Source organism: Bacillus sp. SG20033 (genome assembly GCF_044570195.1).
Taxonomy (GTDB): domain Bacteria; phylum Bacillota; class Bacilli; order Bacillales; family Bacillaceae; genus Bacillus; species Bacillus subtilis.
The window spans coordinates 3,972,042-4,201,862 of record NZ_CP172606.1 but is presented as its reverse complement, the minus strand read 5'-3'; the positions used below and the strand labels follow the sequence as shown (position 1 = coordinate 4,201,862).

Below are 229,821 nucleotides of genomic sequence, written 5' to 3'. Positions count from 1 at the left end.
AAACGAATCTAAAGGAGTAATGACATGCGCACCAAACGGGTTATTCTTCTGGCAGTTATGATCTGCCTGGTTTCGGCCATTACTGTGTTCTTGTTAAATGGATGTAAAGTCGACTTCTTAGACATCGGCGGAACCATTATTGGATGCTTTCTTGGCATATTTGTTGTTGTAAGAATACAGAAAAAACAGTCGTGAAAAAGGGAAAGAGTCATGCCGAACCGAAGTCATGTTCAAGGACGGAGAGTCCAAACACATGAATGGGAGGAATGGCGTTGACAGGAAACAAAGCGGTTGTGTACAAAGGCAAAGGGACTGTAGCGGTGGAGGATATCGGTTATCCGGAGTTAATCTTGAGGGACGGGCCCGGCGTCCCGAAGGCGAATGTGAATCGAAAATGTGAGCATGGGGTTATTCTCAAAGTCATTACAACCAACATTTGCGGGAGCGACCAGCATATGGTCAGAGGCCGCACAACGGCGCCTGAAGGCTTGGTGCTCGGACATGAAATCACCGGAGAAGTTATTGAAACGGGGCGTGATGTTGAATTTATCAAAAAAGGCGATATCGTATCCGTTCCTTTCAATATTGCCTGCGGACGCTGTGTGATGTGCAAAACGCAGAAAACGCATGTGTGCCTGAATGTCAATCCGGACCGGCCCGGATCGGCTTACGGCTACGTCGATATGGGCGGCTGGGTCGGCGGCCAGTCTGAATATGTCATGGTGCCATACGCTGATTTTCAGCTTTTGGTATTCCCTGATAAAGAACAGGCGTTAGAAAAGATTCTCGATTTGACCATGCTGTCGGACATATTCCCGACCGGCTTCCACGGAGCTTACACAGCGGGCGTGCAAACAGGTTCAACCGTTTATATCGCGGGAGCGGGGCCTGTTGGCTTGGCAGCTGCACACTCCGCTCAGCTCCTAGGTGCCTCAACCGTGATTGTCGGCGATCTGAACGAAGACAGGCTGGCACAGGCGAGAAGCTTCGGCTGTGAAACGGTCAACGTGTAAAAACACGACCGCCTCGGCGAGCAAATTGAACAAATACTAGGTGAACCAACCGTTGATGCCGCAGTGGACTGTGTCGGCTTTGAAGCATCCGGACACGGCAATCAAGGAGAAGCGCCTGCCGCTGTGCTGAACTCAATCATGGACGTCACCCAGGTCGGAGGCAGCCTTGGCATTCCAGGCTTATACGTGACCGAAGATCCCGGCGCAAAGGATGCAGACGCCAAAACAGGCTCACTAAAAATCCGCTTCGGACTCGGCTGGGCCAAAGCCCACACCTTCGTCACCGGACAAACGCCCGCCATGACATACAACCGCAATTTGATGAAAGCGATCCTGAGCGGCAGAGCGCAGATCGCAAAAGCAGTCAACGCCACCGTCATTTCTCTGGACGACGCGCCAAAAGGCTACAGCGACTTCGACAAAGGCGCAGCCAAAAAATTCGTCATCGACCCTCATGGAACATTGAAGTAAAAGAAAAAGCCGGACGTTCTTAGAACGCCGGCTTTATTGCTGGTAATCCGTTTCTTCAAATCGACTTCCCGTTTCATCCTGTACGATAAAATCCTCTTCGATTTTGTCCAGTCCAATCAAAATATAAGGGTTTTTCTCAGTTGCCTTAGGAGCTGGTTTTCGTTTCACAGTTACAATCGTTTCTTTAGGTGAGAATTTGACGTCTGACACCTCAAGCTGTTTTTCGTTCTCGCTGCTTCCGAGAGACACGACGACCATTTTTTTGCCTTCTGATATGGTGAAGACTTGATATCCTTTTACATCATCATGTATTTGAAGGTAATTAGCGTATATTTCTAAGTCTGGACTGCCTTCACCGATTCGATCCTTCTCCAACATCCAATAAGACGGCTGACACCCAACAAGCAGCAACATGATCACAAAAAGCCAAACCCATCTAAAGCGCAAATGCAAACCTCCCCACACATCGGTTACATCCAAACTAACATACGAGTGAAATAGAGTCATCAACAGCTTGTTTGTCGAATTGTGGATAAAACTCAGCCCGAAGCACTACTAACATGTGAATAAATAGGTTATATTGGGAAGAGAATATTTGCAAAAACGCAAGAAACCATCGGAGGATTAGAACATGAAACAAACCTATTATTCCTGTGAAGAACACATCGAAACCGTGCTGGATATGTACATAGACGACCACGAGCTGCCGCCCGAAATCAGAAAAATCGAACATACTAACAGTTTATCCACAGCCTGTGAATTATGCGGAGACCCCGCAGTATATATAGTGGGGAACGAATGATCTTACACAAAATACAGAAAAGATATCCACAATTGTGGACAATATATATGAATAACTTGTTTTTAAAGTGGGGATGACCTGTGAATATCAATATTGTGACAATCGGAAAACTAAAAGAAAAATACCTCAAGCAAGGCATTGAAGAATACACGAAACGACTTTCAGCCTACGCAAAAATCGACATCATCGAACTCCCGGACGAAAAAGCGCCGGAAAACCTAAGCGACCAGGACATGAAAATCATAAAAGACAAAGAAGGCGACCGCATCTTATCGAAAATCAGCCCCGACGCCCACGTCATCGCCCTCGCCATCGAAGGAAAAATGAAAACATCCGAAGAACTAGCCGATACAATAGATAAGCTGGCTACATATGGAAAAAGCAAAATCACCTTCGTCATCGGCGGATCACTCGGATTGAGTGACGCAGTGATGAAGCGAGCGGATGAAAAGCTGTCGTTCTCGAAAATGACGTTTCCTCATCAGTTGATGCGGTTGATTCTGGTGGAGCAGATTTATCGGGCTTTTCGGATTAATCGGGGGGAACCGTACCACAAATAGTGGCAAAAATTGTTGTAGGTAAGGTGGTAATTCTTTATCGGAAGCGGGTATTGAAAATGTGTGTTCATTATCCGTTTCACGATATAGCAAGTGGATTAGTATAAACGTTTTGGATATATTCATTTCAGTAAAATCAAATTCAAGTTCTATATTCTGATCTATCTATTTGCTCTATTGTAGTTTTATCAATTAGCAGCTGAAGTAATTGTTTTTGATTTTCCCTAGATATCTTCCTATAAACTGATAGGAATTTTTTCAGTAATTTTCGATCAACTCTGGTTGGATTAATTTTGAATCAATAGAACCTAATTGAATTATAATCTCATTTTTTCTTTGTTCTAACTCTCTTTTTTTATTGGAGACCTTTTGTAATCTTTCTTGCAGAATATCAATAGGCAGAGTATTTTTCTCAAATGCTTCCATATGTAATTTCCAATTTCCTTTAATTTTTTTCAATCCCTTCTAACTCTTTATTCAGTAGGTTTATCGAATGAGCGGAATTAGAACTAATGTCTGTGAGCGTCTTATATAAATTCTTCTTATTAGAGCTGAATTGTTCAATTTTCTTAATAACCGTATCTTCTGCTTCATTTGCCCTTATGGAATTAGCTTTACAAGCAGCAGATCCTTTATTATGGAAATCGCTACAGACGTAATAACGATGTTGTCGTTTCGACCCATCTTTTCGTGTATATGTTGTAATCGATGGTACCATTCCTTGACCACAATCAGGACAACGTAAAAGACCACTAAGTAAAAATGGTTCATTTGATTGTCGCTGCTTAAATGATTTACTTTTTCTTCTTGCTTGTACTACGTTCCATAATTCGTCCGAAATTATAGCTTCGTGTTTTCCTTTAACTAGGATGGGATTTTGATTTTTACCTTTTCTCCGTTTGGTGTCCCAATTCTCAACTTTTAGCCAACTGATTTTACCGTTATATACAACATTGTCTAGCTAGGGTTTGTGCTACACCGTTAATAGAAAAATATCGGCTTCGCTTCGTCCTATATCCTTCTTTAATTAAGTTGTTAGAAATTGCTCTTAGGCCTTTACCATTTGCATACATATGATAGATTAGCTGTACTACTTCTGCTTCCTTTTCATTGATAACAAGTTCTTTCTTAACAATGTCATATCCAAATACAACTCCACCGTTCCAACGCCCTTCTAATGCTCGCTGTTTCATTCCAAGCTTTACATTTTCGGATATTGTATTACGCTCCATTTCAGCAATAGAAGCCATAATTTTAAGTACTAATCGTCCTATAGGGCTACTAGTATCAAAGTTTTCCGAGTAGGATATAAATTTCACATTATATTTTTGAAACTTATCTAGAATCATGAATGTGTCTAACATATTTCTTGAAAGTCGAGATATTTTCCATACTAAAACGGCATTGAATCTCTCATTTTCAACATCATTAATTAGCCTCTGCATTTCAGGACGTCCATTTACTGATTTACCGCTAATTCCTTCATCGACATACTCATCGACTACTTCCCATTTATAAACTTAAGCATATTGCCGAAGTGTTTGAAGTTGGGCAGCTATACTAAATCCCTCTTTTGCCTGTTCTTCTGTGCTTACGCGGGCGTAATTTGCCACTCTTTTTATTTCTGTTGTCATATTTGTCCTCCTTTCGCTTTTATAATACTATGAAAATAGTAAAAAGAGAAAATGGGATTAGTAGTATTTGTCTATCATAGCTAGCCTAATGCTATTAATAGGGGGATTTTTAATGAGAGCATGGATGAGTAAAGGGAGCTTATTAAACACTATCCAAGATATGATAGGAATTAAAACAGGATTACTTATTACAGATGATGATATTTTCAGACTCATGGGAGATACATCATATAGTGATCTGTTTGAATCAATTAGAAATCAAGATAACCAACATTTAATAACAATACGGGGAGAGGAATTTGAAGAGATTATATCTATAATTAGAGTGGGGTTAGGGAATAGAGATAGCGTTCCAGCCCCGTTTCTCCTAAAATTGGCTTTGGACTTTCCTGAATATCAGGATGACTTGGCAAAACTAGTCAAAGCCTTATCTGAATATACAAGTCAGAATAAGGGGCCGCTCTTAATTAATCAAAAATTCCATAATAAGTTGAAGGAAATGTCGGGTGCAGGTGAATTTATAACGTTATTATTTATTAAAGACTTGATACAAACAATTGATCATAGTGTCACAAATAAATTTTCGATTGAAGAATGGGACGGGGAAATACCTTTGAGTGATTTATTTCAAAGTGAAAATCTCCCTGACAACAAAGAGGAATTTATTGACCAAAGATTTATTGATTATCTCCATGCCCAAAATAAGGATGTTGACGGAATTCATTGGAGACAATTTGAAGCACTCACAGCTGAGTTTTTTCGCAGAAATGGCTATATAGTAACATTGGGTAAGGGGAGGAAAGATGGAGGCATAGATGTATATGCAGTAAAGGAAAATAAAGACAGTAAAAAGCCAGAAGCCATTATTATTCAATGTAAGCGACATAAAAAATCAAATAAAGTAGGTGTGAATATTGTTAAGGCACTATACTTTGACGTTGTAGACAAAGAAGTAGATAAAGGAATTGTTGCAACGACTTCATATATAGAGCCACAGGGAAAGAGAATATGTGACAGTAAAAAGTATCCAATTGACTATGCCGAATTAGATACGGTAACAAGTTGGATTGATGAGATGAAGAGCAAAAGCCTACTGAGGTACTAAACTTATTATAGAGATTTCACTGTTCCCAATCTGCCTATTATACTATTTGTAATTAAGTACAGGATTGTTAAACAAAATTATCTTATTGTGTAAAATTTAGCAGTCTATTCATTTGAAATAGACTGCTAATTCAGCTTCAGAATAAGAATAAATACACATCCATAATATAAAGCTAACAAGTAGTTAAACAAGTCCATGACTTATCACTTTAAATAGCTCTTGATCAAATTTATAGACGATTTTCTTAATTGTTCAATCTTTGGGCTTTTCTCCAGTATTTACTTGAATTTCTTTAATAAGAAAACGAAGTAATTCTTTTTTATCATAGTCGTCTAATAAGTAATAAAAGAATTAAAATCATTAGCGATACGGTTAATTACTGTTAATAAGTCATTGTTATTCTTTAATTCAATCTGCTTTGTTAACAGTATTTTAAATTCCTTCTGTTCACTTTCTTCATTCTGGGCTCTTTCCATTTGTTCACTAAGCGTAGCTATGGCGATTATTTTCTTTGTATAAAGTTGCAAGAGTTCGTGTTTCTCTCTTTTTAGTTCTCTTAAATTTTTTTCTATTGATTTAAGTTCTTCTTCAATTGGTTCCAATTCACTCTTTAAGTTATCGATAACTACTAATTGTAATGGCATAGAAAGGTTTAGATTGTTAAGGTACTTCATAACCTGTGACAATACCTCTCGTTCCGCATACTCCTTATTTACAAGATTCGATTTACATGCTTTAGAACCACTATTTTTAAAACGGCCTTAAACGTAATATTTGTTCTTTTTGTTAGCATTCCCTTGTACCATTGCACCGCCACAAGTAGGACACTTTAATATACCTGTTAATGGGAAGGAGCCGTTGTGAACTCTACCTTTTGTTTATGGAGAGATGAAAGAGACGCAAAAAATGACAGAAAGTGATCATCAATTTGCAGTGTAAAAAAAGATGTTGAATAACCATAAAAAAGTCCAGAGAATATCTTCTCTGAACCCCCTATCCCTCACTTCATATACCGATACTCCCGCAAACTCTCCAAAATCGCAACTTCCTGCAACAATTCCTCACCAACATTCGTTTCCTTCACTTTCTTCCGCTCAAGCTCTTTGTCCACTAACCGCTTCACTGTTAAGACATCGGTTCCGGTGCTTAGGACTTCTGCCTTTGAGTTGAAGTGTTTATGGGCGACGAGCTGCATGCCGTAGGAGTTGTAGAGCAGCGTGTAGCCGGCGATGCCTGTTGTGGATTGGTAGGCTTTGGAGAAGCCGCCGTCGATGACGATCATTTTTCCGTTTGCTTTGATTGGGTCTTCTCCTTCGATTTCTTTTACCGGTGTATGGCCGTTGATGATATGGCCATGATCTGGATTGAGGCCGAATTCTGCCAGGATGTTTCGGCAGGTTTCCTCGTCTTCTCGTAAATAATAATACGGGTTTTTCTTTTCTTTATGCGTTTCCTTCTCTTTAATGAAATAGCGCTCAAATGTTGTCATGGCGCGTTTTCCGAATAGGGAGGAGTACTCGCCTGTCCATAAATACCAGGCCATATCTGTCGCCAGGTCATCGGTTTCTTCCGGGTGGGCAAACGCTTCTCGTAAGAACCGTTCAAATACATCGAGCAGCTCACGGCCCGCATAGGCTTTATCCTCAATCATCATCGTTTCCATATTGCCGTTTTCATCAACTGGAATACAGCCATGAATTAACAGGTTGCCGTTATATTTTAAATAAAGGCTACCTTTTTTCATCATAAAATTCATATGTCGGCCCAGCTTTTCGGAATGCTGGACAGAGAATAGCAGCTTGTCTATGACTTCTGCTTCTTCTTCTAGTAGCTGATCTGGCTGCTCTGGATTGATTGTCGCAAAGCAGGTGTTTTCCAGCTGATATGTTTTTCCGTTCAGCGTGATTTCGTTTTTGTCATAATCTATTTTCTCTAATAACAGCCGCTCTTCCATATTAAAGTTCGGCCGTCTCTTGATAATCGGGCTCTCAAGCTTGAATTGGATCATGGCAATCGCTTGATGGATTTTTGTGATTTGCTTAATCTCATCCTCTGGCCTGTTTTCGTCTGCTTTTGGACGGAACGCTGGATTATCATCATAATATTTTTCGGCCAGGTTCAGCAGCGGTCTCAGGTTGATGCCGTACACGTCCTCAATAATATCCAAGTTGTCGTAGCGGGCACAGATGCGGATAATATTGGCCAGGCACACTTTGGAACCGGAATAGGCGCCGATCCAAAGGACATCGTGATTTCCCCACTGAATATCGACAGAATGATAGTTGATCAGTTCTTCCATAATTCTATCCGGCTGCGGACCGCGGTCATAAATATCGCCGACCACATGCAGATGGTCGACCACCAATCGCTGAACGCTGTAAGCAAGGCCGGTGATCAGCTTATCGGCTTGGCCAAGCTCAATGATCTGATCAATGATTTCGGAGTAATATTGCTCCTTGTTGCCAGCTTGTTCTGTTTTGTATAACAGCTCCTCCGTAATATAAGCAAATTGGGCAGGCAGTGCTTTGCGCAATTTGGATCGGGTATACTTGGAGGAGCAATATGAAACGAGCTTAATCATTCGATGAATCGTTTCTTTATACCACTCGTTTAACGCTTCTTTCGCAACAAAGTCATGTTTGATTAACTTCAGTTTGTCTTCCGGATAATAGACCAATGCTGCTAATTCATCAATTTCTCTATCGTAAATGACACCGCTGAAGATGTCGCGTATCTTCTCTTTGACTCGTCCTGAACCATTGCGCAGCACGTGCTGGAATGCCTGATACTCCCCGTGCAAATCACTGACAAAATGCTCAGTGCCCTTTGGCAGGTTCAATATCGCTTTCAAATTAATGATTTCTGTTACCACTTTTTCTTCACAATCGTATTTTTGCGCGAGTAGATCTAGGTACTTGCTTTCCAAAATCGTCCATCCCCTTTTTAGAATAAACCCCTATATATGATCATGTGCATGATAAGGTGAATTTAAAAGTATGACATTGTTTTTCATCATTGGACCTTTATATGATAGTACCGCATAACTGCTTTTATAGACAATTGAAACGAGTGAATAAAGTGAAACACAAAAAAACCAGATGTTAAATCTGGTTTCCTTTTCAAAGCAAACTATTATTGTTTTTCTTTCACCATCTTTACAAAGAGGAAAAAGATAATGAATACGATAAAGTAGTTCATTGGATTCTTAACGATGCTCATCTCTAGTGAAATTTGTAAGAGTATCCAGAGCGCAAAGATGGCTAGTATGGCAGGAATGATGATTTTGTACATGTCGACCACCTTCCGTAGTTAATGAAAGAAGAGTTCTATATTAGAAGCAAGATGCAGCAGCGCCTGTCATCGCACCGCCAACCGCTCCGGTAATCGCACCAACAGCGCCAGCCCCTACAGTTCCAATGCCGGGGATTGTGACTGTTCCTACGGCAGCTCCTGCAAGACCTAGTGTACCGCCGCCAGTTATCGCACCGCCGCCAGTCCCCAGAATACATTTTCCAACTGATTGGGTACTGATTGTACCGCTAGTTTGTCCAGACTCTTGGTTTACTACTTTGATTAAAACGCCATGATCGATTTTTTCGTATTGTAGTGTAACAGGATCACCATTTTTGTCAGTTGAGCTTTTAGGGAGAACTTGTTCTTCGCCCGTTACATGATCTTTTAATATTGCATTTCCATCAGCAATCTGAACATCTGCATGATCGAACGTCATCTTCAGCTCACTATCGTTGAGGTTTTCAACTATGTATGTAGCTTGGGATTCTGTAGCATCCGCTGCAATGGGTAAAACCGGGAGGGATAAGGCACCTACTAGGAATACCAAGGCCGCCAGTTTTACTGTGGTTAGCTTCATTATTCTTTGCATCATTGATCCTCCTCCTTTGGTTGCCATACTAACAGAGATATTTTGCCTGTTAAACATTTATATATAAAAATTACTGAATTTCATTACATTGAATCACCAAGTTATTCATTTTCCCTCCAAAAGTCTCAGACGTTGGTAGGTCTTTTTGTTTTCAATATTTAAGGGTTAAGCAAATAATTTCTTGAATTATAAGGTAAGAAGTCGTTTTACATAAATGGGTAATGCATTGACGATAAAATCTCTTCAATGATATAATTTGGAAATAAAATATAGGAGGATGGCGTGGATGTTTAGAAAACCAAGAGTCTTAATAACGGCGGTTGTCTTAGCTATAAGCAGTTTAGCGGCAACAACTGTATACGCTCAATCCGGTTACTTTAACACGTATACAACTTATACACCTTTATCAAAATCAGGGTATTTTACTGCGATGCAGGGAATGTGTGTGGATCGCAACAATAATGCTATTTATGCAGCAAAACTGAACAGCGCAACTCAAAAAACTCAATTATTCTCTATAAAAATGAGCAGTACATCGAGTAATAGAACTGTTACACTACTTAAAAATTCAGACACAAATAGTACTAGTTATGATTTAGGTCACGCTAATGATTTAGCTGTAAAAGCATCTGCAGGTGATAAAAATGTAAGCATTTATGTTGCTCCAATGTCAGATGGAACTAAATATGTCAATAAAATAATAAAACTGAGTGTAGATACAACAAAGAAAACATACAAAGTTGCCAAAACTTATGTTTTGAATTATAAGGGTTCTAATTTATCTGTAAGTGGCATTACATATTCAGTCGGAACAGATAAATTTATCGTTAGATCAGGAAAAAGGTTTTTCGTTGGTACATTTAATGATAAAACTGGACGATTTGACTATGAGGCTACTTTTAAACTCAATTATACGAAAGCTATAGTTAATAATAAGATAGAAGATGTTTCTAAATACATCCAGCAAGGGATTTCCTTCTATCAAGGAACCTTATATGTGCCGCTTTCAAAACCAGATGCAAATGGAAATGCCTCTAATGTTAGCATTATATTAACGTATCCTTTGGATATAAATAGTTTGATTAAAGAACAAAAAGCAACTCAAACAGCTGACTTTTCGAAAGAATTGTTCACCCGTAACAACTTATCTTTCCGGATTACCAGCGGTGCCTATACACTTTTTGAAATAGAATCTGTTGATTTTGATGATGGCACGTTATACTTTAATACGAACCGCGGAAACAAAGGAACACAAGAAGATATGATCGCAACATTTAATAATTATAATTATTATAAGTAAAATCACGTTTGAAATTCTAATATTTAGGTGCAAGAGAATCTCTTGCACCTTTTTAGGTAGGGCGGGTGTCTAGGAGGCTAAGCTCTTTACATTCAAAAATTGGGCTATACGCCTTGGGGCATTATTGATATCGTCTCTTCACAACAGGCGAGATGAAGCGATATAAAAAAGATTCATTTGAGTGGTACAAAAATGTCATTCAAACGAACGGCGAGGAACTATAAGAAGCTGGCCCGAATCGAGCACTTTTACCGTAGTGCCTGGTTCGGGTTTTTTCTGTAGAAAAAGAAAAAGCCGCTATCCTGCCAATCTGGCAATATAGCGGCTTTCTTATATCAGTTACGGATTAGGTAATCAAACGCGCCGAGAGCGGCAGTTGCACCTGATCCCATAGAAATAATAATTTGGTTGTACGCACTGTCTGTGCAGTCGCCGGCAGCAAATAAGCCTGGTACGCTTGTTGCGCCGTGTTTGTCGACGATGATTTCGCCCATGCGGTTGCGTTCAACCGTTCCTTCTAACCATTCTGTGTTTGGCACGAGACCGATTTGGACGAATACACCTTGAAGTTCAACGTGTTTTTCTTCGCCTGTTTCGCGGTCTACGTATGTGATGCCGTTAACACTCTGATCACCTGTGATTTCTTTTGTTTGTGCGTTTTTCACGACAGTAACGTTAGGCAGGCTGTAGAGACGTTTTTGCAGGACTTCGTCTGCTTTCAGTTCCGGCGCGAATTCTAGTACAGTAACGTGATTCACAATACCTGCAAGATCAATTGCTGCTTCGATACCAGAGTTTCCGCCGCCGATTACCGCAACGTCTTTGCCTTCAAACAATGGCCCATCACAGTGCGGGCAGTATGCGACACCTTTGTTTTTGAACTCTTGTTCACCGGGTACGTTGACATTGCGCCAGCGTGCACCTGTTGAAAGGATCACTGTTTTACTTTTCAGGACAGCGCCGTTTTCGAGTTCAAGTTCGAACAGATCTTTCTTCTCAAGGCGTTTCGCACGCTGAAGGTTCATGACATCAATATCATATTCCTTCACATGCTCTTCAAGACTTGCCGCTAGCTTCGGTCCTTCCGTCGCTTTGACGCTGATGAAGTTTTCGATGCTCATGGTGTCGAGAACCTGTCCGCCGAAGCGTTCAGCGACAACCCCAGTGCGGATGCCTTTACGTGCAGTATAAATCGCTGCACTAGCACCAGCAGGTCCGCCTCCGACCACAAGAACGTCAAACGGCTCTTTGTCAGCAAACTCAGATGCATCTGTGCCGCTGCCCATTTTCGCAAGAATTTCTTCAAGCGTCATACGGCCGCTTCCGAAGGATTCGCCATTCAGGTAAACGGTCGGCACTGCCATAATGTTTTTGCTTTCAACTTCTGCTTTGTATGCTGCACCGTCAATCATCGTGTGCGTAATGTTCGGGTTCAGCACGCTCATCATGTTTAAAGCTTGTACAACATCAGGACAGTTGTGGCATGTCAGGCTGATATAAGATTCGAAGTGGTATTCACCGCTGATCTTCTTCACCTGATCAATGACTTTTTGGTCCACCTTAGGCGGTCTGCCGCTCACTTGGAGCAGCGCCAACACTAATGATGTGAATTCGTGGCCCAGAGGGATACCGGCGAAAGTCACGCCAGTGTCTTCTCCGACACGATTGACACTGAAGCTTGGCGTTCTGTTTAATTCAGCTTTTTCAACTGAAATTTTCGATGACATGGAAGCCAGCTCATCAACGAGAGCCAGCATGTCCTTAGAAGTGTCATCTTCGCCTGCGCTAACTTTGAGAACAATGTCATTCTCAATTAGCTGCATATATTGATTTAATTGTGCTTTGATGTTTGCATCAAGTACCAATTGAATGCACTCCTTAGATTTTACCTACTAGATCAAGGCTAGGTGTAAGAGTTTCGCCGCCTTCTTCCCATTTAGCCGGGCAAACTTCACCTGGGTTTTGACGAACGTATTGAGCTGCTTTTACTTTGTTTACAAGGTTGCTTGCGTCACGGCCGATACCGCCTGCATTGATTTCAACAGTTTGGATAACGCCATCTGGATCGATGATGAATGTTCCGCGGTCAGCAAGGCCAGTTTCTTCGTCAAGAACATCGAAGTTGCGAGAGATCGTTTGAGATGGGTCACCGATCATTGCGTAAGTGATTTTGCTGATTTTTTCAGAGCTGTCATGCCAGCCTTTGTGTACGAAGTGAGTATCTGTAGAAACAGAGTATACTTCAACACCTAATTCTTTAAGAGCAGCATATTGTTCTTGAAGATCTTCAAGCTCAGTTGGGCACACGAAAGAGAAATCTGCTGGGTAGAAGCAGAATACGCTCCATTGGCCTTTCAAATCTTCGTTTGTTACATCGATGAATTCACCGTTTTTGAATGCTTTTGCTTCGAATGGAAGTACTTCTTTACCGATTAAAGACATAATGTATATTCCTCCTAAAAATGTATTAGAAAGCATATTCGCTTTCAATAATAATTCTAATTATATATGAATTATTAATTAATATATATTTTTTGTCAAGCGATAACCTACTTTTTTTCATCTTACTAAAGGTGTGACAGGTAGGATTTATGCATTTCTTTTATAACAGATGAGAGGCTGATTCTCAATTAGACAAGGTTTTCAGAGACTTTTGTAAATCAGAATGCCAGGCCGTTTTGGCATTTGAACATTTTATGACACCATGGGCAAGGGGCAAAGGACAATTGCCAAAAGCAGAATAGAACGGAACAGCAGGCATGCTGTCACATGATGATCTTGGGGATTGTTTCTAGCTATTATTGTATCACTGTTTATGATATTTAAAACATAACTTATGTCTTCTGTTGTTTGGGATAGAAGAAAAAAACACGGTTCAGTTGAAAACTGACCGTGTTTTTGATGACAGGTTATTCAGACCAATTCGTATGGAAAACGCCGTCCATATCAGTCCGTTCGTACGTGTGAGCGCCAAAGTAATCGCGCTGCGCCTGCAAGAGGTTCGCATTGGAACGCCCTGTGCGGTAGCCGTCGTAATAAGAGAGCGCGGTAGTTAAGCATGGGAAAGAGATTCCGGTGCTGATACCCTCGCAGACGACTTTTCGCAGGCCTGTTTGATAGTCATGGAGCTTATCTGTGAAATAAGGCGCGATCAGCAGGTTTGCCAGATTTGGCTGCTCACTGAATGCTTCGCTGATCACGTTTAGGAAATCAGCGCGGATGATGCAGCCGCCTCGGAAAATCAAGGCAATGTCTTTGAGCGGCAGATTCCAGCCGTAAAGCTCAGATGACATCTTATATTGGGCAAAGCCTTGTGCATAGGCGCATACTTTCCCCATGTAAAGAGCCTGTCTGACGTATTCAATCCAGGTGTCTTTATCCAAGTGTTTTTCTTCGGCTTCCGGGCCTGCTAATACGTCTTGAGCTGCCATCCGTTCTTCTTTTAAGGATGACAAGTAGCGGGCGAACAAGGACTCTGTGATGATCGTGGACGGGATGCCGTTATCAATCGCCTGCATGCTCGTCCATTTTCCGGTGCCTTTTTGTCCGGTTTTATCAAGGATGACATCGATCAGAGGCTGTCCTGTTTTTTCGTCTTTTTTGCGTAAAATCTCAGCTGTAATCTCTATTAAATAGCTTTTCAGCTCACCTTGATTCCATGTTTCAAAAATAGATGCAATTTCATCGAGCGGCAGACGAAGCGTTTCTCTTAGAAACGTATACGCTTCTGCAATCAGCTGCATGTCTGCATATTCAATGCCGTTGTGCACCATCTTTGTAAAGTGCCCTGCCCCTTTTGGTCCGATATAGACACAGCAAGGGTCATCTCCGACTTGAGCTGCGATTTTCGTCAGGATAGGAGCGGCTTTCTCATAGACGTCGCGATCTCCGCCCGGCATGATGGAAGGCCCTGTTAATGCACCGACTTCACCGCCGGAAATGCCGACTCCCAGGTAGCCGATCCCTTTTTCCTTCAGCTCGTCATATCTTCTTTCTGTGTCTTCATAGTGGGAGTTTCCTCCGTCCATGATGACGTCGCCTTCTTCAAGCAAAGGCATTAATGATTGGATGACGGAATCTACGGGTTTTCCCGCTGTGACCATCAAAAAGATTTTTCTTGGTTTTTCTAACGATTGAACAAAGTCCTCAAGCTCGTAATACGGGCTGAGAGATTGTCCATCCAGCTTTTGGACAAGCTGGTCCGTTAAATCTCTGGTGTAATTATAGACAGCGACGTTTTCGCCTTTATTTGCCATGTTTAAGGCGATGTTGCTTCCCATTACGCCTAAGCCTATGACACCAATCGTATTGAACATGTGTTACAGCTCCTTCTTAATTTCATACAACTAAACTTAACAATAAAATGAATCCCAGTCCAGCAACGGAAATAATGGTTTCCAGCAATGTCCATGTGGCAAATGTTTCTTTCATGCTTAATCCGAAGTATTCCTTGAACATCCAGAAGCCGGCGTCATTGACGTGTGAAGCGATGACACTTCCGGCGCCTGTTGCGAGTACGACTAACGCCAGGTTAACATCAGAATGGCCCAATAACGGAATGACCAGACCTGTTGTGCTTAGTGCGGCAACAGTCGCTGATCCTAGAGAAATGCGCAGGATCGCCGCGATGAGCCATGCCAGAATGATTGGCGATAATGCCGTTCCTTTGAATAAGTCTGCTACGTAATCGCCGACACCGCCGTTGATCAGCACTTGTTTGAAGGCGCCGCCTCCTCCGATGATCAAAAGCATCATGCCGATTTGTGAAATGGCAGTTGAACAAGAATCCATCACGGTTTTGACTGGAATGTTGCGCTTGATGCCCATTGTATAGACTGCGACCAATAACGAAATAATCATAGCAGTCGATGCGTTTCCAATCAATCTGATAAAAGCTAAAACTCCGTTATCTGCAAACCCGATTGTTTCTTGAAGCAGGTCGATAATGGTCGCGACCGACATGATGATAATCGGGAGCATTGCAGTAAAGACACTGATTCCAAAGCCGGGTGTTTCTTCAAGGTTAAACGTTTTTTGTGTGCCGAGTGATGCAATATTGCCGTTTTTCGCAAATGATGCAGGAACGATTTTTTTCGCAAACTTTGTAAATAACGGCCCTGCGATGAGCACTGTTGGAACAGCAACGATAAAGCCGTACAGCAGCACTTCTCCAATGTTTGCGCCATACTCACCGGCGATCGCCGTAGGTCCCGGGTGCGGCGGCAGGAAACCGTGTGTGACGGATAGTGCCGCGACCATCGGGATTCCGAGAAATAAAATAGAAATCTTCAATTCTCTTGAAATCGCAAAGACAATCGGTATTAATAGAACCAGTCCTACTTCAAAAAATAACGCAATCCCAATAATGAATGAGGCAATGACAACGGCCCATTGAATATTTTTCTCACCGAATTTGTTGACGAGCGTCATCGCAATGCGCTGTGCGCCTCCTGAATCCGCGATCAGCTTGCCCAGCATCGCACCGAGTCCGAAGATGAGTGCGATGTGGCCAAGAGTCCCCCCTATTCCTGCTTCGATGGAGCTGACAACTTTATCGAACGGCATCCCGAGTGCCAGTGCCACGCCGAACGATACGACCAGCAGGGAAATAAATGTGTTTAATTTTAAGCCCATAATCAGAAATAGTAATGCTAAGATCCCAAGTGCAACGATGATTAACGGCATGGTAATGCCCTCCCCTTCATGTCATGTACTATTTGTGTGTGATTAAGCCCCTCTGATAATCTGCAATTTGTGTATATTGATTTTCTAATAATCTTGATAGATTGATGAAAATCGGCATTAATGTTCTGTATTCCTTGGCTGAGTCTTCGATCGGCGTATGTCTGTATGTGCTGCCGATCATGTCGGACGCGGCGTCGAAAGAGTCAATTTTTCCTGTTGCATACAGGCCTAAAATGCAGGCGCCGAGACATGAGCTTTCGTAGCTTTCCGGAACGACAACCTCTGATTCGAAGATATCCGACATCATTTGGCGCCAAACCTCCGACCTTGCAAAACCCCCTGTCGCTTGGATGCGGGTTACCGGGCCATCCATGCATTCAGTTAACGCCAAGAACACCGTGTACAGGTTGTAAATGACGCCTTCCAATGCCGCGCGTATCATATGCTCTTTCTTATGCGACATGGTCAGGCCGAAAAATGAGCCGCGTACATCCGGATTCCACAACGGAGCGCGTTCTCCGGCGAGATATGGGTGGAACAGCAGACCGTCAGAACCGGGTCTGACGCGTTGGGCAATTTTCGTCAGCACGTCATATGGATCAATGCCCAGCCGTGTCGCTGTTTCGATTTCGGAGGAGGCAAACTCGTCTCTGATCCAGCGAAGGACGATGCCCCCATTGTTCACAGGTCCCCCAATAACCCAATGCTTGTCCGTCAAGGCATAGCAAAAAATTCTCCCTTTTTCATCGGTTTGCGGCTTGTCAATAATCGTCCGGATGGCACCGCTTGTACCGATGGTAACGGCGATTTCGCCCTTTTTAATGGCGTTAACGCCGAGGTTGGACAGCACGCCGTCGCTGGCGCCGATGACAAAAGGCGTTTCCGGATCGATTCCCATTTGGATCGCTATTTCCGGGCTGCAGTGCTGAAAGATCTCGGTTGTCGGCACGAGTTTGGATAAGTGATCCGGCGTGATGCCTGCGATGCGCAGTGCCTCTTCGTCCCAATCCAAGCCTTTCAGGTTCATCATGCCTGTCGCTGATGCCAATGAGTAATCGATGACATACTCATTGAACAGCTGTTTAAAAATGTATTCTTTGATGCCGATATATTTTTTTGCCTTGGAAGCGATTTCTTTCCTTTCATTCGTGATCCAGGCAATTTTACTTAACGGTGCCATCGGATGAATCGGTGTTCCCGTACGTTTGTACACCTCATGTCCGTTCAATTCCTCTTTGATCTTATGCGCCCAGCCTTCACTTCGGTTGTCGGCCCATGTGATGCATGGCGTCAGCGGCTTGTCATTTTCGTCGATTGCAATGACGCTGTGCATGGCGCTGCTGAACGAAATGAAAGAGATCTGTTTTTCGGGATGCTGTTTTGTAATTCTCGCTGTTGTATGGATGACTGCCTGAAATATCTCTTCCGGGTTTTGTTCAGCTGTTGAGATGTCCGGTGTATAGAGCGGGTAGCCGATGCTTTCTTTCTGTACCACATCTCCGTTTTCACTGAACAGCACAGCTTTTGTGCTTGTCGTGCCGATATCGATTCCTAACATATAACTAGTCATTGTTGTATTCAGCTCCTTTTGCCAGCATTTGTTGTGAGAGCCATAGGTCTTCTACCTTATCCTGCACATCATCAAAGTTTTGGTGAAGAGACTGAATCATCAGCGCCCTATCTTTTGTTTTGATGGCTTGAATATAAAGCTCGTGGTTATCTAAAATCCTTGTGAAGTCTTCATACTTTTCCTTTAACCGTACCCGCATCGATAAAAGAATAAAGCTTTCCATGACGGGTTTTAGATTGTTCCAGATCATCTGAATGTATGAATGATCAATCGCTCGGATAATGGTTTCATGGAACAGCACATCTTGAAATGAAAATTCGTCAGCGTCCTCATATTTGATTGAGACTTTCATCATTTCAAGAATTTTGCTGAGATCCTTAACTAAAGGCTCAATGTCTATTTTGACAAGCCGTTCAAAGACAAATGTTTCTAATAGTAAACGCACATCATAAATTTCCGCGATTTTCTTCTCAGTTAAACCAATTACGACCGCTCCCATTCGTTCTAAGCGGATGATTTTTTCGGATGCGAGTATTTTTAGCGCTTCGCGAACCGGCGAACGGCTTACTGAAAACTCGGCGGCGATTGTATTTTCTGATAAAATGGTACCGCTTTCAATCAGACCTGAAACGATCCGCATTCTCAGCTCGTATGCGACACGAACCCCGGTTGACGCTTTTGAGAGCCATTTTGCGGGATACAACAGGTCTTTGGAGTCTAGCATACACTCACCTTCCTCACTCAAGAAGTATACTTGTATACAAGTATGATAACGTGAATATTTCTTTTATGCAAACACTTTCATTTCTAATTTTTAATAAAATTTTTCCCAATCATTATGGTATTTATTTCTAAATGGAATATGGTACATTGGAGATAACTAGCATAAGTGAATCATGTTTTGAAAGAGGCGATTTGGATGAAAATCATCATTGCACCTGATTCTTTTAAGGAAAGCTTATCAGCTCTGGAGGCCGCAGACGCGATAGAAAGAGGTTTCAAGTCGGTCTTTCCGGGTGCTGATTACAGAAAATTGCCGATGGCGGATGGCGGCGAGGGAACTGTTCAATCTCTGGTCGATGCGACCAACGGAAGGATCATAGAGCAAGTTGTCACAGGGCCGCTGGGGGAACCGGTGAGAGCTTTCTTTGGCATGATGGGAGATGGGAGAACAGCTGTGATTGAAATGGCTGCTGCTTCAGGGCTGCATCTGGTGCCTGTAGATAAGCGAAATCCGCTCATCACTACAACAAGGGGAACGGGAGAATTAATCGGAGCAGCTCTTGATGCGGGAGCGGAGCGATTGATCATCGGAATCGGCGGAAGCGCCACGAACGACGGGGGAGCCGGGATGATTCAGGCATTGGGCGGAAGGCTTCTTGATAACTCAGGCAGCGAGATTGGTCCAGGGGGCGGCGCGTTATCTCAGCTTGCATCAATAGATGTGAGCGGGCTTGATTCCAGATTGCGGAATGTCAAACTGGAAGTTGCCTGTGACGTGGACAATCCGTTAACAGGACCAAAGGGTGCTACGGCTGTTTTCGGGCCGCAAAAAGGCGCGACGGCCGACATGCTGGATGTACTAGAACAGAACGTAAGCCATTTCGCTGATATGGCAGAAAAAGCGCTCGGATCAACCTTCCGAGATACAGAGGGCGCCGGTGCAGCGGGCGGTCTTGGATGGAGCCTGCTGACTTATCTTCAGGCTGACCTGAAAAGAGGCATTGATATTGTCCTTAATGCGGTTGATTTTGAAAGTATCGTTCAGGATGCAGATCTTGTGATTACCGGCGAGGGACGGATCGACAGCCAAACGGTTCATGGAAAAACGCCGATCGGCGTAGCCAAGGCGGCTAAATCATACGATGTGCCTGTCATCGGCATTGCGGGATCAATATCACGAGACAGTGATGCCGTCTACCAGCACGGAATCGATGCGCTTTTCAGCATCGTCCCCGGAGCCGTGCCGCTAGAAGACGCGTTTGAACATGCCGCGGAATATATGGAAAGAACGGCGCGGGACATTGCAGCGTCTATCAAATTGGCGAAAACGATGTTTCTGATATAGCCGATGCACATGCCAATGCATAGCCATCCTTCTTTTTGGGTAGAGACAGTTAACACACAATGAGGAATTCATCCCAGAAGGAGGACGCAGATATGACTGTACAAGAAATCAAAGGCAAAAAACTAGTAAAAGGCATTGCGCCAAATGTGGAGCCTGAAGCTCTGTTAAATGATAAACGAAAAGTATTTTTGTTTGGTTCCCCTAGTTACACAAACATTGGAGACCAAGCGATTGCGTATGCGGAAGAGAAATTTATCAAAAATCATTTTCCGTATTATGAATACATTGAGATTATGGATTATTCGACGGATGAGGGCATTGAACTGGTGAAGGAGATCATTCGTGAAGACGATATTGTCTGCTTTACAGGCGGAGGGAATTTAGGAAACCTTTATCTTGATATTGAGGAAGACAGAAGAAAGGTCTTTTCGGCGTTTAAAGACTACAAATCAATTTCTCTGCCACAATCCGTTTATTTTGAGGATACTGAGGAAGGACAGAAGGAAAAGAAAAAAACACAGGATGCGTACCATCAAAATACAAACTTAACGATTGCTGCGCGTGAGACGCAAACACTGGATGTTGTGAAGGAGACCTTCAACTCCAATGTGATCTTTACACCGGACATGGTGCTTTCCTTGGATATTGTGCCGCGAGAGCTCGAGCGGGACGGCGTTCTCTTTATTTTAAGAGCGGATAAGGAGAAAGTGACTGACGAAGATTTTATTTCACAGATGAAGAAATGGGCAGAAAAAACAACTTACACAGAGCGTACCGATACGGTGCTGGATACGGTAGACACCATCGATTACGCTGATCGTGAAAAGCATTTTATGGAGATGCTGGACCGCATCGGCTCCAGTAAATTGGTGATTACCGACCGCCTTCACGCGATGATTTTCTCGATTATCACCAAAACACCTTGCCTTGTCTTTGGGAACAGCTATGGCAAAGCCAAACATTCATATCGGGATTGGCTTGAAAGCTTAAACTTCATTGAATATACAGATCAACATCATATTGAGGAACTGGAGCACATGATTGACCGCCTGCTTCAAGCAGAACCGAATGACGTTGATTTATCTAAGGACTTTCAGCCGCTGATTGATTTTTTTGCTTCTTAAACGAAAAAGACTGCCCTCCTCCGGGGCAGTCTTTCTTTGTTAAATATGAAACAGCCAGACGACGAGCGGACCGAAGAATGAGCCGAGCACCGCACAAAGCGTCATGGAGACGGAACTCATGGAGACGGCCAGTTCCCCATATTCCAATGCTTTGGAGGTACCCAGTGCATGGGAGGCGCTGCCTAATGCAATGCCTTGTCCAAGGGAACTGCGTATGCGAAGCCATTTTAGGAAAAGCGGCCCGAGGATGACGCCTGAAAAGCCCGCAATCATGACAAATACGACTGTCATGGAAGGGACGCCGCCAAGACCGGCGGCGATCTGAATAGCGACAGGGGTTGTGATCGACTTTGGCAGAATGGATAATAAGAGATCATGATCAATCCCGAATGCTTCTGCGAAGATCAGCCCGCTGATCATTCCCATGCATAATCCGACCAGGACGCCGCCTAAAATGGGAACACAATGTTTGACAATGATATGCCATTGTTTATAAAGCGGATAGGCCAGTGCCACAACAGCCGGCCCAAGCAAAGAATTGATCCATTTCCCCCCGATCATATAGCCTTCATAGGAAACATGGAAGATCATCAAAACCGCTACAATCAAAATGGTCGTTGTCAGAACGGGGATCAGAAATGGAAGCGGGAATCGCTTATAGAGTTTGACCATCGCTAAATAAGCGGCAACTGTTAAAAGAATTATAATGATCGCGATACATGCTTGCTGCATTTCTCTTTCTCCTCCCGTTTTTTAGCTTTTTTCTCTAATAGCTGGCTGGCGAATCCAGCCGCAATGATCGTGACGATGGTGCTCAGAACGACTGTAATCAGCAGCATCAGACCATTGAATGAAATGAGAGACGGATAGTTTATCACTCCTGTCATTGCCGGGATGAACAACAATGGAAGGAAGGATAATAAAAACCCTGCTCCGTCTTCAATGATGGAGACGGGAACAATACGGAGGCCCAAGCAGATCAGAAGCAATACCAATCCAACGATGCTTCCTGACACGGGTAAATGAAACAGATGCTGAATGGCTTCCCCGATCATAAAAAATACATATAATATCAACACTTGCAAAATAATTCGTATGACTTTCACATCAAGTGCTGCTCTCCAATCAGAACAGCTTCCTCCTTTCTGGTGCTTGCTTCTAGGATGGTTCTGAGGAATCGCTTTACTTTCTTTTTATATGATTGTACTATACAAGTATAATAATTGATTTAGTCATATAACGACTTGTATTTATTCAGTTAATGTACATTTGTATTATACAAGTATATATGATGTTGTCAATGCCGGAGATTGGAATAGGGAGCGAGAGCGATTGCAAAATCAAAATCCAGTTGAATTAATTGAATATGAGCTGACGACTTTTATCAGGAGAGCTGTTTATCTGGATCAATCAGAGAAAAGAACAGGGAATTTGGAGAGATCTTCGTACTTATTACTGAGACAATTGGATGAGTTTGGGCCTGCTCGTGTTAAGGAATTGGCAGAATCGTTTAAGCTTGATATTTCTACTCTTTCAAGACAAGCAGCTGCATTAGAGGCAAAGGAGCTCATCTATCGTTTCTCAGACCCATCTGATGGGAGAGTCAGCCTGTTTACTATTACAAAACTCGGCAAACAACTATTAAAAGCCGATCAGCAAAAGCGCCTTGAACGTTATGAACAGATGCTGAAAGAATGGTCAACACAGGAAAAAGAGATGTTTGGCGAGCTGCTGCAGCGTATGAACAAGGCTTTTATCGATTAACAGCTGAAAAACCCATGGTTCGCTGGAACAGCATGGGTTTTTCTTATGGTCAGAGATTATCTGCATCTTTTGGCGGCAGCCCAAGCCACTAGTCCGGCAACAACAGCCGCCGATACAATTGGGCGCTTCGTCGCTTTTGTGTAGTAGCTTCTTGACCTCATCCATCCTTTATTTGTGCCTCTGTCATGCATACCGCAGCCCGCATCATAAAGAGCGCTTTCTTCTCTCGGACTGGACGGTCTTTCGGCATGCTGGCTGTGATACATGATTTTTTCCATCAGTCTGTCGGTCAGACGAGGAAAAAGCGCGCCCAGCATGGCGATGGCTTTGGCCTGTGAGCCGATGTACATGTCGCGCTTAGGGTGTTCGGCGGCAAACAGGATCGCTTCGGCGACCGCTTCCGGCGGATAGATTATGGAGCGGTAATGAGCCGGCTGTTTGTCGAGGTAGCTGTGCGCATGCTCGTTATATGGTGTGTCAATTCTGCCCGGGTGGATGAGCGTTACCGAGACGGGCGCCTGTTCCTTTTTAAGCTCCATTCGGATGCTTTCCGTCCAGCCGTGAAGCGCAAATTTGGCAGACGCATATGTGGATTGAATGACTGTTCCCCTGTCTCCGAACAGGCTTCCTACATTAATGAGTGCGCCCGGCACACCTCTGCCGGTGTAGTGTTTGACAGCCGCTCTTGTTCCGTAAACAGGTCCCCAGAAATTTGTGTCGAACATGCGCTTCATGTCTTCGACGGTGACGTCCATGGCATGTCCGAAAGTCGAGACGGCCGCATTGTTGACCCATGTGTCAAAGCGGCCGAATGTGCTGATCGCGGTTTCTGCGATGCGGTTGACGTCCTCTTCTTTTCCGACATCCGCCTTTACCCATATGGCGTCGTGCCCTTTTTCCTTAAGTTCATCAGTGAGCTCCTTCAGCGCGTCTTCATTTCGCGCTGCTGCCACGACCTTTGCGCCTTTTTCTGCTGCCATTCGTGCCGTGACAAGTCCGATACCGCTTGAAGCGCCGGTAATGACGATTACCTGATCCTTGAGTTTTTTCAGTTTGATCTTCGTTTTCATGCCGGGGTTCTGTTGTTCAAGCTGCTCTGTATTCGTGACTGAATGATCGATTGTCATTGAGAGATCCCTCCTAGACGCTGTTTTTGTACATTACCCCATCCGGAAGGGTCTTACCCCTTTTGACAATCACAGGGTTCTTTTTTATATTATATAAGTCGCTCTACCATACCTAGGAGGGAATGTTTTAATGACTAGCAGAGGAGATTCACGTGAAAAAATCCTTCACACGGCGTCACGTCTGTTCCAGCTGCAAGGATATCACGCGACAGGTTTGAACCAGATTGTAAAAGAAAGCGGTGCTCCTAAGGGATCGCTTTATCACTTTTTTCCGAAGGGCAAAGAAGAACTAGCAATTGAAGCGGTTACATATACGGGTAAGATCGTTGAACATCTGATACAGAAAAGCATGGATGAATCCTCTGATCCTGTTGAAGCGATTCAGCTTTTTATCAAAAAAACAGCCAGCCAATTTGATAACACAGAAAGCATTAAAGGTATTCCAGTCGGTTTGCTGGCGAGTGAGACAGCGTTAATCAGTGAACCGCTGCGGACGGTTTGCATGAAGGTGTTTAAAAGCTGGGAAGCGGTTTTTGCCAGAAAATTAATGGAGAACGGATTTGCAGAAGAAGAAGCAAATCAGCTTGGAACGCTGATTAATTCGATGATTGAGGGCGGCATCATGCTTTCGTTAACGAATAAAGACAAAACGCCTCTTCTTCTCATTGCCGAACAAATACCAGTGCTGGTGAGAAAAAAAGGGTAGCATTTTGTTATCCTTTCTCCTACAATTATATAGAACGGTCTAGACAAATAAATGATAATATATAGACTGGTCTAAATTGGAGGAAACGATAATATGAAAACATTATGTACACATTCATTGCCTAAAGAAAAAATGCCTTATTTGCTCCGGAGCGGAGAAGGCGAGCGCTATCTGTTCGGCAGACAGGTTGCCACGGTAATGGCGAATGGGAAGAGCACAGGTGATCTGTTTGAGATCGTGCTTCTTTCCGGGGGAAAAGGAGATGCCTTTCCGCTTCACATCCACAAGGACACACATGAAGGAATTCTCGTTTTGGACGGGAAACTGGAACTGACACTTGATGGTGAACGCTATTTATTAATATCAGGTGATTATGCGAACATTCCGGCGGGAACACCGCACAGCTACCGGATGCAGAGCCACAGAACAAGACTGGTATCTTACACGATGAAAGGAAACGTAGCGCACTTGTATTCCGTTATTGGGAATCCGTATGATCACGCTGAACATCCGCCGTACGCAAGCGAAGAAGTCTCAAACGAGCGATTTGCAGAAGCAGCCGCTGTAGCGGACATTGTATTTCTAGATGAAGGAAAGCCTGCATGTTCGGCCAAATTAGCGGAACTTACAGAGCTGCCAGATGGAGCGGTTCCATACGTTCTTGAATCTGGAGAAGGAGATCGCCTGTTGACTGGAGATCAGCTTCACCGCATTGTGGCTGCACAAAAAAATACAGATGGCCAGTTTATCGTCGTATCCTCTGAAGGCCCTAAAGGTGACCGAATCGTTGATCACTACCATGAACATCATACAGAAACATTTTATTGCCTTGAAGGTCAGATGACGATGTGGGCAGATGGCCAGGAAATTCAGCTGAATCCGGGAGATTTCCTGCATGTCCCTGCAAATACCGTTCACTCCTATCGCCTTGATTCTTACTATACAAAGATGGTGGGCGTATTGGTTCCTGGTTTATTTGAACCGTTTTTCCGGACGTTAGGCGACCCGTATGAAGGCCACATCTTCCCATGTGAGCCTCAGGCTTTGCGCTTTGATCGCGTTTTGCAGAATATCGAAGCATTAGATTTAAAGGTGATGAAACCATAAAGATGACAAGATTGTAAGGTTTTCATGCCGGCCTGACACCTAAATCGATGTTTCCGCGCTTCATTTTTTCATACCCTTAAGGTACAGAAAAAAGGAGCGTGATGGCTATGTCTTCATTACAGCCGACTTTAACAAATGAGCGGATCGGTGTGCTTGATGTGCTGAGAGGAATGGCGATTTTCGGCATCTTATTTGTCAATCTGGCACATTTTGGTTATCCGGATATGTATTTGTCTATGCTTGGAAAAGAGAATTTTTTCATGGATAAGTGGTCTGAAGCTGATTTTGCCGCCGCAGACATACTGAAATTCTTCATTCAAACAAAATGTATTTTATTGTTTTCCTTTTTATTTGGATTTGGCATGGTTGTCATGATGGAGAGAGCAGAAAACAAAGGGAAACGGTTTGTTCCGTTATATGTGAGAAGGTTAATGGCGCTTCTCTTGTTTGGAACGATTCATGCCTTTTTGATATGGGACGGGGATATTTTAACAGAATATGCCCTGCTCGGTTTTGTCCTGCTCTTGTTTCGAAAAGCAAAGCCGAAAACACTGCTGATATGGGCGGTCTCTTTGTATCTTCTGTTTTCCATTCCGTTCATGTTGACAAGTTTTGATCAATCAAACGGACAGGAATGGGTACAAGCGGTAACACAGCAGGCAAAACAAGCGATTCATGTTTATGGAAGCGGCAGCCTGAGGGACATTGCAGAACAACGGATCCATGATCGTCTTGTTTACATGTCTTCGAATGGCATGCTTACGTATAATCCGCTCAACTTTTTCTTTGCATCCATTCCATATTTCAGCATGTTTTTGCTGGGAGCTGCGGCAGCAAAATCACGGTATTTGCATGAACCGGAAAAGCATCGCAAAGGATTAAAACGATTATGGATGGCTGGGCTTGTCATCGGCATCGGCGCCCAGGTGCTGTACAGTGTAACGGATAAAGAAATATGTTTGCTGATTGGCGCGCCTTTCCTCATGTTTTTCTATGTTACAACGGTTGTCTATCTTTATCATAAAACAAAAGTGAGAACAGTGTTGCAATCATTCTCCGCTTTTGGAAGGATGGCATTTACCAATTATTTGATGCAGTCTATTGTGTGTACTTGGATTTTTTATCATTACGGCTTGGGCCTGTATGGAAAAGTGTACCCTGCTGCGGGCGTGCTCATTACAATTGCTGTTTGTGCCGTTCAAATGGTCTTCAGCCACCTTTGGCTTCGTGTCTTTCGGATGGGGCCGTTTGAGTGGCTGTGGAGAAGCGCTACGTATCTGTCGTGGCAGCCTATTGTAAAGAAAACAAAAGTCTAGATGCCTATTGGCGTCTAGACTTTTTTCTATTATTTATACACGACACGTGTTTTGCAAATGATGTCATGCAGGCCTTTTTTCTCTCCAAAGGCGATCATGATAAACCCGATATAAAAGATGATTCCAGATAAGATATAGGCAAAGTAACGGCCAATTCCCTGTCCGACAGAAACCCGTTCGCCTTGTTCATTGACCACTTTCAAGCCAAGAATTTTTTTGCCCAGTGTGCCTTGCATTTTAGAAGCTGTGAGCAGCCCGTAATATAATACGCTGATGACGATCATGATCAGCATAGTAGGCAAAAATGCAAGCGTCATGTATTTCACTAAATACTCTTCTTCCGTCATGTAAGGGTTTGTTGCCACAGCCCCAGCTACAAAAACAGAATTGATCACAAATAGAATAATATAACTAGGAACAGATACAATAATGCCATCAATAAAATAAGCTAAAAAACGAATCCAAAATCCTGCTGGTTTTTCCATGTATTTTTCTCTCTCCTCTGAATTAATCTGGAATAGTATACTTTGAAAAACAAGTACATGCAATATGATATGGTGATAAAATCCTGATATTACAGAAAAATGAGTCTTTTATCCTTTGTTTTTTACTATATAAATATACTAGAAAGAAGCATAGCATTTGTGTATGCATTCTGGAATTTTTTAATAAATAATGAATTTTCTACACAGCTCTCTTATAATGAAAAGGTTAATATTTCTATCTAAGGAGGAGTTTGATGTCTAGAAAAAACAGCGTGGCGATCATGACAGCCATTTCTGCGTTTCTTTTTTGCGCTGTGATCGTGGCGGCTTCACTTTCGCCGCTGGCCGGAACGGGAGCGGCGGCCAATCAGTTTAATTCAGTTGGCATGTGGTCAGCTGTCGGTATGATCCTTGTATTGTATTTCATTCCATTTCTCGTTTATATGCTCGGAGTCGATGCAATGAGGTATGTCATGGCGGTGCTTTGCGGCTTCGGGCTTTTGATTCATTTGTCTTCGGCCGGTTTTATCTTGATGTTTAGTTTCTTTAGTGACCATCTGCTTTCTGAGGTGATCTTTGTTTTCGGAATTAGTCTCGCTGCGGCTGCTGTCAACGTCATTTGGTTTGTGTCTGCATTTCGGCCGGGTGCTGAAAAAACGTCTGCGCATACACTTACATAGTTTTCTAGTTTGTGATGGTTTTGTGAAATAGATTTATAAAATGGATGAATATGTTATGATGGTCACAAATTAGAAGTTACATATAATGGGGGTCTCAATGATGGTCAAGTCATTTCGTATGAAAGCTTTGATTGCGGGAGCTGCGGTGGCGGCGGCTGTTTCGGCCGGCGCTGTTTCTGATGTGCCCACTGCCAAAGTGCTTCAGCCGACAGCTGCTTATGCGGCGGAAACGGTGTTTTCTCAAAATAATGGAGCATCTGGCTTTTTGCCAGGAAGATATGATGTACAAGCGATGGCGCCTGCCATGTTTAACTGGTCACGCGAAAGCCGGTTCGCCGGAAATACAGACGGGACGCTGAAATGGCAAAACGACATCAGAACGACTCCGCAAAATGGAGCGGGGGCTGTGATTGACGGAGACGGCACAGTATATCTTCATTCCAGAGACGGGGAAATGAAAGCCTTTAATCCAGACGGCTCAGTCAAATGGGTGACTGGCAATCTTGGAAAAACATATACGCAATCTCCTGTACTTGGGACCAACGGCGTTATCTATTTGGCATCCTATGACAAAAAGATTTATTTTATTGACAAAGAAACGGGAGAAATTTTAACAACGGTTCCGTTAAGCGGCGGGCCAAGCTCTGAAACGGTGATCGGTTCAGACGGGACGTTGTATTTCTCAACACTTGATAATTATGTTCACGCGATCAAACCGACGTCAAAATCAACCTGGACAGAGCGCTGGAAGTTGAAAACAAATGGTGTCGTCAGCTCTGTGCCGGTGCTTGCCAAAAACGGCACCGTGTATGTCGGCACATATAATTACGTGTTTTATGCGATCAACTCCGGAACCGGACAGGTGAAATGGTCCAGAACGACGTCAAATGCGTTTAAAGGATATCCGGTGATTGATAAGGACGGAAACATTTATGCCGGCAACCAAGATGGACAGTTGTATGCCTATACATCAACAGGCAGTTTGAAATGGACATTCCCGTTAAACGGGTTCTCCAGCTCATCTCCTGCGATTGATCATAATGGCAATATCTACATCGGCTCAGGAAGCGGCGAGCTGTTTTCCATCAGCAAAAACGGGGATATGAACTGGTCATTCTATACAGACGGTCCTGTCAGAACGGCGCCGCTGATTGACGCGAAGGGAACGGTGTATTTCGGGTCAGATGATATGAAGGTTTATGCGGCAGACGCAAACGGCAATGAATTATGGAGCTATCAAACCGACAGCAACGTCGTGTCTTCTCCTCAGCTCGCTGAGGACGGAACGCTTTATATTGGAAGTTATACGAAGCTAATGGCTTTTGGGAAATACATGCATTAAGTTCAAAAAAGACATTTCTCTCTTGAAGTGAAATGTCTTTTAATTTTCGAGAAGTTATATTATTTTCCCAAAAACCAATCGGTTATATTTAGTTTTGAATTTTTATCTAATATACGAATATATTGCTGGCTTAAAATATAGTAATAAATGGATTCCTCAAAGATTGTAGTTAGCCTATTTTTAAATTCAATTACCGCTTTTTCTAAATTTTTTTCTTTAATTGAAATAATATCTTGTATGGAGTTGCTGGCATAATAATTATACTCCTCAATAAATTGTTCATCAGATAAATCTCCAGTCTTTAGCATATTTACTTTATCAAAAAAGTCTAACAAGTGACTATAATGATCTATAGTATTTTCAGCGACTGTTAATATGAAATTACGGTCAATAAGGAATTGATCTAACATTAGCTTCCCAAAGGGAGTAAGATGTAAATTCGACATTTCATAAAATGAGGATTTATTAACTTTAAAGTATATTTGAGTAAGAACGTTATTATTAATTGTTTCTAAACAATTTTCAATTTTTTCAAGTTCCTCATTAAATGATTCAAAATCTGTGAATTGTTCGATATCACTGACAGGTTGAAGGGCCCAACGAGAGTTTTCACTTGCTTTTATTTCATCATTTTTAAAATAATAATTTGAAGATGATAATTTTTCGCAGAAACAACTTGTTAAAAAATCTATTCTTGATTCTAAATAATTAATATTTCTTTCAGCTAAGTGTAAACAATTGCTTAAAGCAGTAGATATAATAATTTGATACTTTATAACCTGTTCATATTTTTCATCTTGTATTTTTCTCTTTGCTTTTGATCTTAATAGATTTGTCCGAAACATAATTAGAGTAAAAATTGAAATTAAAAGTGCTAAAAAACCAGTAACTGCATTAATTGTTTTGTAGTCTATTTTTTTTATGAATGCCCAAAATTTTTGCCAGGATAAAAAGTCCGAAATTTGGTCAAGTATATTAGGGTTATGAATTGATATTATAATAATCCAAATAAGTATATTAACAAGTGAAAGTCCAAATAGTGTTTTAAAGAAAGATATTGTTTTATTAAAAAATCGAATGGGACTGAGGGCTTCAGATCTTTTTAAAGAGTTATTATACCCAGAATCACCATATGTCAATACATTTGGAGATATAAGGAATAAAAATCTATCTATTAAATAATAGAACTCAGAAACAACTCTTATTATTTTAATTTTCTTATTCTTAATCATTCTTTTATAAATTCTATTAAGAAAATTAATTCTCAGTTCTATAAAAATTTGTTGAATGATTGCAAGAATACAAGTAAATCCTATCATTAAAAAAATATACTCTAAGAGTAACGAAAATATAAAGGAATCTGTTTGAGATTCAATAAAAAAGAAAAATTCCTTAATAAAATCATAAATAAACTTAACTGAAAAATTGTCTTTCAAGTACAATGCTTTTTCCATTTTTAAGATAAGTTCCTCCCACGATGCTTTTAATTACTAGATAATATAACTAACCCTTATAGATTTTTGACTACTGGATTTTTCCTGAAATATTCAATTATCATAAAATATACATAATTAAAATTGCGAATTCAATGATAACAATTTTTTATTTTCGAGCTTGCAAATAATCAAACAGTAAGTGCCTTTTATATACTGTAAAATTATAAAAAGTCTTATTATCCCCTATCTTCTACTTTCAAGTTTACTTCATTTTGCTTTTTACAAATCAAATAAAAAAATATGGGTGTTAATTTAATAACGTTCCTTAAAAAGCTGATTTTATATAAACACAATAAGATAAGGCGCTTCCTTAAAGGAGCGCCTTTTGCTCATTCCTATTTAGAGGCCTGAATAAATACACCCTTCTCATGAGAAAACTCTTTGAATCCGTATACCCCATGATAGGAGCCGATTCCGCTTGTGTTGACGCCGCCGAATGGCAGGTTGACGTCACTAAAATGGACGACGACATCATTGATGGCGGCATTTCCTGATGTCGTGTGCTGAAGGACGTTGTCAATCAGGTCTTGGTTTTTGCTGAACACATAAAGTGCAAGCGGTTTATCGCGGTCATTTACGTAATCGATGACCTCGTCGATGTCTTCATAGTTCATCATTGGCAGGATCGGTGCGAAGATTTCCTCCTGCATGATTTTCATGTCAGGCGTGACGTTTTTCAAAACGGTTGGCGAGATCGTGCGGTCGCTGGCATCAAATACGCCGCCGAACACCACTTCCGCCCCTTTTTTGATGGCATCGTCGAACAGATCTTTGACGCGGTTGAAGTTGCGGTCATTGACGATCTGCGTAAATTTGCTGCGGTCTGGGTTGTGATCATCCTCCATAAATCCAGCGTTGACGACTGTTTGTAAAATCCCCGCGAACCTGTCCTGAACGTCTTTTTTAATGAACAGGTAATCAGGTGCGATGCAGGTTTGGCCGGCGTTTACGAATTTCCCGACGGCGATCTTTTTCGCTGCGTCCATCAGATCGTATTCACTGTCGATAATCGTCGGGCTCTTGCCGCCAAGCTCAAGTGTGACAGATGCCAAGTGTTTGGCAGCCGCTGTCATGACGATTTTCCCGACATTTGTGCTTCCAGTGAAGAAAATATGGTCGAACGGCTGATCAAGTAGTTCGGTTGCCACCTCAACCTCTCCTTCAAAAATCGCGACTTCTTTTTCATCAAAAGCGTCTCTTATCACTTTAGCGGCAATGTTGCTCGTGTTCATCGTGAAATCGGACAGCTTCACAATCGCGCTGTTTCCGGCTGCGAGAGAAGCGGCAAGCGGCGCCATCGTCAGCATAAACGGATAGTTCCACGGGCCGAGGATGAGTGTGACGCCTTTAGGCTCGTACATAAGAATTCCGTTTGCGTCAGGGCTTAACGATGAACCGACTTCTTTAGGCGCCATCCATTGTTCCAGGTTATTCATATTATCTCTAATCGCTTTTTTTGTTCCTTCAATTTCCGCTTTTTTGACTTCATGATATGGTTTGCGGACGTCTTTACGGATCGCTTCGATGATTTCTTCTTCATGGGCGATGACGGAATCTAAAAAGCGCTGAAGCTTTTCTCTGCGCTGTTCCGCTGTTGAAGCACGCAAGGCTTTTTGCTGTTTTTTCTGAAGCTGAAAGACACGCTGGATGTCGTCCTTTACTTGCTGTTCCATTGTAAAATCCCCCTCATTTGCTTTCTTCTTTTCTCGGACCTATTATAAGGTGGTACCTTTTCTGTAAGAAAGACAACGGTGAACCATCTATACGTTACCGTACATATATCTAAGATCTGTCTAATGATTGGGGGTGTCTTTTGTGCCGGAATCTGCCGAAGCTCAAGTGAAAGAGGCGTTGCTGGCCTTATTGAAAGATAGAGATATTCAACACATCACAATGAAAGAAATCGCTGAGAAGGCCAAAGTGAGCCGCGGATCGCTCTACCTTTATTATGAGGATAAGTTTTCAATCATTGAGGATGTGATCGAAGACATGAAGGAAGGACTGGGCAAAGCGCTTTTTGACGCCTTCAGTCATATGGATACCCTTCATTTGAACAAAAAACGGCAAACGGTGCATCCGACGCTGTCCTTTGTTCATGAGCATCGATCCTTTTTTTCTGTGATGATGAACAGAGGGCATTTCCATCGTTTTTTTAGGGATGTGTTTCAGCAGGATGTTCTGCTGACTCCGGTCCATGTGAATTTGACGCCGATCGAACGGGAAATTTACGGACATTACCGGGCCTTGTACACGTACGCGATTATCCTGTATTGGCTGAATGAGGATGCGGCCGCGACTCCGGAAGCTATCAGCCAAAAGGTATGGGAGCTTGTTTCTCAAAAGAGATTTTATTGGCTGTTTGGACAAGCTGTGCCAGGAGAGCGAGAGAAGAACAAGCAAATCGACAGGCGTGTGGTTCGAACGAGAGAGGCGCTCCAGAAGGCATTTCTGGACGTGCTGGCGGAGAAAAAAGACTACGCAGCCATCACGATTTCGGATATTACCCGGAAAAGCAATATCCGCCGTGCAACCTTTTATGATCACTATGCCAATAAGGAGGAATTGCTCCAAACCCTGATACAGCGATCATGTGCGGAGATCATTGATCACCTGACGATTGCCTCCAACCCGAATGAATTTTCCTTAAAGGAAGCGGAGGAGGCGCTCGCCAGTCTGCTTTCTGCTTTGTCAAACATGCCCATTGTCCATTTTCTCAATCGGGAATGGGGTGTTCCTCATGTGATACCTGATATGTTCAAAGCGCTGGAATCGTTTTATCTGCATCAGCAAACTGATATTCACGCAGAGAAAAAGCTTTATGCCCATTATGTATCCGCAATGATTATTGGGTTGCTTTTGTATCGGCTGGATGAAGGAAAGGCGCATCCGCCTGAAGTGCTGGCGAGGGAATTTTTGCAGTTTTTGGATGTGAAAAAGTATAAGGTTGTATTGCTTTGAAAGACAAAAAGAGAGGGACATCCCCTCTCTTATTTCGTTTCTTTCTTCCATTTCTCATCAATCAGCATTTTCCCTGGCCATGTGTATGCCATGATGCCGCCGTCTGCGGTGATGTCCTCTCCTGTGACGTATGAGCTGTCGTCTGACGCGAGGAACAGGGCCACTGTCGCCATTTCCTTCGGCTGGCCGAGGCGGCCGAGCGGCGTGACCCATTTGTTGGCTTCGCGGAATTTCTCGCCCATTTCCTGTTCTTTGGTGCCTGCTAATTTGTCAATCAGCGGGGTTTCGATCGTACCCGGTGAAATGGAATTGACGCGGATGCCGTTCCGTGCGTAGTCGATTGCCATCGCTTTTGTCAGGTTGGTGATGCCGCCTTTTGCTGCGTTGTAGCCGGAGCGGTCAAGATCCGCGGCACGGCCTGACATGGAGGAGGTGTTGATGATGGAGCCTCCATTTTCGAGCATGAGCGGAATCAAATATTTGCTGCAAAGGAATGTGCCGCGCAGGTCGACAGCGATAATGCGGTCAAACAGGTCAACCGGATATTCGTGCACCTTTCCGCCTTCCTGATCAACGCCGGCATTATTAAACAGAATATCAATCGTTCCGCATGCATCCTTGATTTGATCAGCAAATGCTTTCACACTGTTTTCATCTGACACATCGAGGTGAAAGGATTCGGCCTGTCCTCCGTTTTTTCTGATTGCGTCAACTGTTTCTTCCATTTGATCTTTATTGATATCTCCGATGATCACACGCGCGCCTTCATTGGCAAAAACCTCTGCCGTCGCTTGCCCAATGCCTGTCGCGGCGCCTGTGATCACTGCTGTTTTGTTTTCAAGTCTTCCCATGATACGAGACCTCCTTTTTCTATTTGTCTTCCCGCTATGTGCAGTGATAAACATGCGAGAAAAGAAAGGCCAGCATATGTTAAGATGAATTAGAAATTGTTGGGAGGTTTGTATGTTTGAAGGTACAGCATAAGAAGGAGCTCAAGTTTTATTGCATCGTGACCATTCCATCTGCATTTGTTGTGCTGACTGTCATCTCTTTTTTATTGCAAGAGATTACGTTTCCGGTGACTGCAAGCGCATTTCTGAGTGCTTCATGGCATAATCTATTGTTTTTGATACCGTTCGGTTTGTTTTTCTACCCGGTGCATATATGGATGAAGCGGGAGTTTGGCCGCTGGAATGACACAGAAAAAAAGAGAGGATGATGAAGCCTCTCTTTTTTATGAGAATGAGTGAGAAAAAGAGTGAAAACAAATCCAACTAATGTTAAATTTACATATATATGCATCTATCAATCTAATTGACAATTGTCATCTTATGTGATAAATAGATGCTGAAAAGGGTTTACATAATGGTAAAGGAGCGATCAAGAGTGGCGAAAAAAGAGTTTAAAGCAGAGTCTAAACGCTTGCTGGATATGATGATTAACTCCATTTATACCCAAAAAGAAATTTTCCTGCGCGAGTTAATCTCCAATTCGAGTGATGCGATTGACAAAATCTATTACAAAGCGCTTACGGACGATGCGCTTACGTTTGATAAAGACAGTTACTACATAAAGGTCGCAGCTGACAAAGATGCGAGAACATTAACCATCTCTGATACGGGGATCGGAATGACAAAGGATGAGCTTGAACAGCATCTTGGAACAATTGCAAAAAGCGGTTCCCTCGCGTTTAAAAAGGAAAACGAGCTGAAAGACGGACATGACATTATCGGGCAGTTCGGTGTCGGTTTTTACGCGGCATTTATGGTTGCCGATGTCGTGACAGTCATCAGTAAAGCGCTTGGCAGCGAAGAGGCTTATAAATGGGAGTCTGCGGGTGCAGACGGCTATACGATTGAGCCGTGTGAAAAGGATTCTGTCGGTACAGACATTATCCTGAAAATCAAAGAGAACACAGAAGATGACAGCTATGACGAGTTTTTAGAGGAATATCGTTTAAAAGCGATCATCAAGAAGTACTCCGACTTCATTCGCTACCCGATCAAAATGGATACAACCATTAATAAGCCGAAGGAAGGCAGCGAAAATGAATTTGAAGAGGTGCAGGAAGAGCAGACGGTCAACAGCATGGTGCCGATCTGGAGAAAAAACAAAAGCGAGCTGACAGATGAGGATTATGAAAAATTCTATGCTGAAAAGCATTATGGGTTTGATAAACCGCTCACACACGTTCATATCAGTGTGGATGGAGCCGTTCGCTACAACGCAATTCTATTCGTCCCTGAAAACATGCCGTTCGACTACTATTCCAAGGAATATGAGAAAGGCTTGGAGCTGTATTCCAATGGCGTGCTGATCATGAATAAGTGCGCAGACCTGCTACCGGACCACTTCAGCTTTGTGAAGGGCATGGTCGATTCTGAGGATCTGTCGCTGAATATTTCCAGAGAAATGCTGCAGCATGACCGCCAGCTGAAGCTGATCGCGAAAAACATCAGCAAGAAAATCAAAAGCGAGCTGCAAAGCCTGTTGAAAAAAGACCGCGAGAAATACGAGACGTTCTACAAGTCGTTCGGCAGACAGCTGAAATTCGGCGTGTACAATGATTTTGGCGCGAATAAGGATCAATTGAAGGATCTCCTCTTATTCTACTCTTCAAAAGAGAAAAAACTGGTCAGCTTAGACGAGTATGTTTCCAGAATGCCAGAGGAGCAGAAATTCATTTATTACGCGACCGGGGATTCTTACGACCGCATTGAGAAACTGCCGCAAACGGAAATGGTGGCGGACAAAGGCTATGAAATCCTCTACTTTACTGAGGACATCGATGAGTTTGCAATTAAAATGCTGGCTTCTTATCAGGAAAAAGAATTCAAGTCCGTATCAAGCGGAGACCTTGGCATAGACACGGATGAGGATCAAAAGCAGTCCGAGGAAGAGGAAAGCAAGTATAAGGATCTGTTTGAGGAAATGAAAAACATTCTGTCAGACAAAGTGAAAAACGTCAGAATCTCAAAACGGCTTAAATCACATCCAGTCTGCCTTGCTGCTGACGGCGAAGTGACAATTGAGATGGAAAAAATCTTAAACGCGATGCCTGACAGCCAAAATGTGAAGGCGGAAAAAGTGCTGGAAATCAACCCAAATCACGAGGTATTCCAAACGCTGCAGGACGCGTTTGAACAAGATAAAGAGAAGCTGAGCCTGTACACAAACCTTCTGTACAATCAGGCGCTTCTCATCGAAGGCCTGCCGATTCAGGACCCTGTGGAATTTACGAACAATATTTGCAAGGTCATGGTGTAAACAGAAAAAGGAATCGTCCCATAAGGAGACGATTCCTTTTTTTTATAATGTACGCTCATTCAGCATTTGGTTTTGGGTGCTTTTCTTCTTTTTAAACCGGTTTTTCAGGCTTGCTTCAATTTCCTCCAAGCTTCGCCCTTTGGTTTCCGGCACCATGTAGAAAGCGAAGAAAAATGAGAGAAGACAAATGACTGAGAAAACCATAAAGACCCATGCGATGCCCATTGCGCTTAGCATCAGCGGGAAGACGAGCGACACGATCAGGTTGGCTGCCGATAACACCAAAGTCGTGAACCCTGTCGCGGCTCCGCGCGCTTTGGACGGGAAGAGCTCAGGCATGAGCACCCACACTACAGGACCCCATGTCGCCTGGTAAAAGACGATATAGACGCCGAGAAAGACTACTGTCATCCACGCTGTTGATGCGGAAAGCCCCAGTGTCAGGAGCACGCCTGATAAAGCAGCAAGGCTCAGTGTGATGCCGACACTTCCCCAGATCAGAAGTTTTTTGCGTCCGACACGGTCAATTAAGATCATGGCAGTGATACACATGATGACGTTAAGGACGCCGATTCCCATTGTGCCGAGTGCGGAAGCTGACGTGCCAAGACCGGCCTTCGTAAAAATGGTCGGCGCGTAGTAGATGACCGTGTTAATGCCGACCGCCTGCTGGAAAATAGCTAGGCCGACGCCAATCAGAAGCATGGGGCGAATCCATTTGGCTTTTAGGACGCTGAGTGTCGTTTCTTTTTTCTCTGCTTCCCCTTGCTTCATCTCTGCCAATTCCATTTCGATGTCTTGGGGATCATGAGTGATGTTCATGATTCGTCTCGCTTCTTCTTCACGGCCGCGCTTCACGAGCCATCTTGGCGATTCCGGCATGAACGCGATGCCGATTAATAGAAGCACGGCAGGCACTGCGGCCAGACCGACCATCCAGCGCCACGCTTCAAACGGTGTGAACAGGTAGTTCACAATATAGGCGAGCAAAATTCCTGTGACAATCATTAAGTTGTTCATTGTGCCGAGTGTCCCGCGAATTTTTGTCGGTGCCATTTCGGAAAGATACACGGGCACAAGCGCCGTTGAACCGCCGACGGCCAAACCGAGAATCACCCTAGATGCAATCAGCATGCCGATTGTTTGAGAAAACGCGCAAGCGAGCGCACCGATAATAAAAATGATGGAAAGGACAAATACAACCTTTCTCCTGCCCCAGCGGTCTGAGCATGTGCCGCTCAAGGCAGAACCGAAAATCGCGCCAAGGAGCAGCATGCTGACAACCAATCCTTCTGTCAATGTCGTTAAAGGAATATCGTTATTGATAAACAGGAGTGCTCCGGAGATAACACCTGTATCGTAACCATATAGCAGTCCCCCTAAAGCGCCGAAAAAGTAGATCATATATTTCCTTGTGTCTTTCTTCACAAATGTCTCCTCCTCAGTTGTTGAGCCAATGAGTATCTAAAAATATGTAACAAAGTTAATAGATTAGTACCCATTTCCTATCTCATTTGAAACATTTGTTTTGAAAAAACGGAAACTTTATAGCCAAAAGAGATGATCACAGATCCGCTGAGTTTAGGAAAAACGAAATAACTTTATGCTCAGAGAAACCATTAAAAAAACCTTACCCGCGCGGAGTAAGGTTTGATTAAGACATTTTTATTCTTCTGCTTCGTTGACAAAAACCAAGGCGGAGAAGCCTTTTTTCTTATCAAATTGCAATTCAACGACGGTAACGTCCGGATTGAAGTTGTGGTATTCCTCTAAGAACTGAATAATGCCTTCTGAAATGTCATCTGACATAAGCTGCTTGTGGTGCAGGCCAAATGTAGCTTCAGCGAAGAACCCTGTACGCTTGTTGTACGATAGTTCTTTTACTTCAACGTCTTCAGGGTAGATATCTTCTTCATTGGAAATATACACGCAAATTCCGTCTACAATTTCTTGCTCATTTAATATTAATCTCATTGCCTAAAATCTCCTTCTGTACGTCTTCGGTGCTTTAAATGCGCGAATCAATGCGATGACAATGATTAAAATAATAATCAAAGCGATGATATCCACGATCCAGGCAATGGGTGAAGCGCCATAAGAAACATAACCGGGGCCTCCGACTGGATGATAGGTGTAACCCCATGGGTGCATCATGCTGATCATGAACATACCCATTGTAAATCCGCTATAATATCCAAACCATCCTGATGGCGCGAAACCTGCGTGATAGTAATGATTGACTGAAACATAACGTCCGCCAACATAGGCTTTAGACGTTTTTCCGCTGTATGTCTTTCCGGTTACTTTTGATGTAGCGCCGGAAAAGGTGCCTGACGATTTTTTAGAGCTTGATGAACTTGCCTTTTCCGAAGGCTTCTTTTTAAGCGAAATCGATGATGATGAATCGTCAGACGTCTTGGATTTTTTGCTAGAAGAGCTTGATCCTGAGCTGTAGCTTGATTTCGGGCTTGATTTATAGCTTCCGCTGTATGATGAGCTTGAACTTCGGCTGCTGTAACTAGATGATGAGCGGCCGCTAAAGCTCTTTGCATGAGAAATCGTTGATGGCAGCAGTACACCTAAAGCAACGGTTACTGCAACTAAGGCTTTTACATATTTAAGTTTCATTCTGTTTCCTCCATAGACCATCGAAACGGTCCGCTATTCTGACCAGCAAATAAAAGAAGCTGGGTCAGCTTTATTTCATATGAGCTGGATGATATGAACGTTTCATACTTTTGCTTTCTCAATCACTTTCTTTCTGAGATAAACTACCTTTATTTTATCGGATTTATGGCTCATTTTGTAAGGTTTTGCTTCAAAATCAGTTATTTAGGAATTTATCGCACAAAAAAACAGCCTTCTCCATTGGAGAAGGCTGCTTTCTTCTTATGCGAACAGCTTATCAATAAATGAAATATCCTCTTGAGAAAGCGTCACGTCGGCTGTTTTGATGTTATCAATCAGCTGATCGGCACGTTTTGCTCCCGGGATTAAAATATCAATTTCCGGTCTTGCTAAATACCAGGCCAATACGATGTGAGGGATATCCACGTTGTGTTTTTCGGCAATCGGCGCAAGCTTGTTGACCTTTCTGATATTTTCTTTGAAACGCTCACCCTTGAAGTGTTCCTGTTCGTTTCGCAGGTCGCCTTCTGGGAACGTTGTATCTTCTGTATACTTTCCTGCCAATAAACCTGATACGAGCGGGAAGTAAGGGATAAATGAAATATTATGCTCCTTCGTATACGGGAAGAATGTTTTTTCCGCTTCACGGTTTAACAGGTTGTATTCGCCTTGCAATACATCTACCAAACCGTCTTTGTTTGCTTCTTTTAATTGCTCTAAAGAGAAGTTGGATACACCGATGGAGCGGATTTTTCCGGCTTTCTTCATCTCATTCAGCGCGTTAACGGCTTCATCCTTAGGCGTATGTTCGTCAGGGAAGTGAATGTAGAACAAATCGATATAATCGGTATTCAAGCGCTTCAGGCTTTCATCAACTGATTTTTTAAGAAAATCTGGTGAATTATCAAAGACAAAGTCATTGCCTTGTTTTCTGTGAGCGGCTTTTGTCGCGATGACAACATCTTCACGGTTGAATTCACGCAGCACTTCACCAATTAATTCTTCGGAACGGCCGATCCCGTAAATGTAAGCGGTGTCTAACATTGTCACGCCATTACGGATCGCCTCGCGCACCAATTCTTTTCCGGTTTCTTCATTTAGGTTCGGGTAGAGGTTATGTCCTCCGACAGCATTTGTTCCTAATCCGATAGGGAATACCTGCAAGTCTGATTTTCCGAGCTTCGCTTTTTTCATGATCTGCCTCCTAGAATAAAATGGATGATAGACTCTCAACACTATTGTAAACGTTAGGCCAGGTGAATGCCGATTTGATGCTCATTGCAGTACTGCGTGTACTCGTCGTCTAATGGCTGAGAGGTCACAATGCAATGCAGCCTGTCAAACGGCGCATATGTCAGAAGCGTTGATTTTCCGAATTTAGAATGGTCAGCCAATAGATACACTTCTTTTGCTTTTTCCGAAATCCTCTTTTTAATTTCATACTCCAGCAGATCCGAGTTGGTCAATCCGTGTGTCAGTGTCGTTCCGGTAGCGGACATAAAGGCTTTGTTGATATTGTACTTATCAAGCATAGCCGGGTCGTCCATGCCGACAAAGGAGCGGGTTTTTCTCTTATAGTTGTTTCCGATAATGATTAAGTTGATATTCTTCAAAGCTGACGCCGCATTGATAATGTCTAAACTGTTGGTTAAGATGGTGACATTTTTGGCTGGATCAAGCGTATCAAGAATAGACTTTGTCGTCGTTCCTGAATCAATGAAGACCAAATCGTGATCTTCAATAAATCGGGAAGCATAATGGGCGATTTTTGTTTTTTCATCCTGGTGCTGAATGGTGCGATTTTCAAAAGGAACTAATGCGGTTTTTTCAATAGATGTTACGCCGCCGTATACTTTTTCAATCGCACCCTTTTCTGTAAGCTTGTTGATATCACGTCTGACTGTGTTTTTGGAGACATTGAACACCTGGCACAGCTCATCTAAGGAAACAGTGCCATGCGATAAAATGTACTCCTCCATTTCCTGAATCCGCATCAGTTTCATATTAAAAACTCCTTCTTGAATCTTTACGTAACATAAATATATAATAAAAACCAAAAGTTAATCAATAGTTGCTTAAAAAATGATAACATCGGTGTATATCTTTTGCAAGATTCGGCGGGCTTCTCTTACCTCTCTTACTTGATTAAAAGATTAATATAATAAAAATAATGAAAAAATTTAGTGTTTATGATTGACTTATGGGTATTATGCGATTAGAATATAACCAAGAAATGACCAAAAAGTAACCTGTTGTGCATGAAATGGTTGCTTGTATGTAAATATGCATCCGCCATTTATTTTTTTGGTTTTTTTGAAAGCGTTTAATTCTTGGCTTGCTGAAAAGTGGATATTGATATGAATCTATCCGGAACCATCCATACAAGTGTATGTGTTTACTAATGAAGGAGGCAATAAGAATGGCAGAAATCAGAAAATTAAAAAACTACATCAACGGTGAATGGGTTGAAAGCAAAACAGATCGATATGAAGATGTCGTCAATCCGGCGACGAAAGAAGTACTATGCCAAGTGCCGATTTCTACACAAGAGGATATTGATTACGCAGCGCAAACGGCTGCTGAAGCATTTAAAACATGGTCAAAGGTGGCGGTTCCGCGCCGTGCCAGAATTCTATTTAACTTCCAGCAGCTGCTGTCTCAGCATAAAGAAGAACTTGCTCATCTAATTACCATTGAAAACGGAAAAAACACGAAAGAAGCTTTAGGTGAAGTGGGACGCGGGATTGAAAACGTAGAGTTCGCCGCTGGAGCACCTTCCCTGATGATGGGTGACTCACTTGCTTCCATCGCAACGGACGTTGAAGCGGCGAACTACCGTTACCCAATCGGAGTTGTCGGCGGAATCGCGCCATTCAACTTCCCGATGATGGTTCCTTGCTGGATGTTCCCGATGGCGATCGCGCTCGGCAACACATTTATTTTAAAGCCATCTGAGCGGACTCCGCTGTTAACAGAGAAATTGGTTGAGCTTTTTGAAAAAGCGGGCCTTCCGAAAGGGGTGTTCAACGTCGTATACGGTGCGCATGACGTTGTGAACGGCATCCTTGAGCATCCCGAAATTAAAGCAATTTCATTTGTAGGCTCCAAGCCAGTAGGCGAATACGTCTACAAAAAAGGAAGCGAAAACTTAAAACGCGTTCAATCTCTGACTGGCGCGAAAAACCATACGATTGTCTTGAACGATGCGAATCTTGAAGACACGGTCACAAACATCGTCGGAGCTGCCTTCGGTTCTGCCGGTGAACGCTGCATGGCTTGTGCCGTTGTGACGGTTGAAGAAGGAATCGCCGATGAATTTATGGCGAAGCTGCAGGAAAAAGTGGCGGACATTAAAATCGGTAACGGCCTTGATGACGGCGTGTTCTTAGGACCAGTGATTCGCGAAGACAACAAGAAGCGCACGCTCAGCTATATCGAAAAAGGTCTTGAAGAAGGTGCCAGACTCGTATGTGACGGACGTGAAAATGTGTCAGACGACGGCTACTTTGTCGGCCCGACGATCTTTGACAATGTCACAACAGAGATGACGATCTGGAAAGATGAAATTTTCGCTCCGGTCTTATCTGTCATTCGTGTGAAAAACCTGAAAGAGGCGATTGAAATCGCCAATAAGTCTGAGTTTGCGAACGGCGCCTGCTTGTTCACATCCAACTCAAACGCAATCCGCTACTTCCGTGAAAACATTGATGCGGGAATGCTAGGCATCAACCTTGGTGTGCCGGCTCCAATGGCGTTCTTCCCATTCTCAGGCTGGAAATCTTCATTCTTTGGAACGCTGCATGCGAACGGAAAAGACAGCGTCGACTTCTATACACGTAAAAAAGTGGTAACGGCAAGATATCCGGCACCTGATTTCAACTAAACGACGAACAGCCGAACGGCGTCCATGTGCGCTGTTCGGACTCATTCTGCCAATAGAAAGAGGAGGGCTTCACTATGAGTTATTTGTTGCGTAAGCCGCAGTCGCATGAAGTGTCTAATGGGGTCAAACTCGTGCACGAAGTAACGACATCCAACTCTGATCTTACTTATGTAGAGTTTAAAGTGTTAGATCTTGCATCAGGTTCAAGCTATACAGAAGAATTGAAAAAACAAGAAATTTGTATTGTGGCTGTAACGGGAAAAATTACAGTGACAGATCATGAGTCGACTTTTGAGAATATCGGCACGCGTGAAAGCGTATTTGAACGAAAACCGACAGACAGCGTCTATATATCAAATGATCGTGCATTTGAGATCACAGCGGTCAGCGACGCAAGAGTGGCGCTTTGCTATTCTCCATCGGAAAAGCAGCTTCCGACAAAGCTGATCAAAGCGGAAGACAACGGAATTGAGCATCGCGGGCAATTTTCAAACAAACGTACTGTTCATAACATTCTTCCGGATTCAGACCCTTCAGCTAACAGTCTATTAGTAGTTGAAGTCTATACAGACAGCGGCAACTGGTCCAGCTACCCGCCTCACAAACATGATCAAGACAACTTGCCGGAAGAATCTTTCTTAGAAGAAACGTACTACCATGAGTTAGACCCGGGACAGGGCTTTGTGTTTCAGCGCGTATACACAGATGACCGTTCTATTGACGAGACAATGACTGTGGAAAATGAAAACGTTGTCATCGTTCCTGCGGGGTACCACCCGGTAGGCGTTCCGGACGGATACACATCCTACTATTTAAATGTCATGGCAGGGCCGACGCGAAAATGGAAGTTTCATAACGACCCGGCGCATGAGTGGATTTTAGAACGCTAACAAGTGAGGAGTGGCTGTTTACGATGAAGTATACATTCAATGAAGAGAAGGCTTTTGATATTGTTGCCATCGGCCGGGCATGTATTGACCTGAACGCAGTCGAATACAACCGCCCAATGGAAGAGACGATGACATTTTCCAAATACGTTGGCGGTTCACCTGCGAATATCGCGATCGGCAGCGCGAAGCTTGGCTTAAAAGCGGGCTTCATCGGCAAAATTCCGGATGACCAGCATGGAAGATTCATAGAGTCCTATATGAGAAAGACCGGCGTTGATACAACACAGATGGTTGTTGATCAAGATGGACACAAAGCAGGCCTTGCATTTACAGAAATCCTCAGCCCTGAAGAATGCAGCATTTTAATGTATCGCGATGATGTGGCGGATCTTTATCTTGAGCCTTCAGAGGTAAGCGAGGATTATATCGCAAATGCGAAAATGCTGCTTGTTTCCGGGACAGCGCTCGCCAAAAGCCCGTCACGGGAAGCGGTGCTAAAAGCTGTTCAATACGCGAAGAAGCATCAGGTTAAAGTGGTGTTCGAACTGGATTACCGCCCGTATACGTGGCAGTCATCAGACGAAACAGCCGTTTATTATTCTTTGGTTGCCGAGCAGTCCGATATCGTCATCGGCACACGTGATGAATTTGATGTGATGGAAAACCGCACAGGCGGAAGCAATGAAGAATCCGTCAATCATTTATTTGGCCATTCAGCCGACCTCGTTGTCATCAAACACGGCGTCGAAGGCTCTTACGCATACAGCAAATCCGGCGAGGTATTCCGCGCCCAAGCGTACAAGACAAAAGTGCTGAAAACCTTTGGAGCTGGTGACTCCTATGCGTCAGCCTTTATCTATGGCCTTGTCAGCGGAAAAGACATTGAAACGGCATTGAAATACGGCAGTGCTTCAGCTTCCATTGTGGTGAGCAAGCACAGTTCGTCAGAAGCGATGCCGACTGCGGAAGAAATCGTACAGCTTATTGAAGCACAGTCATAATTGAAAAAGATCGAGTAAAGGTGGGATCGTTTGTGGGTAAGAAAATTCGCTTAACAACAGCACAGGCGCTGATTAAATTCTTAAACCAGCAGTACATCCATGTTGATGGAAAGGAAGAGCCTTTTGTCGAAGGGATTTTCACAATTTTCGGTCATGGAAACGTATTAGGGATCGGGCAAGCGCTTGAGCAGGATGCAGGCCATTTGAAAGTCTATCAAGGGAAAAATGAACAAGGAATGGCGCATGCGGCCATGGCGTACAGCAAGCAAATGCTGAGAAGAAAAATATATGCGGTGTCTACATCCGTCGGACCAGGAGCGGCTAACTTGGTGGCGGCAGCCGGCACTGCATTGGCAAACAATATCCCAGTTCTCTTGATTCCGGCAGACACATTTGCGACAAGACAGCCAGACCCTGTACTGCAGCAAATGGAGCAAGAATACAGCGCGGCGATTACGACAAACGATGCATTGAAACCTGTATCGAGATACTGGGACCGCATTACGCGCCCTGAGCAGCTGATGAGCAGTTTGCTGCGCGCGTTTGAAGTCATGACTGATCCGGCAAAAGCAGGTCCTGCAACGATTTGTATTTCTCAGGATGTTGAAGGGGAAGCATACGATTTTGATGAAAGTTTCTTCGTCAAACGGGTTCACTATATTGATCGCATGCAGCCGAGCGAGCGCGAGCTTCAAGGTGCGGCGGAGCTGATTAAATCCAGCAAAAAACCTGTGATCCTCGTCGGCGGAGGCGCAAAATATTCCGGTGCGCGCGATGAATTGGTTGCCATTTCTGAAGCCTATAACATTCCGTTAGTTGAAACGCAGGCAGGAAAGTCTACAGTTGAAGCTGATTTTGCGAACAACCTTGGCGGGATGGGCATCACAGGTACACTTGCGGCAAACAAAGCGGCCCGCCAGGCTGATTTGATTATCGGCATCGGCACAAGGTATACAGATTTTGCGACATCCTCTAAGACCGCTTTTGATTTTGATAAAGCGAAGTTTTTGAACATTAACGTCAGCCGAATGCAGGCGTATAAACTTGATGCATTCCAAGTGGTAGCAGATGCGAAAGTGACGCTTGGCAAACTGCACGGCTTGCTTGAAGGCTATGAGAGCGAGTTCGGCACAACGATCCGGGAGCTGAAGGACGAATGGCTAGCTGAACGCGAGCGTCTCAGCAAAGTGACGTTTAAGCGGGAAGCGTTTGATCCGGAAATCAAACATCACTTTTCTCAAGAGGTCCTGAATGAATATGCTGACGCGTTGAATACGGAGCTTCCGCAAACAACGGCATTGCTGACAATCAACGAGACGATTCCTGAAGACAGCGTCATCATCTGTTCAGCAGGCTCACTCCCAGGAGATTTGCAGCGTCTGTGGCATTCTAATGTTCCGAATACGTATCACCTGGAGTATGGATATTCTTGCATGGGCTATGAAGTGTCCGGGACACTCGGTCTTAAACTGGCCCACCCTGACAGAGAAGTGTATTCAATCGTCGGAGACGGCAGCTTCCTGATGCTTCATTCTGAACTGATCACGGCGATTCAGTACAACAAGAAAATCAATGTGCTGCTCTTTGACAACTCAGGATTCGGATGCATCAACAACCTGCAAATGGATCATGGCAGCGGCAGCTACTATTGCGAGTTCCGCACTGACGACAACCAAATCCTGAATGTCGATTACGCGAAAGTCGCTGAGGGATACGGCGCGAAAACCTACCGCGCAAACACAGTAGAAGAATTAAAAGCGGCGTTAGAGGATGCGAAGAAACAGAATGTATCAACATTAATTGAAATGAAGGTGCTGCCTAAAACAATGACGGACGGCTATGACAGCTGGTGGCATGTCGGGGTGGCAGAGGTATCTGAACAAGAAAGCGTTCAGAAAGCATACGAAGCAAAAGAGAAAAAGCTGGAATCTGCGAAGCAGTATTAGAGGGGAGGCACCATAGATGGGCAAAAATGAAATCCTGTGGGGAATCGCTCCCATTGGGTGGCGGAATGATGACATGCCTGAAATTGGAGCGGGAAATACACTTCAGCATTTGTTAAGTGATATCGTTGTCGCACGTTTTCAAGGCACGGAGGTCGGGGGCTTTTTCCCCGAACCTGCCATCCTGAACAAAGAGCTGAAGCTTCGGAACTTACGCATTGCAGGAAAATGGTTCAGCAGTTTTATTTTGCGTGACGGACTTGGTGAAGCGGCAAAGACATTTACCCTGCATTGTGAGTATTTGCAGCAAGTAAACGCGGATGTCGCAGTTGTCTCTGAACAAACGTACAGCGTGCAAGGCTTGGAGAAAAATGTGTTCACAGAGAAGCCGCACTTTACGGATGATGAATGGGAGCGGCTTTGCGAAGGGCTGAATCACCTTGGCGAAATTGCCGCTCAGCATGGCTTGAAGCTTGTCTATCATCATCATCTCGGCACTGGTGTCCAAACAGCGGAAGAAGTGGACCGCCTGATGGCAGGAACAGACCCTGCGCATGTACACCTCCTCTATGATACAGGCCATGCGTATATTTCTGACGGCGATTACATGGGGATGCTTGAGAAGCATATCGGCCGCATTAAGCATGTGCACTTTAAGGATGCCCGCCTGAATGTCATGGAACAATGCAGGCTCGAAGGACAATCGTTCCGGCAATCATTTTTAAAAGGCATGTTTACGGTTCCCGGTGACGGCTGCATTGACTTTAGAGAAGTATATCAGCTGCTGTTGAAGCACAGTTATTCCGGATGGATTGTCATTGAAGCTGAACAGGACCCCGATGTTGCAAACCCGCTGGAGTATGCATTGATTGCGAGAAACTATATTGATCAGCAGTTGTTGGATCTGGCTTAATGGGGAATGAACATATGGGCAATACCAATGGAGATTCAGCCTTCAATAAACGGACAATCGCGGCAGCATTGGCCAACTATATTGATGCCGGTTCAATTGTGGCAGGCTCCGCCGGTTTATCATTATGGGTCAGTTACCTTAAGCTATCCGATACGCAAATCGGGCTGCTCGGCGCGCTGAGCGCAAATGCGATTTCTGCCGCTGTCGGCGCGCTGCTTGGCGGGTTTCTGGCTGATAAAGTCGGACGGAAGGCTGTTTATACCAATAGTATGCTGGTTTATGCACTAGGGATTTGTTTGGTTTTGTTCGGAGTTAATTTCCCCATGTTGTTAAGCGGTTACATCATTATCGGTTTATCAGTAGGAGCTGACATAACCGCGTCATGGACCATTATTGCGGAAAATGCGCCAAAGAAGAATCGGGCCAGGCATTGCGGCGTAGCACAAGTCGCTTGGGCCGCGGGCGCTGTCGTTGTACTGCTCCTCTCCGTACTGGCCGGTGACTTGGGACTCTTGGGGAATAAAATCGTATTTGCCCATCTGCTTGTGATTGCGCTGATTACGTACATCCTGAGAATCAGGCTTCCGGAATCAGACGCCTGGCAGACAAAAAATCAGCCGGAGGATGCTCAGGCAGAGAAGCCGGCTGTACTGAATAAGACATCGTATTTTGATTTGCTCAAGCCTATGTATCTAAAAAGCATATTGTTTTTGATGGGTGTGTACTTGGTTTGGAACTTAGCTGCCGGGGTCATGGGCTTCTTTATGCCATACATTTATCAGCAGGTCGGCGGTGTATCTGCCAACATGGCCAACCTTTTGCAAATGGGGCTGTTTATCTTCACAGGATTGGGGGTCGCTTTGATCTTCATGCCCTTTGCCGACAAATATAGAAAAACCGTATTTGGAACCGCCGCTTTCATGGCGGTGATCGGGTGGACACTGTTTCTGCTGCCAGTTGAAGGCCTGCCGATTCTGCTCCTGTTTATTGTCGTGATCGGCATCAATAACGGAGCCGGGCAGCAAGCGAACTATCAGTTATGGGCCAGCGAAATCTTTCCTACGCAATATCGTGCTTCCGCACAAGGACTGATGTTTTTCCTTGTCCGTATTTCAATAGGGATTTGGAGTCTGTTTGTCCCAATGATTATCACCAATTTCGGCATTGGAACGATGGCTGCAATTCTTCTCGGATGTGTGACGGCCAGTATGATCATCGGGCTGCTCTTTGCGCCGAATACGTCTGGCAAGTCGCTTGAGCAAATTCAAGAGGAACTCTACGGATCTCCTCAGAGCCAAGTAAAGCAAGAAACAGAAAGCAAAATTATGTAATCAACAGAAGGAGTGGCTGTCAATGAGTTTACGTATTGGCGTAATTGGAACTGGAGCAATCGGAAAAGAACATATTAACCGCATTACGAACAAGCTGTCCGGCGCAGAAATCGTAGCTGTAACGGATGTTAATCAAGAAGCTGCACAAAAGGTCGTTGAGCAATACCAATTAAACGCGACGGTTTATCCGAATGATGACAGCTTGCTTGCAGACGAAAATGTAGACGCTGTTTTAGTGACAAGCTGGGGGCCTGCGCATGAGTCAAGCGTGCTGAAAGCGATTAAAGCCCAGAAATATGTATTCTGTGAAAAACCGCTCGCGACAACGGCTGAAGGATGCATGCGCATCGTCGAAGAAGAAATCAAAGTGGGCAAACGCCTAGTTCAAGTCGGCTTCATGCGCCGTTATGACAGCGGTTACGTACAGCTGAAGGAGGCGCTCGATAATCACGTCATCGGCGAGCCGCTTATGATCCACTGCGCGCACCGCAACCCGACTGTAGGAGATAACTACACAACCGATATGGCCGTAGTCGACACGCTTGTTCATGAAATTGATGTACTGCACTGGCTCGTCAACGATGACTACGAGTCCGTTCAAGTCATCTACCCGAAAAAATCGAAAAACGCGCTGCCGCATTTAAAAGATCCGCAAATCGTCGTGATTGAAACAAAAGGCGGTATCGTCATCAATGCTGAAATCTATGTGAACTGTAAATACGGCTATGACATTCAATGTGAAATCGTCGGAGAAGACGGCATCATCAAGCTTCCCGAGCCATCAAGCATCAGCTTGAGAAAAGAAGGCAGATTCAGCACTGATATTTTGATGGATTGGCAGAGACGCTTTGTCGCTGCGTATGATGTGGAAATCCAAGACTTTATTGATTCGATTCAAAAGAAAGGCGAGGTCAGCGGACCGACGGCATGGGATGGCTACATTGCTGCTGTTACGACTGACGCGTGTGTAAAAGCCCAGGAATCCGGACAAAAAGAAAAGGTTGAATTGAAGGAAAAACCGGAATTCTATCAATCTTTTACAACAGTTCAAAACTAAAAAACAGAGGAGTGAAAATATGAAGTTAGCATTGGATCCATCTATGTATCGTGATGATTTAACTTTAGAGGAAACGGTCTATAAAACGGCAGAGCTCGGCTATGAATATATCGAATTGTCTCCGCGCGAGGATTTTTGCCCGTTTTATAAATATCCGAAAGTCGATTCAGCAAAGATCAAACAATTAAAGCGCCTTTTAAGAGATACAGGTGTTAAGCTTTCATCGCTTCTTCCGCTTTACCACTGGGCGGGTCCTGATGAAGACCGCCGGCAGGCAGCGGTGCGCAATTGGAAACGGGCAATCGAAATTGCGGTTGAACTTGAAGTGGATTTGATGAACAGCGAATTCAGCGGTTCAAAATATGATCCTTTAACAAGTGAAGAAAAATTTATCAAATCCATGGATGAGCTTCTGCCAGTCTTTGAAAAAGAAGGTATTAAACTCAATCTTCAAGCCCACCCATACGATTTTATCGAAACGCACAAAGGTGCGATGGATATGATCCGCGCGCTTGACAAGGATTGGATCAATCTTGTCTACTCGACTGCGCATACGTTCTTCTATGATGACGGCAAAGGCGACATCGAGACCATGTTTGACGAAGCCGGCGACCGCCTCACACATGTTTTATTTGCAGATACCTATAATCATAAAGCGGCTCATGGCCTTCGCTACATCGTCAATCCGCCTGACGCGAAAGTAACGGTTCACCAGCATTTGGACATTGGCCAAGGCGAGGTTGATTTTGATACGATTTTCAGAAAACTGAGAGAGATGAAGTTCGACGGAATTGCGACGAATGCCGTATTTGCTTGGGTCGATGAAAGAGCGGATGAATCAAGCCGATTTATGCTTAAGAAAATGAAAGAAGAATTAGGTCTGGCATAAGCTGAGCATGGAGTTCGGCGGGATATGGCGACAGCCTTCCTGCCGAACTCCCTTCATATCTAAAACGCAGATGGGGGAGTCTGGCATGAAACTTTGTTTTAATGAAGCGACAACATTGGAAAACTCAAACCTTAAACAGGATTTAGAACTATGCGAAAAGCACGGCTATGATTATATTGAAATTCGCACAATGGATAAGCTGCCGGAGTACTTAAAAGACCATTCATTGGATGACCTTGCGGAATACTTTCAAACCCATCACATCAAACCGCTTGCCTTAAACGCGCTTGTTTTCTTCAACAACCGTGATGAAAAGGGCCACAACGAGATCATCACTGAATTTAAAGGCATGATGGAAACATGCAAAACCCTCGGTGTGAAATATGTGGTGGCCGTTCCGCTTGTGACAGAGCAGAAGATTGTAAAAGAAGAGATCAAAAAGAGCAGTGTAGACGTGTTGACTGAGCTGTCAGATATCGCGGAGCCGTACGGCGTAAAAATCGCGCTTGAATTTGTCGGCCATCCGCAATGTACGGTCAATACGTTTGAACAGGCGTATGAGATCGTAAACACAGTTAACCGTGACAATGTCGGGCTTGTCCTTGACAGTTTTCACTTCCATGCAATGGGTTCAAATATTGAGAGCTTAAAGCAGGCGGACGGAAAGAAAATCTTCATCTATCATATTGATGATACAGAAGATTTCCCAATCGGCTTTTTAACAGATGAGGATCGTGTATGGCCGGGACAAGGGGCAATTGACTTAGATGCCCACTTATCAGCACTGAAGGAAATCGGCTTCTCTGATGTTGTATCGGTTGAGCTCTTCCGGCCTGAATACTATAAGCTGACTGCTGAGGAAGCCATTCAAACAGCGAAAAAAACAACAGTGGACGTCGTATCAAAATACTTCAACATGTAACGGATAAAGGAGGGGTGAATATGGCTTTTGTATCGATGAAAGAGCTTCTTGAAGATGCAAAGCGGGAGCAGTATGCGATCGGCCAGTTTAATATCAATGGTTTGCAGTGGACGAAGGCGATTTTGCAGGCGGCGCAAAAGGAGCAATCACCGGTCATCGCCGCGGCTTCCGATCGCCTGGTCGATTATTTAGGCGGATTTAAAACGATTGCCGCCATGGTAGGCGCGTTAATGGAGGACATGGCGATTACCGTTCCGGTCGTGCTTCATCTCGATCACGGCAGCAGTGCGGAACGCTGCAGACAGGCCATTGATGCCGGATTCAGCTCAGTGATGATTGACGGTTCCCATCAGCCGATTGACGAGAATATCGCGATGACAAAAGAAGTCACCGATTATGCCGCAAAACACGGCGTGTCAGTAGAAGCCGAAGTCGGCACGGTAGGCGGAATGGAAGACGGACTGGTCGGCGGGGTCCGCTATGCCGATATCACGGAATGTGAGCGGATCGTCAAAGAAACCAATATCGACGCGCTGGCCGCCGCCCTCGGCTCTGTTCACGGTAAATATCAGGGTGAGCCGAATCTCGGATTTAAGGAAATGGAGGCTATCTCCCGCATGACTGATATTCCCCTCGTTCTTCACGGGGCATCCGGGATTCCGCAGGATCAGATCAAAAAAGCCATCACGCTCGGCCACGCGAAGATCAATATCAATACGGAATGTATGGTAGCGTGGACAGACGAAACACGCCGCATGTTTCAGGAAAACAGCGATCTGTACGAACCGCGCGGCTATTTGACACCCGGCATTGAAGCCGTGGAAGAGACAGTGCGAAGCAAAATGAGAGAGTTCGGATCAGCCGGTAAAGCAGCTAAGCAGCAGGTCGGCTAAAGAGACCAGAAACCGTCGAGATGGCGGTTTTTTTGTGCGGTGTTGCGTCCATACGCCCAAAACGATTATGATGATGGCAGCAGTGTAAGAAACGGGAGTGGTTCAGTTTGAATAAAATCATGATTGTGGAAGACAGTGAAGACATTCGCGGACTATTGCAGAATTACCTTGAAAAATACGGATATCAAACAGTTGTCGCCGCGGATTTTACAGCTGTTCTTGATGTCTTTTTGCGGGAAAAGCCCGATGTGGTGCTGCTTGATATCAATTTGCCGGCATATGACGGATATTATTGGTGCCGGCAGATCCGCCAGCACTCCACAAGCCCGATCATCTTTATTTCTGCCAGAAGCGGGGAAATGGATCAGGTGATGGCGATTGAAAACGGGGGAGACGATTATATCGAAAAACCGTTTTCTTATGATATTGTGCTGGCGAAAATCAAAAGCCAGATCCGGAGGGCGTACGGGGAGTACGCCGCAAAGCAGGGAGAGAAAGTGGTTGAATATGCCGGCGTCCAGCTCTTTGTGGAACGGTTTGAACTGCGTTTTCAGGATGAAAAAAGCGAGCTTTCTAAAAAAGAAAGCAAGCTTTTGGAAGTGCTGCTTGTGCGGGGAGAAAAGGTGACGAGTCGGGACCGTCTCATGGAAAAGACGTGGGACACCGACATATTCATCGATGATAATACACTTAACGTGTATATCACGCGGCTCAGAAAAAAACTGCGGGAGCTGAATGCGCCTGTTTCTATTGAAGCGGTGCGGGGCGAAGGCTACCAGCTGAGGGCGCAGTCATGAAGCTGTTTCTCCGGTCTCATGCAGTGCTGATTCTGCTTTTTCTCCTTCAAGGGCTGTTTGTCTTCTTTTATTACTGGTTTGCGGGTCTTCATTCTTTTTCTCACTTGTTTTACATATTGGGCGTGCAGCTTCTTATTTTGGCGGGCTATCTTGCCTATCGCTGGTACAAAGACCGCGGCGTGTATCATTGGCTCAGCTCGGGGCAGGAAGGGACGGATATCCCGTATCTCGGTTCTTCAGTGTTCTGTTCAGAGCTGTATGAAAAGCAGATGGAGCTGAGCCGGCTGCAGCACCAGAAGCTCCATGAGACCGAAGCCAAGCTTGAAGCGCGGGTGACGTATATGAATCAATGGGTGCACCAAGTAAAGACGCCGCTGTCGGTCATTAATTTAATCATTCAAGAAGAGGATGAGCCCGTTTTTGAACAAATCAAAAAAGAAGTCCGGCAGATTGAATTCGGGCTGGAGACGCTTCTTTATTCTTCAAGGCTCGACCTGTTTGAACGGGATTTTAAAATTGAAGCGGTTTCCCTGCCCGAGCTTCTCCAATCAGTCATTCAAAGCTATAAACGATTTTTTATTCAATATCGCGTTTATCCGAAAATGAACGTTTGCGATGATCATCAGATTTACACCGATGCCAAATGGCTCAAATTTGCGATCGGCCAAGTGGTCACAAATGCGGTCAAGTATTCAGCGGGCAAGAGTGATAGACTTGAGCTGAATGTCTTCCGCGATGAAGACAGGACGGTGCTTGAAGTCAAAGATTACGGTGTCGGGATTCCTTCGCAAGACATCAAGCGGGTGTTTGACCCTTATTACACCGGTGAAAACGGGCGGCGTTTCCAAGAATCTACGGGAATCGGCCTCCATCTCGTCAAAGAAATTACAGATAAGCTCAATCATACGGTAGACATCAGCTCGTCTCCCGGTGAAGGGACATCAGTTCGATTTTCATTTCTTACAAAAATGTAAGGCTGCGTTAAGAAAACAACATAGCCCGCTTTGTTTCCCCTTGATAACATGGATTTATGTCAAGGGGATTTTTATGTTGAACGTCCCGGCACTACATGAAAGCAGCCCAGATCAACAAGAATAAAACCATAAGGAGGATTTTCATGGCGAATATGCTTGAAGTCAAACATATAAATAAAACCTATAAAGGACAAGTGTCCTATCAAGCCTTAAAGCAAATTTCATTTTCAATAGAAGAAGGCGAGTTCACGGCGGTGATGGGGCCGTCTGGGTCCGGAAAAACAACGCTTTTGAATATCATTTCAACGATCGACCGTCCGGATTCAGGCGATATCCTGATTCACGGAGAAAACCCGCATCGCCTGAAGCGGACAAAGCTCGCTCATTTCCGCCGCAAGCAGCTCGGATTTGTGTTTCAGGATTTCAATCTTCTGGACACGCTGACAATCGGTGAAAATATCATGCTGCCGTTAACGCTTGAAAAAGAAGCGCCGTCTGTAATGGAAGAAAAACTGCAAGGCATCGCGGCAAAGCTCGGAATCGAAAACCTGCTCAACAAACGGACGTTTGAAGTATCCGGAGGACAGCGCCAGCGTGCCGCCATCGCAAGAGCGGTTATTCATAAGCCGTCACTCATCCTGGCCGATGAACCGACGGGCAACCTTGATTCCAAAGCGTCAAAAGACGTCATGGAAACGATGCAGAGCCTGAATCAGGATGATCAAGTCACGGCTTTGATGGTGACCCACGATCCTGTTGCGGCAAGCTACTGCCGCCGCGTCATCTTTATAAAAGACGGTGAACTGTTTAATGAGATTTACCGCGGGGAAAACCGCCAAGTATTTTATGAACAAATTCTCGATGTGCTGTCTATGCTGGGGGGAAACGCAAATGACCTTTCTTCAGTTCGCTTATAAAAACGTCACGAGAAACAAAAGGGCCTATCTTGCATTCTTTTTAAGCAGCGCCTTTTCCGTTTTGATTTTCTTTACCTTTGCGATGTTCCTGTTTCATCCGGCATTAAAGGAAGGCTACCTGAATAATATCGCCAAAAAAGGCTTAACCGCTGCGGAATGGATGATCTTTGTTTTTTCTTTCTTATTTGTTCTGTATTCGGTTAACGCATTTTTGAAATCGAGAAATAAAGAATTCGGCATTCTGCTCATGCAGGGCATCACGCCGGGGCAGCTGAGAAAGCTCATTACTGCGGAAAATATGATCATCGGCGTCATGTCAATTGCAGCCGGCATTATCGGAGGATTCATTTTTTCAAAGACATTCTTTACGGTCGGCGCTTATATTTTAGAAATGGACGCGCTGCCTTTGTATATGCCTTGGAAAGCGCTCGGTATTACGGCCGGCGGATTTCTGCTCTTATTTTTCTTTTTATCGCAGTTTACGATTCTTTTTGTCAGATCAAATACGGTTATCAAATTAATAAAGGGCACTGACAAGGTTAAGCCGGAGCCTAAGCCGTCCGTGCTTCTGTCCTTATTCGGCATCGCCTGTCTTTGCGGCGGGTACGGCATGGTTCTTAAAGGCAATGTCCACGGGGCCGAACCGTTTATCATTTTACTGCTCACCGTCATCGGAACATATTTCTTTTTCAGCCAAAGCAGCATATGGATTCTGCGCGCGCTGAAGAAGTGGAAAACCTTTTATCTGCGCGGGAAAAACGTCATCTGGGTTTCTGACCTTGTCTATCGTTTAAAAGACAACGCCCGCCTGTTCTTTATTGTCAGCATTATTTCCGCGGTTGCGTTTACTGCGACAGGCGTGCTCGCGATGTACAAATCGACCGTCGGGGCGGAAGAGTCCGCTTATGAAATGGAGTATTTATCTTACAGCAACAATCCAAAAGAACAGACTCATTTGAAAGATATTGACCATGAACTGAAAACACACGGCTTTACGTATACGAAAGACAAAATAGATGTTTCCTATGTTCGCTATCAGGAAGGAGAAACTGTTCCCCCTGTTTACATGATCAGTGAATCGGATGCGGCAAAATACTTCCATGTCAAAGTGAACGGCCTGAAAGAAGACGAGGCTGTCTATTTCCCGGGAACGTATGACCGCAATTTCAAAAACAAAGCTCCGGATCAGCTGAAGCTGCTGAACCAAAAAGGGGAGATGTCTGATCAAAAACTGTCGGTAAAAGAAGTCAAAAAACCGCTGATCTCATTGAATGCTATCATCGCGGTGAATGATCAAACCTTTGATCAGCTGAAATCACTCGGTGATAAAGCGTCATTATACGGCTACAGCTATGATCATTGGAAAGACAGTCTTGAGATCAGCCAATCCTTGCAAAATGAGATTTACGGCAATTATATCGACGTGCATTCTGATTTTGCTTCAAAAGCGGGGACTTACTATGATACGGTGCAGCTGCCGAGCCTGAGTCTATTTATCGGCCTGTTTATCGCAATTGTATTCTTTGTCGCGGCAGCAAGTTTCTTATATTTCAGGCTGTTCACTGATTTAGATGAAGACCGGGAGCGCTACCGTTCACTGGCCAAAATCGGCCTGAGTGAGCGAGAAATGGCGCAAAGCGTGACAATACAATTGGCGATTCTTTTCTTCTTTCCATTTGTCATTGCCGTCATGCATACACTGTTTGCCTTGAGAACATTGGCTGTGGAAGGCTATTCTGATGTCGCGGGGCCGCTCAGTCTCACCATCGGAGGGTTTTTCATTTTTCAGCTTCTATTCTTCCTCGCGGTGCGGTCAAGCTATTTGAAAAAAATGAACAAGTAAGGGGAGTGCAAAGATGAAAAAAGCAATGGCAATCCTGGCCGTCTTGGCGGCTGCTGCCGTAATATGCGGGCTTCTCTTTTTTCATAACGATGTTACAGACAGATTTAATCCGTTTATTCACCAGCAAGATGTCTATGTTCAGATTGATCGAGATGGCAGACATCTTAGTCCGGGCGGTACTGAATATACATTAGACGGATATAATGCATCCGGGAAAAAAGAAGAAGTGACCTTTTTCGCCGGCAAAGAGCTTCGGAAGAACGCGTATTTGAAGGTGAAGGCGAAAGGAAAGTATGTCGAGACTTGGGAAGAAGTCAAGTTTGAAGATATGCCGGACTCCGTACAGTCAAAATTAAAGTGAATCATAAAAAACGGCACAGCGTCATGACTGTGCCGTTTTTTTATTTTTTATTTTCTTCGGCCCGTTTGATCAGCATGTCGGTGATGATATCCACCTGTTTGCTGACAGAAATCGGGTCGTACGGGTAGAACGAGTCAAAGTCATTGATAAACACGCGATTATGTTTAACAGCGTCAAGATTTTTCCAAATAGAGGAATTCTCCAGCTTGTCGAGTGTTTTGCTTTCGCCTTTCGGGTTGTAATCCGTAATGAACATATAATCTGCGGCATACTCAGGAATAACCTCTTGAGAGAGCTGTTTCATCTCTCCTTTTTTGATGACATCTTGCTCAATTTTTTCAGGCGCTTTTAACCCAAGTGCATTGTATACAGCTTGGCCGCCGCGTCCGCCATTGTCATTGAACACCCAGAATGCGCCCTTGTCTGTGTTTTCATAAATGCCGAAGGTCGCATCTTTGTCGATGACGCCGGCAATTTTCTTTTTAGCTGCTTCCGCTTTTTTGTTAAAGTCAGCCATAAAGGATTTTGCTTTGTCTTTCGCTCCGGCGATATCTCCGAACATGCTGACTGTGTCTTCTACGTTTTTCGCTGTGTTATAAGGTATGACAACAGTCGGAGCGATTTTCTTTAATTTATCAACATTCTCTTCATTCATGACAACAATTAAGTCAGGCTGAAGCTCCATCACTTTTTCAACGCTGATTGGATCACCAACATCCTTCACATTTTTCAGCTTTGATTTTAAAAACGGATTATCAAATGACCATGAGCCTGAGCCGACCACATTGGCCCCGACAGACAGCAATTCACCGGCATAAAAATCAGTGACGATGCGTTTCGGACGTGCAGGAATGTTGACGTTCCCTTTTGGTGATTTGTATGTTCTCATTTCTGTTTTTTCGGAAGCAGAATCGCTTGAGCTCCCTTTAGAAGCCGTGCCGCTGCAAGCGCTGACAAACATGAGAAGCAGCACAAGCATGCCCACGAGCAATATGTTCTTTTTCATCAAGAACCCTCCCACTATGTATCTCAATAGATTAGTAATGATTATCATTATCAATTAATAATATAGCAAGAAACCTGTTCTCCGTCTATCACTATTTTTAAGGGAGAAAGTTTTTCCCGTTTATGGGTGACGCGGTATGCCTAATCGATTATTATAGGTAAATAGGAGGAGAAAAATATGGGAATTACAAAAAGAGGTGCCGCTTGGGAATGGCTGCATAGCTGGTGGATGCTGTTTATTTTCATGCCTTTTGCCATTACCAGTTTTTTTGCCTTTTTATTTATTGGCATCAAGGTTAGAAATAGAAAGTGGATCATGTACGGCATCATTTATTTTTTCATTTTTGCGTTTGGTTTTGTTTTGCCCGATCTGCCCGGTGTTTTTATTGTGGTCCCGTTATGGGCGGTGACCATTATTCATGGATTTAAAGTGCGCCCGCTGTATTTGATTCAGCTGGATGTCTACAAAGATCATGTGGAGGCGCGGGCTTTTGCCGAGGCAAGAAGTGAAGCCGAGAGCAGATTTCATGCACCGAAACAGTCTATTCAGGATATACATATTCGCAAAGAACAGTAAGAAAAAAAGCTCAACACTCGCATTGTGTTGAGCTTTTTATATGTTACTGCTGGTAGGATTGCTGCTGAAATGGCGTGTTTTGGCCGAATGGAAGTGTAGATACATTCGTATTCATGACGCTGGATTGTCCAGTAAGTTCCTGTTGCATTTGGTTGCACATGTTGACAACCTGCTGGCACTTTTGAATCGCCATGTCATGCCCGTGCAGTGCTTGCTGAATGGTATGTGCAGCTTGTTGTTCGTGGTTTAGAATCTGCTGCAGCATTTGGATGTTTTGCTGTTCCTGATGAAGCATTTGGCGATATTGCTGGCTGCTTTGCTGTGTCTGCTGAATGAGCTGCTGAGCAGTTTGGCGGCATTGGTTCAGCTGCTGCAAGCCGTGTTGTGTATTATGCATGAATGATCCCTCCATGTATCGATTGACGTGAGTCGGTATTATCATGCAACCTGAATGAAAAGAAATTCTGCAAATGAGGAACTACAATTATTTTCCTCAGCCCCTCTACCTTTGAATGAAAACGGTAAAGATTGTATACTGGGTACAAACCCTTTTTATGTAAATGTTCCGTTTTAACATATAAGAATGGCGGAAAACGAAACCCTGAGATGGGAGAATCGTATTCCGCTTTTTTTCTTTGTTTCGCTCAGAAACCGCCTTCCCCTGCAGTAAATGGGATATTCAGCCTGTTTTCTACTGTGCGGAGGCGCTGATTGAGCCGATTTAGGCGGCGTGTATGGCGTTCAACAGCCTGGCTTAGCTGATTGACCTGTTCGGCAATCCGTGCAATTTCCCGATTTTGACGGCGGTCTTCGTTTGTCAGACGGGTTAATTCTCTTGACTGCTGTTCATTTTGCCGTTCAAGTGCTGCGATTCTTCTTTCCAATGCCGGCTGTCTATCCATTTGGTATGGATCGTATACATCCTGCTGCGGATAAGGATTGTACTCATAGTGGCTATAGTAAGGTTCCTGCTGAGGCAGCTGAGAGCTGTAATATTGATAAGGGTTCATTATGATCAATCTCCTTGTGGGTGAATTCCTTATAACTTATGTAGTCCTTGGCACAGTGGCACGGCATTCGCCCAAAAAAAGGAGGAAAGGATGGTGATCCCCTTGAGAAACAAATATGGCATTTTGTTTTTAATTGCTGTATGCATCATGGTATCGGGCTGCCAGCAGCAAAAAGAAGAGACGCCGTTTTATTACGGAACGTGGGATGAGGGGCTTGCCCCCGGGCCAACGGACGGCGTGAAATCAGCAACAGTCACATTTACCGAAGACGAGGTTGTGGAAACGGAAGTGATGGAAGGAAGAGGAGAGGTACAGCTGCCTTTTATGGCATACAAGGTGATTTCCCAAAGCACTGACGGGTCTATCGAGATTCAGTACCTCGGCCCCTATTATCCGCTCAAAAGCACGCTGAAAAGAGGAGAAAACGGGACATTGATATGGGAGCAAAATGGCAAGACAAAAACGATGACAAGAATCGAATCAAAGACCGGCAGGGAGGAGAAAGATGAGAAATCAAAAAGCTGAAAGACTGGTGGCAGTGGGGCTTGTTTTACATATTATTCAGTGGATATTTATATTATGGGCTTTTCTCAAAGTCAAACATTTATTTAGTGACTATACGATCTATAACCCTAATGTCATCAGCGGCTCCATGCAGTCCTTATCGTTTATACAAATGATGCGCGCTATGATGTACTCAGGGGCAATCGTGAATTATGTATTGTTTTTTGCCCTTGTATTGCTGATTTATGGCATAGTGCTTCATGCCATCCTGATTGTTCTGGAAATGGCGGCTTACGTCATGATCAGACGGAATCCATCATCTTCATGGGGGTTCTTTTTCATCGCGGCGGGTGTGAAGCTTGCCATCTTGAATATCACCGGCATTCCTTTTTTAGCTGCCGGCTTTCTGCTGATGAAACAGAAAAAAGCAGAAAACGGCGTCAAGGCAGAAAGAAAGCGGAAACCGCGCTTGCGTATCCGAAGACAAGGGCGGCGTCTAAACAGAATCCGGAGAAAACCATCTCTTCCGGTTGAATATCAAAAAGAAAAAACGATATGATGGGACTATAGCCTGAAAACGACATGAAGGAGATGCAGGATGTACAAACTAATTGCAATTGATATGGATGGAACACTTTTAAATGATCATCATGAAGTAACAGAGGAGGTCCGCGACGCCCTTCACGCTGCAAAAGCGGAAGGTGTCAAAATTGTGCTTTGCACCGGCCGGCCTATCGGGGGTGTGCAGAGATATTTAGATGAACTGAATTTAATTGAAGAAGGCGACTATGTTATTGCGTATAATGGAGCGCTTGTTCAAAATACGCATACAAATGAAGTGGTCTCGGAGCTGTCTCTCGGTTATGATGATTTGGCTTCATTATATGACCTGAGCTTAGAGCTGAAGACGCCGATGCATTTCTTTGACTCATCTAATTTGTATACGCCTAACCGGGATATTAGCGAATTTACCGTATACGAATCCTATGTGACACAGGTGCCGCTTCATTTCCGCAAGATTGACGAGGTGCCAAAAGATATCCTCATCCCGAAAGTGATGTTTATTGATAAACCGGAGAACTTAAACCGCGTCATTACATCGATTCCAAAAGACGTGAGAGAAAAATATTCAATGGTCAAAAGCGCGCCTTTCTTTTATGAGATTCTGCACCCGGAAGCCAGCAAAGGAAATGCTGTACGCCAGCTGGCTCAGCAGCTTGGAATTGAACAGGCGGAAGTCATGTGCATAGGCGACAATGGGAACGACCTGACAATGATCGAATGGGCGGGCTGCGGGGTTGCCATGGCAAACGCCATCCCAGAAGTATTGGAAGCCGCAAACTTTCAAACACGCTCCAATAATGAACATGGTGTTGCGCATGCGATTCACGAGCTTGTTTTGGCTAAATAATAAAAAATCCAGCCTTCTAAAGGCTGGATTTTTTCGTTTTATTTGATGTAATGTCAATTCTTTGACGAACCGATTTGACTTTCGTTATGCTGATAAAACCAATTCGTTCACAATATGTATGATATTAATCTGAATTGAAAAGGGGACTGATCAAATGTGCACAAGTCTTACATTGGAAACTGCTGACCGTAAACATGTATTAGCGAGAACAATGGATTTTGCATTTCAGCTGGGGACAGAGGTGATTCTCTATCCGCGCCGTTACAGTTGGAATAGTGAAGCTGACGGAAAGGCCCATCAGACACAGTACGCATTTATCGGTATGGGAAGAAAACTTGGTAATATTTTATTTGCAGACGGCGTTAATGAAAACGGTTTATCGTGTGCTGCACTTTATTTTCCGGGCTATGCGGAGTACGAAAAAACGATACGGGAAGATACCGTTCACATTGCCCCGCATGAGTTTGTGACATGGGTGCTGTCAGTCTGTAAGTCTTTGGAAGACGTAAAAGAAAAGATTCGATCTTTAACGATTGTAGAGAAAAAATTAGATCTATTGGATACAGTTTTACCGCTTCACTGGATATTGTCAGACCGGACGGGCCGAAGCCTGACGATAGAACCGAGAGCAGACGGCCTCAAAGTCTATGATAATCAACCTGGTGTCATGACGAACAGCCCCGACTTTATATGGCATGTAACCAATCTGCAGCAATATACAGGAATCAGACCGAAGCAATTAGAGAGCAAAGAGATGGGCGGATTAGCCCTTTCTGCTTTTGGCCAAGGCTTAGGAACTGTTGGTCTGCCGGGGGATTATACACCGCCTTCCCGGTTTGTCAGAGCTGTTTATTTGAAAGAACATCTAGAGCCGGCGGCCGATGAAACGAAAGGTGTAACAGCCGCTTTTCACATTTTGGCAAATATGACGATACCAAAGGGCGCAGTGATAACGGAAGAAGACGAAATTCATTATACGCAATATACTTCCGTGATGTGCAACGAAACTGGAAACTACTATTTCCACCACTATGACAATCGGCAAATCCAAAAAGTAAATTTATTTCATGAAGACCTTGACTGTTTGGAGCCTAAAGTGTTTTCCGCTAAAGCAGAAGAGAGTATTCATGAGCTTAATTAATTCACATCAATCAGCTGATTCCGGTTTGAATATCTGGAGTCAGCTGTTTTTTTATACAATCGTTACGGCGTCTGAATGGATAGGCGGTTTGCAAAAGCGAAGAAAAGGCAAAGGAAATGGCGAAATCTTATATAAAATTCTTGGATGAAAACTGAGTCTTTGCTTCATTAGACTCAGTTTTCTTGCCGATATAGAGGTTGCACTAGTTGAATGAATCAATGCCGTTCCATCATGGTCACGCAAGGGTCTTTTCGCTTGAATAGAAAAAATTAATCTTAACTCATTGACAAACGTCCAAGACAAAGGTACATTTTGATTTATTCATATTAAACGACTAGGAATATAGGAGTTTATTTTTCGGATTATTCAGCCTAAAAACATGATAAAAGGAGTATCGTCATGACAAGCAAAAAGAAACAAATCAAATTAGGGGTATTTTTAGCAGGTACAGGCCATCATGTTGCGTCTTGGCGGCACCCGGACGCGCCGTCAGATGCGAGCATGAATTTGGATTATTTTAAAGAGCTTGCGAAAACAGCGGAGCGAGGCAAGCTTGATATGCTGTTTTTAGCGGACAGCCTCTCAATTGACAGCAAATCACACCCAAATGTATTAACAAGGTTTGAGCCATTCACCCTGCTCTCTGCTTTGGCGCAGGTCACATCAAAAATCGGACTGACAGCAACAGCCTCCACTACATACAGCGAGCCATTCCATATTGCCAGACAGTTTGCGTCATTGGATCATTTGTCCAACGGCCGTGCCGGATGGAACGTCGTCACTTCATCTATTGAATCAACAGCGCTGAATTTCAGCGGTGAAAAGCACCTTGAACACCATTTGCGCTATCAGCGGGCAGAGGAATTTGTCGAAGTTGTAAAGGGGCTTTGGGATTCATGGGAAGAGGACGCCTTTATCCGTAATAAAGAAACGGGTGAATTCTTTGACAAAGAAAAAATGCACGAGCTGAACCACAAAGGAGAATATTTCTCGGTTCGCGGACCTCTGAACGTTTCAAGAACGCCGCAGGGCCAGCCGGTCATTATCCAGGCAGGATCATCAGGAGACGGAAAAGCGTTGGCTGCCAGAACAGCAGAAGTGATCTTCACAGCACAAAACCACCTGGAATCAGCTCAGGAATTTTATCAATCCATTAAAGAACAGGCAGCGGAATTCGGACGTGATCCAGAAAAAATTGCCATCATGCCGGGTATTTTCCCAATCATTGCCGATACAGAAGAAGCAGCGCGAGCCAAATACAAGGAGCTTCAAGATCTGATTATCCCATCTGTCGGTCTGCAAATTCTCCAAAATTACTTAGGCGGAATTGATTTGTCGGCATATCCGCTTGATGGGCCGCTGCCGAAGCTTGACGCAGAAGCTTCTAATGCGGTGAAGAGCCGCTTCAAGCTTGTTCAGGAAATGGCTGAAAGGGACAATATGACGATACGAGAGCTTTACAAATACGTTGCAGGCTCCAGAGGCCACCATATCTTCGTCGGCACGCCGGAGCAGCTCGCCGACAAGATGCAGGAATGGGTGGATAAGAAAGCGTGTGACGGGTTTAACATCATGCCTCCGCTTCTTCCAGAAGGAATTGAAGTGTTTGTTGATCAAGTAGTTCCGATTTTACAGGAGCGCGGCGTGTTCAGAAAAGAATATGAAGGCACAACATTACGAGAGCACTTCGGTTTGGAAAAGCCGGTAAACCGCTATGCAAAGTAAGGAGGAACGCTAGATGAAGCCACAATATCGCCTTGCAGTTGAACGTGATGCTGAACAGCTCCTCGCGCTGACATTGCGGGCTTATGAACCGATTCGAAAGCTTGGCATTCGTTTTGCTGCTGCTCATGCGGATTTAGATTTGGTGCTGCAAAATATTCGGAAAAACGCTTGCTACGTCATGGAAGAAGACGGGCGGATCATCGCGACCATCACCTTGAGAATGCCTTGGGGAAAACAGCCGGGACCGTATGGCGTTCCGCATATCTGGTGGTTCGCTGTGGACCCCGACACCGGTAAAAAAGGAATCGGAACAAAGCTGCTTCAATGGCTGGAGGAAACAATCCTTCGCGATACGTTAAAGGTTCCGTTTGTCTCACTCGGAACAGCGGATAAGCATCCGTGGCTGATAGAGATGTACGAACGAAAAGGGTATGTCCGCTCAGGTGAACAAGACCTTGGAAAAGGGCATATCACAGTCTATATGAAAAAACAATTGCGACATGATCTATAAAAAAAGAAAAGGCGGGAAAATCAAATGAAAATGAAAAAATGGACTGTGCTGGTCGTTGCTGCATTATTAGCGGTGCTTTCAGCTTGCGGCAATGGAAACAGCAGCAGTAAAGAGGATGACAATGTGCTTCATGTCGGTGCGACAGGACAAAGTTACCCATTTGCTTATAAAGAAAACGGAAAGCTGACAGGTTTTGACGTTGAAGTGATGGAAGCAGTCGCTAAGAAAATTGACATGAAACTGGACTGGAAGCTGCTTGAATTCAGCGGGCTGATGGGAGAGCTTCAAACAGGCAAGCTTGATACCATTTCCAACCAGGTAGCTGTGACAGACGAACGTAAGGAAACGTATAACTTTACGAAACCATATGCTTATGCCGGAACACAGATTGTCGTCAAAAAAGACAATACTGATATCAAATCAGTAGACGATTTAAAAGGCAAGACAGTCGCAGCCGTTCTCGGTTCAAACCACGCGAAAAACCTTGAAAGCAAAGATCCTGATAAAAAAATCAATATCAAAACGTACGAAACACAAGAGGGTACGCTGAAGGATGTTGCGTACGGCCGTGTAGACGCTTATGTCAACAGCCGAACTGTATTGATCGCGCAAATCAAGAAGACCGGTTTGCCATTAAAGCTTGCGGGAGATCCGATTGTTTACGAACAGGTTGCATTCCCATTTGCCAAGGACGATGCGCACGACAAGCTCCGCAAAAAAGTCAATAAGGCGCTAGATGAATTGCGTAAAGACGGAACACTGAAAAAACTCTCTGAAAAATACTTTAATGAAGATATCACAGTAGAACAGAAGCATTAAGAAACGGCGGTGACTCACCAGAATGAACACGATTGATTGGGAATTCATGATATCAGCGTTCCCGACTTTAATTCAGGCCCTTCCGATCACGTTGTTTATGGCCATAGCGGCTATGATTTTTGCCATTATCGGAGGACTTATTCTAGCACTCATTACAAAGAACAAAATTCCAGTGCTTCATCAGCTGTCAAAGCTGTATATATCCTTTTTCCGAGGCGTGCCGACACTGGTGCAGCTGTTCTTAATCTATTACGGGCTGCCGCAGCTGTTTCCAGAGATGAGCAAAATGACAGCTCTCACAGCTGCCATCATTGGGTTAAGCTTGAAAAATGCAGCATATTTGGCAGAAATCTTCCGGGCCGCCCTCAATTCTGTTGATGACGGGCAGCTGGAGGCGTGCCTGTCTGTCGGTATGACAAAATTTCAGGCATACAGACGGATTATTTTGCCGCAAGCGATCCGAAATGCGATTCCGGCAACGGGCAATACATTTATCGGGCTCCTGAAAGAAACGTCACTGGCCTTTACATTAGGGGTCATGGAGATGTTCGCCCAAGGGAAGATGTACGCTTCAGGAAACCTCAAATATTTTGAGACTTACTTGGCGGTTGCGATCGTCTATTGGGTTCTTACCATGATCTACAGCATTTTGCAGGACTTGTTTGAACGTGCCATGAGCAAGCCATACCGGACTTAGAGGTGAAATCAGTTGATAACAGTAAAAAATATTCGCAAAGCGTTTAAAGATCTCGTCGTGCTCGACGGAATCGATCTAGAAGTGAAACGCGGAGAAGTGGTGGCAATCATCGGTCCGTCCGGTTCCGGAAAGTCAACGCTTCTCCGGTGCTTAAATTTATTAGAGCGTCCGGATCAAGGACTTATTGAAATCGGAGAAGCCAAACTGAACGCGGAAAAGTTTACACGCAAGGAAGCATATCGGCTTCGCCAGCAAACGGCCATGGTCTTTCAAAACTACAATCTGTTTAAAAATAAAACGGCTCTGCAAAACATTACAGAAGCTTTAATTGTGGCTCAACATAAACCACGCGACGAAGCGAAACGTATTGGAATGGAGATTCTGAAACAAGTCGGTCTGGAGCATAAGGCTGACAGCTATCCGATCACAATGTCCGGCGGCCAGCAGCAGCGAATCGGCATCGCCCGGGCGCTTGCGGTCAATCCGCATGCGATTTTGCTGGATGAACCAACTTCAGCGCTTGACCCTGAGCTCGTCACAGGGGTGCTTCAGGTCATCAAATCCATTGCGGAAAAGCAAACAACGATGATCATTGTTACACACGAAATGGCGTTTGCAAAAGAGGTCGCTGATAAAGTGATTTTTATGGCAGACGGCCATATTATCGAGCAGGGAACGCCAAAAGAACTGTTTGACCATCCGAAAAACGAACGGACGAAACGATTTATCAAGCAGGTGGGAGAGCCTGCAGAGCTTATATAAGAAGGGGAGAAGAACAATGGCCGACAAAGCGTTTCATACCCGTTTAATCAATATGCGGCGTGATCTTCATGAACATCCTGAGCTGTCATTTCAAGAGGTTGAAACGACGAAAAAAATCCGCCGCTGGCTTGAGGAGGAGCAAATCGAAATACTTGATGTTCCTCAATTGGAGACTGGCGTGATTGCAGAAATCAAAGGACGGGAAGACGGCCCCGTGATAGCAATACGAGCGGATATTGACGCGCTCCCGATCCAAGAACAGACGAATCTCCCATTTGCATCTAAGGTTGATGGCACAATGCATGCATGTGGACACGATTTTCATACTGCTTCTATTATTGGCACAGCGATGTTGCTGAATCAAAGAAAGGCCGAGCTAAAAGGTACAGTCCGCTTTATCTTTCAGCCGGCAGAAGAAATCGCCGCAGGAGCAAGAAAGGTCATAGAAGCTGGCGTACTTGATGGCGTTTCCGCGATTTTCGGCATGCACAATAAGCCGGATCTGCCTGTCGGGACCATTGGTGTAAAGGAAGGTCCGCTTATGGCAAGTGTTGACCGGTTTGAGATCGTCATCAAAGGGAAAGGCGGACACGCCGGCATCCCGAATAACAGTATTGATCCAATCGCTGCAGCCGGACAAATCATCAGCGGGCTGCAATCTGTGGTCAGCCGCAATATCAGCTCACTGCAAAACGCAGTCGTCAGTATCACAAGAGTACAGGCGGGCACGTCGTGGAACGTGATTCCAGACCAAGCTGAAATGGAGGGGACGGTTCGAACCTTTCAAAAAGAAGCGAGGCAGGCTGTTCCGGAGCATATGAGACGAGTGGCTGAAGGAATTGCAGCGGGCTATGGGGCACAAGCAGAATTCAAGTGGTTTCCTTATTTGCCTTCCGTTCAGAATGACGGCACATTTTTGAATGCGGCATCCGAAGCTGCGGCACGGCTTGGCTATCAAACCGTTCACGCTGAGCAGTCTCCGGGCGGAGAAGACTTCGCTCTGTATCAAGAGAAGATTCCGGGATTTTTTGTCTGGATGGGAACGAACGGGACGGAGGAGTGGCATCATCCGGCCTTTACACTGGATGAAGAAGCCCTTACGGTTGCCTCTCAATACTTTGCGGAGCTGGCGGTTATTGTATTGGAGACCATCAAATGAGCAAACAAGGGCTGACAGCAGGTCTTGCAGAGGCTGTGAGTACGTCACAACCTGAGCATTCAGTTGACGCGATTCACGAAGCAAAAAAGGGATTACTTGATTTTACTGCCGCTTCATTCGCAGGAAGAGAAGATAAAGGAATTCAAAAGCTCCTCCGTCTGATAGAGGATGAAGGAGGCCGGCCCCTTGTTCCTATTATCGGACAGGGCAAAAAGGCCGCACCATTACAATCCGCGATGCTCAATGGATTTATCGCCCATGCATTGGATTTTGATGATGTCCACTCCGATGTAAGAGGACACCCCAGTGCAGTCATCGTACCGGCCCTTATTGCTTCTGCCGCTCGCGGACATGACGAGCGGCTTCTTGGTGCTTATATTGTTGGTATTGAAGTGATGGCACGGCTGGGAGAATCAATTGGCAGCCGCCACTATGAAAAGGGCTGGCATAATACAGGAACGCTTGGTGCCATCGCTGCTGCCTGCGCCGTAGGTTATGCTGAGGAGCTGACTCAGGAAGAGTTGGAAAAAGCAATTGGTTTTGCGGCTACGCAATCTGCTGGGATGAGGGTGCAATTTGGAACAGAAATGAAACCGCTGCACGCCGGTTTGGCGGCTCAGGCTGGCTTGCTGGCCGTTAAGCTGGCCCAATCAGAATTTGGCGGGTCCCGCACGGCACTTGATGGAGAAACTGGTTTCTTCAGTCTGTACGGTGACGTTGAAAAAGCACAACATACTTTGCTAAACGATTGGGGGGCACCGTGGAGAATTGTGCAGCCGGGTCTATGGTTTAAAATCTATCCATTTTGTTCCGCGGCACACCATGCTGCAGATGCGGTACGACAGCTTATCTCCGAAGAAACCATTTCTGCGGCCAATACCGAACGTATTGAAGTGATATTTCCGCCAGGCGGAGATGCTGCATTGACGGAACGATCTCCAAAAACTGGAGAGGAAGGCCGTTTCAGCGTTGAATATGTGATTGCTCTTGCTTTGCACGGACACGACCTGACCGTTGAACATTTCAACAGCCAGCCGATCCCAAACGGCATTCAAACGACAATAGGGCATATTCAGCGCGTATATGACAATGCTACTCAGCCGGCTCCCCGTGCCGTTCCAAAAGGCCGTTTTACGATTGTCCGGGCCTATTTATCAGACGGCCGGATTTGCGAAGCGCGTGTGGACTGCCCAAAAGGGGCGCCAGGAAATGAGCTGTCTGAAGAAGACATAAAAGAAAAATTGACATTAACGGCCCCGCAAGAAAAAGCGCGGAGCATCATAACAGCCGTTGAAAAAGCCGATATAAAAGAATTTTTAGCTCATATTGAATAAGATCAACTCTATTCGGTGATTTCAGATGATATGATAAAACCAATCATACGTTTGAAAAAGGAGAAACTATGACGGTGAATGACGCGGTTGTATTCATTTTGGCTGGCTTTTTACTATGGGGAGCGGCGGATTATTGTTTGGGAAACAGATGGGGGCTAGGCGAGCGGTTTGCGGACGGCTTTAAGGCTATGGGGCCGCTGGCGCTGTCCATGATCGGAATTGTGTCGCTGGCGCCCGTGCTGGCAGCAATCCTGATTCCCATTGTTGCTCCGTTTTACACAGCGATTGGCGCGGACCCTTCTTCCTTTGCGAACACCATTTTGGCAATTGATATGGGAGGATATGCGCTGGCTGGAGAAATGGCGAAAGATCCGCAGGCCGGACTGTTTTCATGGGTGTTTTTAGGAACAATGATGGGACCGGCAATCGTCTTCACGATTCCCGTCGCTCTTGGCATCATCGAAATAGAGGATCATCCGTATTTTGCGAAAGGCATATTAATCGGGCTGTGCACAGTGCCGATCGGTTGTTTCATCGGCGGATTATGCGCGGGCTTTGACATCGGCATGATAGGTAAAAACCTTCTGATCCCGAGTCTGTTATCTGCTGTGATCGCTTTTGGATTATGGCGTTATACCGACAGTATGATTCGGTTGTTTCATCTCTTCGGGAAAGCGGTCAGTGTTGTTGCGATTATCGGGCTTGCAGCTGTCTCCGTTGAAACGATGACCGGTATTGTGCTGATTCCGGGAATGGAGAATGTCGAGACAGGGATACAAACGACAGGGACCATCGCCATTGCCTTGGCAGGGGCGTTTCCAATGACGGCTTTTATTACAAAAACCTTTAAAAAACCGCTCCAGGCCCTGGGGAAACACCTTCATTTAGATGAGACAGCAACAGCAGGCTTGGTGACCTCTTTGGCGCATCATATCCCGATGCTGGCTTCATTAAAGGATATGACGCCGAGAGGAAAGGTCGTCAATGTCGCGTTTGCGGTCAGCGGCGCCTTTGTACTCGGTAGCCATCTCGGTTTTGTGGCTGGAATGAAAAAAGAAATGGCGGCGGCCATGATCATTGGGAAATTAGCAGGCGGAGTCACAGCTGCCGCAGCGGCTGCTTGGATGACACCTGCACAATCAGCTAATCAGCAAAAACGTATCTCAGCCGGCCATAGCTGAGGCAGAAGCTGTTTCAACTTTGTCCAATCGGGAATGTTACAGTAAAGATTTCTGTGAAAGAGGGTTGGACACATGGCGGTGAAAGACCGGTACATGTCAAAAATAAAACAGGAAACCAAGCCTTGGATCAAACGATTCGGGAGGCTTGGTTATTTTGCATTCGGCGGCGTTTTTATTCTGCTTGGGGTTTTGGCCTTTATGACGGCTGCCGGGGCAGGCCGCGCGAAAGATTCGAGCGGAGCGCTCCAAACGCTATCACGCATGCCGTATGGGTCACTATTGCTTTTTTTAATAGGCATCGGCCTTATCGGCTATGTGATCTGGATGGTGTTAAGCGCGATCAAGGACACGGAGGGGCACGGAAACAGCAGGCGAGGCCTGTCACGGAGAATAGGAAACTTTTTCAGTGCCGCCGTTTACACATCCATCGCTTGGAATGCCTTGCGATTTGTGTTTGGCCAAGGGGACGGCGGCACTTCAGAACAGACGTGGTCCGCTTATGTATTGGCGCAGCCGTTCGGCCAATGGCTCACAGGGCTTACGGGTGCGGGTTTTATCGTATTTGCGATTGTTCAATTTATGAAAGGCGTTCGGGCTGCTTTTATGAAAGAATTTGATACGTCAAAAATGAACAAACAAATGATATGCATCACGAAAAACACCGGACGCGCAGGCAATATCGCCCGGGCCATTATTTTCTCTGCTATCGGCTATTTTCTGATCAAGACAGCCATGACCGCTGACCCCGACGACACAAGAGGCTTTGACGGCGCGCTCGCCGAACTCGCGCAGCAGCCGCATGGCAAATTGATTCTGTCTATATTGGCATTAGGCCTGATCCTATATGGAATGTACGCCATTATGAAAGGCATTTATCAGCATATGACCTGGGAGAAATAAGCTCTGGGCAGGTCCGCGCCCAGAGCGTTTTTCAGTTTCTTAGAAATCAGGTGGATGAAAGCCGGCGCCAGCCTGTATAATAAAAGCAAATCAAAAGCAGTTTTATCAGGACTGATCCACAGGGAGGTGCAGAATGGATCGGGAAAAACAGCAATTAAGCATAGAAGCGGCAAGGCTTTACTATCAGTCTGACTACAGTCAGCAGCAAATTGCTGAGCAGCTCAACATTTCAAGGCCAACCGTTTCCCGGCTGCTGCAATATGCAAAGGAAAAAGGGTATGTCCAGATTCGCGTCATGGACCCTTTTGAGGATTTGGATGCGCTCGGTTCCATACTTGAAGAGAAATACGGGCTCCTTGAGGCGCATGTTGTGTTTTCCCCGACACCCGATTATGCAGGAATTACACATGACCTAAGCCGCTATGGTGCAGAATATATGCATGAAACGGTAAAAGACGGCGACATTGTCGGCGTCAGCTGGGGAACCACCATGTATCAAATCGCGCAAAACATGCAGCCGAAGCAGGTAAAAGGCGTCGAGGTCGTCCAGCTGAAAGGCGGTATCAGCCATTCCCGGGTAAACACGTATTCGGCTGAAACGATTCAGCTGTTTGCGGAGGCTTTTCAAACGATGCCGCGCTATCTCCCGCTTCCCGTCGTGTTTGATAATGCGGATGTGAAGCGAATGGTGGAGAAAGACCGTCATATTGAGCGGATTATTGAGATGGGCAAGCAGGCGAATATCGCTCTCTTTACGGTCGGGACTGTCCGTGATGAAGCGCTGTTGTTTCGGCTCGGATATTTTAACGAAGAAGAGAAAGCCCTGCTGAAAAAACAGGCCGTCGGGGATATTTGTTCACGCTTTTTTGATGCGAAAGGGAATATTTGCAGCAGTGCCATCAATGACCGGACCATCGGTGTTGAGCTTGAAGACCTCAGGCTGAAGGAACGCTCCATTTTAGTTGCCGGCGGAAGCAGAAAAGTATCTTCCATTCACGGAGCATTAACCGGAAAATATGCCAACGTTTTAATCATTGACCAGCATACCGCGAGGGCGCTTGTTAATGATTTGTGACACGTTCAAACCTTTCGTTGAACAAAATTTCAATTACCAATTTACATATGTTCAAAAGTCGGTTATGCTAAAAAATATCTTAACAAAAAAGGAAGTGTGCGAAGGATGTCATTAGCCAACATAATTGATCATACAGCTTTGAAACCGCATACACAAAAAGCGGAAATTCTAAAACTAATTGAAGAAGCGAAAACATACAAATTTGCTTCAGTATGTGTCAATCCGACATGGGTGGAGCTTGCTGCAAAAGAGCTTAAGGGAACTGGAGTCGACGTTTGTACAGTCATCGGCTTCCCGCTCGGTGCCAATACATCTGAAACAAAAGCGTTCGAAACAAAAGACGCCATTTCAAAAGGCGCCACTGAAGTGGATATGGTCATTAATATTGCCGCTTTAAAAGACAAGGAAGACGATGTGGTGGAAGCTGATATCCGCGGTGTAGTGGAAGCTGCAGCCGGAAAAGCGCTTGTCAAAGTCATTATCGAAACGTGCCTTCTGACTGATGAAGAAAAAGAACGTGCATGCCGTTTAGCGGTGTCTGCGGGAGCCGATTTCGTAAAAACATCAACAGGCTTTTCTACAGGCGGCGCAACGAAGGAAGATATCGCCTTAATGCGCAAAACAGTAGGACCTGATATCGGCGTGAAAGCATCTGGCGGCGTCAGAACGAAAGAAGATGTAGACACAATGGTAGAGGCCGGAGCAAGCCGAATTGGCGCCAGCGCAGGCGTTTCTATCGTAAAAGGAGAAAATGCATCAGGCGGAGACAACTATTAAGAGCTGACGGAAGGCAGACTGCTTTCCGTTTTCTGAGGAAACAGTGATTGTAAGCGAATACAAATAAAGGAGAAACACATATGAAGTATTTGATTGGGATTATCGGTTTAATCGTGTTTTTAGGCCTCGCGTGGATCGCGAGCAGCGGCAAAAAAAGAATTAAGATCCGCCCAATTGTTGTTATGCTCATTTTGCAATTTATTCTTGGCTACATTCTCCTCAATACCGGGATAGGGAATTTCCTCGTGGGAGGATTTGCAAAAGGATTCGGTTATCTGCTTGAATACGCGGCTGAGGGAATTAACTTTGTGTTTGGCGGCTTGGTGAATGCGGACCAAACGACATTCTTTATGAATGTTCTCTTGCCGATCGTGTTTATTTCTGCTCTGATTGGGATTCTGCAAAAGTGGAAAGTTCTCCCATTTATTATTAGATATATCGGCCTTGCCCTCAGCAAGGTAAACGGTATGGGAAGATTGGAATCGTATAACGCAGTGGCTTCTGCGATTTTAGGGCAGTCAGAAGTATTTATCTCCTTGAAGAAAGAACTCGGTCTTTTAAATCAGCAGCGCTTGTACACGCTTTGTGCATCTGCGATGTCAACTGTATCAATGTCGATTGTCGGCGCGTATATGACAATGCTGAAACCGGAATATGTTGTAACAGCGCTTGTTTTGAACTTATTTGGCGGTTTCATAATTGCTTCTATTATTAATCCGTACGAGGTTGCAAAAGAAGAGGATATGCTTCGTGTTGAGGAAGAGGAAAAACAATCCTTCTTCGAAGTGCTCGGAGAATACATTCTTGACGGTTTCAAAGTAGCGGTTGTCGTCGCTGCGATGCTGATTGGATTTGTCGCGATTATTGCCTTGATTAATGGCATTTTTAATGCAGTATTCGGTATTTCGTTCCAAGGCATTCTTGGATATGTGTTTGCTCCATTCGCTTTTCTTGTGGGTATCCCATGGAATGAAGCTGTTAATGCGGGAAGCATTATGGCAACAAAAATGGTATCGAATGAATTTGTCGCCATGACGTCGCTTACGCAAAACGGTTTCCATTTCAGCGGCCGTACAACAGCGATCGTATCGGTATTCCTTGTGTCATTTGCGAACTTCTCCTCAATCGGAATCATTGCCGGTGCCGTAAAAGGACTGAATGAAAAGCAAGGAAATGTCGTCGCTCGTTTCGGCTTGAAATTATTATACGGTGCTACGCTTGTCAGCTTTTTATCAGCAGCAATTGTGGGCTTGATTTACTGAACTTAATCGAAAAGGATCGGTGACCAAACATGAGAATGGTAGATATCATCATCAAAAAACAAAACGGAAAAGAACTCACCACTGAAGAAATTCAATTTTTCGTGAACGGCTACACAGACGGAAGCATTCCTGATTATCAGGCAAGCGCGCTTGCTATGGCGATTTTTTTCCGGGATATGAGTGACCGTGAACGCGCGGACTTGACGATGGCTATGGTGAACTCCGGTGAAACGATTGATCTTTCTGCCATTGAAGGAATTAAAGTGGATAAACACTCCACCGGCGGCGTCGGCGACACGACAACACTCGTTCTCGCTCCGCTTGTTGCGGCTCTTGACGTACCGGTTGCCAAAATGTCCGGCCGCGGCCTCGGCCATACGGGCGGCACGATTGATAAGTTAGAGGCAATCGACGGCTTCCACGTGGAACTGACGAAGGATGAATTTATTAAACTTGTGAACCGCGACAAGGTTGCGGTCATCGGCCAAAGCGGCAATTTAACGCCGGCTGATAAAAAACTGTACGCGCTTCGTGATGTAACGGGAACGGTCAATTCCATTCCGCTCATTGCAAGCTCGATTATGAGCAAAAAAATCGCTGCCGGGGCGGACGCCATCGTGCTTGACGTAAAAACGGGAGCGGGCGCCTTCATGAAAACAGAAGAAGACGCAGCTGAACTTGCCAAAGCGATGGTACGCATCGGAAATAACGTCGGCCGTCAAACAATGGCTGTCATTTCAGACATGTCCCAGCCGCTCGGCTTTGCGATCGGAAATGCGCTTGAAGTCAAAGAAGCGATCGACACGCTCAAAGGCGAGGGGCCTGAGGATCTTCATGAGCTTGTCTTAACGCTCGGCAGCCAGATGGTTGTGCTTGCGAAAAAAGCCGATACATTGGACGAAGCGAGAGCGAAGCTGGAAGAAGTCATGAAAAACGGCAAAGCACTTGAGAAATTCAAGGATTTCCTGAAAAACCAAGGCGGCGACAGCTCAATTGTTGACGATCCGTCTAAGCTTCCGCAAGCCGCATATCAAATTGATGTGCCTGCCAAAGAAGCGGGTGTCGTCTCTGAAATCGTTGCGGACGAAATCGGCGTCGCGGCGATGCTGTTAGGTGCCGGTCGCGCCACAAAAGAAGATGAGATCGATTTAGCCGTCGGCATCATGCTCCGCAAGAAGGTCGGCGACAAAGTAGAAAAAGGCGAACCGCTCGTGACGCTTTACGCCAACCGCGAAAACGTTGATGAAGTCATCGCAAAAGTCTATGACAACATCCGCATCGCCGCGGAAGCGAAGGCGCCGAAGCTGATTCATACGTTGATTACTGAATAAAAATAAAGCACATCCCATCCTGAGTGGGGTGTGCTTTTTTGATTACAGGATGTGATCAGCCTGATATTCCTCTTGGCTGATTTTTTTCGCTTTTGTAACATTTCTTTTGAAATGGTAGATCAGATAGCAAAGGAGGATACAAGGAACTCCGCAGAAAAGTGCGATTCTTTGATTGGGATCAAAAGCAAGACCGATACAAGAAGCAGAACATAATAAGAGAGCGGCTATAGGCATAAGAGGATAAAGCGGCGTGCGAAATGTCAGATCTTTTATATTCCCCCCTTTTTTCAAAAATCTCTTTCGAAACAAGAGTTGGGACAAGGCAATGCTCATCCAGACCACGACTCCTGCAAATCCAGCAATTGCTACCATCACCACATAGACAGTTCCAGGGGCCACGATACTGGAAACGAGAGATAAACAAGATACAGCCATACTGATCATTAAGGCATTTAAAGGAATGCCTTTAGATGTCACTTTCTTAAAACGGGAGCTGATCATGTTTTCATTTGCTAAAGACCACATCATACGGGTCGAAGCATATAAGCCTGAGTTGGCGACAGACAGCAAGGCTGTTAATATCACGAAATTCATAATATCAGCAGCGTAAGGGATTCCGATCTCCGCAAATACGGCTACAAACGGGCTTTCAATCACGCCTGCGTCCTTCCATGAAATCAACCCGGATAATATGAAGACAGCGCCAATGAAAAAAATCACGGTTCTCCATGCGACATTACGGATGGATCGCGGTATATCCTTTTGAGGATTTGCTGATTCTCCTGCTGTAACGCCGATTAACTCTGTACCAGAAAAGGCGAAGCTCACAGATATCATCGCGATAAAAACGGCGAGAAAGCCATTCGGAAACAGCCCGCCATGGTCTGTGAAGTTTGACAACATAGGAGCATCCGCCGTTCCGTTTAAAGAGATCAGGCCAAACATGGCGGCTCCTCCTAAAATGATAAATAAAATAATGGTGACAATCTTTACGCTGGAAAACCAAAATTCAGTTTCCGCAAATAACTTAACTGAAAATGCGTTGCATATAAAAAGAAGGGCTGCAAAAATCGCACTCCACATCCATACACTGCTGTCAGGGAACCAGCGCTGCATGAGAATACCGGATGCGGTAAACTCAGAGCCTACCGTCACCACCCAATTGATCCAGTACATGATGCCGACCATAAAACCGGTAGATGGACCGATAAATGTTGTAGCATATTTTTGAAAAGAGCCGGTCACCGGCATGGCAACCGACAATTCACCGAGACATTGCATGACGAGGTACATCATCAACCCGCCGATTACATAAGCGAGTATCGTACCGCCGGGTCCGGCTTGATGTAGCGTATAGCCCGTACTGAGGAAAAGTCCTGTGCCTATGACGCCTCCCAATGAGATCATAAATAGGTGCCTGCTTTTCATTGTGCGTTTTAGCTGTTGGCTGCTGTTCTCCTGAAGATTCACTGTCTCGCCCTCCTTTTAGCTGCCATTCATTAGGCAGATGAGTTTCCTATACCCAAAATACAACCTGCCAGAAGATCACTTGAATGGGGAGAGTTTCATTCCTTTTAATGCGTGTAACAGAACATGAGCTGCAGCTCTGCTTGTCATATCTCGAAAATCGAGGGTAGGATCGACTTCAACAATTTCAATCCCGGCAATATTGGGCTGTTGTGCGATGTACTTGACTGCTTCAAGCAATTCGTCTGTATAGAGGCCGCCCGGGCCAATCGCTGGACAGCCGGGTGCATGGGACTGGTCTAAGACATCCATGTCAACAGATATAAAAATGAAATCTGTTCTATCTTGAACAACAGGCAAAATCTCTTTTATCGTTGGGATTAGTCCTTTTTCCCGGATCATGTCCATCGTGTGAATGTTCACGCTATGTTTTTTTGCATATGCTTCATAGGCCTGGCTGTTGCTGAATTCTCTGATACCCAGTTGGATCAAATGTTGACCTTCAATAATCTCTTCATCCAAAAGGCGGCGGAAGGGGGTGCCGTTTGTCGGCCCCCCGTCCTCCGTATTGCGAACATCGTGATGGGCATCAAATTGAATCACCGCTGTCGTTCCTTTTGTTTGTGCTATCGCTTTTATTGTGGAGTAGCTGATAGAGTTATCTCCCCCAAGTATGAGCGGCACCCAATCCGGATGGTCCGAAAGCAGAGCGTGCATGGTTTGGAAAATGTGATGATGTGACTTTACGATATCAGTGACATGAATATCGATATCCCCCAGATCATATAGAAGCTCTGATACGACGTGCTCTCCAAGCTCAGCAGAATAGGCTGATGAATGTTTCAGAGCCTGGCGTATTGTTCCGGGTGCAAAGGAAGCGCCTGAATGACTGATGGAGGATTTTGATAGGGGGACACCTATCAACGCCGGTCCCTTAATGTCCTGGCCGTCCCATGTTGCGATCAGGTCGCTCATTTTTGTGACATCCCGGTCTTTAAACGAAGATCCGGCCTCTCTGAGAAAAGGGTACTTATCCAAGAATGGCTCCCTCCCTGTTGACAACAATTGTTCCGTTTTTCATGACTTGATGTACATGATTGACCCCGTAGTGATACGGAATATACATATAGTTCGAGGCTTGCCAAATGACTAGATCAGCTGAGCGGCCGACTTTGAGCTGACCGGCTTCCTCTCCTTTCCCTATGGCGTATGCGGCATTGACTGTGACCGCATGCCAAATTTCTTCTGCAGTCATTTTCAGATGAAGCGCGGCAATGGACATAATCAGCTGGATATTTTCAGTCGGCGAGCTGCCAGGATTAAAATCCGTTGCCAAGCTGACACATACACCTTCATCAATCATAGCTCTAGCCCTGGCGTATGTGCTTTTGCCAAGATAAAATGTCGTGCCCGGCAAGAGGACGGCGATCGTTCCTGCCTCAGCCAATTTCTTTATGCCTTCGTCCGATGCACCTACCAAATGGTCGGCTGAGACGGCCTTTAGCTCACCTGCTAATTCAGCACCTCCAAGCGGATCGATTTCATCTGCGTGTATTTTTAATCCGAAGCCTGCCTCAGCTGCTTTTTGTAAATAACGGCGGGATTGGCTGACTGTAAAAACGCCTGTTTCTGTAAAAATATCAGCAAAGCTGGCGAGCTCCTGCTCTTTGATTTCCGGCAAAAGGGAAAGCATTTGATCCAGAAATTCATCTGGATCGTTTTGATATTCGGGAGGAATCGCATGGGCTCCCATAAATGTGGAAACAAGGTCAACAGGCTGGCTTTCATGCAGTTTCTTTGCGACACGCAACTGTTTGAGCTCTGTCTCTTTTTCCAAGCCGTAGCCGCTTTTCACTTCTGCTGTGGTTGTGCCGTAGGACAGCATTCTTTGCAGATGAAAATGGGCTTTTTGCAGCAGCTCTTCTTCTGAAGCCGCCCTGGTATCCTTGACTGTAGACAGAATCCCGCCGCCCTGCGCCAGAATATCCAAATATGAAATGCCCTGAAGCTTAAGGTTCATCTCCTTTTCACGAGATCCGCCAAATACAAGATGGGTGTGCGGATCAACGAGGCCAGGCGTTACAAGGCGTCCCGAACAGTCAATGATTTCGTCTGCCTCGTAACCGGCTTCAGCCCCTTTTTGTCCGGCGAACACAATTTTCTGTTCATGAATGCCGACAACAGCGTCTTCGATCACATGAAGATCCTGCATGCTTTTGCCTGCCCGCGGACCGCTGCTTTCCATCGTCAAAAGCTGACCGATGTTGATGAGAATCGTATCAATTTGCTTTGGCATGTCATCACTCCTTTATTTTTGCATCGGCACGATAATGTCCTGTTCCTTCGCTACTTCAACGGCACGTTCATAACCCGCATCCGCATGACGGATAATGCCCATTCCTGGGTCGCTCGTTAAGACCCGCGCGAGCCGCTCGTCAGCCAGCTCACTTCCATCGGCCACTGCAACCATGCCGGCATGCAGGGAATAGCCCATTCCGACGCCGCCGCCATGGTGGAAGGAAACCCAGCTTGCACCCGCCGCCGTGTTGACAAGCGCATTTAGCACAGCCCAGTCACCAACAGCGTCACTTCCGTCCTTCATCGCTTCTGTCTCCCGGTTTGGAGAGGCGACAGACCCGCAGTCCAAATGATCTCTCCCAATAACGACAGGCGCTTTTAGCTCCCCGGTTCTAACCAGCTCGTTAATGGCGAGGCCCATCTTTTTTCGTTCTCCATATCCAAGCCAGCAAATACGGGACGGCAAGCCTTGGAAGGTGACTTTTTCCTGTGCCATATCAATCCAGCGGTGAAGGGCTTTATTTGTCGGGAACAGCTCTTTTAATAACGCATCCGTACGGTAAATATCTGCCGGATCTCCGGAAAGCGCCGCCCAACGGAACGGCCCTTTTCCTTCACAGAATAAGGGGCGGATGTAGGCAGGGACAAACCCCGGAAAATCGAAGGCATTCTCCAGCCCTTCATCCTTTGCGACTTGCCGGATATTGTTGCCGTAGTCAAATACAATAGAGCCCTTTTGCTGAAAGGCCAGCATGGCTTCGACATGTTTTTTCATGCTTTGCTTCGCAAGGCGCACGTAAAGCTCTGGAGTGTCTTGACGCAAACGGTCAGCTTCATCAAGGGAATAGCCCTCGGGAACATAACCGATTAAAGGGTCATGGGCAGATGTCTGATCTGTCACAATATCAATTTTGACGCCTCGGTTCAAAAGTGTGTGATGCACCTCAGCTGCGTTTCCGAGAAGTGCAATGGACAAAGGTTTTCCTGCCAGCTTTGCCTCTTCAGCCCAAGCTAAGGCTTCCTCAATCGATGCTGTTTTTCGATCGCAGTATTTTGTTTCGATCCGCTTGTCGATGCGTTTCTCGTCAACCTCGACGGCAATCACGACGCCTTCATTCATCGTGACAGATAGCGGCTGGGCGCCTCCCATTCCGCCGAGACCCGCTGTCAGCGTCAATGTTCCTTTTAAGCTGCCTCCAAAGTGCTGTCGCGCCAGTTCAGCGAAGGTTTCATAGGTTCCTTGCAATATGCCTTGTGAGCCAATGTAAATCCAGCTGCCAGCCGTCATCTGTCCGTACATCATTAACCCTTTTTTCTCAAGTTCGTGGAAATGCTCCCAGTCTGCCCACTTCGGAACAAGAACAGAATTTGCCAGGAGCACGCGCGGGGCCTGCGGGTGTGTACGGAACATGCCAACTGGCTTTCCGGATTGCACGAGCAATGTTTCATCATTTTTTAATGTTTTCAAGGAATGCTCAATGGCGTGAAAAGCGTCCCAATCCCGTGCGGCTTTGCCGATCCCGCCATATACGATGAGGTCCTCCGGCTTCTCGGCGACTTCTGGATCAAGGTTGTTTCGAAGCATCCGAAGCACTGCCTCTTGCTCCCATCCTAAGCATTCAAGCTCTGTTCCTCTGTTGGCACGGATTGATTTTTTTACATCAGTCATATGTTCATCCCCCTTAGTTCTTTATTCTGATGATCAGGTATTAAAGATTCCTTCTTCAGCCAGTCAGTCAAGCGTTCAATGTCATAGGAAAAAACACGGTCCTGCTGAATGGACGGCACGACTTTTCTCATTTCCTGAAAAAGCTGTTTCGTATAGGACGCTGCATGTTCTATGCCTCTGTATTCAACCGCCTGTAATGCGCAAATCGCTTCGATCGCAATGACTCTCCTTGTATTTGCGATCACCTGATAAGCATGCCGAGCGGCGATGGTTCCCATGCTGACATGGTCCTCTTGGTTGGCGGATGACGGAATGGAATCCACACTTGCCGGATGGGCCAGTGTTTTATTTTCAGAAACGAGTGAGGCCGCGGCGTACTGCATGATCATTGCACCGGATTGCAGACCGGGATGAGGGCTCAGGAACGGCGGCAGGTCATTCAGCTGCGGATTCACAAGTCGTTCGATCCGGCGCTCTGCGATATTTGCAAGCTCTGATATTGCGATTTTCAGAAAATCCATGGCAAAGGCGATCGGCTGTCCGTGAAAGTTTCCGCCGGAAATCACTTTGTCACCGTCATTGAAAATGAGAGGATTGTCTGTAGCTGCATTCATTTCAATCTCTAATTTTTCTTTGACATAGCCTAGAGTCTGCCAAGTCGCACCGTGTACTTGCGGAATACAGCGCAATGAATAGGCATCCTGTACCCGCAGTTCTCCCTGGGAGGTTGTCAGGCCGCTGTCAGATAGATAAAAGCGAATTCGTTCTGCGACATCGATTTGCTCCTGATAGCCACGGGCTGAGTGAATATCCTCGTCAAATGCATCGATAATTCCCCGCAAACCTTCAATCGTTAAGCTGGCAATGCGTTCTGTTTGATAGGCTAGTTTCTCAGCTTCAATGTAGGCGACCACTCCCATTGCAGTCATGGCCTGAGTCCCGTTAATCAAGGCAAGCCCTTCCTTGGATGTCAGCGTTACCGGTTGAATACCGGCTTTTTTCAAGCCTGTCATTGCCGGCATTCTTTCCCCCTCAAAAAAGACCTCTCCTTGCCCGATCAGCGCAAGCGCCAGGTGGGAAAGCGGCGCCAGATCTCCGCTTGCGCCAAGTGATCCCTGCTGAGGGATGACAGGATGGACGCGTTTATTTAAAAAAGCAAGCAACTGTTCGATCAGCTCAGCGCGTACACCGGAAAAGCCTTTTAACAGCGCATTGGCGCGCAAAAGCAGCATGGCCCTGGAAACACACTCAGGAAAAGGGTCGCCGACTCCGCAGGCATGAGAAAGGATTAAATTCAGCTGCAGCGCCGCCGAGTCTTCTTTCTGAATCAGGACATCGCTGAATTTGCCAAATCCGGTGTTGATGCCGTAGATTGTCTTTTCGTCGCGTACAATCCGTTCCACTGCTGCTCTGCTTTTTTTCACGCGCTCCATACTTTCCTCGGAAGCCGCTGCCTCCTCAAAATCAAACAGCACACGAGCGACGTCGGCTGTTGTCAATGAAGAACCGTCTAAAGTCACCATAAGCCCAACTCCTTTTTCTTTACTTTGGTAAAGCGCCCATACAAAAAGGAGCTATGCTGTGAACATCTGTTTTCACGCATAGCCCCCTATCGTCTAAGATCTATGGGCTGTTTCATATGTGATTAATTCCAACACCGAATGTCTCGTGCTCAAGACCTTTGATTGGCGCCCCGATTGTTCCGTAAAGCGAGACAGCAATCCAATCGCCTTCTGCTTCACTTTCATAAGGATTTCCCCTCAAAACGGCAAACCTCAAGCCCACCGTCCGAAGCAGCGATCCTAGCAGCATTTCACCTCTGGTCACGCCATGCAAAGCCTCCATCGTCGCATGATAAAGCGCATGTGACTCCCGATAACCCTCAGATTGAATGACACCGCTCTTTTTGGAAGCGGTTTCAATTGCGGCTACTACTTTATGCGCGTCCATTGATCCTACCTTGCCAAGACAGACCTTCCATCCGTCTCGCTCCAGCTCCTCAACCTGCGTACTCTCTTCCGCCTCATTCAGCAGCAGGAGAACAGACAGCCGGCCGATCCGACGCTCTTTATGCAGTGTCATATGAATCACTCAATTCCTAAAAATTCTGATAACTATTAACTGAGTATTATATTAATTGGTTCAGCAGCAGAAGTCAAAAGGTTTTTTACAGTCTTTAACAAGTTAGATTGCTATTGTAATAGCGTGACGCAGAAAGCAGAACAGGTTTTTTCAGCGATTGCACACGATATCCAGACAAGGAGGCAAGCGCCGCTGTCTAACTCTCAATATGCGTTTACAAAGTCGCATTTTTCGTAAGGCGTTTTATAAAGAGCCAGCCGAATGACTCCGGTGTTGACGGGCAATCAGGCATCATCTTAAAAACCGCCGACAACGAAATGGCTGTATCACAGTCGATGCAAAACCTGACAAAGCAGTTATTACATGTACGCGAATGAAAAACAGAGTGATGAAAGAAGGAGAAACAGCAAAAGAGTTGAACTATGAAAGAGAGGATATGCAAGCAGCAGTCCTGCGCAAGACTGACGGACATCAGTCTGACAATGTAAGAGAACAGTGAGAAATCACCTATCTGTTTGAATATGAAAACATTCGGCTGTTTTAATAGGCCGGGGTATCTTCATAGAGAAATGTAAGCGTTTAAAATTTAATAAAAAAGAGAGGCGAATTGTTTAGATGTTCAACCGATTGTTCCGTGTATGTTTTCTTGCAGCTCTTATCATGGCCTTCACCCTCCCAAACTCCGTCTATGCACAAAAACCTATATTTAAAGAAGTCAGCGTCCATGACCCTTCCATCATTGAAACAAACGGCACCTTTTATGTTTTTGGATCTCATCTCGCTTCAGCAAAAACAAATGACCTCATGCAATGGCAGCAGCTGACCACCAGCGTAAGCAATGACAACCCACTTATCCCGAATGTCTATGAAGAATTAAAAGAAACCTTCGAATGGGCGCAATCCGATACTCTTTGGGCGGCTGACGTCACGCAGCTGGCGGACGGCAAATACTACATGTACTACAACGCCTGCCGCGGCGACTCGCCTAGGTCCGCCATGGGTGTTGCTGTCGCTGACAACATCGAAGGGCCATACAAAAACAAAGGCATCTTTTTGAAATCAGGAATGGAAGGCACAAGCAGCGATGGAACACCGTATGACGCAACCAAACACCCGAATGTTGTCGACCCGCATACCTTCTTTGATAAAGACGGCAAACTGTGGATGGTGTACGGATCATACTCAGGCGGCATTTTCATTCTTGAAATGAATCCAAAAACGGGCTTCCCGCTTCCTGGGCAGGGATACGGAAAAAAACTGCTCGGCGGCAACCACAGCAGAATCGAAGGCCCGTATGTTCTCTATAATCCAGACACCCAATACTACTACTTATACCTATCATATGGCGGTCTCGATGCAACAGGCGGCTATAACATCCGTGTGGCCCGCTCCAAGAAACCAGACGGCCCTTACTATGATGCAGAAGGCAATCGAATGCTCGACGTCCGCGGCAAAGAAGGCACATTCTTCGACGACCGTTCCATCGAACCATACGGCGTCAAACTCATGGGCAGCTACACTTTTGAAACAGAAAATGAAAAAGGCACCGGGTACGTCTCACCAGGCCACAACTCCGCATACTATGACCAGAAAACCGGGCGTTCCTATTTAATCTTCCACACCCGCTTCCCGGGCAGGGGTGAAGAACACGAAGTCAGAGTCCACCAATTGTTCATGAACAAAGACGGCTGGCCGGTAGCAGCGCCATATCGTTATGCGGGCGAAACATTGAAAGAAGTAAAACAAAAAGACATCACAGGAACATACAAACTTATCCAGCACGGAAAAGACATCTCAGCCGACATCAAACAAACCATCAACATCCTGCTCAACAAAAACCACACCATTTCCGGGGAAATGACCGGAACATGGAAGAAAACCGGAAAAAATAAAGCTGACATCACGTTAGCGGGCAAGACGTATAACGGGGTATTTTTACGCCAGTGGGATCCGGTGAGAGAGAAGAACGTCATGACGTTTAGTGTGTTAAATGGCAGCGGTGAGGCTGTTTGGGGATCTAAATAAGATGGAGAAGCGCCTTCGTAGGAAGGCGTTTTTTTATGAGCTTTATTGACTATAAGAAACAGTTAAGTGGGAGAAAAAATAAAAATGAAAGAGAGATTAAAGACTTAAATAAAAAGTCCTTCCTATGATTATTTTCTCCCTCTCATAAGGTGATTAGATCTATTTTTAGCATTTTAGAACCAGTTAAACGTCTCTCAAGACAAACCTTTTTACCTATTTATCCAATATGATCCATCATGTAATATGAAAATAGTCTGTATTGTAAAGAATTTACACAGTTTGATAGAAACACGAGGTGTTGCGGCATGCATAGTGAAATGTTGTTACATTCGGTAAAAGCCGACTTACATGAAAAGCAGGAACAGATCCATCAATTAAAACGAGTGCTGCACGAAATTAGGCAAATCAAACACGATTTCTCTGAGGCCCAGCATCTCATTCACCGGCCTCATCTTAACCGGGAGGCATGGAGAGGAACACATGCTGAGCGGTTTGAAGATATTCGTGAAGGAATGAACAAAGCATATCAGCAAATCAAAAGCGATCAAGTCAGCGGAATCATCGAAAGCATAGAAGGAAAAATCCACTCATTAGAGGGCGATGTGTATTCTATAAGACGCCAAATCACGAGGATAGAGCATGAAATAGAGAAGGAAAAACATAAAAAGTGAGGTGAGCACAAATGGCACAGGAAATTAAAATGGTGTATGGCACAGTGAAGCAAGGGCTTTCTCAGCTCAAGAATTCAGCTGAACTCAAGTCCTCCTTGCCCGGCCATCTCTCAGGCAGAAACCATTTGAATGTGGTAAAGTCCATCGAGCAATTAAATAAGGACATCAAAGAGCTCACTGAAGCATATGCGTCTGTTCTGGCCAAGCATATCGCACAAACGGAAAGCGCGGTAAACGCCATGAAGGAAACGGACGAAAACATATCATCTTCCATGAAATAAAGCGCGGGAGGACAAGGGATTGAAAACATTAGATGTCCACGCTCTTCACGAGGGCATTCAGCATACGATTGAGAAACTGGACAAGCAAAAACAACAGCTGGAGAAGCTGGAAAAAAGCGTTGAGCATCTGGCAGGCATGAAGGATGCGCTGAAAGGAAAAGGCGGAGATGCCATCCGGACCTTTTACGAGGAGTGCCACAAGCCTTTTCTCCTTTTCTTTGGCATGTTTATCGACGAATACAAAAAAGTGCTGAAACAAACACAGCATGCGATTGCCTCTGTAGAATCTGACTCCCACGGCATGATCGCAGAGGCTTTTCTCTCACACGATGCGAGACATGGGGTCAAGCATGCACGAGAAGTGACAGAGCAGCTCACTGATGCAGTCAATCGCCAGACATCGACCATAGATCACATCGTCAGCCTGCCGACAGTCAATGATACCTTTTTCCGAATGGAAACAGAACAGGCTGAGCGGCTGATTTCGGACACCCTGAATAAGCTCTTTCAATTTGACGGCCAGCAAACCCAAGCACTAGAAACCGCAAAATCAGATTTTCAAACGATGAAAAAATATATAGACCAGCTCGAAACCATGTATACCGGTCCGAAAATTGAAATCACAGGCTACAAAAGCGGCTCTATCCTGAAATCACAGGAAGAAGAAAACATCAACCAAACCTTCGGCGCGATTAACCCGCAAATGAAGCAGGCGGATGATTCACCGATGGAGATGATACTGAAGAAACTGGAGAAACATAAGCAATCAAACGTTGATTCTGTGATGATGGATGACAAACAACAGAAGATCGAGCGCGAGATTCATGCTGATGACAGTAATTTAACTGTATTACAGAAAGAAGCAGCAGCCCACCCGAAAGTCTATGGAGACATACGGGTGATAAATGATAAAATATATAATCATAAAGGATTAAAAAAGATAGATACGATAGAAGTGATTGACGAACTAACTCGTGATACTGCAAGCATCGACTACGTCGGCGGCAAATATTATGTATATGAAAACGGCCAAATTGTGAGAGAACTCTACGCTGGAGGGAAAAAGAGGCTAGAAGAAGTGTCTTACATTCCAGAGGATAAAGTAGGCGGAGCTAAGCCAATTGATTCGTTTCTTGCCGGAACTCAATATGAATTTATTGAGTGGGTAAGCCCTCAGGGTGCTGTTAAAAAATTGGCGGTCCGAGGCGGGAAGCGTGTTGTCACAGATGTGGCTAAACATGTTGCGGGGAAGGAAAGTAAGGGTGAGGTTAATAAGGTTGCTTCAAAGGGTGCGAGTGAAGGTAAGAAATTGGTATCTTCAAAGACGGTTATTAGCTCAGATATGGAAGCGAAAATATTGGAAGGACAACGTAAAGTTCCAAAAAATATTTTAATAGGTGGACATTCCTCAAGTATAAACAACGCTAATGATAATTTCGCAGTGGAAGTACTATCTACTAATGCAGATGGGACGAAAAGTGTTATGTTTACTAAGCAATTTGTAGATGGTAATATTTCTAAAATTAAAAAGAGTACATTATTTCCGGAATCGTGGAATGATGATCAGATTCTTAAGAGTATTATAGAGGTTGGAAATACACCACCTATATCTACAAGGTTGAGGGATAGATCAACTTGGCATAGAGCATCAAAAAATGGAGTGGAAATAGATGTTATCAAAAATGGTGACGAGGTAACTAGTGGTTACCCAACAGGAAAGGTAAATGCGCCTCGTCCATCAGGTTTTTGAGATGTAAATTGAAAGGTGATAAAAAATGTATAGAGAATTAGATAATCTTTTATCTGCTGAAACAACTGAGGACTCATGGTACGATGATGGTTGTATAATTGCAAGTGATATATTGTCAGACTTTAGAGCAGATGATTGGGGAAAATTAAAAAATGAAGCACTTACTAAACCTTTGGAATGGCAAAAAAAACTGGCATACTGTATGGATAATAACGGAAGTTCACATGAATTTTCAATATTACTATCACTACTTAGTATTGATAATGAAGAGCTATTTGAGGTATGCATAGATTCTCTAAGAAGCTTTGTGACTCCCGAGAGTAAACAAATGATATTGAACGATCCATCCATACTTCAGAGAATAAATGATAAGTTGCCAAAAGCAAGTGCCCCAGTAAAGAAAATACTTGAAGACTTCCTTGAGAAGGTTCATTCTTAATAATTTGTTATAGAATTGTTTATACAACAATGCTTAAAAGTCAATGATAACTTTTTAAAGCTTATTCTCACACAGTGATGTGAAGTGGAATAAGCTTTTCCTATTGCAGGATCAGCTTATAATTTTAAAGACTCAGGTAAAATAACCACAAGGAAGAGATAGATGGTGTATACAGTTGAGATAATCAAGAAAAACGAATTTGAATGTAACTGGATTACATTGTTTATTAGTAGGCAGTTTAAGTTAATTTCTTCACAAGAAGTAACAAATTATGCGGTTAATTATCTAGTGAATAATCCTAATATTAAAGATGAGAATATCTTTGAATTGGCGTGGGAACAAACTGAAGAAAGAGCAGATGCATTATTAGACCACATAGTCTCTAATAGCCGTTCTGAAGTCTTGAATAGAGAGTATCATAAGTGGTTATACACTGTTTTGAAGAATATATAATAATTCTTCTGATGATAGTATGTTTAGCGACATTGAAAACATTGTTTATATGTTTAACACAACTGAACATATGAACAATTTTTTTAGAACTGTATCGCCTGTTTTCTATTATCCTTCTGATTTGAAATATACAGTAAAAGAACTACTGAAAGAATTTTTGGAAACTGAGAGGAAAATAATTTCTAATTAATTATGATTGGGAAATACTCATTATATTGCTTGCGTTACCTCACACCATCTACCGGTGAATAAGAAATAACGGAGATAGTATATTGCTCAGATATAAATATGCAATTGAATATATAGATGATTATGATGAAGTCATTTTGGATTTGGAAAAAGAGAAAATACTTAAAAATGGTTACCTTATTAGTAATTCGTTAGGATCTGATATATTTAGTGATTTCGATAGCATAAAGGAAGAAATTGAACAATTATTAAAAGTATTGTCTGGGGAATTATCAATATTCGAAAGTGGCGGGAATTTAAATTTAATTAGTTCTGATAAACATAAAACAGTGATTGAAGATATTTTCGCAGATGAAGATGAAGGAGATTGTATATGCACAATAGAGACGGTGGAATATACCAAGATCATTTTAATCTGGGCAAAAGAAAGTATTAAGTACAAAAACAAAAGAGGCGTTCTATCAGCAGAAGAAGCTGATGAAAGAATAGGTTGGATAAAAGAAAAGTGGAGTGAATTGAATTTTACTAATTGAGGAATAAACAGTGGCGGTATACATTTTATTACTAAAAGAATATGAAGATAATGAAACTGTGGTTTACAAATTGGGTCCTCATGAAAATACTATGGGCAAAATGAAATTAAATAAAATAATTAGGGAATTTTCAGAGTTAGAAGAAATTAAAGACTTCCCGTCAACATTTTATTTTGATCGAGCTGCACATAGATTAGCAGTTTGTTTAGTAAAAGAAGAGGGTGTATTTCCAGAAAAAACGGCTTTTGAGTCTTAGCAAATAATGAAGCTTTTATTGACAACAATGCCCTTCAAGGTTTTAACGCATTCAATATAATAAAAATCAAATAGGTTCTCCTATGATATATAAAGCACTTATTAAAGGACTTGATCCACATATAGAAGAGGAAGTGATACTCGAAATTGAAGGGGTTGAATTCACAGGTTTTTCATCTGTCTGTCCTTATGAAATTGAAGTGGGGAAAAAATCTCCTGTGTTAGTTGGTTTTACGATTTTGGATGAGTTAGTTATTCGTGAAAGTATAGAAAAAACAAAAGAATTAGAACGGATTGGTTTAGGATATCAATATTATATTAGGGGGGTTTTACAAGAGGATTCAATTGATGCAGGAATCGTTCTTACTGATGAAGATGGTATTTTTCTGAATATCCTTATTTAATTGGGAAAAATGTTGAGATGAAGGTTGACAGGATAAGTATAGAATTTTTAAGGGAGGCTGTTTAAATATAAAAAGTAAAATGATTATAAAAATGGAAACTTAAATTTTTTTATGAGAAGGCTTTGTTCTTGGACATAATCAGAAAAAATTATGAAGGAAACCTTGATTGACACTGCCATAAATAATAGCTGAAGAAATACATAAGGTGATTGTAGAGAGTGAAGAAGATAGATGAGAAATTTTTATTGAGAAAAATAAATGAATCATTATTAATCATTCAGATTGTTTTGCCCCTAGCAGGAATAGTTCTAACTATCACGACAATATGGTTAGCAAATACCAATCAAGTTAACGATATAGAGTTATATGTAATTGCTGGTTTTTCATATGGTGTATTTTTCTTTTTGTTCCCTTTAGGTATTTATATATTTAGGAAAAGAATACTTATAAAAAAATTAAATGATTTAGACGGATATCAATAAGTTTCTAATACGTGAACGTACAGTCTAAGAGCTATTGGGTTGAAAAAATCCATTCAAGAAAGTCATCCGGGAATAGGGTTTGAAACTATTATTAGAAGGTCATTTGAAATTATGTTAAAAACATTAGAATGTAGAGATAAAAAGCCTATGAAAGTAGAATTTGATGTCTATACACCAATTAATATAGAATTTGGAAATTGGGATATATCAGAAGATAAAACGGTATACTGGAGAACCGGAGATTTTAAAAAATCATTAATCGAAATAGGATTTGCACAAAAAACAGGAGAAATTCGTTCTATTACATTAACTCTGTGTGAAAGTGTTTATAAATCTAAAGAATGGAATATTGAAAACATTGAACCAATAAAAGGGGTTCCTGTTCTTAGCGTAGACCGACAACGGAATGAAACGTATATCGATGAAAAAGGAATATTAAACGTATATATAACAGATAAGACAGTTTATATTCAATTTTCAGCTCATGAGATAGAATCTCTTATAGAAAATAATCACGTATTATTTTGTTTGGATTGTGATGACAATATTTGTGGTGTCATTATAAACGATGTAGGAGATAATGAAATCAACATATTAGAACAGGCATTAAAATAATAATAAAGAAAAACCTTGAAGAGTAAACCTTTCAAGGTTTTTGACAATTATCATCTTTTTCTAGCAACAACAAATAAAAAGTTAAGGGGCAGTTTAAAAATGTTCACTACTTACAATGAATATGATTTATTAGAACTATTTGAAAGTGAGCCAATAAGCGTGGTGAGTGATCCCCTTGCAGAAATATTCATGTACTCTATCCAAGATATGAAAGGCTTTAAACTGATTCTGACAATGGATGTATACGCTTTGGAGTGCAATCTAAGTCTCACCTTCAATGAGTTGCTTGTTTTTGAATCTAAGTTTATAAATGTTACTCAATTAAAGAGATGTAATTCTGATCTATTTATATATATTCATAACGAACCAAAGGTAAAGGTTATATTTAAAAAGCAACTTGGAATTATTTTTGTTTAATGACATATATGAAAGCAAGGATGTTAGAAATTGAAAATCGCTTTAAATACTTTCAAAGTACATCATGTAAATGACGATTGGAAAACTCTTTACGTTGGGTTGAAGCAAGGGTGGATAAACAAAAATTGAAGTAATGAATTATGCTGTTGAATATTTGATGAACCATCCCGGTGTACACCAAGAAGAAGTTCTAGAACTGGCTTGGGGAGACAAGGATGATATTGAAGAAGCCATTTTAAATATATTACGAGTTGAAGAAAATAGTTTCTATGCTATTGAAAAAAGAAAATGGAGATATGTTATTCTTCTTGAAGTAAAATCAAACTATAGTGATCATGCAATGGAACTTTTGAGTAAGCTTGCGGAAGTTTATGCAGATATGAATTACCCTGAAGATATGGCGGGTTTTATTCATTATCATCCTTTTAATAACGGATGTAACTCGCATTTACATTCCTATGAAAAAAATATAAATAGATTATGCAATTTGTTTCAAGATTTTTTAGTAAGGAAAAAACAAAATATACAAAATGGCTTACCGTTATAAAAAATAGTCCTTATTGAGCAATCACCTTAGTCAACACCAAAAAATGAAAGCGTTGACATCCCGCGAATCTAGTGCTAAAGTATACCTACAAACAAATAAAACGACCCGTCAGGATTGTTACTGCGATAGCAGGCAAAACCTAAATGGTGCAGGTGCAGGAGGAGACTCTCGCAATCTGTGTCATTTAGGTTTTTTTTATTCTCTTTTAGGAGGTGATGCAGCATTTGATACAAAAAAAGCTGGTGAAAGGCGGCCACCTTTCTTCCAGCAGTCCCCCCATAAAAAGGAGGTATACACATGGATTATGATAAATTATCGAAAGACATATTACAACTTGTAGGCGGTGAAGACAACGTTCAGCGCGTGATCCACTGCATGACGAGGCTGCGTTTTAATCTTCATGACAACGCGAAGGCGGATCGCAGTCAGCTGGAGCAGCTGCCTGGAGTGATGGGCACCAATATCAGCGGCGAGCAGTTTCAAATCATTATCGGAAACGATGTGCCGAAGGTGTATCAGGCGATTGTGCGGCACAGCAATCTCAGTGATGAAAAGAGCGCTGGTTCATCCTCTCAGAAAAAGAATGTGCTGAGTGCGGTCTTTGATGTGATTTCTGGTGTGTTTACCCCGATTCTGCCTGCGATTGCGGGAGCGGGGATGATCAAAGGGCTTGTTGCGCTGGCAGTTACGTTTGGCTGGATGGCGGAGAAGAGCCAGGTTCATGTCATTTTAACGGCTGTCGGTGACGGCGCGTTCTACTTCCTGCCGCTCCTGCTAGCGATGAGTGCGGCGAGAAAATTCGGAAGCAATCCGTACGTAGCGGCTGCCATTGCGGCGGCGATCCTGCATCCGGATTTGACAGCCCTGCTCGGTGCGGGGAAACCGATTTCCTTTATTGGGCTTCCTGTAACCGCTGCCACTTATTCGTCAACGGTCATCCCGATTTTGCTGGCGATTTGGATTGCTTCGTACGTAGAAAAATGGATTGACCGTTTTACACACGCATCTCTCAAATTGATTGTGGTTCCGACATTCACGCTATTGATTGTCGTGCCGCTGACATTGATTACAGTCGGACCGCTTGGCGCTATTTTAGGAGAATACTTGTCTTCTGGGGTCAATTATTTGTTTGATCATGCAGGGCTTGTGGCGATGATTTTGCTGGCTGGTACATTCTCTTTAATCATTATGACGGGCATGCACTATGCCTTTGTGCCGATCATGATCAACAATATCGCTCAAAACGGCCACGATTATTTACTGCCGGCTATGTTTTTGGCGAATATGGGGCAGGCGGGAGCATCATTTGCCGTCTTCCTTCGCTCCAGAAACAAAAAATTTAAATCACTTGCGCTTACCACAAGCATCACGGCGCTGATGGGGATTACAGAACCTGCGATGTACGGCGTGAATATGCGATTGAAAAAGCCGTTTGCGGCCGCTTTGATTGGCGGTGCAGCCGGTGGCGCGTTTTACGGCATGACGGGTGTTGCTTCCTATATCGTCGGGGGGAATGCAGGTCTCCCGAGCATCCCTGTCTTTATCGGCCCAACGTTTATTTACGCGATGATCGGCCTTATGATTGCGTTTGCGGCGGGAACAGCAGCTGCGTATTTGCTTGGATTCGAGGATGTGCCTTCTGACGGCAGCCAGCAGCCGGCAGTGCATGAGGGCAGCAGAGAGATCATTCACAGCCCGATTAAGGGAGAAGTGAAAGCCTTAAGTGAAGTCAAAGATGGAGTGTTTTCTGCCGGGATCATGGGAAAAGGATTTGCCATTGAGCCTGAAGAAGGAGAAGTTGTGTCGCCTGTTCGTGGAAGCGTTACCACCGTTTTTAAAACAAAACACGCAATTGGCATTACGAGTGATCAGGGAGCTGAAATACTCATACACATTGGATTGGACACGGTAAAGCTGGAGGGACAATGGTTCACGGCTCACGTCAAAGAAGGCGACAAGGTCGCACCGGGAGATCCGCTCGTGTCCTTTGATCTGGAGCAAATCAAAGCCGCGGGATATGACGTCATTACCCCGGTGATTGTGACCAACACAGACCAATATTCGTTTTCGCCGGTGAAAGAGATCGGTAAAGTGCAGCCAAAAGAAGCGCTGCTTGCTTTATCTTAAAAAACTGATGGGGTGATCAATATGAGTTCAAATGCAAAACGATTTCCAGAAGGATTTTTATGGGGCGGCGCAGTTGCTGCCAACCAAGTGGAGGGTGCTTATAACGAGGGTGGTAAGGGGCTTTCGACAGCTGACGTATCGCCGAACGGGATCATGTCTCCATTTGATGAATCAATGACTTCCTTGAATCTGTATCACAACGGGATTGACTTTTATCATCGTTATAAAGAGGATATCGCCTTATTTGCAGAAATGGGATTTAAGGCGTTCCGCACATCGATTGCGTGGACGAGAATTTTTCCGAATGGCGATGAAGAGGAGCCCAATGAAGACGGTCTCAGATTTTATGATGATCTGTTTGATGAGCTGTTAAAGCATCATATTGAGCCTGTCGTAACCATCTCTCATTATGAAATGCCGCTCGGTTTAGTGAAAAATTATGGCGGCTGGAAGAATCGCAAAGTCATAGAGTTTTATGAACGCTATGCCAAAACGGTTTTTAAACGCTATCAACACAAAGTGAAGTATTGGATGACGTTCAATGAAATTAACGTGGTGCTCCATGCGCCATTTACCGGGGGCGGTCTTGTTTTTGAAGAAGGAGAAAACAAATTAAACGCGATGTACCAGGCGGCACACCACCAATTTGTGGCCAGTGCTCTTGCTGTCAAAGCGGGTCACGACATCATTCCTGATTCGAAAATCGGCTGTATGATAGCGGCAACGACAACCTATCCGATGACTTCTAAGCCGGAGGATGTTTTCGCGGCAATGGAGAATGAGCGCAAAACACTTTTCTTCTCAGATGTTCAGGCAAGAGGCGCATACCCGGGATATATGAAACGCTATCTGGCAGAAAACAATATTGAAATTGAAATGGCTGAAGGCGATGAAGAGCTCATGAAAGAACATACTGTGGATTATATTGGATTCAGCTACTACATGTCGATGGCGGCGAGCACAGATCCGGAAGAGCTTGCAAAATCAGGGGGCAACCTGCTGGGCGGAGTCAAAAACCCTTACCTCAAATCATCAGAATGGGGCTGGCAAATTGATCCAAAAGGCTTGCGCATCACGCTCAACACCTTATACGACCGTTATCAGAAGCCGCTGTTCATCGTTGAAAACGGCCTTGGCGCTGTAGACAAGGTTGAAGAGGACGGCACGATTCAGGACGATTACAGAATCAACTATCTGCGTGATCATTTAATTGAAGCGCGCGAAGCCATTGCGGACGGCGTTGAATTAATCGGATACACATCATGGGGGCCAATTGACCTTGTCAGCGCATCTACTGCGGAAATGAAAAAACGCTACGGTTTCATTTATGTGGACAGGGACAATGAAGGAAATGGAACATTTAACCGCATCAAGAAAAAAAGCTTCAACTGGTATCAGCAGGTTATCGCCACAAACGGAGAGAGTCTCTGACATATTTTTGAAAACTCATGCGCTTCAATTGACAATAATGAAATGCAGGCGGACAATAAAAGAGAAAGATGAACCACCCACAGTCCGAAAGGCGGGAAGAGCATGTTTAACAAAATGTTAGTAGCGATTGACGGATCAGACATGAGTGCAAAAGCGCTTGATGCCGCAGTGCATTTGGCAAAAGAGCAGCAAGCGGAACTAAGCATTCTTCATGTGGGGAGAGAAGCCGTCGTCACGACTTCTTCTCTGACGGGAATTGTCTATGTGCCTGAACACTTTATTGATGAAATCAGGAACGAGGTTAAAAAAGAGGGCCTGAAAATCCTTGAAAATGCAAAAGAAAAAGCAGCCGAAAAAGGCGTTCAAGCTGAAACCATTTACGCGAATGGCGAGCCGGCGCATGAGATACTAAATCACGCAAAAGAGAAAGGCGTCAGCCTGATTGTAGTTGGCAGCCGGGGGATCAGCGGCCTGAAAGAAATGATGCTTGGAAGCGTCAGCCATAAAGTGTCTCAATTATCAACATGCCCGGTTTTGATTGTTCGATAGATTTGTAAAAAAAGCGCCCTTGGGCGCTTTTTTTATCTGTTAGAAAATGTAACTAATAATATATCTCGATGCGCACCATCTCTATTGGCAGTGCCGACCGGTGTAACTGCATGAAAGACCTTTTGCCCGAGAGCAAGTGTCTCAAGCGGGTCTGTCAGCCGCAGCACTTTATCAATTTGCTTAACAGACGGAGCAATTAAGTTATCTCCTCCGATAGCATCTTCGCTCAGCTGAAATAGATGGACGAAAACAAGCGGTTCATCGTCACGATGCAGCCAAATGGGTGAGCTGTATGAAGGCGCGTCAGGTGTCACTTGATATCTGACTTGGTGAAGCCCGACGATCACTTCTTTCTCCCAATCTACAAAATCGGTTTGGCGGGCCATTTCTACATTTGAATGTATCATGTGCCGCGTTACAGGATGCTGTAGAAACTCATCTGATATTTTTTCAAATTGTCTGACGATACCGCCATCATCATAATTATATTCTTTTGATTGGAAATATCCATTATCCGGATCTAATTCAAGAGTGTCGGAGTGAGGAGCCAAAATGTAGCGGGAATGCGCTCTGTAACGGCCGCCTCCTTTAGGATCAGCTTTCAAAGCATCATATGTAAGCTGTAATTTGCGGACTGCGGCGTCTGTAGTTTTTTGCCGGTAGAAATCTGCTGGGATATACGAATAGCCGTTTTCCTTTAAAAAAGAAGCATATTTAGAAATATCGGATGTCAACTCTTTTTGTACGTTTGAAACTTGAACCATATGAATCTCTCCTTAAAAAGTAGATGATTTTTTTAGTAATTTCCTGTATGATAGAAAATGTGGAAAATAGAGGATGTAGTGCAATGCTAAATTATTTGTAATATATTGTCAAATATAATATTCGGATTATTACAAATTACCAAAATGAAAAAAGGCAGAATGTAAAATGATGAAGAAAAAGAATATAATGGTAACTGGGGCAAATAGCGGAATCGGCTTTGCAGCGGTAAAGCAATTTTTAGCAGAAGGCTTTCGGGTTGTAGGAGTAGATATTCAAACGAATAAAATGTCAGAATTTATAGTAAACAGTGACTTTTACATGGAAAAAGCAGACTTGTCTGATGTTCAGCAGGCGGAATCTTTGATGCCAAAGCTAGAACAAAGCCAATTGATTCCGGACATCTTAATTAATGCAGCAGGGATAAGGGAAATTACCCCTGTTCTTGAATTATCAGCAGAATCATTCAAAAAGGTCATAGACATTAATCTCACGGCAGCCTTTATTCTTTCCCGAGATGTGGCAAGGCTGTGGTCAAAGCTGGGAAAACGAGGCTGTATAATCAACATCGCCTCTGTGTCCGGGCTGATGGCAGAGCCTGCGCGGGCTGCCTATGTGTCTTCCAAGCATGCGATCATCGGACTGACGAAGCAGCTCGCTATGGAGTTCGGATCAAAGGGGATCAGGGTGAATAGTATTTCACCGGGCGTGATCCAAACAGAATTAACGGAAGAGTATTTTCAAGACGATGAAATGGTTCAGCTGATCAAAGATAACCATGCCCTTCATACGTGGGGGCAGCCGAGTGATATCGTTTCCTGTATGAAGTATTTGGCTTCTGATGAGGCGCACTTTATTACAGGTTCAAACTTTGTCATAGACGGCGGCTGGACGGCCGGCAAGAAACTATAAAAAAGGAAAAGCACCTTGCAGTTGGGGTGCTTTTCCCTATACATAATTGGAGGTAGAATACGCTTGATGCAGCAAGATCTCTCAATCACACCAAAACAAAAATCAACAGCCGTAATCAAAATGGTCATCTCTATGGTGATTTTCGGCTCCATCGGCTTTTTCTCAGAGCATACCAATCTGCCGTCATTTGAATTGGTCTTTGTCCGCTGCCTTTGCGCGACGCTGTTTTTAGGCCTTTGCTGGCTGGCGTCCGGCCAGTATAAAACTGAAAAATGGAGCAAGAGAGACGTGCTGCAAACATTGGCGTGCGGTTTCTTTCTTGTATTCAACTGGGTGTTCTTATTTAAGTCTTTTGAAGAAACGTCCGTTACAATTGCCATCTCCGTTTATCATCTAGCGCCGGTGCTTGTTCTTCTTCTGGGGAGCTTCTTCTACAGAGAGAAATTAAATGTGATCTCCGTCAGCTCCATTATCATCTGCTTTCTGGGAACTGCGCTGATTTCCGGGATTAACGGCAGCACTTCATTGACACAGCTGATGGGATCAGGGATCATATGGGCAGTTCTCGCCGCACTGTTTTATGCGTTCACCACTTTATTGGGAAAAGGCATTCACAATCTCAGTCCTTACACGACCACCTTCTTGCAGACGGGTTTAGGGGTTATCATCCTGATTCCGTTTATTCACTTTGACGCTTTTGCTGACCTATCTCAGGGAAACTGGATTATGGTGGTATCTACCGGCATCATCCATACGGGTATTGTATATTTGTTGTTTTTTGACAGTTTGCGATTTTTATCAACGAAATTTATTTCAATCATTGTATTTCTCGACCCCGCTGTCGCGATCGTGCTCGATACCGTCTTCACAGGCTTCCGCCCTGACCTCTATCAAACGCTTGGCATCGTAATGATCTTTGCGGGCATGGCCTTGACGCTTGTCAGGAGGCAGGGGAAGGCGAATGTGACAGCTGAGGGTACGGAGATTGAACAAATACAATAAAAGATGTAAAAAGGCCTATGGGGCCTTTTTTTGTTTTAGGTCAATTGACTCTCGCTAATCCTTAAAATAAGATAAATTTTCTAGAAAAATATTGTAATAATATTTCAGTCTAGTTAAGATTATTGAGCAAATATTACTTTTATTACAAAAGGAGAGAGAAAATGAAAAAAAGAAAGAGGCGAAACTTTAAAAGGTTCATAGCAGCATTTTTAGTGTTGGCTTTAATCATTTCATTAGTGCCAGCCGATGTACTAGCAAAATCCACAGAAGAAGAGAATGGAAATCGTATTGCTGCCGATGATCCAGAAGAAACTCTTCAGAAAGAACAAACTGAGAAAGCTGTACCTTTTGATCCAAAAGATATAAACAAAGAGGGTGAGATCACCTCTGAAAGAACAGAAAATACAAAACTCTATTATGAAGGTGACGGTGTCTATAAACAGGAAGTATACCTTGATCCTATTCATACAAAGGAAACACCTGATGCCGACTGGGAAGACATTTCTCCTGAGTTAAAAGAGTCGACAAGCAAACAAGTCGAGACAGAGAACGCTATTTTGAATTCAGATTTTCAAAAGCAAATGAAGAACGGGCTTTATGCGACTTTTGAGCATAATGACCATAAGGTTACATATTCACTTGTAGAAGCGAAAGGCCTGAATAAAACTTCACTTACTCCGAAAGATACCTCAGCAGATTATAAGACTGACAGTAATGAGATTGTGTATCCGGATGTTTTTCCGAATATTGATCTTCAGACTTTCACATTCAATGAAAACATAAAAGAAGATTTAGTCCTTCATCAGTATGATGGATACAACACATTTACATTTCAGTTAAAAACCGATTTGCAGGCTAAAGAACAAGAGGATGGATCCATTGATTTTTCTGATGAAAAAGGCAAAGTTGTTTTTTCTGTGCCTAAACCTTTTATGACGGATTCAAAACTAGATGAGCTTTCCGGCGAGGTTGAACGGTCAGACAAAGTCAGCTATAAGCTAGAAAAGAATGAAGAAGGGTATTTGCTTCATCTTACGGCAGACGAGAACTGGCTGAAAGACCCAGAACGCGTATATCCAGTATCTATCGACCCGTCAACTTCTTTATCTGTTTCATCGGATACGTTTGTCATGAGTGCCTACCCGACGACGAACTATTCGGCCTCCTCACAAAAATGGGATGCTAATTTAAAGGCCTATGTACTGAAAACGGGCTATTATGACAAAACAACAGGCACAAACTATGCGTTCATGAAATTTAACAACCTAAAGCCAATTCAAAATATGACTGTCACTAAAGCTACATTAAAAACATACGTAGCCCATTCCTATTATGGAACAAAGGCAACCGGTCTTTGGCTGGATACGGTCAACAGCAATTATGATAATGCAAAAGTGACATGGAACACCAAACCGGCATCTAAAAATATCGGAAAAGCCGACGTCCATAAAGGACAGTGGGCGAGTTATGATGTGACCGCTGCTGTAAAGTCATGGAACTCCGGCGGGGCCAACTATGGGTTTAAGCTTCATACAAACGGAAACGGTAAGGAATACTGGAAAAAACTAATTTCTTCAGCGAACTCCGCCAATAAACCGTATATTGAAGTGACGTATACCATACCAAAGGGAAACACCCCTACAATTAAAGCCTATCACAATGGTGATTCCACTGGTTATTTTGATATCAGTTGGAAAAAGGTTGAAGGTGCGAAAGGGTATAAGGTATGGATTTACAATGGTAAAGAATATCAAGCGATCTCTACAGGCAACGTCACGTCGTGGAGCACAAAAGGGAAAAAAATCTGGCCTACGAGCGCAGAAATTGCCTCCAAGCGATATAAACTGCATCTGGACGGCAAGGATGGAGCTGAATTGGCATTAGACCCATCCCCGGTCTATAAGAACTCCGGCGGAAGCTATGCCACAAGCAAAAACTATTGGATTGGCGTCAGTGCGATATTTGACCAAGGTGAAGGAGCGATGTCCGCACCGGCAAAGCCCGTTATCCCTAATGTAGGAAAAGCACAAGCACCGTCAGCAAAGGGCTACAATAATGGGAATGCCACAGGATACTTCGACCTTTCTTGGAAAGCTGTATCCGGTGCAACCGGCTATAAGGTTCAGGTGTTCAATGGGAAAGGCTTTGAGACACTTGATCTCGGAAATCAGACGTCTTGGACCACAAAAGGGAAAAAGATCTGGCCGACAAGTGCAGAAATCAAGGCGGGAAAATATGCTCTTCACCTAAAGGACGGAAGCGGAGCAGAGCTGCCGATCAATCCCGGACCAACCTATAAAAACGCCGGGGGAGATGGAGCCAAAAGAAATTACTCGTTTAAAATTATCGCATACAACAAAGACGGCGAAGCCATTGCATCCCCGGCTGCTAACCCGGCACTTCCTGATATCGCTAGGCCAAAGAATGTAACTGGCTATTTGTATACAAATACAAAATCGAGTCAAACGGGTTATGTGAATTTGATATGGGAAAAGGTTCAAAATGCGAAAGGCTATAAAGTTAACATTTACAACGGTAAGGAATATCAGTCCTTTGATGTGGGTGACGCGGATCATTGGACAACCCAAAATAAAAACATTTGGCCGACTTCTGAGGAAATCAAAGCCGGAAGCTATAAGCTTCATACAGATGGAAAAGGCGGGGAATTAGCCCTCGATCCGTCACCTGTCTATAACAATGCAAATGGAAATTACAAAGGGAAGAAGAATTATTCTTTCACGCTTGTCGCCTATGATGCGAATGGTGAAACAATTCCAACGGCGCCCTTTAACCCAACGTTCCATGAAGGAGCAGAATTCCTTGGGACAGAAGAATACTGGTCTATCATTGATATCCCAAGCGGCCAGTTAAATGGTGCGACAGGCAATGTCATTGTGAATGAAGAAGATTTGTCAATTGACGGACGCGGTCCGGGACTTGGCTTATCGAGAACCTACAACAGTCTTGATAGCTCTGATCATTTATTTGGGCAAGGCTGGTATGCTGATGCAGAAACATCTGTCATCTCAACGGATGGCGGGGCAATGTATATCGATGAAGACGCTACGACACATCGATTCACGAAAAAAGCCGATGGCACCTATCTGCCGCCGACCGGTGTATATCTTGAATTAACAGAAACAGCTGATCAGTTCATATTAAAAACAAAGGATCAAACCAATGCTTATTTCAATAAAAAAGGCGGTAAGCTTCAAAAGGTAGTGGATGGCCACAACAATGCGACCGTCTACACTTACAACGACAAAAATCAACTGATGGCCATTACAGATGCTTCAGGCCGTAAGCTCACATTCACATATGATGAAAATGGCCATGTGACTTCCATCACAGGACCTAAGAATAAGAAAGTCACCTACTCATATGAGAATGATTTGCTGAAGAAGGTTACAGATACAGACGGGACTGTTACAAGCTATGACTATGATGGCGAAGGACGCCTTGTCAAACAATATTCAGCCAACAGTACCGAAGCAAAGCCTGTCTTTACCGAATATCAGTATAGCGGACACCGTCTCGAAAAAGCGATCAACGCTAAAAAAGAAACATATGTCTACAGCTATGATGCTGATAAAAAGACACTTCTCATGACACAGCCAAATGGCCGGAAGGTACAGTATGGCTATAATGAAGCGGGAAATCCGATTCAGGTCATTGATGATGCGGAAGGGCTAAAAATTACAACGAATACAAAATATGAAGGCAACAATGTCGTAGAAGATGTCGATCCAAACGACGTGGGCACCGGAAAAGCAACGGAAAGCTATCAATATGACAAAGATGGCAACGTTACGTCGGTTAAAGACGCATATGGAACTGAGACATACGAATATAACAAAAACAACGATGTCACAAAAATGAAGGATACCGAGGGCAATGTCACGGATATTGCTTATGACGGACTGGATGCTGTATCCGAAACCGATCAGAGCGGAAAATCATCGTCAGCAGCCGTTTATGATAAATACGGAAATCAGATTCAATCCAGCAAAGATTTATCAGCTTCAACTAATATTTTGAAAGATGGAAGCTTTGAAGCACAAAAATCCGGCTGGAATCTGACTGCCTCTAAAGACAGCGGCAAAATCTCAATTATCACCGATAAAAGCGGAGTTCTTTCCGGATCAAAGGCATTGGAAATCTTGAGTCAATCAACGTCTGCCGGAACCGATCACGGGTTTTCGTCAGCGACACAAACAGTTGAACTGGAGCCGAATACAACCTATACATTAAGCGGGAAAATCAAAACAGATCTAGCAAAAACAAGAGCCTACTTTAACATTGATTTGCGAGACAAAGATCAAAAACGAATTCAATGGATTCACAATGAATACAGTGCATTAGCCGGAAAAAATGACTGGACAAAACGGCAAATCACTTTTACGACTCCAGCAAATGCAGGAAAAGCCGTTGTGTATATGGAAGTCGATCATAATGATAAAGATGGCAAAGGAAAAGCATGGTTCGATGAAGTCCAGCTGGAAAAAGGCGAAGTATCGTCAAGCTATAACCCAGTTCAAAACAGCAGCTTCACATCAGCGACGGAAAACTGGAATGTAAGCGGAGCATCCGTTGATTCTGAAGAAGGCTTTAATGATGATGTATCATTAAAAGCTGCCCGGACCAGTGCGTCCCAAGCCGGATCAGTAACAAAACAAACCGTTGTCTTAGGGCAAAGCGCAAATGACAAACCGGTTTATCTCACACTGACAGGAATGTCGAAAGCAAGCAGCGTCAAATTTACAGATGAAAAAGACTATTCTCTGCAGGCGAATGTCACTTACGCTGACGGCAGCACAGGCGTCTACAATGCGAAATTCCCTTCTGGAACACAGGAATGGAACCGGGCAGCTGTCGTCATCCCTAAAACAAAGCCGATCAATAAAGTAGATATTAGTATTCTGTTCCAAAAGAGTGCGACAGGCACAGTCTGGTTTGATGATATCCGTTTGATTGAAGGAAGCCTTCTGACTAAAAGCACGTATGACAGTAATGGCAACTATGTGACCAAGGAAGAGGACGAACTAGGTTACGCCACTTCAACTGATTACGATGAAACTGGTAAGAAAACAGCTGAAACGGATGCAAAAGGTGAAAAAACAACCTATACGTATGATCAGGCAGACCAACTGACAAACATGACGCTCTCTAACGGCACGTCTATCCTTCACAGCTATGATAAGGAAGGCAATGAGGTAAGCAAAACCATCCGGGCGGGAGCAGATCAAACCTATAAATACGAATATGATGTGATGGGCAAGCTTGTCAAAACAACTGACCCTCTGGGCAATGTGCTAGCAAGCGAATATGATGCCAACAGCAACCTGACCAAAACCATTTCACCAAATGGCAACGAAGTGTCTCTTTCTTATGATGGAACAGACCGGGTGAAATCAAAGTCGTATAACGGTACAGAAAAGTACAATTTCACGTATGACAAAAATGGAAATGAAACGTCGGTCGTTAATAAAGAGCAGAACACCACAAAGAAACGGACATTTGACAACAAAAACCGTTTAACCGAATTGACTGACCGCGGCGGCAGCCAAACTTGGACATACCCTAGTGACTCCGATAAGCTGAAAACCTTCTCGTGGACTCATGGGGACCAAAAAGGAACGAATCAATTTACGTATAACAAGCTGGACCAAATGATTGAGATGAAAGACAGTACATCTTCATATTCATTTGATTATGATGAAAATGGAAACGTCCAAACCTTTATTACGGGCAACGGCGGCGGAACAAGTTTTTCATATGACGAAAGAAACCTTGTAAGCTCGCTGCATATCGGTGACAAAAACGGCGGAAGCATTCTGACGGAAAGCTATGAATATGATGCCAACGGCAATCGCACAACGATAAACAGCTCAGCAAGCGGCAAGGTGAAATATGAGTATGGGAAGCTGAATCAGCTTGTCAAAGAAACCCATGAAGACGGTACTGTCATTGAATACACATATGATGGATTCGGGAACCGGAAAACCGTTACAACTGTAAAAGACGGCTCAAGCAAAACGGTGAACGCTTCCTTCAACATCATGAACCAGCTGACAAAAGTCAATGATGAAAGCATCTCTTACGATAAAAACGGCAACCGCACATCCGACGGCAAATTCACATATACGTGGGATGCAGAAGATAACCTGACCGCCGTTACCAAAAAAGGCGAAGACAAGCCATTCGCAACATATAAGTATGACGAAAAAGGAAACAGAATCCAAAAAACCGTCAACGGAAAAGTCACGAACTACTTCTACGACGGAGACAGCTTGAACGTCTTGTATGAAACAGACGCGGACAACAACGTCACAAAATCATACACGTACGGGGACAGCGGCCAGCTGTTATCCTACACAGAAAATGGCAAGAAATATTTCTATCACTACAACGCACACGGCGACGTCATCGCGATCTCAGACAGCACCGGAAAAACGGTTGCCAAATATCAGTACGACGCATGGGGAAATCCAACAAAAACCGAAGCAAGCGATGAAGTAAAAGACAACCGCTACCGCTACGCAGGCTACCAATACGACGAAGAAACCGGCCTGTACTACCTCATGGCCCGCTACTACGAGCCAAGAAACGGCGTGTTCCTCTCACTTGACCCAGACCCGGGCAGCGATGGCGACTCATTGGATCAGAATGGGTATGCTTATGGAAATAATAACCCTGTGATGAATGTTGACCCTGATGGGCATTGGGTTTGGCTTGTGGTAAATGCTGGATTTGCAGCCTATGATGGGTACAAGGCATATAAATCAGGTAAAGGGTGGAAAAGTGTTGCTTGGGCAGCTGCTTCTAACTTTGGCCCTGGAAAAGTGCTGAAAGGCGCCAAGAAGGTTTTAGGTGTTGCGAAGGGAGCTAAGAAGTATTTAAAACCAGGTAAATATGCCAAAAGGTCAATACCTGCAAGAAGTACAAGTAGCAGGTTGAATAAAAAGGAAAGAAGAGTATTAAACAAGATTGGGAATAAATATGGCTGTCACACTTGTGGTAGAAGGCATCCTGGAACTAAAAGTGGAAATTGGATTGCGGATCACCAACCAGTATCAAAATTAAGGAAGAAAGGCCAGCGTCAAAGGCTATATCCTCACTGTCAAACTTGTTCGCGGAAACAGGGAGGATATACGAGTTCTATTTTGAGAAAAAGACATCAACGGAGGTGAGGAAATTGGGAAAAAAAGAAGCGATTCTAGCATTACTTAACGATTCATTCAGAAAGGAAGAGTTCCCTCTTATTTGTAATTCGAATTTTGATTTTGCCAAAGGAAAACTTTCGGTATTTGTTGATGGAGATAACTGGCTTTTAACGATCCAGCTGTTTGGATTGTCGAAATTGGGTCCAGCCATTGATTTTTATACGTTTGGAAATCAGTTAATAAATAATGCAGCAAATTATTTAGTGGATGAACCGTTTTGTTTTGTAGATAAATTAGGAGATCAACTAGAGTTGGAAGATGTAGAACCAGGTTTTACAAGGAAACAAATCAATGTGTTCCTTAGAGGGAGAACATTTAAATTTTTCATTGAGCAAGAAATACTAGCAAAGATTACATCAGAGAATGAATGGATTACATGTTTAAGGCAAATGATTAAAAATCGTTTATTCCTCGACACACTCTGGTTGACAAAACAAGAACAACTACAATTGGCAGGTCTCTCCTGCGATTATGACCAACTGTATTCAACTGAATCTTGGATGCATCCTGAAACAGAAAAGGATTTTCCTAGCCTTTCTCCTTTCTTTCAAGCTATTGCTCAAGCAATTTTTCGTAAAGATGCTGCATATATCCAGAAACTTGAGAAAGGTAACACTGATTGGTCAACATGGACATATTCAGATTCTGTTCAGTATTATTAAAGATGATACGGATATACAGCCTATGGCTGTGTATCCATAATATTTTATCATATGATGATCATACACGATATAAAAAGGATATATTTTCCTGAAAAGGTCGAAATCATTATTTAGTTTGCAAGTATAAAGATAAAAACAGTAAAAAAGGAGAATAAACATTGATTAAAAAAACAGAAATTCTTAGTCTATTAGATGACGAATTCAGTGAGTTAAATCGACCTCTTTTTGAATGGCGCGAATCTAATTATATTGGAAGTAAATGTACCTTAGTACGATTAAATAAAGAACACTGGTTACTGGCAATCCAATGCTTCCAAATAGATAATGAAGGACCCTTTCTGTCTGTTCATGCTTATAGTAACTGTTTTTCAGAGAACTATAAATTGATCATAATTAATGACATCGTTTTAAAGACCAAAGAAGATGAGGAAGTAACATATAGTGAAAGTAACTTTAATCAATTAAGCGAAGCAGTGAAAATAAAAATTGCAGATTCCCTTTACTGCATAAATATTCACCAAAGAAATGAATTCCAAAAGAAGACCAAAGAAAAGGCATGGAAAACATATTTTAGAAATTTGTTTGAGGATGCCAATTTTAGAGACGCACTCTGGATTAAACCAAAAAAACTTAAGAGTGAACTAGGTTTAAAAGGTGATGATGAAGGTGTATACGAAACAGAGAACTGGGAATATCCTGATTATTTAACAGATCCAAGTGAATTAATTTCATTTCAATCTTTTGCTCAATACCTTGAAAGCGGAATAGGTCCAGTTAATGTAGGAGTTCCTAATAACCATTGGAAAGAATGGGAGGATTACGATATCGAATGAATTTGGGGAAACGTCAATAAATATTGTGATAAAGTCCGTGACTTCTTATGGGTTTCTCTCACCTTCAGCTTATATGGAGAGCAATCAGCATTCCACCAATGCGGTCAGAACTTAACTGTAAAAGACTATACGATTTATGGGTAAAAACCAAAGACAATATATTTAATGAAGTATATAAACGAGTAAGAAAACATATCTTGCCCTTTCTAACCTGGGAGCATAACCAATGAATAAAATCATCAACACGAACACCCAAGGTTGTTTTTTCCATGCTGATCCACAGGGGCGTGTCTACATTGGAAAAGGGTTGAAAGGAGATATCACCATTTCAATCTATGATCCTTCCGGTGATGTTCGGGATTTTAAAGTGAAAGAGCCGATTGCATACAGCGATATTCTGCTCTTTCAACAAAGTGCAGATGGCTATGTCTTCGTTTATTACGAATCGTACGAGCCGAAGGTAAAGGTTTTTTCAGAAGAGGGAAGGGTGAAAAGTGCTTTTCCCTTGCCTTCAGGGGTTTCCTGCTGCCTTTTGGATGAGAAACAAAACCTTTGGGTGGGTTTAAGTGATGAAGGCATTTATGATGACGCAAACCCCAGTGGACAAAGTGTGCTGTGTTGTACTTTAGACGGACAACTAAAGGAAACTCATATTGATCAACAGCTTTCAGAAATATATGCGCCCGTGGTAGATGACTGCTATGCACTTGCAGAAAAAGATGGACTGATATACATGCTGTATTACTCTTATACAGTCATTGTTGCCTTTGATGAGACGGACGTGAAACGAGTGTGGATTGTTTCTGATAAAGATTATTCTGGAGTATATGACCAGCTTGCGATTTCGGATGACGGGTTTTGGATATCCAAAGATGAACATTCACTGTCCCTCCTTCCGGCTGATGTCAGTATGCCGGTGCAAGAGGTGAAATGCTGTGATCAAGACGGGCGGGAGTTCTCGATACAACAGTTGAAACTAATAAGTAATGCTATTTATGCACTATCAGACTCAGGGATTTATAAGAGAGATATCAGAGGGGGGAAAACAAATGAATGAAACATCTTTTTGGCAGCTTATTGACCAAGCTGGCAGCCAGGAAGACCCTAATGAGTGGCTGCGTGATACATTATTGAAAAAAGAAATCAATGAGATCGTTGATTTTGAATTTATGCTTCAGACATTCATGCAAAAAAGCTATTTGTCCTCACTATGGGCGGCAGCATACATCTTAATGGACGGCTGCTCGGACGATACATTTGATTATTTCCGCGGATGGCTGATTGCCCAGGGTAAAGAGACATTTGAAAAAGTGCTGGATGATCACGAGTATTTGGCAGCACACATCACGGAGGAAACGCTTGACGAGGAAGGCTATCCGCAAAATGAAGACTTGCTGTCAATGGCAATCGAAGCGTTGACATATATAAAGACTGGCGACGATGAATGGGATGATGAAGTACACGACGAGCTTTTAGATGCGCTTGAGCAAAAGGGGCTTGCCGAATCGGACGGTATTGAATTGGATTGGGAAGAAGAAGATTTGCCTGATAGGTTTCCAAAACTGTGGGAGCGTTTTGGGGAAAATCCGCTGGGTGAGTTTTAAATAGTTGTAGATAAGGCTTGTATCAATAAGCGATACAAGCTTTTTCAGAACAAATCTAAACATGAACGACAACGAAAATAAGAGAATGATGAATCAATTTAAAGGAACTTGAGAAATTGACGGCGGAGGGAATGCAGCTCATGCAAAAAAGATTAATCGAAAAACTCGCCGAGAATAAAAGACATATGTTGATGAGCGAAATCAAAAAAAAATTAGTCCCTTGTGCAGAAAGAGGCTTCACTTATCGTTTTGCTGATCTGTCGCAAAGCAAGCAATTGCTTGAGCTGGTTTTATCAAATTCAATACCAGCCAACACCCGTGAGGTTGATGCCCTCGAAAAAACGGAAGCGAAACAGTTGATCTGGAAAATATCTCAGTCATATGTTGCTTATGATGACCGGGACGTTCTGCTGTTTCATCAATACAGCAGCGAAATTGGTGCGTTAATTTCTTCTTTTGGAAAATGTCTCGAGCACCTTGACGGCATATTCGAATGTATTGGGTTCGACAAAGGGCTTCTCAATCATAGTTTTATTTTGGTTGAGCCTAAGGGTCAGTTTGGATTATGTATATTGCACACGGAATATGGCTGTGAGGTTGTATATTGGTAGATTGGTTTCCTGGGAGGAAACACCATTCGGATCGTTTATGGGAAAATATTCAATACCTAAATAACAGTACGGTGCTTTGCATACTAATAACAAATCATTTAGTACTTGAATACGTGGTGATCAAATTGAGCGAGCCAAAGCTAATAGAATGCATAAATAAAATCAAAAGTGTCTTAAATGGACAAACAACAAGAGAAGAAGTGTCGGATTGGGCTGGAACTTATGTTCATGCGGATGACCCCGAAGTAGAAGATGATAGAGTCTGGAATATGTTAATCCTTCTAAGTGGGATTGATTTGAAAGATTCTCCTGAAACTTATTTGCATTCAACAGATGATTTAAATGATTGGATCAAACAATATACTGAATAATTTGTGGTTGGTGGTAAGGTGTTATTGATTAAAAAAGAGGCAGGAGATGACAATGTACAAAACAATTAATGAATGGGTTGATTACATAGATGAGGGGTGCAGTGTCCTTCATTTAGATTTTAATGTGTTTAAAAAAGAGCTCTCACTTAATATAAAGGTTGTTGAAAGTGAAGCTGAATATACGCATAAAATAGTATTTCAAAATGTGGCATCCGCTTATTATAGTGCAGATGTTGGCGACATGAGATTGGAAAAATTAGATCCGGAAGAATACAATTGGCAAGTATTTGAGATGAGTTATCATCCAGAAGGAATCGGGAATCTATCAAATTCTATAATTCCGGAGTATCAATCAAATGCTAACTTTCTTATTGACATGAACAGAATGCTGATTGCTATAGAAGCTGAAACCGTTCGCTTTGATGATCAATCGTTTTATGCATACCATTCAAATCATAAATAAATCATCGCATAAAAAAGGTTATCAGCCTAACAGGAGTCATACAAATTCTAAACAGCGATGGTATTACGATTTCAGACAGCAGTACTGGAAAGGAAATTTTATTAAATAACCCTCATATAAAACAAGGAGGCAGCATGGCCAAAATTAAAGACGATTGTCTTGAACTTGAACTAACACCGAGAAGGTATCAACAGATGGATGATGATCCATTTATTTTATCCATATTTGAGTTGTTGGAAAATAAGAAAGCGATCGTTCGCGATTTTTCCGCTGTTTTATTAGAGAGTGAATATAGATTGCTGATATCTGGAATTGAAACGTTGATAATGGGAAATCAAGATATGATAAATTTAGAAACCATTGATCCACTTTTAATTCTCAATATTAATAAAGAAAACGGATATTACAGCTTTAAGATTAAAATTATACTTGAAGATGATGTTAAGTTTAATTCTAATTTGTTTGAGATTACCTGTAATGAAAAAAAGCTAGAATCCTTTGCAGATGCTTTAAAAACAAACCTGGAAAATGTAAAAAAATCTTCAAAACTTCCCTAACCGTTACGCGGAATTTATCGAAATAATAATCTGATGTTATATCCAGAGGGGCATTAGATAGGGTCAAGGACTAGCTGATGTCCCTCTTACACTGCTTACAAGGAAGAGTGAAAAATGAATGAAAAAGAACTTGAGATGTCATTAAAGTTAGATCCTGATAAAAGATATCGTTATTTTATTAAGAAAGTTGTTGACTATGAAGAAGTCTGGTCATTAAGTAACGACGAGGGATGGGTTATATCTGAAGGCGAGAACGGTATACTGCACCTGCATTTTTGGGCGACAAAAGAACATGCAAATCATTGTGCTATTAAGAAATGGAAGGACACAAGTCCAGAATCAATTTCCTTGGATGATTTTGTGGAAAATTGGCTCCCTGGAATGCTTGAAGATGGAGTCGGTATATCAATATTTTCTAACAATCGTAATTCAGTTTCAAAACCAATACCTCTGGTTCTTGAAGATATTGAAGAAGAATTACAAAACTATTCCTGAAAAAGTATTTTAATTTGTCTAAAGTATCCCATCTGCATGTTAAACCTTTTACTTAAAATGAAGTGAGGAGTATGACATGAACAGTATTGAGCAATGGATAGATTATATAAATCACGATGTTAATTGCTTTATATACGATATTAATTTTGAATACCTAGAGAATAGATTAACTCTTTATCTTAAGTTATATGAAGGAGGAGAAAAAGCCACTTTAAAAGAAGTTTCGTTTAAGGATATAAATGGATTTTACTGCAATTTTAATGTTCATAACAAGTTTGATAAAACTATAACGATTGATACTAATTGGTACCTTGAAGAAATAAGTTATTTCAAAGAAGGAATTGGAAAACTACAAAATGGTATATTAGGTAATCAAGTCTTTAATGCTAACTTTCTTATAGAAACTAACGGGACTTTACTTGCCATAGAATCAAAAAGTGTATACTTTGATTCTAAAGAATATCAAGTGCTTAATTCTCATGAAAAAACAAAAAAAAAACAAAGAAATTATATTATAGTGGCTGGGATCAAGAAATTTTTTTCAAGAAGGGAGGATTCAAGTGAATAATCCAATACAAAAGCATCTGATTGATTCGGAATTCACCATATTAAAAACAGATTTTCAGTTCTTTAAAAAAGAATTTATTCTTTATTTAGAAATGGATACGAAGGGAAAGAAGCAGCAGCATCGTATTTTATTCAAGAATGTATCATCATTATTTTTTTATGCCGGCAAGGAATCGTCTTTAAAAGATGTTGCTTATGGGGAAAAATGGATTTTGAATTCATTCTCTTACTATCCGAAGGGTATTGGAACATTATATCACCCTTTAATTGAAGATTATGAATCGAATGCAAACGTTTTGATTGGAATTAATCAAGCTGTCTATGCAGTTGAAACTGAAAGGGTTTTCTTTGATTCAACTGAAATATATGCCTCAACATAGAGGTGATCGTAATAATGAAGTAAATAAACGAGTAAGAGGACTTATCTCACCATTTCAAACCTAGGAGCATAACAAATGAAAAAATTAAAAATGAATAAAATTATCAACATGGACACCCAAGGTTGTTTTTTCCATGCTGATCCACTGGGGCGTGTCTACATTGGAAAAGGTGTGAAAGGTGATGTGACCATCTCAATCTATGATCCTTCCGGTGATATTCGGGTTTTTAAAGTGAAAGAGCATATTTCATACAGTAATATCCTGCTCTTCCAACAATGTGCAGATGGCTATGTCTTCGTTTATTACGAATCGTATGAGCCGAAGGTAAAGGTTTTTTCAGAAGAGGGAAGGGTGAAAAGTGCTTTTCACTTACCTTCAGGGGTTTCCTGCTGTCTTTTGGGTGAAAAACAACAGCTTTGGGTCGGTTTATGTGATGAAGGGATTTATCATGATGAGAATCCCAACGGCCATAGTGTGTGGTGTTTTACGTTAGATGGTCAGCAGAAGGAAATACACATTGATAGAAAGCTCGAAGAAATGGATGCGCCGGCTGTAGATGATTGTTATGGACTTGCAGAAAAAAACGGCTTGATTTATATGCTGTATTACGGAGACGCAGTCATTGCCGCATTTGATGAAACGGTCGTGAGACGAGTGTGGATTCTGTCGGATAAAGAGCCGGACTCAGAAGCATTTGATCAGCTCGCGATATCCGAAGAAGGTTTTTTGGTTGGGACGTTCAATTGTTACAGTGAAGAGCTTGAGTCGTTTCTTTATTTAATTTCTGCCGATGTGAGTCAAGAGATGAAAGAGATAACATGCTGTGACTCGAACGGTGAAGGCCTAGATGTTCAACAGCTGAAACTGACAAGTAACGCTGTTTACGCAGTGACCTCATCTGGTGTTTATAAGCAGGATATCCAATAAGGTGTAGGGATGAGATTATGATGAATTGGCGCGCTTTAAGTCAGACAAAACAAGAACGCATCTGGTCAGAAGTGAACAAGCTCATAAAATGGAAGCCCGGAAGCAGATGTCATCACATCATCCCGCCTGATCCATCTCAAGTGTTTGATATTTCAAGCGGGATGAGCGGTAAAGCCAGTAATGATGATGTGGTCAGAGTGCTGAATGATTTAGAGACTTCGATTTTAAAAACATTTCAATCATGTACTGGAAAACACGATGTGATGTACGCATTAGACTGGCAGCATGACGGATATATCTTTAGCCCTCATCTAACAATGCCTCAGGATGAATTTGGCGAATGGCCTGTTCCCGTATTTCCAAATGGAGACTATTATTTCTTTTTTTATCAGGACTTCTCCTGGGGACTTTTGGGAGACCCGTGGAAATTGACAATCAATGTGTTTGGTGAAGAGCTGTTGGAGGCGATAGATAATGATCCGCCTATCCTGTTTCAAGATAAATGAGTTTGTTGCGGAGGGAGAGGATCAACGTGCTTCAAAAACTGAGAAAAAGACAGCGAGAGCTTGAAGAAACACCGTATCCTAGTGAATTGTACGGCTTTGAAGCGGAAATCTATGAGTTTTTTATGCTAGTTGATGGCAGTTTGGATTATGTACTGGCGAATAAAAGGATGTCCGGGCATCAGCGGCGTTCGTTGGAGAAAAGCTTTTTTGAGCTTTATCCTGACATACTGCCGGATATGATCAAAAACGATAAGGGTTTGTATCAGCACATTCTCTTGTATGAACAAGTCAGACAAGAGATTTGCGTTGCGTTATCCAATTGATAAGGAGAAGGTTTTATGGAAAGAACCTCTATAAGCAGTATCGGCAATTTGGACATGATCGAGCTTAAGCCTGACCAAACCGTTATGTCATGCGAACTTGAAGATGCAGAGTCGTTTTATCGTTTTTGGGCAGGGCTTGCCTACGATCGAATCATGATACAGGTAATAGCGACTGGTTCGTTTATAGAAGACCTGTCCGAGTATTTTGAAGGTCATGCTTACAAGGTGACGAAGCTGGCCAAAAGGGAATTCCATTTCCAATCCATATTACAGGAAGCAGACCGGGATATTGCAGATTTTCTCTTTCTGCTAGCTTCCATCAATGATGATGTTTTTCTGATCACTGATCCTCAACCGGATAAAAGCTATTTTTCAGAAGGGAAGCTCCAATGCCTAACGGACTCAGGCGAACGGATCATATGGTTTGAATACGATGCTGCGGAGATCTATATGGTTGGAGGTAACTAAAAATAGGAGGAATTCATTTGAATATCACACAATACGAGAAATTGAAAAAGCATCTTTCTGATGAGGATACAGGTCCATTTACATTAAACGAGTTTTCTTTCTATATGAAAGAAGATGATCGTTATATTCATATTCCTGTGTTTGAATTAAAACTATCTGCTCAAACCTGTGACATTCAATTGCGGTTTGAAAACATTAGTGCATCAAAGCTGGATGACCTTGAATCCATCGATGTGGTTGAGTTGGAGATTGAACCGACTGACGATCAATGGGAAAGACTCCGTTATTATGTGTATGATCAAGAAGATCAGATGAGTTTCTATTGCGGAGGGTGGGATGTGATCAAGTGTGACAAGAAGTCACACTGATTTTCCCCACTTTCCAAGCGTTCTTGCTTTTGTTGCCGCATATGTCACGAGAAACGGAAAAGTCACAACCAGGAAAGTCAAAGGCACCCAATTTGATAATCCTGTTACATAATGGAGTGCAATTGACAAGAGAGTCAGGAAGCTCAAGGTGCAGGTGACGTTTCGAACGTCTTTTTCGCTTCTTTTATATTTCTCTCTCATGGTGGATTGATCACTGTATATCGGCGAAGTTCCGGGCTCAGCCGAAAAGATATGCATACCTTGTGAAGAGCAAACATGTTCCCATCCGGCCGCTTCAAACATCACGGTGTATTCCGCCAAGCTTTCTTCCTCAACATCATGATAATCAATACTGTAGATCAATTTCCGCGGCTCAGCTTTTCTAAGCTTATACCCCATAAACGCAAAAGAATCGAGTACCCAGCCTTTGCTGGCCATATCACTTAGTCTCTTCATATCCTTTTCTTCTGAAAAGGCCAATCCTTCAGACATCATAAATTTTTTCTGTTTCATGACTAATCCCCTTTCAATTGTTGAAAAGCACGTTGACCGTGTTCAGCCATCACTTTTCTGCGCTGAATTTCTTTTTTGAGTAGTTCTTGGCCGTGCAAGGTGGTTTGGTACACTTTGCGACGCGGCTTGTCATTGTTGACAAGCTCAATGATCCCTTCTTGCAGTAATTTCTTTAACAATGTATATAATGTAGCCGGGCCGATCGTAAAGGAGTCATCGGTCATGTCCTCAATCTCCTGCATGATCGAATATCCGTGTTTTGGCTCCAGCAAGGTTAAGACAATATAATAGGCTGGATCGGTAAGCTGATCCATTTCCTGCGGACGCTGCTTTGGCAAGTGTTCACCTCATTTCCTATATCAACAAATGATATATCATCTATTGATATAATAAAATCTTCCTTTTTGTTTGTCAACGCAATTTTTTTCTCCCTTCAGTCATCATAAAGAAACAATCACCGAGTATGCATTAATGTATGCGTTTTCATAGAGGGGGAGTCTTGATGAAAAAATGGATGGCAGCGGTTTTTGTGATGATGCTGATGCTGTGTTTTGGCGGGAATGAGAGTGTGAAGGCGGCGGAGCCGAAGGTGTATCAGTTTGACTTTGGAAGCGGTTCGGTGGAGCCTGGTTATATTGGCGTCAGGGCGTCTGATCGGTATGACCGCTCAAAGGGCTACGGTTTTCAAACACCGGAGAATATGAGGGATGTGGCGGCATCCGGGACTGGTGTGAAAAGGGATGCGGTTCAGTTTTTAGCGTATGGGACGAAAAGCAATAACACGTTTAATGTGGATCTCCCGAATGGCCTTTATGAGGTGAAGGTGACGCTTGGCAATACGGCAAGGGCCAGTGTTGCGGCGGAGGGCGTGTTTCAGGTCATTAATATGACAGGGGATGGCGCGGAGGATACGTTCCAAATTCCTGTCACCGACGGGCAGCTGAATCTGCTGGTGACAGAGGGGAAAGCTGGCACCGCTTTTACGCTCAGCGCCTTGAAAATAAAGAAATTGTCTGATCAGCCGGTGACGAATCGAACCATTTATGTCGGCGGCGACTCGACGGTGTGCAATTATTATCCGCTCAACAGCAGCAAGCAGGCGGGCTGGGGGCAGATGCTGCCTCACTATATCGATAAACACACCTTTCAAGTGAGAAACATGGCGTCTGGCGGGCAGATCGCGAGAGGGTTCAGAAATGATGGACAGCTTGAGGCGATCCTGAAGTACATCAAGCCGGGGGATTATTTTATGTTGCAGCTTGGAATTAATGACACAAATCCAAAGCACAATGAATCTGAAGCGGAGTTTAAAGATATGATGCGTGATATGATTCGTCAGGTGAAAGCGAAAGGAGCCGACGTCATCCTGTCAACGCCCCAGGGCCGGGCGACCGATTTTACTTCTGAAGGCATCCATTCGTCTGTAAACAGATGGTACAGGGCCTCTATTTTGGCTTTGGCCGAAGAGGAAAAAACACATCTCATTGACTTAAATGTCCTCAGCTCGGCATACTTTACATCGATCGGTCCGGAAAGAACACTCGGGCTTTATATGGATGGAGATACGCTGCATCCGAACCGCGCGGGGGCCGACGCACTGGCACGATTGGCTGTTCAGGAGCTAAAACGCCAGGGAATCGCTGGCTTTTAACACATCATATTTTCGACAAAACACATATGCCTTCGTCAATTAGAGTATAATGAGAACATCTGCAAGAGACAGGAGTTTATACATGAGTCATTTTAAAAACTATCAAATCAGTCATGACATTTTACGAGCACTGGAAGGACTAGGATATACAGAACCGACCAAGGTGCAGCAGAGCGTGATCCCCGCTGCCCTTGAACGAAAGGATCTTGTCGTCAAATCACAGACGGGAAGCGGGAAAACGGCTTCGTTCGGGATTCCTCTCTGTGAGCTGACGGATTGGGATGAAAACAAGCCGCAGGCGCTTATTTTAACTCCAACCCGTGAGCTTGCGGTGCAAGTAAAGGAAGATATCACGAACATCGGACGATTTAAACGGATCAAAGCGACAGCCGTATTTGGAAAATCCTCCTTTGATAAACAAAAAGCTGAGCTTAAGCAAAAAAGCCACATTGTTGTCGGCACGCCGGGCCGTGTTCTGGATCATATCGAAAAAGGCACGCTGCCGTTGGATCGTCTCTCTTATTTGGTCATTGATGAAGCGGATGAGATGCTGAATATGGGCTTCATTGAGCAGGTGGAGGCGATTATCAAGCATCTTCCGACTGAGCGTACGACGATGCTGTTTTCGGCGACGCTTCCGCAGGATATCGAGAAGCTGAGCCGTCAATATATGCAAAACCCCGAGCATATCGAAATCAAAGCGGCCGGGCTTACCACAAGAAATATTGAACATGCGGTGATTCAAGTAAGAGAAGAGAATAAATTTTCATTGCTGAAAGATGTGCTGATGACGGAGAATCCCGACAGCTGCATCATTTTCTGCCGAACGAAGGAGCACGTCAATCAGCTGACCGATGAATTGGATGACTTAGGATATCCATGCGATAAAATTCACGGCGGAATGATTCAGGAAGACCGATTCGACGTCATGAATGAATTTAAACGTGGCGAGTACCGTTACTTAGTCGCGACGGATGTCGCCGCGCGCGGGATTGATATTGAAAATATCTCCCTTGTCATCAACTATGATCTGCCGCTTGAAAAGGAAAGCTATGTCCACCGCACGGGCCGAACGGGACGCGCAGGGAACAAAGGAAAGGCCATTTCGTTTGTCACGGCCTTCGAAAAACGGTTTTTAGCCGACATTGAAGAATATATCGGATTTGAAATTCAAAAAATAGAAGCACCTTCTCAAGAGGAAGTAGCAAGGAAAAAATCTGAATTTCTAGCTAAAATGAATGACCGTCCGGAAAGCAAAAAAGACAAAAGCGAAGAGCTGAATAAAGACATTATGAAGCTGTATTTTAACGGCGGAAAGAAAAAGAAAATCAGAGCCGTTGATTTTGTAGGAACGATTGCAAAAATTGACGGTGTGTCAGCTGACGACATCGGCATCATTACGATCATGGATAATGCCTCATACGTTGAGATTTTAAATGGTAAAGGCCCTCATGTTCTCAAAGTGATGAAGAACACAACCGTCAAAGGGAAAATGCTGAAGGTGAATAAAGCGAATAAATGATGAATGACCTGCTCCCAGTTAAAGGGGCAGGTCATTTTGCTGCTGGCTGACATTGGCGCTGGTCTCCTCCGGAACAAAGGCAAGAATCACAATACCAATTACAAACAGAATGATCAGACTGAACACCGCAGTCGAGGATTTCCCGGTCAGCTGGGCGGTCACGGCAATGAGCAGCGGCCCCATAATTGAGGCGAATTTCCCGAAAATGTTGTAAAAACCGAAGAATTCATTAGCGTGGCGCTTTGGCACAAGCTTGGCGAAATAGGAACGGCTTAGGGCTTGAATACCGCCTTGCGAGGTGGCGACAAGCATAGCCAGTATCCAGAAATCAAGCGTTGTCTCCATAAAATAGGCATACACGCAGACGATCATATAAATGACGATCCCGACGTACAGCATTGTCTTCCCCGTGAAGCGTTCTGCCAGTTTTCCGTATACAATCGAAAACGGCGCGGCGACTACCTGGGTGACAAATAGGATGATCAGAAGGCTTGAGGAGCCGATCCCTAAATCTGATCCATAGGATGTCGACATCGTAATAATCGTGCCGACTCCGTCGATATAAAAGAAATAAGCGAGCAAGAAGAGGAAAAGTGCCCGGTATTGTCTGATCCGTTTCATCGTTTGGCCGAGCCGCTTAAAGCTGTTGATGACAATATGAGGTTCTTTTTTGATGTAATAGCGTTGATGGACATGTTTAATCATTGGGATGGTGAACAGCCCCCACCAGGCAGCCGTTATGAAGAAGGACAGCTGGCTTGCGGCCGATACAGACACTGGAATAGTCTCTGCTTGTGCGAGCAGGATGACAGCAATGCTGATGATAAATGGAATCGTGCTTCCGATGTATCCTAAGCCAAATCCCCGTGCCGAGACGAGATTCATCCGCTTCTCAGGCGTGACGTCAACGAGAAAGGCATCATAAAACACATTGGCGCCGGAAAAACCGATAGCCGATATCGTATAAAACAGCAACAATAGCAGCCAATGTTCACTAGGGATAAAGGCGAGCATCGCGGTGCTGGCGACACCGACTGACACAAAGAAACCGAAGAACTTTTTCTTGCACCCTTCATAGTCGGCGATTGTGCCTAAAATAGGACCGAGCATCGCAAGAATAAACGTTGAAATCGCAATGGTATAGCCCAGATAGGCAGTCGATTGAGCGGCGCTGACACCGCTTTCCGCAGCTGCTGATTTATAAAATAACGGAAATACCGCGGTGGTCACGACAATTGAGTAAGCAGAATTTGCCCAGTCATATAATACCCAGCTGTTTTCTTGTTTCGTAAAACGTTTCATCATCAGAGCCCCCTCTCCGGTAACGATACTTCTATTGTACGAAAAATGGGCCTGAAAAGAATGGAATGCACGTCAATTTTTACAAAATATTTATGCTTTTGCGCTTCAAATCATACTTTTGATTTATTGCTGGGGTTAGGTGAATCTGGTACCATTTAACTATATTTTATGGTATTTTCCAGAAGGGATTCAGCAGAGAGGAGACAGAGCATGAGGCGAATAGGCTTGTGTATAAGCCTGCTGGTCACAGTTCTTGTGATGAGCGCATGCGAAAGTGAAGGTGAGGCTCAGATGTTCGCAGACTGTGATCAAAAGACAGTAAAACAAACCGCAGCCAAACCGATGAGCAGTAAGAAAAAGCAGGATTTCCAAGCCCTCGCAAGCGACAGGCAGCTGGCCATTGTGTTCAGTTCCATGATACAAGTGAGCGAAGCATTTGATTATGGAATCGGCAATCCAGAATACTTCGTGCGAAGCAGCATGACTGAAGAAGAAGCAGACATTGCGAAGGAGAATCTCGAATCGATTAAGCTTGAGAACAAATCGCTCAAAAAACAAAACAGCGAGGCGGTCGCCTTGCTTCAAAAAACGCGTAATCAAGACATGAGCCGCATCGAAATTCAGCAGCTGACAGAAAATAGAGCCGCTTTTTTTGAGACCGCAGACAATATGATCAAACTCATCGGCCAAGTCACACCGAAAAACGCGAAGAAGACAAGACAGCAGCTGGATCAGCTGAAAAAACAATATACACAATACAGCGCTGAAAGCATTAAAATCATGAACAGCATTGTCAAAAAGCAGAAAGCTGACAAGGCATCATTTGAACGCCATCTGGAGGCGCTGCTTCAAAAACAGCCCGGGCAGCAGGTACGGAGTGAATTGTACTGACCAGCTTCCGTCTTTCCCTGATGATATTGACCTAGTACAAAAAGAATGTACAATCAAGATATAGTCTGTTCTTAGTTGATTGGAGGGACATGTCATGAAAATTGCGAAGGTGATCAACAATAATGTGATCAGCGTGGTCAATGAACAAGGGAAAGAATTGGTCGTCATGGGCAGGGGGCTCGCGTTTCAGAAAAAGTCCGGCGATGATGTCGATGAAGCCCGCATTGAGAAAGTGTTCACGCTCGATAACAAGGATGTATCAGAAAAGTTCAAAACCCTTTTGTATGATATACCGATCGAGTGTATGGAAGTATCCGAAGAGATTATCAGCTACGCAAAATTACAGCTCGGCAAAAAGCTCAACGACAGCATCTATGTGTCGCTGACCGACCATATTAACTTTGCCATCCAGCGCAACCAGAAAGGGCTTGATATCAAAAACGCCTTGCTGTGGGAAACAAAACGGCTGTACAAAGACGAATTTGCGATCGGCAAAGAAGCGTTGGTTATGGTAAAAAACAAGACAGGTGTTTCTCTGCCAGAGGATGAAGCAGGCTTTATTGCTCTGCATATTGTAAATGCCGAGCTGAATGAAGAGATGCCCAATATTATCAACATTACAAAAGTCATGCAAGAGATTTTGAGTATTGTAAAATACCATTTTAAGATTGAATTCAACGAAGAATCGCTTCACTATTATCGGTTCGTCACCCACTTAAAATTTTTCGCGCAGCGTCTTTTTAACGGCACTCACATGGAAAGCCAGGACGATTTTTTGCTGGATACAGTGAAAGAAAAGTATCATCGCGCGTATGAATGCACGAAGAAAATCCAAACCTACATTGAGCGGGAGTATGAGCACAAGCTCACAAGTGACGAGCTGCTGTATTTAACCATTCACATAGAAAGGGTAGTTAAACAAGCATAATGAGAGCGCTGACATTTTTATTTTCGTGTGTTCGTTTTTTTCTTACATTCCATATGATAATGTTAGGATTGTTACTGATAAAGCAGGCAAAACCTAAATTACAATGAGTGCGGATCATCTCTGTCTGTGCTGATGGTAATTTAGGTTTTTATTTTTTTCAGAGGGAAGATGATGATAGTTACAGGATTCAAGTAAGTAAGATTCGGTATTATCATTATTTTGACCGATGTTCCCTTTTAAAAGAATCATGTAAGATCAACATAGAAAACGCTTTCAATGAAAGGGGAATGCCAATATGCCTTATCTGAAACGAGTGTTGCTGCTTCTTGTCACTGGATTGTTTATGAGTTTGTTTGCAGTCACTTCTACTGCCTCGGCTCAAACAGGTGGATCGTTTTTTGACCCTTTTAACGGCTATAACTCCGGTTTTTGGCAAAAAGCAGATGGTTATTCGAATGGAAATATGTTCAACTGCACGTGGCGGGCTAATAACGTATCAATGACGTCATTGGGTGAAATGCGTTTAGCGCTAACAAGCCCATCTTATAACAAGTTTGACTGCGGGGAAAACCGTTCTGTTCAAACATATGGCTATGGACTTTATGAAGTCAGAATGAAACCAGCTAAAAACACAGGGATCGTTTCATCGTTCTTCACTTACACAGGTCCAACAGATGGAACTCCTTGGGATGAGATTGATATCGAATTTTTAGGAAAAGACACAACGAAGGTTCAATTTAACTATTATACAAATGGTGCAGGAAACCATGAGAAGATTGTTGATCTCGGGTTTGATGCAGCCAATGCCTATCATACGTATGCATTCGATTGGCAGCCAAACTCTATTAAATGGTATGTCGACGGGCAATTAAAACATACTGCAACAAACCAAATTCCGACAACACCTGGAAAGATCATGATGAACTTGTGGAATGGCACGGGTGTCGATGAATGGCTTGGCTCCTACAATGGTGTAAATCCGCTATACGCTCATTATGACTGGGTGCGCTATACAAAAAAATAATGCCAAATGTGAAAGAGCCTGCTGCAATATAGCAGGCTCTTATGATTGTAATGAGAAGTTGTTGGCGTGAATCTTCTATTCACTCATAATATCCTATTTGATCTTCTCCCCTCTGTAAATCACGTACTCACTCAATGCTACGATCAAGCTCATACATTTAGAAAGAAATAATCCCAATCAAAAGTGCGGCAATCGTCATCACAATCGTTGTTCCTACGGCCCATTTAATAGTGAATTTTTGATGGTCGCCAAAGCTGACGCCTGCCATTCCTACCAATAGATAGGTGGAAGGCACAAGCGGGCTGAGCAGATGCACAGGCTGCCCCAGCAAGGAGGCCCTTCCGATTTCAGCGGCGTCTATTCCGTAAGCGGAAGCGGCTTCGGCGATGATGGGAAGGACACCGAAGTAAAAGGCGTCATTCGACATGAAAAAGGTGAATGGCATGCTGACGATCGCAGTGATCAACGGCAGGTGCGGGCCCATGGCATCAGGGATGAGTGAAACGAGAGAATGCGCCATGGCATCGACCATTTTTGTGCCGGAGAGAATGCCTGTGAATATGCCCGCAGCAAACACCATTGAGACAACGTTTAACGCATTACCCGCATGCGCCGAGATTCGTTTCTGCTGCTCTTTGACATTTGGATAGTTGACCATCAAGGCGACGGCGAACGCAGTCATAAAAAGAACAGGGAGCGGCAGCAGGCTGGTGATCAGTGCGGCCATCAGAGCGACAGTCAGCAGCAGGTTAAACCATTGAAGAGCGGGGCGCTTGAGCGGTGCGGCCTCCGGATCGGAAGACGGTGCGTGATCAATCGAAATGACGCCGAGCCGCTTCCGCTCTTTCTTTCCGAGGATATAAGCAACGGCGATCACCCAGAGAATGCCGGCGATCATAGCGGGAATCAGGGGCGTGAAAACCTCTGACGTGTCCAATTTTAAGGAAGCCAAAACCCTCGCAGTCGGCCCGCCCCACGGGATAATATTCATAACCCCCGAACCGAGCATCGCTATTCCGGCTAACACCAAACGGTTCATGCCGAGCCGTTTGTAGAGAGGCAGCATCGCTGCAATGGTAATCATATAGGTTGTTGTCCCATCTCCGTCCAGCGAAATGGTCATGGTCAGAACCGCTGTGCCTACGGCGATTTTTAACGGATCTCCTTTGACAAACGATAAGATTTTGGCAATGAGAGGATCAAACAGGCCTGAGTCAATCATAATGCCGAAATACAGGATGGCGAATAACAGCATGATACCGGTAGGGGCGAGGTCTGTAACGCCCTGAATCATCATCTCGCCGAGATCTTTGCCAAATCCGCTGATCAGGGCAAACACAATAGGAACGACAATCAAAGCAATAAGAGCGGAAAGCCGGTTAGACATAATAAGGTACATAAAGACAATCATCATCACAAAACCGAGTATGGCAAGCATGATATGACCTCCCCTATTCAACAGCTTTTTTTAGTAAGCGCTTCCATCCTTTCTTTCTGTGAAGAAGGCTTATTTCAAATGTGTATGACCGCATATTTATATGTAGACCAAAAATCCTAATGAGCGGATTAGCAGTTTATATGAAGAACGCCACGGGTAAATGTGCTGTAGAATGTTTCGTTTTAAAAAGGGGGAGCAGACATGAGTGATGACCAAAACAAACGTGTAAATGAACACTCAAAGGACGAGCAGCTTGAGCAGTACAGGGCCGATAACAGCGGGAAGAAAATGACGACAAACCAAGGCTTGCGAGTGTCAGAGGATGAGCATTCGTTAAAAGCCGGGGTTCGCGGCCCGACGCTGATGGAGGATTTTCACTTTCGGGAGAAAATGACGCACTTTGACCATGAGAGGATTCCGGAGCGCGTTGTGCATGCACGCGGGTATGGCGTGCATGGCTTTTTTCAGGTTTACGAACCAATGACGGAATATACACGGGCCAAATTTCTTCAGGACCCTTCGGTGAAGACACCGGTATTTGTCCGTTTCTCTACGGTTGCGGGTTCTAAAGGCTCCGCAGACACGGTGCGGGATGCCAGAGGCTTTGCGACAAAATTTTATACTGAAGAAGGAAACTATGACCTTGTGGGAAATAACATTCCGGTGTTTTTCATTCAAGACGCAATCAAATTTCCGGATTTGGTTCATGCGTTTAAGCCTGAACCTCACAATGAAATGCCTCAGGCAGCGACTGCTCACGATACGTTTTGGGATTTTGTCGCCAATAACCCTGAGTCGGCTCACATGGTGATGTGGACGATGTCAGACAGAGGCATCCCGCGCAGCTACAGAATGATGGAAGGCTTCGGCGTTCACACGTTCCGTTTTGTCAATGAACAAGGAAAGGCACGTTTCGTGAAATTTCACTGGAAGCCGGTGCTCGGCGTGCATTCTCTCGTATGGGATGAAGCGCAGAAAATTGCCGGGAAAGATCCGGATTTCCATCGCCGTGACCTGTGGGAAACAATTGAAAACGGCGGCAAGGTTGAATACGAGCTCGGCGTGCAGATGATTGATGAGGAAGATGAATTCAAGTTTGATTTTGATATTCTTGACCCGACTAAGCTGTGGCCGGAAGAGCTTGTGCCGGTGAAGATCATTGGGAAAATGACGCTGAACCGCAATCAGGATAATGTGTTTGCGGAAACAGAACAAGTCGCATTCCACCCGGGAAATGTCGTGCCGGGCATCGATTTTACCAATGACCCGCTATTGCAGGGGCGGCTTTTCTCTTATACGGATACACAGCTCATCCGTCTTGGCGGTCCGAACTTCCATGAACTTCCGATTAACCGGCCGGTATGTCCATTCCATAACAATCAATACGACGGCTATCACCGGATGACGATCAATAAGGGACCTGTCGCTTATCATAAAAACTCTCTGCAAAACAATGATCCGTCGCCTGCGACAGCTGAAGAAGGCGGATACGTCCACTATCAGGAAAAAGTCGAGGGCAAAAAAATCCGCCAGCGAAGCGACAGCTTCAACGATTATTACTCACAGGCGAAGCTTTTCTGGAACAGCATGTCTCCTGTGGAGAAACAGCACATCATTTCTGCTTTCTGCTTCGAGGTCGGGAAGGTCAAAAGCAAAGACGTACAGCGGCAGGTCGTTGATGTCTTCAGCAATGTCGATGCTGATTTAGCAGAAGAAATCGCCAAAGGAGTAGGCGTGGCGGCGCCCGCGAAGCGTAAAGCATCTAAAGAAATTCTTACTTCGCCTGCGTTAAGCCAAGCCCGTACAGTGAAAACCGCGTCAACAAGAAAAGTCGCTGTACTCGCCGGAAACGGATTTCATGAAAAAGAGCTGCAAACAGTGCTGGAAGCCTTAAAGCAAGAAGGAATCACAGTAGATATCATCAGTCAAAATCTGGGGTATATGACAAGCGGCAGCGGACAGCAGCTTGAGGCCAACGGCACGTTCCTGACGGTTGATTCTGTTCTGTATGATGCCGTCTATGCCGCAGGAGGACTGGAGTTAAAAGACAACAAACAAGCGATGGCGTTTATCAGAGAAGCTTACAATCACTACAAGGCAATCGGTGCGGCAAATGAAGGAATTGACCTTCTTCAATCCTCTGTCGGGACAACAGAGGGACCAGGCATCGTAACGGCTGAAGAAGAACCTGACTACGCCGCTTTCAGCAAGGCATTTATCGATGCGGTTTCTGCTCATCGCCATTGGGATAGACGAATTTGATCGGCTCCTGTATCTTTAAGGAAGATACTTTTCATAAGGAGCATGACAAATGAACGAAAAACAGCTCGCTGAAGCTTACGAACGCGATGAAAATATGATGATTTTGGTGTTTGCCCAGTGGTGCGTGAACCATGATCTTGATCCGATGGAGCTGTACGCCAAAGCGTATCCGCAGCAAAAGCTGAATGAAAGCTTGAAAAAAACCATGGACGATCTGGTCGTGCCAAAACACGAAGCAGAGCACATTCCGGACCAGACTGTCATTGCGGTATTAGAGATGTTCGGAAATACAGATTTGGCACAGGCCGTTCATGAAGCGATTTCTGGGCGCAAACAGTAAAAAAAGAGACATCCTGTGTCTCTTTTTTTATTGGGAAAATCATGCTGTTAGACCTAGAAACTTCTTTCGATTTAATCAGTCTATAAAAGTGTGTATTGCTTAAATAAGGGAATGATAAACAACGACACCAAAGGAGGAGATTGTATGAAATGGAATAAAATGCTGAAAGCCGCGGGCATTGCAGTCTTGCTTTTTTCTGTATTTGCATATGCGGCCCCATCTTTAAAAGCAGTTCAAGCGAAAACACCGACTGTCAGCACCCATACGTACAAAAAGATCAAGGAGTTAACGTATCCACAAGTGCATCACGTCGGGAATGCCGCGTTTGAAAAGAAAATCAATCAAGAGCTGAAAGCCTACATTGAACAATCGTATCAGGAATACCTGAAAAACAAAAAAGCAGGCGAACAGCAGGGCTTTAAAACGGAATATCAAACATCCTTCAGCGTCAAATACAATGCGGCAGGCAAGCTCAGCATTCAAACACTCAATTATATCTATTCAGGGGGCGCCCACGGTTTAACGTCTGTCCAGTCCTTCAACTATGACTTGAAAGCACAAAAGCGGGTGACGCTGGATCAGATTCTGAACACCAAAACAAAAGTCAGCAAAACGAGAGATTACCTATATAGCTATATCAAAAAACACGATGAGCTGTTTTTCCCTGATGTTAAGAAAGAGGATATAACCCTAAACAAAGACACAATGTTTTACTTTACGGCAAACGGGATCGCCATCGTCTTTGGCCAGTATGACTTGGGGCCTTATGCAGCGGGAATCCGGGATGTGCAGGTGCCAGCCTCTATTTATCAATAATGAAAAGAGCCATATCCGAAAAGGGATATGGCTCAATGTTTCTACCACACAAACAGGCCGACAATCGCAGCACTTAATAAAGATACCGCAATTCCGCTGACGAGCAGTTTCCACACGTTTCTCCCGATGACCGTTGACTTTTCTCCGTCAAGGATCGAATTGTACGTTCCGTAAATCATGCCGACAGTACTGAAGTTTGCAAAGGACGTCAGGAATGTCGTCGCCACCGCAACGGTGTGAGGCGGAAGGGATTTAAGATTGTTTTTCAAGTCAAGCATCGCAACAAACTCGTTTGTTGCTAATTTCATGCCCATCAGCTGAGCAACATACATCGCATCGTGCACTGGCAGTCCAAGCAGGAATGCGAACGGACTGAACAGATAAGCAAAAATCGTCTGGATGGTCAGGCCGTGTACGAAAACGCCAAGAATGCCATTAACTGCTGACGTTAATGCGACATATCCGATCACCATTGCCAAAATAACGATCACCATGTTCATGCCGACAAGCATACTGTTAGAAATCGTAGAGAAAAAGTCTTTCTTCTCTTCTTTAGGCGGTGTATAGATGATATCTTCATCCTCCGGCACGTGAACAGGATTCAGCAGGTTTGCGATAATCAGCGCGTTTAAGCAGTTCAAAGGAATCGCTGTAAACACGTATGTCGCGGGCACCATTGACAGATAAGATCCGATAATTGAGCCGCTGATGCTGCTCATGCTCATTAAGCCGAATGTGAGCAGGCGGTTGTTGCTTAAAACCGTTAGCTGCTGGCGGATAACCGCAAGTGCTTCGGTATTTCCCAGGAACATCATTTGAATAGAGAAAAAGCTTTCTAATTTCGGCAAGCGGGAAGCCTTTGAAATCACCCATCCGATTTTATCAATCAGCCAAGGCAAAATGCCGAAATACGTTAAAATATCAAAGAATGTGACGATAAAGATAATTGGAAGAAGCGCACTAAAGAAAAAGTCTACTGTTTCATTCGCCATCACTGACGGAAAGGCAAACGCGATACCGTCACTGGCGCAAGCAATCAGCCAAGTGAAGAAATCACCGATTTTACCGATGGCCCAGCTTCCGACTTTTGTTCCCAGCATAAACCAAGTAATCAGCAATTCCAGAACAATTAACGTAATGATCGGGCGCCACTTGATTTTCTTTTTCTGCGGAGAACATAGGAATACAACTGCCATAATCACAATGAGACCGACAAGGTTTAGTAAAAAGTACATGATAGCAACTCCTATGAGGGTTATTATGGAAACAAAAAAAGCTCTTATCCTTCACAAATTCTGGAAGTGCAGAAAGTGTGAAAAATAAGAGCAAACAGAAAAGAACTTGTCCTTTTCAACTCGTTCAAATTTATTCAAACTTTCTTGTAGTCTAGTTTTTTACGGTTACTAGGTAGAAACAATCAGACCATATTACTGATCATATACAAGAATGTCTTTTTCTATGATGATAGCAGTATTTTATCCTTTCACTTTTTGAAAATCAACCTTTTTAACTATTTTCACAATAATAAAATTTATATTCTAAAATGAGAAAATAAAGGAAAAACATGCTGGATTGCTATGCTGATATGATGTTGGCGGGATACCAGCATGTCAGTACTGATTTTTCTTCACTATAAGGTTCCAGCTCCTGGATATTTGTTGTATGATGGAAACGGGGAAACCCATACAGCAGAAAGGGAGTTTTTTTCATGATTATCCAATTCATTCGTTATAGATAATGACAGGTGTAGACAAACTGCCAGACCTGGCCAATTTTTGAGATAGGCCTAGGTTTATTTGTCTATGCCTTTTTCATTTATCTAAAAATGAATGAATGGGGTGTTTTTTATCATGAAGCGAACAGTTGATTTCAGCATGTTTCGATGCCCGCTCTGCGATTCTTCTATGGATGCGGCATCAGGGAAAAGCTTGATTTGTACAGAACGAGGACATACATTTGATCTATCTCGGCACGGCTACGTGAACTTTCTGACGAAGCCGGTCAAAACCAGTTACGGTGCCGAGCTTTTTGAAGCGAGGAGCAGGCTGATTGGAGAATGTGGTTTTTTTGACCCGCTCCATGATGTGATTGCAGAACTCATCAGTCATCCCACATCTGGTCATGAGGCATTCACCATCCTGGACAGCGGTTGCGGGGAGGGTTCTCATTTGAATGCGCTTTGCGGGTTTGATTATGCAGGGAAAGCAGCGATAGGAACCGGCATAGATCTTTCGAAGGATGGGATCTTAAAAGCTTCTAAGGCATTCAAAGATCAGATGTGGGCGGTTGCCGATGTGGCGCGTGCTCCTTTTCATGATCGCCAATTTGATGTTGTGCTGTCTATTTTTTCGCCGTCCAATTATGCAGAGTTTCATAGACTGCTGAAGAATGATGGCATGCTCGTAAAAGTAGTGCCGCGAAGCGATTATTTAATAGAATTAAGACAATTTTTATATGCTGATTCACCAAGACGCACGTATTCCAATGCGGCAGCTGTTGAGCGTTTTGCAGCAAATGCAGCACACAGCCGTCCTGTCAGGCTGCGCTATGTTAAAACGCTTGACCAGCAGGCGATCCACTGGCTTCTCAAGATGACGCCGCTTGCCTGGTCGGCGCCGAAAGATCGAGTCAGCCTCCTGAAAGAGATGAAATCAGCCGATATTACGGTTGATGTTGATATCCTAATAGGAATGAAATGAATGGCAGAGGAAAGCTCCGAAAAAAGGAGCTTTCCTTTTTTAATCGGAATAGTTGGCCCACGCTTCTCGTACATATGGAAAGGGGACGGAAACAGCCGATGCGGACAGGTTTATGTAAACGCTTTCTAGTTCGCAGAAACGGGGGATGTGTGTGTGGAACTGATCATCATTCTATTGGCGTTAGGTTTGCTGATGTTTACGGCGTATCGGGGATTTTCTGTCATATTGTTTGCGCCGATTTGCGCGTTATTCGCGGTGCTGCTGACAGATCCAAGCCATGTGCTTCCTTTTTTTTCATCAATTTTTATGGAGAAGATGGCGGGTTTTATTAAGCTGTATTTCCCAGTGTTTTTGCTCGGTGCCATTTTTGGAAAGGTCGTTGAAATGGCCGGGCTTGCGGCATCAATCGCGAAAACAATTGTCCGGCTTGTCGGGGCAAAAAGAGCGATACTTGCCATTGTGCTGATGGGCGCTGTCTTGACGTACAGCGGTGTCAGCCTGTTTGTTGTCGTATTTGCCGTATATCCTTTTGCGAAAAACATGTTCCAAGAAGCAAACATACCAAAACGCCTCATCCCGGGAACGATTGCTTTAGGGGCTTTTACGTTTACGATGGACGCGCTTCCTGGAACGCCGCAAATTCAAAATGTCATCCCGACGTCGTTTTTCAAAACAGACATTTATGCCGCCCCTTGGCTGGGTTTGATGGGCGCAGTGATTGTTCTGGCAGCTGGGATGCTCTATTTGGAATCAAGGCGGAAGAAAGCGCAGGCATCTGGCGAAGGCTATGGCGGTTTTGATTCGCAGAATGCTCCTGAATCGATTGAGTCCGCGGCTGAACCGGAAAAAAGCCCGATTCGGCACGCGCTTGCCTTTGTCCCGCTTATTCTCGTCGGTGCAGTGAATAAATATTTTACCATTTACCTGCCAAAGTGGTATCCGAATGGATTTGATTTTTCTTCCATAGGATTAAAGGAGTTCGGCAGGCTTGATATTTCTTCAGCGGCTGCTATTTGGTCGGTGGAGATTGCTTTAGTGATTGGCATCATCACAACGATTTTATTTGATTGGAGAAGTGTGTTTGCCCAATTGAAGGAAGGGCTGAATGAAGGGATTGGCGGCGCCTTGCTGGCATCTATGAATACGGGTGCCGAGTACGGGTTCGGCGGCATTATCGCCGCGCTGCCGGGGTTTCATAAGCTGAGCAGCGGAATTTCACATACTTTTACCGATCCGCTTGTAAATGGCGCCGTTACGACAACTGCGCTGGCGGGAATCACCGGCTCGGCTTCAGGAGGAATGGGCATTGCGTTAAGCGCGATGTCAGAACAATACTTACAGGCGATTCAGGCTTACAATATTCCGCCAGAGGTGATGCATCGGGTCATTTCAATGGCATCAGGCGGGATGGATACACTGCCGCATAATGGCGCCGTTATCACGCTTCTCGCCGTGACGGGTTTGACCCACCGGCAATCGTATCGCGATATTTTTGCGATCACGCTCATTAAAACCGCTGCCGTATTTGCTGTGATCGCGATTTACAGCCTGACTGGTCTAGTGTAGAAGAAAACGAAAGGGGCATCAATATGGGAAAAGTGCTGTCATCAAGCAAGGAAGCTGCGAAACTGATTCATGATGGGGATACGCTGATCGCGGGAGGGTTTGGGCTGTGCGGCATCCCTGAACAGCTCATTTTGTCTATAAGAGATCAGGGAGTAAAGGATTTGACCGTTGTCAGCAATAACTGCGGAGTCGATGACTGGGGGCTAGGTTTGCTTCTGGCTAACAAGCAAATCAAGAAAATGATCGCTTCCTATGTCGGTGAAAATAAAATTTTTGAGCGGCAGTTTTTAAGCGGAGAGCTTGAGGTCGAGCTTGTTCCCCAAGGAACGCTCGCTGAGAGAATTCGTGCAGGCGGTGCAGGTATACCGGGATTTTATACGGCGACAGGCGTCGGCACCTCCATAGCCGAGGGAAAAGAACATAAAATATTCGGCGGCCGGACTTATGTGCTGGAGCGAGGCATTACCGGCGATGTGGCGATCGTCAAAGCGTGGAAAGCGGACACCATGGGCAATTTGGTTTTTAGGAAAACGGCGAGAAATTTCAATCCCATTGCCGCCATGGCAGGCAAGATCACGATTGCCGAGGCGGAAGAAATCGTGGAAGCAGGAGAGCTCGATCCAGATCACATCCATACGCCGGGAATTTACGTACAGCATGTCGTGCTTGGCGCGAGCCAAGAAAAACGAATAGAAAAACGAACAGTTCAGCAAGCATCGGGAAAGGGTGAGGCCAAGTGAAGGAAGCGAGAAAACGAATGGTCAAACGGGCTGTACAAGAAATCAAGGACGGCATGAATGTGAATCTCGGGATTGGAATGCCGACGCTTGTCGCAAATGAGATACCCGACGGCGTTCACGTCATGCTTCAGTCGGAAAACGGCTTGCTCGGAATTGGCCCCTATCCTCTGGAAGGAACGGAAGACGCGGATTTGATCAATGCGGGAAAGGAAACGATCACTGAAGTGACGGGCGCCTCTTATTTTGACAGCGCTGAGTCATTCGCGATGATAAGAGGCGGGCATATCGATTTGGCTATTCTCGGCGGAATGGAGGTTTCGGAGCAGGGGGATTTGGCCAATTGGATGATCCCGGGCAAAATGGTAAAAGGGATGGGCGGCGCCATGGATCTCGTCAACGGGGCGAAACGAATCGTTGTCATCATGGAGCACGTCAATAAGCATGGTGAATCAAAGGTGAAAAAAACATGCTCCCTTCCGCTGACAGGCCAGAAAGTCGTACACAGGCTGATTACGGATTTGGCTGTATTTGATTTTGTGAACGGTCGCATGACACTGACGGAGCTTCAGGATGGTGTCACAATTGAAGAGGTTTATGAAAAAACAGAAGCTGATTTCGCTGTAAGCCAGTCTGTACTCAATTCTTAATGGGAAGGTGTTTGACATGAGAAAACAAGTCGCTTTGGTGACAGGGGCTGCCGGCGGAATCGGATTCGAAATGGCAAGAGAATTCGCCCGTGAAGGCGCTAGCGTCATCGTTTCAGACCTCCGTCCGGAAGCATGTGAACAAACAGCCTCCAAGCTTGCAGAAGAAGGCTTTGACGCGGCGGCCATTCCGTATGATGTGACAAAGGAAGCGCAAGTTGCTGATACGGTGAACGTCATCCAAAAACGATACGGCCGCTTGGATATTCTGGTGAACAATGCCGGTATTCAGCACGTCGCTCCGATTGAAGAGTTTCCGACAGACACCTTTGAACAGCTGATCAAGGTCATGCTGACGGCTCCCTTTATTGCAATGAAGCATGTTTTTCCGATCATGAAAAAACAGCAGTTTGGCAGAATCATTAATATTGCGTCTGTTAATGGATTAGTGGGCTTTGCAGGGAAATCCGCTTATAATAGCGCCAAGCACGGCGTCATTGGACTCACAAAAGTAGGGGCGCTGGAAGGCGCGCCCCACGGCATAACAGTCAATGCGCTCTGTCCGGGTTATGTCGATACCCAGCTTGTACGCAATCAGCTTAGTGATCTATCGAAAACTAGAAATGTCCCTTACGACTCTGTACTTGAACAAGTCATTTTTCCGCTTGTGCCGCAAAAGCGACTGCTTTCTGTCAAGGAAATTGCGGATTATGCCGTGTTTTTGGCAAGCGAGAAGGCGAAGGGCGTTACTGGGCAGGCTGTCGTCCTTGATGGGGGCTACACCGCACAATGACATAAAAAACACACTTGCTCCGCTAGGGAATCAAGTGTGTTTTTTCTTTGCTTATTTCCAAACTTCATTAGCGATCTCAACAACATGGCGGAGCTTCGCCCATTGCTGTTCTTCAGTCAGCTTGTTGCCTTCCTCAGTTGAAGCGAATCCGCATTGAGGGCTGAGGCAAAGCTGGTCTAAGCTTACATAACGGGACGCTTCTTCGATACGGCGTTTCACGTCATCCGGATTTTCAAGCTCGCCGAATTTAGATGTCACTAAGCCAAGAACAAGCTGAAGATCAGACCGTTTTACGTAACGGAGTGGCTCAAATCCGCCTGAGCGTGAATCATCATACTCTAAGAAAAGTCCGTCAAGATTCAAGCCATCAAAAATGGTTTCGGCTGCGGCGTCATAGCCGCCTTCCGCTGTCCAAGTGGACTGGAAGTTGCCGCGGCAAATATGCATGGTTACCGTCAAGTCATCCGGGCGGTCTGCAATCGCGTCGTTAATCGATTTCGCAAACAGCTGGCGAAGCTCGTCAGGCGTTGTTCCGAACGCTTCGATTTGTTTTAAGCCTTTTTCAGATAAGAAAACGGCCCACGCTGTATCATCAAGCTGGAGGTAGCGGCAGCCTCTGTCATAAAACGCTTGAATCGCTTTTTTATATGCTTTGGATACATCATGCTGGAAAAGGTGATAATCTTTTTTATACGCATCCTTTTCCAGTTTTCCGCGGAAAAACAGCATATTCGGGCTTGGAATCGTCATCTTTGGCGTCGCGTCACCGGCAATGCTATGGAGAAATGAATAATCTTCAAGCATTGGGTGAGTTGAAAAGTCGATATCGCCTGTGACTTTAATGCCGCGTGCTTTTGTCTGTACGTTATGGAATTGAATGCCTTGCTCAGGAGTAAACGGCTCAACGCCATCTAAGTTTTCCAGGAAATCAAAGTGCCACCATGCTCTGCGGAATTCACCGTCTGTCACGACGTTCAGGCCGGTTTCCTTCTGTTTTTCCACAATGCGGATGATTTCGTCGTTTTCAATTTGGCGAAGCTGCTCAGCGGTCATTTCGCCGGCCGCTTTTTGCAGCCGCGCTTTTTTGACGGGCTCAGATCTTAGCAGGCTTCCGACTTGATCCGCGCGAAACGGCGGTTTTTTTCTTTGAAGTGATTTTTGTTCTGCGGGTGTTGTTTGTTGTGACATGTTGTCCATTCCTTCTTTCCATTCAAATATAAAAAAGCTCTTCCTTTGGATAAGGAAGAGCTTGCGTGACAATCTCAACCTTATCTTCAAGAGCAATCATTGCTCTAAAGGATTTAGCACCATTCTGTTAAACAGCGGTTGCCGGGTATCGCAGGGCCAGTCCCTCCACCTCTCTTGATAAGGAAAACCTTTTTATGAAATTTTCTGATAGTATCTATTATTCACACATTTTCTATTTCTGTCAATGATAGATTATCTCCATACATCGTTGGCAATGTCGATAACATGGCGAAGCTTTGCCCATTGCTGCTCCTCTGTCAGAAGGTTGCCTTCTTCTGTAGAGGCGAAACCGCACTGCGGGCTCAGGCATAGCTGGTCCAAGCTGACAAAACGCGCGGCTTCATTGATACGGCGTTTCACATCCTCAGGATTTTCAAGCTCGCCGTATTTCGATGTGATCAAGCCGAGCACAATTTGCAGATCCTTGCGCTTCACAAAACGGAGCGGATCAAAGTTTCCGGAGCGGTCATCATCGTACTCCAAGAAAAGGCCGTCAAGGTTTAAGCCGTCCAAAATCGTTTCCGCTACAGCGTCGTACCCTCCTGATGCCGCCCAGGTTGAGCGGAAGTTGCCGCGGCAAATGTGCATTGTGATCGTTAAATCGTCAGGCCGGTCTGCGACGGCATCGTTAATTGTTTTGGCAAATATGGCTGGCAATGTTTCTGGATCACCGCCGAGCGCCCGGACAACCTCTCTGCCTTTTTCCTCAAAGAAGAGAGACCATGACGTATCATCGAGCTGGAGATAACGACAGCCAGCATCATAGAAGGCTTTGATTGCTTTTTTGTACGCTTGGGCCAGATCATGAAAGTATTCCTCTTGATCGTCATAAATCCCTTTATCCGCCTTTTCGCCAAAAAACAGCATATTTGGGCTGGGAATGGTCAATTTTGGCGTCGCGTTACCGGCAATCTCATGTAAAAATTGATAATCAGCGAGCGCTGGGTGGCTCGTAAAATCGAGTTTTCCCGTCACTTTGATGCTGCGCGCTTTCGTTTTTGTGTTATGGAACTGAATCCCCTCAGCCGGGATGAACGGTTCCACACCGTCAAGCCCTTCCAGGAAGTCATAATGCCACCAGGAACGCCGGAATTCCCCGTCTGTTACCACATCGAGACCGATTTCTTTTTGTTTTTCCACGATGCGGGTGATCTCTTGATTTTCGATATCACGAAGCTGTTCCGCTGTCATCTCACCAGCCGCTTTTTTTTGCCGGGCTTCCTTTACCGGAACGGAACGAAGCAAGCTGCCGACATGATCGGCGCGGAAAGGTGCTTTGCGTTGTTTTTCTGTTTTTTGTCCTGCAACATTCGTTTGTTGAGCCATGTTATTCGCCTCTTTTCTGAAATATTGAGCATGTAAAAAGCTCTTCCTTTGTGTAAGGAAGAGCTTGAATGATCAAATCTCCGCCTCATCTGCAAGAACGCAATGTTCTTAAGGATTTAGCACCATTCTGTTTGAAACAGCGGTTGCCGGGTATCATAGGGCCAGTCCCTCCACCTCTCTTGATAAGGTACAACTTCATATTCAGATTTCAATTATCTTAATATTATTACTTTTGGATCAATTGTCAATGCTTTTTAGAAAATACCTTCATCTTCATCGTTATATAAAACCATATCAAGCACGATAGCGATAGCAGTGCAAATCAGAACATCTTCCTCGTTTGCAATCTGCAAGTGATAGGAATCACCCCAGCTGAGCCACTTTTTGCTCACTGACATCCGGACATTTTCCCCGTCCGTCAGCTGGAATTCATCCCTCCATAAATCACCATCGATTTCCCAGTTAAGCCCGGAAATCACAAATTTCGGTTTGAAAAACGTTACTTTCTTCGTTACCTCACAAACTGTTTTCCCGCCAATTGAAATCTCATAGCGCGGCAATAAAGACATTAGTTTTTGTTCTATGGAAACGAGCGTTTTCCCAGATGAGTCTGTCATTTGTAATGAGTCTCCTAACGAGAAAAAACGCCCCTCCACCTTGAATGTTTCTTGTTCATCCCGGTCATAAATGTGAAATGCATCTTTAAATGAGAACATTTTTTGTTTCATAAATAACTCGATCATTGCTGAAGTCTCCTTTGGATTTGCCTTGTATGAAATTACGGATAGGTGGCGAAAAGGTTTCAGGCTCTAAATCAAAACAATTTTAAAAGGCTGCGTGATTCAGCAGCCTTTTCGTTTGAAATATAGAATTAGGAAAGATGCATCCGGCGTTTTTGGCGGATGGCGTCAAGGTCGATTAGGTTGTTGTGATGAGGTGCGGCTGCTGGCAGAGGGCTTGTCTTTTGCGGTTTGCGGCGATTGTCCTTGCTGAAAGAAAAAAGAAGATAGCCGCATAATGCGATGATAATAAATAGGATCATATTACATACCTCCCAAAAAAAGTTTTGGTACTCTCTATTGTACGGATAAAATGCCAAAAAGTATTCAAAAAATTCTAAATCAATAAATAACAAGAAACTGTCCCTCTAAAACAGTATTACCTGATTACCTGAAAATAGTCTTGAATTACGCTGTTTGCTCTTGTTGATGATTGGTTCTATAGTTACTATCGACGATAAAATAAATTCCTTTACACAACTTTTAACCTAAGTTTCCGTAATTCGAATTACCTGTTTTTGGGTGCTGTTTTCTTGCTTGTTTGGTTTATACCCTATTTTGCGGAATTGAACACAAAAAACCCAAATTACGGAGCATTTGGGCGGTACGGGTGAATACGGATTGTATTTAGGGGATTTGAATGTTTTATTTGAAGAAGCGTTTGAACATTTTTCTGATTTTTTGAAATGGGCTGGATTTCTTTTGCATGTTAAGCGGCCTGGAAATGATCCATTTTTTCAAGAGACTCTTTGCAGCGATTGCATGTTTTGTCATTGTTTTTCCTCCTCATTTGTTGATACTTGTTTTACGGAGGACGCGTTTAAAATGTTTCATTTTCACACAAAAAAACCAGTCCTTTTTTGGACTGGTTTTTTGGCACTATGCTTGCGCTTCAAACTGCTTTGCAATCTCAACGATGACATTTACGGCTTTGACCATGTTGTCAACTGAGATGTATTCAAATTTGCCGTGGAAGTTTTCCCCGCCTGTAAAGATGTTTGGCGTCGGAAGCCCCATGTAGGACAGCTGTGATCCATCGGTGCCGCCGCGGATGGGGGAAATCTTCGGTTCGATGCCGAGGTTTTCCATCGCTTGCTTGGCAATGTTGACGATTTCGATGACAGGTTCAATTTTCTCTCTCATGTTGTAGTATTGGTCGTTCATATCCAGCAGAATCCGGTCTTGCCCGTATTCGTTTTGAAGTTCTTCAACGGCACGCTTCATTGTTTCTTTTCTGTTTTGGAAATTCTCTTTGTCAAAGTCTCTGATAATGTAGTGGAGCTTTGTTTCCTCTACGTCTCCTTGAATCGACAGCAGGTGGTAGAAGCCTTCATAGCCTTCCGTATATTCAGGCGCTTCGTCTGCCGGCAGCAGGCTGTTCAGCTTCATCGCGATTTTCGCAGAGTTGATCATTTTTCCTTTAGCTGTTCCGGGATGTACGTTGTTGCCTTTAATCGTAATTTTTGCGGCAGCGGCATTGAAGCTTTCATATTCAAGCTCACCGAGCGGCCCGCCGTCAACCGTGTAGGCAAAGGAAGCATTGAACCGTTTCACATCAAATTTGTGCGGCCCTCTTCCGATTTCTTCATCAGGCGTAAAGGCGACTCTGATTGTGCCGTGCTTGATTTCAGGGTGTTTGATGAGGTAATCCATGGCTGTCATGATTTCAGCGATACCGGCCTTATTGTCTGCGCCGAGAAGGGTGGTGCCGTCTGTGGTGATGAGTGTATGGCCCTTATAGCCGGACAGCTCAGGAAATTGATCAGGTGACAGGGTGACCTGCAGCTGTTCGTTAAGAACGATGTCTTTTCCATCATAGCTTTCGATGATTTGCGGATTCACGTTTTTGCCGGTAAAGTCTGTAGCGGTGTCGACGTGAGCGAGAAAGCCGATTGTCGGCACGTCTTTTTCAGTATTGGAGGGAAGAGTTGCCATGACATAGCCGTTTTCATCAATGGCTGCATCCTGCATGCCGATGGACTTCAATTCATCAACGAGCATGTTTCCTAATGTCAATTGGCCGGGTGTGGAAGGACAAGTGTCAACGGATTCATCGGACTGTGTGTCGACTTTTACATATGTAGTAAACCGTTCAATGATTTCTTCTTTCATTTCCAATCATCTCCTTTGTCTTATTTTAGCATGGTGGGATGAGAGATTTCTATTGCACAATACCGTTTCGAATGGCAAAAACGACTGCCTGTGTCCGGTCTTGGGCATTGCATTTTTGCAGGATGCGGTGCACGTGGGTTTTCACAGTGCTTTCACTGACGAAAAGCTTTTCAGCAATATCCTCATTTCTCAGCCCGTAGGCCATTTGCTGAAGAACCTCAAGCTCTCTTTTGGTGAACGGCTCTGCCAGTTCTTCTGGATGGGGCTGTTGCTTCGCCCGAAATGTCTCACTGATAATTTTAGCAGCTGTGACTGTACGGAAAATCGCCTCGCCTCTGGCCGCAGCGCGAATCGCATCTATCAACTCTTCAGGAAGTGTATCCTTCAGCAGATAGCCTACTGCTCCCGCACGGATGCCTTCAAATACGTATTCTTCCGTGTCAAAGGTAGTTAAAATGACTATCTTTGTATTTGGAAGTGCGGTCATAATGTCTTTCGCCGCTTCGATGCCTGAGCAATGCGGCATCTGGACATCCATGAGGATAACATCGGGTTTTGTTTGTTTTGCGAGTGCTATAATATCGTGACCGTCGCCGGCCTCACCAGAAACCGTCATATCCGTCTGTGCGTTGATGACGTAGCGGAAGCCTTCACGCACAAGCGGCTGATCATCGGCAAGCGCGACGCGTATGTTATCTTTGTTCATCTTTTTGCTCCTTATTCGTTGTCATGAGCGGCAATGACAGCTCAATTTTCAGGCCGCTCGGCTGTACGGCACTGAAAGTAAGGGAACCGCCTGCTTTTTCTGCGCGCTCTTTCATTCCTGTCAGGCCAAATCCATAAGTAAGGCTGCCGGTGAATTGTCCGTCGTCGGTGATTGTGACATAGAGATGGGACTTGTCGTTAGAAATGACGGCCGCCGCATGAGAAGCGTCAGCGTGACGAATGATATTGGTCAGCGCTTCCTGCAAGATGCGGTAGATCGTTTCGCTCACGTTTGGAGGCCAAGACTCTTTTGACAGTCCGGCAGTATCTAAAGAAACGTGCAAGCCGCTCCGTTCCTCCACTTGATGAATGAGCCCCCGCAAAGCGGTAAGCCCCACCATCGATTCACTACGGCCCATTTGGTGAACGACAGACCGTACTTCTTGAAGACATTCCCTGGCGACACTCAGTACATTTTGAATGACTTTTTCTGAATCCTCCTTGCTGCTTTTGAGGATATAGGGAAGAGATTGAAGCTGAACAATCACAGAAGTCAGCTCGTGACCGATACTGTCATGAATGTCGCGGGCAATTCTTGTACGTTCCTCAAGGACCGCGTACCTTAATGAAAGAACAGAAGCCTCCTGCAGCTCTGCATGCGCTTTCTGGAGTTCTTTATGAGCATGTTCCAGCTGCACATGCATTTTTGCCAATTCAGCATGATTCCGTTCAGCCTCCCTTCTCGCTTCTCGTCTGAAACGCATGGAGGAGAAGAAGACGTAGAGCCCGATCATGATCGAGATGTTGCTGATGATATCGTCCCAGCTGCTGTCAAAAACAGAATACAAAAAGAAAGCATTGCCCCCAATTAGGCACACTGTAAGGATCAAAGACAGCCGTGCAGGAAGCTTTATGGCTGCATAAACCATTAAAAATACGAGTAAAAAAAAGGCGGCACCCTGCTCTTGGCCGGAAACAGCCCAAAAGAAATCGGTCAGGAGCCAGAGTCCGATGAATATGCTCAAACTAACAGCAGTGGATGCCACATAGGGAATGATCCAAATGAATGCTAAGTATACCGCAAATACAAATGCTAACAAAATGGGATCAGCTTTGGCTGGGTGAGATAAAAATTGTATGCAATTCAAAATGAGAATAAGGCTCGGCACAAGCTTCTTGTAGTGCCGAGCCGGAGATTGTCCGTTCATGCTGGTCCTTCTTTCAGTTATTGAATGGATACTTTGCCAGCGGTCAGCCGTCTGTAAGCTTTATAAAGCATGATGTTACGGGCTGTGATGGTGCCGAGGGGAATGAAGAACATAGAATGAATAATGGCAATAAACATCTCGTTGCTCTCAGGCAGCCATGTTCTCGCGGCCATACGCAAAGAAAGTATCACTAGAATGAGAATAACACTTCCAAGGGAGCCGCGTGAAGTGACCTTTCCGGTTTCCGGGTGAATCCGTACATTTACCATCTTCCCAATGCCAAACCCGCAGGCCAGCCCGATCAGTAATAAAATGCCGCTGATCGCCACATGTAATACGGAATGAAAATACGCCGGCTGAAACGATGCTGATACGCCCCATAAGAGCAGCAGCGGAATGATCAGCAACTTCCCGGGCTTCACCGTTCTTTCTCGATACATCGATAAAATAATAAGAATCAATACAATAAAAATATAAGGGCTCATCGCCATGTCATCAAATCCTTTCTGCATTAAGCATAGCGAAAAAGGGAAAGGAAAACGTCAACCGGCAGATTGATTTTTCAGCTGCTATACTTGTTCGCGCTGCATAAAGTTATGTAACATGGCGTAAAAATGCTGATAACATATGAAAAAACTATTAATAAACGATTAAACTTCTTAAAAATGGATGTGGAGCCGTCCTAAACACTATATAATAATAGCAGGTCATTTTTTAGGAGGGTTTACATCATGGCAATACTTGTTACTGGTGGTGCCGGGTACATTGGCAGCCACACATGTGTTGAATTATTGAACAGCGGCTACGAGATTGTTGTTCTTGATAATCTGTCCAACAGTTCGGCTGAGGCGCTGAACCGTGTAAAGGAGATTACGGGAAAAGATTTAACGTTCTACGAAGCGGATTTATTGGACCGGGAAGCAGTAGATGCGGTTTTTGCTGAAAATGAAATCGAAGCTGTGATTCATTTTGCTGGGTTAAAAGCAGTCGGTGAATCTGTTGCGATTCCGCTCAAATATTATCATAACAATCTGACAGGAACGTTTATTTTATGCGAGGCCATGGAGAAATACGGCGTCAAGAAAATCGTGTTCAGTTCATCCGCGACAGTATACGGCGTTCCGGAAACATCGCCGATTACGGAAGACTTTCCATTAGGCGCGACAAATCCTTATGGGCAGACGAAGCTCATGCTTGAACAAATATTGCGTGATTTGCATACAGCCGACAATGAGTGGAGCGTTGCGCTGCTTCGTTACTTTAACCCGTTCGGCGCGCATCCAAGCGGACGGATCGGTGAAGACCCGAACGGAATCCCAAATAACCTTATGCCGTATGTGGCACAGGTAGCAGTCGGGAAGCTCGAGCAATTAAGCGTATTCGGAAATGACTATCCGACAAAAGACGGGACAGGCGTACGCGATTATATTCACGTCGTTGATCTCGCAGAAGGCCACGTCAAGGCGCTGGAAAAAGTATTGAACTCTACAGGAGCCGATGCATACAACCTTGGAACAGGCACAGGTTACAGCGTGCTTGAAATGGTCAAAGCCTTTGAAAAAGTGTCAGGGAAAGAGGTTCCGTACCGTTTTGCGGACCGCCGCCCGGGAGACATCGCCACATGCTTTGCAGATCCTGCGAAAGCCAAGCGGGATCTGGGCTGGGAAGCGAAACGCGGCCTTGAGGAAATGTGCGCTGATTCCTGGAGATGGCAGTCTTCTAATGTGAATGGGTATAAGAGTGCGGAATAAGAATGGAGGCCTTCTCAATAGAGAAGGCCTTTTTAAAGAACAAGAACGCCTCTTAAGGTACCCTTGTAAGTTTTTTCAGTTCCGCAAATACCCCTTGAACCAATTCGAACCGTCCCTTATAATGCTAATATTGGAAAGTGAAAAGGATATGATAAAAACAGTGGTTTTCTAGGGTTCCGCAATGCAAATTGGACTGTGACCGAGAGAAAACACATAGCAGCTTGGCTGTTATGACACGGTGGGATAAAAGCCCAGGAGTTTCTGCTCTTATTCGAGAGCGTTCTCCTGGGTTTTTTATTTGCTAGAACAGAACAATGAGAAGGAGTGTTTTCGTGATGAAAAAGAGAATGCTGGATGTACTTATGCTTGTGATTGGCGCTTTTTTCTTCGCGCTTGCGGTTAATTTATTTGCGATTCCCAATGATCTTGGGGAAGGCGGAGTCACTGGGATTACGCTGATTTTGTATTATCTGTTTCAATGGTCTCCTGGTGTCACGAACTTTATCTTAAATGCGTTTTTGCTTTTAATCGGCTACAAGTTTCTTGATGGAAAAACAACGGTTTATACAATCATTGCGGTTGCGGCAAATTCGCTTTTTCTTCATCTGACACATGGGTGGAGCATTCCGTCTGATGAATTGATCATTAATACGATTTTCGCAGGTGTATTTGCCGGAGTCGGGATCGGCATGATTATCCGGGTCGGCGGGACGACGGCTGGTTCCGCGATTCTGGCCAGAATTGCTAATAAATATTTAGACTGGAATATCAGCTATGCACTCTTGTTTTTTGATTTAATCGTAGTATTTAGCTCTTATTTTATTATTGGTGCAGAAAAAATGATGTTTACGATCGTGATGCTGTATATAGGTACCAAAGTGATGGATTTCATTATTGAAGGTTTGAATACGAAAAAAGCCATTACGGTCATTTCAGAAAATAAGAGTGAGATTGCAGAGCAGGTAAATACCTTGATGGATCGGGGCGTGACGATTTTATCAGGGAAGGGAAATTATACGGGCCAATCAAAAGAGATTTTGTATATCGTCATTAACAAACAGGAGCTGTCTATGCTGAAAAAAATCATTAGAAGCTGCGACAAAAAAGCGTTTGTGATCGTTCATGACGTACGCGATGTGTTTGGCGAAGGGTTTGTGGATATATCTAAATAAAGAAAAATCCCTCTGTACTTGAAGCAGAGGGATTTTTTCAATTAAAACGGATATTTGCGGTATTGCTTCTGTATCGAAATCCATTTGGTCACGGTAAATTCCTCGACGACCCACGGATTGCCGAAGCGGCCGACACCGCTTGCTTTGTTTCCGCCAAAGGCAATATTCGGCGAATCATTGACGGACTGGTCGTTGACATGGGTCATGCCGCTGTCAATTCGCAGGGCGAACTTTTCGCCTTTTTCTAAATCAGAAGTGAAAACCGCAGAGCTGAGGCCGTATTCGGTATCATTTGCCATGTCAATCGCTTCCTGGTCGCTGCCAGCTTTAATAATGGTTGCGATTGGGGCAAACAGCTCCGTTTGGGCAATTTTGCTGTTGTTGTCCGCACCGACAAAGACGTACGGCGTCAGCACGTTTCCGACGCGTTTTCCTTCAACCGCAAGCTCTATGCCGTCTGCCTTTGCCTGCTCAATGATCTCCAGTGCTTTCTCGATTTGGCGCTCGTTGATCAGCGGGCCGACAACGGTTTTTGGATCGGTTTGATCGCCGTACGGAAGCTGTTTGACACGGGCGGTGAACTTTTCTACAAACTCATCGTACACATCTTGATGAACGATGATCCTGTTGATAATCATACAGATTTGTCCCTGGTGAATAAATTTTCCGAAAATCGCGGCATCCACAGCACGATCGACATCCGCATCTGAAAGAACGGCAAATGGATTGTTGCCGCCGAGCTCAAGTGCCATTCGTTTGAAGGCACGCCCGGCGATTCCACCGATGTGGCGCCCGACTGCTGTTGATCCTGTAAAGCTGATTAATCTCGGGATTGGATTGGTGAGCATGCCGTCCCCGATTTCCCTTACATCCGTCAGCATGACGTTAAGGACACCGGCAGGAAGACCGGCGTGTTCAAACGCTTTCGCAATGATGGTCCCGCCGGAAAGAGCGGTTTGGATATCAGGCTTGTGAACAACACTGTTACCCAGCGCAATTGCGGGCGCAATGGATCTCATAGATAAATTCATCGGAAAATTAAATGGAGAAATCGATGAAATGACACCTAGCGGAAGGCGGTAAATCTTATTGGTTTTCCCTTCAATGTCGGATGGCACCTCTTTGACGCCGCCTAACTCACCAGTATACGTCATGGCTTCATCTAAAATCGCAATCGTTTGTTCCAGCTCGATTGTTGATTTAATGATCGTTCCGCCAGTTTCGCGGGCGATCATCATAATGATGTCTTCACGGTTTTCCTGTAAATAGCCGCGCGCTTTTTGCAGGACGGCTTTTCGGTCTTCCGTTGTGCTCTTGGCCCACTCTTTTTGGGCTTTCTGTGCAATGCCAAACGCATCCTCCAGCTGTTTGCCCGTTGCCAAAGATGCTGCTGTGATCACAGACTGGTCATACGGATTCAAAATGTCCTCCGTACGTCCGCTTTCTCCCCCAGTCCATTTTCCGTTGATAAAACTTTTGTTTAACGTTTCGAAACTCATAAGATGACCCTCCTTTGGTCCTGCATGTCTTCTTCTATTTCCGCTGAAGCCAATATGTAAACGAATGAGGTTTCCCTTTCAGTTTCTCGTCTATCTATACCGGATATACTCTTTTTTAGTGGAGAACAAGTGTGTTTCGCCTTATACTGAATATACAGATCCTTACATAAGAGAGGAGACTCTATGAAATCGCTGCTGGCTATTTATCCCGGTTCGATTGTGTCTGAGGAGCTTTGCATAAGGGAAGGCTGTCTATGTTTTTTTGATGAGAGCAATCAGAGATATATCTCCATTCCGAAAACAGAGATCAGTGAAAAAGAAGTATTGGTGCTGCAGGCATTTCTGACGCCTGCGGATGAGGGCAATCAACTGTCTATGAAATCACCTGAGGAAAACAAGTGGTTTTCGTTCCTTTTTTCCAGAGGGGAATTGCCGGCGTACATAAAGAAACGGACGAGATTTGTTCACTTTCATTTATTCGGCAAAATAGAAAGGACGTCCTTTACGGAAGCGGTTCGCCATTTTTGGCCGGTGTCTTTTGTGATTGTGTGGATTCATGAGGACAGAGGCGTGATTGTCGAGCAGGAAAGTGAAGCGGCGGCGGAGAAGAGCGAACTGGAATCGCTCGCAAAGGTTCTTGAAAGTGATTTCTATTTCAGTGTCCGTTTTTACGCGGGAAGATTTTACGAGCCGGATGAGTGTCTGCGAAAACATTACGCCCGTGAACAGGCATATTTCCTGTTTGCTGAAAAACGGCTGCCTCAGGTGCAGAGTGTGACCTTTGAGATGATCTTTCCTTTTCTATTATTAGAAACAGAAAAAGAAAAACTGGAAACGCTGCTCTCTGAAGAAGCTGAGCTTTTATTTGGAAGTGAAGCTGAGCTAAGGAAGACCATTAAGCTGTTTATTGAAAACAACTCAAACGTCACATTAACAGCGAAAAAGCTGCATCTGCATCGCAACAGCCTGCAATATCGGATTGATAAATTTATTGAGCGGTCAGGGATAGATATCAAATCGTACAAAGGCGCGCTTCTTGCCTATTTTATCTGCCTGCAAAATGAAAGTTCAGAATAAATTGGAAATATGCACGAAAAATGGCTGGGTGATTTTATGAACGCTGCCCATTTTAGCGAGAGGGAATTGCTGTTACACTCAATATAAGAAAGCGTTTACAATAATAAAGGGGGATGTTAGATGGCTGAATTGCGGATGGAGCACATTTATAAATTTTATGATCAAAAGGAACCGGCGGTTGATAACTTTAACCTTCATATTGCCGATAAGGAATTTATCGTATTCGTCGGCCCGTCCGGCTGCGGGAAATCAACGACGCTGCGAATGGTCGCAGGACTTGAAGAAATTTCGAAAGGCGATTTTTATATTGAAGGAAAACGGGTCAATGATGTAGCGCCAAAGGACAGGGATATCGCGATGGTATTTCAGAACTACGCGCTCTATCCGCATATGACGGTCTACGATAATATCGCGTTCGGGCTCAAGCTTCGGAAAATGCCGAAGCCTGAAATCAAAAAAAGAGTAGAAGAAGCCGCTAAAATTCTCGGGCTGGAGGAATATTTGCACCGTAAACCGAAAGCGCTGTCAGGCGGACAGAGACAGCGGGTTGCGCTGGGCCGGGCAATCGTGCGGGATGCAAAGGTGTTCCTGATGGATGAGCCTTTGTCAAACCTGGACGCGAAGCTGAGGGTGCAAATGCGGGCGGAAATCATTAAGCTCCACCAGAGACTGCAGACTACAACGATTTATGTGACACATGACCAGACAGAAGCGCTGACGATGGCGACACGGATCGTAGTCATGAAAGATGGGAAAATTCAGCAGATCGGGACGCCGAAGGATGTATACGAGTTCCCTGAAAACGTCTTTGTCGGCGGGTTTATCGGATCACCAGCGATGAACTTTTTCAAAGGGAAGCTCACGGATGGCTTAATCAAAATCGGTTCTGCGGCATTAACCGTCCCGGAAGGAAAAATGAAAGTGCTGCGTGAAAAAGGCTACATCGGCAAAGAGGTCATCTTTGGCATCCGTCCTGAGGATATCCATGATGAATTGATTGTCGTCGAATCATATAAGAACTCTTCGATTAAGGCGAAAATCAATGTTGCAGAGCTGCTCGGTTCTGAAATCATGATTTATTCGCAGATCGACAACCAAGACTTTATTGCGCGGATCGACGCCCGCCTCGATATTCAATCGGGCGATGAACTGACGGTTGCATTTGATATGAATAAAGGCCATTTCTTTGACAGTGAGACAGAAGTGAGAATTCGATAAGAACAAAAAACCGGACATGGGGACATGTCCGGTTTTTTTGTTCTCTTTAAGGTTAAAAATGGCGGGTACTTAAGAATGAAAATGCTGCTTTGGGCTGCGGTGCTCGTGATTTCAATTCTTGCCTCATGGTCAGAATTTTTCTTTCTCAACGGCGCTTCTGAAGAAGTGATACCAGCGATTGCAGCATTTGCGGGCGGGGCATCATTGCGATGATTGCTACAACGATGATGCCTGAGGCGTACAAAGACAGCAGTCCGATCACGGGTTTAATCGCCGCACTCGGCCAGGTTAACCTCGCTGGTTTGAAATCAGTTTTCTTAAGTTGTTTTTATTAAATGTATTAAAAGAGAGTGGCTTATCCACTCTCTTTTTGTTCGCATTATCGATAAACTGAAACACTTAATTGTCCATAAAGTGAACCATTTTTAAAAACAGTAAGTTTTCCCTGACCTACACTTTGGCCTGTTACGATCCCATAAGCATCTACAGTAAAAACAGCTTTGTTGTCACTATGATATGAAAATCCTGATCCCAATAAATGGCTTGGTAGTGGTTTTGCATGACCCACCTGTATGTTAAAGTCAGCTAATTTTGCTTCAATAGGAGAGAGTGATACAGGAACACTTTGACTTTCTGGAACCATTGCAGAATTCTGAGTTACTTCTTTAGCAGAAGCTTGACCTCCGATTGATAAAGCGACAGCTGAAACGGAGAGTAAGGAAACAATCGTTTTCTTCATTTTCATTTCAATTCCTCCTAATAATATTTTTTATTGCAAGTAAACTATTCGATTTACATAATTGATTAACCTTGTAAATATTTGTAAAATATTTGTGAACATTTCGAAATCACCTTTTTTAACTTGAAAATTCCAACAAAAAACCGATGAAAAAGGAGGAAGAAATAGACAGAAAGCAGGAGAACGATGAAACGATTGTTTTTAAGCATCTTTCTTTTGGGCAGCTGTTTGGCTCTTGCGGCTTGCGCTGATCAAGAGGCGAATGCAGAGCAGCCGATGCCAAAAGCGGAACAAAAGAAACCGGAAAAAAAGGCAGTACAAGTTCAGAAAAAAGAAGACGATACATCCGCATGGATCAAAACAGAGAAACCGGCAAAGCTGCCGATTTTGATGTACCACAGCATTTCTTCAGGAAACAGCCTCCGTGTGCCAAAAAAAGAATTCGAGGCGCATATGAAGTGGCTTCATGATAACGGCTATCAGACATTAACGCCGAAAGAGGCGTATCTCATGCTGACGCAGGATAAAAAACCGAGTGAGAAGTGCGTGCTGATCACATTTGATGACGGGTACACCGACAATTATCAAGATGCGTATCCGGTGCTGAAAAAGTACGGGATGAAGGCAACGATTTTTATGATCGGCAAATCGATCGGACATAAGAACCATCTGACAGAGGAACAAATGAAGGAAATGGCACAGCACGGCATATCGATTGAAAGCCATACGATTGACCACCTTGAACTGAACGGATTAACGCCTCAACAGCAGCAAAGTGAGATGGCTGATTCGAAAAAGCTGTTTGACAACATGTTTCATCAGCAAACCACCATCATCAGCTATCCGGTAGGGCGCTACAATGAGGAGACGCTGAAGGCCGCTGAAAAAACAGGCTATCAAATGGGCGTGACGACAGAACCGGGCGCGGCTTCGAGAGACCAGGGAATGTATGCCCTCCATCGTGTGCGCGTGTCCCCAGGCATGTCGGGCTCGGCTTTTGGTGCGTACATCGAATCAATGAAATAAAAAAGGCGGCGTTTAATCGCCGCCCCCTCCGCCGCCACAGCCGGAATCGCTGAAACCTCCGTCACTGCTGCATCCATCATGGTATGAGCCGTTGTCTGAATAACCGAAATACCCGCTGTCCGCCTGCTGGCGGCTTTTATTATCCGATGACTGCGGCTGAATGACTGAAAGAAAAACAATAATAGCTATTATCAATAAGATCACTATCACTTCTGGTCACTCCCTTTTTTCACCATATCTGTTATACGGATGAAACGCTGACCGGTTTCATTTCAAAGTGATTGATTCTTTCAGGCGGTCTCTGAGCCAGCGCTTTAGCACCCCATGTCCTTTGTTTGACAATAAAGTGCCGACACGCCAATACATAGGGGGATGAGGAGCGAACTGAAAATCAATCAGTCTGAAAAGCCAGCTTTTATCACGGGTGAGAGAATCAATTTGAAGCTCGTCTTCACCTGCTTCAGAGCTGTAGGCACTTTGTTTCTGTATGTCCTCATCCTGCCGAACCGCCAAGATTTTCAAGGCTTCAGCCATTTGTTTGTAACCGCCCTCCAGCAATGATGCGCCAAGATTGTCAGCACGCACCTCCATCCATTGTGAACAAAAGGATTGATAGAGCTGGAATAGGATAATGATTGCCATAATGAAAGCCCAAAGCACAATTTTGTGGGCCTCGGGATGGGTGATATGCTGCTCAAACAAGAGGAAAATCCCAACGACAGCTCCAAGAAATAGAAAACGCAAAAGCTGTGATGACAGAACGTCACGTTTTTTGATATGAATTGCCTCATGGGCCAGAATGCCTTCGATGACACGCTGTGGAAGTGTTAGTGTGGCGCTTGTTAGGATGACCATTGACCTCCCGACATTCATGCCTACTGCCATTCCGTTGTAATCATCACTCTCCGTTTCGTATATGCGGACATGGGAAATGCCGGCCGATCGAAAAATCTTATCGGCCGCGGCCTGTACATGCGGATGATGACAAGGCTTGGCGTCCATCGCCGCCCGCAACACACGGTCTGACATATACATGTTGAATCCCCAATACAGGATCACGGCAACAGCCATGACCCATGGAGAGGCGTGTAATGCGTATAACGCGAGCACCAATAAGGCGTAAGCGGATACCCCTTTTACGCTGGCGGCAAAATAAAGCTTCCCGAGCAGCCGCTTCACATTTTTTCGATGATAAAACGGCAAAACAGAAATCACATTGTCCATATTGTTTTTTGCATCTGTGTATTCCTGAAGAATTGTTTTCCATTTTTGCGGTTCCTTCACCGTCAGAAACAGTGTTTCGCCGGGGAGAGACAGTTTAATGACTTGCTGAAAGCTTGTTGTTAAATCTAGACGTGATGAATACATCGTCAGAAGCGGATGGAGCTTTAAGAGATCAGCCGTTGATTCAAGCTGAATGTCCTTCAAATCGGAAAGCGGGTATGTACGGGTTTCATAGTGTGAGCTGATATGCAATTTTTCTAAGGCTGCTGAATAAAAAACCTTTACGCTGAAAACATTCAGTATACGCTTCACCAGTGCCCCTCCGCCGGAGATCATGCCGAGAAGGATCACATATTTGAGAGGGCTTGGGTCAGGTCCATAGATGAAAAAAATAACAGCCCCTGCAAACACAATGGCGGTCAGCGTAATGTCTGACAGGAGACGTGTTTTGTTTCTGGCCAGCTCGATTTCCTGCCAGTCTCCCGAAGGTTTTTCCACACGCTCTGAAACAATGAGATCCATTGCGGTCCAATAGCAGTAGAACATTGTCGCGAGTGAGACAATGCCGTCCATGAATGAGAGATGAGAGAAGATATAAACTGCAGCGCCGACCCAAAGAACAATATCAATCCAGAAGTCTACGGCCGGAATGAGTTTTGCTGCCAGGGCTGATATCAAATAAAATCCCAGCCCGAGAAGCATAAAGAGAAATAGATGAGTTCCCATAGGCATGCCATATTCCTTTCTATCTAGTATTTCCAACTATTACTATAGCATGAGGCGGGAACTTGCAAAAACATGGACATGCAAAAAAGCAAGCTCTTTCGTTTGACGAAGAACTTGCTTGCGGGGATCAATAAAACTGGTGAAGCAGCAATAAGGTTAAGGACACTGTGATCGCTCCCCCGATGCGGGTAGATACCTGGGCGAACGGCATCAACTCAAGCCTTTCAGCGGCGCTTAAAATGGCAACGTCACCCGTACCGCCTTGTCCAGAATGGCACGCATTGATAATGGCGGTTTCAATCGGATACATGTTCAGCCATTTTCCAGTGAAGAAGCCAACGGCCATCATGGTCACAACGACAGACAGAATCGTAATAATATTACTGAGGTTAAAAGCGGCGACAAGCTTGTCCCACGGCGTCATGGATACCCCAATCGCAAAGAGAAGCGGGTAGGTCACAGCTGTTGAAAAAAAGCGGGACACTCCAAACGCGCCATTTTCAATTGAGGCAGGCACCAATCTGAACAGCTTGATTAGAACAGCCAGTAACAGCATGGCAACGGGTGCCGGAAAACCGAAAAAATCGTGAGCGAGCATGCCGACTAAGTATAAAGAAACAGCAAGGATACCGCCTGACGCAAATAAAGAAAGGTTGAACATTTGTTGTCCGCTTTGTGATTCCTCCAGCGCAGGGGACTCTTCTTCGGAGCGGTCCACTTTGCCGTTGCCTGTCCATTCCGGTTTTTTCTTTCCGATTCGGTTCAGCAATCCCGCTAGAATAATCGCGCACAAGCTGCCCAGCATAATCGATGGCAGAACAAGTGCAAACGCTTCCCCTTGAGAAATGGGCATGATGTCAGAATATCCGATGGACAGCGGGATAGCGCCTTCTCCGACTCCTCCAGCCATAATCGGAATGACAATGTACAGCAGGGTATGCTGAAATCCGAGTCCGAGCAATGTCCCGACAGCCAGTCCGACAATAGCGGCTGTGACAGAACCGACAATAAGCGGAATAAAGATTTTCATGAATGCTTTTACGAGTGTTTCTCTTTTCATGCCGAGAATGCTTCCGACGACAATACCGGCGATAAACAAATATAGAAAGTTTGAGTTTTCTGTAAATTCTGTGGTGGATTTGACGATATCATTAGGCAGCAGGTGATAGTACACGACAGCGGACGGAATAAAAGTAGCTAGGATGGCCGGGCCGCCGATAGAACGAACTATCGGTATCGATTTGCCGATTTGGGCAAAGGTAAACCCGAAAAACGCCATGACGGCGATGGATGTCAAAATGTCACTTTTTACATCGTGATGCATAACAAAAACAGTGATTAATATAAACAGCAAGGCATACACAGGAAGCGGTATGATGCCTACTTTTATATTCATGGCTTTCGCAAACCAATTCTCTTTTCGAACCCCTTCGTGAATTGTATCCGTTTGCAATTGCATGTGTGTTTGAAGCTCTCCCATTGAAAAACCTCCCCTATTCTTGATGCAGTGAAATTGTTCACTATGTTAAGTATACTAAAAAATTGAAATTATTAATATATTAAAAATTTACTATTCAACTTTTCTCCACTTGCCGGTTCAAATGAAAAGAGGCATCCTGCCTAAAATCTGTTTATGACGGAGTGCGGAGAAACGAGTGCTGGTGCAGGGCAAGCATTTTGTTCGCAAGGAACGATGTGTTGATGTACGATAATAAAGGGTCATTTATCCTAGCAGCCGACATAAATAAGCAACAAAATAGACAAAAATCCGTCACATAGTGCGGGACTTTTTAGGTATTTTAGGCTTTATTTTTGAAATGAATCGTTGTAAAGTACTTAATATGAACCAGTCAGAGGTTGTGTCATTTGGTCAGTCTGGCAATCTTGCCTCATATTGGACGACTTTTTGACACATTTGTGAAATATTGAGCAATATTTTTTTCATCTATTTTGTGAATTACTGATCAAAGTCTCGGTTCTACTTGTGAAGTAGTGAGCAAATTACAGTTTTAACCGGAAATGGAGGAGAAAGCATGAGTGAATTGGTATTAGCCCGCATACAATTTGCATCAACAACGTTGTTTCACTTCTTGTTTGTGCCGATGTCTATCGGGCTTGTGTTTATGGTTGCGTTGATGGAGACTCTTTATCTTGTAAAGAAAAATGAGCTGTATCTCAAAATGGCAAAGTTTTGGGGACACTTATTCTTAATAAATTTCGCAGTCGGTGTTGTAACGGGGATTTTGCAAGAATTCCAGTTTGGACTGAACTGGTCAGATTACTCCCGTTTTGTCGGAGATGTATTTGGCGCTCCGCTTGCGATTGAAGCATTATTGGCGTTTTTCATGGAATCTATTTTTATCGGATTATGGATTTTTGGCTGGGACCGCCTGCCGAAGAAAATTCACGCTCTCTGCATATGGCTCGTATCATTCGGAACGATCATGTCATCTTTCTGGATTTTAACAGCAAACTCCTTTATGCAGGAGCCGGTCGGTTTTACGATCAAAAACGGCCGCGCGGAAATGAATGATTTTGGCGCGTTGATTACAAACCCTCAGCTTTGGGTTGAATTCCCGCATGTTATTTTCGGTGCGCTTGCCACTGGAGCTTTCTTTATTGCCGGAGTGAGTGCTTTTAAACTGCTGAAGAAAAAAGAAGTGCCGTTCTTTAAGCAATCTTTTAAACTCGCAATGATCGTCGGTCTTTGTGCCGGTCTTGGCGTCGGCCTTAGCGGACACATGCAGGCTGAGCACTTGATGGAATCACAGCCGATGAAAATGGCTGCCAGTGAAGGTCTATGGGAAGACAGCGGTGACCCTGCTGCTTGGACCGCTTTTGCGACGATCGATACAAAAAATGAAAAAAGCTCAAATGAAATCAAAGTTCCTTATGCCTTGAGCTACTTGGCTTATCAGAAATTCAGCGGAAGTGTCAAAGGGATGAAAACCCTTCAGGCTGAGTACGAAAAAATATACGGAAAAGGCGACTACATTCCGCCAGTGAAAACGACATTCTGGAGCTTCCGCATCATGGTAGGAGCAGGTGTTGTCATGATTCTTGCTGCGTTAGGCGGCCTTTGGTTAAACCGCCGCAAAAAGCTTGAAAACAGCAAATGGTATTTGCGCATCATGATTGCTTTGATTTCCTTCCCGTTTCTTGCGAACTCCGCGGGCTGGATTATGACAGAAATCGGGCGTCAGCCTTGGACGGTCATGGGCTTAATGACAACCGCTCAATCTGTGTCGCCTAACGTAACTGCGGGCTCCCTGTTATTCTCAATCATCGCATTCGGTGTGATGTACATGATTCTTGGTGCACTGCTTGTCTTCTTGTTTATCCGTGAGATTAAAAAAGGTGCGGAGCATGATAATCATCATGATGTGCCTGTATCAACAGATCCATTTAGTCAGGAGGTATACCATGGCATCTCTTCATGATCTTTGGTTTATACTCGTTGCTGTATTGTTTGTAGGATTCTTCTTTTTGGAGGGCTTTGATTTCGGGGTCGGCATGGCGACCCGTTTTCTTGGCCATAATGAATTAGAACGCAGAGTGCTGATCAACACGATCGGGCCGTTCTGGGACGCGAATGAAGTGTGGCTTTTGACTGGCGCAGGCGCCATTTTCGCGGCATTCCCAAACTGGTATGCAACGATGCTGAGCGGTTATTACATTCCGTTTGTCATAGTGCTGCTTGCGTTAATGGGCCGCGGGGTCGCGTTTGAGTTCCGCGGCAAGGTGGATCATTTAAAATGGGTAAAGGTTTGGGACTGGGTCGTTTTCTTCGGCAGTCTGATTCCTCCGTTAGTGCTTGGTGTGCTGTTCACGACATTATTCCGCGGGATGCCGATTGATGCCGACATGAACATTCACGCACATGTATCTGATTATATCAATGTATATTCTATACTTGGCGGTGTGACGGTAACACTTCTTTGCTTCCAGCATGGATTAATGTTTATCACGCTGCGTACGATTGGTGATTTGCAAAACCGCGCCCGGAAAATGGCGCAAAAGATAATGGGTGTTGTTTTTGTAGCGGTTCTTGCCTTCGCGGCCCTTTCTGCGTATCAGACAGACATGTTTACACGCCGCGGCGAGATTACCATTCCGCTCGCTGTTTTGATTGTCATCTGCTTTATGCTCGCGGCTGTATTTATTCGTAAGAAAAAAGACGGCTGGACATTTGGGATGACAGGCGCTGGTCTGGCGCTGACCGTGGGAATGATCTTTATTTCCCTATTCCCTCGTGTAATGGTCAGCTCGCTTCATAGCGCATACGATTTAACAGTAGCTAACGCTTCTTCCGGAGATTATTCGCTTAAAGTCATGTCAATTGCAGCATTAACGCTATTGCCGTTCGTCATCGGCAGCCAGATCTGGTGCTATTATGTCTTCCGGAAGCGCGTCAGCCATAAGGAGCCTATGACTTATTAATGGGAAAAGACCTGTTTCGATATAAAGGAATGAAGCGGATTCTCACCTTGATTACTTGTTTAACGCTGATTCAGACAGCCGCCATTATTATGCAGGCAGAGTGGCTGAGTGAGGCCGTAACCGGACTGTTCAATGGGAAGGGCATTACCTCCCTTTTTCCGGTGATCGGCTTTTTCCTCATCGCTTTTATCGCCCGGCACGGGGTGACGGTGGCGCGGCAGAAAATCGTCTATCAATACGCCGCCCGGACAGGAGCAGATTTGAGAAAAAGTTTTCTTGATCAGTTGTTCCGATTAGGCCCCCGCTTTGCAAAGAAAGAGGGGACGGGGCAAATGGTGACGCTGGCGATGGAAGGCATCAGCCAGTTCCGCCGCTACCTGGAGCTGTTTCTGCCGAAAATGGTCAGCATGGCGATTGTGCCTGCGGCGGTTGTCATTTATGTGTTTTTTCAGGATCGCACATCAGCCATCATTTTAGTGGCGGCTATGCCGATTCTGATCATCTTTATGATTCTCCTCGGCCTTGTCGCGCAGAGAAAAGCGGATCGTCAGTGGAAATCCTATCAGAGACTTTCCAATCATTTTGTTGATTCTCTTCGCGGGCTGGAGACATTGCGTTTCTTAGGTTTGAGCAAGTCACACAGCAAAAATATTTTCTATGTGAGTGAGCGGTATCGCAAGGCAACGATGAGCACACTCCGGGTGGCGTTTTTGTCATCATTCGCCCTCGATTTTTTCACGATGCTGTCGGTGGCGACAGTCGCAGTATTTCTGGGCCTGCGCCTCATTGACGGCGATATTTTGCTTGGCCCTGCTTTAACGGCGCTTATTCTGGCGCCTGAGTATTTTTTGCCGGTGCGGGAAGTGGGGAATGATTATCATGCAACGCTGAACGGCCAGGAAGCAGGAAAAACCATTCAAAAGATTTTGTCACAGCCTGGTTTTAAAGAAGAGACACCGCTTCAGCTTGAGGCTTGGTCCGATCAGGATGAACTGAAGCTGTCAGGCGTATCAGTCGGCCGTTCGGTGTCTGATATTGATCTCTCATTCAAGGGCAAGAAAAAAATTGGCATTATCGGTGCAAGCGGAGCCGGAAAATCAACATTAATTGATATTCTCGGCGGATTTTTAGAGCCGGATGGCGGAATGATTGAGGTTAATGGTACAAGCCGGTCCCATTTGCAGGACGGCAGCTGGCAGAAGAACCTTCTGTACATCCCCCAGCATCCGTACATTTTTGATGATAAGCTTGGGAACAACATTCGCTTCTACCATCCAAGCGCTTCGGCAGAGGATACAGCCCGTGCTGCTGCCTCAGCGGGACTGACGGAGCTGGTGAACAACCTTCCTGACGGATTAGAGGGGCGGATCGGGGAAGGCGGCCGGGCGCTCAGCGGCGGCCAGGCACAGCGTGTCGCGCTGGCCCGCGCCTTTTTGGGAAACCGTCCGATCCTGCTGCTGGATGAGCCGACCGCCCATCTTGATATCGAAACAGAATATGAAATAAAAGAAACGATGCTGGATTTATTTGAGGATAAGCTCGTTTTTCTCGCGACTCACCGCCTTCACTGGATGCTCGATATGGACGAAATTATCGTGCTGGACGGGGGCAGGGTTGCGGAAGTCGGGACTCACAATGAACTGCTGGAGAAAAACGGTGTGTATACCAAACTCGTGAAGGCACAACTGGGGGAAAGAGCATGAAGAAAGAAGAATGGATTTTGCCGTATATCAAGCAAAATGCCCGCCTGTTTGTTCTGGTTATCTTTCTGGGCGCGGTGACGATTTTTTCTGCTGCTTTTCTCATGTTCACCTCAGGGTTTTTGATTTCTAAAGCGGCGACAAGGCCGGAAAACATTCTGCTCATTTATGTGCCGATTGTCGCAGTGCGCACCTTTGGGATTGCGCGCTCTGTATCGCGATATGTGGAACGGCTTGTCGGGCATCACATCATTTTGAAAATCGTATCCGACATGCGCGTCCGCCTTTACAATATGCTTGAGCCGGGTGCTTTGATGCTGCGTTCCCGTTTTCGCACGGGGGATATGCTCGGCATTTTGTCTGAGGATATTGAGCATTTGCAGGATGCTTTCTTAAAAACGATTTTTCCTGCGATCTCAGCCTTGCTCCTGTATGCTGTGTCAGTGATAGCGCTCGGCTTCTTCTCTTGGCCGTTTGCCATATTGCTTGCGCTGTATTTGTTTGTTCTTGTTGTATTGTTTCCGGTTGTGTCTTTGCTCGTGACGAGAGCGAAGAATGCGAAGCTGAAAAGCGGACGGAATGTGCTGTACAGCCGTCTGACAGATGCCGTGATGGGTGTCAGCGACTGGATGTTCAGCGGACGCCGGCATGCTTTTATTGATGCTTATGAAAAAGAGGAACATGATTGGTTTGAGCTTGAACGGAAAAAACAACGTTTTACAAGATGGCGGGACTTTGCCGCGCAATGCCTTGTCGCCGGCCTTATTTTGATGATGCTGTTTTGGACAGCGGGACAGCAAGCGGACGGCAAGCTCGCTAAAACGATGATTGCCGCTTTTGTGCTAGTGGTGTTTCCGTTGACGGAAGCCTTTTTGCCGCTTTCGGATGCCTTAGGCGAAGTGCCGGGCTATCAGGATTCTATCAGACGCATGAACAAGGTGGCTCCTCAGCCGGAGGCGTCACAAACTGAATCAGGGGATCAAATTCTCGATCTTCAAGATGTCACCTTGGCCTTTCGTGATGTGACGTTTTCTTATGACAACAGCAGCCAAGTGCTTGACAACTTTTCCTTTACGCTGCGCCAAGGAGAAAAAATGGCGCTGCTCGGCCGAAGCGGCTCTGGGAAATCAACATCGCTTGCATTAATCGAGGGTGCCTTGAAACCGGACTCCGGTTCTGTAACGTTAAACGGAGTGGAGACAGCGCTGTTAAAGGATCAGATTGCGGATGCGGTGGCCGTGTTAAATCAAAAACCGCACCTGTTTGATACAAGTATTCTGAACAACATCAGGCTCGGAAACGGAGAAGCAAGCGACGAAGATGTGCGCCGCGCCGCAAAGCAGGTCAAACTGCATGACTACATTGAGTCATTGCCTGACGGATATTATACCTCTGTACAGGAAACGGGCATCCGTTTTTCCGGTGGAGAGCGCCAACGGATCGCACTTGCGAGGATTTTGCTGCAGGATACACCGATCATCATCCTCGATGAGCCAACAGTCGGCCTCGATCCTATTACCGAACGTGAATTGATGGAAACGGTGTTTGAGGTGCTGAAAGGAAAAACGATTTTATGGATTACCCACCATCTCGCGGGAGTGGAAGCGGCTGATAAAATCGTATTTCTCGAAAACGGCAAAACAGAAATGGAAGGAACCCATGAGGAGCTGCTGGCGGCAAACGAACGGTACAGCCGCCTGTATCACCTTGATGTTCCTGTAAAATAGAAGACAGCCCTAAAAGGCTGTCTTTTTTGTTTGAAAAAGAAAAGGGACAGGAAAAATAGGAAAAGAAAGCAGAGGAGGGATAGAGATGAATGTTCCATATTGGACGGAAGAGCATGTAAGGACCACGCTTCCTAAAAGAGATGCGGAGAGCCATAAAGGCACGTACGGTACGGCTTTGCTGCTGGCTGGAAGTGACGACATGCCGGGGGCAGCGCTGCTTGCAGGGCTTGGGGCCATGCGGAGCGGTCTCGGCAAGCTTGTCATCGGTACATCAGAAAGCGTAATCCCGCTAATTGTTCCTGTTTTGCCCGAGGCGACCTATTGGCGTGACGGCTGGAAAAAGGCGGCGGATGCTCAGCTTGAAGAGACGTACCGGGCCATTGCCATCGGATCGGGCCTTCCGCAAACGGAAAGCGTACAGCAGGCAGTCGATCATGTGCTTACGGCTGATTGTCCTGTTATTTTGGATGCCGGAGCGCTGGCGAAGCGCACATATCCGAAACGGGAGGCCCCCGTCATCCTCACGCCGCATCCGGGCGAGTTTTCCCGAATGACAGGGGTGCCCGTGAACGAATTGCAGAAAAAAAGAGCGGAATATGCAAAGGAATGGGCGGCTCAGCTGCAGACTGTCATTGTGTTAAAAGGAAACCAAACCGTCATCGCGTTTCCTGATGGAGACTGCTGGCTCAATCCAACCGGAAACGGGGCGCTCGCCAAGGGTGGAACCGGTGACACACTGACGGGCATGATATTGGGGATGCTCTGCTGCCATGAAGATCCAAAGCATGCCATATTAAACGCGGTCTATTTGCATGGTGCGTGCGCCGAGCTCTGGACGGACGAGCACTCCGCTCATACGTTGCTCGCTCATGAGCTATCTGACATCCTGCCCCGCGTGTGGAAACGTTTTGAATGATAAAAAAGCTGTCTTCAGAGAGAAGACAGCTTTTCTTGATACCCCGCCCGTTTTTTCAGACGCGGTTTCATTAATACATAGTAAAGCACAGAAGGCACGGCCAAGCCGATAATCCATGCGATGTCCCCGCCGCCAAACATTTTGGCAAGCGGTCCGATGTAAAAGCTTGTGTTGATAAACGGAATTTCCAGCAAGATAGACAGAACGAACGCAATTGTGGTGATCCAATTGACCTTTCCATAAGGCCCGTTTACGTCGAACATGGCTTTGACTTGATACTTTCCGTGGCGGACGAAGTAGTAATCGACTAAATTGATTGCCGTCCACGGAATTAAGAAATAACTGATGAAAAAGATAAAATTCAAAAACAGTTCCATAAAATTGCTCTGTCCCAGTAGGCTTAAGACTGTGCCGACAAGCGTGACACCCAGGATCATGATGATTCTGACTTTGGGCGTGACTTTTAATTTCAGAAACGGCTCCAGCGTTGTTGTCGTGGACATGAAAGCCCCATAAAGGTTAAAAACATTGATTGCTATTTGCCCAAATAGCACAATGATCAGCATAATAAACGAGAAGGGACCGAACAATTGGACAATCTGGCTGCCTGAGTTTGCCGTAAAGTCAGGAAGTGAGGTTGTCAGCAATGCGCCGAGCAGCATCATCCAGATGGAGCTGACAGATGTACCTGCATAGCTGTACCAAAATGTTTTTGAAGCCGGTGTTTTAACTGGCAGATATCTTGAATAATCGGCAACATACGGCGCGTAGGCAAGCTGCCACGTCGCAACTGCGCTGACTGCCACCAAGAAAATTGGCAGATCAATCGCTCCGGGAATCCAGCTGCCTGCTGGAATCGGCAATTGAAAAATGAGAATCGTTGCAGCAAAAAATACAGCAAAAGAGGTCCAAGAAAGGATTTTTTGCATTTTGTGAATCAAATCATGGCCGAAAATGGTGAGTAAAAAACATACGGCGCTTAAGCCTATAATGCTCCATGATCCCGGGATGGGAACAAAGCTGCTTAAGGTTCCGGCCGCCAGAATCGTGCTGCTTGCGAAGAAACCAAGGTAGATAAACATGACTAAGAAGAGGGGAAGAATCGCTCCGATTACGCCGAATTGGGCACGGCTTTGAATCATTTGCGGGATGCCTAGCTGAGGGCCTTGCGCGGAATGAGACGCCATAAATATGGCACCGATTAAGGTTCCGCAAATAATAGCGGCAACACTCCAAAACAGATTAAGTCCCATTGCAACGGGAATCGTGCCGGTCACTAACGTGGTGATATGCATATTAGCCCCGAACCATACGGGAAATAAATCTTTCGCTTTACCATGTCTTTCTTCATTCGGAATATATTCAATCGTTCGCCTTTCTACTTTCAATGCATCGTCCTCCATATTGGATGTTTTTTTGAAATCGACATAAAGTCATAGCTTAACAGACTATGAGGGGGTTTACAAATAAGGATATGCAGCCAAACGGCCGGGAAGCTTGATCTGTCAATGGCTGAAAAGAATTGTAAAAAAGATGAACGCTTTTGAATCCGGTGTCGTCTCATAAGGCAGAAAAACAAAAATAGGGGGGATCATGGTCATTGGATACACAAGAAGAACAGCGGCTGATACAGCAGGCGAAAGAGGGAAACGACGAGGCGTTTACAGCCCTTTTCCACTATCACTATTCTTTTTTATATAAATATTTGTTAAAGCTTTCCCTTCACCCCGATCTCAGCGAGGAACTTGTTCAGGAAACCTTTCTGAAAGGGTACATCCATTTAAGAAGCTTTCAGGGCCGTTCAAAATTCTCCACGTGGCTGATCTCCATTGCATCGCGGCTCTATCTCGATCACCAGAAAAAGAGAAAGAGAGAATGGAAACGGAATCAGACAGTTACGGAGGAAACAATCCGCAAGATCAAGTGGGACGTGTCGGCGAAAGGGGCAGAGTGGAGCGAAACGCTCGATCTGTTTTCAAAGCTGGACCCTAAACTGCGCACACCAGTTTTATTAAGGCATTACTACGGCTATACCTACGCCGAAATCGGGATGATGCTTCAAATCAAAGAAGGCACTGTAAAGTCCAGAGTTCATAAAGGGCTCCAGCAAATCAGAAAGGAGTGGGACGATGAATAAAGAAAAGCTTCCTGATCATTTAAAATCAGAATGGAAAAAAATTGATCAAACAGCCAATCCCTCTATACCGACTCAAAAAGAACTGCTTCACCAGCTGTCACAAATGAAAGCTGAATACAGAAAAAAACTTCTTCAAGAGATCATTTTATTTGTATTTTGTGCGCTGATGGTTGTGAGTGCTGCAATCTTTGCTTTCACTCAAGCTCCTGCTGTGTTTATTGTGCTTCAGGTTTGTGTGCTTGCGGTGCTGCCGATTTTGATTGCGGCTGAGAAAAAAAGGCATCTCGGCGAATGCGAGGTGAAACGCAGATGACACAAACAGAAATTGTCATAACGGTTGCGGCTTATCTCATCGTATTGGCGCAGGGAATCTTTTTATTTATTGATGCGAAAAAACGAAATCGCATGGCATGGATTTGGGGAATTGTCGGACTGATTACAGCACCGATGCCTCTGATTTGTTATTACTTTTTTGTCATTAGGCCGGATCGGAAGAAAAGGGGGATCAAGCAATGAATATTTCTTGGGAAATGATTTTGCCGCTGGTTGTATTACAGCTGGCTTTGGCGGTTTTTGCCCTCATCAGCTGTATAAAAGAAGAGCGGACGAACGGGCCAAAGTGGATGTGGGCTGCAATCATCGTATGTATCAATATTATCGGGCCGATTTTGTTTTTTACCGTCGGCAGAAAGCAAAGGTAAGCCGATATGCTGTCTATTGAATCATTATGCAAATCGTACAGGCATCATGAAGCTGTAAAGAATGTCAGTTTTCACGTGAATGAAAATGAGTGTGTCGCACTATTAGGACCTAATGGAGCCGGCAAAACCACGACTCTGCAAATGCTGGCCGGACTGCTTTCGCCAACCTCTGGAACCATAAAGCTGTTAGGAGAGAAAAAGCTGGATCGGCGTTTGATTGGGTACCTCCCGCAGTATCCTGCTTTTTATTCCTGGATGACCGCAAATGAATTTTTGACATTTGCGGGGAGACTGTCCGGCCTTTCGAAGAGAAAATGCCAAGAGGAAATCGGTGAGATGCTGGAATTTGTCGGTTTGCACGAAGCGGCGCACAAAAGGATCGGGGGCTATTCAGGAGGCATGAAACAAAGACTCGGTCTGGCACAGGCACTGCTCCATAAACCGAAGTTTTTGATATTGGATGAACCGATGTCTGCACTTGATCCGACAGGGCGGTTCGAGGTGCTGGACATGATGCGTGAGCTGAAAAAGCATATGGCCGTTCTGTTTTCCACACATGTTTTGCACGATGCAGAGCAGGTGTGTGATCAAGTGGTGATTATGAAAAACGGTGAAATTTCATGGAAAGGCGAGTTACAGGAGCTGAAACAACAGCAGCAAACGAACGTTTTTACCCTTTCAGTGAAAGAGAAGCTGGAAGGCTGGCTTGAAGAGAAGCCTTACGTCTCAGCTATTGTCTATAAGAATCCGTCCCAAGCTGTTTTCGAGCTGCCTGATATACACGCTGGCCGGTCATTATTAAGTGACTGTATCCGAAAGGGATTGACCGTCACCCGATTTGAACAGAAAACGGAGTCTCTAGAAGACGTCTATCTAAAGGTGGTGCACGCATGAAGGTGATGATGGCGCTATTGCAGAAGGAGTGGCTGGAAGGGTGGAAAAGCGGCAAACTGATTTGGCTGCCGATTGCGATGATGATCGTCGGGCTGACACAGCCGCTGACCATTTATTATATGCCGGAAATCATCGCACATGGAGGGAACCTTCCTGACGGCATGAAAATTAGTTTTACGACGCCCTCCGGGTCTGAAGTGATGGTCAGCACGCTTTCTCAATTCAACACGCTTGGCATGGCTCTGGTCATCTTTAGCGTGATGGGCAGTGTAGCCAATGAAAGAAATCAAGGGGTAACAGCGCTGATTATGTCGCGGCCTGTGACGGCAGCCCATTATATCATGAGTAAATGGCTCATCCAAAGCGTGATCGGCATTATGTCGTTTGCAGCTGGATACGGGCTTGCTTATTATTACGTTCGGCTGCTGTTTGAGGACGCATCATTCAGCCGCTTTGCCGCAAGCCTTGGCCTTTACGCGCTTTGGGTGATATTTATTGTGACCGCCGGCCTTGCCGGAAGTACGATATTCCGGTCTGTCGGAGCAGCTGCGGCTTGCGGGATCGGGCTCACAGCAGCCGTTTCCTTTGCTGTTTCACTATTTTCAGATGGTGCGAAGTGGCTTCCGGCTGAGATTTGCAAGCAGGCGGAGCATATCCTTCTTCATGGAGAGCGGGCAGATTTTTTCGGATGGTCACTCACTTTCTCCATTCTGTGCATCATGCTTCTGGCCGCGTTTTCTGTGTGGCGCTTCCGGCGGTATGAAAGCTATTAATTGATCATGTTACGTTTTTGCGCAAGCATCACAAAAAAGGCGGCAAATGCCAGAGACCCGGCTCCATAAAAAACTCCCGCAAGCCCGATAAGCTGTGCGATTTTTCCGGCAAGAAGGGGCCCGAGGAAGATGCCTAGCGCATAAAATGATTGATAAAACCCCATCACTGACATTTTTAATCGGGCAGAACTGATTTCGACGACATGGCTTAGCAGCAGAGGAAAAACGAAGCCGAGCGCCAGTCCGATACAGGCGTGTGTGATGCAAACCGTGAACAATGCAGCTGAAAAAGGAACGTATAGTAAACAGACCCCGGTGACAGCGAAACTAATGAGCATCACGGAGTAAGCGATACGGCTTGTAAAGCGCAGAAACACAAAGCTTAATGTGGCGGCTGCGTGTGGGAGGAAAAAGGCGCTCATCACCCAAAGCAGCTCCGCGTCGCCCATTCCGAGCTGATTCATGTAAAGAGGCGTAAAACCAAACACTGTGATAAATAATACGGCATGGGCCGTCATAGACAGGATGGTGAAAAGCTTCAGCTTTGGCAGCCGCAATGTATCTTTGATGTACTGATTGACACGAATGGTGTCACGGTTTGCGGGAGGAGCAGACGGATCCTTAATAAAGCAGCAGATCACCAGACCGGCGACCGAGGCTGCCAGCGCCATCCAAAAAGGAACCTGCCTCCCTAAATGGGCTGCGGCGAGCCCGCAGAACACAATGCTGGCAAACTGAGGCATGACGGTAAAAAACTGCATGATGCCCATTGCTTTTGATGCATTGCCATTGTTGAAATAATGTGCGTATAAAATGGTCGCCATCACCCACATAGAAGCAGTGATTCCCGCGAACAGCCGGGCGGCCAGCACGAAGAAGAAAGAATCAAACATCAGAAAAAGCAGGCTGCTGAGGACAGAAAAGCCGAACCCGGCAATTAACAATTGCTTGCGCAAGGAAAACAGGATGTCTGACAAAAGGCCGAGCGGGAATCGCAGAAGGATTTGCGTGACCCCGTAGCTGCCGAGAATGATGCCGATTGCGCCATATGAAAAATGCAGATCCTCCAGATACAGGCTGAATACAGGAACGTAAATATAGCCTGAAAACCAGAAACAAAATACCATGCATAAAAAAACGGCGTGATCTAAAGCACCGATTGTTTTTTTATGAGGAATCAAGCCCTGCTGTAATTCCATCGTATCTCTCCACCCCTTTCCTTCCAGTACAACACAATTGTTGAAAGCGTTTCAATAGAAAAATAAAAAAACAGGGCTTCAAAAAAAGCCCTGTTCGCTGTTTTTAATACGGATCTGACGGATGGCTCTCCTGTTCAGCCTGCTTTGCAGCCTGTTCCGTTTCAGTTGTGCCGATCGGTCCGTTGCTGTTGTTTTCGGAAACCTTTTTTAGCCCTTCTGCTACGCGTTTTCCGTAGTCAGGATCAGCTTTTGTGAAATTCTCAATCATTTGATCCTGAATTTCTTTTCGGCACGTAGAAAGCGTATTCACCAAATTCGTAATCAATTCGTTCCGCTCAAATTCAGTAAATCTCCGGTACGTTTCTCCAGCCTGTCCGAAGTTGTTTGTTCTGTCAATCGCTTCACGCTTTACATCACCTTCGATATGCGGCGTATGGTCTTTTCCGTCCTGCTTCGCTTCCTTCAGCCCGCCCATAATGGATGGCTCATAGTTGACGTGCGGATTTTGTCCTTCTGCTCTATCGACCCGATATTGCATTTGCCCGCCTTCCTGGTTGGTGGCGACATGCTTTTTCGGCGAGTTGATCGGAAGCTGCAGGTAATTTGCGCCTACACGGTAGCGCTGCGTATCAGAGTAGGCAAACGTACGCCCCTGGAGCAATTTGTCGTCTGAAAAATCAAGCCCGTCGACAAGCACTCCCGTTCCAAATGAAGCTTGCTCCACTTCCGCATGGTAGTTTTCCGGATTTTTGTTCAGCACCAATTTGCCGATCGGTTTCCATGGGAAATCGTCTTTATACCACAGTTTTGTCGGATCGAGAGGATCAAAGTCCAGTTCAGGATGCTCATCATCGCTCATGATTTGAGCATACACTTCCCACTCTGGATAATCGCCATTTTCAATCGCGTCATATAAATCCTGTGTGGCATGGTTAAAGTTTTTCCCTTGAATCTCTTCTGCTTCCTTCTGTGTCAGGTTGCGGATGCCCTGCTTCGGTTCAAAATGGTATTTCACAAGAACGGCCTTGCCCTCCTCATTCACCCATTTATAGGCATGTACGCCTGAACCCTGCATTTGCCGGTAGTTGGCCGGAATGCCCCAAGGCGAAAACAAGAAGGTGATCATGTGTGTCGCTTCAGGAGATTGAGAAATGAAATCGAAGATACGTTCACCATCCTGGATGTTGGTCACTGGATCAGGCTGAAATGCATGTACAAGATCCGGAAATTTCAGCGGGTCGCGGATAAAAAAGATTTTCAGGTTGTTCCCGACCAAATCCCAGTTTCCGTCTTCTGTATATAGCTTTACAGCAAAACCGCGCGGGTCTCTCAATGTTTCAGGCGAGTGTTTTCCATGATTCACAGTTGAAAAACGGACAAATGCCGGTGTTTTCTTGCCTTTTTCCTGAAAGAGCTTGGCCCGTGTGTATTTTGAAATCGGTTCGTCTCCGAAGCTTCCGTACGCTTCAAAATACCCGTGTGCACCTGCTCCCCTGGCATGAACAACCCGCTCAGGGATGCGTTCCCGGTCGAAGTGGCTGATCTTTTCGAGAAAATCATAGTTCTCAAGTGTTGTAGGCCCTCTATTCCCGACGGTTCTCACATTCTGGTTGTCAGTAACAGGATGCCCCTGCCTATTCGTTAAGGTATCCTCTGACTCGTTTTTCCCGGATGTCTTATGGGAAAGCGCTTCCTCGCTCCCTTGGGCATTTGATTGGTGCTGCTTGTTTTGATGATCATCTTTCAATGGTTGGCCCTCCTTTTTTGAACGGTAACAATATTCCCTGAATGGAAAGATTTTAAAACAGCCGTTTTTTTTGATCTGCTTCGGGAATGGTACAATGTACAAAAATCGGTAAAAGGAGAGGTCGATTCGTGACGAGAGAAAAAAATCTGCTGCCCATCACGTTTTATCAAAAAACCGCTCTTGAGCTTGCCCCATCGCTTCTGGGCTGCCTTCTTGTAAAAGAAACAGACGAAGGCACAGCGTCAGGCTATATTGTGGAAACAGAGGCCTATATGGGGGCTGGAGACAGAGCGGCCCACAGCTTTAACAACCGCCGGACGAAGCGGACTGAGATCATGTTTGCAGAAGCTGGGCGGGTATATACATACGTGATGCACACCCATACATTGCTGAATGTCGTTGCCGCGGAAGAGGATGTCCCGCAAGCGGTATTAATCAGGGCGATTGAGCCACATGAAGGCCAGCTGTTAATGGAGGAGAGAAGGCCGGGCAGGAGTCCGAGGGAATGGACAAACGGACCAGGAAAGCTGACGAAAGCGCTTGGCGTCACGATGAATGACTACGGACGCTGGATCACGGAACAGCCGCTTTACATCGAAAGCGGGTACACACCGGAAGCAATTTCAACCGGCCCGCGCATCGGCATTGACAACAGCGGGGAGGCACGCGATTATCCATGGCGTTTCTGGGTGACGGGAAACAGGTACGTGTCGCGTTAGAATGTTTAAGGAAGAGGCAATCAGGGGAATGGTTGAGAAAAAAGAAGGGAGAATCGGAGCTTTGAAAAAGATGATCAAAACCGTTATCAAATGGGCGCCGGTCATTTACCCGATTGTTCGAAAAATCATGAAGGATCGCAAGGCGTCTAAACAAAAGAATATGTCCGCATCTAGAACAGCCGGCTGACCCCGGCTGTTTTTTATAGGCCAGTTTTCCCTCTAGTCCTCCGGATGTTCATTGACTTGCCATTCTCTCCATTATAGAATTTATATACATTTCGCATCCCTTCATCATCCTTTCTGCCTATTCACTGAATCCCTGCATCTACTAGATAGGAGGTTTTTCTCATGCTTCATGGGCGACTACGTGATATTCTGCGCTTGCTGATGGCGGCTGAAGCCCCGGTGACAAGTTCGTTTTTTGCCGCACAATTAAACGTAACGACGCGGACAGTCCGCAATGATATAAAGGAACTGCAAGGTGTGCTAAGCGGCCACGGTGCCTTTGTACAATCTGTAAGAGGCTCCGGCTACAAGCTCCGCATTGATGACGAGCAAGTATTCAGAACACTGCTGCAAGATGAATTTCAGCAAAAAAAGGGCCTGCCGGTATTGCCGGAGGAGAGAATGGCCTATCTTATGAAACGTCTGCTGCTGGCGGACCATTATCTCAAGCTCGATGAACTTGCTGAAGAACTATTTATCTCAAAATCTACACTCCAAACGGATTTAAAGGAAGTAAAGAAACGTCTGCTGCCTTACCGCATCGTCATGGAAACACGTCCGAATTACGGCTTCAAGCTGCGCGGGGACGAGGTGCAGATGAGGTACTGCATGGCGGAGTACATTGTCGATGAAAGAGAAACGGAGATAGATGTTTTAAATGAAAAGGCTGATATTTTGCCAAAAGAAGAAATTGAGATCATCCGTTCCGCCATCTTGAAAAAAATGAAAAACGACCGCATCCCTCTGTCCAACATGGGACTGAATAACCTCATTATCCATATCGCTATCGCCTGTAAACGGATCAGAACGGAAAACTATGTATCTCTTTTCCCGAAAGATATGGATCATATCCTGCATCAAAAGGAGTACCAGGCTGCAGAAGCCATCGTAAAAGAGCTGGAATCAGCGCTTGCCGTTACGTTTCCGAAAGACGAGACGGCCTACATCACCATGCATCTCCTTGGCACAAAACGAATGACACAATCACAATGCGGAGAGGACACATTTTCAATAGAAGAGGAAACCGATCAGCTGACACTTGCCATGATCAAAGCTGTTGATCGTGAACTGAAGCTTGGCATCCTGCATGACAAAGAGCTGAAAATCGGCTTGGCCCTGCATATGAAGCCGGCGATCAGCCGCAATCGATACGGCATGAATCTTCGAAATCCGATGCTGGCAGCGATCAAGGAACATTATCCACTCGCTTTTGAAGCCGGGATCATTGCCGGAATCGTGATAAAGGAACAAACGGGTATTGAGATTCATGAAAACGAAATTGGATATTTGGCTCTCCACTTTGGCGCCGCGATTGAACGAAAAAAAACAGAAAGCCCGCCGAAACGCTGTATCATTGTATGCGCATCGGGTGCCGGGAGTGCCCAGCTTCTGCGCGAAAAACTCCGTTCCCATTTCGGCAAGCGGCTCGATATTCTTGGAACGGCTGAGTATTATAGTCTTGATCAAATGTCCTACGAATCAATTGATTTTGTCATCAGCACCATTCCGATTAAAAAAGAGCTCCCTGTACCAGTACTGAAGGTTAACACCATCTTAGGCGGAACTGACTTTACAAAAATAGAATCTATTCTGAGTGATGAAAAGGAAAAAGCCAATCGCTACCTAAAAAAAGAACTCGTTTTTTTTCAGGAGGATCTGCGCTCAAAAGAAGAAGTGATTCAATTTTTAGGGCAGAAAGCGGTCGAATGCGGCTTTGCCGATGAAGAAATCATAGATTCCATTTTTGAAAGAGAAGACATGTCGCCAACGTGTTTTGGCAATCTTGTTGCCATCCCGCACCCGCTTGTTCCGCAGACGAAAACAACGTTTTGGGCCGTTTGTACGCTCAAAAAACCGATCGATTGGGAGAGTCAGCGAGTTCAATTTGTCTGTCTGCTTTGTGTCGAAAAGGAGAACAAAGCGGATTTGCAAAGCATGTATAAACTGCTTGGCAGCATTTTGGATGACCCGGCGGCGGTGAACCAGCTGATCAAATGCCGTTCATATCAAGAGCTTTCGGATGTGTTTGACCAAAAAATGCTGAGCTGACAGCCTGTATATACCTTTTTTCCGTTGCCTGCGGAAAAACCCTGAGTGTTTATGAAAGCGATTTCATAATATGATGATAGCAACAGCAGGACATTACAAAATTGATCAAACTCTAGGGGGTCTTTTACATGAATATATTACTCGTTTGTGCAGCAGGCATGTCTACTAGCTTACTGGTGAGCAAGATGGAAAAAAGTGCGCAGGAACAGGGAAAAGACTATACCATTTGGGCAGTTTCAGGCGATTCTGTACAAAATCATATCGATAAAGCGGATGTATTGCTTCTCGGTCCGCAAGTCCGTTACATGCTTCCGCAGCTCAAAAAATTAGGAGAGTCAAAGGGGGTTCCGGTAGACGTCATTAATACCGTCCATTATGGCACGTGCAACGGGGCGGAAGTGCTGAAATCAGCTGAACAGCTTGGACATGTGTCATAGAGAGGGGCGGGCTATGTGAATAAAGTCAATCAGATCTTAGAAGAAAAGGTCATGCCTATAGCGGGAAGAATTGCGGGACAGCGTCATTTGCAGGCGCTGCGTGATGGTATCATCCTCACGATGCCCCTGATTATCATCGGTTCCTTTTTCCTCATCATTGGCAACCTCCCGATCCCGGGATACGCTGAGTTTATGGCAAAAACGTTTGGCAGCTCCTGGTCTGAAAAACTGGCCTACCCAGTCGACGCGACCTTTGAAATTATGGGTCTTGTCGCCGCGTTCGGCATCGCCTACCGGCTCGCCGAGAAATACGGTGTTGATGCCTTGTCGGCCGGAGCCATTTCCCTTGCGGCATTTTTATTAGCAACACCTTATCAAGTGCCGTTTATGCCGGATGGCGCGACGAAAGAAATCATGGTTGGCGGCGGGATTCCGCTTTCGCTCATGGGAAGCAAAGGCCTGTTTGTCGCCATGATTATCGCAATGGTGTCCACAGAGATTTACCGCCTCATTATCCAGCGCAATTTAGTCTTCAAAATGCCGGACGGTGTTCCGCCGGCGGTAAGCAAGTCATTTGTCGCGTTAATCCCCGGCTTTGCCGTCATCTTCCTGATTTGGGCAGCCCGGCTGATTGTTGAAGCGACACCGTTTGAAAGCCTTCATAATATTGTAAGCGTTTTATTGGGGACTCCGCTTTCCATTCTTGGAGGAAGCCTTGGAGGAAGCCTTGTCGCCGAAGCCGTCAAAATGCTTTTATGGGCCTGCGGCCTTCACGGTGCAAACATTGTCGGCGGCGTCATGGCACCGATTTGGTACGGCGCAATGGATGCCAACCGGATCGCATTCCAAGCCGGTGAGGAGCTTCCTAAGATTTTCACCCAGCAATTTTTCGATATCTGGGTCAATATCGGCGGAAGCGGCGCCACATTGGCACTGGTTGTCACGATGTTCCTGCGCGCTCGAAGCAAACAAATGAAGCAGCTCGGGAAGCTTGCGGTCGGCCCGGCCATCTTCAATATTAACGAACCGATTATATTCGGAATGCCGATCGTCATGAACCCAATGCTCTTACTTCCGTTTATCATCACGCCGCTTGTCACAGTGACACTCACGTACATCGGAATGAGCACCGGCCTTGTCGCCAAACCGGCGGGTATCGCAGTGCCGTGGACCATGCCGCCGATCTTTTCAGGCTACTTGGCGACAGGAGGAAAAGTCTCAGGCGCGGTCATGCAAGCCATTAATATTGCCGTGTCCTTTATTGTCTACTATCCATTCTTCAGAATGTGGGATAAGCAGAAGCTGAAAGAAGAAAACGATCTGGAGCTGGTTCAAACGCCTGCTGCATCAGATGACAAAGAAGCGGCTCTGTAGAGAAAGGAAGTGAATCGCGTGAATGAGGAAATGGAACAAATCATTTTTCAAATCATCCTTCACGGAGGAAACGGTAGGAGCTCCGCAATGGAGGCCATTGCCGCTGCGAAAAGCGGCGCCGCAGAAGAAGCGCGGAAAAAGCTTCAAGACGCTGCTGAAGAATTGTCAAAAGCCCATCACTATCAGACAGAGCTGATCCAAAATGAAGCGGGCGGAGAAAAGACGGAAATGACGCTTCTGATGGTTCATGCACAGGATCATTTAATGAATGCAATGACAGTGAAGGATATGGCTGCAGAGATCATTGAGTTATATGAAAAAATCACCGAGCAAAGGGGAGCAAGCATATGACAAAAGGATTGAAGATTGTAACGATTGGCGGAGGTTCAAGCTATACGCCCGAGCTAGTGGAGGGGTTCATTAAACGGTATGATGAGCTGCCTGTGCGCGAATTATGGCTCGTCGATATCCCTGAGGGCGAAGAAAAGCTGAATATTGTCGGCACACTCGCCAAAAGGATGGTTGAAAAAGCTGGCGTCCCGATTGACATTCATCTTACGCTCGACCGGAGAAAAGCGCTGAAAGACGCAGACTTTGTTACGACTCAATTTCGCGTCGGACTTTTGCAGGCAAGAGCAAAGGATGAGCGCATTCCGCTAAAATATGGTGTAATTGGCCAGGAAACAAACGGCCCGGGAGGCCTGTTTAAAGGATTGCGCACAATTCCGGTCATCCTTGAGATCGCAAAGGACATAGAAGAGCTTTGCCCGAACGCTTGGCTTGTTAACTTCACAAACCCTGCCGGCATGGTAACAGAAGCCTTGCTTCGCTACTCCAACCTGAAGAAAGTCGTCGGTCTTTGTAATGTTCCAATCGGCATCAAAATGGGCGTAGCCAAAGCGCTTGATGTAGATGTGGACCGCGTAGAAGTCCAATTCGCCGGACTGAACCATATGGTATTTGGGCTGGATGTTTTCTTGGACGGCGTAAGTGTGAAGGAGCAAGTCATCGAGGCGATGGGCGACCCGAAAAACGCGATGACAATGAAAAATATCTCAGGCGCCGAATGGGAACCGGATTTCTTAAAAGCGCTCAATGTCATCCCTTGCGGCTATCACCGTTACTATTTCAAAACAAAAGAGATGCTGGAGCACGAACTTGAAGCATCACAAACGGAGGGCACCCGCGCTGAAGTCGTACAGAAGGTCGAAAAAGAGCTGTTCGAGCTTTATAAAGATCCAAACCTTGCGATCAAACCGCCGCAGCTGGAAAAACGGGGCGGAGCTTACTACAGTGATGCAGCATGTAACTTAATCAGCTCCATTTATAATGATAAACATGACATTCAGCCGGTGAACACGATCAATAATGGTGCAATAGCGAGTATTCCAGACGATTCCGCAGTTGAAGTGAACTGTGTGATGACGAAAACCGGCCCTAAGCCAATTGCTGTCGGCGACTTGCCGGTGTCTGTCCGCGGCCTTGTCCAGCAAATCAAATCCTTTGAACGTGTCGCGGCAGAAGCAGCAGTTACAGGTGACTATCAAACCGCACTCCTTGCCATGACGATTAACCCGCTTGTCCCGTCCGATACTGTGGCCAAACAGATTTTAGACGAAATGCTGGAGGCGCACAAAGCGTATCTGCCGCAGTTTTTCAACAAAATTGAAGCGTAAAAAAAGCCGGCCTGTAATGGGCCGGCTTTTTTCTTACTTGCTTTCAGTCAGCGCTGCGACTTCGGTCGTCCATCCGAATTCGTCTGCGACAGCGCCTTTTTGAATGCCTGTAATCGTGTCATATAGTTTTTTTGCGATTTCCCCTGTTTCACCGTTGTTGATCGAAAGTGTTTCATCCTGCCAGATCAGCTCGCCGACTGGGGAAATAACAGCTGCTGTACCAGTTCCGAAGGCTTCTTCTAGGATGCCGTCTTTATGGGCTTGGATGACCTCATCGATCGCAATTTTTCGTTCTGATACTTGAAGGCCCCAATGCTTAAGCAAAGCGATGACTGAATTGCGCGTAATGCCTTCCAGGATGCTTCCGTTCAGCATCGGCGTTACGATTTCACCGTTGATTTTGAAGAAGATGTTCATGCTTCCGACTTCTTCGATGTATTTCTTCTCAATGCCGTCCAGCCAGAGCACTTGAGAAAAACCTTTCTCTTCGGCTACCTGCTGCGCTTTTAAGCTTGAAGCATAGTTTCCTGCGGTTTTGGCATTTCCTGTTCCGCCTTTTACCGCACGGACAAATTCACTTTCAACAGCGATTTTGACCGGCTTAATGCCTTCTTTGTAATAAGAGCCGACCGGAGAAAGAATGATCAAGAGCTTATACGTATGAGATGCCGCAACACCAAGGAAAGGCTCGGTTGCGATGATGAACGGACGGATGTAAAGGGACGTGCCCTCCGCATTTGGAATCCAGTCTTTATCAATTGCGACAAGCTGCTTTAAGCCTTCAAGAACCTGTTCTTCATCAATTTGCGGAATGCAGAGGCGGTCGTTTGATTGATTCAGGCGTTCCATATTTTTTTCCGGTCTGAAAAGCAGAACATGGTCATCCTCTGACACGTAAGCCTTTAACCCTTCAAACACGGTTTGGCCGTAGTGATAGACCATTGCGGCCGGATCCATTGATAAGGGCTGATAAGGAATGATTCTTGGATCGTACCAACCTTTATCTGCCGCATAGTCCATTACAAACATGTGGTCTGTAAACACTCTTCCGAACGAAAGCTGATTTGGGTCTGGTTTCGGTTTTTTTGTTGATGTCAATTCAACGCGAATCGTTTGTTTAGTCATGGTCAATCTCCCTGCTGTTAAATTGTTTATATTATCAAACTTATTTGAAAATAATTATATTCTATTGTATACCTTCAACAAATAATCGCAATAGTTTTGCTCAAATTTGTAAGAAATTCATATGAAAAAAGCAGGAGAAATTAATTCTCCTGCGTGTTCATATGCTCGAATAACCTGTCATAATCGGCGCGAGTGGCATCCCGAAGACCTTCAACACGTTCATTTGTAATCTCCTGTTTGCCTTCCTTCAAGCCGTCCAAGAAATATTGAACATATTCTTCAGATGAAATGCCCCGGTACGTCAGGCCTTGTTTATCGCGTGATTTTTGGTTTAAGCCCGTGTCCACCATAGGCGGTGCCATTTCAATCACTTCCACGCTCGTGTCGCGGAGCTGGTGTCTGAGCGTAAGCGAGAACGAGTGAAGTGCTGCTTTTGTTGCGCAGTACACCGGATAAACAGCTAACGGGTTAAACGCAAGCCCGGATGTGACCTGAACGATTGCCGCTTCAGGCTGCTTCATCAAATGAGGTGTGAAAAGGGCGGATAAATGGACAGGCGCTTGGAAATTAAGTTCAATTTCATCACCGTCCACAAAAAGCTCCTCTGTCCCTTTTTTAAAGTCAATTTCCTTTTGAATGCCGGCGTTGTTGACGAGAACATTCAAGTTCGGATATTCCTTTAAAGCCCATTCATACAATGCTTCCCGCTGCGAACGGTCTGCAACATCACATTGCTTTGTATGGATGTTTGGGAGCTGCTGCTTCGCTTCTGCAAGACGTGCTTCGCTGCGTCCGAAAATGATAACTTCATTGCCGAGCTCCAGCAGGCGCTTGGCCAGTTCAAGCCCGATGCCAGCAGAACCCCCTGTGATTAAAACCGTATTATTTGTCATCTTCATTGGATGTAACACCTCTTAATTAAGTTGGCTGTGATTCCTTTACTATTTCAAATCTTAGCAGGAAATATGCAGCCGCGTCCTATGAGATGCTCAGGATGAAGTGACTTTTCCGGTTTTATAAAATTCGTCAATTGCTTTATCGACATACACCCAGCCTTTCCAGCCGATGTGAATGGTGTCTTTCATGAAATACGGGTCATATTCATGCCCTGAGAAATCAGCAACCTGGAAGCCCTTCGCTCTGATTTGTTTATTTACCTTTTTGTAATAGTCAGTGCGTCCTTTTTTCGGGAAGCCCGTGTAATCGTACCATTTCCCGTTAACAGGAATGGTGACAAACATAGGCTCTGCGCCCGCATCCTTCAGGATATCGAGCATCATTTCAAAGTCGCCATATTCCGGTGACACCGCATACGATCTTCCTTTGTTTTTCCCTTTCAGCTTAGGCACTTTCGGCTTCAGCTTTTTATAGACAGGGTTGTCGATGTGAAAATCGTTAGAACCGGAGTGGCGTTTGCCTGATTGATCCGCCAGTTTATTCAATTCAGACCATGACTTATCCTTTACTGACTGCGAGATATAGCGCTTTGGCCCGGATGATTCTGTCGTTGAATAATACAGATCTTTCTTTTCCAGCATGCTGTAATACACTTTGGCCGCCGGCTTCAGCGCGTTCACTTTCCACGTCTGGCCGTTTACCATTGCTTTGTACAGCTCAGAAAGAATGGCATCGTTTTGCACAGCCTTAAAGCGCAGCATGCGTTTCATCATTTTCTTTTTAATTTCAGGATCGATCTGATCGTTAAATGCCAAATCAAGCCCTTGCAGCGCAGAATAGTTCGGCGCGAAATGCTGTTCATCAGACCCGCGCTTAATAAACCATTGCGGAGACACGATGAATACGATTTTTTTGCCCTTCAGCTGATCCATATGGGCAGCGAAGTTTAAAGAATGAATCAATGACTGGGATCCGCCTTTGCCGACAAGGTATGGCGTGAATCCCTCATTGTTTACCTGAAAATAATTAGATGGGTGGAACTCGTCCAGCCGAGAAAGCTCAGAAGACCCGTAAATCGGAAGATATGTCGGATCTTTGAGCATCTGATCTTGTAAATATAGCCCTTGAAACATACTCGGATTCAAGGCTGTTGCTGACTCTTTCACACGCTTATCGGTGATGAAGCCTGTCAGCCATGAAGATGGAATTGCGATGGCGCCTGCGAATAGAATAAACGCCAAAATAATTGGACCGAAAAAACGCTTTTTCATTATTTCAACTCAGACAGCTGATTTACAATGTTGTTAGGTGTATTCCAAACGTCCCGGTCAAATTCAGTGATCGGCACTAAAATATCAAAACGGTTTTCAATCGCAAGCAGCAATTCTACTGTTCCAAAAGAATCAAGCAAACCTTCTTCAAAAATTTCAATATCAGGATTTTCCTTTACGATGTCATCCTGGCAAACCTCTGCTAAAACGTCTAATACCTCTTGTTTAAAATCCATAGCTTTCTAATCTCCTTTAATGGTGGTGATGAAATGGTTTTCCTGAGAAAATGTAAAACCCGAAGCAAACGAAATGGAATGTGATCACAATAGCGAGAATGGTTGTCCAGCGGTTGGACGGCAGCCATTTATATTTCTTATTCCACTTCTCGAAAAAGTTGTAACACGTCATCAGCACGGCGTGATAGAGGCCGTAAATGATATATTGCGGCGCGAGCCCGTGCCAAACCCCCATCAGCATAAACAGCAGGAAATACCCGATGTTTGAGACGGCCATACGGTTTTTGATCCACTTTTTCTTAGTCATCCAAAATACGAATCTCATAAACACATAATCTCTGAACCAAAATGACAGAGACATATGCCAGCGATTCCAGAAATCTTTAATATTTTTACTGATAAATGGTTTATTAAAGTTTTCTGGTGATTTAATGCCCATAATGTAGCTGACCCCGACGGCAAACATCGTGTAGCCGGCGAAATCAAAGAATAAATACATGCTGTAGCCGTACATGTACAGCAGGTTCCCAAGAATCTTATTGTGCGTGATTGCGGGAAGATTCATGATGAAGTACGTATTGATCGCGTAGCCGATAATAAATTTATACAGGAAACCGATGAAGATTTTATGGATTCCCGTATACAGCAGGTCGGCGTATTCTTCTTTCGTCCAAGCCTTCTGTTCATCCTTGACGAACCGGCGGTATCTGTCGATCGGGCCGGAGGAAATCGTCGGGAAAAACAGGATGAAATACAGCAGGCGGTGCAATGGCAGCTGTTCTTTCAGCAGTCCGTCTCTTGCTTCCATAATCAGCTGAACGCCTTTAAAGGTTAAATATGAAATCCCTAAAAAGCTGATCAGGTTATGCGGCGGATGATGCGGCTGCGGGTGTGAAAGAAACGGCCATATTTTTGACAGAAATAAAGGCAGAATAGACGCGATAACAGCCCCGCAAAAGACAAAGCCGCTGTTCGCTTTCTGCCGGTATGCCAGATAGCCGCTGATCAGGAGCACCTGCCATATTGTAAACAGGCACAGCGCGATGACCCCGTGTAAGTCGTGCGAAAAAATTAAAGCCAATATAATGATAGATATGAACATGTTGTATGCTTGAAATCTTTTTCCGTTTAAGCCGAGAATGATCGTCGGCAGAAGAAGAATGCCAAGCAGTATAAAGAATAAAAACGAGCTGTAAGGCGTCATACAAGAACCTCTTCGCCAATGCGTTTTCGGTCAATTTTGCCGTTAGCCGTCATTTGAATGTGATCCTGATAGATAAATTTTCTCGGGATCATATATGCCGGAAGAGAAGCGGCAAGCTCTTTTTTAATAGCGCTTGTCAGCTGGAATTCCTTCTCGAACTCATGCTCCTCAGGCACAATAGCAGCGATCAGGTACTCAACTGTTCCGTTTGGCTGATAAGGAATCACGACAGCAGAGCGAACGTACTGTGACTGTCTGACATGGAACTCGATTTCCTCCAGCTCCATTCGATAGCCGTGAAGTTTAATCTGAAAATCCAAACGTCCTTGGCAGAAAATCTGACCGTCTTGAATAAAGCCGGCATCGCCAGTTCGGTATGCCCACTGGCCTTCATGAGAGAAAAACGCTTTTTCCGTCAGCTCTGGCTCACCAAGGTAGCCTCGGCTTACACTCGGCCCTGCAATGACGATTTCTCCTTTTTCTCCATCAGGAAGCGGCTGTCCCTCTTCATCCATAATAAAAATGTTCATATCTGGTTTGGCGAAGCCCACTGGAAGCGATTCGCTGCGGCTGATGACGTCATCCGTAATTTCAACAGATGTGACAGCCACTGTCGCTTCAGTCGGGCCGTACGTATTAAAAATCTTCGCTTTCGGAAAACGCTCAAGCAGCGCTTTTGCCACAGAAACCGGAAGAACCTCTCCGCAAAACATAAATGTGTCCGCATGAGGCAGCAGATCCTGTGAAAAACCCGGATCCATCAGGCACATTTGAACAAAGGAAGGTGTTGATGTCCACACATTCAGCCCGGACTTCTTCAGCTCTTCAAATAAGACTTTCGGCTTGTTCACAGCATCCTTTGTCACGCAATGTAAAGTCCCGCCTGATTGAAGGCACGGATATAGGTCCATGACAGACAAATCAAATGAGAACGGTGCTTGGTTTAAAAATATTTTTCCTCCGCTGACTGGAAAGTCTGCACAAATCCAGTCTGTGAAGCTTTGAAGATTCGCAGCGGAAATCTGCACGCCTTTCGGATTTCCTGTGCTCCCGGAAGTGTAAATGATATAAAACGTTTCGTGTTCCTTAACCCATTGATCTTGGCTGACAGAGCCGCCTTCGTTTTCCAGCAGTTCTTCCGCAGAAACTGTCTGAATCTGCTGGCCGACTGCATTAATTGAGAGTCCTGCTGCATGGATCAGCAATTCTGCTCCAGAGCTTTCGATAATTTTCGCAATCCGTTCAGGCGGAATAGACAGGTCAACCGGAATATAAGGATGTCCCGCTTTGACACTTCCCAAAAAGGAAACAAGCATGTGCGGCTCCATGTGGCCGTACACAAGGATAGGAGATTTCTTTTCCCCAGAAATGCGTTTTTGGATCGCGGCAGCCGCGCGGTCAGACTGCTCCCATAATTCCTGATACGTGAGCGACTGGCCTTGAGAGCGGAAGGCATCGGTTTGCGGATAAGTTTCCGCATGTGTTTGAATAGCATGTAAAAGTTTCATAGTTATTCTCTCTCCAATTAGAAATCGTTATAAATATATGAACCGGTATTCGCGGTGTGAAAACCATACATAAAAAACAAAACAAGCAGTATCATCAAATAAAAGCCTGTATGACATGTCCACTTGACAGCGGGTTTTTCATACAGCTGTTTCATTAATTGCAGCATATCAAAAATTCCCTTCCCGTTTTTTCGACAATCACATGAGTATTTGACGATCAGATGCTCAAAAAGTTTCATTTTTTCCCTAATCTCCCTCAAATTAATATATCGGCGTATGTTTTTGAAAATGAATCTTTATACCTGCAAGGGCAAGAATGGAATGTTTCGAGCTGATTCATAATAAAGGAAAAGATACCTGGAGTCAAAAGATCTTTTTAACTTTTAAAAAGTGTAATGTACTTAAAAAAATTTTTCTGTACCTGTTCGTTCAAGTGAAAGCAGAAACCTAATGAAATCGGGGCGGAAGCGTATAATAAGAAAGAAAACGCCTTCTTGCGGTATCTTGTGAAATAGGGGAGAAGTCATTATGATAGATAAGGAAGCAAAAAAAGGAGTTTTTATCAAGCTGCCGGCTGAAAAAAAGTAAGCCTTTTAATAGAAAGGAAGAGGAAGATGAACCAAACAAATAAGGGTGAGGGTCAGACAGCGCCGCAAAAAGAAAGCATGGGGCAGATCCTTTGGCAGTTAACCCGTCCTCATACGTTAACCGCATCGTTTGTGCCTGTGCTGCTCGGAACCGTTTTGGCGATGTTTTATGTGAAGGTTGATCTGCTGCTGTTTTTGGCTATGCTGTTTTCTTGCCTATGGATCCAGATCGCGACGAACTTATTTAATGAATACTATGATTTTAAACGCGGGTTAGATACAGCAGAATCAGTCGGAATCGGAGGGGCAATTGTACGCCACGGAATGAAGCCTAAAACGATTTTGCAATTAGCTCTCGCATCATACGGGATTGCCATTTTGCTCGGTGTCTATATTTGTGCGAGCAGCAGCTGGTGGCTTGCGCTGATCGGCCTTGTCGGCATGGCGATCGGCTACCTGTATACAGGCGGGCCGCTGCCGATTGCGTACACGCCGTTCGGTGAATTATTCTCAGGCATTTGCATGGGTTCGGTGTTTGTGCTGATTTCGTTTTTCATTCAGACAGATATGATCAACACGCAAAGCATTTTGATTTCCATCCCGATTGCGATTCTTGTCGGCGCGATTAACCTGTCGAACAACATTCGTGATATTGAAGAGGACAAAAAAGGCGGCCGCAAAACATTGGCGATTTTGATGGGGCATAAGGGAGCTGTTACTCTGTTAGCTGCGTCGTTTGCCGTCGCTTATATCTGGGTTGTCGGCTTGGTTATTACCGGTGCCGCAAGCCCATGGCTGTTTGTCGTCTTTTTAAGCGTGCCTAAGCCGGTTCAAGCAGTGAAGGGCTTCGTCCAAAAAGAAATGCCGATGAATATGATTATCGCAATGAAATCAACAGCCCAAACAAATACATTTTTCGGATTCCTGCTCTCGATCGGATTATTGATCAGCTATTTCCGATAATAAAAAAGACCGCTCGTTTCGTGCGGTCTTTTTTTGTTACAATCGACCGCATTTTGTAAAAAAATTCATAGAACCTTGCAGCAGACAGGGACGTCTAGTACATGGACAGCGGATAAAGTTCCGTTAAAGGAGATGACGAAAATGGATTTATCTGTAACACATATGGACGATTTAAAAACAGTAATGGAAGATTGGAAAAATGAATTATTAGTTTATAAATTTGCGTTAGATGCGCTTGATACAAAGTTCTCAATTATCAGCCAGGAATATAACCTCATTCACGGACACAACCCGATTGAACATACAAAATCCCGTGTTAAAAGCTTTGAAAGCATCGTGAATAAGTTAATGAGAAAGGGCTGTGAGATTACGACGAAGGAAATGAAGGAGCATATTCACGACATTGCCGGCGTGCGCATCATCTGTTCCTTTATTTCTGACATTTATAATGTCGTGAATGTGTTGAAGCAGCATGAAGATTTGAGAATCGTAAAGGTAAAGGATTATATCCAGACACCCAAACCGAATGGCTATCGAAGCCTGCATTTAATCATTGAGATGCCTGTGAATTTAACGAACCGTGTGGAATACGTCAAAGCAGAAATTCAAATCCGGACAATCGCGATGGATTTCTGGGCGAGCCTTGAACATAAAATTTATTATAAATTGAACAATGACGTTCCTAAGCAATTAACAGATGAGCTGAAGGAAGCCGCGGAGATTGCCCATTACCTAGATGAGAAAATGCTGGGGATTAAGAAAGAAGTGGATTGATAACAAAAGCGAAGCCTGACAGGGTTTCGCTTTTTTTCTTTGCTTGCTAGTACTTTTTATACCAGTATAAACTCACTTCTGTTTCCATGATTGAACCTGCTTTATCATGCATGAAGAAAGGAGGTAAACATGAACCATTCCATTTCATTATCGAGAGGTTTGATTTTTCTTATAGCGGTGACTAGCGGGTTTACGGTAGCTAATGTCTATATCAATCAAACATTGCTTGTCAGCATGGCAGGCACGTTTCATGTGACGCCGGCACAGGCTGGGATGATTGCTACATTGGCGCAGATTGGCTATGCGGCGGGGAACCTTCTGCTTGTTCCATTGGGAGATCTTTTTGAACGCCGCCGCTTAATTGTGAGCCTGCTATTCTTAGTGGGGGTTTGTTCGGCCGCTTCAGCGTTAGCTGTAAGCTTTTCTTGGCTAGTCATCACAAATTTATTATTGGGATTCTTCACGATTATTCCTCAAATCCTTGTGCCGTTTGCGGCAGGTTTAGCAAATGACAGGAACAGAGGAAAAGTACTCGGAAACGTAGCCATCGGCTTGGTTTGCGGAATTTTAGGGGCGAGAGTGGTCAGCGGGGCGATAGATGCCCATTATGGCTGGCGGGTAATGTATTGGATTGCCTGTGCAGCAGCCGTCATCATTATGTTGATCATTCACTTCTGCTTTCCGAAAAGCAAAGGGACACATGCATTTCATTACGGAAAACTCATTTCTTCATTATTTCCGCTTTTGATCAAGGAGAAAGTGTTAAGAAAAGCATGTGTAAACCAAGGCTTCATGTTCGGCGCTTTCAGTTTATTTTGGACGACGTTAGTGTTTATGGTGAGTGAACCTCCATTTTCGTTTGGCAGCCAGAATGCCGGAACAATCGGTTTGGTGGGAATTGGCGGGGCTTTTGCAACTCCGCTGATCGGCCGGATTATTGATCAAAAAGGAGCTGCTTTTTCCAACAAGCTTTGTATGTGTTTTACCTTATTGTCATTTGTTTTATTAATGGCAGGCCAGACTTCATTGATTGTGATTGTATTGGGCGCTTTATTCATCACCATGGGCATTCAGGCGAATCAGGTGGCGTGTCAGGCGGAGATTTTCCAATTGTCGGCTGAAATGAGAAGCAGATTGAATGGCCTCTTTATGGTCAGCACGTTTTTAGGCGGCGCCTTGGGATCGTATGCAGGAGGTGCAGTCTGGATGCTGTTTCATTGGAACGGTGTTTGTATTCTGGGGATGATCATGGTCGGTATTGCCTTCAGTTCAAGGATTACCATAAATCGTACTACTAAAAAAACGATATTCGAAGGGAGATAGAAGCTGGTGCGAACAAGTGAACGTTATAAAAAAGGGTTAGATATTCTGAAACAAATTGATGAGGAGAACTATGAAGCGATCGTGGACAATTTTAAACATTCCATCGCTCCGGACCTTGGTGTGCTTGCCGTGGAGTTTAACTACGGTCAGATTTTTTCAAGACCAGGTCTTGATCTGAAATCCAGATTATTAGCAACCGTTGCTGGATTGACTGCATTGGGCAATACCCAGCAGCTGAAATTCTATATTAACGGAGCCCTGAATGTCGGATGGACACAAGAAGAACTCATAGAAGTCATGATGCAGATGATTATTTACTCAGGTTTCCCGAATGCACTGAATACCATTCTTCCTGTGGCCGCTGAAGTATTTGCAGAACGAAACAAATAATATAAAAACCTTCTCCTTTTTATGTAGAATACTAATAGGAAATTCTATGCAAAAGGAGAGTGTGTATGTGGACAGTATGGCAGAAAAACGGAAAGAGCTAGGGGAGTTTTTAAAACTGAAAAGGGCACAGCTTTCTCCGCAAGAGTTTGGATTGCCTATGGGCACCAGAAGGAAAACAACAGGCTTGAGAAGAGAGGAATTAGCCCAGCTGTCCGGTATAGGTGTCACATGGTACACATGGCTGGAGCAGGGAAGGGATATTCGGGTATCGACACAGGTACTGGAAAGCATATCGAGAGTGCTCAAATTGAATTATGAGGAAAAACGTCATGTCTTTCTGTTGGCTGGCCATCATGTTCCTTTAGATGATCAGGATGAAGATAATAAGAGCCTTCCTCTGGCTGTGCGGCACTTTATTGATCATTTAACCAATTGCCCTGTTTATGTGACTGACGAAAAGTGGGACGTTATTGCTTGGAACACAGCAGCTTGTGCTGTGTTCGGCAATTTTGGCCAAATGGGCAGTAAGGAAAGGAATGCCATATGGCGATGTTTCACCTCGAAGGAGTATCGGGATCTGCTTGACGACTGGGAAAGCCACGCCAAAAAACTTATCGCACAGTTTCGATCGACAGCCAGCCGGTTTCTTGGGGAAGCATGGATAAAAGAGCTGATCGATGAGTTAACTGAAAGAAGCCCCGAATTTAAAAAATGGTGGAACCACCACGAAGTATTAGGCACACACGCAGGAGAAAAAGTACTTCATCACCCGGCAGCCGGAAAAATGGTGATGGAGCATATGACATTACAAATATATGACTCTCCTGATTTGAAACTGACCATTTATCGCCCGTTAGAAAAAGAAAATACAGTTGATAAACTGAAAGCTTTACTTATAGACGGCTAAACAGCTGATTATTATAAAAAAAGACGGCACCCAAGTGCCGTCTTTTTTTATTTGATATCTTCAAAAATGTCAGTTGCTTTGGCCTTCATTTGTTTCTTAATGGTTTTCGGTTTCTTCTCTTTTTTCACAGCCTCATAGACAGCGGCTGTCACAAGATCGCCTGCTTGCTGGAGGCGTTCTTTGCTGATATATTCGATCGAGTCTTCAGGGGTATGATACCACGGCTCAACTTCTTCTGTTTCCGGGTCTCCCCAAATAAAGTTGGCGGAATCAATGCCGGCTTCGTGGAATGGCACATGATCAGATGATCCTCCCTGTGTCAGAGACAGGCTGTCAAACCCAATTTTTTCAGCAGCCGTACGGCTGGATTCCCAAACATAGTTAGATTGGCCATCCAATGTGTTGACATACAGCTCAGACGCTTTTTCCCAGCTTGTGCCTACCATATCTAAGTTGAAGTTCACTTCGCTTCGTTTCAGCTCTTTTTCTGATAGATGATCTACATAGTGAGAGGAGCCGAGCAGGCCGAGCTCTTCGGCGCCGAAAGCGATAAAGCGGATTTCTTTATCAGATGGAACGCTTTTTAAGACACGCGCCATCTCCAGCATAACAGAGGTTCCTGAGCCGTTGTCATTTGCTCCGGGTGAAAAAGGAACACTGTCGTAATGGGCCGTCACGTACACAATGTCTGGATGTTTGATGTTCTTTGGTTTTTTGATTCCGATGATATTCTGGGAGGTTTGGTTTGTGAATGCTTTTAGTTTTAAGGTGGCTTCTTTTTGCTGGGTAAGTGCTTCACCGTCTTCTTTCTTAATGCCGACGACCGGAATGCCGACTTTATTTCCCGACAGGTTTGGCGTCATAGGCACGAGGCTTTCTTTGTTGTTATAAATGATGACAGCTTTTGCTCCGGCGGCTTCGGCATTTTTGGCTTTCTCGTAATAAGTCAGGTCTCCTCTGGAAATTAAGGCGATTTTGCCCTTGGCGTCAGCGGTAAAGTCCTTTTGATAGCCCAATCCCGCATTGTAAAGCGGGGCCGTCAGTCCTTGTTCCTCAGTCGGAGCTGAGCCGGACGCCGCTTGGAGAAGAATATCGCGTCCTGCTGAAGACAGTGTTCCCTCAAGCCGGTCAGGAATGTTGAATCGTTGAACCTTCACATCAAGCTTTAATTTTCTCAAGGATGAGGCGATCAATAGGGCGCTCTTTTTTTCAGCTGCAGTTCCGGCTATTCTGGGGCCGATTGCTTCACTTAGCTGAGAAATGGTAGAGTACGCATGCTTTGCTTTGAATGGAAGCTCGCGCTCGCTATTTGATATTTGTACAGCGTGCGCGGCAGGGGTGACACTCTGTGCCGGCAAGAGCAGTGTGCCGGCAGTTAAAACAGCCATCGTCATGACAGTCAAAAGCTTTTTCATCAAAAATAAACCTCCCCTAAATGTATGGTTGGGGAATATTTCGGGATGCTAAAGGAGTTTCCTGCAAGATGGAGAGCGTTTTTGAAAAGACAGTGCTTTATACCTGCAAAAAAACGCTTATGAATGAAGGGTCATAAGCGTTTCGGAATATCAGACTATTGGAGCTTTAAAAACTTGCGTTTGCCGACTTGGATGATCATATTCTCTCTTATCTCTGCTTTGGCGTGAACATCTGTTACTTTCTCTCCGTCGATGCGTACACCGCCGTTTTGAATCATGCGGCGCGCCTCGCTCTTCGAAGAGAGGAGCTTTAGCTTGACGAGCAGATCAATCATCGCTATCGTTTTTTCGCCTTTCCAGTTTACGGCCGGTATATCTTCCGGCAGGCTGTTTTCCTGAAAGACTGTTTTAAACGAGTGTTCGGCAGCTTCTGCTGCTTTCTCTCCGTGATACATTCGGACGATTGTTTTGGCTAAAAGCATTTTGGCATCACGCGGATGAACGGCGCCGGTTTCTAAGTCTTTCACGAGCTGTTTTTTCTCTTCAAGCTCTAAGTCTGTCGCCAAGTGGATGTATTTTTTCATCAGGCTGTCGGGCAGTGACATCGTTTTTCCGTACATGTCGTTTGGATGTTCGTTAATGCCAATGTAGTTGTGTTTCGACTTCGACATTTTCTCGACGCCATCCAAGCCTTCCAAGAGCGGCATCAGGATGACGACTTGTTTTTCTTTGTTGTATCGTTCTTGAAAATGCCGCCCCATGAGGACATTGAAATGCTGATCCGTTCCGCCTAATTCAATATCACTTTCGAGAACGACAGAATCATATCCCTGCATCAATGGGTAAAAGAATTCATGCAGTGAGATTGGTTTTTGCATGGCGATGCGTTCTTCAAAGTCGTCGCGCTCCATCAGGCGGGCTACCGTTATTTTCCCTGCTAATTCAATGACATCTTCCAGATTCAATGTTTTCAGCCATTTTGAGTTATAGTGAAGCTCGACTTTTTCTGGATCAAGCACTTTTCCGAATTGCTCAAAGTAGGTTTTGGCATTGTGCTGAACTTCTTCATCAGTCAGTTGCTTTCTGGCTGCCGATTTTCCGGTCGGATCACCAATTTTTCCTGTGAAATCCCCAATTAACAGCTGGACAATGTGGCCGTTTTCTTGAAATTGGCGAAGCTTATTTAACACAACCGTATGGCCCAAATGTACATCCGGTGCAGACGGATCTAATCCGAGCTTAATTTTAAGCGGCGTGCCTGTGGAAATTGATTTCACGAGCTTTGCCTTTAATTCCTCCGGCGGTATGACTTCGTGGGCGCCTGTCATGTATAGCTGAAGCTGTCTTTCTACCTCTTTTTGCTGTGACGCTGTGAGCTGCTCAAATGTTCTCATCATTTTTCCTCCTTTTTTACAAACACAAAAAAGAGCCCATCCCGATAAGGGACGTGGCTCAATGCACGCGGTACCACCCTGGTTGAAGACATCGTCTTCCGCTCATTCGAATAACGGTTTCCCGTTCTTTGCTACTTTTAAGGTTCACAAAGAAAGCTCGGGGAGGTAATTCACGTTTGCTGTGTGCCGGCTCGCACCTTCCGCCGGCTCTCTGAAACAGGGAGACAAACCGCTACTGGATTCCCGTCAAAGCTTATGTTGTATGAAGATTGTCAGCTACCTTTCTAAGCAGCTCTGTCAATATTTTCTGTTCGTCCTTCGTCATTCCCGCAATGAGCTCTGTTTCCCCTTTGTGAAACTCCGGGTAGAGTTCTTCGATCGCTTGTTTGCCGGAATCGGTGATAGAGACAAACACGAGTCGCCGATCTCTTGTGTCGATGCTTTTACGGCAAAAACTCTTTTTTTCGAGCGTTTTGATCACGTTGCTTGCTGTAGCTGTAGATATCCCTGACAGCTCAGCGATTTTTCTCGTTTCGAGCGCTCCCCATACCCATAGATCATAAAGAATGGAGAAAGCGGTCCAAGAAAGGTTATAGGAAGAAAGAACCTCAGTCTCCATTTTGACACGGAGCCTTTGTGCAGACCGATACAGATTCGTAGCGATCGAAATGGCTTCTAGGTTTAGTGACTCGACGGGCATTTGTTTGAGCTTAGAAAGTGTATCGTGTTCTTCCTTCCGAAGCTGCTGATGTTGATGTGAACGTTCCATTTTTTAGGCCTGCCTTAAATTATCAGAATCATTAGCTATGAAACGAATTGTAACAGAGTATGATGTGAACTTCAAGCCCATATATCGGTTGAATAAAAAAAGCCCAAACAACGCCAAAATAAACAAAAAACCGCAAACGGGGGTGCAGTTTTGCAAAAATATGTTCAATCCGTCTATAAACATGATCCGTTTCATCTATTTTCGACAGAGCATGTAGTGACGTTAGCGATTATCGCCCTTTTGGCCATTCTGCTGTTTTTGTTCCAAGAGAGGGTCAAGCAGCCGAGGGCCAGCCGGTTTTTGCGTTCTCTGTTTGTGTTTCTTTTGCTTGGTTCGCAAATCGGCTATCAAATATGGATGGTCGCCACGGGCAGGTGGTCGGTGCGCACTTCATTGCCTCTCCAGCTTAGTGACCTGTCGGTGTATTTGTCAGCTATTATGTTAGTGACAAAAAGCAGAAAGCTGTTTGTGTTTTTGTTTTTTGTCGGCATCGGCAGTTCGATTCAGGCTCTTGCCACTCCTGACCTCGGTATGTTTTCATTTCCGCATATCCGATATATCCTCTTTTTTATTTCTCACGGGTCTGTGTTTTTATCCTGTCTGCTGATGGCTGTGATTGGCACCTACAGAATGGGCCAGCGCTCGTTATGGGTGACAGTCCTGCTTGTTAATGTGTACGGCGTCTGTATTTTTCTGATTGATCGCTGGCTTGGCGCGAATTATATGTATTTGACGAAAAAACCGGGCGGATCCTCTCTCTTAGATGTTCTCGGGCCATGGCCATGGTATATCGTCTCGGCTGAAGCCATCACGGTCGCCAGCTTTTTCATTCTTTATTTGCTTTATCGCATCTTCAAAAAATGACACCTTTTTTGTTGTATCACACATTCTGTTTAAAAAAATGTCGGAGAACGTGTTTATTTTTTTGAAAAAGGGTATGTAACTTGTACAACAAAAAGGGAGATGAATACCATTGAGGAAAGATGAAATCATGCATATTGTATCATGCGCAGATGATAATTATGCTCGTCATTTAGGTGGGATGTTCGTTTCTTTATTGACTAACATGGATCAGGAGAGAGAGGTAAAATTATACGTCATTGATGGCGGAATTAAGCCTGATAACAAAAAAAGACTGGAAGAAACCACTTTGAAATTCGGAGTGCCGATTGAGTTTTTAGAAGTGGATACCAACATGTATGAACATGCGGTAGAGAGCAGCCATATTACAAAAGCTGCGTATTACCGCATTTCGATTCCCGACTTAATTAAGGATGAAAGCATCAAACGAATGATTTACATCGATTGCGATGCGCTTGTCCTAGAGGATATTTCTAAGCTATGGGACTTAGACATTGCGCCATACACCGTAGCCGCTGTTGAGGATGCGGGGCAGCATGAACGCCTGAAAGAAATGAACGTCACTGATACAGGGAAGTATTTTAACTCAGGTATCATGATTATTGATTTTGAGTCTTGGAGAAAGCAAAACATCACAGAAAAAGTCATCAACTTTATCAATGAACACCCAGACGAAGACTTTCTTGTGCTGCATGACCAAGATGCACTGAATGCGATCTTGTATGATCAGTGGTATGAACTTCATCCGCGCTGGAACGCTCAAACCTATATCATGTTAAAGCTGAAAACCCCACCGACTCTGTTAGGGCGGAAGCAATATAATGAAACGAGAGAAAACCCGGCAATCGTGCACTTCTGCGGCGGAGAAAAGCCTTGGAACTCCAACACAAAACATCCGTATCGCGATGAGTATTTCCATTACATGTCCTATACGAAGTGGAATACGATTGGGAATCCGGCGATCAACCAATAAATCAGATAAAAAAACGCTTTTGAGATGATCAAAAGCGTTTTTTATTTGCCTCAGCGTGCGACTGACCGTTGGTAGAACCGCTGAATATGCATGGCGATGTAGCACAATTCTTTTTCAGGAAACTCAAAGCCGTATTCCTTCTTCACAAAGGTGCCGATGCTTAGGGCACACAGGAAGGCATCCTTAAACTTCTCTTTAATGATGTCGATCATTTCTGCGTCCAGCTCGTAAATGGATTCGCCTGCTTTGATATGCTGAATGGCAAAGCGAAGATGGGTCACGAGCCTTTCATAAGAGATGGTATCTTCAACGATATTAATAGACAGTTGAATTTCGATAATCTCGATAATATCACGGATCATGGTTGTAATATCAAGCGTTTGTGTCATATCGCCAGCATTGTTTCTTGCTGTGTGGATATGCATGGCGATATTGCCGATTTCATCATCAGGAATGTGAATCCCCAGTTTATCTTTAATCAGTGCTCTGGCCCATAAACCGATCTGGAACTCCTTTGGATAAAGGACTTTAATTTCATTCAGCAGCGGATTTTTGATAACCATCCCATTGCTCAAGCGTTCAATCGCAAAAGAAAGATGGTCTGAAAAAGCGACATGAATGCGCTCGTTGATTTTGATGTTCAGCTCTTTTTCGGCATGAGAGATAATTTGTTCAGAAATCTGAATGTGGTCTTCAGGCAATGTTTCTAAAATCTCTTCGAACTGCTTATAGTCAGGTGTATCTTTTCTGATAAAGGTTTTTTCTATTTTTGACGGATCGACAATGTCATTCTTCTTTTTGTTAAACGCAATTCCTGCACCCAAGAGAATCTTCTCTTCATTTTGATCCTTTACGACGATAGCATTATGATTTAAGATTCTTTTAATTTTCATAGCTTTTTTGTCCTTTCATCCCCCGTTTTATGAATGAAAACGAATAAATCCAGTTATTCTGTCTCTTCTTTAAACCCGAGAAACAATGTAGCTATAAAAGCAGAGACGGCTGCGATCAAGAAACCGATCATATAATGAACAAAATTCGCGGCGCCAAACGGCAGCACAATTGAAATCATCGGAATGCCTGTCAGCCCGTAGGAATTTGCCACAACTTGTACCGCAACCACGTATGCTCCGCCAATAGCACCGCCGATGGCTGCTCCGATAAAGGGACGGATCAATTTGAGATTTACCCCGAATACAATCGGCTCAACAATGCCTAAAAACGCGGTCAGAGAAGCGGGGAGCGCAATTTTCTTCAGGCTTGATTGTTTCGTTTTGAGGAATACCGCAAGCCCCGCTCCGCCTTGGGCCACATTCGCCATCGACCATATCGGCACTAAAAAGTTGACACCGACATGCGGATTAGCAAGCAGCGTTGCCTCAATTGCATAAAAGCTATGATGCAATCCAGATAGGACGATGGTGGAGTAGATGCCGCCGAAAAGGGCTCCGGCGGCAATGCCGGCGTGATCATAGATATAGACGATCGATTGTGTCATGATCTGGCCGATGATGGACGCGGCGGGATTCATCACAATTAGCGCGAGGCACCCTGTAACCATGACCGTAATAAAGGGAATGATCACGACATCAAGCGACTTCGGCACAATCGATTTTAATAGCTTCTCAATTTTGCTCATGACAAAAACGGAAAGAAGAATCGGTATCATGGAACCCTGATAGCCCATCATTGGGATATGAAGCCCCCATATGTCTAAAGAAGACGGGGTTTTGCTGCCGAGCATAGACGGGTCCAGCAGATCAGGATGCGTCAAAAGCCCTGCAATCACTGCCCCTAGGTATGGGTTGCTGCCAAATTGCCGTGCGGCACTGAAGCCGACTAAAATCGGCAGTAAAATAAAGGCTGTGCTGGACACGAGGTCGAGCATTTTAATCCATGGGCTGCCGGCAGCGAACCAGTGAAACACCTTAATCATGCCGATCAGCCCCATGAGCAGGCCGCTTGCTGTTATTGCCGGAATAATCGGCACAAAAATATCGGACAGTGTTTTCGCAAAAGCTGCGGCAGGGTTCAGCTTCCGGCTGGCTTTTTTCTGGTGGACAGGCTCTTCAGAAGGCGCGGTCTCCCATACATGAACGACTTCTTTATATATTTTGTTGACGACGCCTGCTCCGAAGATAATCTGGAAAAGCCCATAGCGGAAAAAGGTGCCCTGCACACCTTGCAGGTTCTCAATGGCATGTATATCAATTTTCGTCTCGTCTTTTACATCAAAACGAAGACGGGTCGTACAATGGCTGATGCTGATAATATTGTTTTTTCCTCCTGCGAGCAGCAGTAATTCTTTTGCAATCTCTTTATGCAAACAATCAAAACCTCCTTTGCTGAAGAAAAGTCGGCTTGTTCATCGTATCAAATGAAAAGTTGACAATCAAAATGAAAAAAGTGAGAAATACCGGCTGAAAATGACAAAAATGCCCGCGTCGACGACGGAGCATGAGAATAGGGGGTTGTCCAAGGCGCCGTTATGAGCCCAACACGAAAAGAAGAGTTAAAATGCCCTGCTTTTTAGGCATTAATACTCCCTTTGCATCATTGGGTCTTGCCTGCCTGCCCAGTCACAATCCCGCCATATGTGGTGATAACTGTAATAACGTTCATTTTATGCTGTTCATGGCTGTATAGCAATAGTATGAAAAGCCTGTACAATGGATGGGAAAAAGGTTGTGTGTGATGTTCTTAGAATGTAAAAAACCTTTAAGACCTGGAATGCAAGTCTTAAAGGTTTTTGGTTACTTTTTCGGTTTGACGGCGTTCAGCCGTTTTTGCAGCTTTGTTTTTTCATGGGATGCTTTTAATTGATTCACTGCAGACTGAGCGGATGTCTTTGATTTCTTTGTTTTGTCTTTTTCCGCTTTCTTCACTTTTGCCTTGGCAGTTTCCACTTTTTTTGCTTCAGCCGCCGCCACCTTTTTCTTCACCTTGTCTAACCGTTTTTGCAATGCCGTTTTGTCCTTGCCTGCTTGAAGCTGATTGACGGCTGATTGTGCTTTTGCCGCATTTGCATCAGTTGATTTCTTTTCAGCCGCAGATACGGATTGCTGTGCCGTCTTCAAATTGGTGCTCTTCACTTTGTTAAGGCGTTTTTGCAGGGACGTTTTTTCTGAACTTGCAGGCAGCTTGCCAATTGCTGATTGTGCGCTGTCCACATCTGTTTTCTTTTTGCTTTTTTCCGCTTTCGCAACTTTGTCTTTCGCTTGCTTTGACGCGATGTAGCGTTTTACTTGGTCTAAGCGTTTTTGAAGGTTCTTTTTGTCTGTTCCGTTTGGCAGCTTGTTGATGGCAGTTTGTGCTGTATCAACGGTTTGCTGTGTTTTATATTTTTCTGCCTTTGCGACTTTGTCTTTCGCATCTTTTACATTTCTGTATGACTGTACTTTATCCAGTCTTTTTTGCAGGGCAGTTTTGGCGTTGGAGCCCGGCAGCTGGCTGACGAGTTCTCGCGCTTTGTTGATATCGGTTTGTGCTTTTGTTTGTTCCGCTTTTTTCACCGCTTGCTCTGCTGCCGCGTACGCTGAATCTGTTGCCTGTGCTTTATATTGGATTAAGCCGTAGCCAAATTGCTGATCGCGGCCTGCGGTACCAAGATCAACGCTGTTTTTCCGCATTTCCTCGCGAAGCTGGACGTTCGTCTCGGCAGAATCGCGCTGTTTTAACAAGGCAAACATGGCAGCGGCGTGCGGTGTCGCTTGGGATGTTCCGCTTCCCGTTGCATAATACTGGTTTAAGTAAGTGCTTGTGATGTTTGTCCCCGGTGCTGAAAATTCAACTTCATCTCCAGTTGTTGAGAAGGAGGCAAGCTGATTCTTTTCGTTTGTTGCTGAAACCGCAACGACACTGCTGTATGCCGCCGGATAATTCACTGGCTTGCCGTTTCCGTCGTTACCGCTTGCGGCAACAAGCAGAACGCCTTGTTCATATGCTTTGTCCACGGCGTCATGAAGGATTTTGCTGTCTGACGTCGTGCCAAGGCTCATATTGACGATGTCCATCCCGTTTGCGATCGACCAGTCAATTCCTTGGAGAAGACTTTGAAGATCCCCCGAGCCGTTCTGATCAAGCGCTTTAACCGCGTATATTTGTGCTTCCGGTGCGATGCCGTCAATTCCGTAGCCGTTATGCTTGGCTCCGATAATTCCTGCGACATGTGTTCCGTGGCCGTTATCATCTTTGTAAGAAGAGGTATAACTGACAGCTGAATACCCGCCGGCAATCGACAGGTCATCGTGGGGGGAGATTCCGCTGTCAATGACGGCAATTTTGATATTCTTTCCTGTCAGTCCTGCCTTCCAAGCCTGTTTCACCTGAATGGGCTCAAGGTTCCATTGCTCAAAGTTGTCAGAGGTGTCAGTGCCGTCTGACAGCACTTTGAAATCCGTGCTGTCTGCTGCGGTAAATGATACGTTGTTTTCTACATACAAAATATCAGGATCCTGCTTTAATTCTTTTACTGTCTCCTGGTCTGCTGTGACCGCTACCGCGGGAAGATGCTTATACTGCTGTTCAACATCAGCATCACTGTCCAGGATGGTTTCCTTTCCGGCCTTGTTTTTATAAACCACAATAACCTCTTTCTCGTTGCTGTTTTGCGCATGAGCGAGAGGGCCTATGGTGAGAAAACTGAAAAACAGAGTGACTGATACAACAAGTTTGCAAGACATGTTTTTCATGATTCATCTCCTTTTTCTATGATGTTTGATATATATATCGGAGAAAAAAAGAGAGATTAATAGTAAGAAGGAAAAAATTTTTCATGGGCAGGGTTGTTTAGCAAAATACAGATTTTTTCCGCAGGAAGAGGAAATTTTCCAAATGAATTTGTAAGCGTTTTCAAAATAAGATAAAGAAAACATTGCGGAGGTTGTTCACAAAGCAATGAGAAAAGGGGGCTTTTAAGATGAGCACATTCACTCGGGTGATGGAGGAAAAAATAATGCCTGTCGCCGGGAAAATTGCCGGGCAGCGGCATCTCAGCGCTTTGCGTGACGGAATTATCCTGACCATGCCGCTGATTATTATCGGGTCTGTCTTCTTAATTTTAACGAGCCTGCCGATTCCGGGGTATGCTGATTTCATGGCGAGTGTGTTTGGGAAAGAGTGGGCTGATAAGCTCGGATATCCTGTTAACGCATCGTTTGATATTATGGCGATGATTGCCGCTTTTGGGATCGCCTATCGGCTGGCAGAAAGCTATGGTGTCGATGCCCTTTCTGCCGGAGCGATTTCAATTGCCGCATTTCTGCTGGCAACGCCGTTTGAGGTGCCGTTTACACCGCATGGCTCAACGGAGTCCATCATGGTAGGGGGCGGAATCCCGATCACGCTGCTCGGCAGCAAGGGCTTATTTGTCGCCATGCTGATCGCCTTGTTTTCAACCGAAATCTATCGGTACATTATTCAAAAAAATATCGTCTTCAAAATGCCAGACGGTGTGCCGCCTGCGGTAAGCAAATCGTTTGTCGCGCTGATTCCCGGCTTTATCATTGTGTTTCTCGTGTGGCTGGCGCGCCTTCTGATTGAAATGACACCTTTTCAGAGTCTGCACAATGTCGTAGGAGACCTGCTTGGCACACCGCTTTCCATCCTTGGCGGCAGTCTCGGCGGAAGCCTGATCGCTGAATTTGTGCAGATGCTGCTTTGGTCGTGCGGGATTCACGGGGCTTCCATCATTGGCGGAATCATGGCGCCGATTTGGTACGGCGCGATGGATGCCAACCGTCTCGCCTTCCAAGCAGGCGAGGCGCTGCCGAGTATTTTTACGACTCAGTTTTTTCAAATTTGGATCAATGTCGGCGGAAGCGGAGCGACACTGGCGCTTGTCCTGACGATGCTTGTCCGATCTCGCAGCAAACAAATGAAGCAGCTTGGCCGATTAGGGATTGGGCCCGCGCTTTTTAATATCAACGAGCCGATCATTTTCGGCATGCCGATTGTCATGAATCCGCTCCTTATTGTCCCATTTATCATCGCACCGCTCCTCACGATTACCGCGACTTATATCGGCATGAGCACCGGGCTGGTGGCAAGACCGGCCGGAATCGCGGTGCCATGGACGATGCCGCCGCTCATATCAGGTTACCTGGCGACAGGCGGAAAGGTGTCGGGCGCCGTTATGCAGCTGGTAAATCTGCTGATCACCTGTGCCATCTACTATCCGTTTTTCAGAATATGGGATCATCAAAAATGGCGGGAAGAGAGTGCGGTTGAATCTGGGGATAAAAATGTGTAGTGATGTAAGTGTTTAAATAATAAAAAAGCAGCGTTATGCTGCTTTTTTATTACCGCTGAAAGAACTCAATCCACTCACCGTCAGGGCCTTCGATATAGAAATAACGGTATCCGTTTGGAAGTGTTGTGATCTCCTCGTCGATAAATTTTGCGTTCATTTTTTCCGCTTTTGTATATTCAGCCGCGATGTCATCAGTCAGCAGGGCAATGTGGTGCACTTTTCCTTCAGCGGGAAGCTCGCTGCTGTAGCCTTGAATCAGTTCAATTTCTGTTTCCGGGCCGTCTTCAAAGCCAAGAAAAGCAAGCTCGATTACACCGTTCGTGTGAGTGATGCGATCCTTCAATTTCATGCCGAGTACCTCTTCATAAAATGTGATGGACGCGTTAATATCTCTTACCATGATGCCTGTATGGTCAATTCGTTGTGCCATGCTGCTCCTCCTCGTAACTCTTTTTGTCTATCGTAGAAAAACCTTTCCTTTCTGTCAATGCAGACATCTTGGCGTTTTGTGGTACCATAAGAGAAAGCAAACGGAAAGAGGACGACATATATGAAGCTACTCACCCTAAAAAAAGCACACGCTGCCAAAATAAAAAAAGGCTATCCCCTTATTGAAAAAGAAGCTCTCGCAGGGAGTGCGGGGCACATGAAAGAAGGAGACCTCGTTGATATCGTGTCTGAGAGCGGCGGCGAGTTTCTCGCGCGGGGCTATTATGGCCTGCAAAACAAAGGGGTCGGCTGGACGCTTACCCGAAATAAACATGAACAGGTTGACCAGGCATTTTTTCTCACCAAATTAACAAAAGCGGCCCAAGCGCGCGCCAAACTATTTGAGGCTCAAGATACAACAGCTTTCCGCCTGTTCAACGGTGAGGGCGACGGTGTCGGCGGCGTCACCATCGACTATTATGACGGCTACCTGCTGATTCAATGGTACAGCAAGGGAATTTACACCTTTAAAGACATGCTGATTTCCGCATTGGATGAGATGGATCTTGATTATAAAGCGATTTACGAGAAGAAACGCTTCGACACAGCTGGACAATACGTTGAAGATGATGACTTCGTGAAAGGGAAAAGAGGCGAGTTCCCGATCATCATCCAGGAGAATGGCATTCAATACGCGGTGGATCTGAATGAAGGCGCCATGACGGGCATCTTTTTGGATCAGAGACATGTGCGCAAGGCGATCAGAGACCGCTATGCATACGGGAAAACCGTTTTAAATACGTTTTCTTATACGGGTGCATTCTCCGTGGCGGCGGCGCTTGGCGGAGCGGAGAAAACAACAAGCGTCGACGTGGCAAACCGAAGTCTGGCCAAAACGATCGAGCAATTCAGCGTGAACAAGCTGGATTACGAAGCGCACGACATTAAAGTGATGGACGTTTTTAACTATTTTTCATATGCTGCAAAAAAGGATTTGCGCTTTGATCTGATTATTCTAGATCCGCCTTCCTTTGCGCGCACAAAAAAACGCACCTTCAGCGCGGCCAAGGATTATAAAAACCTGCTGAAGGAAACGATCGCCATCACTGCTGACAAGGGTGTCATTGTTGCCTCTACAAACAGCAGCGCCTTTGGCATGAAGAAGTTCAAAGGCTTTATTGATGCCGCCTTTAAAGAAACAAATGAACGCTACACGATCATTGAGGAATTTACGCTGCCGGAGGATTTCAAAACGATTTCGGCATTTCCGGAAGGCAACTACCTGAAAGTGGTCCTTCTGCAGAAAAAATAATGAAAAAGCTGCCCTGTTCAGGGGCAGCTTTTTTTATGTAGAAATGATCTGCTGGACGCGGCCGATGCGGCCATCTTCAAGACGGACTTTAATGCCATGCGGATGAAAACTTGATTTCGTCAAAATATCCTTCACTGTCCCTCTCGTCAGTTTTCCTGTTTTTTGATCTGCTTTCAATACAATATCAACCTGCAACCCTTTCGAAATGCTGTTTCGCTCTTGCCCGTTCATAACGCACATCCTTTCTTTTGTTCATTATAGTCATTATGGTTTAAAAGTAACAGCCGGCTGATGAAGTGTATTTTTGTTTTTTTCAGTCTTCATTAAATATAATGTCAGGCCAAAGCCTGCTATGCTCAGAATGCCGAAAAGCAAGTAGACTGCGAAGATCGACACGTAGTCAAAAATGTACCCGCCTGCAAATGTGCAGAACCAGTTGCCGAACCCGTTGCCGATGGCGGCGTACATGGTCAGCGCCGTCGCTTCAACGTGTCTAGGGGTAATCTTTTTCACATATTGAAGCGCTGCCGGGATAAATAAACCGATGGCCACTCCCTGAAGAAAGACCGTCGCATAAATGATCCATAGTGAAGGCGCCGTGAAATAGAGCGCCCACCTGAATAATGAGACTCCGCCTGACAGCATAATGACGTTGAGCAGCCCCATTTTATCTATAAATGTTTGGGCGAATCTCATAAATGGAATTTCTGAAATGACACCGATGAAAAATAAAATGCCGATAGCGGAAAGTGACGCGCCGCTTTTGTCCAGAAAAAGACTGAAATACGTATTGTTCGCTAAGTTTGGAGCAAATGTCGTAAAGGTGATGATCATAAAGATGAGGAAAGTTTTGTTGCTGATAAGCTCCCGGAATCCTTTGCGGATATTGACCTTTGTTGTTTTCTGCTGGCCGGGCATTTGTGAAGCCAATATGGCAGCAATGCACAGAAAGGCACAGCCAAAGATAAAGATCACGTGAATGGGGTACAGCTGGTTCGTCACCTGTCCCATGGCAAACACCGCGACACCGAAGCCGAGAGAACCAAACAGGCGGATTCCGCCGTAGTTGCCGTTTGTTTCTTGTGTGTACCTTAGTGAAATGCTGTCCGAAAGTGGAATAATCGTGCTTTGAAAGGCTGCAAAACAGGCCGCAATCAAAATAAACAGAGGGAAACTGTCAAATGCAATATAGGCTAATCCAATGATGCCTGTGATTGATGTGCAAACCGCCAGCAGGCCTTTCGTTTTTTGCGTATAGTCGCTCAGCATGCCCCAAAACGGCTGAAAGAAAATCATCACAATCGGGCCCAGTGACATGATCAAGCCGACCTGTGAGCTGCTTAAATGCTGTTCCTTCGTTAAATACATACTGAGTAAGGGAATCATGCTGCCCGTACCGAGAAAAGCAAACAAATAAAATCCTTTTAACGCGGCGTAATGCCGCCTCACCTGCAAGTTGTGCATCAGGGTGCCTCCTTTGGTATCCACAAATACATTATATTGGAATTCGCCAGCTTTTCAATAAGGGGAAGCACATAAAAAAACTGCCCTCGAGAGGACAGTTTTTTACATAAATGAAAGTAAAAACGGCGCCGCGCAAAGCGTCATAATCGCAGCTAAGATCATCGACACACTGGAAATCGTGCCGGACACAGAGCTAAGCTCAAATGCCTTTGACGTTCCCGCTCCGTGCGCGCTTGTGCCAAGCAGCACGCCCCGCGCAATTTCGTTATCAATGCGGAAATAACGGATGACCATCGGGCCGATCACTGTGCCGAGCAAAGCGGTTAAAATCACAAACACGGCTGTGACGGCAGGCATTCCGCCGATCATTTCAGATACGTTCATCGCGATCGGCGTTGTCACTGATCTCGGGACGAGGCTGTCAATTAAGCCGGTGCCGAGGTGAAGCCATTTCGCAATAAGAGCGGTAGAAATAATCGCGATGCATGAACCAACGGCCACATTCAAAATAATTTCCACTGCGTATTTCTTTAAAACAGGGAAATATTTATATAGCGGGATCGCGAATGCCACGGTGGCCGGCTGTAGCATATCGGTCAGCAATCCGCCGCCGAGATTATAGGACTCGTACGGGACATTCACCAGCAGCAGCAGACCGACTAATACAGCGGGCGTCACCAATAGCGGCGACGTATAAACACGCGGAAAGCGTTGATATACCTTTTTTGCTCCTAAATACACCAAAACCGTTAAAAACAAACTTACAATTCCGATGAACACGTATGCTTTTTCTCCTTTCTCTTTGCAATGAGTTGTGTAAGCGTTCCTGTAGACACCATCACGACAAACGTGCTGATGATGACAACAAGCAGAATGCTGACACCAAATTTCGACATAATGTCTCCGTATTCAATCACTCCGACGGCAGACGGGATAAAAAATAAAAGCAGCTCCCCGAGAAGCCACGCTGCACCAAGCTCGATCCATTCAAGCTTGATAATGTTAAAGTGCAATAATGTGAAAAGAATCACAATCCCTATTATACTGCCGGGAATATTTATATGAAGAAGGGCTGTCACCCAATTAATCAGCCGAGCAAATATAAATAACAGAGCGATTTGAATAACGGTTAGCAACAGTTTTTTCATATTGATGCCTCCCTTATATACTTATTGTACATAAGGTCTCTCTATAGGTAAAATATATATTAAGAATAAGAAGTATTCCTTTTGTCTATAGAAAGGGTGAAGCACATGGATATCCGCCATTTAACATATTTCTTGGAAGTCGCCCGTTTAAAAAGTTTTACGAAGGCTTCCCAATCCCTTTATGTTTCTCAGCCGACGATATCAAAAATGATCAAAAATTTAGAAGAAGAGCTCGGAATTGAACTGTTTTACCGAAACGGCAGGCAGGTAGAACTGACTGATGCCGGTCATAGCATGTATGTGCAGGCGCAGGAAATCATTAAATCATTTCAAAACCTGACGTCAGAATTAAATGATATTATGGAAGTCAAGAAAGGGCACGTACGGATTGGACTGCCGCCGATGATCGGATCGGGGTTTTTCCCGAGAGTGCTCGGCGATTTCCGTGAAAACTATCCGAATGTCACCTTTCAGCTAGTCGAAGACGGTTCTATAAAAGTCCAAGAAGGTGTCGGGGACGGCTCTCTTGATATCGGCGTTGTGGTCCTTCCCGCAAACGAAGATATCTTTCATTCGTTTACAATCGTAAAAGAAACCTTAATGCTTGTCGTTCACCCTTCCCACCGGCTGGCTGATGAGAAAGAATGTCAGCTGCGTGAGTTGAAGGACGAGCCTTTTATTTTCTTCAGAGAGGATTTTGTCCTGCACAACCGAATTATGACGGAATGTATCAAGGCTGGGTTCCGGCCCCATATCATTTATGAAACATCACAATGGGATTTTATTAGTGAGATGGTATCAGCCAACCTTGGGATCGGGCTTTTGCCGGAACGGATCTGCCGCGGCCTTGACCTGGAAAAAGTGAAAGTCATTCCGCTTGTCGATCCGGTCATCCCTTGGCACCTCGCCATTATTTGGAGAAAGGACCGGTACTTGTCGTTTGCGGCCAGAGCTTGGCTTGAACATACGAAATCGTATTTATGGGACCCGAAAAAAGATAGTAAAGGATGATGCAAACATGGATGCACAATCAGCAGCAAAATGTCTTACTGCTGTCCGCCGGCATAGCCCACTGGTGCATAGTATAACCAACAATGTCGTAACGAATTTCACAGCAAACGGCCTGCTCGCGCTCGGCGCATCGCCCGTTATGGCGTACGCAAAAGAAGAGGTCGCCGATATGGCGAAGATTGCGGGTGCACTCGTTTTAAATATCGGAACGCTGAGCAAGGAGTCAGTCGAAGCGATGATCATCGCGGGAAAATCAGCTAATGAACATGGCGTTCCCGTCATTCTTGATCCTGTCGGTGCCGGAGCAACACCGTTCCGCACTGAATCGGCACGTGACATCATTCGTGAGGTGCGCCTTTCTGCAATCAGAGGAAATGCGGCGGAAATTGCCCATACCGTCGGCGTGATCGATTGGCTGATCAAAGGTGTTGATGCGGGTGAAGGCGGAGGCGACATCATCCGGCTGGCTCAGCAGGCGGCACAAAAGCTAAACACGGTCATTGCGATAACTGGTGAAGTTGATGTCATAGTCGACACGTCACATGTATACACCCTTCATAACGGCCACAAGCTGCTGACAAAAGTGACAGGTGCCGGTTGCCTGCTGACTTCCGTCGTCGGTGCGTTTTGCGCTGTGGAAGAAAATCCATTGTTTGCTGCTATTGCGGCCATTTCTTCGTATGGGGTCGCCGCTCAGCTTGCCGCACAGCAGACGGCTGACAAAGGCCCTGGAAGCTTTCAGATTGAATTGCTGAACAAGCTTTCAACTGTTACTGAACAAGACGTCCAAGAATGGACGACTATAGAAAGGGTGACTGTCTCATGACTCGTATTTCTCGGGAAATGATGAAAGAGTTATTATCTGTATACTTCATTATGGGGTCAAACAATACGAAAGCCGATCCTGTTACAGTTGTACAAAAAGCGTTAAAAGGCGGTGCCACCCTGTACCAGTTCCGTGAAAAAGGCGGGGATGCGCTGACAGGAGAGGCTCGGATTAAATTTGCTGAAAAAGCGCAGGCAGCTTGCCGTGAAGCTGGTGTTCCGTTCATTGTCAATGATGATGTGGAATTGGCTCTGAATCTGAAAGCTGACGGTATCCACATCGGCCAGGAAGACGCAAATGCGAAAGAGGTAAGAGCTGCCATAGGTGATATGATTCTCGGCGTTTCTGCCCATACGATGTCTGAGGTGAAGCAAGCCGAAGAAGACGGAGCGGATTATGTCGGGCTTGGGCCGATCTATCCGACTGAAACGAAAAAAGATACGAGAGCGGTACAGGGTGTATCTCTTATCGAAGCAGTGCGCCGCCAAGGCATCAGCATTCCAATTGTCGGCATCGGCGGAATCACAATAGATAATGCCGCACCTGTTATCCAAGCGGGGGCCGATGGTGTCAGTATGATCAGCGCCATTAGTCAGGCGGAGGATCCTGAGAGTGCTGCACGCAAGTTTCATGAAGAAATTCAAACGTATAAAACAAGAAGATAAACGTTCTTCTTCCTTCAAAAGGCTGTTCTATAAAGGACAGCCTTTTTGCTTTCTATCAAGGTTTTCAAACCTTCAAATTTTAATTGACAAAGAACAGGAACTGGCTATGATTATGTTATATAATGATAATCATTTTCAATTATAGGAGGAGCATGATGACTCGGGGGCTGGCGCTTATTTTATTCAGCTTGTTGATGGTTTTCGGTTTTGCGGCACATGCGGAAGATGATCCGATCGCCGCATTAATTCAATTAAACAAGCAAATGATCAAATCCGTAAAAGACGGAGATATAGACTCGGCACAACAAACGTTTGAAACCTTCAAGGCGAAGTGGAAAAAAGAAGAACCTTCTATTAAGAAAGAAAACCTTTCTTCTCACAGTGAAATGGACGCGAATATCGCGATGATTTCTCTTTCTTTTATCAATCAAGACGCAGGCAAGCTCAAATCACAGCTTGAAGAGCTTTCGTCTCATTTAGAAACCTATCAGCAGGCTGTCGTGCTGAAAAAGACATCCTCAGGTCAATCAAGGGCGTCCTTAACAGCCTATATACAAAGCTTGAAAGACACAAAACAGTTCATAGAAAAAAAACAATTGGATGAAGCGTCATCAGCAATCGACAATTTAGTTACATCCTGGCTCGCTGTTGAGGGAGACGTCGTGTCCCAATCGAAAGAAGCCTATACGACATCGGAGGAAAATCTGGCGCTGATGAAGGCGGAGATCGGCAGCCATCCTGAAAAGGTATCAAAGCAAATTGACGAAATGATTCAATTGCTCGAGCCGATCGCTTCAAGCAGCTACAGCTGGTGGGATGCGGCGCTGATCCCGATTCGTGAAGGAATGGAGGCCCTCCTTGTCATCGGAGCGCTATTAACCATGACAAAAAAAGCGCGGGTCACGCGCTCCTCGACATGGATCTGGGGCGGGGCGTCCGCCGGCATGGCTGTTTCCTTAGCAGCCGGCATCGGTGTCACGGTTCTGTTCTCCTCCAGTGTATTCGGAGAAAACAATTTCTTACTTGGCGGCGTTACCGGCGTACTGTCCGCTGTCATGCTTTTGTATGTCGGGGTGTGGCTGCACAGAAACGCCTCAATGGATAAATGGAGAGAAAAAATCAATATCCAGAAGTCACAGGCACTAAAAAAACGAAGCCTGCTTTCCTTTGCGCTCATTGCATTTCTGGCAGTTGTAAGAGAAGGTCTCGAAACGGTCATCTTTTTCATCGGGCTTGTCGGGAAGCTCCCGCTCACTGAACTGATCGGCGGAACTGCCGCAGGGCTTATCGTTCTCGTCATCGTCGGTGTTCTGATGATCAAGCTCGGAATGCGCATTCCATTGAAGCCGTTTTTTCTTCTATCAATGGCGGTTGTCCTGTATATGTGCGTGAAATTTCTCGGAACCGGCGTTCACAGCCTTCAGCTGGCGGGCATTCTTCCGTCTGATGCAGAAAGCTGGCTGCCGTCTGTATCGGTGCTAGGAATTTATCCGTCTGTGTACAGCACGATTCCGCAAATGTTGATTTTACTCTTTTTACTGATTGCGCTTGTTTCAGAAGCGGCAAAACATTTTACAAACGGAAAGGAACTGACAAAATGAATTTCACAAAAATCGCTGTATCAGCCGGATGCATCCTTGCGCTGTGCGCAGGCTGCGGAGCCAATGACACATCTTCAACCAAAGAAAAAGCTTCATCTGAAAAAAGCGGGGTCACTAAAGAAATCACCGCATCCGTAAATAAAATGGAAACCATCATTTCCAAGCTGAATGACTCAGCGGAAAAAGGAGACCAAAAAGAGATTGAAAAGAAGGGGAAAGAGTTAAACAGCTACTGGCTTTCCTTTGAAAACGACATTCGCAGCGACTATCCATTCGAATATACAGAAATCGAAAAGCATCTTCAGCCAATCTACACAGAAGCGCAAAAAGACAAACCGGATACAGCAAAAATCAAGACAGAATCCGAGTCACTGAAAGCGTCCTTAGAAGACCTGACAGAAGCGAAGAAGAGCGGCAAAAAGGCTAGCGATCAGCTGGCAAAAGCAGCGGATGAGTATAAAGGCTATGTCAAAAAGCAGAGTGGCCAGCTTGTCAAAGCGACTGAAGCATTTACGAGTGCTGTGAAATCCGGCGATATCGAAAAGTCCAAAACGTTATATGCGAAAGCGCGTGTTTACTACGAGCGAATCGAACCGATCGCTGAAAGCCTCGGAGATCTTGATCCGAAAATTGACGCACGAGAAAACGATGTTGAAGAAGGAGACAAATGGACAGGCTTCCATAAGCTTGAGAAGGCCATTTGGAAGGATCAAGATATTTCCGGGGAAAAGGCAACAGCTGACCAGCTTCTCAAGGATGTAAAAGAGCTTGACGGTTCAATTCAATCACTGAAATTAACACCTGAACAAATTGTTGCAGGCGCGATGGAGCTTCTGAACGAAGCCGGAATTTCGAAAATCACGGGAGAAGAAGAGCGCTACTCACGAATTGATTTAGTTGACCTTATGGCAAATGTGGAAGGCTCCGAAGCCGTTTATCAAACAGTGAAAAGCGCGCTTGTAAAAGATCACTCCGACTTGACGGAAAAACTGGATACGGAGTTCAGCGAATTTGAAGTTTTAATGGCAAAATATAAAACAAATGATCAGTCCTATACGTCTTATGATAAATTAAGTGAAAAGCAAATCAGAGAGCTGAGCACAAAGCTGACGACTCTTTCTGAAACCATGTCGAAGATTGCGAATGTGCTATAAAAGGAGTTTTGTAACAGCATGAGCGATGAACAAAAAAAGCCAGAACAAATTCACAGACGGGACATTTTAAAATGGGGGGCAATGGCGGGGGCAGCCGTTGCGATCGGTGCCAGCGGACTCGGCGGACTCGCTCCGCTTGTGCAGACCGCGGCTAAGCCATCGAAAAAGGATGAAAAAGAGGATGATCAGGTTGTTCCGTTTTACGGAAAGCATCAGGCCGGAATCACAACTGCCCATCAAACGTATGTCTATTTTGCTGCACTGGATGTAACAGCAAAAGACAAAAGCGACATCATTACGTTATTTAGAAACTGGACAAGTCTCACACAGATGCTGACATCTGGAAAGAAAATGTCAGCGGAGCAGAGAAATCAATATCTGCCGCCGCAGGATACAGGTGAGTCTGCTGATTTATCCCCTTCCAACTTAACGGTCACATTCGGATTCGGGCCTGGCTTTTTTGAAAAAGACGGAAAGGACCGCTTCGGACTGAAAAGCAAAAAACCGAAGCACCTAGCCGCTCTTCCAGCGATGCCCAATGACAACCTGGATGAAAAGCAGGGAGGCGGGGACATCTGCATTCAAGTATGTGCAGACGATGAGCAAGTGGCGTTTCACGCGCTGCGTAACCTGCTAAATCAAGCGGTCGGCACTTGTGAGGTCCGTTTTGTGAACAAAGGCTTTTTAAGCGGTGGAAAAAATGGTGAAACACCGCGCAACCTCTTCGGGTTTAAAGATGGAACAGGCAACCAGAGCACGAAGGATGACAGCTTGATGAACTCGATCGTGTGGATTCAGTCTGGTGAGCCTGACTGGATGACGGGCGGCACCTACATGGCTTTTCGGAAAATCAAAATGTTCCTTGAGATATGGGACCGCTCTTCCCTCAAGGACCAAGAGGATACCTTCGGCCGCAGAAAAAGCTCGGGGGCGCCTTTTGGGCAGAAAAATGAAACAGATCCCGTGAAGCTGAATCAAATTCCGTCTAATTCACACGTCAGTCTAGCGAAATCTACGGGAAAACAAATTTTGAGAAGAGCTTTCTCTTACACAGAAGGACTTGATCCGAAAACCGGCTATATGGATGCAGGTCTCCTGTTTATCAGTTTTCAAAAAAATCCCGACAATCAGTTTATCCCGATGCTGAAGGCTCTTTCAGCAAAGGATGCGTTAAACGAATATACACAAACAATCGGTTCTGCTTTATATGCATGCCCAGGCGGCTGCAAAAAAGGAGAATATATTGCCCAGCGTTTGCTGGAATCATAAAAGAAGCCTTTACAGGCTTCTTTCAGCGTGTCGACAAACCCTCGCATTCGTTGTCAAGCCTGTGCGTTGGTGCTCACGAATTAGAGCATTCGCTCCGCTCCAATGCTCGGCTTTCCTAGACTTCAAGGGTTTTCAATCACGCTGAAAGGATGATAAAATCCTAAAACTTTTTAGGATTTTATCATCAATCTGAAAGAAGCCTAAATCGGCTTCTTTATTAAAAAAACAGTTGTAACTTTAATTGTTACAGTTTAAAATCAATTTAGTATGAAAGGAGATTATCATGACAGTACACATTAAAGTTTATTCAGATTACGTCTGTCCATTTTGTTTTGTTGGAAAAGCCGCTTTTGAAGAAGCGATAAAAGGAAAGGATGTTGAAGTCGAGTGGATGCCGTTTGAACTGCGCCCAAGTCCATCTCCTCAGCTTGATCCGGTCAATGATCCTTCCAAACAGTACATGTGGCAGACATCTATTCAGCCAATGGCGGAGAAATTAGGGGTCGAGATCAATTTTCCAAACGTCTCGCCCCATCCGTATACAGACCTCGCGTTTGAAGGCTTCCATTTTGCGAAGGGATACAATAAAGGACATGAATACAACACCCGTGTCTTTCAGGCGTTTTTCCAAGAGGGCCAAAATATCGGCGACATTGACATCTTGACGAAGCTCGCCGAGGAAGTGGGATTAAACGGTGCATCATTCAAATCAGCACTGGAAACAAGAGCATATCAGGACGTGCAGCGCCAAGCCTTGAAGCACGCCTATGAAGAGGCTGACATCACAGCCGTTCCAACCTTTATTATTGGCGACACTGTAATTCCAGGTGCTGCCGGCAAGGATGTATTTGAAAAAGCGATTTCTGACGAACAGAAGAAAAGACAAGGAAAAAGCTCTCTATAAAGAGAGCTTTTTTTACTCCTGTTCCATATGGACGCCAGTATGCGCCTTCACCTGAATTTCTGCAAACGTATCTTCATCAATTGTTTTATCAGACGACAGCACCGTTCCGAGCCACGCGCCGAGAAAGCCGAGCGGGATGGAAATAATTCCTGGATTAGACAGCGGAATGAGCGGATCACCGGTAAAAATAGCACCTCCGGCCGGGTCCCACACACTAGGGCTCATCGACACCAGCACAAGCGCACTGATCAGGCCTATCAGGCTGCCCCATAAAGCGCCTGAGGCATTGAATCGTTTCCAGAAGACTGTAAACACAATCAGCGGAAGGTTTGCGCTGGCGGCTACCGCAAACGCGAGTGCAACAAGGAATGCCACATTTAAGGATTGTGCAAAAATCGCAAGGAGAATCGAGAGTACTGACACGGCGACAGAAGCCCATCTGGCCGCTTTCATTTGTTCTTTTTCAGTTGCTTCTCCCTTTCTGATGATCTGGCTGTAAATATCATGGGCAAATGCTGAGGCGGCAGACAGCACCAACCCTGTCACGACAGCCAAAATGGTGGCAAAGGCGATAGCTGATACAAACGCGAACAGAAAGTCTCCCCCGAGCGCTTTTGCTAAAAGCGGAGCCGCCATATTTCCCGCTTGATCAGCCGCTGTAATCGCGTCAAAACCGACAAATGCCGCGGCACCAAAGCCGAGAAACACCGTCATAATATAAAACACACCGATAATCCATGTCGCTGACACAACTGATGTACGGGCCGTCTTGGCATCCTTAACGGTATAAAACCGGATCAATATATGCGGAAGCCCGGCGGTTCCCAGCACGAGTGCCAAGTTTAACGACAAGGTCTCAAGCGGCACCTTGTATTTATTTCCGGGATTCAAAAAATCAGCGCCAAGCGGAGTAGCCGTTTTCATCTGTTCAAACATGGTATTAAGGCTAAAGCCGAACTTCGAAAACACGATAATCGAAATCACGAGTGTGCCGGCCATCAGTAAAACAGCTTTAATAATTTGAACCCAGCTTGTCGCGATCATGCCGCCAAACACGACATAAATGGTCATCAGCACTCCGACGATGAGGACAGCCGCGGTATAATCCAGCCCTAGAAGCAGTTTGATCAGCGCTCCCGCCCCCACGAGCTGGGCGATCATATAAAAAGTAGAGATGGCAATGGTATTGAGAGCCGCGACACCGCGGATTTTCTTTTCTTTAAAGCGAGCGGCAATCATGTCTGCCATCGTGTACTTTCCAAGATTCCGAAGCGGCTCCGCCACGATGTACAAGACAACGAGATAAGCCACCAGAAAACCGATGCTGTAAAAGAAGCCATCAAATCCATATAACGCAATCATTCCGGCAATCCCGAGAAACGAGGCGGCAGACATGTAGTCACCGGCAATTGCCAGTCCATTCTGAACGCCGGTGAGCCCGCCGCCCGCCGTATAAAACTCACTCGTCGTTTTCGTCCGCTTCGCGGCAAAATACGTGATAATAAGCGTCAGGCCAACAATCGCCAAAAATAATAAAAAAGCAGTCATATTCATGTCTGTTCACCCTTCAGATCCTCTTTTAAAGCGCTTACATACCGATCGAAATGAGCGGCTCTCCGGGAATACACAGTACTCAGTATCCAGGTCATAGCGAATTGGGCGATGGCGAACAGCCAAGCCCATGAAACAGCTCCAATGGCCGGTGCATTCAAAAAGGTGAAATAAGATGTCAAAACAGGGAGTGAAAAATAAAAGACAAAAAAGAAAATCGCAGAAGGAACAATAAAAGCGCGTTTCTGCTTTAAAAAAGCTTGAAAAGACGGCGTTGCAGCAATCTGTTTATAATCAGCTTTGTACATGGCTTTCCTCCTTTTATTCGCTAAACGTAAGCAAAAAGGTACACCAATAGGTATGTACTGAAAGTCCGATTTATGCGTTGAACAATATCTGGAGGATGAAAAAAGAAGGAAGTCGTGAAGAGGTGAACACAGTGGTCTAAAGACAGGCGAAGGTTTTCAAGCTCGGCCGTGTATAAACGAGTTTGCTTTCAAAACCTCACCGAATGCAGCTTGTTCTCAGCAAAGCTGCTGTTTACCAGAGCACGGTTATCATGTTCGCATCACCTCTTTATGACAATGCATGTGCCAAGAGGTGATCGCATCACCGGCTGTCTGTCGTAGTTAGCTGACACACCGTTTGTCCTCAAGCTCAGCGCAGCGATTTGCTTTTGAATAGAGGATATGGTGAAAACTCAGATCAGGTGATAGAAAAGCCAGAGGTAAATAGATCCGCCTGTTCGGACTAGTCTTGCCGGACGGTTTTTTTGTGGTTTTTCTTTCTCGATGCTGTCTCAGATTCTAAAAACTGCCTCACATCATGAATGCCTAATCCAATGGATCTAGCTTCTTGAATTAACATATGCCAACCTTTGTCCAAATCTTTTTTAACATGAGTTTTCATAGTAACCTCCAATTGTATAAAATGTTTTCCTGCAACATGCGGGCAATAAAAGACAAGCCAGCGCGATGATGAGGCGAGTACAACAAATTTCACACATAGTTGCTCGGTGTTCACAAACTGAAGGAAAAACCACCTACCTATTCCCTAAAAAAATGACTAATATAACCAATGGACCTTATTTATAATAATAAACAATTAAATACTGACTGGATAGTATGTAAATGAAAATAAATCATTCAGCCTATTAAAAATGACCCCTGGGAAACCGAATAGCATAACCGCTCAAAGAAATAAATACCGCTAAAGATTGATCCGGTGTAAGATAAGGGTAATCATTACCGCCAGGAGAAAAATATGAAAAAAAACAAATTTCAAATTAAAAGAGAAGCAACATTTGAAAGTTTTATAGACGCTGGCGTGAATTTGTTGATTGACCGAGCGTATGATCCGGTTTCTGTAGAAGATATCAGCAGAGCCGCCGGGTACAGCAAAGGAGCATTTTATGTTCATTTTGTCAGCAAGGACGATTTTCTGCTGTATCTTCTAGAAAAACGTCAGATGAAAAAAAAGATCATTATAGGGTATCTTGATCAAATGGAGCGGGAGTCAGTGAAATCGCTGACATTGGACGAGGCTGCAAAACATGCTGCAGAACTGCTTTATTCCTATTACATAAATAAGCCGTCGTGGGACATCACCTCGTTTGCCATGAACATGCCGACGTATAAAGTCTTAAAGAAATGCAAGGCCTATGTCCGGCTGTACGAATTGTGGGTGGAAGAAAATGTGTTATATATTAAGTGGCTGAAGGAGAGAAAGCTGATTGACGCCTGTATTGATCCTGAATATACGGCTAAAATAATATGTGCAGTCCTCGACGGAATCATCAAACAATCATATGTATTGGGCCAGCCAGCCACCTTCCGCAGCTTTTTAGACGCACTCTCGGTATTTTTCACTTTAGACAGAGAGCACGAGACGCCAAGAATTTTGAAAAGTTTTTCAGAAAGCGAGGAACATCAGTGAAGTATAGAGAAATAATTATGTATATCATTATGGGGGTTTTCACAACCATTGTGAATATCGCCAGCTTTTATATATTGGTAGAGATCATGAATGTGGATTACAAAGCCGCCACTGTCGCCGCTTGGATTTTGTCCGTGCTGTTTGCTTACATAACAAATAAATTATATGTGTTTCAGCAAAAAACACATGATCTGCGGAGCCTGCTGAAAGAGATCACTGCTTTTTTCAGCGTTCGGGTCCTGTCTCTCGGCATAGATTTAGGCATGATGATCATTCTTGTCGGCCAGTTCAATACAAATGAAACCTTGGCCAAAATACTCGACAACGCGGTCATTGTTGTCGTCAACTATGTTGCGAGCAAATGGCTCGTCTTTAAAAAAACAAAAGAAGAAGGGGTATGACAGAGGACATCAGCATATGATCTGCCGTTTCCTATGGGGAAATAAGGGGAATAAAAAATAAAAACCAGAAAGGTGATTGCACATGCGGGAAGAGCTAACGGGGATATTTGCAAGTGTATTCGGAGAAAAAGAGGGGTTACGGTTTTTTTTCGCACCTGGAAGAGTGAATTTGATTGGAGAACATACAGACTATAACGGCGGGCATGTATTTCCGTGCGCGCTGACAATGGGTACATATGCTGCTGTTGCAGAAAGAAACGATGGGGTTGTCCGGATGTATTCAGACAACTTTAAAGACGCGGGGATCAAGGAATGCAGCCTTGACGACATTCGCTATCAAAAAGAAGACGACTGGGCGAACTACCCAAAAGGCGTTATTTATGAATTTCAACAGAGGGGATATGCAGTTCCCCATGGCTTTGACATTGTATTTTCAGGGAATATTCCAAACGGGGCGGGGCTGTCGTCTTCTGCTTCTATTGAACTGCTGATGGGGGTCGTGCTCCAAAGCTATTTTCACCCTGAAGTAGATGCGCTTGAGCTTGTGAAAATGGCGCAGCATGCGGAAAACCATTTTATCGGCGTCAATTGCGGAATTATGGACCAATTTGCAATTGGAATGGGGAAAAAACATCATGCGATGCTGCTGAACTGTGACACGCTTGACTATGAATATAGCAAACTCAATGTCTCAGGCCTCGCGCTGGTCATCGCGAACACGAATAAAAAAAGGACATTGGCTGACTCCAGCTATAATACGAGACGCCAAGAATGCAATGATGCATTGCTTGATCTGAAAAAAGGCCTCGATATTGCCGCACTGGGTGACATCAAGCCTTCTGATTTCGATGCGCATTCCAGCCTGATCCAAAATGAAACGAACAGACGCCGGGCAAAGCACGCTGTATACGAAAATCATCGTGCTATTAAGACGGCTCATATGTTCAAGGAGAACAATATAGATGAAATCGGGCAGTTAATGAAGGAATCCCACCTTTCATTGAAGGATGACTATGAAGTAACATGCCCTGAACTTGATGAGCTTGTGTTTGCGGCATGGGATCACGAAGGTGTAATTGGATCAAGAATGACGGGAGCAGGCTTTGGCGGATGCACCATCAGCATTGTAAAAGATGAGTTCGTTAATGATTTTATTCAGAAGGTTGGAGACAGATATCAAGAAAAAACAGGGCTCCGAGCGGATTTTTATGTCGCGGATATCGGAGAGGGAGCGAGAGAACTAAAGGGGGAGTGACATATGAGTATTATTGAACATCTGGAACAGCTGCTTGAGTATGGTTTGGAACGGAAATTGATTTCGATCTGGGATCGGGAATATACGAGAAACCGTCTTTATGAAGCGCTGGGCATCACACATCCCGAGCCGGTCTCCAGCATCTGCATCAAGCAGTCACAAAGCCTGCCGGACTTGCTCGCCCCCATCTATAAATGGGCTGCGGAAACCGGCCGAATGGAAGCGGATACAGATACGTACCGTGACCTGCTCAGCGCAAAGCTGATGGGCTGTTTTGTACCTGCTCCGTCCGAGGTCATTCGCAAATTTGAAGAGACAAAAGCATTATACGGCCCAAAACAGGCGACAAAGGAATTCTATCAATATTCAGAGGATGTCTATTATATACGGACTGACAGAATCGCCAAAAATGTTCATTGGACGGTGCCGACCGAATATGGCGAACTGGAAATGACCATTAACCTATCAAAGCCTGAAAAGGACCCGAAAGCGATTGCGGCTGCAAAAGAGCAGGAACAGACAAATTATCCGATGTGTTTGCTGTGTAAAGAAAATGTCGGCTTCGAGGGAAGCGTGAATCATCCAGCCCGGCAAAATCACAGAATCATTCCGGTCATCCTTGAGGACGAACAATGGTTCCTGCAATTCTCGCCATATGTCTATTATCCAGAGCACTGTATTGTCTTAAAAGGTGAACATGAACCGATGGAGATCAGCAAAAAAACATTTGAAAGGCTGCTGTCATTTCTCGGGCAGTATCCGCACTATTTTATCGGTTCAAACGCGGATCTGCCGATTGTCGGCGGCAGCATCCTAAGCCATGATCATTTCCAAGGCGGCGCGCATGATTTTCCAATGGCACGTGCAGAAGCGGAAGACGTTTATGAATTAAATGATTATCCCGGCGTGTCGCTGGGCTTAGTGAAGTGGCCGATGTCTGTGCTCAGGCTCCAAGGAGACGAACCGGGGCATGTCGCCGAAGCTGCTGACCATATCTTTCGCACGTGGCAGACGTATTCCGATGAAAAAGCCGGCATTGCCGCCTATACAGGCGATACGCCTCATAATACGGTCACACCGATTGCGCGGCGCAGGGGAGACCTGTACGAACTCGATATCGTCCTGAGGAACAACCGGACGAATGAGGAGCATCCATTAGGAATATTCCATCCTCATCAGGAAGTCCACCATATTAAAAAAGAAAATATCGGCCTGATTGAGGTCATGGGATTGGCGATATTGCCTGGCCGCTTACAGGAGGAAATGAAAGAAACGGCAGCGGCGCTATGTTCTGCTGATCCGAAAACAGCTTTAGAACAAAATCCGCTCACGGCAAAGCATAGTGAGTGGGCTAATCGGATGATGGAAAAAAGAACCATAACGAAAGAGAATGCAGATCTAGTCATAAAGGAAGAGCTGGGACATGTATTCGCTCGCATTCTTGAACACGCCGGTGTGTTTAAACAGACAACGGAAGGAAAACAGGCCTTCAGAAGGTTTATCGACCAGTTGGGCGTCAAACCAGTCAAAAGCCTCAACCGCTAGGGTTGAGGCTTTTTCGATTTTTATGGCAAAACAAACACCCAAAGCGCTGACGCTTCGGGTGCTGCTGCTTTTATCCTCTTTTTCTGGTTAACAGGCTTACTAGAAAGACAACAATGGCTGCGCCGATTACCGCTGGAATAATGGCAAATCCGGCTAGGTGCGGCCCCCATGTTCCAAGCAGCCCGTGTCCGATCCAAGCGCCTATAAGACCTGCGATCATAGACCCGATAATTCCTCCGGGCATATCTCCTTTTACAAACAGGCTTCCAAGCCATCCGATAATAATAGCGACGATAAGTGAAATAAGAAAACTCATCATTCAACACATCCTATTTTTTATTTATTTGCTTATATCATTCCTCTTTTTTGTATAAGATAAACAACTGGATGCTCTCATTAAAAAATACGGACAATTCAGAGCATATTGGCTCTTCATTGCGCCTTTTCTTTCAATATTTGATGCGTTAAAATGGTAACCGTGTGAAAAGATGCTAGACAAGGAAAAAATAATTCCTATCTAGAAAGTTTAACAAAATGAAATTTTTGATTGACCTAAGTTTTTTATTGTGGTAAACCTTTATTTGTCAGAATTAGTTCTTCATCATCTTTTCTTTACTTATATGCGGAAATAACTAGAAACTTTTCATCTTAAGCGATAGATGTGAATAAAGTTGGAGCGATTTTTGTCGATTTTATGACATTTAAGCGAAAATGGGATGAAGTTTATAAAAAAATAAAGCTAATATGTGAAGTTTTTGATAGCATAACAAAGTAGAGAAAAGATTTTGAGGAAGTATGCACTTCAGATTTATTACATCAATAGGAAGGATGGTGATCTTCTTGTTCAGAGCATTAAAACCGTTGCTTGTATTAGCGCTGTTAACTGTGGTTTTCGTCCTTGGGGGATGCAGCAATGCTTCAGTACTAGATCCGAAAGGACCTGTAGCTGAACAGCAAAGTGATTTAATCCTGTTATCTATCGGATTTATGCTGTTTATCGTCGGGGTCGTCTTTGTTCTATTTACCATTATTTTAGTAAAATACCGCGACCGTAAAGGCAAAGATAATGGATCTTATAACCCAGAAATTCATGGTAACACGTTTTTAGAAGTAGTCTGGACAGTGATCCCAATTTTAATCGTCATTGCACTTTCTGTGCCAACAGTACAGACGATATATTCGTTAGAAAAAGCTCCTGAAGCAACAAAAGACAAAGAGCCTCTTGTTGTTTATGCTACTTCGGTAGACTGGAAATGGGTATTCAGCTACCCTGAACAGGATATTGAAACGGTCAACTACTTAAACATTCCTGTCGACCGCCCGATCTTGTTCAAAATCTCATCTGCAGATTCAATGGCTTCGCTATGGATTCCTCAGCTTGGAGGACAAAAATATGCGATGGCAGGAATGCTGATGGATCAATACTTACAGGCTGACAAAGTGGGTACTTACGAAGGCCGCAACGCGAACTTCACAGGTGAACACTTTGCAGACCAAGAGTTTGATGTGAATGCAGTCACAGAAAAAGACTTTAACAGCTGGGTGAAAAAGACTCAGAACGAGGCTCCTAAGCTGACAAAAGAGAAGTATGATGAATTGATGCTTCCTGAAAATGTGGACGAATTAACGTTCTCTTCTACTCACTTGAAATACGTTGATCACGGACAAGACGCTGAGTACGCGATGGAGGCGCGCAAACGCCTTGGCTATCAAGCCGTTTCACCGCACTCTAAAACAGATCCGTTTGAAAACGTAAAGAAAAACGAATTTAAGAAGTCTGATGATACAGAAGAATGATATTGATCAGGAAAGGAGGAAGCCTGCATGAAATTCAAATGGGACGAATTTTTCGTAACTGGTGACCCATTAATTCTGGGCGCACAAGTTTCCATTGCGCTTTCAACCATTGCCATTATTTTTGTACTGACTTACTTTAAAAAGTGGAAATGGCTGTGGTCTGAATGGATAACTACTGTTGACCATAAAAAACTCGGAATCATGTATATTATATCTGCTGTAATTATGTTATTCCGCGGCGGTGTCGACGGTCTGATGATGCGTGCCCAGCTAGCGCTTCCGAATAACAGTTTTTTAGACTCAAACCACTATAATGAAATTTTTACAACTCACGGTACAATCATGATCATCTTCATGGCGATGCCGTTCTTAATCGGTCTTATCAACGTTGTTGTGCCTCTTCAAATCGGTGCCCGCGACGTTGCGTTCCCTTACTTGAACAACCTGAGCTTCTGGACGTTCTTTGTAGGGGCGATGCTTTTCAATATTTCTTTCGTTATCGGAGGTTCTCCGAACGCAGGCTGGACGAGTTATATGCCGCTTGCAAGTAACGACATGAGCCCTGGGCCGGGTGAGAACTACTACCTCCTCGGACTTCAGATTGCCGGTATCGGTACCCTGATGACAGGGATCAACTTTATGGTAACAATCTTAAAAATGAGAACAAAAGGCATGACATTAATGCGTATGCCAATGTTCACATGGACAACACTGATCACAATGGTTATTATCGTGTTTGCGTTCCCTGTACTTACAGTAGCATTGGCACTTTTATCATTTGATCGTTTGTTCGGCGCTCACTTTTTCACATTGGAAGCAGGCGGTATGCCGATGCTTTGGGCTAACTTGTTCTGGATTTGGGGACATCCTGAAGTATATATCGTTATTCTTCCGGCGTTTGGTATTTTCTCAGAAATCATCTCAAGCTTTGCAAGAAAACAATTGTTTGGTTACAAAGCGATGGTTGGTTCTATTATCGCCATCTCTGTATTGAGTTTCTTAGTTTGGACTCACCACTTCTTCACAATGGGGAACAGTGCGTCCGTTAACTCATTCTTCTCAATTACAACAATGGCAATCTCAATCCCAACCGGGGTTAAAATCTTTAACTGGCTCTTTACAATGTATAAAGGCCGAATCAGCTTTACAACACCTATGCTGTGGGCGCTTGCGTTCATTCCTAACTTCGTTATCGGCGGGGTTACAGGGGTTATGCTTGCGATGGCAGCAGCGGATTATCAATACCATAATACGTACTTCCTTGTATCTCACTTCCACTATGTGCTGATCGCGGGTACTGTATTTGCTTGTTTCGCCGGATTTATTTTCTGGTATCCAAAAATGTTCGGCCACAAGCTTAACGAAAGAATCGGAAAATGGTTCTTCTGGATCTTTATGATCGGGTTCAATATTTGTTTCTTCCCGCAATATTTCTTGGGGCTTCAAGGCATGCCTCGCCGTATTTACACATACGGACCGAATGACGGCTGGACAACATTGAACTTTATCTCAACTGTCGGAGCTTTCATGATGGGTGTAGGATTCTTAATCCTTTGCTATAACATCTACTACAGCTTCCGTTACTCTACTCGTGAAATCAGCGGAGATTCATGGGGTGTGGGACGTACGCTTGATTGGGCGACTTCTTCTGCGATTCCGCCGCATTACAACTTTGCGGTGCTTCCTGAAGTCAAATCTCAAGATGCATTCCTGCATATGAAAGAAGAAAAAACTGAATTATACCCTGAAAGCAAATTCAAGAAAATCCATATGCCAAGCAACTCAGGCAGACCGTTCTTTATGTCTGTTGCCTTCGGTCTTGCAGGCTTTGGACTTGTCTTTGAATGGTACTGGATGGGCGTAGTCGGATTGATCGGAGTCCTGCTCTGCATGGTTCTGCGTTCATTCGAATACGACAACGGCTACTACATTAGTGTTGATGAAATAAAAGAGACGGAAAGAAAGATTTCCGAATAAGGAGGCGTGAGTTATGGAACATGCAGAACACGGCAATTCTAACGCGCCTATGGAATATCAATCTGAAACCGGCAGACTTAATATTCTCGGGTTTTGGATCTTTTTAGGGGCAGAAATTGTGTTGTTCTCAACACTATTTGCAACCTTCTTCGTTCTTAAAAACAGAACAGCTGGAGGTGTCTTGCCAGACGAACTATTTGAAGTCAATCTGGTAATGATTATGACGTTCTTGCTGCTGATCAGCAGCTTTACCTGCGGGATCGCTGTTCATGAAATGCGCCGCGGAAGTTTAAAAGGCGTAGTCATTTGGACAATTATCACTCTTCTTCTCGGTGCCGGCTTCGTCGGATGCGAGATCAACGAGTTTGTTCACTATGTACATGAAGGAGCGGCTCTCAGTACAAGTGCGTTCTGGTCTGGATTCTTTGTTTTACTTGGAACTCACGGAACTCACGTAACAATCGGGATTTTCTGGATCACAGGAATTCTGATTCAGTTGAAGAAACGCGGCTTAACTCCGCAAACTTCATCTAAAATCTTTATCTCAAGCTTGTACTGGCACTTCTTAGATGTTGTATGGATTTTCATCTTTACAGGTGTCTATCTCATGGGATTGGGGGGTCTGTAAAATGGCAAACAAATCTGCTGAACACAGTCACTTTCCATGGAAACACATTGTAGGTTTTATCCTGTCTATCGTTTTGACCCTGCTGGCTCTATGGGTTGCAGTGTATACTGACCTGAGCTCATCAGCAAAACTTTGGATTATCTTCGGCTTTGCCTTCATTCAGGCGGCGCTGCAGCTTCTCATGTTCATGCATATGACAGAGAGCGAAAACGGCACGATCCAAGTCGGAAACACGCTGTTCGGATTCTTTGGCGCGATCGTTATCGTACTTGGATCCATCTGGATTTTCGCGGCTCACTATCACCATGGTGACCATATGGACGGAAATCCTCCTGGAGGCGCTGAGCACTCAGAGCATTCAGGCCATAACGAATAATACAAAAACCCTCTTCATTGGAAGAGGGTTTTTTGCTGTCTTCAGCTGCTTCGCTTTCTGCGAAGATACGGAAGGCCGTAAATGATAAATGCAGCGATATGAGCGACAATGACGTTGACGGCAAACAAGATAATCATGAGAGTGTGTCCAAGTGGAGAAAGGCTTTCTGTTGCGTAAAAGAAGAAGAATACCCACATTAAGATGATTGGCGGAATAGCTGAAAGTGCGACTTTTTTGTTATCAAGCCAAATAAAGAGAGGCGTTGCGCTGGCAACCAATAAGTAAGCAAAAAACATGTCCATCATACCCGTCTCCTTTCATTTTGTGATAACGTTTACAAAAATGAAATAGAGGAACTGAGTTGTGTCTGTTTTGTGATTGTTTTTTGAACATTATGTTACAATTATTATACCATGTTTTCCAGAAATTGATACGTGTTTTTGCAGAAATGGACTGGATCTATCGTCTTATTTTTAAACGTTGTAAGATAGGAGAATGTACGGAGCTTTCTTTTTAAAAGAAGGGGGATGCAGATGTATCAGGTAATAAAGCTTGAAAGAGAAGATTGGCGAGAAGTGATCCGCATGTCTGAATATGCTTTTCAGAAAGAACTTAGTGTTGAGGAACGAGAAGAGAAAGTAAAAGCTTTAGAGAACCATTACATCATCGGAATCAAAGAACAAGAGAAGCTCCTTTCTAAGCTTCACATCATTCCCTTTTCTGTCATGCTGGAAGAGCAGGAGATGAAGATGGGAGGTATTGCCGGGGTAGCAACCTGGCCTGAATACAGAAGAAAAGGAACAGTAAAGGAACTTATTCTAGACGCTCTAACGGTTATGAAGAAAAGAAACCAAACCATCAGCTTTTTGCATCCGTTCCTGATCTCCTTTTACCGCAAATTTGGCTGGGAACTCTGTTTCTATCAAAAACGCCTGACTTACCTTAAAGAACAGTTTCAAAAACTAGGCGATGCCCCTGGGGACGTGAGGAGGCTTCAAAAGGATGAAACAGATGCAGTGAATGCCATCTATAATCAGTACAGAACGAAGCATAATGGGCTGATGAAGCGTTCAAAGGAGCATTGGACAGAGAAGATCCATGGAATGAAAGCTATGTACATCTCTGAAGATGGGGTGCCCTGTGGATATCTTGTGTATGCCATCAAAAATAAAACGATGCGAGTTGAGGAATTTGTTTATTTGAACAGAGAGGCACAGAGAGGCTTGTGGAATTTTATTTGCCAGCATGATTCGATGCTAAATGAAGCGGAACTGACTGTACGGATGGAGGAAGATCTTGATTTTTTAACTGCCGAACCCCGGGTCAAACAAGAGATATATCCTTATAGTATGGCGCGCATCGTTGACGTTGAAGGTTTTTTACGGGAATATCCAAAATCTCGGGTAACAGCTCCCTTTGACTTTAAGGTAACGGACCAATGGGCACCGTGGAATCAACAGACTTTCCGCGTCGATTCGCAGCAGGTGCAGATCGTTCCAGAAGAGTCATCTGACCATCTAATAGAATGCAGCATATCTTCTTTAACCGCTTTCTTCCTAGGCGCCAGAAGTGCCCGTTTCCTTTTTGAAGCAGGCATGATAAAAGGGCCGGTATCGGAAATCAAACGGCTTGATGACGACTTTCAACTAAAACCTCCATTTCTTATGGATTTCTTTTAACCCCTAATTTAAAAGGGGTTTTTTTATTTGAAAAGTTTTGTGTCAATCGAAACATTTCGGTTTATGATACGTCATATTTCGTGTAGCTGAAAAAGCGCCGCAAATGCTGAAAAAACATAAAAGGAAGCGAGCTTCACGTGTCATCTTGAACGTGGTTCATGTATAATAAACATTAGTGATTTTCCGATGAAAATGTAAGGCGGGATAGAATGAGTCGATATAAGAAACAGCAAAGCCCCTTTTATCAGGGGGATTTGATTTTTATATTTGGTGTGTTTTTTATTATAAGCGTAGTATCAATTTATGCTGCCGGTCAGTTTGGGCAGTATGGGAACACGGATTGGATTCAGCAAATTGTGTTTTATCTTTTGGGGGCTGTTGCCATTACAGTTCTTTTGTACTTTGATTTAGAACAGCTTGAAAAGTTAAGTTTATATATTTTTATCATTGGTATTTTATCTTTGATTATTCTTAAAATCAGTCCCGAGTCTATTGCACCTGTTATTAAAGGGGCAAAAAGTTGGTTTAGGATCGGTAGAATAACAATACAGCCGTCAGAGTTTATGAAGGTTGGTTTGATTATGATGCTTGCTTCAGTTATTGGAAAAGCAAATCCTAAAGGAGTTCGGACGCTTAGGGATGATATCCACTTGTTATTAAAGATTGCGGGTGTCGCAGTTATTCCTGTAGGTCTTATCCTGATGCAGGATGCTGGGACTGCGGGAATATGTATGTTTATCGTTCTTGTAATGGTTTTTATGTCAGGGATAAATTGGAAATTGATTGCGATCATAGCTGGTTCAGGTATCTTACTCATTTCATTAATTTTATTAGTAATGATAAACTTTCCTGACGTTGCTAAATCAGTTGGAATACAGGATTATCAAATTAAGCGGGTCACTTCTTGGGTGTCTGCTTCAAATGAGACACAGGAAGATTCAAATGACAGCTGGCAAGTTGACCAGGCCATCATGGCAATAGGATCTGGTGGTATTTTAGGTAATGGTATTTCTAATTTGAAGGTTTATGTTCCAGAGAGTACGACTGACTTTATCTTTTCTATAATAGGTGAGTCATTTGGCTTTATAGGCTGTGCAATTGTTGTCATCATGTTCTTCTTTTTAATCTACAGGCTTGTTGTTCTGATAGACAAAATACATCCGTTTAACCGTTTCGCTTCTTTCTTTTGCGTTGGCTATACGGCGTTAATTGTGATCCACACATTCCAGAATATCGGAATGAACATTGGCATTATGCCTGTTACCGGGATTCCGCTGCTGTTTGTCAGCTATGGGGGAAGCTCGACACTTTCCACGTTAATCGGATTTGGGATTGTATATAATGCAAGTGTGCAGCTGACGAAATACAGAAGTTATCTTTTTAATTCTTAATATGCAGACAGCCTTTACAGAGGCTGTCTTTTTTTGTGCAGAGCATTTCACTTTTGAGATCACTTTTTTTCGGATATGATAAAAAGTGATAAGGAGGTTTTTGTGATGAATAACACAATCGAAACCATTTTGAATCATCGGTCAATCCGGTCTTTTACAGATCAGCTTTTGACAGCTGAAGAAATTGATACATTAGTGAAAAGTGCGCAGGCTGCGTCTACATCCAGCTATGTGCAGGCATATTCGATTATCGGGGTTTCTGATCCTGAGAAAAAACGCGAGCTGTCCGTGCTTGCTGGGAATCAGCCTTACGTTGAGAAGAACGGACACTTTTTTGTATTTTGTGCGGATTTGTACCGCCATCAACAACTGGCTGAGGAAAAAGGTGAACATATTTCTGAGCTGCTCGAGAATACAGAAATGTTTATGGTTAGCTTGATTGATGCGGCGCTGGCAGCGCAAAATATGAGCATTGCCGCTGAATCCATGGGGCTTGGCATTTGCTATATCGGCGGCATTCGGAATGAACTGGACAAGGTGACAGAGGTGCTGCAAACGCCTGACCATGTGCTCCCGCTTTTCGGACTGGCAGTAGGCCATCCTGCGAACCTTTCCGGCAAAAAACCGAGATTGCCAAAGCAGGCCGTTTATCATGAGAATACGTATAATGTGAACACAGACGATTTCCGTCATACTATGAATACGTATGACAAAACCATTTCTGATTACTATAGAGAAAGAACAAACGGGCAGCGGGAAGAAACGTGGTCCGATCAAATACTGAACTTTATGAAGCAAAAGCCGCGTACGTATTTAAATGACTACGTGAAAGAAAAGGGCTTTAATAAAAACTAAAGCAAACCTCTCCGTCTGGAGGGGTTTTTATGTTTCACGTGTAACATATTCCGACAAATAGGGACAGGCTTTCACAAATAAATGGCGAATGATAGGGGACACTGATAAGCAGTGTGAGCGGCTTTGGAGAAAAAATAGAAGATCAGTGATACGATGAGGATGAGGTGGTAGGGATGGTTTCATTAAGTATATTAGATCAATCTCCAGTATCAGAGGGCAGCAATGCAGAAACGGCCTTACAGCAAACCGTTGCGCTTGCCCAAGCTGCTGAGAACCTTGGATATAAGAGATTTTGGGTTTCTGAGCATCACTTTTCAAAACGGCTGGCAGGGTCCAGTCCTGAGGTGCTAATCAGTCATATAGCGGCGAAAACAAAGCGAATCCGTGTTGGATCAGGAGGAGTCATGCTGCCGCATTACAGTGCTTATAAAGTAGCTGAAAACTTTCGTGTTCTGGAGGGGCTGACACCAGGAAGAATTGACCTGGGGCTTGGCAGAGCACCGGGGGAATGCCGATTGCATCATGGGCGCTGAATGACGGCGGTAAGCGCAATGCTGATCAGTATCCGCAGCAAATCAAGGAGCTGACCATGTATTTGCATGATTTGGCGGATGATAAACACCGTTTTCCGAATCTGACGGCTGCGCCGCATATTGCAACAGCTCCGGATGTGTGGCTGCTCGGCTCATCTGGAGAAAGCGCGTTGCTCGCCGCGGAATCTGGCGCTGGCTATATGTTTGCCCATTTTATCAATGGAGAGGGCGGAGAGGGTACTGTCAGACAGTATAAGAGGCGATTCAAACCGTCTGTGTTAGGAGATACGCCTCGAGCGGCAGTTGCTGTTTTTGTTCTTTGTGCTGACACGGAGGAGAAGGCAGAGGAGCTTGGGGCTGTGCTTGATTTTACACTTTTGGCGGGAGAGCAGGGTATTCCTTTAGAGGGAGTTCCTTCGTATGAAGCTGTTCGGAAAAATACGTATTCTCCTTATGAACAGAGACGAATTGCTGATAATCGAAATCGAATGATTGTCGGTACGAAAGAACAGGTTAAGGAGCGGCTGCTAGCTTTGAGTAAAGCGTATGAAACAGAGGAAATCATGGTGGTGACCATCACGCATCATTTTGAAGATAAGCTCCGATCGTATCGATTATTGCAGGAGGCGTTTGCTGACTGATCTTTAAAAAGCCCTGCCGATTCGGCAGGGCTTTTTCTTATTCAACAGTGAAAGGTTCTTCGGTCAAAACCTGGCTTGACTTGCCTTTGTTTGCGGCATATGCGAGCAAGTAATACTCTCCGGCCGGAAGTTTGGTTCCGCCATTAATCGTGCCGTCCCAGTCAAAGTACTGGTAACCTTTATCTTGGTTTTTATAAATGCCGGCTTGGCCTGCGAAATCAAGGTTGCTGTCATAGACGAGAAACGCCAGCTCTTCCGCTCCCGCAGGAAGGTAGGTTTCAATTTGATAGGTACCTTGTACAGACCCTTCGCTGACGGAGACAGATGTGACTCTCGGATAATCGGGCTCTTTCACAATCAGCAATGTAGGTACCTTAGCGACCGTTTTTCCGCCTTCTCTGACGATAACCGTTCCTTCATAGGTGCCAGCTTTTGTTTTCTTCGTATTGACCTTTACTTTTGCAGTGGCTTTCCCGGTTTGATGTGCCGGAATCACAACACGGCTTGTGCCGGATGTGGAGATGCCGCTGCCATTAAATGAGTATTCCAGTGTGTATGACTTTCTAATGGAAGATTGATTTTCAATCGTAAACGTTTCATTTTTTGTTTCGTTTCCGTTTTCCTTCAAGAACGTGCCGTATGAATAGCTTCCAGGTGAGACGAGCGAATCGGCTTTGATTGCGTTCATGATTCTTGCGCTGCCTGCGCCTTGAGCGTTATGCGGATATACTTCCCCATCGCTATCCTTTAAAGTGACAGCGGTATTCATGATGGCGGCTTTAATCTGTTCAACGCTCCACTTTGGCTTGGCTTGTTTAATAACGGCAACCGCTCCGGCAATATGAGGCGATGCCATGCTTGTTCCTTGTTTTGATCCGTAGCCGTATGGATGGTCAGGATCGTGTGTTGGGATCGTGCTCACGATATTGACCCCTGGCGCGGAAATATCAGGCTTAATCATCCACGTATCCATAACAGGGCCGCGTGATGAGAAATCAGCCACTTGTTCACCGAGCGCTTTTGAGACCGTCAACTTGAATGTTGTTTTTGTCTCACCAGCTTTCAGGGCGCTGACGAGTTTTTCGCCGTCTTCTAATGAAAGCTTAATCGTTGGGACAGACATGCCTGGCACATTGGCTTCAATTTCTCCAGAGAGGTTGTTATACACAACCATGCCGATGGCACCGGCTTTTTTAGCGTTATCCGCTTTATCCACAAATGCAATGCTGCCTCGTTTGACAACGGCGACTTTGCCTGTCAGGTCTTTCCCTTCAAAATCCTTTTCTTCGCCGATTCCTGCTTCGACAAGCTCAATTTCTTTGTTATTGAGCGCTTTGACGTCGTCCTCTTTGTTGTAGCCCATCACTTTTGCT

228 protein-coding genes, 10 pseudogenes, 4 riboswitches and 1 other annotated feature (1 of these 243 cut by a window edge) are annotated in these 229,821 nt (G+C 44.6%); of the genes and pseudogenes, 155 read left to right on the top strand and 83 right to left on the bottom strand.

All coding sequences use genetic code 11. From position 1 onward, the window contains the following. The first annotated feature begins 24 nt into the window (after positions 1–24). Positions 25–195 (top strand): hypothetical protein, encoded by a 171-nt coding sequence (locus tag ACFVP7_RS22045; RefSeq protein WP_017695773.1) that lies wholly within the window; start codon positions 25–27, stop codon positions 193–195. Positions 196–257: 62 nt separating this feature from the next. Next, positions 258–1,484 (top strand): annotated as a pseudogene (gene fdhA, locus ACFVP7_RS22040) (formaldehyde dehydrogenase, glutathione-independent). Positions 1,485–1,517: 33 nt separating this feature from the next. Here fdhA and ACFVP7_RS22035 read toward each other — a convergent pair. Continuing rightward, the gene (locus ACFVP7_RS22035) at positions 1,518–1,931 is read right to left on the bottom strand and encodes a hypothetical protein (RefSeq protein ID WP_085185319.1); all 414 of its coding nucleotides are present in this window, start codon (positions 1,929–1,931) and stop codon (positions 1,518–1,520) included. 184 nt (positions 1,932–2,115) lie between these two features. On the opposite strand from ACFVP7_RS22035, the gene ACFVP7_RS22030 reads away from it, so the two are divergent. Together ACFVP7_RS22030 and rlmH are read left to right on the top strand one after the other, a co-directional pair. Beyond that, the gene (locus ACFVP7_RS22030; RefSeq protein ID WP_003236479.1) at positions 2,116–2,286 is read left to right on the top strand and encodes a CxxH/CxxC protein; all 171 of its coding nucleotides are present in this window, start codon (positions 2,116–2,118) and stop codon (positions 2,284–2,286) included. 80 nt (positions 2,287–2,366) lie between these two features. Further along, on the top strand, positions 2,367–2,846 hold the full coding sequence (gene rlmH / locus ACFVP7_RS22025) for a 23S rRNA (pseudouridine(1915)-N(3))-methyltransferase RlmH (RefSeq protein ID WP_085185321.1): 480 nt from the start codon (positions 2,367–2,369) through the stop codon (positions 2,844–2,846). A gap of 255 nt (positions 2,847–3,101) precedes the next feature. Here the strand turns inward: rlmH and ACFVP7_RS22020 are convergent, their stop codons facing one another. The 3 genes from ACFVP7_RS22020 to ACFVP7_RS22010 are packed head-to-tail and all read right to left on the bottom strand — an operon-like array spanning position 3,102 to position 4,321. Continuing rightward, on the bottom strand, positions 3,102–3,302 hold the full coding sequence (locus ACFVP7_RS22020; protein WP_257435284.1) for a hypothetical protein: 201 nt from the start codon (positions 3,300–3,302) through the stop codon (positions 3,102–3,104). Next, positions 3,289–3,777, bottom strand: coding sequence for a recombinase zinc beta ribbon domain-containing protein (locus tag ACFVP7_RS22015; RefSeq protein ID WP_230488750.1), 489 nt, complete (start codon positions 3,775–3,777; stop codon positions 3,289–3,291). Before ACFVP7_RS22015 ends, ACFVP7_RS22020 begins: the two co-directional genes overlap by 14 nt. Before the next feature lie 7 nt (positions 3,778–3,784). Continuing rightward, positions 3,785–4,321: a recombinase family protein gene (locus tag ACFVP7_RS22010; RefSeq protein ID WP_230488751.1), complete on the bottom strand. Its 537-nt coding sequence runs from the start codon at positions 4,319–4,321 to the stop codon at positions 3,785–3,787. Between the two features lie 268 nt (positions 4,322–4,589). Here ACFVP7_RS22010 and ACFVP7_RS22005 point away from each other — a divergent pair, with 268 nt between their 5' ends. Continuing rightward, the gene (locus tag ACFVP7_RS22005) at positions 4,590–5,582 is read left to right on the top strand and encodes a restriction endonuclease (protein WP_163182286.1); all 993 of its coding nucleotides are present in this window, start codon (positions 4,590–4,592) and stop codon (positions 5,580–5,582) included. A gap of 332 nt (positions 5,583–5,914) precedes the next feature. Here the strand turns inward: ACFVP7_RS22005 and ACFVP7_RS22000 are convergent, their stop codons facing one another. From ACFVP7_RS22000 to ACFVP7_RS21980, 5 genes are all read right to left on the bottom strand, one after another. After that, the gene (locus tag ACFVP7_RS22000; RefSeq protein WP_396582885.1) at positions 5,915–6,256 is read right to left on the bottom strand and encodes a hypothetical protein; all 342 of its coding nucleotides are present in this window, start codon (positions 6,254–6,256) and stop codon (positions 5,915–5,917) included. A gap of 87 nt (positions 6,257–6,343) precedes the next feature. Next, complete coding sequence (locus ACFVP7_RS21995) at positions 6,344–6,418, bottom strand: hypothetical protein (RefSeq protein ID WP_396583277.1); 75 nt, start codon at positions 6,416–6,418, stop codon at positions 6,344–6,346. Between the two features lie 164 nt (positions 6,419–6,582). Next, positions 6,583–8,508: a fructose-1,6-bisphosphatase gene (fbp, locus tag ACFVP7_RS21990; RefSeq protein ID WP_396582884.1), complete on the bottom strand. Its 1,926-nt coding sequence runs from the start codon at positions 8,506–8,508 to the stop codon at positions 6,583–6,585. Positions 8,509–8,714: 206 nt separating this feature from the next. Beyond that, positions 8,715–8,873 (bottom strand): hypothetical protein, encoded by a 159-nt coding sequence (locus ACFVP7_RS21985; RefSeq protein WP_009968424.1) that lies wholly within the window; start codon positions 8,871–8,873, stop codon positions 8,715–8,717. Between the two features lie 40 nt (positions 8,874–8,913). Next, positions 8,914–9,465, bottom strand: a complete 552-nt coding sequence (locus ACFVP7_RS21980) for a Pathogenicity island protein (protein ID WP_087614870.1) — start codon at positions 9,463–9,465, stop codon at positions 8,914–8,916. A 286-nt stretch (positions 9,466–9,751) separates the two neighbouring features. On the opposite strand from ACFVP7_RS21980, the gene ACFVP7_RS21975 reads away from it, so the two are divergent. Together ACFVP7_RS21975 and ACFVP7_RS21970 are read left to right on the top strand one after the other, a co-directional pair. Beyond that, positions 9,752–10,765: a hypothetical protein gene (locus ACFVP7_RS21975; RefSeq protein ID WP_085185333.1), complete on the top strand. Its 1,014-nt coding sequence runs from the start codon at positions 9,752–9,754 to the stop codon at positions 10,763–10,765. A gap of 90 nt (positions 10,766–10,855) precedes the next feature. Next, positions 10,856–10,989 (top strand): annotated as a pseudogene (locus tag ACFVP7_RS21970) (hypothetical protein); the annotation flags it as partial. A gap of 111 nt (positions 10,990–11,100) precedes the next feature. Here the strand turns inward: ACFVP7_RS21970 and ahpF are convergent. The 6 genes from ahpF to gntR form a co-directional block, all read right to left on the bottom strand. After that, complete coding sequence (gene ahpF, locus ACFVP7_RS21965; RefSeq protein ID WP_003243077.1) at positions 11,101–12,630, bottom strand: alkyl hydroperoxide reductase subunit F; 1,530 nt, start codon at positions 12,628–12,630, stop codon at positions 11,101–11,103. A 13-nt stretch (positions 12,631–12,643) separates the two neighbouring features. Continuing rightward, positions 12,644–13,207 (bottom strand): alkyl hydroperoxide reductase subunit C, encoded by a 564-nt coding sequence (gene ahpC, locus ACFVP7_RS21960; protein WP_003243686.1) that lies wholly within the window; start codon positions 13,205–13,207, stop codon positions 12,644–12,646. 467 nt (positions 13,208–13,674) lie between these two features. Beyond that, a complete protein-coding gene (gene gnd / locus ACFVP7_RS21955) occupies positions 13,675–15,081 on the bottom strand; it encodes a decarboxylating NADP(+)-dependent phosphogluconate dehydrogenase (protein WP_396582883.1) in 1,407 nt (468 codons plus the stop codon). A 22-nt stretch (positions 15,082–15,103) separates the two neighbouring features. After that, a complete protein-coding gene (gntP, locus tag ACFVP7_RS21950) occupies positions 15,104–16,450 on the bottom strand; it encodes a gluconate permease GntP (protein ID WP_003243139.1) in 1,347 nt (448 codons plus the stop codon). A gap of 28 nt (positions 16,451–16,478) precedes the next feature. After that, positions 16,479–18,020, bottom strand: a complete 1,542-nt coding sequence (gntK, locus tag ACFVP7_RS21945; protein WP_375060302.1) for a gluconokinase — start codon at positions 18,018–18,020, stop codon at positions 16,479–16,481. Next, a complete protein-coding gene (gene gntR / locus ACFVP7_RS21940) occupies positions 18,013–18,744 on the bottom strand; it encodes a gluconate operon transcriptional repressor GntR (RefSeq protein WP_003243132.1) in 732 nt (243 codons plus the stop codon). The genes gntK and gntR overlap by 8 nt, the downstream gene beginning before the upstream one ends. Positions 18,745–18,939: 195 nt before the next feature. Here gntR and ACFVP7_RS21935 point away from each other — a divergent pair, with 195 nt between their 5' ends. Together ACFVP7_RS21935 and ACFVP7_RS21930 are read left to right on the top strand one after the other, a co-directional pair. Further along, on the top strand, positions 18,940–20,088 hold the full coding sequence (locus ACFVP7_RS21935; protein ID WP_396582882.1) for a glycerate kinase: 1,149 nt from the start codon (positions 18,940–18,942) through the stop codon (positions 20,086–20,088). Positions 20,089–20,180: 92 nt separating this feature from the next. Further along, the gene (locus ACFVP7_RS21930; protein WP_396582881.1) at positions 20,181–21,212 is read left to right on the top strand and encodes a polysaccharide pyruvyl transferase family protein; all 1,032 of its coding nucleotides are present in this window, start codon (positions 20,181–20,183) and stop codon (positions 21,210–21,212) included. A 39-nt stretch (positions 21,213–21,251) separates the two neighbouring features. Here ACFVP7_RS21930 and ACFVP7_RS21925 read toward each other — a convergent pair whose 3' ends face one another. Beyond that, positions 21,252–21,944 carry an LrgB family protein gene (locus ACFVP7_RS21925; RefSeq protein ID WP_338731752.1) on the bottom strand — a complete coding sequence of 231 codons (693 nt, stop codon included), beginning with the start codon at positions 21,942–21,944 and terminating at the stop codon, positions 21,252–21,254. Further along, complete coding sequence (locus ACFVP7_RS21920; protein WP_009968420.1) at positions 21,914–22,318, bottom strand: CidA/LrgA family holin-like protein; 405 nt, start codon at positions 22,316–22,318, stop codon at positions 21,914–21,916. Before ACFVP7_RS21920 ends, ACFVP7_RS21925 begins: the two co-directional genes overlap by 31 nt. A gap of 226 nt (positions 22,319–22,544) precedes the next feature. Between ACFVP7_RS21920 and ACFVP7_RS21915 the strand changes: the two genes are divergently transcribed. Further along, positions 22,545–22,976: a MarR family winged helix-turn-helix transcriptional regulator gene (locus tag ACFVP7_RS21915; protein ID WP_003243994.1), complete on the top strand. Its 432-nt coding sequence runs from the start codon at positions 22,545–22,547 to the stop codon at positions 22,974–22,976. Between the two features lie 56 nt (positions 22,977–23,032). Here the strand turns inward: ACFVP7_RS21915 and ACFVP7_RS21910 are convergent, their stop codons facing one another. Then, a complete protein-coding gene (locus tag ACFVP7_RS21910) occupies positions 23,033–24,103 on the bottom strand; it encodes an SDR family oxidoreductase (RefSeq protein ID WP_338731748.1) in 1,071 nt (356 codons plus the stop codon). A gap of 130 nt (positions 24,104–24,233) precedes the next feature. Here ACFVP7_RS21910 and yxaF point away from each other — a divergent pair, with 130 nt between their 5' ends. From yxaF to ACFVP7_RS21895, 3 genes are all read left to right on the top strand, one after another. Further along, positions 24,234–24,809 (top strand): transcriptional regulator YxaF, encoded by a 576-nt coding sequence (gene yxaF / locus ACFVP7_RS21905; RefSeq protein WP_032725021.1) that lies wholly within the window; start codon positions 24,234–24,236, stop codon positions 24,807–24,809. A gap of 93 nt (positions 24,810–24,902) precedes the next feature. Beyond that, complete coding sequence (gene qdoI / locus ACFVP7_RS21900; RefSeq protein WP_120027660.1) at positions 24,903–25,916, top strand: quercetin 2,3-dioxygenase; 1,014 nt, start codon at positions 24,903–24,905, stop codon at positions 25,914–25,916. A 107-nt stretch (positions 25,917–26,023) separates the two neighbouring features. Next, the gene (locus ACFVP7_RS21895) at positions 26,024–27,232 is read left to right on the top strand and encodes a DUF418 domain-containing protein (protein ID WP_338731743.1); all 1,209 of its coding nucleotides are present in this window, start codon (positions 26,024–26,026) and stop codon (positions 27,230–27,232) included. Positions 27,233–27,261: 29 nt separating this feature from the next. On the opposite strand, the gene ACFVP7_RS21890 is transcribed toward ACFVP7_RS21895, so the two are convergent. Next, complete coding sequence (locus ACFVP7_RS21890; RefSeq protein ID WP_015250840.1) at positions 27,262–27,717, bottom strand: RDD family protein; 456 nt, start codon at positions 27,715–27,717, stop codon at positions 27,262–27,264. A gap of 254 nt (positions 27,718–27,971) precedes the next feature. On the opposite strand from ACFVP7_RS21890, the gene ACFVP7_RS21885 reads away from it, so the two are divergent. Together ACFVP7_RS21885 and ACFVP7_RS21880 are read left to right on the top strand one after the other, a co-directional pair. Next, positions 27,972–28,397 carry a DUF5391 family protein gene (locus ACFVP7_RS21885; RefSeq protein WP_021481044.1) on the top strand — a complete coding sequence of 142 codons (426 nt, stop codon included), beginning with the start codon at positions 27,972–27,974 and terminating at the stop codon, positions 28,395–28,397. Between the two features lie 100 nt (positions 28,398–28,497). Next, the gene (locus ACFVP7_RS21880) at positions 28,498–29,739 is read left to right on the top strand and encodes a PQQ-binding-like beta-propeller repeat protein (protein WP_338731740.1); all 1,242 of its coding nucleotides are present in this window, start codon (positions 28,498–28,500) and stop codon (positions 29,737–29,739) included. Positions 29,740–29,798: 59 nt separating this feature from the next. On the opposite strand, the gene ACFVP7_RS21875 is transcribed toward ACFVP7_RS21880, so the two are convergent. Together ACFVP7_RS21875 and ACFVP7_RS21870 are read right to left on the bottom strand one after the other, a co-directional pair. Further along, on the bottom strand, positions 29,799–31,193 hold the full coding sequence (locus ACFVP7_RS21875; protein ID WP_338731738.1) for a hypothetical protein: 1,395 nt from the start codon (positions 31,191–31,193) through the stop codon (positions 29,799–29,801). Positions 31,194–31,570: 377 nt separating this feature from the next. Further along, the gene (locus tag ACFVP7_RS21870; RefSeq protein ID WP_338731736.1) at positions 31,571–32,908 is read right to left on the bottom strand and encodes an aldehyde dehydrogenase family protein; all 1,338 of its coding nucleotides are present in this window, start codon (positions 32,906–32,908) and stop codon (positions 31,571–31,573) included. 142 nt (positions 32,909–33,050) lie between these two features. Between ACFVP7_RS21870 and ACFVP7_RS21865 the strand changes: the two genes are divergently transcribed. After that, a complete protein-coding gene (locus ACFVP7_RS21865) occupies positions 33,051–34,193 on the top strand; it encodes a TetR/AcrR family transcriptional regulator (protein ID WP_076457364.1) in 1,143 nt (380 codons plus the stop codon). Positions 34,194–34,222: 29 nt separating this feature from the next. Here ACFVP7_RS21865 and ACFVP7_RS21860 read toward each other — a convergent pair whose 3' ends face one another. Next, positions 34,223–35,044, bottom strand: a complete 822-nt coding sequence (locus tag ACFVP7_RS21860; RefSeq protein ID WP_015385126.1) for an SDR family oxidoreductase — start codon at positions 35,042–35,044, stop codon at positions 34,223–34,225. A 116-nt stretch (positions 35,045–35,160) separates the two neighbouring features. Between ACFVP7_RS21860 and ACFVP7_RS21855 the strand changes: the two genes are divergently transcribed. Beyond that, on the top strand, positions 35,161–35,412 hold the full coding sequence (locus ACFVP7_RS21855; protein ID WP_212082609.1) for a hypothetical protein: 252 nt from the start codon (positions 35,161–35,163) through the stop codon (positions 35,410–35,412). A 167-nt stretch (positions 35,413–35,579) separates the two neighbouring features. Further along, positions 35,580–37,460, top strand: coding sequence for a molecular chaperone HtpG (gene htpG, locus ACFVP7_RS21850; RefSeq protein WP_003243561.1), 1,881 nt, complete (start codon positions 35,580–35,582; stop codon positions 37,458–37,460). 42 nt (positions 37,461–37,502) lie between these two features. Here the strand turns inward: htpG and ACFVP7_RS21845 are convergent, their stop codons facing one another. The 5 genes from ACFVP7_RS21845 to iolR form a co-directional block, all read right to left on the bottom strand. Continuing rightward, entirely contained in the window at positions 37,503–38,888 is a 1,386-nt protein-coding gene (locus ACFVP7_RS21845; protein ID WP_021481038.1) for a sugar porter family MFS transporter, read from the bottom strand. Between the two features lie 237 nt (positions 38,889–39,125). Then, positions 39,126–39,434, bottom strand: a complete 309-nt coding sequence (locus ACFVP7_RS21840) for a YxcD family protein (RefSeq protein WP_003227046.1) — start codon at positions 39,432–39,434, stop codon at positions 39,126–39,128. 3 nt (positions 39,435–39,437) lie between these two features. Beyond that, positions 39,438–40,088: a hypothetical protein gene (locus ACFVP7_RS21835; RefSeq protein ID WP_003244225.1), complete on the bottom strand. Its 651-nt coding sequence runs from the start codon at positions 40,086–40,088 to the stop codon at positions 39,438–39,440. Positions 40,089–40,349: 261 nt separating this feature from the next. After that, positions 40,350–41,282: an aldo/keto reductase gene (locus ACFVP7_RS21830; protein ID WP_003243075.1), complete on the bottom strand. Its 933-nt coding sequence runs from the start codon at positions 41,280–41,282 to the stop codon at positions 40,350–40,352. 53 nt (positions 41,283–41,335) lie between these two features. Beyond that, complete coding sequence (gene iolR, locus ACFVP7_RS21825) at positions 41,336–42,091, bottom strand: myo-inositol utilization transcriptional regulator IolR (protein WP_003227050.1); 756 nt, start codon at positions 42,089–42,091, stop codon at positions 41,336–41,338. A gap of 416 nt (positions 42,092–42,507) precedes the next feature. Here iolR and iolA point away from each other — a divergent pair, with 416 nt between their 5' ends. The 15 genes from iolA to ACFVP7_RS21750 all read left to right on the top strand — a co-directional run bounded on the left by iolA (position 42,508) and on the right by ACFVP7_RS21750 (position 58,702). Continuing rightward, positions 42,508–43,971: a methylmalonate-semialdehyde dehydrogenase gene (iolA, locus tag ACFVP7_RS21820; protein WP_161619218.1), complete on the top strand. Its 1,464-nt coding sequence runs from the start codon at positions 42,508–42,510 to the stop codon at positions 43,969–43,971. Between the two features lie 74 nt (positions 43,972–44,045). Then, positions 44,046–44,861: a 5-deoxy-glucuronate isomerase gene (gene iolB, locus ACFVP7_RS21815; RefSeq protein ID WP_041850314.1), complete on the top strand. Its 816-nt coding sequence runs from the start codon at positions 44,046–44,048 to the stop codon at positions 44,859–44,861. 23 nt (positions 44,862–44,884) lie between these two features. Next, on the top strand, positions 44,885–45,862 hold the full coding sequence (gene iolC, locus ACFVP7_RS21810) for a 5-dehydro-2-deoxygluconokinase (protein WP_029726145.1): 978 nt from the start codon (positions 44,885–44,887) through the stop codon (positions 45,860–45,862). A 32-nt stretch (positions 45,863–45,894) separates the two neighbouring features. Next, complete coding sequence (gene iolD / locus ACFVP7_RS21805) at positions 45,895–47,808, top strand: 3D-(3,5/4)-trihydroxycyclohexane-1,2-dione acylhydrolase (decyclizing) (RefSeq protein ID WP_187956318.1); 1,914 nt, start codon at positions 45,895–45,897, stop codon at positions 47,806–47,808. A 16-nt stretch (positions 47,809–47,824) separates the two neighbouring features. Next, a complete protein-coding gene (gene iolE / locus ACFVP7_RS21800; protein WP_014481416.1) occupies positions 47,825–48,718 on the top strand; it encodes a myo-inosose-2 dehydratase in 894 nt (297 codons plus the stop codon). Between the two features lie 14 nt (positions 48,719–48,732). Then, the gene (gene iolF, locus ACFVP7_RS21795; protein WP_396582880.1) at positions 48,733–50,049 is read left to right on the top strand and encodes a myo-inositol transporter IolF; all 1,317 of its coding nucleotides are present in this window, start codon (positions 48,733–48,735) and stop codon (positions 50,047–50,049) included. Positions 50,050–50,071: 22 nt separating this feature from the next. Next, positions 50,072–51,106 carry a bifunctional inositol 2-dehydrogenase/D-chiro-inositol 1-dehydrogenase gene (gene iolG, locus ACFVP7_RS21790; RefSeq protein ID WP_003244482.1) on the top strand — a complete coding sequence of 345 codons (1,035 nt, stop codon included), beginning with the start codon at positions 50,072–50,074 and terminating at the stop codon, positions 51,104–51,106. A gap of 19 nt (positions 51,107–51,125) precedes the next feature. After that, a complete protein-coding gene (locus ACFVP7_RS21785; protein ID WP_015250852.1) occupies positions 51,126–51,995 on the top strand; it encodes a sugar phosphate isomerase/epimerase family protein in 870 nt (289 codons plus the stop codon). A gap of 85 nt (positions 51,996–52,080) precedes the next feature. Further along, on the top strand, positions 52,081–52,917 hold the full coding sequence (gene iolI / locus ACFVP7_RS21780; RefSeq protein ID WP_015250853.1) for a 2-keto-myo-inositol isomerase: 837 nt from the start codon (positions 52,081–52,083) through the stop codon (positions 52,915–52,917). A 20-nt stretch (positions 52,918–52,937) separates the two neighbouring features. Beyond that, positions 52,938–53,810 carry a 6-phospho-5-dehydro-2-deoxy-D-gluconate aldolase gene (gene iolJ / locus ACFVP7_RS21775; protein WP_015250854.1) on the top strand — a complete coding sequence of 291 codons (873 nt, stop codon included), beginning with the start codon at positions 52,938–52,940 and terminating at the stop codon, positions 53,808–53,810. A 107-nt stretch (positions 53,811–53,917) separates the two neighbouring features. Then, a complete protein-coding gene (gene yxdJ / locus ACFVP7_RS21770; protein ID WP_396582879.1) occupies positions 53,918–54,607 on the top strand; it encodes a two-component system response regulator YxdJ in 690 nt (229 codons plus the stop codon). After that, positions 54,604–55,581 (top strand): two-component system sensor histidine kinase YxdK, encoded by a 978-nt coding sequence (gene yxdK, locus ACFVP7_RS21765; protein ID WP_160831988.1) that lies wholly within the window; start codon positions 54,604–54,606, stop codon positions 55,579–55,581. The genes yxdJ and yxdK overlap by 4 nt, the downstream gene beginning before the upstream one ends. 143 nt (positions 55,582–55,724) lie before the next feature. Next, entirely contained in the window at positions 55,725–56,498 is a 774-nt protein-coding gene (yxdL, locus tag ACFVP7_RS21760; RefSeq protein ID WP_024572301.1) for an ABC transporter ATP-binding protein YxdL, read from the top strand. Further along, positions 56,473–58,341, top strand: a complete 1,869-nt coding sequence (yxdM, locus tag ACFVP7_RS21755) for an ABC transporter permease YxdM (RefSeq protein WP_185184115.1) — start codon at positions 56,473–56,475, stop codon at positions 58,339–58,341. Before yxdL ends, yxdM begins: the two co-directional genes overlap by 26 nt. A gap of 13 nt (positions 58,342–58,354) precedes the next feature. Beyond that, positions 58,355–58,702: a YxeA family protein gene (locus ACFVP7_RS21750; RefSeq protein WP_003227084.1), complete on the top strand. Its 348-nt coding sequence runs from the start codon at positions 58,355–58,357 to the stop codon at positions 58,700–58,702. A 40-nt stretch (positions 58,703–58,742) separates the two neighbouring features. Here ACFVP7_RS21750 and ACFVP7_RS21745 read toward each other — a convergent pair whose 3' ends face one another. After that, a complete protein-coding gene (locus ACFVP7_RS21745) occupies positions 58,743–59,708 on the bottom strand; it encodes an iron-hydroxamate ABC transporter substrate-binding protein (protein WP_396582878.1) in 966 nt (321 codons plus the stop codon). Positions 59,709–59,885: 177 nt separating this feature from the next. Here ACFVP7_RS21745 and ACFVP7_RS21740 point away from each other — a divergent pair, with 177 nt between their 5' ends. Then, complete coding sequence (locus ACFVP7_RS21740) at positions 59,886–60,284, top strand: hypothetical protein (protein ID WP_003243293.1); 399 nt, start codon at positions 59,886–59,888, stop codon at positions 60,282–60,284. A gap of 43 nt (positions 60,285–60,327) precedes the next feature. Here the strand turns inward: ACFVP7_RS21740 and ACFVP7_RS21735 are convergent, their stop codons facing one another. Beyond that, positions 60,328–60,681 (bottom strand): hypothetical protein, encoded by a 354-nt coding sequence (locus ACFVP7_RS21735; RefSeq protein ID WP_003236356.1) that lies wholly within the window; start codon positions 60,679–60,681, stop codon positions 60,328–60,330. A gap of 247 nt (positions 60,682–60,928) precedes the next feature. Continuing rightward, a complete protein-coding gene (gene cotNE / locus ACFVP7_RS21730; protein ID WP_076457373.1) occupies positions 60,929–61,294 on the bottom strand; it encodes an inner spore coat protein CotNE in 366 nt (121 codons plus the stop codon). Positions 61,295–61,384: 90 nt separating this feature from the next. Here cotNE and ACFVP7_RS21725 point away from each other — a divergent pair, with 90 nt between their 5' ends. The 18 genes and pseudogenes from ACFVP7_RS21725 to ACFVP7_RS21640 all read left to right on the top strand — a co-directional run bounded on the left by ACFVP7_RS21725 (position 61,385) and on the right by ACFVP7_RS21640 (position 77,883). Further along, positions 61,385–61,819: a DUF3255 family protein gene (locus tag ACFVP7_RS21725; RefSeq protein WP_338731696.1), complete on the top strand. Its 435-nt coding sequence runs from the start codon at positions 61,385–61,387 to the stop codon at positions 61,817–61,819. Then, a complete protein-coding gene (locus ACFVP7_RS21720; RefSeq protein ID WP_167560778.1) occupies positions 61,800–62,357 on the top strand; it encodes a hypothetical protein in 558 nt (185 codons plus the stop codon). The genes ACFVP7_RS21725 and ACFVP7_RS21720 overlap by 20 nt, the downstream gene beginning before the upstream one ends. A 39-nt stretch (positions 62,358–62,396) precedes the next feature. Next, a complete protein-coding gene (yidA, locus tag ACFVP7_RS21715) occupies positions 62,397–63,209 on the top strand; it encodes a sugar-phosphatase (protein ID WP_396582877.1) in 813 nt (270 codons plus the stop codon). 154 nt (positions 63,210–63,363) lie between these two features. Continuing rightward, the gene (gene yxeI / locus ACFVP7_RS21710; protein ID WP_122895698.1) at positions 63,364–64,350 is read left to right on the top strand and encodes a penicillin V amidase; all 987 of its coding nucleotides are present in this window, start codon (positions 63,364–63,366) and stop codon (positions 64,348–64,350) included. Further along, positions 64,337–64,564, top strand: a pseudogene (locus ACFVP7_RS21705) (hypothetical protein). Before yxeI ends, ACFVP7_RS21705 begins: the two are co-directional and overlap by 14 nt. A 185-nt stretch (positions 64,565–64,749) precedes the next feature. Next, positions 64,750–66,075 carry an LLM class flavin-dependent oxidoreductase gene (locus tag ACFVP7_RS21700; RefSeq protein WP_130573059.1) on the top strand — a complete coding sequence of 442 codons (1,326 nt, stop codon included), beginning with the start codon at positions 64,750–64,752 and terminating at the stop codon, positions 66,073–66,075. A 13-nt stretch (positions 66,076–66,088) separates the two neighbouring features. After that, a complete protein-coding gene (snaB, locus tag ACFVP7_RS21695; RefSeq protein ID WP_014478464.1) occupies positions 66,089–66,586 on the top strand; it encodes a sulfur-containing aminoacid acetyltransferase SnaB in 498 nt (165 codons plus the stop codon). A 24-nt stretch (positions 66,587–66,610) separates the two neighbouring features. Continuing rightward, entirely contained in the window at positions 66,611–67,405 is a 795-nt protein-coding gene (locus ACFVP7_RS21690; RefSeq protein ID WP_003227109.1) for an amino acid ABC transporter substrate-binding protein, read from the top strand. 22 nt (positions 67,406–67,427) lie between these two features. Continuing rightward, positions 67,428–68,102 (top strand): amino acid ABC transporter permease, encoded by a 675-nt coding sequence (locus tag ACFVP7_RS21685; RefSeq protein ID WP_024572311.1) that lies wholly within the window; start codon positions 67,428–67,430, stop codon positions 68,100–68,102. A 12-nt stretch (positions 68,103–68,114) separates the two neighbouring features. Next, positions 68,115–68,864: an amino acid ABC transporter ATP-binding protein gene (locus ACFVP7_RS21680; RefSeq protein WP_014481395.1), complete on the top strand. Its 750-nt coding sequence runs from the start codon at positions 68,115–68,117 to the stop codon at positions 68,862–68,864. Between the two features lie 16 nt (positions 68,865–68,880). Continuing rightward, entirely contained in the window at positions 68,881–70,023 is a 1,143-nt protein-coding gene (sndB, locus tag ACFVP7_RS21675; RefSeq protein WP_396582876.1) for an N-acetyl-sulfur-metabolite deacetylase SndB, read from the top strand. Beyond that, the gene (locus ACFVP7_RS21670) at positions 70,020–71,357 is read left to right on the top strand and encodes an MmgE/PrpD family protein (RefSeq protein WP_396582875.1); all 1,338 of its coding nucleotides are present in this window, start codon (positions 70,020–70,022) and stop codon (positions 71,355–71,357) included. Before sndB ends, ACFVP7_RS21670 begins: the two co-directional genes overlap by 4 nt. A gap of 68 nt (positions 71,358–71,425) precedes the next feature. After that, a complete protein-coding gene (gene eutH, locus ACFVP7_RS21665; protein WP_396582874.1) occupies positions 71,426–72,538 on the top strand; it encodes an ethanolamine utilization protein EutH in 1,113 nt (370 codons plus the stop codon). A 72-nt stretch (positions 72,539–72,610) separates the two neighbouring features. Further along, positions 72,611–73,438: a DUF1206 domain-containing protein gene (locus ACFVP7_RS21660; RefSeq protein WP_015385093.1), complete on the top strand. Its 828-nt coding sequence runs from the start codon at positions 72,611–72,613 to the stop codon at positions 73,436–73,438. Positions 73,439–73,571: 133 nt separating this feature from the next. Further along, a complete protein-coding gene (deoR, locus tag ACFVP7_RS21655) occupies positions 73,572–74,513 on the top strand; it encodes a DNA-binding transcriptional repressor DeoR (RefSeq protein WP_014478458.1) in 942 nt (313 codons plus the stop codon). A 105-nt stretch (positions 74,514–74,618) separates the two neighbouring features. Next, on the top strand, positions 74,619–75,290 hold the full coding sequence (deoC, locus tag ACFVP7_RS21650; RefSeq protein ID WP_396582873.1) for a deoxyribose-phosphate aldolase: 672 nt from the start codon (positions 74,619–74,621) through the stop codon (positions 75,288–75,290). A gap of 80 nt (positions 75,291–75,370) precedes the next feature. Beyond that, complete coding sequence (nupC, locus tag ACFVP7_RS21645; RefSeq protein WP_003244143.1) at positions 75,371–76,552, top strand: nucleoside permease NupC; 1,182 nt, start codon at positions 75,371–75,373, stop codon at positions 76,550–76,552. Between the two features lie 29 nt (positions 76,553–76,581). Beyond that, positions 76,582–77,883 carry a pyrimidine-nucleoside phosphorylase gene (locus tag ACFVP7_RS21640; RefSeq protein WP_029946389.1) on the top strand — a complete coding sequence of 434 codons (1,302 nt, stop codon included), beginning with the start codon at positions 76,582–76,584 and terminating at the stop codon, positions 77,881–77,883. A gap of 42 nt (positions 77,884–77,925) precedes the next feature. Here the strand turns inward: ACFVP7_RS21640 and ACFVP7_RS21635 are convergent, their stop codons facing one another. The 6 genes from ACFVP7_RS21635 to hutP all read right to left on the bottom strand — a co-directional run bounded on the left by ACFVP7_RS21635 (position 77,926) and on the right by hutP (position 85,399). Next, positions 77,926–79,353, bottom strand: a complete 1,428-nt coding sequence (locus ACFVP7_RS21635) for an amino acid permease (RefSeq protein ID WP_396582872.1) — start codon at positions 79,351–79,353, stop codon at positions 77,926–77,928. A 75-nt stretch (positions 79,354–79,428) separates the two neighbouring features. Then, complete coding sequence (gene hutG / locus ACFVP7_RS21630; RefSeq protein ID WP_003227136.1) at positions 79,429–80,388, bottom strand: formimidoylglutamase; 960 nt, start codon at positions 80,386–80,388, stop codon at positions 79,429–79,431. Continuing rightward, positions 80,381–81,646, bottom strand: coding sequence for an imidazolonepropionase (gene hutI, locus ACFVP7_RS21625; protein ID WP_049140875.1), 1,266 nt, complete (start codon positions 81,644–81,646; stop codon positions 80,381–80,383). The genes hutG and hutI overlap by 8 nt, the downstream gene beginning before the upstream one ends. Before the next feature lie 12 nt (positions 81,647–81,658). After that, a complete protein-coding gene (hutU, locus tag ACFVP7_RS21620) occupies positions 81,659–83,317 on the bottom strand; it encodes a urocanate hydratase (protein ID WP_003243634.1) in 1,659 nt (552 codons plus the stop codon). Next, complete coding sequence (gene hutH, locus ACFVP7_RS21615) at positions 83,314–84,840, bottom strand: histidine ammonia-lyase (RefSeq protein ID WP_015385086.1); 1,527 nt, start codon at positions 84,838–84,840, stop codon at positions 83,314–83,316. Before hutH ends, hutU begins: the two co-directional genes overlap by 4 nt. Positions 84,841–84,952: 112 nt before the next feature. Further along, positions 84,953–85,399 (bottom strand): hut operon transcriptional regulator HutP, encoded by a 447-nt coding sequence (gene hutP, locus ACFVP7_RS21610; protein WP_003243875.1) that lies wholly within the window; start codon positions 85,397–85,399, stop codon positions 84,953–84,955. A 317-nt stretch (positions 85,400–85,716) separates the two neighbouring features. On the opposite strand from hutP, the pseudogene ACFVP7_RS21605 reads away from it, so the two are divergent. The 17 genes and pseudogenes from ACFVP7_RS21605 (at position 85,717) to ACFVP7_RS21525 (ending at position 98,567) form a co-directional block, all read left to right on the top strand. Next, positions 85,717–85,898, top strand: a pseudogene (locus ACFVP7_RS21605) (hypothetical protein). A gap of 116 nt (positions 85,899–86,014) precedes the next feature. Continuing rightward, on the top strand, positions 86,015–87,424 hold the full coding sequence (gene abnB, locus ACFVP7_RS21600) for an arabinan endo-1,5-alpha-L-arabinosidase AbnB (protein ID WP_396582871.1): 1,410 nt from the start codon (positions 86,015–86,017) through the stop codon (positions 87,422–87,424). Between the two features lie 305 nt (positions 87,425–87,729). Next, positions 87,730–88,095 (top strand): DUF5082 family protein, encoded by a 366-nt coding sequence (locus tag ACFVP7_RS21595; RefSeq protein WP_009968400.1) that lies wholly within the window; start codon positions 87,730–87,732, stop codon positions 88,093–88,095. A gap of 11 nt (positions 88,096–88,106) precedes the next feature. Further along, positions 88,107–88,376: a YwqI/YxiC family protein gene (locus ACFVP7_RS21590; RefSeq protein ID WP_003218942.1), complete on the top strand. Its 270-nt coding sequence runs from the start codon at positions 88,107–88,109 to the stop codon at positions 88,374–88,376. A gap of 19 nt (positions 88,377–88,395) precedes the next feature. Then, entirely contained in the window at positions 88,396–90,126 is a 1,731-nt protein-coding gene (locus ACFVP7_RS21585) for a T7SS effector LXG polymorphic toxin (RefSeq protein WP_338731644.1), read from the top strand. Positions 90,127–90,151: 25 nt separating this feature from the next. Further along, a complete protein-coding gene (locus ACFVP7_RS21580) occupies positions 90,152–90,565 on the top strand; it encodes a hypothetical protein (protein ID WP_015483915.1) in 414 nt (137 codons plus the stop codon). Between the two features lie 162 nt (positions 90,566–90,727). After that, positions 90,728–91,018, top strand: a complete 291-nt coding sequence (locus ACFVP7_RS21575; RefSeq protein WP_224588581.1) for a DUF2247 family protein — start codon at positions 90,728–90,730, stop codon at positions 91,016–91,018. Between the two features lie 272 nt (positions 91,019–91,290). After that, entirely contained in the window at positions 91,291–91,740 is a 450-nt protein-coding gene (locus ACFVP7_RS21570; RefSeq protein ID WP_131228264.1) for a hypothetical protein, read from the top strand. A 10-nt stretch (positions 91,741–91,750) separates the two neighbouring features. Further along, positions 91,751–91,996, top strand: a complete 246-nt coding sequence (locus tag ACFVP7_RS21565; RefSeq protein ID WP_015483913.1) for a hypothetical protein — start codon at positions 91,751–91,753, stop codon at positions 91,994–91,996. Between the two features lie 82 nt (positions 91,997–92,078). Continuing rightward, a pseudogene (locus ACFVP7_RS21560) lies at positions 92,079–92,464 on the top strand (hypothetical protein). Between the two features lie 153 nt (positions 92,465–92,617). Beyond that, on the top strand, positions 92,618–92,881 hold the full coding sequence (locus tag ACFVP7_RS21555; protein WP_014665973.1) for a hypothetical protein: 264 nt from the start codon (positions 92,618–92,620) through the stop codon (positions 92,879–92,881). A gap of 39 nt (positions 92,882–92,920) precedes the next feature. Further along, on the top strand, positions 92,921–93,496 hold the full coding sequence (locus ACFVP7_RS21550; RefSeq protein WP_338731637.1) for a hypothetical protein: 576 nt from the start codon (positions 92,921–92,923) through the stop codon (positions 93,494–93,496). 99 nt (positions 93,497–93,595) lie between these two features. Further along, entirely contained in the window at positions 93,596–93,913 is a 318-nt protein-coding gene (locus ACFVP7_RS21545; protein ID WP_276354381.1) for a hypothetical protein, read from the top strand. A 133-nt stretch (positions 93,914–94,046) separates the two neighbouring features. Further along, on the top strand, positions 94,047–94,460 hold the full coding sequence (locus ACFVP7_RS21540) for a DUF2247 family protein (protein ID WP_336804794.1): 414 nt from the start codon (positions 94,047–94,049) through the stop codon (positions 94,458–94,460). Between the two features lie 297 nt (positions 94,461–94,757). Beyond that, a complete protein-coding gene (gene bglP, locus ACFVP7_RS21535; RefSeq protein WP_338731633.1) occupies positions 94,758–96,587 on the top strand; it encodes a PTS beta-glucoside transporter subunit IIABC in 1,830 nt (609 codons plus the stop codon). Positions 96,588–96,608: 21 nt separating this feature from the next. Further along, positions 96,609–98,018 carry an aryl-phospho-beta-d-glucosidase gene (bglH, locus tag ACFVP7_RS21530; RefSeq protein ID WP_187953906.1) on the top strand — a complete coding sequence of 470 codons (1,410 nt, stop codon included), beginning with the start codon at positions 96,609–96,611 and terminating at the stop codon, positions 98,016–98,018. A gap of 102 nt (positions 98,019–98,120) precedes the next feature. Continuing rightward, positions 98,121–98,567: a universal stress protein gene (locus ACFVP7_RS21525; RefSeq protein ID WP_003227162.1), complete on the top strand. Its 447-nt coding sequence runs from the start codon at positions 98,121–98,123 to the stop codon at positions 98,565–98,567. A gap of 32 nt (positions 98,568–98,599) precedes the next feature. Here ACFVP7_RS21525 and ACFVP7_RS21520 read toward each other — a convergent pair whose 3' ends face one another. Continuing rightward, positions 98,600–99,331: a 2OG-Fe dioxygenase family protein gene (locus tag ACFVP7_RS21520; RefSeq protein ID WP_338731629.1), complete on the bottom strand. Its 732-nt coding sequence runs from the start codon at positions 99,329–99,331 to the stop codon at positions 98,600–98,602. Between the two features lie 166 nt (positions 99,332–99,497). Between ACFVP7_RS21520 and ACFVP7_RS21515 the strand changes: the two genes are divergently transcribed. The 20 genes and pseudogenes from ACFVP7_RS21515 to ACFVP7_RS21420 all read left to right on the top strand — a co-directional run. Further along, complete coding sequence (locus ACFVP7_RS21515; RefSeq protein ID WP_338731627.1) at positions 99,498–100,241, top strand: SDR family oxidoreductase; 744 nt, start codon at positions 99,498–99,500, stop codon at positions 100,239–100,241. A 66-nt stretch (positions 100,242–100,307) separates the two neighbouring features. Beyond that, on the top strand, positions 100,308–101,243 hold the full coding sequence (locus ACFVP7_RS21510) for a DMT family transporter (RefSeq protein WP_338734178.1): 936 nt from the start codon (positions 100,308–100,310) through the stop codon (positions 101,241–101,243). Positions 101,244–101,404: 161 nt separating this feature from the next. Then, positions 101,405–108,433 carry a tRNA nuclease WapA gene (wapA, locus tag ACFVP7_RS21505; protein ID WP_396582870.1) on the top strand — a complete coding sequence of 2,343 codons (7,029 nt, stop codon included), beginning with the start codon at positions 101,405–101,407 and terminating at the stop codon, positions 108,431–108,433. Positions 108,434–108,438: 5 nt separating this feature from the next. Continuing rightward, positions 108,439–109,128 (top strand): DUF7003 family protein, encoded by a 690-nt coding sequence (locus tag ACFVP7_RS21500; protein WP_338731625.1) that lies wholly within the window; start codon positions 108,439–108,441, stop codon positions 109,126–109,128. A gap of 158 nt (positions 109,129–109,286) precedes the next feature. Next, positions 109,287–109,961 (top strand): DUF7003 family protein, encoded by a 675-nt coding sequence (locus ACFVP7_RS21495; protein ID WP_033881892.1) that lies wholly within the window; start codon positions 109,287–109,289, stop codon positions 109,959–109,961. A gap of 226 nt (positions 109,962–110,187) precedes the next feature. Next, positions 110,188–110,499: pseudogene (locus ACFVP7_RS21490) on the top strand (DNA-binding protein); the annotation flags it as partial. Positions 110,500–111,010: 511 nt separating this feature from the next. Next, positions 111,011–111,565 carry a DUF4240 domain-containing protein gene (locus ACFVP7_RS21485; protein WP_041334073.1) on the top strand — a complete coding sequence of 185 codons (555 nt, stop codon included), beginning with the start codon at positions 111,011–111,013 and terminating at the stop codon, positions 111,563–111,565. Between the two features lie 140 nt (positions 111,566–111,705). Then, a complete protein-coding gene (locus ACFVP7_RS21480; RefSeq protein ID WP_041338042.1) occupies positions 111,706–112,176 on the top strand; it encodes a hypothetical protein in 471 nt (156 codons plus the stop codon). Further along, on the top strand, positions 112,170–112,547 hold the full coding sequence (locus ACFVP7_RS21475) for a hypothetical protein (RefSeq protein WP_043858324.1): 378 nt from the start codon (positions 112,170–112,172) through the stop codon (positions 112,545–112,547). Before ACFVP7_RS21480 ends, ACFVP7_RS21475 begins: the two co-directional genes overlap by 7 nt. A 46-nt stretch (positions 112,548–112,593) precedes the next feature. Then, the gene (locus tag ACFVP7_RS21470; protein WP_043858323.1) at positions 112,594–113,010 is read left to right on the top strand and encodes a hypothetical protein; all 417 of its coding nucleotides are present in this window, start codon (positions 112,594–112,596) and stop codon (positions 113,008–113,010) included. 134 nt (positions 113,011–113,144) lie between these two features. Further along, the gene (locus tag ACFVP7_RS21465) at positions 113,145–113,567 is read left to right on the top strand and encodes a hypothetical protein (protein WP_076457392.1); all 423 of its coding nucleotides are present in this window, start codon (positions 113,145–113,147) and stop codon (positions 113,565–113,567) included. Between the two features lie 114 nt (positions 113,568–113,681). Beyond that, complete coding sequence (locus ACFVP7_RS21460) at positions 113,682–114,062, top strand: DUF2750 domain-containing protein (protein WP_014481359.1); 381 nt, start codon at positions 113,682–113,684, stop codon at positions 114,060–114,062. 76 nt (positions 114,063–114,138) lie between these two features. Next, positions 114,139–114,630 (top strand): hypothetical protein, encoded by a 492-nt coding sequence (locus ACFVP7_RS21455; RefSeq protein ID WP_076457393.1) that lies wholly within the window; start codon positions 114,139–114,141, stop codon positions 114,628–114,630. Then, positions 114,623–115,009, top strand: a complete 387-nt coding sequence (locus tag ACFVP7_RS21450; protein WP_014481357.1) for a hypothetical protein — start codon at positions 114,623–114,625, stop codon at positions 115,007–115,009. The genes ACFVP7_RS21455 and ACFVP7_RS21450 overlap by 8 nt, the downstream gene beginning before the upstream one ends. A gap of 75 nt (positions 115,010–115,084) precedes the next feature. Continuing rightward, positions 115,085–115,408, top strand: a pseudogene (locus ACFVP7_RS21445) (DNA-binding protein); the annotation flags it as partial. A gap of 75 nt (positions 115,409–115,483) precedes the next feature. Further along, positions 115,484–115,936, top strand: a complete 453-nt coding sequence (locus ACFVP7_RS21440) for a hypothetical protein (protein ID WP_080467406.1) — start codon at positions 115,484–115,486, stop codon at positions 115,934–115,936. Positions 115,937–115,953: 17 nt separating this feature from the next. Continuing rightward, on the top strand, positions 115,954–116,442 hold the full coding sequence (locus tag ACFVP7_RS21435) for a DUF2716 domain-containing protein (RefSeq protein ID WP_338731612.1): 489 nt from the start codon (positions 115,954–115,956) through the stop codon (positions 116,440–116,442). A gap of 26 nt (positions 116,443–116,468) precedes the next feature. Continuing rightward, a complete protein-coding gene (locus ACFVP7_RS21430) occupies positions 116,469–116,765 on the top strand; it encodes a YxiJ family protein (RefSeq protein ID WP_338731610.1) in 297 nt (98 codons plus the stop codon). A gap of 15 nt (positions 116,766–116,780) precedes the next feature. Then, entirely contained in the window at positions 116,781–117,233 is a 453-nt protein-coding gene (locus ACFVP7_RS21425; protein WP_338731608.1) for a hypothetical protein, read from the top strand. Positions 117,234–117,250: 17 nt separating this feature from the next. Continuing rightward, positions 117,251–117,379, top strand: a pseudogene (locus ACFVP7_RS21420) (hypothetical protein); the annotation flags it as partial. 213 nt (positions 117,380–117,592) lie between these two features. Here ACFVP7_RS21420 and ACFVP7_RS21415 read toward each other — a convergent pair. Together ACFVP7_RS21415 and ACFVP7_RS21410 are read right to left on the bottom strand one after the other, a co-directional pair. Next, positions 117,593–118,114 (bottom strand): DUF2812 domain-containing protein, encoded by a 522-nt coding sequence (locus ACFVP7_RS21415; protein ID WP_338731606.1) that lies wholly within the window; start codon positions 118,112–118,114, stop codon positions 117,593–117,595. Between the two features lie 2 nt (positions 118,115–118,116). Continuing rightward, complete coding sequence (locus ACFVP7_RS21410; RefSeq protein WP_338731604.1) at positions 118,117–118,452, bottom strand: PadR family transcriptional regulator; 336 nt, start codon at positions 118,450–118,452, stop codon at positions 118,117–118,119. Between the two features lie 164 nt (positions 118,453–118,616). On the opposite strand from ACFVP7_RS21410, the gene ACFVP7_RS21405 reads away from it, so the two are divergent. Together ACFVP7_RS21405 and dbpA are read left to right on the top strand one after the other, a co-directional pair. Next, positions 118,617–119,765, top strand: coding sequence for a GDSL-type esterase/lipase family protein (locus tag ACFVP7_RS21405; RefSeq protein ID WP_338731602.1), 1,149 nt, complete (start codon positions 118,617–118,619; stop codon positions 119,763–119,765). A gap of 82 nt (positions 119,766–119,847) precedes the next feature. Further along, positions 119,848–121,287 (top strand): ATP-dependent RNA helicase DbpA, encoded by a 1,440-nt coding sequence (dbpA, locus tag ACFVP7_RS21400; protein WP_124059455.1) that lies wholly within the window; start codon positions 119,848–119,850, stop codon positions 121,285–121,287. An 18-nt stretch (positions 121,288–121,305) separates the two neighbouring features. Here dbpA and ACFVP7_RS21395 read toward each other — a convergent pair whose 3' ends face one another. Beyond that, positions 121,306–122,592, bottom strand: a complete 1,287-nt coding sequence (locus ACFVP7_RS21395) for an MFS transporter (RefSeq protein WP_326354038.1) — start codon at positions 122,590–122,592, stop codon at positions 121,306–121,308. A gap of 207 nt (positions 122,593–122,799) precedes the next feature. Here ACFVP7_RS21395 and ACFVP7_RS21390 point away from each other — a divergent pair, with 207 nt between their 5' ends. The 3 genes from ACFVP7_RS21390 to bglS all read left to right on the top strand — a co-directional run bounded on the left by ACFVP7_RS21390 (position 122,800) and on the right by bglS (position 125,432). Then, a complete protein-coding gene (locus tag ACFVP7_RS21390) occupies positions 122,800–123,480 on the top strand; it encodes a hypothetical protein (protein WP_144482958.1) in 681 nt (226 codons plus the stop codon). A 94-nt stretch (positions 123,481–123,574) separates the two neighbouring features. Beyond that, positions 123,575–124,408 (top strand): transcriptional antiterminator LicT, encoded by an 834-nt coding sequence (gene licT, locus ACFVP7_RS21385; RefSeq protein ID WP_003242598.1) that lies wholly within the window; start codon positions 123,575–123,577, stop codon positions 124,406–124,408. Between the two features lie 295 nt (positions 124,409–124,703). After that, entirely contained in the window at positions 124,704–125,432 is a 729-nt protein-coding gene (gene bglS / locus ACFVP7_RS21380) for a beta-glucanase (protein WP_015483903.1), read from the top strand. Between the two features lie 157 nt (positions 125,433–125,589). On the opposite strand, the gene citH is transcribed toward bglS, so the two are convergent. Beyond that, the gene (gene citH / locus ACFVP7_RS21375) at positions 125,590–126,870 is read right to left on the bottom strand and encodes a citrate transporter CitH (RefSeq protein ID WP_003227205.1); all 1,281 of its coding nucleotides are present in this window, start codon (positions 126,868–126,870) and stop codon (positions 125,590–125,592) included. Positions 126,871–127,071: 201 nt separating this feature from the next. Between citH and ACFVP7_RS21370 the strand changes: the two genes are divergently transcribed. The 3 genes from ACFVP7_RS21370 (at position 127,072) to ACFVP7_RS21360 (ending at position 130,288) form a co-directional block, all read left to right on the top strand. Further along, positions 127,072–129,132: a catalase gene (locus tag ACFVP7_RS21370; RefSeq protein ID WP_338731590.1), complete on the top strand. Its 2,061-nt coding sequence runs from the start codon at positions 127,072–127,074 to the stop codon at positions 129,130–129,132. 49 nt (positions 129,133–129,181) lie between these two features. Continuing rightward, positions 129,182–129,472, top strand: a complete 291-nt coding sequence (locus ACFVP7_RS21365; protein ID WP_014478421.1) for a hypothetical protein — start codon at positions 129,182–129,184, stop codon at positions 129,470–129,472. Positions 129,473–129,616: 144 nt separating this feature from the next. After that, the gene (locus ACFVP7_RS21360) at positions 129,617–130,288 is read left to right on the top strand and encodes a DUF3298 and DUF4163 domain-containing protein (RefSeq protein WP_257434990.1); all 672 of its coding nucleotides are present in this window, start codon (positions 129,617–129,619) and stop codon (positions 130,286–130,288) included. A gap of 41 nt (positions 130,289–130,329) precedes the next feature. Here the strand turns inward: ACFVP7_RS21360 and ACFVP7_RS21355 are convergent, their stop codons facing one another. Further along, positions 130,330–131,523, bottom strand: a complete 1,194-nt coding sequence (locus ACFVP7_RS21355) for a NupC/NupG family nucleoside CNT transporter (protein ID WP_003227216.1) — start codon at positions 131,521–131,523, stop codon at positions 130,330–130,332. A gap of 127 nt (positions 131,524–131,650) precedes the next feature. Continuing rightward, positions 131,651–131,752, bottom strand: a riboswitch (purine riboswitch). A 386-nt stretch (positions 131,753–132,138) separates the two neighbouring features. Between ACFVP7_RS21355 and ACFVP7_RS21350 the strand changes: the two genes are divergently transcribed. The 5 genes from ACFVP7_RS21350 (at position 132,139) to ACFVP7_RS21330 (ending at position 136,730) form a co-directional block, all read left to right on the top strand. Continuing rightward, a complete protein-coding gene (locus ACFVP7_RS21350) occupies positions 132,139–132,987 on the top strand; it encodes a methyltransferase domain-containing protein (RefSeq protein WP_032676955.1) in 849 nt (282 codons plus the stop codon). Between the two features lie 153 nt (positions 132,988–133,140). Next, the gene (locus ACFVP7_RS21345; RefSeq protein WP_338731581.1) at positions 133,141–134,553 is read left to right on the top strand and encodes a GntP family permease; all 1,413 of its coding nucleotides are present in this window, start codon (positions 133,141–133,143) and stop codon (positions 134,551–134,553) included. A gap of 23 nt (positions 134,554–134,576) precedes the next feature. After that, on the top strand, positions 134,577–135,293 hold the full coding sequence (locus ACFVP7_RS21340; protein WP_338731579.1) for a CoA transferase subunit A: 717 nt from the start codon (positions 134,577–134,579) through the stop codon (positions 135,291–135,293). After that, positions 135,290–135,940: a succinyl-CoA--3-ketoacid CoA transferase subunit B gene (locus tag ACFVP7_RS21335; RefSeq protein WP_003243049.1), complete on the top strand. Its 651-nt coding sequence runs from the start codon at positions 135,290–135,292 to the stop codon at positions 135,938–135,940. The genes ACFVP7_RS21340 and ACFVP7_RS21335 overlap by 4 nt, the downstream gene beginning before the upstream one ends. 16 nt (positions 135,941–135,956) lie before the next feature. Next, positions 135,957–136,730 (top strand): 3-hydroxybutyrate dehydrogenase, encoded by a 774-nt coding sequence (locus ACFVP7_RS21330; protein WP_338731576.1) that lies wholly within the window; start codon positions 135,957–135,959, stop codon positions 136,728–136,730. Between the two features lie 51 nt (positions 136,731–136,781). Here the strand turns inward: ACFVP7_RS21330 and ACFVP7_RS21325 are convergent, their stop codons facing one another. The 9 genes from ACFVP7_RS21325 to ACFVP7_RS21285 all read right to left on the bottom strand — a co-directional run bounded on the left by ACFVP7_RS21325 (position 136,782) and on the right by ACFVP7_RS21285 (position 144,599). Next, the gene (locus ACFVP7_RS21325; protein ID WP_338731574.1) at positions 136,782–137,918 is read right to left on the bottom strand and encodes a 5-methyltetrahydropteroyltriglutamate--homocysteine S-methyltransferase; all 1,137 of its coding nucleotides are present in this window, start codon (positions 137,916–137,918) and stop codon (positions 136,782–136,784) included. A gap of 77 nt (positions 137,919–137,995) precedes the next feature. Then, a riboswitch (SAM riboswitch) is annotated at positions 137,996–138,102 on the bottom strand. Between the two features lie 68 nt (positions 138,103–138,170). After that, positions 138,171–139,304: a 5-methyltetrahydropteroyltriglutamate--homocysteine S-methyltransferase gene (locus tag ACFVP7_RS21320; RefSeq protein ID WP_015714961.1), complete on the bottom strand. Its 1,134-nt coding sequence runs from the start codon at positions 139,302–139,304 to the stop codon at positions 138,171–138,173. Between the two features lie 82 nt (positions 139,305–139,386). Beyond that, positions 139,387–139,493: riboswitch (SAM riboswitch) on the bottom strand. Positions 139,494–139,558: 65 nt separating this feature from the next. Next, entirely contained in the window at positions 139,559–140,047 is a 489-nt protein-coding gene (locus tag ACFVP7_RS21315) for an LURP-one-related/scramblase family protein (protein WP_003227238.1), read from the bottom strand. A 128-nt stretch (positions 140,048–140,175) separates the two neighbouring features. Then, on the bottom strand, positions 140,176–140,439 hold the full coding sequence (locus ACFVP7_RS21310; protein ID WP_010886640.1) for a hypothetical protein: 264 nt from the start codon (positions 140,437–140,439) through the stop codon (positions 140,176–140,178). A gap of 289 nt (positions 140,440–140,728) precedes the next feature. Continuing rightward, positions 140,729–140,857 carry a hypothetical protein gene (locus ACFVP7_RS21305; RefSeq protein WP_003227241.1) on the bottom strand — a complete coding sequence of 43 codons (129 nt, stop codon included), beginning with the start codon at positions 140,855–140,857 and terminating at the stop codon, positions 140,729–140,731. Positions 140,858–140,962: 105 nt separating this feature from the next. After that, entirely contained in the window at positions 140,963–142,195 is a 1,233-nt protein-coding gene (pepT, locus tag ACFVP7_RS21300; protein ID WP_003244314.1) for a peptidase T, read from the bottom strand. 49 nt (positions 142,196–142,244) lie between these two features. After that, positions 142,245–142,901 (bottom strand): two-component system response regulator YxJL, encoded by a 657-nt coding sequence (gene yxjL, locus ACFVP7_RS21295; protein WP_338731570.1) that lies wholly within the window; start codon positions 142,899–142,901, stop codon positions 142,245–142,247. Beyond that, entirely contained in the window at positions 142,888–144,108 is a 1,221-nt protein-coding gene (locus tag ACFVP7_RS21290) for a sensor histidine kinase (protein ID WP_338731568.1), read from the bottom strand. The genes yxjL and ACFVP7_RS21290 overlap by 14 nt, the downstream gene beginning before the upstream one ends. Positions 144,109–144,125: 17 nt before the next feature. Then, positions 144,126–144,599: a DUF1453 domain-containing protein gene (locus tag ACFVP7_RS21285; protein WP_229762604.1), complete on the bottom strand. Its 474-nt coding sequence runs from the start codon at positions 144,597–144,599 to the stop codon at positions 144,126–144,128. A 240-nt stretch (positions 144,600–144,839) separates the two neighbouring features. Here ACFVP7_RS21285 and galE point away from each other — a divergent pair, with 240 nt between their 5' ends. Both galE and ACFVP7_RS21275 read left to right on the top strand, forming a co-directional pair. Further along, the gene (gene galE / locus ACFVP7_RS21280) at positions 144,840–145,859 is read left to right on the top strand and encodes a UDP-glucose 4-epimerase GalE (protein ID WP_014481325.1); all 1,020 of its coding nucleotides are present in this window, start codon (positions 144,840–144,842) and stop codon (positions 145,857–145,859) included. 157 nt (positions 145,860–146,016) lie between these two features. Beyond that, positions 146,017–146,119: riboswitch (guanidine-I (ykkC/yxkD leader) on the top strand. A 75-nt stretch (positions 146,120–146,194) separates the two neighbouring features. Next, a complete protein-coding gene (locus ACFVP7_RS21275) occupies positions 146,195–147,031 on the top strand; it encodes a YitT family protein (RefSeq protein ID WP_003242615.1) in 837 nt (278 codons plus the stop codon). A 41-nt stretch (positions 147,032–147,072) separates the two neighbouring features. On the opposite strand, the gene ACFVP7_RS21270 is transcribed toward ACFVP7_RS21275, so the two are convergent. Beyond that, entirely contained in the window at positions 147,073–148,530 is a 1,458-nt protein-coding gene (locus tag ACFVP7_RS21270) for an aldehyde dehydrogenase family protein (protein WP_338731563.1), read from the bottom strand. A gap of 183 nt (positions 148,531–148,713) precedes the next feature. Here ACFVP7_RS21270 and ACFVP7_RS21265 point away from each other — a divergent pair, with 183 nt between their 5' ends. The 3 genes and pseudogenes from ACFVP7_RS21265 to ACFVP7_RS21255 all read left to right on the top strand — a co-directional run. Further along, positions 148,714–149,607, top strand: coding sequence for a PucR family transcriptional regulator (locus tag ACFVP7_RS21265; RefSeq protein WP_338731561.1), 894 nt, complete (start codon positions 148,714–148,716; stop codon positions 149,605–149,607). 120 nt (positions 149,608–149,727) lie between these two features. After that, the gene (gene msmX, locus ACFVP7_RS21260) at positions 149,728–150,825 is read left to right on the top strand and encodes a maltodextrin ABC transporter ATP-binding protein MsmX (protein WP_338731559.1); all 1,098 of its coding nucleotides are present in this window, start codon (positions 149,728–149,730) and stop codon (positions 150,823–150,825) included. A 51-nt stretch (positions 150,826–150,876) separates the two neighbouring features. After that, positions 150,877–151,160 (top strand): annotated as a pseudogene (locus tag ACFVP7_RS21255) (hypothetical protein); the annotation flags it as partial. Between the two features lie 44 nt (positions 151,161–151,204). On the opposite strand, the gene ACFVP7_RS21250 reads toward ACFVP7_RS21255, so the two are convergent. Beyond that, a complete protein-coding gene (locus tag ACFVP7_RS21250; RefSeq protein ID WP_038829091.1) occupies positions 151,205–151,570 on the bottom strand; it encodes a hypothetical protein in 366 nt (121 codons plus the stop codon). Between the two features lie 180 nt (positions 151,571–151,750). Here ACFVP7_RS21250 and ACFVP7_RS21245 point away from each other — a divergent pair, with 180 nt between their 5' ends. Continuing rightward, the gene (locus ACFVP7_RS21245; RefSeq protein ID WP_072173227.1) at positions 151,751–152,590 is read left to right on the top strand and encodes a polysaccharide deacetylase family protein; all 840 of its coding nucleotides are present in this window, start codon (positions 151,751–151,753) and stop codon (positions 152,588–152,590) included. A gap of 12 nt (positions 152,591–152,602) precedes the next feature. Here the strand turns inward: ACFVP7_RS21245 and ACFVP7_RS21240 are convergent, their stop codons facing one another. From ACFVP7_RS21240 to cimH, 3 genes are all read right to left on the bottom strand, one after another. After that, positions 152,603–152,800: a hypothetical protein gene (locus ACFVP7_RS21240; protein ID WP_021480969.1), complete on the bottom strand. Its 198-nt coding sequence runs from the start codon at positions 152,798–152,800 to the stop codon at positions 152,603–152,605. A gap of 57 nt (positions 152,801–152,857) precedes the next feature. Continuing rightward, positions 152,858–154,546, bottom strand: coding sequence for a M56 family metallopeptidase (locus ACFVP7_RS21235; protein WP_396582866.1), 1,689 nt, complete (start codon positions 154,544–154,546; stop codon positions 152,858–152,860). Positions 154,547–154,667: 121 nt separating this feature from the next. After that, positions 154,668–156,020 (bottom strand): citrate/malate transporter CimH, encoded by a 1,353-nt coding sequence (gene cimH / locus ACFVP7_RS21230; RefSeq protein ID WP_003227271.1) that lies wholly within the window; start codon positions 156,018–156,020, stop codon positions 154,668–154,670. A 553-nt stretch (positions 156,021–156,573) separates the two neighbouring features. Between cimH and cydA the strand changes: the two genes are divergently transcribed. From cydA to ACFVP7_RS21205, 5 genes are all read left to right on the top strand, one after another. Further along, on the top strand, positions 156,574–157,980 hold the full coding sequence (gene cydA / locus ACFVP7_RS21225) for a cytochrome ubiquinol oxidase subunit I (protein WP_003243795.1): 1,407 nt from the start codon (positions 156,574–156,576) through the stop codon (positions 157,978–157,980). Then, complete coding sequence (cydB, locus tag ACFVP7_RS21220) at positions 157,964–158,980, top strand: cytochrome d ubiquinol oxidase subunit II (protein ID WP_396582864.1); 1,017 nt, start codon at positions 157,964–157,966, stop codon at positions 158,978–158,980. Before cydA ends, cydB begins: the two co-directional genes overlap by 17 nt. Further along, positions 158,980–160,683, top strand: a complete 1,704-nt coding sequence (cydD, locus tag ACFVP7_RS21215; RefSeq protein ID WP_338731547.1) for a thiol reductant ABC exporter subunit CydD — start codon at positions 158,980–158,982, stop codon at positions 160,681–160,683. Before cydB ends, cydD begins: the two co-directional genes overlap by 1 nt. Then, positions 160,680–162,407, top strand: a complete 1,728-nt coding sequence (gene cydC, locus ACFVP7_RS21210; RefSeq protein WP_338731545.1) for a thiol reductant ABC exporter subunit CydC — start codon at positions 160,680–160,682, stop codon at positions 162,405–162,407. Before cydD ends, cydC begins: the two co-directional genes overlap by 4 nt. An 85-nt stretch (positions 162,408–162,492) precedes the next feature. Further along, the gene (locus tag ACFVP7_RS21205; protein WP_338731543.1) at positions 162,493–163,323 is read left to right on the top strand and encodes an NAD(P)H-hydrate dehydratase; all 831 of its coding nucleotides are present in this window, start codon (positions 162,493–162,495) and stop codon (positions 163,321–163,323) included. Positions 163,324–163,337: 14 nt separating this feature from the next. On the opposite strand, the gene ACFVP7_RS21200 is transcribed toward ACFVP7_RS21205, so the two are convergent. After that, positions 163,338–164,711: a cytosine permease gene (locus ACFVP7_RS21200; RefSeq protein ID WP_338731541.1), complete on the bottom strand. Its 1,374-nt coding sequence runs from the start codon at positions 164,709–164,711 to the stop codon at positions 163,338–163,340. A gap of 212 nt (positions 164,712–164,923) precedes the next feature. On the opposite strand from ACFVP7_RS21200, the gene sigY reads away from it, so the two are divergent. From sigY to ACFVP7_RS21170, 6 genes are read left to right on the top strand one after another with little or no spacing between them, the layout of a single operon-like run. After that, entirely contained in the window at positions 164,924–165,460 is a 537-nt protein-coding gene (gene sigY / locus ACFVP7_RS21195) for an RNA polymerase sigma factor SigY (protein WP_014481313.1), read from the top strand. After that, a complete protein-coding gene (locus ACFVP7_RS21190) occupies positions 165,453–165,773 on the top strand; it encodes a YxlC family protein (protein WP_021480964.1) in 321 nt (106 codons plus the stop codon). Before sigY ends, ACFVP7_RS21190 begins: the two co-directional genes overlap by 8 nt. Beyond that, entirely contained in the window at positions 165,770–165,976 is a 207-nt protein-coding gene (gene yxlD / locus ACFVP7_RS21185; RefSeq protein WP_014481311.1) for a sigma Y negative regulator YxlD, read from the top strand. The genes ACFVP7_RS21190 and yxlD overlap by 4 nt, the downstream gene beginning before the upstream one ends. Further along, positions 165,973–166,161 (top strand): sigma Y negative regulator YxlE, encoded by a 189-nt coding sequence (gene yxlE, locus ACFVP7_RS21180; RefSeq protein WP_014481310.1) that lies wholly within the window; start codon positions 165,973–165,975, stop codon positions 166,159–166,161. Before yxlD ends, yxlE begins: the two co-directional genes overlap by 4 nt. 6 nt (positions 166,162–166,167) lie before the next feature. Further along, positions 166,168–167,055: an ABC transporter ATP-binding protein gene (locus tag ACFVP7_RS21175; protein ID WP_338731535.1), complete on the top strand. Its 888-nt coding sequence runs from the start codon at positions 166,168–166,170 to the stop codon at positions 167,053–167,055. After that, complete coding sequence (locus ACFVP7_RS21170; protein WP_338731533.1) at positions 167,052–167,828, top strand: ABC transporter permease subunit; 777 nt, start codon at positions 167,052–167,054, stop codon at positions 167,826–167,828. Before ACFVP7_RS21175 ends, ACFVP7_RS21170 begins: the two co-directional genes overlap by 4 nt. On the opposite strand, the gene ACFVP7_RS21165 is transcribed toward ACFVP7_RS21170, so the two are convergent. Beyond that, complete coding sequence (locus tag ACFVP7_RS21165; RefSeq protein ID WP_338731531.1) at positions 167,825–169,027, bottom strand: MFS transporter; 1,203 nt, start codon at positions 169,025–169,027, stop codon at positions 167,825–167,827. The genes ACFVP7_RS21170 and ACFVP7_RS21165 overlap by 4 nt on opposite strands. A gap of 103 nt (positions 169,028–169,130) precedes the next feature. Then, positions 169,131–170,774, bottom strand: a complete 1,644-nt coding sequence (katX, locus tag ACFVP7_RS21160) for a catalase KatX (RefSeq protein ID WP_038829106.1) — start codon at positions 170,772–170,774, stop codon at positions 169,131–169,133. A 128-nt stretch (positions 170,775–170,902) separates the two neighbouring features. Here katX and ACFVP7_RS21155 point away from each other — a divergent pair, with 128 nt between their 5' ends. The 7 genes from ACFVP7_RS21155 (at position 170,903) to licH (ending at position 177,254) form a co-directional block, all read left to right on the top strand. Beyond that, complete coding sequence (locus ACFVP7_RS21155; protein WP_128740837.1) at positions 170,903–171,493, top strand: DNA-3-methyladenine glycosylase; 591 nt, start codon at positions 170,903–170,905, stop codon at positions 171,491–171,493. A 28-nt stretch (positions 171,494–171,521) separates the two neighbouring features. Further along, positions 171,522–171,680, top strand: coding sequence for a hypothetical protein (locus ACFVP7_RS21150; protein ID WP_009968374.1), 159 nt, complete (start codon positions 171,522–171,524; stop codon positions 171,678–171,680). Between the two features lie 161 nt (positions 171,681–171,841). Next, on the top strand, positions 171,842–173,767 hold the full coding sequence (licR, locus tag ACFVP7_RS21145) for a transcriptional regulator LicR (RefSeq protein WP_041850364.1): 1,926 nt from the start codon (positions 171,842–171,844) through the stop codon (positions 173,765–173,767). A gap of 128 nt (positions 173,768–173,895) precedes the next feature. Continuing rightward, the gene (gene licB, locus ACFVP7_RS21140; RefSeq protein ID WP_003218755.1) at positions 173,896–174,204 is read left to right on the top strand and encodes a PTS lichenan transporter subunit IIB; all 309 of its coding nucleotides are present in this window, start codon (positions 173,896–173,898) and stop codon (positions 174,202–174,204) included. Between the two features lie 15 nt (positions 174,205–174,219). Next, on the top strand, positions 174,220–175,578 hold the full coding sequence (licC, locus tag ACFVP7_RS21135; protein WP_021480958.1) for a PTS lichenan transporter subunit IIC: 1,359 nt from the start codon (positions 174,220–174,222) through the stop codon (positions 175,576–175,578). An 18-nt stretch (positions 175,579–175,596) separates the two neighbouring features. After that, a complete protein-coding gene (licA, locus tag ACFVP7_RS21130) occupies positions 175,597–175,929 on the top strand; it encodes a PTS lichenan transporter subunit IIA (RefSeq protein WP_021480957.1) in 333 nt (110 codons plus the stop codon). Then, positions 175,926–177,254 carry a 6-phospho-beta-glucosidase LicH gene (gene licH / locus ACFVP7_RS21125; RefSeq protein ID WP_003244285.1) on the top strand — a complete coding sequence of 443 codons (1,329 nt, stop codon included), beginning with the start codon at positions 175,926–175,928 and terminating at the stop codon, positions 177,252–177,254. The genes licA and licH overlap by 4 nt, the downstream gene beginning before the upstream one ends. A gap of 33 nt (positions 177,255–177,287) precedes the next feature. Here licH and ACFVP7_RS21120 read toward each other — a convergent pair whose 3' ends face one another. From ACFVP7_RS21120 to ACFVP7_RS21090, 7 genes are all read right to left on the bottom strand, one after another. Beyond that, positions 177,288–178,379, bottom strand: a complete 1,092-nt coding sequence (locus tag ACFVP7_RS21120) for a branched-chain amino acid aminotransferase (RefSeq protein ID WP_003244231.1) — start codon at positions 178,377–178,379, stop codon at positions 177,288–177,290. A gap of 140 nt (positions 178,380–178,519) precedes the next feature. Beyond that, positions 178,520–179,278 (bottom strand): SDR family oxidoreductase, encoded by a 759-nt coding sequence (locus ACFVP7_RS21115; protein ID WP_338731519.1) that lies wholly within the window; start codon positions 179,276–179,278, stop codon positions 178,520–178,522. 90 nt (positions 179,279–179,368) lie between these two features. Next, on the bottom strand, positions 179,369–180,547 hold the full coding sequence (gene dltD, locus ACFVP7_RS21110) for a D-alanyl-lipoteichoic acid biosynthesis protein DltD (RefSeq protein WP_003227323.1): 1,179 nt from the start codon (positions 180,545–180,547) through the stop codon (positions 179,369–179,371). Further along, a complete protein-coding gene (dltC, locus tag ACFVP7_RS21105) occupies positions 180,547–180,783 on the bottom strand; it encodes a D-alanine--poly(phosphoribitol) ligase subunit DltC (protein WP_003227325.1) in 237 nt (78 codons plus the stop codon). The genes dltD and dltC overlap by 1 nt, the downstream gene beginning before the upstream one ends. 16 nt (positions 180,784–180,799) lie before the next feature. Further along, the gene (dltB, locus tag ACFVP7_RS21100; protein ID WP_003227327.1) at positions 180,800–181,987 is read right to left on the bottom strand and encodes a D-alanyl-lipoteichoic acid biosynthesis protein DltB; all 1,188 of its coding nucleotides are present in this window, start codon (positions 181,985–181,987) and stop codon (positions 180,800–180,802) included. Beyond that, a complete protein-coding gene (dltA, locus tag ACFVP7_RS21095) occupies positions 181,984–183,495 on the bottom strand; it encodes a D-alanine--poly(phosphoribitol) ligase subunit DltA (RefSeq protein ID WP_338731515.1) in 1,512 nt (503 codons plus the stop codon). Before dltA ends, dltB begins: the two co-directional genes overlap by 4 nt. Before the next feature lie 17 nt (positions 183,496–183,512). Then, on the bottom strand, positions 183,513–183,662 hold the full coding sequence (locus tag ACFVP7_RS21090) for a teichoic acid D-Ala incorporation-associated protein DltX (RefSeq protein ID WP_003227330.1): 150 nt from the start codon (positions 183,660–183,662) through the stop codon (positions 183,513–183,515). Between the two features lie 149 nt (positions 183,663–183,811). On the opposite strand from ACFVP7_RS21090, the gene ACFVP7_RS21085 reads away from it, so the two are divergent. From ACFVP7_RS21085 to ACFVP7_RS21060, 6 genes are all read left to right on the top strand, one after another. After that, the gene (locus ACFVP7_RS21085) at positions 183,812–183,946 is read left to right on the top strand and encodes a hypothetical protein (protein WP_003227332.1); all 135 of its coding nucleotides are present in this window, start codon (positions 183,812–183,814) and stop codon (positions 183,944–183,946) included. A gap of 163 nt (positions 183,947–184,109) precedes the next feature. Further along, positions 184,110–185,045 carry a 1,4-dihydroxy-2-naphthoate polyprenyltransferase gene (locus ACFVP7_RS21080; protein WP_216995614.1) on the top strand — a complete coding sequence of 312 codons (936 nt, stop codon included), beginning with the start codon at positions 184,110–184,112 and terminating at the stop codon, positions 185,043–185,045. Between the two features lie 141 nt (positions 185,046–185,186). Further along, positions 185,187–185,819 carry a GTP pyrophosphokinase YwaC gene (gene ywaC, locus ACFVP7_RS21075; protein ID WP_003244564.1) on the top strand — a complete coding sequence of 211 codons (633 nt, stop codon included), beginning with the start codon at positions 185,187–185,189 and terminating at the stop codon, positions 185,817–185,819. Positions 185,820–185,948: 129 nt separating this feature from the next. Further along, a complete protein-coding gene (locus ACFVP7_RS21070; RefSeq protein WP_338731512.1) occupies positions 185,949–187,142 on the top strand; it encodes an MFS transporter in 1,194 nt (397 codons plus the stop codon). Positions 187,143–187,148: 6 nt separating this feature from the next. Then, positions 187,149–187,532 (top strand): carboxymuconolactone decarboxylase family protein, encoded by a 384-nt coding sequence (locus tag ACFVP7_RS21065; protein WP_019712843.1) that lies wholly within the window; start codon positions 187,149–187,151, stop codon positions 187,530–187,532. A 46-nt stretch (positions 187,533–187,578) separates the two neighbouring features. Then, positions 187,579–188,439, top strand: a complete 861-nt coding sequence (locus ACFVP7_RS21060) for a helix-turn-helix transcriptional regulator (RefSeq protein WP_237698055.1) — start codon at positions 187,579–187,581, stop codon at positions 188,437–188,439. Positions 188,440–188,486: 47 nt separating this feature from the next. Here ACFVP7_RS21060 and ywaD read toward each other — a convergent pair whose 3' ends face one another. From ywaD to ywaE, 3 genes are all read right to left on the bottom strand, one after another. Then, entirely contained in the window at positions 188,487–189,854 is a 1,368-nt protein-coding gene (gene ywaD / locus ACFVP7_RS21055; RefSeq protein WP_338731508.1) for an aminopeptidase YwaD, read from the bottom strand. A gap of 155 nt (positions 189,855–190,009) precedes the next feature. Continuing rightward, positions 190,010–191,251 carry a tyrosine--tRNA ligase gene (gene tyrS / locus ACFVP7_RS21050; protein ID WP_072175347.1) on the bottom strand — a complete coding sequence of 414 codons (1,242 nt, stop codon included), beginning with the start codon at positions 191,249–191,251 and terminating at the stop codon, positions 190,010–190,012. Between the two features lie 41 nt (positions 191,252–191,292). Further along, positions 191,293–191,507: a binding site (T-box leader), on the bottom strand. After that, on the bottom strand, positions 191,502–192,017 hold the full coding sequence (ywaE, locus tag ACFVP7_RS21045) for a tyrZ transcriptional regulator YwaE (protein ID WP_163117041.1): 516 nt from the start codon (positions 192,015–192,017) through the stop codon (positions 191,502–191,504). Its footprint overlaps the feature before it by 6 nt. Positions 192,018–192,167: 150 nt before the next feature. Between ywaE and ACFVP7_RS21040 the strand changes: the two genes are divergently transcribed. Both ACFVP7_RS21040 and ACFVP7_RS21035 read left to right on the top strand, forming a co-directional pair. Then, positions 192,168–192,881 carry a TIGR02206 family membrane protein gene (locus tag ACFVP7_RS21040; protein ID WP_160832080.1) on the top strand — a complete coding sequence of 238 codons (714 nt, stop codon included), beginning with the start codon at positions 192,168–192,170 and terminating at the stop codon, positions 192,879–192,881. 109 nt (positions 192,882–192,990) lie between these two features. Then, positions 192,991–193,851 carry a glycosyltransferase family 8 protein gene (locus ACFVP7_RS21035; protein ID WP_103803644.1) on the top strand — a complete coding sequence of 287 codons (861 nt, stop codon included), beginning with the start codon at positions 192,991–192,993 and terminating at the stop codon, positions 193,849–193,851. Between the two features lie 50 nt (positions 193,852–193,901). On the opposite strand, the gene sacY is transcribed toward ACFVP7_RS21035, so the two are convergent. The 3 genes from sacY to epr all read right to left on the bottom strand — a co-directional run bounded on the left by sacY (position 193,902) and on the right by epr (position 198,542). Beyond that, positions 193,902–194,744, bottom strand: a complete 843-nt coding sequence (gene sacY / locus ACFVP7_RS21030) for a transcription antiterminator SacY (RefSeq protein WP_003244589.1) — start codon at positions 194,742–194,744, stop codon at positions 193,902–193,904. A 53-nt stretch (positions 194,745–194,797) separates the two neighbouring features. Then, on the bottom strand, positions 194,798–196,177 hold the full coding sequence (gene sacX / locus ACFVP7_RS21025; protein ID WP_003243800.1) for a SacY negative regulator SacX: 1,380 nt from the start codon (positions 196,175–196,177) through the stop codon (positions 194,798–194,800). Between the two features lie 427 nt (positions 196,178–196,604). Beyond that, positions 196,605–198,542, bottom strand: coding sequence for a minor protease Epr (epr, locus tag ACFVP7_RS21020; RefSeq protein ID WP_163117043.1), 1,938 nt, complete (start codon positions 198,540–198,542; stop codon positions 196,605–196,607). Positions 198,543–198,769: 227 nt separating this feature from the next. Between epr and celB the strand changes: the two genes are divergently transcribed. After that, positions 198,770–200,101 carry a PTS cellobiose transporter subunit IIC gene (celB, locus tag ACFVP7_RS21015; RefSeq protein ID WP_089172691.1) on the top strand — a complete coding sequence of 444 codons (1,332 nt, stop codon included), beginning with the start codon at positions 198,770–198,772 and terminating at the stop codon, positions 200,099–200,101. Positions 200,102–200,150: 49 nt separating this feature from the next. Here celB and glxA read toward each other — a convergent pair whose 3' ends face one another. After that, entirely contained in the window at positions 200,151–200,531 is a 381-nt protein-coding gene (glxA, locus tag ACFVP7_RS21010) for a glyoxalase GlxA (protein ID WP_163117044.1), read from the bottom strand. Positions 200,532–200,651: 120 nt separating this feature from the next. On the opposite strand from glxA, the gene ACFVP7_RS21005 reads away from it, so the two are divergent. Beyond that, complete coding sequence (locus tag ACFVP7_RS21005; protein WP_021480945.1) at positions 200,652–201,842, top strand: class I SAM-dependent rRNA methyltransferase; 1,191 nt, start codon at positions 200,652–200,654, stop codon at positions 201,840–201,842. Between the two features lie 33 nt (positions 201,843–201,875). On the opposite strand, the gene ACFVP7_RS21000 is transcribed toward ACFVP7_RS21005, so the two are convergent. From ACFVP7_RS21000 to ACFVP7_RS20985, 4 genes are all read right to left on the bottom strand, one after another. After that, positions 201,876–202,073, bottom strand: a complete 198-nt coding sequence (locus ACFVP7_RS21000; RefSeq protein WP_015385004.1) for a YwbE family protein — start codon at positions 202,071–202,073, stop codon at positions 201,876–201,878. A 33-nt stretch (positions 202,074–202,106) separates the two neighbouring features. After that, complete coding sequence (locus ACFVP7_RS20995) at positions 202,107–203,306, bottom strand: MFS transporter (protein WP_396582850.1); 1,200 nt, start codon at positions 203,304–203,306, stop codon at positions 202,107–202,109. A gap of 102 nt (positions 203,307–203,408) precedes the next feature. Beyond that, positions 203,409–204,086: a CidB/LrgB family autolysis modulator gene (locus ACFVP7_RS20990; RefSeq protein ID WP_003227371.1), complete on the bottom strand. Its 678-nt coding sequence runs from the start codon at positions 204,084–204,086 to the stop codon at positions 203,409–203,411. Further along, positions 204,068–204,454 carry a CidA/LrgA family holin-like protein gene (locus ACFVP7_RS20985; RefSeq protein WP_003227375.1) on the bottom strand — a complete coding sequence of 129 codons (387 nt, stop codon included), beginning with the start codon at positions 204,452–204,454 and terminating at the stop codon, positions 204,068–204,070. Before ACFVP7_RS20985 ends, ACFVP7_RS20990 begins: the two co-directional genes overlap by 19 nt. Positions 204,455–204,559: 105 nt before the next feature. Between ACFVP7_RS20985 and cidR the strand changes: the two genes are divergently transcribed. From cidR to ACFVP7_RS20950, 7 genes are all read left to right on the top strand, one after another. Then, complete coding sequence (gene cidR, locus ACFVP7_RS20980) at positions 204,560–205,465, top strand: cidABC operon transcriptional activator CidR (RefSeq protein ID WP_122895596.1); 906 nt, start codon at positions 204,560–204,562, stop codon at positions 205,463–205,465. A gap of 7 nt (positions 205,466–205,472) precedes the next feature. Further along, entirely contained in the window at positions 205,473–206,291 is an 819-nt protein-coding gene (thiM, locus tag ACFVP7_RS20975; RefSeq protein WP_396582847.1) for a hydroxyethylthiazole kinase, read from the top strand. Then, a complete protein-coding gene (thiE, locus tag ACFVP7_RS20970) occupies positions 206,288–206,956 on the top strand; it encodes a thiamine phosphate synthase (protein ID WP_103803650.1) in 669 nt (222 codons plus the stop codon). The genes thiM and thiE overlap by 4 nt, the downstream gene beginning before the upstream one ends. 155 nt (positions 206,957–207,111) lie before the next feature. After that, positions 207,112–208,557 (top strand): ferrous ion permease EfeU, encoded by a 1,446-nt coding sequence (gene efeU / locus ACFVP7_RS20965; RefSeq protein WP_396583276.1) that lies wholly within the window; start codon positions 207,112–207,114, stop codon positions 208,555–208,557. Further along, positions 208,554–209,711, top strand: a complete 1,158-nt coding sequence (efeM, locus tag ACFVP7_RS20960) for an iron uptake system lipoprotein EfeM (RefSeq protein WP_015384997.1) — start codon at positions 208,554–208,556, stop codon at positions 209,709–209,711. Before efeU ends, efeM begins: the two co-directional genes overlap by 4 nt. 18 nt (positions 209,712–209,729) lie before the next feature. Beyond that, on the top strand, positions 209,730–210,980 hold the full coding sequence (gene efeB, locus ACFVP7_RS20955) for an iron uptake transporter deferrochelatase/peroxidase subunit (RefSeq protein WP_396582844.1): 1,251 nt from the start codon (positions 209,730–209,732) through the stop codon (positions 210,978–210,980). Between the two features lie 283 nt (positions 210,981–211,263). Continuing rightward, entirely contained in the window at positions 211,264–211,884 is a 621-nt protein-coding gene (locus ACFVP7_RS20950; protein ID WP_396582842.1) for a DsbA family oxidoreductase, read from the top strand. A 12-nt stretch (positions 211,885–211,896) separates the two neighbouring features. Here ACFVP7_RS20950 and ACFVP7_RS20945 read toward each other — a convergent pair whose 3' ends face one another. The 3 genes from ACFVP7_RS20945 to slrA all read right to left on the bottom strand — a co-directional run bounded on the left by ACFVP7_RS20945 (position 211,897) and on the right by slrA (position 214,344). Beyond that, positions 211,897–213,438, bottom strand: a complete 1,542-nt coding sequence (locus ACFVP7_RS20945) for a cation acetate symporter (protein WP_396582840.1) — start codon at positions 213,436–213,438, stop codon at positions 211,897–211,899. Beyond that, positions 213,435–213,743: a DUF485 domain-containing protein gene (locus ACFVP7_RS20940; protein WP_003222190.1), complete on the bottom strand. Its 309-nt coding sequence runs from the start codon at positions 213,741–213,743 to the stop codon at positions 213,435–213,437. The genes ACFVP7_RS20945 and ACFVP7_RS20940 overlap by 4 nt, the downstream gene beginning before the upstream one ends. A 442-nt stretch (positions 213,744–214,185) precedes the next feature. Next, a complete protein-coding gene (gene slrA, locus ACFVP7_RS20935; protein ID WP_003243648.1) occupies positions 214,186–214,344 on the bottom strand; it encodes a transcriptional regulator SlrA in 159 nt (52 codons plus the stop codon). Positions 214,345–214,698: 354 nt separating this feature from the next. Between slrA and slrC the strand changes: the two genes are divergently transcribed. The 4 genes from slrC to galT all read left to right on the top strand — a co-directional run bounded on the left by slrC (position 214,699) and on the right by galT (position 218,571). Continuing rightward, positions 214,699–215,370, top strand: a complete 672-nt coding sequence (gene slrC / locus ACFVP7_RS20930) for a transcriptional regulator SlrC (RefSeq protein WP_014478350.1) — start codon at positions 214,699–214,701, stop codon at positions 215,368–215,370. 17 nt (positions 215,371–215,387) lie between these two features. Further along, entirely contained in the window at positions 215,388–215,771 is a 384-nt protein-coding gene (locus tag ACFVP7_RS20925) for a GtrA family protein (protein ID WP_122895602.1), read from the top strand. A gap of 82 nt (positions 215,772–215,853) precedes the next feature. Then, complete coding sequence (locus ACFVP7_RS20920; protein ID WP_122895603.1) at positions 215,854–217,026, top strand: galactokinase; 1,173 nt, start codon at positions 215,854–215,856, stop codon at positions 217,024–217,026. Between the two features lie 3 nt (positions 217,027–217,029). After that, the gene (galT, locus tag ACFVP7_RS20915; protein WP_122895604.1) at positions 217,030–218,571 is read left to right on the top strand and encodes a UDP-glucose--hexose-1-phosphate uridylyltransferase; all 1,542 of its coding nucleotides are present in this window, start codon (positions 217,030–217,032) and stop codon (positions 218,569–218,571) included. A gap of 70 nt (positions 218,572–218,641) precedes the next feature. Here galT and ACFVP7_RS20910 read toward each other — a convergent pair whose 3' ends face one another. After that, positions 218,642–218,887 carry a GlsB/YeaQ/YmgE family stress response membrane protein gene (locus ACFVP7_RS20910; protein WP_009968363.1) on the bottom strand — a complete coding sequence of 82 codons (246 nt, stop codon included), beginning with the start codon at positions 218,885–218,887 and terminating at the stop codon, positions 218,642–218,644. A 515-nt stretch (positions 218,888–219,402) separates the two neighbouring features. Between ACFVP7_RS20910 and qoxA the strand changes: the two genes are divergently transcribed. The 4 genes from qoxA to qoxD are packed head-to-tail and all read left to right on the top strand — an operon-like array spanning position 219,403 to position 223,349. After that, positions 219,403–220,368, top strand: a complete 966-nt coding sequence (gene qoxA, locus ACFVP7_RS20905; protein ID WP_010886637.1) for a cytochrome aa3 quinol oxidase subunit II — start codon at positions 219,403–219,405, stop codon at positions 220,366–220,368. A gap of 27 nt (positions 220,369–220,395) precedes the next feature. Then, positions 220,396–222,345 carry a cytochrome aa3 quinol oxidase subunit I gene (gene qoxB / locus ACFVP7_RS20900; protein ID WP_003227407.1) on the top strand — a complete coding sequence of 650 codons (1,950 nt, stop codon included), beginning with the start codon at positions 220,396–220,398 and terminating at the stop codon, positions 222,343–222,345. A gap of 13 nt (positions 222,346–222,358) precedes the next feature. Continuing rightward, positions 222,359–222,973 carry a cytochrome aa3 quinol oxidase subunit III gene (qoxC, locus tag ACFVP7_RS20895; RefSeq protein WP_003227409.1) on the top strand — a complete coding sequence of 205 codons (615 nt, stop codon included), beginning with the start codon at positions 222,359–222,361 and terminating at the stop codon, positions 222,971–222,973. Position 222,974: 1 nt separating this feature from the next. Next, positions 222,975–223,349 (top strand): cytochrome aa3 quinol oxidase subunit IV, encoded by a 375-nt coding sequence (gene qoxD / locus ACFVP7_RS20890; RefSeq protein WP_003227410.1) that lies wholly within the window; start codon positions 222,975–222,977, stop codon positions 223,347–223,349. A gap of 41 nt (positions 223,350–223,390) precedes the next feature. Here qoxD and ywcE read toward each other — a convergent pair whose 3' ends face one another. After that, positions 223,391–223,654 (bottom strand): spore morphogenesis/germination protein YwcE, encoded by a 264-nt coding sequence (gene ywcE, locus ACFVP7_RS20885; RefSeq protein ID WP_003227411.1) that lies wholly within the window; start codon positions 223,652–223,654, stop codon positions 223,391–223,393. A gap of 228 nt (positions 223,655–223,882) precedes the next feature. Here ywcE and eis point away from each other — a divergent pair, with 228 nt between their 5' ends. From eis to ACFVP7_RS20865, 4 genes and pseudogenes are all read left to right on the top strand, one after another. Next, positions 223,883–225,028: an enhanced intracellular survival protein Eis gene (gene eis, locus ACFVP7_RS20880; protein ID WP_014481268.1), complete on the top strand. Its 1,146-nt coding sequence runs from the start codon at positions 223,883–223,885 to the stop codon at positions 225,026–225,028. Between the two features lie 209 nt (positions 225,029–225,237). Further along, a complete protein-coding gene (rodA, locus tag ACFVP7_RS20875) occupies positions 225,238–226,419 on the top strand; it encodes a cell shape-determining peptidoglycan glycosyltransferase RodA (RefSeq protein ID WP_003227413.1) in 1,182 nt (393 codons plus the stop codon). A gap of 105 nt (positions 226,420–226,524) precedes the next feature. Next, positions 226,525–227,274 (top strand): oxygen-insensitive NADPH nitroreductase, encoded by a 750-nt coding sequence (gene nfsA / locus ACFVP7_RS20870; RefSeq protein WP_014478349.1) that lies wholly within the window; start codon positions 226,525–226,527, stop codon positions 227,272–227,274. A 173-nt stretch (positions 227,275–227,447) separates the two neighbouring features. Then, a pseudogene (locus tag ACFVP7_RS20865) lies at positions 227,448–228,448 on the top strand (LLM class flavin-dependent oxidoreductase). Between the two features lie 37 nt (positions 228,449–228,485). On the opposite strand, the gene vpr reads toward ACFVP7_RS20865, so the two are convergent. Continuing rightward, positions 228,486–229,821, bottom strand: partial view of a serine protease Vpr gene (gene vpr / locus ACFVP7_RS20860; protein ID WP_172850186.1) — the 3' portion only. Its footprint extends 1,085 nt past the window's final position; only the last 1,336 of its 2,421 coding nucleotides appear in the window; the start codon falls outside the window, past its right edge; the stop codon is at positions 228,486–228,488.

What these genes read in the sequence shown, in the direction of transcription:
- ACFVP7_RS22045 (WP_017695773.1), top strand. Translation starts at nt 25, where the DNA reads ATGCGCACCAAACGGGTTATTCTTCTGGCAGTTATGATCTGCCTGGTT.
- ACFVP7_RS22030 (WP_003236479.1), top strand. Translation starts at nt 2,116, where the DNA reads ATGAAACAAACCTATTATTCCTGTGAAGAACACATCGAAACCGTGCTG.
- ACFVP7_RS22005 (WP_163182286.1), top strand. Translation starts at nt 4,590, where the DNA reads ATGAGAGCATGGATGAGTAAAGGGAGCTTATTAAACACTATCCAAGAT.
- ACFVP7_RS22000 (WP_396582885.1), bottom strand. Translation starts at nt 6,256, where the DNA reads ATGAAGTACCTTAACAATCTAAACCTTTCTATGCCATTACAATTAGTA.
- ACFVP7_RS21985 (WP_009968424.1), bottom strand. Translation starts at nt 8,873, where the DNA reads ATGTACAAAATCATCATTCCTGCCATACTAGCCATCTTTGCGCTCTGG.
- ACFVP7_RS21980 (WP_087614870.1), bottom strand. Translation starts at nt 9,465, where the DNA reads ATGCAAAGAATAATGAAGCTAACCACAGTAAAACTGGCGGCCTTGGTA.
- ACFVP7_RS21975 (WP_085185333.1), top strand. Translation starts at nt 9,752, where the DNA reads ATGTTTAGAAAACCAAGAGTCTTAATAACGGCGGTTGTCTTAGCTATA.
- ahpC (WP_003243686.1), bottom strand. Translation starts at nt 13,207, where the DNA reads ATGTCTTTAATCGGTAAAGAAGTACTTCCATTCGAAGCAAAAGCATTC.
- gnd (WP_396582883.1), bottom strand. Translation starts at nt 15,081, where the DNA reads ATGTTCAATACGATTGGTGTCATAGGCTTAGGCGTAATGGGAAGCAAC.
- gntP (WP_003243139.1), bottom strand. Translation starts at nt 16,450, where the DNA reads ATGCCGTTAATCATCGTTGCACTTGGGATCTTAGCATTACTATTTCTG.
- gntK (WP_375060302.1), bottom strand. Translation starts at nt 18,020, where the DNA reads ATGACTAGTTATATGTTAGGAATCGATATCGGCACGACAAGCACAAAA.
- gntR (WP_003243132.1), bottom strand. Translation starts at nt 18,744, where the DNA reads ATGCTAGACTCCAAAGACCTGTTGTATCCCGCAAAATGGCTCTCAAAA.
- ACFVP7_RS21935 (WP_396582882.1), top strand. Translation starts at nt 18,940, where the DNA reads ATGAAAATCATCATTGCACCTGATTCTTTTAAGGAAAGCTTATCAGCT.
- ACFVP7_RS21930 (WP_396582881.1), top strand. Translation starts at nt 20,181, where the DNA reads ATGACTGTACAAGAAATCAAAGGCAAAAAACTAGTAAAAGGCATTGCG.
- ACFVP7_RS21925 (WP_338731752.1), bottom strand. Translation starts at nt 21,944, where the DNA reads ATGCAGCAAGCATGTATCGCGATCATTATAATTCTTTTAACAGTTGCC.
- ACFVP7_RS21910 (WP_338731748.1), bottom strand. Translation starts at nt 24,103, where the DNA reads ATGACAATCGATCATTCAGTCACGAATACAGAGCAGCTTGAACAACAG.
- yxaF (WP_032725021.1), top strand. Translation starts at nt 24,234, where the DNA reads ATGACTAGCAGAGGAGATTCACGTGAAAAAATCCTTCACACGGCGTCA.
- qdoI (WP_120027660.1), top strand. Translation starts at nt 24,903, where the DNA reads ATGAAAACATTATGTACACATTCATTGCCTAAAGAAAAAATGCCTTAT.
- ACFVP7_RS21895 (WP_338731743.1), top strand. Translation starts at nt 26,024, where the DNA reads ATGTCTTCATTACAGCCGACTTTAACAAATGAGCGGATCGGTGTGCTT.
- ACFVP7_RS21890 (WP_015250840.1), bottom strand. Translation starts at nt 27,717, where the DNA reads ATGGAAAAACCAGCAGGATTTTGGATTCGTTTTTTAGCTTATTTTATT.
- ACFVP7_RS21885 (WP_021481044.1), top strand. Translation starts at nt 27,972, where the DNA reads ATGTCTAGAAAAAACAGCGTGGCGATCATGACAGCCATTTCTGCGTTT.
- ACFVP7_RS21880 (WP_338731740.1), top strand. Translation starts at nt 28,498, where the DNA reads ATGGTCAAGTCATTTCGTATGAAAGCTTTGATTGCGGGAGCTGCGGTG.
- ACFVP7_RS21875 (WP_338731738.1), bottom strand. Translation starts at nt 31,193, where the DNA reads ATGGAAAAAGCATTGTACTTGAAAGACAATTTTTCAGTTAAGTTTATT.
- ACFVP7_RS21870 (WP_338731736.1), bottom strand. Translation starts at nt 32,908, where the DNA reads ATGGAACAGCAAGTAAAGGACGACATCCAGCGTGTCTTTCAGCTTCAG.
- ACFVP7_RS21860 (WP_015385126.1), bottom strand. Translation starts at nt 35,044, where the DNA reads ATGGGAAGACTTGAAAACAAAACAGCAGTGATCACAGGCGCCGCGACA.
- ACFVP7_RS21840 (WP_003227046.1), bottom strand. Translation starts at nt 39,434, where the DNA reads ATGAGATTAATATTAAATGAGCAAGAAATTGTAGACGGAATTTGCGTG.
- ACFVP7_RS21835 (WP_003244225.1), bottom strand. Translation starts at nt 40,088, where the DNA reads ATGAAACTTAAATATGTAAAAGCCTTAGTTGCAGTAACCGTTGCTTTA.
- ACFVP7_RS21830 (WP_003243075.1), bottom strand. Translation starts at nt 41,282, where the DNA reads ATGAAAAAAGCGAAGCTCGGAAAATCAGACTTGCAGGTATTCCCTATC.
- iolR (WP_003227050.1), bottom strand. Translation starts at nt 42,091, where the DNA reads ATGAAACTGATGCGGATTCAGGAAATGGAGGAGTACATTTTATCGCAT.
- iolA (WP_161619218.1), top strand. Translation starts at nt 42,508, where the DNA reads ATGGCAGAAATCAGAAAATTAAAAAACTACATCAACGGTGAATGGGTT.
- iolB (WP_041850314.1), top strand. Translation starts at nt 44,046, where the DNA reads ATGAGTTATTTGTTGCGTAAGCCGCAGTCGCATGAAGTGTCTAATGGG.
- iolC (WP_029726145.1), top strand. Translation starts at nt 44,885, where the DNA reads ATGAAGTATACATTCAATGAAGAGAAGGCTTTTGATATTGTTGCCATC.
- iolE (WP_014481416.1), top strand. Translation starts at nt 47,825, where the DNA reads ATGGGCAAAAATGAAATCCTGTGGGGAATCGCTCCCATTGGGTGGCGG.
- iolF (WP_396582880.1), top strand. Translation starts at nt 48,733, where the DNA reads ATGGGCAATACCAATGGAGATTCAGCCTTCAATAAACGGACAATCGCG.
- iolG (WP_003244482.1), top strand. Translation starts at nt 50,072, where the DNA reads ATGAGTTTACGTATTGGCGTAATTGGAACTGGAGCAATCGGAAAAGAA.
- ACFVP7_RS21785 (WP_015250852.1), top strand. Translation starts at nt 51,126, where the DNA reads ATGAAGTTAGCATTGGATCCATCTATGTATCGTGATGATTTAACTTTA.
- iolI (WP_015250853.1), top strand. Translation starts at nt 52,081, where the DNA reads ATGAAACTTTGTTTTAATGAAGCGACAACATTGGAAAACTCAAACCTT.
- iolJ (WP_015250854.1), top strand. Translation starts at nt 52,938, where the DNA reads ATGGCTTTTGTATCGATGAAAGAGCTTCTTGAAGATGCAAAGCGGGAG.
- yxdK (WP_160831988.1), top strand. Translation starts at nt 54,604, where the DNA reads ATGAAGCTGTTTCTCCGGTCTCATGCAGTGCTGATTCTGCTTTTTCTC.
- yxdL (WP_024572301.1), top strand. Translation starts at nt 55,725, where the DNA reads ATGGCGAATATGCTTGAAGTCAAACATATAAATAAAACCTATAAAGGA.
- yxdM (WP_185184115.1), top strand. Translation starts at nt 56,473, where the DNA reads ATGACCTTTCTTCAGTTCGCTTATAAAAACGTCACGAGAAACAAAAGG.
- ACFVP7_RS21750 (WP_003227084.1), top strand. Translation starts at nt 58,355, where the DNA reads ATGAAAAAAGCAATGGCAATCCTGGCCGTCTTGGCGGCTGCTGCCGTA.
- ACFVP7_RS21745 (WP_396582878.1), bottom strand. Translation starts at nt 59,708, where the DNA reads ATGAAAAAGAACATATTGCTCGTGGGCATGCTTGTGCTGCTTCTCATG.
- ACFVP7_RS21740 (WP_003243293.1), top strand. Translation starts at nt 59,886, where the DNA reads ATGGGAATTACAAAAAGAGGTGCCGCTTGGGAATGGCTGCATAGCTGG.
- ACFVP7_RS21735 (WP_003236356.1), bottom strand. Translation starts at nt 60,681, where the DNA reads ATGCATAATACACAACACGGCTTGCAGCAGCTGAACCAATGCCGCCAA.
- cotNE (WP_076457373.1), bottom strand. Translation starts at nt 61,294, where the DNA reads ATGAACCCTTATCAATATTACAGCTCTCAGCTGCCTCAGCAGGAACCT.
- ACFVP7_RS21725 (WP_338731696.1), top strand. Translation starts at nt 61,385, where the DNA reads ATGGTGATCCCCTTGAGAAACAAATATGGCATTTTGTTTTTAATTGCT.
- ACFVP7_RS21720 (WP_167560778.1), top strand. Translation starts at nt 61,800, where the DNA reads ATGAGAAATCAAAAAGCTGAAAGACTGGTGGCAGTGGGGCTTGTTTTA.
- yidA (WP_396582877.1), top strand. Translation starts at nt 62,397, where the DNA reads ATGTACAAACTAATTGCAATTGATATGGATGGAACACTTTTAAATGAT.
- yxeI (WP_122895698.1), top strand. Translation starts at nt 63,364, where the DNA reads ATGTGCACAAGTCTTACATTGGAAACTGCTGACCGTAAACATGTATTA.
- ACFVP7_RS21700 (WP_130573059.1), top strand. Translation starts at nt 64,750, where the DNA reads ATGACAAGCAAAAAGAAACAAATCAAATTAGGGGTATTTTTAGCAGGT.
- snaB (WP_014478464.1), top strand. Translation starts at nt 66,089, where the DNA reads ATGAAGCCACAATATCGCCTTGCAGTTGAACGTGATGCTGAACAGCTC.
- ACFVP7_RS21690 (WP_003227109.1), top strand. Translation starts at nt 66,611, where the DNA reads ATGAAAATGAAAAAATGGACTGTGCTGGTCGTTGCTGCATTATTAGCG.
- ACFVP7_RS21685 (WP_024572311.1), top strand. Translation starts at nt 67,428, where the DNA reads ATGAACACGATTGATTGGGAATTCATGATATCAGCGTTCCCGACTTTA.
- sndB (WP_396582876.1), top strand. Translation starts at nt 68,881, where the DNA reads ATGGCCGACAAAGCGTTTCATACCCGTTTAATCAATATGCGGCGTGAT.
- ACFVP7_RS21670 (WP_396582875.1), top strand. Translation starts at nt 70,020, where the DNA reads ATGAGCAAACAAGGGCTGACAGCAGGTCTTGCAGAGGCTGTGAGTACG.
- eutH (WP_396582874.1), top strand. Translation starts at nt 71,426, where the DNA reads ATGACGGTGAATGACGCGGTTGTATTCATTTTGGCTGGCTTTTTACTA.
- ACFVP7_RS21660 (WP_015385093.1), top strand. Translation starts at nt 72,611, where the DNA reads ATGGCGGTGAAAGACCGGTACATGTCAAAAATAAAACAGGAAACCAAG.
- deoR (WP_014478458.1), top strand. Translation starts at nt 73,572, where the DNA reads ATGGATCGGGAAAAACAGCAATTAAGCATAGAAGCGGCAAGGCTTTAC.
- deoC (WP_396582873.1), top strand. Translation starts at nt 74,619, where the DNA reads ATGTCATTAGCCAACATAATTGATCATACAGCTTTGAAACCGCATACA.
- nupC (WP_003244143.1), top strand. Translation starts at nt 75,371, where the DNA reads ATGAAGTATTTGATTGGGATTATCGGTTTAATCGTGTTTTTAGGCCTC.
- ACFVP7_RS21640 (WP_029946389.1), top strand. Translation starts at nt 76,582, where the DNA reads ATGAGAATGGTAGATATCATCATCAAAAAACAAAACGGAAAAGAACTC.
- hutI (WP_049140875.1), bottom strand. Translation starts at nt 81,646, where the DNA reads ATGCCAAAGCAAATTGATACGATTCTCATCAACATCGGTCAGCTTTTG.
- hutU (WP_003243634.1), bottom strand. Translation starts at nt 83,317, where the DNA reads ATGACTGATGTAAAAAAATCAATCCGTGCCAACAGAGGAACAGAGCTT.
- hutH (WP_015385086.1), bottom strand. Translation starts at nt 84,840, where the DNA reads ATGGTGACTTTAGACGGTTCTTCATTGACAACAGCCGACGTCGCTCGT.
- hutP (WP_003243875.1), bottom strand. Translation starts at nt 85,399, where the DNA reads ATGACACTGCATAAAGAGCGTCGGATCGGCCGGCTGTCTGTTCTCCTG.
- abnB (WP_396582871.1), top strand. Translation starts at nt 86,015, where the DNA reads ATGTTCAACCGATTGTTCCGTGTATGTTTTCTTGCAGCTCTTATCATG.
- ACFVP7_RS21595 (WP_009968400.1), top strand. Translation starts at nt 87,730, where the DNA reads ATGCATAGTGAAATGTTGTTACATTCGGTAAAAGCCGACTTACATGAA.
- ACFVP7_RS21590 (WP_003218942.1), top strand. Translation starts at nt 88,107, where the DNA reads ATGGCACAGGAAATTAAAATGGTGTATGGCACAGTGAAGCAAGGGCTT.
- ACFVP7_RS21580 (WP_015483915.1), top strand. Translation starts at nt 90,152, where the DNA reads ATGTATAGAGAATTAGATAATCTTTTATCTGCTGAAACAACTGAGGAC.
- ACFVP7_RS21575 (WP_224588581.1), top strand. Translation starts at nt 90,728, where the DNA reads ATGGTGTATACAGTTGAGATAATCAAGAAAAACGAATTTGAATGTAAC.
- ACFVP7_RS21545 (WP_276354381.1), top strand. Translation starts at nt 93,596, where the DNA reads ATGTTCACTACTTACAATGAATATGATTTATTAGAACTATTTGAAAGT.
- ACFVP7_RS21540 (WP_336804794.1), top strand. Translation starts at nt 94,047, where the DNA reads ATGAATTATGCTGTTGAATATTTGATGAACCATCCCGGTGTACACCAA.
- bglP (WP_338731633.1), top strand. Translation starts at nt 94,758, where the DNA reads ATGGATTATGATAAATTATCGAAAGACATATTACAACTTGTAGGCGGT.
- bglH (WP_187953906.1), top strand. Translation starts at nt 96,609, where the DNA reads ATGAGTTCAAATGCAAAACGATTTCCAGAAGGATTTTTATGGGGCGGC.
- ACFVP7_RS21525 (WP_003227162.1), top strand. Translation starts at nt 98,121, where the DNA reads ATGTTTAACAAAATGTTAGTAGCGATTGACGGATCAGACATGAGTGCA.
- ACFVP7_RS21520 (WP_338731629.1), bottom strand. Translation starts at nt 99,331, where the DNA reads ATGGTTCAAGTTTCAAACGTACAAAAAGAGTTGACATCCGATATTTCT.
- ACFVP7_RS21515 (WP_338731627.1), top strand. Translation starts at nt 99,498, where the DNA reads ATGATGAAGAAAAAGAATATAATGGTAACTGGGGCAAATAGCGGAATC.
- ACFVP7_RS21510 (WP_338734178.1), top strand. Translation starts at nt 100,308, where the DNA reads ATGCAGCAAGATCTCTCAATCACACCAAAACAAAAATCAACAGCCGTA.
- wapA (WP_396582870.1), top strand. Translation starts at nt 101,405, where the DNA reads ATGAAAAAAAGAAAGAGGCGAAACTTTAAAAGGTTCATAGCAGCATTT.
- ACFVP7_RS21485 (WP_041334073.1), top strand. Translation starts at nt 111,011, where the DNA reads ATGAATGAAACATCTTTTTGGCAGCTTATTGACCAAGCTGGCAGCCAG.
- ACFVP7_RS21480 (WP_041338042.1), top strand. Translation starts at nt 111,706, where the DNA reads ATGCAAAAAAGATTAATCGAAAAACTCGCCGAGAATAAAAGACATATG.
- ACFVP7_RS21470 (WP_043858323.1), top strand. Translation starts at nt 112,594, where the DNA reads ATGACAATGTACAAAACAATTAATGAATGGGTTGATTACATAGATGAG.
- ACFVP7_RS21465 (WP_076457392.1), top strand. Translation starts at nt 113,145, where the DNA reads ATGGCCAAAATTAAAGACGATTGTCTTGAACTTGAACTAACACCGAGA.
- ACFVP7_RS21460 (WP_014481359.1), top strand. Translation starts at nt 113,682, where the DNA reads ATGAATGAAAAAGAACTTGAGATGTCATTAAAGTTAGATCCTGATAAA.
- ACFVP7_RS21455 (WP_076457393.1), top strand. Translation starts at nt 114,139, where the DNA reads ATGAACAGTATTGAGCAATGGATAGATTATATAAATCACGATGTTAAT.
- ACFVP7_RS21435 (WP_338731612.1), top strand. Translation starts at nt 115,954, where the DNA reads ATGATGAATTGGCGCGCTTTAAGTCAGACAAAACAAGAACGCATCTGG.
- ACFVP7_RS21425 (WP_338731608.1), top strand. Translation starts at nt 116,781, where the DNA reads ATGGAAAGAACCTCTATAAGCAGTATCGGCAATTTGGACATGATCGAG.
- ACFVP7_RS21415 (WP_338731606.1), bottom strand. Translation starts at nt 118,114, where the DNA reads ATGAAACAGAAAAAATTTATGATGTCTGAAGGATTGGCCTTTTCAGAA.
- ACFVP7_RS21405 (WP_338731602.1), top strand. Translation starts at nt 118,617, where the DNA reads ATGAAAAAATGGATGGCAGCGGTTTTTGTGATGATGCTGATGCTGTGT.
- dbpA (WP_124059455.1), top strand. Translation starts at nt 119,848, where the DNA reads ATGAGTCATTTTAAAAACTATCAAATCAGTCATGACATTTTACGAGCA.
- ACFVP7_RS21395 (WP_326354038.1), bottom strand. Translation starts at nt 122,592, where the DNA reads ATGATGAAACGTTTTACGAAACAAGAAAACAGCTGGGTATTATATGAC.
- ACFVP7_RS21390 (WP_144482958.1), top strand. Translation starts at nt 122,800, where the DNA reads ATGAGGCGAATAGGCTTGTGTATAAGCCTGCTGGTCACAGTTCTTGTG.
- licT (WP_003242598.1), top strand. Translation starts at nt 123,575, where the DNA reads ATGAAAATTGCGAAGGTGATCAACAATAATGTGATCAGCGTGGTCAAT.
- bglS (WP_015483903.1), top strand. Translation starts at nt 124,704, where the DNA reads ATGCCTTATCTGAAACGAGTGTTGCTGCTTCTTGTCACTGGATTGTTT.
- citH (WP_003227205.1), bottom strand. Translation starts at nt 126,870, where the DNA reads ATGCTTGCCATACTCGGTTTTGTGATGATGATTGTCTTTATGTACCTT.
- ACFVP7_RS21370 (WP_338731590.1), top strand. Translation starts at nt 127,072, where the DNA reads ATGAGTGATGACCAAAACAAACGTGTAAATGAACACTCAAAGGACGAG.
- ACFVP7_RS21365 (WP_014478421.1), top strand. Translation starts at nt 129,182, where the DNA reads ATGAACGAAAAACAGCTCGCTGAAGCTTACGAACGCGATGAAAATATG.
- ACFVP7_RS21360 (WP_257434990.1), top strand. Translation starts at nt 129,617, where the DNA reads ATGAAATGGAATAAAATGCTGAAAGCCGCGGGCATTGCAGTCTTGCTT.
- ACFVP7_RS21355 (WP_003227216.1), bottom strand. Translation starts at nt 131,523, where the DNA reads ATGTACTTTTTACTAAACCTTGTCGGTCTCATTGTGATTATGGCAGTT.
- ACFVP7_RS21350 (WP_032676955.1), top strand. Translation starts at nt 132,139, where the DNA reads ATGAAGCGAACAGTTGATTTCAGCATGTTTCGATGCCCGCTCTGCGAT.
- ACFVP7_RS21340 (WP_338731579.1), top strand. Translation starts at nt 134,577, where the DNA reads ATGGGAAAAGTGCTGTCATCAAGCAAGGAAGCTGCGAAACTGATTCAT.
- ACFVP7_RS21330 (WP_338731576.1), top strand. Translation starts at nt 135,957, where the DNA reads ATGAGAAAACAAGTCGCTTTGGTGACAGGGGCTGCCGGCGGAATCGGA.
- ACFVP7_RS21325 (WP_338731574.1), bottom strand. Translation starts at nt 137,918, where the DNA reads ATGTCACAACAAACAACACCCGCAGAACAAAAATCACTTCAAAGAAAA.
- ACFVP7_RS21320 (WP_015714961.1), bottom strand. Translation starts at nt 139,304, where the DNA reads ATGGCTCAACAAACGAATGTTGCAGGACAAAAAACAGAAAAACAACGC.
- ACFVP7_RS21315 (WP_003227238.1), bottom strand. Translation starts at nt 140,047, where the DNA reads ATGATCGAGTTATTTATGAAACAAAAAATGTTCTCATTTAAAGATGCA.
- ACFVP7_RS21305 (WP_003227241.1), bottom strand. Translation starts at nt 140,857, where the DNA reads ATGACAAAACATGCAATCGCTGCAAAGAGTCTCTTGAAAAAATGGATC.
- pepT (WP_003244314.1), bottom strand. Translation starts at nt 142,195, where the DNA reads ATGAAAGAAGAAATCATTGAACGGTTTACTACATATGTAAAAGTCGAC.
- yxjL (WP_338731570.1), bottom strand. Translation starts at nt 142,901, where the DNA reads ATGAACAAAGATAACATACGCGTCGCGCTTGCCGATGATCAGCCGCTT.
- ACFVP7_RS21290 (WP_338731568.1), bottom strand. Translation starts at nt 144,108, where the DNA reads ATGAACGGACAATCTCCGGCTCGGCACTACAAGAAGCTTGTGCCGAGC.
- ACFVP7_RS21285 (WP_229762604.1), bottom strand. Translation starts at nt 144,599, where the DNA reads ATGGCGATGAGCCCTTATATTTTTATTGTATTGATTCTTATTATTTTA.
- galE (WP_014481325.1), top strand. Translation starts at nt 144,840, where the DNA reads ATGGCAATACTTGTTACTGGTGGTGCCGGGTACATTGGCAGCCACACA.
- ACFVP7_RS21275 (WP_003242615.1), top strand. Translation starts at nt 146,195, where the DNA reads ATGAAAAAGAGAATGCTGGATGTACTTATGCTTGTGATTGGCGCTTTT.
- ACFVP7_RS21270 (WP_338731563.1), bottom strand. Translation starts at nt 148,530, where the DNA reads ATGAGTTTCGAAACGTTAAACAAAAGTTTTATCAACGGAAAATGGACT.
- ACFVP7_RS21265 (WP_338731561.1), top strand. Translation starts at nt 148,714, where the DNA reads ATGAAATCGCTGCTGGCTATTTATCCCGGTTCGATTGTGTCTGAGGAG.
- msmX (WP_338731559.1), top strand. Translation starts at nt 149,728, where the DNA reads ATGGCTGAATTGCGGATGGAGCACATTTATAAATTTTATGATCAAAAG.
- ACFVP7_RS21250 (WP_038829091.1), bottom strand. Translation starts at nt 151,570, where the DNA reads ATGAAAATGAAGAAAACGATTGTTTCCTTACTCTCCGTTTCAGCTGTC.
- ACFVP7_RS21245 (WP_072173227.1), top strand. Translation starts at nt 151,751, where the DNA reads ATGAAACGATTGTTTTTAAGCATCTTTCTTTTGGGCAGCTGTTTGGCT.
- ACFVP7_RS21235 (WP_396582866.1), bottom strand. Translation starts at nt 154,546, where the DNA reads ATGCCTATGGGAACTCATCTATTTCTCTTTATGCTTCTCGGGCTGGGA.
- cimH (WP_003227271.1), bottom strand. Translation starts at nt 156,020, where the DNA reads ATGGGAGAGCTTCAAACACACATGCAATTGCAAACGGATACAATTCAC.
- cydA (WP_003243795.1), top strand. Translation starts at nt 156,574, where the DNA reads ATGAGTGAATTGGTATTAGCCCGCATACAATTTGCATCAACAACGTTG.
- cydB (WP_396582864.1), top strand. Translation starts at nt 157,964, where the DNA reads ATGGCATCTCTTCATGATCTTTGGTTTATACTCGTTGCTGTATTGTTT.
- cydD (WP_338731547.1), top strand. Translation starts at nt 158,980, where the DNA reads ATGGGAAAAGACCTGTTTCGATATAAAGGAATGAAGCGGATTCTCACC.
- cydC (WP_338731545.1), top strand. Translation starts at nt 160,680, where the DNA reads ATGAAGAAAGAAGAATGGATTTTGCCGTATATCAAGCAAAATGCCCGC.
- ACFVP7_RS21205 (WP_338731543.1), top strand. Translation starts at nt 162,493, where the DNA reads ATGAATGTTCCATATTGGACGGAAGAGCATGTAAGGACCACGCTTCCT.
- ACFVP7_RS21190 (WP_021480964.1), top strand. Translation starts at nt 165,453, where the DNA reads ATGAATAAAGAAAAGCTTCCTGATCATTTAAAATCAGAATGGAAAAAA.
- yxlD (WP_014481311.1), top strand. Translation starts at nt 165,770, where the DNA reads ATGACACAAACAGAAATTGTCATAACGGTTGCGGCTTATCTCATCGTA.
- yxlE (WP_014481310.1), top strand. Translation starts at nt 165,973, where the DNA reads ATGAATATTTCTTGGGAAATGATTTTGCCGCTGGTTGTATTACAGCTG.
- ACFVP7_RS21175 (WP_338731535.1), top strand. Translation starts at nt 166,168, where the DNA reads ATGCTGTCTATTGAATCATTATGCAAATCGTACAGGCATCATGAAGCT.
- ACFVP7_RS21170 (WP_338731533.1), top strand. Translation starts at nt 167,052, where the DNA reads ATGAAGGTGATGATGGCGCTATTGCAGAAGGAGTGGCTGGAAGGGTGG.
- ACFVP7_RS21165 (WP_338731531.1), bottom strand. Translation starts at nt 169,027, where the DNA reads ATGGAATTACAGCAGGGCTTGATTCCTCATAAAAAAACAATCGGTGCT.
- ACFVP7_RS21150 (WP_009968374.1), top strand. Translation starts at nt 171,522, where the DNA reads ATGGTTGAGAAAAAAGAAGGGAGAATCGGAGCTTTGAAAAAGATGATC.
- licR (WP_041850364.1), top strand. Translation starts at nt 171,842, where the DNA reads ATGCTTCATGGGCGACTACGTGATATTCTGCGCTTGCTGATGGCGGCT.
- licB (WP_003218755.1), top strand. Translation starts at nt 173,896, where the DNA reads ATGAATATATTACTCGTTTGTGCAGCAGGCATGTCTACTAGCTTACTG.
- licH (WP_003244285.1), top strand. Translation starts at nt 175,926, where the DNA reads ATGACAAAAGGATTGAAGATTGTAACGATTGGCGGAGGTTCAAGCTAT.
- ACFVP7_RS21120 (WP_003244231.1), bottom strand. Translation starts at nt 178,379, where the DNA reads ATGACTAAACAAACGATTCGCGTTGAATTGACATCAACAAAAAAACCG.
- ACFVP7_RS21115 (WP_338731519.1), bottom strand. Translation starts at nt 179,278, where the DNA reads ATGAAGATGACAAATAATACGGTTTTAATCACAGGGGGTTCTGCTGGC.
- dltD (WP_003227323.1), bottom strand. Translation starts at nt 180,547, where the DNA reads ATGAAAAAGCGTTTTTTCGGTCCAATTATTTTGGCGTTTATTCTATTC.
- dltC (WP_003227325.1), bottom strand. Translation starts at nt 180,783, where the DNA reads ATGGATTTTAAACAAGAGGTATTAGACGTTTTAGCAGAGGTTTGCCAG.
- dltB (WP_003227327.1), bottom strand. Translation starts at nt 181,987, where the DNA reads ATGACGCCTTACAGCTCGTTTTTATTCTTTATACTGCTTGGCATTCTT.
- dltA (WP_338731515.1), bottom strand. Translation starts at nt 183,495, where the DNA reads ATGAAACTTTTACATGCTATTCAAACACATGCGGAAACTTATCCGCAA.
- ACFVP7_RS21090 (WP_003227330.1), bottom strand. Translation starts at nt 183,662, where the DNA reads ATGCTGCAATTAATGAAACAGCTGTATGAAAAACCCGCTGTCAAGTGG.
- ACFVP7_RS21085 (WP_003227332.1), top strand. Translation starts at nt 183,812, where the DNA reads ATGGAATGTTTCGAGCTGATTCATAATAAAGGAAAAGATACCTGGAGT.
- ACFVP7_RS21080 (WP_216995614.1), top strand. Translation starts at nt 184,110, where the DNA reads ATGAACCAAACAAATAAGGGTGAGGGTCAGACAGCGCCGCAAAAAGAA.
- ywaC (WP_003244564.1), top strand. Translation starts at nt 185,187, where the DNA reads ATGGATTTATCTGTAACACATATGGACGATTTAAAAACAGTAATGGAA.
- ACFVP7_RS21070 (WP_338731512.1), top strand. Translation starts at nt 185,949, where the DNA reads ATGAACCATTCCATTTCATTATCGAGAGGTTTGATTTTTCTTATAGCG.
- ACFVP7_RS21060 (WP_237698055.1), top strand. Translation starts at nt 187,579, where the DNA reads ATGCAAAAGGAGAGTGTGTATGTGGACAGTATGGCAGAAAAACGGAAA.
- ywaD (WP_338731508.1), bottom strand. Translation starts at nt 189,854, where the DNA reads ATGAAAAAGCTTTTGACTGTCATGACGATGGCTGTTTTAACTGCCGGC.
- tyrS (WP_072175347.1), bottom strand. Translation starts at nt 191,251, where the DNA reads ATGATGAGAACATTTGAGCAGCTCACAGCGTCACAGCAAAAAGAGGTA.
- ywaE (WP_163117041.1), bottom strand. Translation starts at nt 192,017, where the DNA reads ATGGAACGTTCACATCAACATCAGCAGCTTCGGAAGGAAGAACACGAT.
- sacY (WP_003244589.1), bottom strand. Translation starts at nt 194,744, where the DNA reads ATGAAAATTAAAAGAATCTTAAATCATAATGCTATCGTCGTAAAGGAT.
- epr (WP_163117043.1), bottom strand. Translation starts at nt 198,542, where the DNA reads ATGAAAAACATGTCTTGCAAACTTGTTGTATCAGTCACTCTGTTTTTC.
- celB (WP_089172691.1), top strand. Translation starts at nt 198,770, where the DNA reads ATGAGCACATTCACTCGGGTGATGGAGGAAAAAATAATGCCTGTCGCC.
- glxA (WP_163117044.1), bottom strand. Translation starts at nt 200,531, where the DNA reads ATGGCACAACGAATTGACCATACAGGCATCATGGTAAGAGATATTAAC.
- ACFVP7_RS21005 (WP_021480945.1), top strand. Translation starts at nt 200,652, where the DNA reads ATGAAGCTACTCACCCTAAAAAAAGCACACGCTGCCAAAATAAAAAAA.
- ACFVP7_RS21000 (WP_015385004.1), bottom strand. Translation starts at nt 202,073, where the DNA reads ATGAACGGGCAAGAGCGAAACAGCATTTCGAAAGGGTTGCAGGTTGAT.
- ACFVP7_RS20995 (WP_396582850.1), bottom strand. Translation starts at nt 203,306, where the DNA reads ATGCACAACTTGCAGGTGAGGCGGCATTACGCCGCGTTAAAAGGATTT.
- ACFVP7_RS20985 (WP_003227375.1), bottom strand. Translation starts at nt 204,454, where the DNA reads ATGAAAAAACTGTTGCTAACCGTTATTCAAATCGCTCTGTTATTTATA.
- cidR (WP_122895596.1), top strand. Translation starts at nt 204,560, where the DNA reads ATGGATATCCGCCATTTAACATATTTCTTGGAAGTCGCCCGTTTAAAA.
- thiM (WP_396582847.1), top strand. Translation starts at nt 205,473, where the DNA reads ATGGATGCACAATCAGCAGCAAAATGTCTTACTGCTGTCCGCCGGCAT.
- thiE (WP_103803650.1), top strand. Translation starts at nt 206,288, where the DNA reads ATGACTCGTATTTCTCGGGAAATGATGAAAGAGTTATTATCTGTATAC.
- efeU (WP_396583276.1), top strand. Translation starts at nt 207,112, where the DNA reads ATGACTCGGGGGCTGGCGCTTATTTTATTCAGCTTGTTGATGGTTTTC.
- efeM (WP_015384997.1), top strand. Translation starts at nt 208,554, where the DNA reads ATGAATTTCACAAAAATCGCTGTATCAGCCGGATGCATCCTTGCGCTG.
- efeB (WP_396582844.1), top strand. Translation starts at nt 209,730, where the DNA reads ATGAGCGATGAACAAAAAAAGCCAGAACAAATTCACAGACGGGACATT.
- ACFVP7_RS20950 (WP_396582842.1), top strand. Translation starts at nt 211,264, where the DNA reads ATGACAGTACACATTAAAGTTTATTCAGATTACGTCTGTCCATTTTGT.
- ACFVP7_RS20945 (WP_396582840.1), bottom strand. Translation starts at nt 213,438, where the DNA reads ATGAATATGACTGCTTTTTTATTATTTTTGGCGATTGTTGGCCTGACG.
- ACFVP7_RS20940 (WP_003222190.1), bottom strand. Translation starts at nt 213,743, where the DNA reads ATGTACAAAGCTGATTATAAACAGATTGCTGCAACGCCGTCTTTTCAA.
- slrA (WP_003243648.1), bottom strand. Translation starts at nt 214,344, where the DNA reads ATGAAAACTCATGTTAAAAAAGATTTGGACAAAGGTTGGCATATGTTA.
- slrC (WP_014478350.1), top strand. Translation starts at nt 214,699, where the DNA reads ATGAAAAAAAACAAATTTCAAATTAAAAGAGAAGCAACATTTGAAAGT.
- ACFVP7_RS20925 (WP_122895602.1), top strand. Translation starts at nt 215,388, where the DNA reads ATGTATATCATTATGGGGGTTTTCACAACCATTGTGAATATCGCCAGC.
- ACFVP7_RS20920 (WP_122895603.1), top strand. Translation starts at nt 215,854, where the DNA reads ATGCGGGAAGAGCTAACGGGGATATTTGCAAGTGTATTCGGAGAAAAA.
- galT (WP_122895604.1), top strand. Translation starts at nt 217,030, where the DNA reads ATGAGTATTATTGAACATCTGGAACAGCTGCTTGAGTATGGTTTGGAA.
- ACFVP7_RS20910 (WP_009968363.1), bottom strand. Translation starts at nt 218,887, where the DNA reads ATGAGTTTTCTTATTTCACTTATCGTCGCTATTATTATCGGATGGCTT.
- qoxB (WP_003227407.1), top strand. Translation starts at nt 220,396, where the DNA reads ATGAAATTCAAATGGGACGAATTTTTCGTAACTGGTGACCCATTAATT.
- qoxC (WP_003227409.1), top strand. Translation starts at nt 222,359, where the DNA reads ATGGAACATGCAGAACACGGCAATTCTAACGCGCCTATGGAATATCAA.
- qoxD (WP_003227410.1), top strand. Translation starts at nt 222,975, where the DNA reads ATGGCAAACAAATCTGCTGAACACAGTCACTTTCCATGGAAACACATT.
- ywcE (WP_003227411.1), bottom strand. Translation starts at nt 223,654, where the DNA reads ATGATGGACATGTTTTTTGCTTACTTATTGGTTGCCAGCGCAACGCCT.
- eis (WP_014481268.1), top strand. Translation starts at nt 223,883, where the DNA reads ATGTATCAGGTAATAAAGCTTGAAAGAGAAGATTGGCGAGAAGTGATC.
- rodA (WP_003227413.1), top strand. Translation starts at nt 225,238, where the DNA reads ATGAGTCGATATAAGAAACAGCAAAGCCCCTTTTATCAGGGGGATTTG.
- nfsA (WP_014478349.1), top strand. Translation starts at nt 226,525, where the DNA reads ATGAATAACACAATCGAAACCATTTTGAATCATCGGTCAATCCGGTCT.